Raw genomic sequence first — 189,067 nt, forward strand, 5'->3', positions numbered from 1 at the left:
ATAACCTTCTGATTCTGAATGGGAATAATGTAGTCGTCCGGCTGGTAACGAACCGTCAGCGCATAGCCCTGCTTCTCGAAAACATCCTCTCGGATAACCGGATAAAAATCATCCGACAGATTGAAGAGCAGCTGGTCGGCAATGGAGTCAATCATCAATCCCTTCAGATAATTCTTTTCGGCAAAGTAAGCGGTGCATCGGTCACTGATTCCAGCGCCCAGAGTGACCATCACGTATACAAAATGGCTGACCTCGCAAAGCCCCTTGTGCATTGGCACACGGCCATCGGCTTTTTTCAGGACATAAATTCCTCTGGCGTCCACTAGTTTTGGAATCTCCTCTGCCAGCTCGTTGTAGGCTGCCAAAAACTCATTGTAATTCGGCTGCGTTTCATAAATATGCATCCGTTTGAACACAATATCCCGCTCCATCCGAATCGGAATATGATAAACCTTTTCCATTTTCACACCTCCTGCTCTCTATTATAACTCATTTTTCAGCCGCGACCAATGCCTCCTCTGTGTTTTCTCTGGTAATGAAAATCACAGACAGGGTCATCAATATGGAGCCCACCCAGGTATTAACACCATAGGGCTCACTAAAAACCAGAATGCCCATCACCAGAGAAACCACGGCCTCAAAGGAAATGATCAGCGAGGTTTTTGTCGGGCCGATGGCTTTGATGGCAAAAGCCACGACTCCCAGTACAAAAACCGTGATAAATCCAAGAATCAGACCATAGAAAAGCTCAAGCGGTCCGATGGTTAAAAAATCCGGCGTGCCTGTAAGGCATCCCTGGCCAAAAAACAGCACACAGCTGATCCCTGCCAGATAAAAAACAATGGCCATATTGTCCATATTCTTCATGCTGCTTTTTCGTATCCCCACAAGGTAAACGCCATAGGCCAGCCCTGCCCCCACTGCCAGAACGCTGCCGATATTCACGATGGAAAAATCAAAATTCATTAGCCATAAAATGCCAAAGACCGCCAGAAGCAGCGAGGCTGTTTTTATTTTGGTGGGCTTTTCCTTAAAAAGCAGGGTCATTATCAGCATGACGAACATGGGATAGGTGAAGTACAGCATTGTGGCCAGACCCACCGGCAAAAAATTAAAGGAGGAGGCCAGCAGAAAGGTCGCGCCGCCGTATCCTGCTACGGTAAAGAAAAAAAGCGCGCACAGCTGTTTTCTGGTGATGTGAAAGCTTTTTTTACGAATCATCATCCAGCCGCCAGCCATAATGAACACCCACATATACCTGAAAAAAAGAACCTGAGCTGAGGTTAACCCAGCATTCATCATCAGCTTTGTAAAGATCGGAATCATCCCGGCGCTGAAAGCGGCACAAATGGCCGCTACTACCCCTTTTGACATTGATATGCCCTTTCACTCTTCTCAAAGTGCCTTCCCTGTTTATTTTTAAAAAATAGCTCTTCAGACTGTGACCAACAATCCAAAGAGCTATCGGTATTTATATTTTTAGAAGGGTTTATAACGAATCAAATCTATCTTAAGCGATAACCATCTGTTTAGCGGTTTCCACAGCCTGAGAGGCTTCGGCAGCATAGGTTGCACCGATTTTTTCGCTGAAAACAGGGGTTAACGGAGCGCCGCCCACCAGGTAGCAGGCGTCTACGCCGGCATCCTTGCAGCCGTTGATAACCTCTTCCATCACGGTCATGGTGGTTGTCAGCATGGCTGACATTGCCACGATATCCGCATTGTTTTCTTTTGCAGCATTGATAAAGTCGTCTGGTTTAGCATCGACACCAAGATCAACGATTTTGAAGCCAGCGCTTTCTAACATCATCACAACCAGGTTTTTACCAATGTCATGGAGGTCGCCCTTAACGGTTCCGATAACAATGGTTCCAAGTGTCGGAAGATCGGTATCCGCGATCAATGGTTTAACAATGGCCATACCAGCGTTCATGGCGCGGGCTGCCATTAATACTTCAGGGACAAACATTTCGCCGTTTTTAAATTTTTCGCCGACAACGTTCATGCCGCTTAATAATCCTTCGTTGATAATCGCAACTGGATCTGCTTTGTCAGCAACCATGGCGTTGACTGCTTCTACAACGCCGCTCTCGTTACCGGCTACAACCAGTTCCCCAAGATTTGCTAAAGTACTCATAATTTTCTCCTGTTTTTCTTAATCAATTTCCCAATGATTTAGATTTCTTTTAATAACTTTTCGAGTTCGGCTGCTTCTTCATCAGCGATAACATAGGCGTGTTTAGAGTCATCCGGGAAAGCGCCGCTTCTGACTTCTTCGCAGTAAGCTGTAAAGCCTTTTAACAGTTCGCCGCCAACATCGGCATATTTCTTAACGAATTTCGGTGTGAAGTCATCATAGTAGCCTACCATATCTGCGTAAATCAACAGCTGGCCATCTGTGTAGGATCCAGCGCCGATCCCCAGTACAGGAATGCTTAATTTTTCAGTAATGGCTTTTCCAACAACTGCCGGAACACCTTCAACCAAGATAAAGGCCGCGCCGGCTTCTTCAATCTTCATGGCCTGCTTAACCAGTTCGATGGCAGCGTCTGCGCTCTTGCCCTGGGCTTTATAGCCGCCCATCTGAGCTGCAAATTGAGGTGTCAGGCCAATGTGGCCCATGACTAAAATACCAACATCCGCGATGGCTTTGATTCTTTCACATACAGAGTCTGTGCCGCCTTCTAATTTGATGGCGTCCACCAGAGATTCCTTGGTGAAGCGGCCAGCATTGAAAACAGCTTCTTCATCCGAAATCTGGTAAGACATGTAAGGCATGTCCCCAACAATAAAGGTATTCGGTGCACCGCGTCTTACCGCAGAGCAGTGTGCGATCATATCATCCATGGTTACAGGGTAGGTGGTTTCATGTCCCAGGGTAACCATCCCCAGAGAGTCCCCTACCAAAATCATGTCGACGCCTGCACGTTCTTCATATTTAGCGGTCAGATAATCATAGCCTGTCAAATAAACGATTTTTTCGCCTTCAGCGGCCATTCTTCTAAAATCGATAATACTTTTTTTCACGATAGTCTCCTTTTATTTTTTGAGTCTCACATATTTCCCAAAGCTCTCAAAATTTTCCGGTATATAACATTTCTTTTTATTTATTTTTAAATACAAGAGGGGGCCGGACAGCCGGAGCTGTCCGGTATTTTAAGTAAGGTTTATTTATGATGTAAAGTTAATGAGGAAATTTATTTTTCGCCTGTTCTTAAGTAGGTATTTAATTCTTCAACCGACATGCCGTCAATCCCCAGGTATTCTAAGGTATAGCCGTTTTCGGTCAAGTCTCTGCCGTGGATCGCGTTAGCCAGGTTAATCATAGAGTCCACAACGGGTGTTTCTACGCCTAAAACATCACCCAACTGCTGGTATACATAGCAGCCAACTGGGATATCTTCAGTGATATAGCGGTTGTTCATGTCGAAGGGGCCGGTGCCGTACTGGATTGGATCCTGTTTGTCGAATGGAATTAAGTAATCCAGTCCCATGTATTCCTGGCCAAGAACATTTTCACGTGAGAAGAAGTGTTCTTTTTCATATGGCTGGATGCCGACGCCCAGTTTTTCAGCTAAAGTGCATTCTTCTTCATAAAAGGTGTACTGTACCTGAGAAATGGATGGGCAGTATGCGTGGGAGTAGATCGAGAATTTATATTTGTCTTCACCGAAGATGGTTCCGAAGTTTTCCATTGTGGATACACCGAGGATTGCGCCTGGGCAGTGAAGAACTGGGTTAACGTTAGAGAAACCAGTATCTAACACCGTATCACCTGCTACCGCGCCGTCGCCGTTGGTTACAGCGTCCATAGACGGTAAGTATTTGGAGCTTTCGATGAAAGCTTCTGTATCGGTTGCCGGCATTGCAGCACCACGCAGGGTGATCGCACGGTAGTATACTCTGATTTTGTGAGTGATAACACCACCAGGCATATCAACACGGCTTCCGTATGTAGAAGAAGACCAGCCGCCGATGATAACTTTTGCTGTACAGCCAGCTTCACGCATCATTTTGCGTAAGATTAAAGAACCATAGTTATCTGGGAAGATGTGGATAACCTGTCCGTCTTCCAGACATGGGATTAATTTTTCAAAGAAAGGTTTGTGGCCGAAGGTCGGTGTTGCAACAACGATGATACCTGCACCTTTAACAGCTTCAGCTACGTCTGTTGTTACCTTGTCCATTTTAGCAAAGCCTTCACGTTCGAAACCGTAGAGGTTACACTGTTCGCCGTAGAATTTGATCCCAACTTTGTCAACATTCATTAATGTTTTCTGTGCGAAGGGTTCCATGTCACAAATTCTCACTTTTGCGCCACCTAAAGCACAGTCCCCTGCGATTGCCTTACCAACACCGCCTGCGCCCAATACCGCAATTGGCTTGTCTTTTAAATAACTCATATCTGCCATTGTTTTCATTCTCCTTTTTTGTTCCTTTGGATTTTCTTTTACTTTTTAATTTGTGTGATGCCATTATATAACGCAATATGCGTGCCAAATTTAATTCCCATGAAATAATAATTACTTTTTTTGGTAAAAAGCCTATTCAAGCCATTTTCTGGAGTTTATTATCATCCAGAAGGATTTTTACCAAAAATTAAAACTGCAAATTTTTTTGCTCTTTTTGGGGGAATCAGGCCCGTTTTTAAAAAAAACCTTTTTTTTATGGCGATTTTAAGCCCTTTTCAAAAATGTGTAATCGGTTTTTGCACATGCATATTTTTTTGCACCACTTATCATCTTTTGGAAATTGACCAAAAAAAGCCGGCATTTTTTCGATATGAGGTGCCAAAATCGGTGCTGTTTTTATTGAAAATCCCAAAGCGCTTGTATGCTTCCATTCCGTTTTATTCGATAGAGTAAAATTTAGCCCTCTTTTGGGGACAAGTCTGCCCGATTCATCCAAAAAATACTCCAAAATATGGAATGATTTGTTATTGACAATTGAAATCATTCTCGTTAGAATTAAGGTAGAATAAATATTGGGGAACGGATTCTTTGTAGGCTTCAATCTCAAAGATCCGAGAGAAGGAGTATTATCATTATGAAAAAACTTAAAGTAACCGATCAGTCCCTCTGTATGAATTGTCTGGCCTGTGAATGGGCTTGTTCAACTGCTTTCTATAAAGACAGAGCCTATGGTCATGATTTATCCTGTATTAAAGTTGACGTAAAAGACAACGGCGACTTAAAAACCAAAGTCTGTGTACAGTGCGGCAAATGCGCTAAAAACTGCGAAGCCGGCGCAATCTCTCAGAATCCTAAGGGTGTCTACATGATCAACAAAAAGCTTTGTACAAACTGTGGTAAATGTGTTGAAGTTTGTCCTTTCGGCCTTATCGTTAAAGCTGAAGACAAGGACAGCCCGTCCAAATGTATTGCCTGCGGCATCTGCGCCAAAGCGTGCCCGATGGATATCCTTGAAATTGTCGAAAGCTAGAAGCTTCATTTAAAAAATTCAAATTCGATCCATTAAAAGCGCTGCCTTCTTTTAGGGAAGGCGGCGTTTTTAATATTGGCTCATACCAAAAAAGAAGACCGTGGGTGCGCGGTCTTCTTTACACTAGTCAATTGAGGGAGTCAATCATTTCTAGCATCGTTTAGGCAAACAAGTTTTTAGTCTGCATTCCACTCCTGCGGAATGTATTTTTCTAATATTTTTTCCTGGAAATCGGCTAATTCAGGGAGTTTATAATTACCGATTCGTTCTTCTACCATATCGGCGGCCAGAGCCTCAACGCTTTTTGCGCCGTCTTTCAGCCAGTTTTGTGTCGTTTCACGGTTCGCCAGCTTAGGAAGCATAAACTCTTCCCGGTAAATCTTTGGTGTCCTTTTGTTAATATAGCTTCCGCCCGGGCCGGCCTTGGCAATTTCTTCAATCATCATATGCCTGTCATCCACCACAAAGCCCTTAAACTGACGCTTGATACTTAAGGCTGCCTCTTCGTCCAGCACCAGCTTTTCAAAGCTGATGGTATTATAGGTATCCAGGATGCCGCAGGCATGAATGATAAAGTCAATGCCTGCACCATAGGTTGCAAAGAGGTTTAGTGCAGTTTCCTTGCCGGCCTGGTAATCGACAGCTTTGGCGTCTGTGAGGCCGCCGCCGGCCCGCACCGGCAGATGATAGTAATTGGCAATTTCTTTGGCATAGTAAACAAACAAAGGGGTTTCGGCGCCGCCGATTGCCATGGAGATCACCTTCAAATCACCGCTCACAGCAGGGAGGCCGTAAACAACCGGTGTTCCAGGATTTACCAGCTGCGCCAGCGTGATACCGGCCAGTATACCGGCATTGTTGGACACCAGTGTTCCGGCGATGCTCGGCGGCAGGGTAACACCCGGAAAGCCGCCCTCAGCTACGACAACAGGCTGTCCGGCTCTGGCATAGGTAATCAGCGCTTCACACATGGCGGTACTGATGCCCAGAGGTGACATGACATTGATGAGTCCAGCGACAACTGGTGTCTGGTCGTGTACATCGTAGAAATCCTGGGCCATCTGAATACTCATTTCAGCCGCCTCCTTACCATCAACCATGCCCATGACCGGCTTGGTGTGGTATTTTAGGGCTGTTGCCATCTGGTAATTTCGGCGAATATCTCTTGGGATCGCCACCGGCTCCATAACATTGGGGTTCCCGGCATCCAGCACGTTACTGCTTTCGTGCAGCTTTGTGACATCCACATAATCCTGCGGAACAATATCTTTAATCTCTCCATCTTTCAGACGGTAAATCGGGCCATAACATGGAACCGATATGCTGCCGCCATCACCAATGACGACACTTTTTTCACGGCCCTTCCATTCAAACTTTGAAGGAGCGGTCGACAGGGCTTTCGTGACCATATCCGCTTCAATAAACACAGTATTGCCGTCTACTCTGGCACCATGTGCTTTAAAAATATCAAGAGCTTCTTTTTCATGAAAGTTCACGCCAACATTTTTTAAAACATCCAATGTGGCTTCATGAATTTGGTCAAGCTCTTCCTTTTCTGCAAAATTAAATCTTAATCTCATTTTCTCATTTCACCTAGCTAATTAATTAAATTTTTATGCTTTGTCTTTTTTGGCAGCACGCTGAATTTTTTTCAACTCATTTGCTTTTTGTTTTTCTTCTAAAATATGTTGTCTGCTGTTTAAACGGCCAAGGTCAATGGTTCCTTCCAGTTCTTCCTGCTTAAGTGATTTAAACATCGAGATAATCATCAGAACCATTACCACCATAATGACAATAGAGGCCACAACCGAAGACAACTGCAAGCTCTGGATCTGGCCTTTACCAACCAAAATCATTGTAATGGCTAATGCCGCGATAGCGATGGCCCAAACAGCTCTCAATGGTTTTGAAGGCATTTTTGGATTTTGATCTTCCTTTGTTGATACCTGGGCGCAAACATATGAAAAAGAGTCGACGGTTGTTGCCAGGAACAGGAAGATTAAAATCAGGAACAGCACTGCCAGAATCTGACCGAGGGGCAGATGCGACAGCATGGTAAAGACAACGGACTGTGTTCCCATGTCATTCATGGAAGCAACCAATCCTAAATTCTGGAACATTTCCTGGAAAATAGCAGTTCCGCCAAAAGTTGCGAACCACAGCCAGGTAGCGATTGGGGCTGCGCCCAGATGAACCAGCACAATTTCCTTCAGGGTACGGCCACGTGAGATGTCCGCTACAAAGAGCCCGGTTGACGGCGCGGAAGCGATCCACCACGCCCAGTAGAAAATCGTCCATCCCTGGGCAAAGCCTGTCTTATCAATGCTGTCTGTCCATAAAGCCATTGGGAAGAAGTTTCCAAGCATGTCGCCCAGCGAGCTGCTCATAGTGTTTAAAATAAAGGCGGTCGGTCCGACAATAAAGACAACCACACAGACCAGGATACACAGCGGAATATTCAGATTGCTGAGAATCTTGATCCCCTTGTCAATTCCGCTGACAGCGCTTGTAGTAAACAGGGCGGCCCACGCAATGGCAATGATGATATAGGTTAGATTGTTTTCCGGTATACCGAAAAGCGAGAACAGGCCCGACGCCAGCTGAAGAATCCCAAGCCCTGTAGCTGTGGTGACACCACCGACAACACCAAACACCAGAAAACCATCAAGAATACGAAAGCCTTTAGTTTTTACCTTATCGCCAAAGATAGGCTCAAGCACTCGGCTGAAAAACGGCGGCATTCCCTTTCTGAAAATAAAGTAACCCATGGTCACCCCAACAACCATATAGATGGCCCATGGAATCCACCCCCAGTGGAAGAACGCCTGTGCCAGCGCCCTTACAGCAGATTCTGCCGTATAAGGCTCCATGCCCATCGGCGGCGTCTGTAAAAAGCTCAGCGGCTCTGCCGCTCCCCAGAATACCAGGCCAACACCGTAACCACAGGCAATGATCATGGCAAACCATGAGAAAAAGGAATGCTGGGGCTTTTCATCATCTTTCCCAAGTTTTACATTCCGATAAGGGCCAAAGGCCAGCCAAAGGCAGAAGCCGAGAAACAGAAGCCCAAGCATCAGGTAAACCCAGCCGAATCCATCGGTCAGAAAATTGAAAATAACAGTAATTGAATTCCCCATTCCGGTTGGATCAATCAATGCCCAGGCCATCAGAGCTGCCAGAATAGAAAGCGCCGGAAGGGCTACCCACCAGTCAATCTGCTTCAACCAACTCACTTTTTTCTTTTCGTTCATTTTTTCTCTCCTCTTACAAAATTTTCATCTGCGCTACTGCTTCATGTCCCCCCTTCAGCAGTATGCTTCAGCAAAATGAATCGCAATTTTATATAATGCAAGATCAATGCCAAAGTAAAAATGGCTTAAAACCGCCATTTTCAAGACTTTCCATAAATACACCGCATATTTTTTATGCACTCCTTTTGTTCTTAATATCTTAAAGGTCCCTTAATCTGTAAAGAATCCACAACTGCAAAATATTTTTGCTGGCAATATTATTTTGCAGTTTATTCATATTTGGTATAAATATTGCGTTAGTTATAGCAGTGAGATTGGAGTGATTTTATGAAAAAAAACAAAAAATTTTATCTGGATCTTGATACCATTAAGATTTTTGAAAAGGTAGAGGATATTTCGATCAATATTCTTGACAGTGGCGGACGCTTTGTGGGCTTTTCTAAAGGCAGTGAGATTCTGGACGCAATGAAGCGGGAAGACGTTATCGGCAAGCACGTATTGGAGGTTTATAAATTTTACGATGGCGAAGTATCGCCTGCATTAAGAGTACTGAAAAATGGCGAACCTTTAAAAGATTTTAATATCCGCTACATGAACGCCAACGGAAAGCACATTGACGCTGTCAGCTGCGTCTATCCGATTTTTGACAAAACAGGAAAAGAAATTGTTGGCTCCATGTGTATTTACAGAGACAAATCAGATTTTATCTATCTGTCTAAAAAACTGGAGCAATTAGAGGAAAAGCTTCGTAAACAGGAAAAAAAGAGTAACGGGACCCGCTATCAGATCTCAGATATTTCTGGTGTATCGGAAAGCATCCGTGACTGCACACAGCAGGCTGAGCTGGCCGCCAGCCTCTCTGCCCCAGTGCTGATTTATGGCGAAACAGGAACCGGGAAAGAGGTCTTTGCCCAGAGCATTCACAATGCCAGCAGCAGAAGCAGCGCGCCCTTTGTGGCCATCAACTGCTCTGCCATCCCGGAAGCTTTGCTTGAAAGTACACTCTTTGGCACAGTAAAAGGCGCCTACACAGGCGCCAGCGACACCAAAGGTCTTTTTGAAGCGGCGGAGAACGGAACTGTTTTTCTGGATGAGATTAATTCCATGGATCTGATGCTCCAGTCCAAAATTCTGCGTATCCTGGAAACCGGTACCTACAGGCGGGTGGGCAGCACAAAGGAGCTCACCACCAACGCCCAGATTATCAGCGCCATGAATGAGCACCCGCAAGCCGCCATTGAAAGGGGACGCGTCCGTTCCGACCTGTACTACCGGTTGGCCACCCTGACCATTGCCCTGCCGCCGCTCAGAGAACGTCGGGAGGATATCATCCCGCTGGCCCTTTCCTTTTTAAATTCTGAGTCAGCCGCCATGGGTAAAAAACTCTATGACTTTTCAAAAGACAGCCGGACTTTTCTTTTTAACTATGACTGGCCAGGCAATGTCCGCGAGCTCAAGCACGTCATCGTCCGTGCTATTTTACTTTCACCTTACAACAGTAATGTCATCACCTCAGATCTGCTGCCAATGGATCTGAAAAAAAGCACTGCTGGCCGCACTCTTTTGGATAATGAAGCCTGGAGTCCAGCCAGCTCTCATTCCCTTAAAAGCCTGACAGAGGCGTTTGAGCGAAAGGTGATCCTCCAGGCGCTAAGCACTCACAATTATAACATTACCAAAAGCGCCGAGTCCCTGGGTATGGTAAGACAGAGCCTCCAGTACAAAATGCGGACTCTTGGCATAAAAAACAGCCGCTATCATTTTGAAGATTAAAAAGAACACAAAAATAAAACAGCCTTTCGGCTGTTTTATTTTTGCTTTGGAAGTTTTCGATGTATGTAATTTCCGGCGTGGTCATGTCACCGGTTATTACCTGAAGGATTATTCTGAAGCAGGCTTTTTACCAAACCACTTCTTTTTATTTTTTGCAGCTTCTGCATCTGCCGCGGCTTCAGCCTCGGCAGCTTTAATCTGGCGATCAAGATCGGCCGCATAGGTAACTTCATCCTGTTTATATTTGCCGGAAAGGAAGTACCTCAGGAAACCAATGACCATTAAGGCCTCAACAAACAACATTGGATAACCCGCGATTGTTTTTACAATTTTGATCCCATTGATGCCGCCAGTAACGACGAACAGAATAGATACGGCACCGATTAAAACACCCCAGAAAACCTTGATCGGAAGCGGCGCTTCTTTAATATCAGAGGTTTGATTCCTCAACGACATTTGAGAAATGGTCGATGTCATGGAATCGGCCAATGTAATAAAGGAGAGTGCCACCAGAACAAGCATAATCACTCGAATAATCATTGTGCCTGGCACAAATTCAAAGAGCTGCATCATGAAAGCTTCTGCACCGCTGGCATTATAGAATTCCATTAAGTCATAGATGCCAGTTAACTGAATATTGATGGCGAATCCACCAAAAATACCAAACCAGATAACACCAAAGATAGATGGTAAGATAACATTGACAGTGATGAACTGGCGGATCGTACGGCCATAGGACATTTTTACCAGGAACAAACCTGTGATTGGCCCAAAGGACAGCCAGTCAACCATCCAGTATAAATCCCACCACTGCGGCCACATTGCTGAATCAGCAACAGCGGTTGTCACTGGTTCTGTATAAGATGTTAAAGCAATAATATTATTAATATAATATCCAAATGATTCTACAGTAAGATTGCATATATACTGTATCGGCCCACAGACGAACATAAAGATCATCAATGCGATAAAAATCCATGCATTTTTGTCAGACAGCCACTGGATTCCTTTGTCAAGTCCTGTAGCGCTTGAAATCGTATAAGAAACAATAATAACAACCGCAATCGCAGTCCAAACCATTGGTCCAGGTGTAATGCCAAATACGAAATCAAGGCCTGCTCCGATCTGTAAGAGACCATAGCCTAAAGAACCCGCAACACCGCCGACGATGGCGAATAATACCACACCATCTAAGATATCGTTAGCTCTGTCACTCAGATTGTTCCCATTTTTCCAGTAAACGAGACCAGAACTGGAAGCATAGCTTTTTCCCATATTCCAGTAAGCGTAGCCACAGCAGATTGCTGCTACCGCATAGATGGAATATGGCTGGAATGCCCAGTGCTGGAAGCATTTTGCCATGGACCAGATAATGGCCGCATAGCTTCCCGGTTCAACACCCGCGGATGCAGGCGGTGTAAAGGAAATGGTCAGAGGTTCAACAGCCCCCCAGAATACGATTCCAGTACCGATACCGGCACACAGCGAGATCGCCCACCAGTTCCATGTGCTGTATTTTGGCTTGGCATTCGGTCCCCCAAACTTCGTGCTGCCAATTGGATGCACATATAAGAAAACAAGGAATCCCAAGAACAACAGGATACCAAGGGCTACTAGCCAACCACCGCTGTGCATGAGTTCCAAGAAAAAAGCGGTCATTGTGTCCGCAAAGTTCGGATCCGTAGCACCCAGGATCAAAACAGCGCCCATTAAAACAATAGGAATACCTACAGTTATCAGTCGGACTTTCTTAAACATAATACTTCTCCCTCTTTTTTAGATTTTCGAATACGATAAGCCTTGCCGCAGGCCAGCCTATTACCCATACTATATTGATGGTAACCTTTTAAACTTCCATTGACAATCGAGTGTTTTGCACCCTATACTATGGGAACAGGCTGGTTTTGGGAAAAGCCTATCATTTAGCGAATGACTATGCAATTATATATTGCAAGGTTCGTGCCAATTCGTAAATCCTATTTTTTATCCTATTTAAGCTAAATTAAAGGGTATTTCGTGAAAACGGCTTCTTTCTGTGGTGCAAATTTTTATGCACTCCTTTTTTGCAATGCTTTTCAAACCCTTTATTTAACCAAGTTTCAAACGATATTGTCATCATTTTTTGCATGTAATCTTTTTTTGCGTTTTTGTAACCGTTTCTTTCTTCAAAAACTTTGAATTTTTTTAGGAATTTTTAATTTTTTTTATTTCTTCCTTTTAATAAGCAAGTTCTTTTGCAAAGGCATGCTTAAAAATCTTTTCTAAATTCCCGATGCATATAGACGAATTTGGCACAAAGCTTGCATTAAATAACAGCAACAAGTAAACAGGCAAACATCAACATTTAAATTCAGGGAGGAATAAAAAATGCAAAGAGATTTAGCCATCAATTACATGACCACACGGAAAAATCATACCTGCTATGGTATGGGTATTGGTATTATGGTACTGGACGACGCTTATCCAGGATTCCCGGGAGACGTCCGCAACGCAAGCGCCTGGGGTTTTCCAATCCAGTATGAAATTGCCAAGGGTGTTGACAACTACACACTCGTCTGGGAACAGGATAAGACGCCTTGCCGCGAACCCATTGTACAGGCTGCTAAAAACCTTGAAAGAATGGGCTGCCGCGCTGTCGCAGCTGAATGCGGATACTTCGCGTATTTCCAGCAGGACGTTGCTGCTGCAGTAGATATTCCGGTCTTTATGTCAAGCCTGCTCCAGGTACCTTTCATCCAACAGCTGATCGGACCGAAAAACGCGGTTGGCATCATCTGTGCCCAGAAACGTTTCTTAACCGATACTCACCTCGAAAAGGTTGGCATTGACCTGAACAGCAATTTCCACATCGCAGGGGCTCAGGACGAATATGGCTGCCCGCAGTTCGATACTCTCTGGGATCATGAAAAACGTCCTGAAATTCCAGAAAGCTACTATGATGAATCTGAAAAGGACATGATCCGCATCGCCAAGGAATTCATCGCAAAACACCCTGACATCAAGGCCATTATGTTAGAATGTACTGGTATGCAGCCCTTCGCGAGAGCCATCCAGCGTGAAGTGGACCTGCCGGTATTCTCCTGGGGAACGCTGCTTGACTATGCATGGTCCTGCGTTGCCCACCGCGATTACTACGGACATATTTAATTCAATATATGTCAGCAATTAATGGTTTGTGCGGGAGTTCTCTACGGGCTCCCCACAATCTGATTAATTGCTGTATTTAATGCCTTCTGTTAAACGGATTAAAACCATTAATTGCTATGAAAAGAGGAAAACATATGAAATCTTATGAAAAATATATTTCAAAAGAGGATGTTCAGAAAATACACGAGACTTCTTTAAAAGTACTGGCTGAAGTTGGCGTGATCTTTGAGCATCCGGAAATTATTGAACTGTTTAAAAGTCACGGCGCCCGCGTGGACGGCAACACCGTTTATATGGATGAAAAGCTGGTGATGGACGCCCTGTCCACCGCACCTGCATCCTTTACGGTCGAAAATTCCAAAGGCAATCATACCTTTGGCGGTGGCGCCCGCGTGCTTATGCCGGCTGTGGGCAGCATCTACCGTCTGGAATCCGGCAAAATCCATAAGATGACCAACGACGAAACTGTTGATCTTTTTAAAATTTCCGATACCAGTGATGTCATTGACTGTAACTACTTCAATGTTTTCCTGGAAGATAAACAGCTGTCCATGGAAGAACGGATCTACAGCCCCGTTGCCATGGTTTTAAAATATTCCCATAAAACAGGGCTTCACCTTATGCCAAATACCTTTCCAATCCAGGGCGATATCCGCGAACCTTTCAAAAAAGGACTTGAACTGATCAACCAGTTTGAAGGCCGCGCAGATGTTTACAATAATATCGTACATGTCAATTCTTTGTCCCCCCTTTGTTTTGACCACGATCCACTTGTAAAATTCCTGGTTGGGGCTGAAATGAACCAGCCGCTGTGGTTCTCACCATGTGCCATGCCGGTTCTCACAGGACCGCCGTCCGTTGCTGGTCTTCTGGCAATGTCCAACGCTGAAGTTGTTGCTGGTATGGTCATGGCACAGCTGGCCCGACCAGGCATTCCTGTCGTATATGGACAGACCTCTGCGTCTACCAATTTAAGGGAAATTCAGCTCTCCATCGGCGCGCCGGAAACCGCTCTGATTTCCTATGCGACTGCTGGCCTGGCTGATTTCTACAATGTACCTTTCCGTACTGGCGGCGGCCTGAGTGACGCCAAGGATTTCGACGCCCAGACTGGCTACGAATCCGACATGATGATCCGCTCTACCTTAGATGCTGGCCCTGACCTCGTACTGCATTCCTGCGGTATCCTGGGCAGCTTCAACATCACCAGCTTTGAAAAATTCTTAATGGACGAAGATGTCTACCGCATGAACAGACGCCTGCTGTCCGGCATTGAAGTCACTGAGGACACGCTCTGCTTCGATACCATCAAAAAGGTCGGTCCAAGAGGCAACTATCTCCAGGGCCGTACACCGAAGATGTTCCGCAAAGAATTTTTTGCACCCAAATACTTCAATAAAGAAGACCCGAACCAGTGGCAGCAGAATGGCAACAAGCCGGTTGTCGACACCCTTACACAGGCTGTTAATGAACGTCTTGAATCTTACTGCCCACCGGAAATTACCAAAGAACAGGAAGATATGCTCAACCCGTATATCCCTGAAAAATACAGAGACCACATCTAAACTTTCGTTTTACAGGAGGAGAATAAAATGGAAACCACAAAAAGAAATATTGATTTTGGCGTTTTAAATAAAGAAAAAATTGAGACCATTCATGAAAAGAGCTTAGAGCTTCTCGCAGATTTTGGCATGCGCGTCGCTGGTGACCGCACACTGGAAGCCTTAAAAGCATACGGCTGCGAAGTAGACGGCAACATGGTTAAATTCCCAAAAGCAGTTGTTGAAAAAGCACTGAATACCATTCCGAAAGAATTAACCTTATACAACCGTGACGGAAGCCCGAGCATGGTCATCAACAGCAAAAACAACGTTTATTTCGGCACGCACTCCGATCAGCTTGAATATCTGGACTACAAGACAAACAAGGCCCGCACTTTCATGAAGGCTGATACCAAAACCATGTGTACCCTTGCCAGCGCACTGGAAAACATCAGCTTTGTCTTATCCGTTGGTATGAGCGGCGACGTTGATCCCGCTGTTCAGTCTCAGGTAACCTTCATCGAGACTGTTAAAAACTTTGACAAAACCATCAACTTCTCAACCAATGATATCGAGTCCTTACAGGAAATCATTGACATCGCGGCTGTTGTAGCCGGCGGCCACAAGGAACTGGCTGAAAAACCATTCATTTTTAACTATTGCGAGCCCATCCCACCGATGACCCATCCCGTCGAAAGTACTGAAAAACTCTTTATCAGCGCGTCCAATAAGATTCCGGTTGTTTACATGCCTTACTGCATGATGGGCGGTACAGCCCCAATCACCATCGCCGGCGCCCTGACACAGAACAATGCTGAAATCCTCGCTGGTGTTGTCATCACGCAGGCTGTTAACGAGGGCGCTCCGCTGATTTACGGCTCTATGCCAACTGTCTTTGACATGAAAACAACGGTTGGCTCCTACGGCGCACCGGAATTTCACCTGTCTGTGGCTGCCGCCTCCGAACTGGCAGACTACTACCAGCTGCCATTCTTCGGTACAGCCGGCTGTTCTGACGCCAAAACCGTTGATCCGCAGTCTGTATCTGAAATCCAGATGGAACTCTTCTCTACCATCCTGAGTAAAGCCAATATTGTTCACGATATCGGTGTTCTGGATCACTGCAACAGCGTCGCCCCTGCCATGGTTGTTCTGGCCAATGAAATGATCAATCAGCTCAGCGCTTACTCTAAGGGGGTTGAAGTCAACGACGAAACACTGGCCATGGACGTTATCAAACAGGTCGGCCACGGCGGACATTACCTCAACGAAATGCACACCCTCTCGAACTTCAGAAGCGTATGGTATCCGGAATTCTATGACCGCAAGATGGTTAACCCGGATGAATCTGAAATCATGAGCCAGGTTACTGAAAAGATCGACAACATTCTGGCAACACACGAAGTACCCGCTCTGGAACCAGATGTCTTAAAACAAATCGAAGAAATCGAAAAGAAATACATCTAATCCCCTTATTAATAACATGTTTGAATTTTGGGCAGTCTCATTTTGGGCTGCCCTCTACCCATTTTTTGTAATATGTGCTATTCTTAATATAGAACAGTTAATCGTTGGAGGTACGAGCGTTTGAAAATCAAGAAAGACACGATTGAAGAAGCATTGGAACGAGAGAGTCTTCCCGTAAAGGCCATCGAACGCATTGAGGACGTCTGTATACACGTCGTTGACAATACAGGCAAAATCGTCTGCTATTCCAAGGGCTGCGAAAAGATCGAAAACATGAAGCATGAGGATGTTATCGGTAAAGATTCCCACACGCTCTATAATTATGTTGAAAACGAATCCATGCAGGATTATGTCTTAAAAACCGGAAAAAAAGTTCAGGATGTCCATGTCAAGTATGAATCCCCCTCTGGCAAGCTGGCCGATGTCATCAGCAGCACCTATCCAATCTTTTCAGCCGACGGCCAGAAAAACGTGGAGGCTGCCATCTGCATTTACCGGGATATCTCAGACTATATGCACATGGCAAAAACCATTGACAAGCTGCAAAACGACCTGAAAAACCAGCAGCTTAAGGACAATGGTACGCAGTTTACCTTTAAGGACGTGGTCGGCTCCAGTGTAGCGACACTGGAATGTGTGCGTCAGGGCAAAATTGCTGCCCAGACCAATGCCCCCATCCTTCTCGCTGGCCCCACCGGTACCGGGAAGGAAGTCTTTGCCCAGAGTATCCACAATGACAGCAGCCGCGCCCACAATCCATTTGTGGCCATCAACTGCTCTGCCATTCCTGAAAACCTTCTGGAAAGTACCCTTTTCGGCACTGTCAAGGGCTCCTTTACCGGCGCGGTGGACGCTAAGGGTCTTCTGGAAACCGCCCGGGGCGGCACGCTGTTTCTGGATGAAATCAACTCCATGAACATGACCCTTCAGTCCAAGCTGCTTCGCGTGCTCGAAACCAAACGCTACAGAAAGGTTGGCGGCAACAAAGAGCTGGACATGGATGTCCGGGTTCTCAGCGCCTTAAACCAGGACCCGTTGGAGGCCGTGGATGAGGGGCGCCTCCGCTCTGACCTCTACTACCGGCTTGCTGTCTTTTCCATTACGCTTCCCAGCCTCAGTGAACGTCGCTCAGACATTATGGAGCTGGTGCAGTCCTTCCTCTCCTCCGAAGCAGTGGCCATGGGCAAAAGCCTTTACCAGGTCTCTGACGAGGCCGCAGATATACTTCTCGGCCATGACTGGCCCGGAAACATCCGCGAGCTCAAGCACACAGTCACTCATGCCATCTACATGGCCCAGTATCAGGACACAGTGCTGACAACAGATTTGCTGCCGTCATACATTAAAAAAAACCATACAGAAAAGAAACTCCATGACAAGTTTCTGGCTGACCGAGAAAATGACTCTGACCTGAAGTCAACCCTCAACCGCATCGAAAAGCAGATTCTAAATGAAGTGCTGATAAACAACGACTTTAATATCAGCAAGAGCGCCAAGGAACTGGGCATTTCAAGGCAGAACCTTCAGTATAAGCTAAAAGTCTACCAGATCAAACAAAACGGCTGAAAATAGCCTTTAACCTAAAATAAGAGGTATACGCTGCTTTAACGTATACCTCTTATTATTATTTTGCAAAATCAATCACAGCCCGGTTTACGGCCTCAAAACCTGCATTAGTAGGCAGGTGGGCACTTTCCGGTATCTGGATAAATGTTACATTATCCTTTTGAGCTGCCAGCTGGCTGAAAAAATCGGCCGATCCATAGATATCGCCTTCAGACTGCAGGATCAGAATCTTTACCTTCAGGTTTTCCAGGGCTTCCTTTTCATCGACCTCATAGATCTGCTGCCGAAGCGTTGTGAAGCGGGAGCCCCCGAAGATGGACGCATAATAAGCGTGGTAGATGTCTGCCAGGCTGTAATCCGGGCTGTAAAATACGCGTGCAAAGTAGCCCATGAGCCGTGTGTTGGAAAACAGATCCCTCCAGTAAAATATTCTGCTGGTCTTGAGTGTCACCATCTCCTCAAGCTTTGAAAAACCCTCAAGGTCATTCCGTTCATAGCTCTCCTCAAGTACCTTTTTATCCCATTCGGACATATCTTCTGTCTTTAACGCCTGATAAGCCATCTCCTGCGCATCTCTCAGACTGGTAATGGGCCCCAGATTGATGATTCCTGCCAGGTCGTCTCCCATGGTCTCGGCGGCAGATGTGGCCAGAATAGTTCCGTTGGAGTAGCCGAATAGAAAAATCTTCCGGCCGGGGAACCGGGCTTTCATGTCTCTGACCAGATCACAGGTCATGGCAACCTGGCGCTCAAGGGTCACCGACTCTGTATTGTCCGCAAAATTTTTACCGCAACCCCAGCAGTCCCAGTACACAACCAGAAAATGCTCGGTAAGCTCAGGCGTGTCGCCCCGGTAACCGTTCCCGTATATAATCGGAGACTGAGGACCACCGTGCAGCATGATGAGTACAGGCAGATCCTCGCTTTTTCCTTCGATGAGCACACTCTGCTCCTCACCGTCCAGTTTCAGCGTCTCAAGCTGGCTGACCGCATTGTTCTTAACCGCCCGCTCATAAACCACCCGCATGGCCACCGCACGGCTTATTAAAAGCACTGCGATCAGCAGGACAAGCGCCAGCGCCATGCGCCTGGCGATCTTTAAAATTTCATGCTTTTTTTTCATCTTCTGCAAAACACCCTTCTCACAGGTCATATTCCTTTAAAAAGCCGCGTATCTGACGGATATAGCTGTCTGTTTCCTTAAACAGAGACCGGTGGTGCGCGCCCTTAAAAAGTACTAAGCTGGCGCCGGGAATCCATTCTGCCATCTGTCGGGTATGACCTGTGCGGATAAGATCCCTGGTTCCCGCCAGCAAAAGCACCGGGCTGTCGATCCGGCTCAGCTCCTCCCCAGACAGCCGGGGCGACCAGCACATGAGCCCGTACCGCTGCGGACGGTTTCCCACCGGGAGGCCCAGCTTTTCAAGGAAGTTCCAGAATCGGTACTGAAGCTTGATGAACAGATAAGGCAAAGCGCGCATTCCCTTTGGATCGGTATTTCCACTGACTGCAATGACCGCCTGTACCCGTTCCGGCGCCTGGACGGCCAGCTCCAGAGCAATGTTAGCGCCGTCGCTGAAGCCGAGGATAATGGCCTCAGCGACGCCCAAATGATCCATCACAGCCAGTACATCCTCCGCCATCAAACCTGTAGTCAGTTTTAAAGAGCCTGTGTCGGATCGGCCGTGGCCACGGCTGTCGACCAGAACAATCTGGTACCGGGGCAGAAAATAGTCAATAAGCCCGCTGAAATCCTCTTTATCGCCGCCGTTACCATGGAGCATGACAAGCGGTGCGCCATCCCCCACGGTCTCATAATGGATGCTGGCTCCCCGATTCCATACCTGTCCTCTGTTATCCTTCATTGGGCTTATCTTTTTTCATTTTTCCCTGAACAAAAGACCTCGCATAGTCGATAACTCCCTGGGGATTCTGGATTTTTATGATGGCATAAGCCATTTTAGGGGTCATAATTCTAGGCATGAAAGCAAAATAACCCGGCACCCAGAAAGGATTATATTTGACCTTTGCGCGGTAAAGCTCCTTAAACCCATAAACCTCGTTGAGGTTTTCATAGACAAATTCCAACAGCCTGGTCGTAGTGCTCTCTGGCTTTCCCTCCTCGGACAAGTTGGCCAGGGGCGCCATGCCCATGGTCGCCCAATGGACCCCCTCCTCCTTAAACTTCTGAAAAGCCTCAACCATAATGATCTCATTGACACCCCGGGGGGCGTCCTCAGTCCTTCTCGTGACATCTGCGTAGTAGCCGTCCATGCCCGCAAAGGGGACAAAAACAATGAAGCCAACCAGCTTGCCCTCCGCATTTTTGGCGTAAAAGTAGCGCTTGTCCATAGGGTTATCCAGACCCACACCGCCCAGGGTAAAGGACAGCTCACCGCTGTTTTTTCCCTTAAGCCAGTCATCCGAAACAGCGTTGATAGCCCCTTCAATGGCGTCATCCCTTTTTTCAAGGGGCCTGTACTCATGTACGGTCACACCCGCCTTGGTGGCTTTGTTCACATTGGCGCGTACCTTGGCGATCTTCCCACCCTGCATGGTAAATTCAGTCAGGTCAAACCGGGCCTCCTCACCGCATTTGATGGTGCCCAGGCCCAGTCTTTTATACTCCTCGATATAGTAATCCGTAATGCCCATAAAAACGAGGCTGAAGGCGCTGTTTTTACAGAAGTCTCTGAACTCCTCAAGTAGCACCGGGAAGTCGGTATCGGCACAGATGGGGTCGCCTCCCACCACTACCACATCGTCCACAACGCCGTAGGCCACGACGCCGTCCACATTTTTTCCAAAATATAGAGTCTTGTCATCCTCCAGCGTCAGATAGGAAAGCGGGTTCTGTCCATATTTCTGGACCAGCCAGCGGGCGTGCTCAAGTTCACTGCTGGTGGTTCTTCTTTTTTCCAGAAAGGGCTTGACCGCAAAGCCGAGCGCGGCAATGATACAGATCCAGCTGAACCAGAAAACAAAGGTATTAAATTCCGGATGCGTGGCCACACCGGCATCCTTTACGTTGCCAGCCACAAAAATTACCTGGAAAGTCTGGAGCAGGCACTGTCCAAAGCTCAGGCCGCCTGACGGGTCAAAGATATTGGTATCGTCAAAATAGATGGAGGACGCGCTTAAAAAGATAGCGTACAGCCCCATAAGAACAAAAATAATGCCGACCCCCAATGCCCTCTTGTCCGACGCCCGGTTAAAATCCCTGGTAAAAATCAGCAGCACCAGAAGCACCAGTGCTTCAAGGATAATGATGACCAGCCCCACCGTATGATGTGCCCGAAAAAGATGGCCTGCCATGTTAATACCCAGCAGAACAATGGTCATGATCCATGCTACTCTTTTCCTTTTGTACAGGTTGTAGGTGGTTACCAAAAGCACCACAGCCAGGACTCTCTGAACCAGTTTACGGCTGTTGATCACATTGCTGACAACCTGCTCAAGGGCAGGGTTTGGGATAAAGCTGAATACCAGCAGCACCAGTGACAGGGCAAAGGTAATGCCAACGGCGATATTGATGATCCGGTTACGGTTATTAAATGTCATGCTCATACCTGCATTTCTCCTTCCTGTATCGTCCCTCTCGCATTTAAAACCACACTGATCGTATAAAGCACCGGAAGAGCCGCCACCGCAAAGTCAGAGGCATCCAGGATATCCACCACAAATAAAAAGGAATAATACATGACTAACACCACAAGGATTCCAAAGCCAATCCTCTCACAGCGCCTGAGCTTCTCTTTTCCAAGGGCAGCACTGCGAAACCCCATAATACCAGCAACAATGCTGGCGACAGCCAGAACAAGGCTGAAAACCCCCATGGTTGCCAGCAGCTCTGAAATCTGGCGCGCGCCAAGCTCCACATCATTCACGGCCATCCGCATGATGGTAAACCCGCCGAGCTCAAGAAAAGCGGCCAGAACCATCACGGCACCAAACAGGATCACCAGCACTGAGCTGACTTTCTGAAAGGTGATTTTTCTCTTTTTTGTCATTTTCCAACTCCCGTTAAATAAAATTTCTGTTGCGCTTATATTATACCGTGCAAAACTCCACAAAAGATCCACACCCGCCATTGACAACAGATTAATACGCATTTTAAAATTAAGTCTATCTTATATTTATACCCATTTTTCTATAAAAAAGAGGTATACGCTGAAACGACGCACACCTCTTTCTATTGTGATTTTTATCCTATTATATTCTATTTTTTCTATATTTTGTAATTACTGACTACCAGCCTTCTCCATAAGGGATTCGGCCTTTTCAAAATCGACCTTCAGGCCCGCATGCCCCTGAAGATAGAGATCCCCTAACAGCTCCAGAGCATCCGGAACACCAAAATGCGCCGCTGCCTTCACCCAGTCCACCACCGTTTTCACATTATTGGTGGCAAAGCGGTCCTCGGGCGCTTGGCAGATTTCGTACTGGCAGTAGACACTGCCCAGCTCGATGCCCTTATTTAACCATTTTTTGGCGCGGAACATTCCTGTTTTACCACTGACATAACGGCCATAATAGCGGTAAAGCGCATAGGCGGCCTCGGTAAACCCGGCGTTCATGGCTTCATGGTAAAGCTCGCAGGACTCGGCGTTGAGGTTGACGCCGGTTTCTGAGCAGGTCATATACTCATGGGCCATACCCGCATAGAAGAACGCCGCGCCATTTCCGGATTCCGTCGCCTTTTTGAACCAGTACAGGCCCTCTTCTGCGCCGACCTTGGTCCCCCATCCCAGAAAATACATTTTCCCAAGCAGCACCTGAGCAGAGATATCGCCGCTTCCAGCCAGATCCGATACATTTTTAAACACCTTTGCGCCATGGCTGAAAAGCAGCTTTTCAAAGCCCTCACGGTCTTTGGGATCCGGCAGGGTATTATAGTGAATGGCTTCTGCATTTAGTTCATTCTGAAAGCTTGCTCTGAGCACATCGACATAGCGGTCCTTAAAGATAACGCAGAGTGTCTTGTAGTCATTTTCCAACGTTTCCAGAATTTTTTTATTGTCCCACTGGCATCCGATCATCTCATCCAGGTTATGACCGATGACCTGACCGTCAAGATAGTAGGCAGAATTGACTAACTGCCAGAAATAGCTGTAGCTTTTGCTTTCCGGATCATAGACCACACGGGCGTAATCCAGTAATCTCTTATATAATCCTATGACTGCTTCACTATAGATTTCGACCCATTCATCCATCGTATAAGTGATCAGTGCATCCTTTTTTTCTTCAGCCGCCATTTGCAAACTCCTTAAATTTTCCATACTATACGCATTATTTTATATTATATCAATTTTTCTGAAAAACGGATACTGTTTTCAGGAAACTTAATAAAAATTAATGAATTCATTTAAAGTAAAAAAAGAGCCTTTTAGAAGCTCTTTATTCTTCTTCGGAACGGTCCTTGAAAATTTCCGAATAAGAAATAAAATAATCCTTATAAACGGTCACCTTAATTCGCTGAGGACTGTCATAGATGGCCGGAATCCAAGGGTTTTTCACAAAATTATAGGAAAGGATCACCTGTTTAACCGGGTCAATCACCCAGTATTCCTTTACGCCGGCAGCCATATAAATGTTCATTTTTTCAAGATAAGCCACTTCCATGTTTTCCTCGGACGCAATTTCCACCACCCACGCTGGAAAGCTCTCATCCTTAATTTGCATGGCAATCTCTGGTCTTAAAATGGTGTTCGGCAACACTTCCGCATCGATAACGAGCGGGTCGTGGGGCATGGCCAGCTTATCCAACGGCCTGTGGGTCAGCACATATCTGCTGGAAGCGGCGTGCAGATAGCGTACGATATCCTTATGCGCTTCATCAAGCTCTGGTTTTTCATAGGCCACGCCGTTAATAATCTCAGAGTTTTCACCCTTCAGGGCATCCTCATTACCTTTTTCCAATCTTAATAGTCTTGTCATATTGATTCGCTCCTTAGTATTGATACCTTGCTGAATTATTATCATTTCGGTTTATTCATTATAGCACTTTCTACCAAACTATTATACCAAATTATGGCGGGTTTTAACATTAAATGCTGCCAATATCGGATTGTATTTAACAATCAGGGGGCAGGCAAATGTTATCGCGAAGAAACAAAGCGTTAAGGAGAGGCCTGTTAAGTTAAAAGTTGATAGTGGAGTTATGGTACAAACTGCCACTGGCAGATTTGATTTCTAAATCACTTTTACGTTAACAAAAGCGTTCATAAACTATCAACTGTCAACTATTTTTCAGTCTTCTTCCTTAATCCGGCTGATTTCGGATTCCAGTTCTTTTTTGAGGAGGATCAGCTGGATCAGGTCTTCCTGCTCAGAGAGATCCTCAAAATCGCGCTCGTAGGCTACTGCCTTGTCGGCCTGGTCAAGCTTGTATAAATTGTCGATATTGTCGAGAATGCTGTTAACCGTGCTGGACTTCATCTTGAACAGCTTCTGGGCCTGCTGGATCTCGTCGCGGATGGCGGACATTTCCTGGTCCAGACCAATGACAGAATCAGCGGTATTGTGAAGCCGGGCCTTAAGGGCTTCTGGCAGCTTTTCCTTGTATTTATAGCTGAGGGAGTGCTCGATGATAGACCAGAAATTCATGGCCAGTGTGCGGATCTGGATTTCCGCATATATTTCTCTGTAGCCAAGAGCACAGAAAACCGGGTAGCGGATGATCAGATGATAGCTCTGGTAGCCGCTCTCCTTGGGCGTTCCACAGCCCGATTGCAGGCTGGACTGGTCCTCCCCCTCCATATAGTTTTTAACATCCACAATGCGCAGATCTTTTCCATCGCGCTCATGGATAATATCGACCACCTCGTAGATATCCTCCACAAACTGGCAGATGATGCGGATACCGGCAATGTCTTTAATGTTTGTCTCGAGATCTTCGACGTCAAAGCCGTATTTATTGATTTTTTCAAGAATGCTTGAAACGGTTTTCACCCTGCCTCGAACCGACTCGATGGGGGAATTCTCTCCCAGTGTCATCGATTGGTTTTTCAGGCTGTTAAATTTCAGGACCAGCTCATCCACTGCCTGTCTGTATGGAATGAGAAACTCCTGCCAGTATTGTGTACTCAATACAATCACCTCTGGTTTCACAACTTCATAACAGACTGCCGGAAAACGAATTTCCTGACAGTCTGTTATCTAATCTATTTTACAATAACGGGCCCCATTTTGCACGTATTATTTCCTGTTTTTCATGAAAATTTTTTCCCTGCCACAGGCCCTCATAGCGCATGCGTTCCTCCAGGCTCTCTTTGATCTTCCACCAGCTGGTGTTCCAGTTGGTGATGACGCTGTCCGCCTCCGGTGCCCGGCCAATTATGCGCTGAACGACTATATCCGGCCGCAGATGCGTAAGGAACAAAAGACACCGCTCAATGTATTCTTCCTTGGGAAAAAGGCTGATTTCACCCTTTAAATACATCTCTGCGAGGACAGTGCCCTTCTCCACATACAGCGCGTGGCATTTGACAAAATCTGACCCAGCGGCAGAGACCACGCCAGCGGTTTCCACAACATCGTCCCTGTCGTCCCAGGGCAGGTCCAAAATCACATGGGTACAGAGCTGAAGCCCATGGTTTTTGACAGCTACAGCCGCCTCGATATAGTCGGACAGGCTGTGACCCCGGTTCAATATTTTAAGGGTTTTATAGTTGGCGGTCTGCAGGCCAAGCTCAATGGATACGTCCAGCTGCTTTTCCTGCTGGAAGCGGCTTAAGAAATCCAGCTGCTCGCTGCTCAGACAGTCGGGTCTTGTGGAGATGGCCACACCAGCAATACCCTCTCCATCACCCACTGCCTCACGCACCCAGCGCTCAAGCTGGAATGCGCTGCAGTAGGTATTGGTAAAGCTTTGAAAGTAGGGAATAAATAATTTGGCCTTATAGCGCTTTGCGATGTAGGCCCGGTTTTTTTCCACCTGCTCGGCCACGCTCAGGGTATCCGACAGGGTTTCATTGCCGCCGCCCTTGGCGCCGCAGTAAATACAGCCACCCTTTCCTGCAGTGCCATCGCGGTTTGGGCAGGAAACCGGCACGTTGACAGGTAGCTTATAAACCTTGCTGCCATAACGTTCTCTGAGCCATTGTGAATAAACCCTGTAAAGCGATTGCTCTTCCATGGTAGTTCCTCCAATTTTTGACAAAATAAAAAAGACGCCCGCAGTTTTACCAGCAAATCCTGGGAGCGCCTTCTCATTTCTTACAGATAATTTTTCACGCAATCTGGAACTGTGCTCTCTTCGCAGCTCAGGCTAAGCACAAATTTGATATCCTGTTTTTTCTGGATTTTGTCCAGTTTTTCAAGGATTCCGGAAATATCTTCCGGACCATCTGCATCAAGAATTCTCAGTAAATTATCGATATAAACAACATCGACGTCATAATTTCCGGCGATTACTCCACTGATAAAACCGTAAAGCTCATCTTCCCCTTTAATTTCAAAATCTTCGGAATTAATAAAACGAATTTTGGTATCAACAGTCACTCTGTATTTGTCTCTGTCGTTGATGAACAGGATATCGCCTTTTGCAGAACCAACCTCAGCATTGGCCATATCGATCATTTTTTTAGTCTTTCCGCTTCCCTTTGCTCCATATACAAATTCAATCATTTAAGACACCTACTTTCTATGTTGTTATTAACATTATACAGGTGAAAACGATAAAATACAATCCCTTTTCTCCATATTTTAATTATATTATTTTCACAAATAAGAGAAAATATTTTACCACATCTCCACTTTAATTTTCTCACATTAATCTTAATCTGAGCTTGCAAATGTTTATGATACCGAAAACTTTTTCTTCTGTCAACCTTTTGGCGCAAATTCTTTTTATGGCTAGCTTTTTTATCCATAAAAAAGAAAACCAGAAAACGAACGATCTTCCTTTTCTTTCAAAAATGGTAAGGTGCTACTTTTTTATTAAAAAACAGCGTTTCATCTCTAAAATCCCACCTTATAAAAGAAATTTATCATTAATTATGTTTTAAAGGTGCATAAAGTATGCTATAATCCATCTATAAGTATGAAAAGTGAGGTCAGAAATTTGGAATCCATTAAAGAGTACAGTGAGCTAGTGAGTCTTTTCGATAAACAACTGCAATTTGCCCAGAATATCCAAAAGAAAATCATTCCGCAACCCAGTGAGTTTGTATCGGATACGTATCACCTTTACGCGATGCTCAAGCCTTTCCGCAAAGTCGGCGGCGATTTTTACGATTTCCACAATCTGGATGAAGACAAGATCAGCCTGATTCTGGCCGACGCTACCGGACATGGCATCGACGCGGCCATGATCACCAGCATGGTCAAGCTGATTTATTCCTATGCCATGGAAAACGAGCTGGTGCGTGAGCACCCCAGTATGCTCATGCAGCGCATGGAGCGCGACATCGAAAAACAGCTGACATCCACCTATTTCAGTGCCTTTGCGCTGGTTCTGGATCCTGGTGCCAATGCACTCCGCTACGCAAACGCCGGCCATCCCTCGGCAATTCTGGTAGGCGATGACATCACACTGCTCAAACCAAGCCTGCCCCTTGTCGGGTTGCACCAGCTCATGTCCAGCATTAACTATCAGGACATCACGGTTCCGTTTAAAAACGGCGATAAGTTTATCATCTTTACTGACGGGCTCATCGATGCGCAGAATACCAGCAATGAGCTTTTTTCCATGGAGCGCCTGACCGAGATTGTAAAAAAGCATATGACCCATCCCATCAACACCATCTGCCAGGAAATCCTGAAAGAGTACAACCTGTTTACCGAGGGCACCGACGATATGGACGACGTTTGCCTGCTGGGTATCGAGTATGACGACTGAGTATTTCTGACGAAATTCTGAACAAATATTAACAATTTATGACGATTCGCTGTTTCTAATGGAACTCTAATAAAAGCCAGCTAGAATAGACTTAACCGAAACGTAAGACTATGAAGAAGGAGGCGGAATCAGATGAATCGCAGCAAAAAAGTTTTAATCCTGACCTGTTCCCACGGATCAGGCCACAAAATGGTGTCCGCAGCCCTTAAGGACGCCTTTGAACAGAAGGGCTGCACCGCTGTTGTTCGTGATCTGTTCAATGAGACCAACCGGCTCGTCAATACCATTATCGAAAAATCCTATCTCCTTTCCTATAATATCGGCAGCACCTTTTACAAAAAAATGTACTACGATATGGAAAGGGATGCTCACAGCAAATTCATATACAGACTCTGGACACTGACCGAAAAAACTCTGCTGGACATGGTGGAAGATATCCACCCCGACTGCATTGTCAACACTTATCCCTATACGGTTTCTTCCATACTGAAGCAGGCTCATTATCCGGACATCCCGGTTTACACAGTGGTCACAGACTTCTGCATACCGGCTGCCTGGCAGCATGAGGACACCGACAAATTTTACGTTGCCTGTCAGAATGTGGAGGATCATCTGATGGACTACGGTATTCCCGCAGAACGCATTTTAAAGACCGGTATTCCGATCCGGGAAGCCTTTTACGGCCACTACGACCGTCACCGGCTCCAGGAAAAATACCACCTGGACCCGGACAAGCGCACCCTGATCATCTGCGCCGGCACCTACGGCGTGGTCAAAAACCTCAAAGCAATCTGCGAGAAGGCCGACAGCCTGCATAACCTCCAGACCATTGTGGTCTGCGGAAAAAACAAATCCCTTTATAAGGAGCTGTCTGCAGCCTCCTTCAAAAACACACAGATTTTCGGCTTTGTCTCAGACATTCACGAGCTCTACTGCTGCGGTGATTTTATGATGACCAAGCCTGGCGGTATTACCCTGAGTGAAGCGGTAACGACCCGCATGCCGCTGATCCTGCACAACCCGGTACCGGGCCAGGAGGGCGAAAACGCCGAATGGTTTAAGAAATGCGGCGCGGCCATCATTACCCACACCACCACAGAGCTCCTCGTCGCCATTGAGGCCTTAAAGGACAATGAAGTCAAGCAGTACGCCATGAAGAGTGCCCTGCGTAAGATGTATTATGGCCACTCAGCCGAACGCATTGTCGATGATATTCTGGAACAGCTGCCATTTTCCGAGCCGGCATTGCCCTTTGAAGAAAACATGCTTTTCCTTTTAAAAGAAAATTAAAAACGGAAGGTCTGGATCCTCATTCCAGCCTTCCATTTTTTTATGAAAACTTTTTAAGCTCTTCAAAAAGCTTGTTGATATCAATGGGCTTGACCAGGTAGCCATTCATGCCAGCCTTTATAGCCAGACGGCGGTCCTCCTCAAAGGCGTTGGCCGTCATGGCAATGATGGGCACTGTTTTGGCGTCACTGCGGTCCAGCTCCCGGATCGCCCTTGTAGCGCTAAGTCCATCCATTACCGGCATCCGGATATCCATCAGCACCGCGTGGTAAAAATCCAGAGGCCGGTCTGCAAATTTGTCAACCGCCTCCTGACCGTTTTCTGCGGTGTCCACGCACACGCCCTGCATTTCCATCAGCGTTTTAGCGATTTCAAGATTCAACTCATTATCCTCCACCAGCAGCACTTGGAGTCCGTCCAGGCTGGAGACCGACTGCCGCTGCTCTCTGCGCTCATGGGGCTCAATGTTGAGGTGCAGGAGGGTGTCATAGATCACTGACTGGAACAGCGGCTTGGAGATAAAGTTATTGGCGCCTGCCTGTCGTGCTTCCTCCTCAATATCGCTCCAGTCATAGGCGGAAATGATGATAATGGTTGTGTCCGGCCCAACAATCTTCCGAATCTGGCGGGTGGTCTCGACGCCGTCCATATCCGGCATCAGCCAGTCGATCATAGCCACGTCGTAGGTACAGCCCGCCTCCATCATCTTTTGTACCTCATCGAGGGCCCGGGCGCCGGAATCGACCCAGACCGGCGAGATACCAATATTCGACATAATGGCAGCCGTCTGCTCGCCGATCATGGCGTCATCGTCTACTACCAGCACTCGGATATCCTTCAGGGCATCTTCAGTCATACGGCGCCGTTTTTCTTCCTCGGTGTCGTAGACTGGCTCCAGAGGCACACTCAGCTCAAAGGTGGTGCCGCAGTTCTTTTCGCTGGTCACCGCAATGGTGCCGCCCATGAGCTGGATAATGTTATAGACAATGGACAGCCCCAGCCCGGTGCCGATCTTGTTTCGGGCTGTTCCAGGGTTCTCCTGCTCAAAGGGCTGGTAAATCTTCTTCATAAATTCCTCAGACATTCCAATGCCTGTATCGCTCACGCTGAGCCCAAGGTACGCCAGCCCATTTTCACGCTTCAGCTCCCGAATATCCACAGTAATCCTGCCGCCGGGTGTTGTGAACTTCACAGCGTTGGAGAGCAGGTTCATCATGATCTGGTTCAGACGCAGCTCATCACCGATGTAAAAACGCTCCATGGGCTCATGATGGTGGACCACAAAGTCAATCCCACGCTCCCTGGTCTGGGGATAGATGATGGTATTGATCTCATTGATAAACTCGGAGAAATCAAACTTCCGCTTGGCTAAGACAATCTTTCCGCTCTCGATCTTTGACATGTCCAGTATGTCGTTGATCAGAGTCAGGAGATAGCGCGATGAAGAATCGATCTTTTCAAAGCAATCCCGAACACGGTTGGGCGCGCCAGCCTTAAGCTGGCCGATAGTGCTCATGCCAATGATGGCGTTCATGGGAGTGCGGATATCGTGGCTCATGCGGGATAAGAACTCTGACTTGGCCTTGTTGGCCGCCTCAGCGGAAGTCAGCGCGTCCCTCAGCAGCCTTTCCTGCCTGGCCTTTTCAGCCCGCTGCTCATCCAGCACCTTCATGAGGCCAATGACCAGCATGTCGTCACTGTAGGGATTATCAACCCGGATCACATAGAGTGAAATCCAGTGGTATTCGCCATCGTCCCCCAGCATCTGCATTTCCATATAGAGCTCACGCTCACCCTCCTCATACCGCCGCATCAGCGCTTCTCTGGAAAAGCGGTGGCCGAAGTCCTCCTGGTAAGAGGGGTACACCCTCCCCATAGTAATGTCCACCATATCGTCATAACGGCCCTTTTCGTCATATCTGACAATGTTCTTTTCCTGAATAAAACATTCATAGTTGTTCTGAGACAGATTGATGCTCATGATGAGCGGATAAGCCGTACAGATAGCTGCCCGCAGCGACCGGTTCTCAATGAGCTGCTCCTGCTCCCGTTCCATCTGGAGCATGCGTGTTTCGGTAATATCGTTGAAAACCGCTTGGATAACCTCCTCGCCGTTGCTGTTTTCAAGGCGTTCCATGGACACGCTCACAAAGCACTGCTCGCCATTTTTGCGTCGCCCCTCCCGTTCATAAAAAACACCGCCGCCGTTTTGAGAAATCTCATCAATGATTTGCCTGAATTTATTCCGCTCATCTTCGATCATAGAGATAAAGGGATCGCTTACGGTCTGCCAGTATTCTGCCTCACTGTAGCCGTAGATTTCCCAGGCCCGGCGGTTAGCATTGATGATTTTATGCTCGGGACTGGTGGTAAACTGGATGATACCGCAAGGCACAGTGTTGTAAAGCTGAGTCAGAAAATCAGCCTGGCGCTTATTCTCAATACTGGCCTGCTGGATCAGCATATCCTGTTTTTTTCGATGTGTGATGTCTGTCACCAGACAGTAAATTACCTTCTCACCGTCGCGGTCAATGACTCCCTTTCCAATATCCAGAACCCATATGACGCTGCCGTCTGACCGCCTGATTGGGTACTCAACCGAATAGGTCTCATTCTTATCCACACAGCTCTTAATATCATCATAGACCCGCGTATATGCATCTGCATCCACTGGCGCCATTGTCTCTCCGCCGATGGCTTCAACCATCTGCGCCTCGCTTTCGTAGCCATAGAGCTGGCATAGCCCGTCACTGACCCATTTGATACTGTAACCTTCGTCCAGATGGCAAATGGCCATTCCGCCCGGCAGCTGGGACATCATGAGCTCAATCTGCTGGTTCTTTTCCTGCAGCAGCTCCTGCAAATTGTCGTAGGCCTCCTTGGCGGCCCTGACCGGGAACAGCTCATCGTCCTCTATGGCCGAAAACGGGATTGAGTTGTGGATATGCATACACTTCAGCTCGCCGTCCATACGCTTGAACACAAAGGTACAGCGCTGCTGTTCCCGCATGCTGGTCCCTGAGCCCTCCACGGTCTCGATCCGGCTGACGCACTCGCAGATGTAACCGTCCTCTGAGATCTCCTCCACCACATATTCCTCTTCTGTCATAATGCAGGGGATCAAGTCACCCTGCCCCTCCCTGAAGCAGGCGGCCACCGCCTCAGCCCCCTCTGCCTTCTGCATCTCACCGCCGCCCAGCCATACGATATTGGGCGCAAAGGTGGATATTAAAAACTCAACATCACACTCACAGAAATAACGCCTGAGTATTTTATCGGCAAAGGCGATAATTTCTCTTTTTTCTTCTGTTGTCACAGGATTTCCTCTCCTTATAACAGACTGCCCATACCGGCAGACTGCCCTTTTTTCTCGATACCTTAATCAATTTTATCGATTAATCCAAAGGTCCAAAAAGCTCCTCAAAAATGCTGTCCACAGCCTCCCGGCTCCGGCGTTCGAGCTCCTGGTACTTTGCCAGAAGCGCCTCCCCCTCCGGGGTCAGACAGGCACTGCCGCCGTTCCTTCCGCCCTGCTGGCGTTTTGTCACCTTGTAGCCGAGCTCCTCCTCCATGGTGTTGATCATTTTCCAGCCCTTGCTGTAGGAGATGCCCATCTGCTCACAGGCCATCCGGACCGAATCTGTCCGCTTGATCTGCATGAGCAGCTCGGCCGGCCCCGGCCCAAAGAAAATCCGCTTTCTGGCCAACCGCAGCTTAAGGGCCGGGTGCAGCGCGGCATCATGCCCCTGCGCCTCCCGATCCACTGATTGTTCTTCCCGATTCATCCCATACCCTCCAATGGTAAAAAGATTTATTCTTTTATTATATCATGGTTTTGTGCCTTTTTGTCAAAAGCTTGGGATTTATCATAAAAAAGACACACTGAAAATTTCAGTGTGTCAGGCAATTTTTGTTTTTATTCCACATCCACTTCTTTCAAATCCGTCTCTGCCCGCATTTCACCAGCGCTCTGGTCCAGATTTTTCTGATCCTTGTTGAGAATCAGAACTGACGCGATAATGATTACGCCGCCGATAATCTGGTTAAGAGTTGGCATGGTACCGTAGAGCACCACACCTACGATGATCGTCACTATTGGCAGGAAATTCATGAACAGATTGGAAAAGGTCACGCCAATGTTTTTGATCGCGTAGATGTTCAGGAAGTAAGCAAAGGTTGAGTTGAATACGCCGAGGATCACTAAATCAAGAATCACCTCTGGCCGAACCAAATCGCCTAAGGCCACCGGATACAGAAACAGGAAGGGCAGCGTCGTCACCGCGCCCACCACAGCCTGGTAGTTCAGAACAACGGTTTTCTCATATTTGTCCGATACCTTATCAGCCAGAAAGCAGTAGATAACCCAGGAAATAATGCTCAGCAGGCAGATGGCATAGCCCATAAAATTGGTTTCTGCCAGGTCGCTGGGATTAATGCCCATGAGGATGTACACGCCCACCAGGGATACTACAACCGCCAGGATACTCAGCTTTGTCTTTTTACGCTTGAAGAAAACAAAGTCAATCATCAGTGAGAACACTGCCGCAAAGCCAAAGAGCAGCGAGGAGACCGTTGCGCCGATGTACTTAACGCTCATAACTGTAAAGACATGGAAGAAGGTACAGCCCACAAGGCCGGAGAGGATCACCATGAGGATATCCTTTTTCTCAATGCGCATGTCCATCTTTTTAAACAGGTTGTACAGTGTGAACAGCACCGTCATGATGGTAAACTGGAAGGCCACAATCACTGTGGGGTGCATGTACTTGACAATGACATCCCGCGCGATGTAGGATACGCCGTAGATGATGATGACCACGGCCATGGCAATAAAGCCAAGGTTGCGTTTACTTTTCATCATGCCACCTCATCGTTTGATGGCTTTCGCTTTTTCAAACGCGCTGTCTGCAATGGCGTCGATTTTGTCACATACGGCTGCGTCCAGCAGCGTGACGTCTTTCACCTGTTCCAGGAGCTCAACCGCCCGCTCGGCACATTTTTCAAGCATGTCTTTTCCGCCATCCTTCTGCCAGGATTTCCAGTTGCCGCGTTCAGTCAGGTCGCCGATCCACAGCTCTTTTCTGAAATTTTTGGCAGTGTGCTTGGCGTTCAAGTAGCTGCCGCCGTGTCCGGTTTTGCGGATATTGTCCAGAGCGATGCGCTTGTCGCTGAAATCCAGGCCGCGCACCAGGCGTCTGAGCTGAGACATGCATTCATTGGAGTAGGGCAGGTCTGCGTAGTCGACCACCAGATCGATATCCAGCTGCATGGACACCAGAAAATCAGTGGTGAGAGCGCCGACGGTTCCCACCATACCAGTTTCAAAGCCTGCCTGGGCGTCGAGGAGCTTGGCGTCACGCAGGTTGGTGGGCATTTTGGTCGGCAGGTCCAGATAGCGGCCCAGCTCGGCCATGATGCTCTTCATGATGGCAGTCTCTGGCGAGGACATGGACACGCTCATGGTCTGCATATCCATGCTGCGGACATAGCTGGAGTAGAGCACCGATACGCCCGGACGCACCAGCTGGGTCAGGGCGATGCCTGCCAGGGTTTCCGCGTGGGTGTGGATGATGGCGCTCTCGATGGTAATGGGCGAGGAAATCCCCAGGATACCGCCAGAGCTGATGACCGACGGCGCGTTCAGGCGGCTGGCCTCCATAAGAACATTCAGAGGATTTTCATCCAGCTTCATCGGCGGCGAGGTCAGCACCCAGAAAGAAATAAACGGGCGGTCCTCAAAGGCGATGTCGCCGCCCAGAGCCAGCTGCGCCATTTCCACAGCGTCGCGCACGCCCTCCTTGCCGACAGCCCCGCCGGTAATGTGCTTGGTGGTATTTTTAATGGTACCCGCCCAGGTATACCAGTCTGAGCTCTCCAATGGTACGTCCTGAGGTGTGATCAGGCCGCTGGCAATGCTCACATTGTCCATGATCTCGAGGAGCTTTGTCAGGTCGGTCAAATCCTGGTCAGTTGCCGGGCGCTTTTCCCTGGTGTGGGGGTCAATGACCGAGGTAGCCATGGTCATGGCTGCCAGTGAGGGCAGTGCTTCATTAACCTTGACGTCGTTCTTCGGGTCTCTGCCATAAAGGGTAAAAGCGTCCCGCTTGGGCACTGTTTTCAGGGCGTCCTCAATAATCTTTCTTGGGATTTTGACAATCTCACCCTCAACGGTGGCGCCTGCCTGCCTGAAATAATCTCTGGCTTCCTCGGCGCAAAGCTCGATGCCCATGTCCTCCAGAAGCTCCAGAGCCAGATTATGAACGTATTCCAGATCCTTATTGCTTAAATATCGTAATTCCGGTCGCATATTTTTACCCCCTATGCACTCAATAATTCTTTACAGAAAACCACCGCGGCTCCTGCGTCCTCGGCGTAGCCGTCCGCGCCGATTTCTTTTGCAAATTCATCACTGACCGGCGCGCCGCCCACGATCACTCTGGCCCCCGCTTTGCTTTCCTTCAGCACCTTCACAGTTTCACGCATGGCCGGCATAGTGGTGGTCAACAGGGCGGATATAGCAATGATGTCCGCATCCTTTCCAGCCTCCAGGAAATTCTCCGCCGCCTGGTCAATGCCAATATTCACCACCTCAAATCCAGAGCTCTCAAGCATCATGGCCACCAGATCCTTGCCGATGTCGTGCAGGTCGCCCTCCACCGTACCGATAACAATCTTGCCCAGCGTGGTCACATCACCGGCCTGGAGCTGTGGTTTCAGATGCTTTAAACCAAGCTGCATGGTCTCAGCGCACAGCAGTACCTCAGGCACATAGAGCTCTCCGCTTGCCATCAGCGGCCCTACCTGGTTCATGCCCTCGATGAGCGCGTCCGACACAATCTCCTTAGGCGATACGCCTGCTTCCACGGCCTCGTCAATCATTTCAACAATCTCTTCATCTTCCCCTTCAAGTACCAGTTCTCTGATTTTTTCAATATAGTTTTCCATGTTTTTCTCTCCCTTATTTTCCCTTATTTTTATACAAGCAGGCCCTTCCGATGGGCTTTTAAATACTTCCGGCATCCCTTATCCCGGTTCAGAAGCGCCTCACCAGCAGTGATCATGCTCATCATCCTGGCGTTCTTCGGGTCAAGCACCGCGCCGTCCAGGCCTTCAGCCATGCACATGGCCAGATAGGTCCGGTTGAGCAGTCCCCGCTCCGGTATGCCAAAGGAAATATTGCTGAGTCCGCACATAAAGTGCACCTCCGGATAACGCTCCCTGAGCGCCCGGATGGTCCGCAGCGCCACATTGCCCATATCTGCGCCGGTACTCACCGGCTGGATCAGCGGGTCAATGTAAATGTCCCCGATGGGCACACCGTCCTCTGCCAGCTGCTCGATGAGCCGGCAGCCAATGCCGATCCGTACCTCCGCATCAGGGCTGATACCGTTGGTGTCGTCGATGAGCAGCGCCACGATCCTGGCCTGGTATTCCTGCACCAGACCGATCATTTCCTGATACCGGCCCGCCTCCGCGGTGATGGAATTAATCATCGGCACCCCCTTGTGCAGTGCCAGCGCTGCCTTCAGCGCAGCCGGGTCCGGGCTGTCAATACAGCAGGGCCTGTCGACGGCCTGCTGAACCGTTTCGACCAGCCAGGGCAGCGCTGCCACCTCCTCATCAACCAGCGTGCCGCAGTTCACGTCAATGTAATCTGCCCCCAGCTCTGCCTGCGAAACCGCAAGCTCCTGAATGGCCTCCGCATTGCGCTCCCGCACAAATTCGGTGACCCCCTTCAGACTGGTGTTAATCTTTTCTCCAACAATGATCAACGAATGTTCCCCTCCCTTTTCGTAAATTATTTGATTTGTTGGTATTATAATATCACCATTTCAGAGCTTTGATTTTTGCATAATCCTGCTATCTATGGCTTGATCCTGCTATTATTTCGATTTACCTGCTTCTTAAGGGAAAATTTCAGGCAGATTTCAGCTTTTTCAGTATTTTTTCCAGTATCTCCTTGAGCTCAGAAGAGTCCGGCGTATAATAATCCGCTCCGATATCCGCGGCAAAGGCCTCAGTCACTGGCGCGCCGCCCACAAAAACAATTAGATTTTTTCGTAAATTTTCTTTTTCCAGACGCTGGATTACTGCCTTCATTTGGTTGATGGTGGTGGTGAGCAGCGCGGACATCATGAGGATCTGAGGCTTTTCCTTGAGCACTCCCTGCACAAATTTTTCCGCGGACACGTCAATGCCCAGGTCAATGATTTCCACGCCCAGGGTAGACACCACAATCTTGATGATGTTCTTTCCAATGTCGTGCAGGTCGCCCGAGACGGTGCCAATCATGACCCTGACCTGTTTATTTTTTACATCGGCCTCAAGATAAGGCTTAATGGTCTTGAGCCCGGCCTGCACTGCCCGCGTGGAGAGGATAACCTCAGGCACCAGCAGCTCGGCCTCCCGAAATTTTTCCGCCACCAGCTCAATGCCCTGAATCAGCCCGTCGTTCAGGATTTTTTCCGGCGGATAAAGCTGGGCCAACGCCTCTCTTGTCAGATCCACCACATCCCTGGTCTCGCCTTCCATTATGGCTTTGTTAATCGCTTTATAATAATCCATTGCTTACCCTCCTTTATTTTCATTTCTGTTTTTCTCTATTCAATAAAGCGGTTACGGTATTCCCTCGGGGTAACCCCCAGGTATTTTTTAAACACTTTTGAAAAATAGCCCGGCGACTTAAAGCCGCAGTGCGCAGCGATCTCCCTCAGGGTAAGCTCCCGCTTTTCCATGAGCCGAACTGAATTTTCCACGCGTACCCGTGTGATATAGTCGTTCACTGTATAGTTAAAGGTTTCCTTAAACAGATGGCTGAGGTAGGAATCGCTGAGGCCCACCTCTGCGGCGAGGTCCTCGATTCTCAGCGCCTCCCGGTAATGGGCGCCGATATACTCCCGCACGGCTTTCAGGACACTGCGGTGGGAGGTCTCGCCCAAAATAAAGATATCCTCCATAAACTCATCCACCATAGTGCTGACCCGGTCAAAGAGTACCTCCACCTCCCGGATACCAGCCGCCTCCATAAAGAGCTTCTCGTTCTGCATGACGGCGATATGGCTGTCCAGTCCTGCCTCCACAATGGCCCGGGACACCAGCGCCATAAACTCCAGCACCCTCACCTTGACCCGGTCCGGGCTGTAATTTGACAGCACGTAGATGTCGGTCAGAAAGCCAGGCAGTGCCCGGGACACTTTGTCCCGCTGGCCGGTGCGGATGGCTTGTAAAAGCATCTTCTCCTTTTTGAGATGGCGGTCGTAGTCAAAGGGGTCCTCCAGAAACTTGTTTTTCCGCTCGTCCATATGGTTCAGGATCACATTGCGCCAGGCCTCGGTTTTCAGCCGTTCATCGTACCCTCCGGCATTAGCCTTGGACAGGTAATTGAGGATGGCCTGCAGCATATCGGCTACGGACTGGCTTTTGTGAGGCGAGAGCACCTTGAGCTTTCTGGCTTTCTCACACAAAAGGCCAAAGTTTTCAATGTCCTGGTTCATCTCTTCCAGCTCCTCAATGAAAAACGCGTCAATCTCCCACAGCAGCACCTGACCGCAGATCAGGCAGCCCACGCTCTGCTCCTCCACGATGATGGGCACTGCCCACATGACTAAACCCGCGTGACACCTGAAAAAATAGGGCTCCTTCCACTTTGCAGCCTCTTGGCAGGCCTGCTGGTAGGAGGCTGTACACGCGCCGTCGTTGCAGGATCGGACATATCCGCAAAATTCACATTCCTGCAGGTTCTCAAGCTCCAGGAATACCTCGCCCTCGGGATCAATCCCTTTTAAATACAGGCCTGTGGCATTTGAAAAACATTCCAGCATATAGCGCGTATACTTTTCATCTAAAAATTCAAACCCTTTCATTTCATTCCCCTTTGCGCTGTAATCGTTACGCCCATTATACCAGAAATTTCATAAAAAAACCGGAGACGCAGTATTTTACATCCCCGGCCCCTTATTCTACCATCTCCAAATATATAGCCATTGTTATGGCAGGGCAGCACATTAAGCCCCCACCCTTTGGCCAGGGCCGCCAGATCGCCAATCCACCTGTAAAATTTTTACATTCTGTAAACCGCCTTCTATGACTTACTGCGCCAGTATAGAGGCATAAAAAACGACTTTCACAGTTTGGGATTGACAAAAGCCCTGGTCGCCGATACAATGGTCAAAGCGAATCATTATTTTTCTGCCGAATAGCAAAGGAGGCCCCATGAACAAACAAAAGCTGCTCTTTGCCCTGGCCATGCTTATTTTTGGGAGTATCGGCCTCTTTGTCCGTACCCTGCCCTTCACCTCAAGCCAGATCGCTCTGGCCCGGGGACTCATCGGGAGCGCCTTTCTTTTTGCGTCCAGTTTCATTCTTAAAAAGGGGCTTTCCTTTAAACGTATCCAAAGTAACCTTAAAGTTTTGCTCCCATTAGGCATCATGCTTGGCTTTAACTGGATCCTGCTTTTCCAGGCCTACCGGTACACCAGCATCGCCAACGCCACTGTCAGTTATTACTGCGCTCCGGTCATTGTCATGCTGCTGACGCCTGTGGTATTTAAAGAGTCCCTGACCCGTACAAATGTGCTCTGTATCTTCGCTGCCATGGCTGGTATGGTCTGCATATCCGGCGCGGGCGGCACACTGGATCGTCAGAACCTGATCGGCATTGCCTACGGCTTTGGCGGCGCTGTCTTTTACGCGGCCATTGTCCTGACCAACAAATTTTTAAAGGATATCTCGGATTTTGAAAGCGCCTTTACCCAGCTGTTTATCGCAGCTCTGGCGCTTCTGCCCTATGTTCTGCTCACGGACGGCATCCGTCTCACAGGGGCCTCAGCAGTTACTGTTATGCTGCTGATTCTTGTGGGCGTGGTGCATACTGGCTTCAGCTATCTTCTGTACTTTGCCTCCCTGCCCCGGCTGGATAGCCGTACTATCGCCACTTTCAGCTATATCGATCCCATCTCCGCTATTTTGCTTTCAAGCCTCTTCCTCGCCGAGCCTATGACCCTGATACAGGCTGCTGGGGCTGTGCTCATATTGGGCGCGACTCTGGTAAACGAGCTGATAGGCATGCGAAACGCCAGAGCCTGACTTTAAACCTTAAAAAGAAGTCCAAGAGACTTCTTTTTAATGCCATATCTCACAATGGTCAAACTGCTGGTCCGGGTACTCAATAACCCCAAGCCCCAGCTCTCTGGCTACCCAGGCCACCTCGTCACAGGGCACCCCGGGGCAGTACAGGTCGGCCGCGTGACCAGACAGATGCCAGGAGTTTTCAATGCCGCCCACCTCCGCGTTGCGCCTTTCACAGCGAACGCCTGAGGTAATGATGATGGGCCGGTTAAAATAACACCGCAGCGCCTCAATTTTCTCTAAAAGCTCCGGATCCATATCCGCAGGCCAGCCGTCACAGTAGCCCGCGCAGTCACAGGCGTACTCGTCCATAAGAAAGTGCGCCGATGCCCAGGGGCCGTTGGTGAGGATGGGGTCCTCGGGCAGCGGGTGGTCGATGACTGCCCCATCCTGAGGCGTTTCGGTCTCTGGTGCAATCTCCTGCTGAGTCTTCGGGAACATCTGCTCATTTACCGGCCCTGCCTGAAAGCTGCTTAAAAATATGCTGCTGGCCACAGTAACTACTATGGCCACTAATATAATAAAAATACGTTTATGCACTCTTTTCATTTAATCTCCTTTTCTGCTGCTGCGCGGCGGGTTTGCCATTCCATATAAAAAAGGGGGCTTTCGCCCCTTTTTTATTCTACGGCCACGTCGGTGGTAGTGGTATCCACACGCTTGGCGCCGGACAGCTGGGCCAGCGCAAAGCCGTCGGGCTCAAAGACACCGGTGGCTACAATGCCAGCGGCAGCGGTTTTTATCTCCGCATCGGTAATGCCCTCCCGGTAGTCGGGAATGGTCATTCGGTGCTCTTTGCCGCTCGCGGTGGTAAAAACTAAATTCAGGTCTTTTTTGATGGTTACTGCCATGGTTTATCTCCTTTTCCTGTTAAAACTTGAATCCTGGATGCCGTGGTGTTTTTTCTTATTTACTCGGTTTTTGTGATGTCGCTGGCGGTGATACGCTCACAGCCCTCGCCAATGGGCTCCTGCATGGAAATGATGTGCCCGTAGGCACTCTCAAGCTGTTCCTTGGTAGCGTCATGCTTGACATCGCCATAGGTTTTGCTGCCACGCTCAATTTTACCTTCTTTTTCGCCATAGTTTACCTTCACTTTGAGTTTTGTGTCTTTGAGTGTTTCTGTGACTGCCATGTGCATTTCTCCTTTTGGGTTAGTATTTTGTGTGGTGTTTTGCCCTACACTACATACATTCCTTTTTTGCAGAAAATATCAACGCTTTTCACAAAACTTTTTTTAATTTTTTGAGGGCTCGGTCATGGCGCTGGTTAACGGCCTGCAGGCTCACGCCTTCTTTTTCGGCAATTTCGGTCTGGGTTCTGCCCTCATAATAGTGCTTTTCCAGCACGCTGCGGTAGCTGGGCTTCAGGCGGCTCAGTCCTCTGGCGAGCCTTTTCTGGCCGTTGCTTTTTTCTTCTCGCTCGATATAATCGGCCTCGAGGTTGATTTCTTTGTCGGGTATGACTTCTGCGAGGGTCAGGCCTTCTCTTCCGGGGATTGGGTCGTCAAGGGTTTTATCGGGCTTTATGGAATGGTTAAACTGCCCGCTCTGCCACTTTTTGTAATACTGGCGCAGGTACACCTGGATGAAGGCGTTGAATCCCGCGCCCCGCCCGGGGTCAAACTTTTTCAGGCCTTCCATAAAGGCGACCACGCCGTCCTGGAAGGCGTCCTCAAACTGGCCGTCCTTAATGCCTGAGCGGCTGAGGGTGGCCAGGATCAGGGGCTTAAAGGTCATGACGAGCATCTGGCCCGCCACTCGGCCGCCTTCTTTTTCGGGGCTGTTTTCCGGGGATTTTTGCCCGATTTTACAGGTTTTGACCAAATCATCAATTACTTTGTAGCTGCTCAAATAAGCCTCCTATGCGTCCTCATAGACGTCTGTAATCTCAAGCACAAGGCCGGGAAACTGGTCTTCGACGGCGGCGCTGAGCTCGTTAAAGTCTTCCTCGGCTTCCTCGGCGCTGCGGGCGTAAAAGCCGGCTTTTATCCGGCACTCGGCCTCGACCATGTAGCTTCTTCTCCGTCTTACCACGCTGGGGCCGATCCCATATCGGTTCATGTTGTTTCTCCTTTCTGTTTTGCCTCTCGGGCGGCCCAGATGGCGTTAAAGGCAGCCACCTCGTCGCCCGGGTACTGGGCCCGGATGGCGGCTTTTTCTTCCTCGGGGATCTGGGGCAGCAGATTGAACTGGGGGATGAAGGGCGCGTCCTCCGGATTAGAATACAATAGAGAAGTGTGTTTATGATTTATATTTATGAACGGGGACACTTCGGTCACAGGGGGCGGGACAGCTTGTGTCCAGATTTGTGTCACACTGTCCCCTGTCTCTGTCTGGAGGGCGGTGATGCTCAGGCCTCTGTCAAAGGGCACCAGGCGGTAGGTACCTGCACGCTGGCCTTTGTCCTTTTGGTACGTCACCCGTTTGTGGTCTATGAGGTACCCTCTCTGTCGCAGCAGTACGCGCCGGTCTTTGATGCCTAAAAGGGGCATGAGTACGGTGTTGGGTACCTTGAAGTCCACGGGCCAGTGCCAGCGGCCGTCCTCTGCCCGGACGGCGGCTTTGTTGTTGGTGTACATGAGCAGGTGCCAGTAGGCCTGGAGCAGCGGGCTCATGGGGTTGGTCTCCAGCCATTTGTAAAAGGCCAGCAGCTCGGTCAGGTAGTTCACTGGCCCTTCCCCTCCAGAACAAACAGCCCGGTAAAATACGCCTGCCCCAGCGGTGTAACGCGGATGGACGGCCACCTGACCTTCTGGTCACGCGCTCTGTTCCAGCCCTCCACACAGGCGATGACCATCCATCCCCTGTCCAGGGCTTTGCGGGTTGGCAGGTTCTGCCCTTTCCGCTGGGCGCGGTCTGTATAGCCGTGGCTTCTCAGCCAGGCGTGCAGCCGGTTGCGGCCAATGTTAAGCCCCCGCACCCGCATGGACTCGGCCAGCTCGGCCACGGTCCAGTTTTCTTGTTTTTGTGCGCACAAACCACAGCACATGGCGCACGCTTTTGGGGCCGTTTCATCCTTTGGGGTTGTCTGTTTACGTTTCATGGTAAACCTCCTGTAAAATAGATTGGTTAGATTTCAGCCGCGCAATTTTTTCTTGCGCCTGCTGATGGTTCTATCCTACAAGACTTTTCACCCTTTAAACACGCAAACAAATTTTTAATGATCATAAATAAGATTATTTTTCTTTTATTCTCTTAAGAACCATTGGGCCGCCCGGGCGCGCCAGCGGTACAGGGTAGCGTTCTCGCCGTAAAAGTCCAGGCGTTCCCAGGGGCGGCGTACTTTTCCCTTCATCTTGCCGGGATGGGAAAGTTCATCGTTTTCAAACAAAAGGGTGAGCAGCTCCCAGACCATCATGAGGGCATGGCGTACCCAGCCGGCCACGCCCTCGGGAAAGACGCGCTGATGGGTAGCGCATTCCAGACAGACCCGGCTGCACACATAGACCACGACCACCTGGCCGGGCGCCACCTCCACGGGCTTTGCAAGGCCGTTGACAATGTGGGTATGGCCGTTCTGGCCCTCGGCGCGCATTTCCTTGGGCTTCAGGACGCCGCCGCAGCCCTTGCAGGTCTGGGTGAGGGCCTGGCCGTGGAACACGTACTGGGCCATGACTTCCCGGCCTTCCCGGTCTTCATAGCCGGTGTTTTCGACTTTTTCAAACTGGTCGGGATGGGCTTCAATCTGCTTTTTAAAGCTTTTGGGGGGCAGGATAGATTGCATCTTGGGGTTCATTTTTTCCTCTTTTTCTTAAACAAAAACACCGAAGGCCACATACACATATTGGTATGTGGCCTTCGGTGTTTTGATGGGTGACAGCCGTTGTCCCATTTGCTGCTGTTTTATGCTTTATTCTTTGATTTTTGTATACTCCAGACGGCTCCTGTCAGTACGGCCAGAAGCAGGACTGCACAGGCGGGCACAGCGGGACCACTGAGTAACCCAGTAGAAGGATTCAGGCTTACCGGGGTCTGGCTGCCATGTAGCTGTGTAGTGTTCTGGCTGCCGTGTGCTTCGATAATGCTCATATTACCCTGTCCGTCCAGCTCAAGGATGAGCTCTAAGTTTTTGATACGGGCATTGACGCACAGGGCGGTGGTACCGTCGGGCAGACTGATGACTTTTGTTTCTTCGACGCTATTGGTACGGTCGATCCGCAGGCACATAGCACCGACCTCTGCATTACTCTGGTCCAGTGCTTTAAAGACGCGGCTGCCTTGCTCTATGTTTTCCATGGAAAAGGCGCCGTTTTCATCGGTCTTGGCCCTTTTGACAGTTGAGTGCAGTTCCATGAAGCCGTGGCTGAAGGGTGTCTTGTCAGTGTAGCGGGTCTGGGCAGTCAGGCTGAAACGAAAGTCTGGATCGTAGGGCACATCGGTGGGTATGATATAGCCAGACGTATAGGTCAGGGTGACGGCAGTCTGGCCGCCGGACGTATCGGGTTGTTCCTCGGCCAATGCCGGGGCTGACCACAGCAGAAGGAGGCAAAGGGTGAGGATGGATATGCGGTTTTTCATGGGCGTACGCCTCCTTTTGGGATGGTGGTCGCTGTTCGCGGGGCACGACGTGGGCGTCGTTTCCAGCAAGATGTTATTACGGTGTTGCTTTTACTGGTGTGATGGTAACCGCGAAATTCCCTGTAAAGGCATGATCACCATCACTTATACTAGCAGTTTTAAATTTACTGACATCTAATATTGCCTGGGCGGTTCCTGTCTCGCCGTTTGCGAGGGTGAGAAGTGTGCCGCCTGCGGTCAGGTCGTTGCCGGTGTTATCTCTAATGGTGAACGCATCAGCCACTGTGATGTTGTGTGTTGCATCTTTCATGGCAAAAGATGGGCCTGTAGCGCTCTTCAAAGCGATTTTGAGTGATGTAACTTGATTATTTGAAATGCTTGCCGAGTAGTCTAATATTTTGGTAACATTTTGTGTTGCCGCGTTAATTTTACCGAAATCCACGCTCTTTGGAATATTGACGGACCATGTAGGGTCTTGCGCTTGAGTGTAAGTCACGGTTGCATCGGTTGTGCCGTCTACTGCGTTTGATTCCTCTGCACCGGTTCCGTTGACGGGTTTGCTTTCTGCGAATACGCTTCCTCCAAAACAAAGTGCTGTGATGAGCACGGTTCCTATAGCAGCTGCTATTTTTTTCTTCATTGCCATTTTGTCTTTCCTCTTTTCTTTGATTTTCTTGTGTTTATGATAAAAGGGGGGTCCCTCTCAGTAAGATGGTTATTTTTCTCCGCCGACCACGGGGTCGTTGGGGATGATCTTCCAGTTTAGCTGGCTTTTGTAGGTGCCCTCGGTAATGCGGCTGTCGGCGGGCACGATGAGTTGTCCGGTCTGGCCGCTGGTACGGCTTTGCTCTGTTAGTGTGCCAAAATACCCGGCTTTACTCAGGGCGCTGCCCGATGGGGTTTGTATCCAAAACTCTGGTTTATAGGCGTCGGCATTGGCGCCCTCTTTTTTCAGCAGATAATTGCCCCAGACATCCCGGTAGGCTTCATTGGGGCTGATTTCAAGGTCGATGGTTCGGCCCTCGTAAAGCCAGCCATCATTGTTATTCATACCAATGGTGATATCGGCGGCAGCGCCGTTGCCCAGTGAAACATTGCTCTGCCCGACGGATTTCGGGATTTTGACGCTGTAGGTCATGGACAGAAGGCTGGTGGCCAGCTGTTTGTTTTTATCGGCCCGAATATTTCTGGTAAAACTACCGGTGTCGGTAACGGCTGTAACCGTGGTATAGTCGGCCGTATCATACGGCAGATAGACGTACAACTCGCCATTGCTGCCGCCGTCTTTCTTAAAACGGTCTCCCGAGGCTGTGGCTTCCCAGTGGCGGGTATCGGCGCCGGACTGCTTGCACTGCATGACGGTCAGTGCCTGATCTTTATAAGCTTCCGGGGCAGCGCTGACTCTCAGGGTGACGGGGTAGACGGGCTCCCCAGCACTGTCTTTGGCGTCGCCGCTGACGGTGCCGATGATGGAGCCACCGTCGATGGTGATGATGGCTCCGCTGGTACCAATGGTATCGGCTTTGACATTGCCGCCTTTGACAGTGACGTTCCCACCAATATTGCCGCTCACCTCTACATGGCCGCTCTCGATGGTGGTATTGGCAGTGGTGATAGCACTGGCGGCATCGACCGTCATGCCTTTATGATCGGCCGCACCGATGGTCAGACTGCCGCCTCCGGCAATGCCGCCGGGCGCGTTGAGTGTGCTGGTACCGGCGCCGCCGGCCAGAATAAGGCTGCCGTCACTTTTCAGACTTGGGCCGCCGCTGCTGGTGTTTGTGAGTGTAATCCCAGTCCCATCGGCAATGCTGACCTGGGCGCTGGCGCCGGTTTTTACGGTGATGGGTGCTCCGGTAGTGCTAAAGCTGCCGCCTAAGATAATGCGGCCGCTACCTGTGTGCTCGCCGCTAACCACCGTGATGGTATGCTGCCACACATTTGATTCGCCTGTACCTGCCGGTATGTTATAAATACCTTGATAAGGAATAATCTGGGAAGTTGCCTGGTCTGGTTCACTGTCGGCTAAAATATAGCCCGTATCGTAGATATACAGGTTCTTATCGGTCAACGGGAAATCGGATGAGCCGGTTACCTGAAAGCTGATGGTGACGTTTTTGCTCATGCCTGGGCCGCTGAGGACTGCGCCCGCATCATTTTTAAAGCCTTCTTCCGTCACTTTTATGGTGTAGGTGTAGAGCCCATTGGAAATGGCGGACAGGTCTGTGGGGCAGATGATCCTTCCAGCTGAATCGATGGTGAAAGTCTCTGGACCGGAGACCTTGGTGTAGGTCAGGCTGCCATCTGGATTGATGGTATCGACAGCGGGCGACGGAATGAGTACACCCTCTGCTGTCATCTCGGTGGTGGAATAGCGGTCAGCCAGGTTGTAGGTGACGGTGTCAATGCTGTACAGTGTTAACACGCAGTTCGCTGCGCCTTTAAACTGCATGGCCGTATCGGTCCAGGGCCTTGTGGTGTTGGTCGGATAGATGACCAGCTGGTAATTGTCACCCTCGCAGCCTTTTTCCATGTTAAAGGCCGCAATGGCTTTGTAGGTACCATCCGCCTGCTGTGTCAGGGTGGCATGGCGCACTTGTGTGTAGTCGCTCAAATCTGTGCTTTCATCAAGCGTTCCCCCTTTAATCCAATAGGCATCGTACATACTGGCCGCGAAATCCTCGGACAGGGTAATGATGCTCTGGGTCATGGTGTTGCCCGGGGTGCCCTCATAGCCTGGACCTGCCTGTACGTAGTCGTCCTTTATTTCGGCATTGTAGCAGCGGATCTCACTGGCCGGGCCGCGGATGTCTTTTGTCTGCGCTGTTTGCCCATCGGGTGTAACACTGGTGACAATAAGCTGGTAGGTACCCTTGAGCGCATCGCTGTAGGCATTGCCCACGGTCAGCGTATCGGTGATGGTATGCGCAGCGGCATCTGTTGTGATGGCAGCTGTTTTTTCGGTTCCGGCTATCGGCGTTGTTGTCTCATCTACCTTATACCAGCCATATTTTATGCTGCCGGTAAACCCGTCTGCAATCTCAATTTTTACGGCCAGCCGGGTTTTATTTTCTATATCGGTATCCTGGCGGCTGAGCTCGATTTTATCAGGCATTGTGCTGGAATCGTCAAAGACCATGAGGTTGTCCACACTCAGGTACTGCCAGGCGGTCTCGAAGGTATAATCCTTAAAGGCTCCTGCGGAATTGGTCGGTGTCGCTCTCAGCTTATACCAGCCTGCATCGTCCGCTGTAAATTGGGCTTTGGTATCGGCGGTTTTCTTCCATGTTACCTCTCCGGCTGTCACATCATCCCAGGTTTCGGTGAGGCCGGCGACTTCGGCACCGGCTGCACTGCTGTCTGGCGGAGAACTCTGTTTATTGCTGGATTTAAACCACTTTAGCGTATAGCTGTCTTTATCTACACCGGTTCCGCCAAAAGTAACGCCTGCCCTTAGTCCAAAATCGGTTGTATCCTCAATGGCGCTGGTGGGACTTTTGTTGTTCAGCCCTACGTAGACCACATTCAGGTTCAGGGTAATGGGGGCCTCAACGCTTTTGACCGGTCCGCAAAAGGTACGGGTAGCCGCTCCCGGCGCATAAGCCAGCTCATTTTGGTTCAGATAGAGTTTGGCTGTAATGGCAGCTGCCCCGCCTGTGCCGCCAGAGGTTTTAAGGCCAACGCTGTTGTCCGTATTGACAATGGCCTGAACAGCTGAGGGCTTATCGGAGACAAAGGCCGAGGCAGTCGGAACCTGAATGCCGAAGCTCTCACCTAAAGCGCTTGCATTCTGTAACCCCTTCAGCTGTTCGGCATCGGCCAGTACCACCCGTGCAGTATCGTCTCCTTGCCTGATCTGTGTAACGATGTCTGTACCCGAAGAATCTTTTATGGCGGCCAAGTTAATGGCATTTGTTCCTGTACTATTGTCATCACCTGAAGCCTTGACAGCATTAATATAAAAACAATTACTGATTGTTCCGCCGATGGTTCCAGTCAAGCCGCCAAACGCATTGGTGCTGTTGCTTCCCATACCCGTGATGGTTCCAGAATTATAACAGCCGTCCATGCTGCCTTCCAGATTGCCAACCACACCAGCTGCCTTTTTAGAAAGATCAGCACTGCCACTTACTGTACAGTCCTCAACCGTGATCTTACCGGCATTATAGCAGTTTGCAACCGATTTTCCAGCTGCGATACTCCCGGCCAAGCCACCAATACTAAATATATTTTTTGCCTGACAGTTTACTGCTTCAACAGATCCTGTAAAACAGGAATATGTAACATCACTGCCTATTCCAGCGTAGAGTCCTCCAATATTTATACTATTTTTATTTGCATCTGGACTACTGCTTCGTGTAAAGCCTCTTACCTGAATCATCGCATCGGAGCTGCAGCCGGTCACCTGCGCCCCGCTATTATCAATCGCCGCATAAATGGAAGCGACATTAAGCGTATCGTAATTATGGCCTTTATTGGTATCATCCAATAAAATGCCTCCCCCGCTAACAGTACAGTTTTTAATAGACGCAGCGGAAAAAACAGATACAATCATAGCCACATGGCGAAGATCATTGGTTGTTCCATCATTTTTGATCCAGAGATTTTCGGTTGAACAGTTATTAATGTTTGAATTGCCTGTGTTAATCTGACCTGCAATGCCGCCTACGCGGGCCTGTCCGCTGCCAGAAATCATAATTTCTGTATTAGATACTTTGCAATTGCTAATCTGTACACTGCCATTTGAGTATCCAACCAAAGCAGCGGAGTATTGATTTAAACGATAGTGGCTTTGATCAATAATAACATTTTTAATCGTTCCATTCGCTTCACTAAAAAATCCCATATTAACACTTAAATTATCAAGCCACACGTTAGAGACTACGAAGCTACTCCCATCAAAAATACCATTAAAACAGCTGATTCCTGTCCAACAATGTGCACCAATATCCATATTGGAACTGAGCCGTATGGTTTTTCCTGAAAAGTTCCTACCGCCGCTCCCACTCACGGCTTTCCCGTTTTTATCTGTTACTGCACCCACTTTGCTAAGGACCATCAGTCCTGCCAGCTGTTCTTCATTATTCAGCGTATAAATTGCATCACTGGTATGCTCTGCAAACCAGGCAATGTCAATATATTTATAACGGCCATTGTTGTCTTTGGCATCCCAGGAATCCTTTGGTTTTTGACTCCAATCGGTGGCTGGGCTTCCATCCGGATTCGTATTAACAGAAGCGCTGCTTGCTTCCTCGGCCTGTACCAGAGGCGCCAGACTGCCAAGCCCCAGTGAGGAAAAGGCCACCAGCGCTGCCAGCAAAACAGGCAGGATATGCTTCATCATTTTATTGTGTTTCATGGCTTTCCTCCTCTGTTGTTTCATGGCAGATTACTGTATTATGAGCTGGCTCACGGTGGACGCGCTGTTCATGGGTCTGTGGGCCCCCTCCAGCTCGTAGGTATTGTACTGGATCAGGACATCGTAGGTGCCAGGGTCCAGCGTGGCTTCCAATTTGGGGTTCTCAATGGTACTGCCGGTGGGCATAAGCCCGGACTGGTACAGCCTGCGGTTGCTGTCTGCCAGCTTAAGGGTGACCTGAAAATAGCAAGGGTTGCCCTCTGGGTTTTGCAGGCTCCACTTTGTGCGGCCGTCTCTGTCGGCGGTGATGACCGTGTAGCCTGGGATGGTGATGTCCTCGTTCACAGGGGTCTCCTTTGTCTGGGTGACCACTGCGTTGGGGTCGATCTCGATTTTTGCCGGGAACCAGTCATACCAGTTGACTGCGCACCAGGCGCCAAAGGTGAGCAGCGCAATGCCAGCCGCGGCTATGGCCAGACGTTTGAAGGCCACGTTTTTTACAATGGCGGCAAAGACGTTGTCTTTTACGCGTACGTAACCAATGATTGCGGTGGCCGGGGTAATGGCAAATTGCCGGGTAACGGGCAGGTTATGGCCTTTCCCGTCTTCCAGGCTCAGGCGCTCCTTACCAGCTTCTTTTTCGCCTTTGACAGCGCCAATGGCGCCAACCACCTTGTAGGTGTGGCTGGGATATAAGGCGGCCATCTGTTTTTTGGTATAGTATTTGGTGGTAAAGCCGCTCTTTTCATGGGTATAGACAGCGCTGTAATTATCTTCGCTTATGATGTTCAGTTTCAAGTTTTTTCTCTTTTCTTTGGGTTTATGAGGTGGCAGCAGCCCGGTTGGCGCTGCGCTGCTGCCGGAAAAAGGTAAAAAAGATTTTTTATTCTACCGGCTGAACCGGGAATAAACGTTCCAGTGCTGCCACCAGCTCTGGATCATACCAGGTGCCAGCGTAGGCTTTAAGGCATTGCAGCTTTTCTTTTTGGGACAGCTGGGGCTTCTGAGTGTCCAGATAATCCCAAGCGTCAGCCACCGCTCCTGCTCTTGCGATAATGGGAATATCGTCCCCGGATAGGTGCTCGGGACCGCCAGTGCCATCCCACCGCTCGTGGTGGTAGCGGCACAGATCACAGGCGATGCTGTAAAAGATGCGCTCCCTGCCGTCAAGCGCTTTTTCATAGGCCTGGGAGAACAGTGCTGCGCCGCGGCTGCAGTGGCGCAGGGGATCGGTGTCCGTTGCTCTTTTGCCAATATCATGGTAATCGCAGGGGCCGTTCTGGTTTAAACGCCAGAGCTTTATCAGCTCTCCCCTGCCTACCTCGGTGAGCAGGGCGCGGATAAGCTGGCCGGTACGCCGGTTGTGGGACTGAACCTCTGAGCCACAGCTGGCTAACCAGGTATCTAAATCAATCTGCATGGCTTTCTCTCCTTCGACCGCGCTTTTTTGCGGCACGAAAATAAGGCCAGCTACCGTTTCTTTTGATGAATTTTCATGATGAAAAATTGCCATAGACATTAAGATTACGGCTCTGACCTGACGTTAAGTTGGAAACTTAACGCTGTTTTATTGTTTTTAATGATGTTTATTTGAAAAAACTTGTTCGGAATAGAGCAGGCTTTATTGAGTTTTATGTTATTTTTTTAACACTTGTAATTTATATTGAAATATGTTAACCTTATAATAGATTAGCTTCTACTTTTGACGTTAAGTTTCCAACTTAACGTCTTTTTCATATTTAAAAACTTTTGGCAATAAGGGCCATCTGCTGCCGCTTGTACCCGGTCACACAGTGGCTGTAGCAGTTCAATGTAAAGGCGATGCTGGAATGCCCCAGAAACCCGGATACGGCACGCATGTCGGCGCCCAGCTCCAGGGCGCGGGTGACAAAGCTGTGGCGCAGGCTGTGAAAGGTGATCCGGGGGTTCAGACCCATGTGTGCCTTTATTTGATCAAACCGCCGCTGGAGTGTCCGGGCGTCGTAGGCTCGGCCGCTGGGGGCTGCGATCAGAGGACGCTTTGGGTCGTTCTTTCCCTGGGTATCCAGATAGCGTATCAAGGCTGCTTTCAATTCTGTATGAATGGGGATATCCCGCCTTGAGGCTCTTGTCTTTGGGCTTTGGAGAACAACGCTGTGCTTTCCTGTTTTGGGGTTGCAGACGCGCTGGCGGTTACGGCGCACATGCAGCACATTGGTCTCAAAATCAATATCTTTAAGCCGCAGGCCCAGCACCTCGCCCAGCCGCAGACCTGTCGACATGGCCAGCAAAATCCCCATATCCTGGGGCGCCTGGCTTTTTTGCAGCGCTGCACTCAGGGCTTTATGCTCGCCGTACCCGGGAACTTTCTTCTCCTTTGGGTAAACCTTGATTTTTGGGGTCTGGACGCACACTTTTATTCCTTTTTTCTCGGCCTCTCTCAGGATACTGTGCAGATAGGCCAGAATATCGCGCACGGTTTTTCGGGCCAGGCTTTTCCTCAGCCATTTCTTAAACTTTCTTTGCTTTTTGGCGGTGATCTCGATCAGCGGCACACTGCCCATAAAGGGCAGGATATGTGCCTGCTCATAGCTCTTATAGGTCTTGAGGCTGCTCCCCTTGACTTTTGGCTTACGTTGCCTCAGCCATGCTTCCATGGTTATGCTTGATTGCATTTTGCACTCCTTTGTTTTAGCTTTCTTTTCTATCCTTTGTACCCAGCACATTGCGAGATTAAGGGGTAAAAATAAAAGCCACATACACGTATGTATGTGACCTTATGCTACTGTTCTTTTTTCCGGATAATATCCATGGGCTTCACTGGCTTATCCATTTTCATGCTGTAGATCATTTTGGGGTGCGGGGTCGATTGAATGGGGTTTCCCTTTTCGTCCTGCATTTCACCCACCTGCTGTGTGTAAAACCCTTCCTTGGAGCCTGCCACCATCACCTCTACAGTTTCTCCTGCGTTTATCTTATTACGCTGCTGGATAACGGCGATATGGGTTTTGGGGTCGTAGGACTGGACCACGCCTGCAAAATCGTACAGGCGGGTATAGCTGCTGGTACCATAATTCTGGTCATCGGCTGTGGTCTTGTGTTCAAAAAAGCCAGTGGTATAGTTCCGGTGGCTGACCTTGCGAAGCTCCTCGAAGTATTTGGGATCGACGCTTTTCTCCTCGGGGTGGTCGTAGTAATAATCAATGGCCTGGCGGTAAGCCTGGACAACGGTAGCCACGTAATAGATGCTTTTCATGCGGCCCTCGATTTTCAGACTGTCGATGCCTGCGTTTATGAGCTCTGGGATATGGTCGATAAGGCAGAGGTCCTTGGAATTAAAGATAAAGGAGCCGGTTTCGTCTTCCTCTATGCTAAAGTCCTCGTCTGGTCTTGTCTCCTCAATGAGGTGGTATTTCCAGCGGCAGGGGTGGGCGCAGTCGCCCTGGTTGGAGTTGCGGCCGGTCATGTAGTGACTCAGCAGGCAGCGCCCTGAGTAGGAAATGCACATGGCGCCATGCACAAAGGTTTCAATTTCCATATCGGCTGGTGTTTTTTCCACAATGGTCTGCATTTCCTCAAGGCCGAGCTCCCGGGCCAGCACAATGCGGCGTGCTCCCTGATGGTACCAGAACTCTGCGGTTTTCCAGTTGGTATTGTTGGCCTGGGTGCTGATGGAAACTTTAAGCTCTGGTTCGGTCTCACGCACAATGGCAAAAACGCCGGGGTCTGCCACCAGTACGGCATCTGCGCCCATGGCTTTCAGGGCATGAACATATTCTGGAAGCCCCTCCAGGTCGCGGTTGTGGGGGATCATGTTCAGGGTAACGTAGATGCGCTTGCCTCTTTCGTGGACATAACGGACAGCTTCCTCAAGCTCTTCCATTTCAAAGTTACCAGCCCCTGCCCTCAGGCCAAAGCGTTTTCCTGCACAATAAACTGCGTCGGCGCCGTAGTGCAGGGCATATCTCAATTTTTCAAAATTCCCCGCCGGGGCGAGCAATTCAGGTTTTTTTCTCAATTTATGTTCTCCTTCGTGATTTTCATCTCTATAGTATATAGCAAATTCCCATGAAATGCAAAAATAAAAAGCGGCCCGTAGGCCGCTTTAGTTAATCAATTTTTTTATAGCTCACTGCCAGTCCGTCTCCCAGAGGCAGCACGGTGGTCATGAGCCTGGGATCATGGCTGATAGCATCCAGGTATTTTCGCATGCGCTTGACAATGGTGATCTTTCTGCGGATCACCAGCGCATTGGTCGCGATCATTCCCTTGTAGAGCACGTTGTCGGAAACGATGAGGCCGCCGGGCTTTAAAAGCCGCATGCAGTCCTCAAGCAGATGGATGTAATGCCCTTTACCCCCGTCCAGAAAGATCATGTCAAAGGTTCCGGTGAGGCTGGCCGCTGTTTCCTGGGCGTCGCCCTGGATTAGGTGAATCCGGTCCTCATAGCCCATTTTGGCAATGTTTTCTCTGGCCTGGGCAATCATGCGCTCATCCCGTTCTACTGTGGTTACACGGCCGTTTTTCCCCATGGCATGGGCAAAAACCCCGGCAGAGTAACCGACGGCTGTTCCAATTTCCAGAATACTTTTAATCTGATGGGTTTCGATCAGTATTTCCAGGTAGTTGCGAACCTCTGGAAAAATAATGGGTACATGATTGGTTTCTGCAATGAGCCGCAGCCGCTCAAGGGCAGGTGTTTCGCCGGGGAGCAGGCTGCGGATATAATCTTCTATGTAATCTGGTACAATATCACTCACGGTTTGTTACGCTTTCTAGTCTCCCATGTACTTCTGAACATCGGCGTTATGTCCTTCCAGCGTTTCATTGAAATAGAGCTTGCCGGAATCCATATCGGCTACAAAGAACAGATACTTGGTCTGGGCCGGGTTGATGGCTGCGTCGATGGAGCTTTTCCCCGGTGAGCAGATCGGGCCAACAGGTAATCCTAAATTCTGATAGGTATTGTAGGGAGAATCGATTTTGGTCTGTTCCTCGGTCAGCACCGCGTGTTTTTTGCCCAGCGCGTAGTCCACGGTAATGTCGGACTGTAAAGGCATATTTTGGGCGATACGGTTATAAAAAACACTGGCGGCATTGGCTTTGTCCTCGGGCAGCTTAGTTTCAAGCTCAACGATGGACGCCATAATGACAATTTCATCCACTGTCTTGCCCTTCTCTATGGTCTGCTGCATAAAATCCTGATTATAAACCTCTGTAAAACGGTCCAGCATTTTTTTCACAACGTCGGACGCAGTGCTGCCAGGCTCGATCTCGTAGGTATCTGGGAACAGGTAGCCTTCAAGGGTCCGGTTCTTATCGTCCGGAATGCTGCTCAAAATCGGATACAGGGCTTTGTATTCGCCCAGCTTCTTGGTTTCACTGATAAAGGCCGCTGAGGTACAGATATTATGCTTTTCCAGTATCTGGGCCATTTCATTGATGTTTTTGCCCTCGGACAGGAGCACTGGAATCGCACCGCTGTAGACATCGCCGTTCAGCATTTTGTCCACAATGTCCGGGATGGACATTGCGTGGTTCATTTCATAATTGCCGGCCTGCATACCGCTTGTGCCACGGCTGTGGCGTCCTGCATAGCTCTGGAATATCATGGTATTCTTAATTAAGCCCTGATCGTAAAGGATCTCTCCAACGTCTTTGATGGTCGAGCCGTCTGGAATTTCGACGATCATGGTTTCTGTGCTTGTCCCTGTGGGCTCCAGCATAGCGTTATAGAAGCTTCTGCCTGCAAAGATGCCAATAACGACAATCAGCACAACGGCTGCGATGACAATAGGCAGCTTATATTTTAGTCCACCTTTTTTTCTTTTTACAGGTGCTCCCATTTCCTCTGCTTCTCTTCTCTGGCGTGGCTCGGCAGGCTGCTTCTGTACCGGTCTCTTCTTCTTAGCAGTGCCCGGGCTGCCAGCTCTTTGGCCAGACTGGCCTTTTTTCTGGCCGGCTGGTCTCTGCTTTGGGGCGGCTGCGCCCGCCTGGCGGGGTGCCTCTCTGCGTTCCTGTGCTTTCCTGCCTTCTACAGGGCGGCGTGCTGCGGTTCCCTCTGCTGTCTGCCGCTGCTGTGTTTTTTTCTTTGGTGCTGTCTGGGTGCCTGCATTCGCGGGACGCTTGGCTTTCGCACGTTTTTTACGCATCTCCACCTCGGTTGACTGAGCCGTCCGCTTTTGTGTCTGACGGCTCTGCGTTTTTGGCTCCGAAGCCTCTTTTTTCGCTTCGCCCTGGGTTAATCTAATCTTCATTTACTCACCTCAATTACGGGGATTTACTCAAAAAAAGGGTACCTTGTTTTTTTGGAAAGTACCCCCTGGATTTATTTAATTACTCTGCGTCTTCCTCGCCGCCAAACATGCCGCTCATGTCTAAATCAACGGCTTTGCTGATAATATCCATGATATCCTGGAAGACAATGCCAAAATACATTTGCGCCTGAAAGTATTCGGCAATAATCGGAATGCCCAGCACGGACGCTGTTAATGAGTTGTAGGCTTCTACCTCTTCCTCTGTCAGCTCCTGGCCCATCATTTGTTTTGTCTGAAGGCCCATTTGCTTTTTCGCGTAATCCTGAGCCATTGCGTAATGTTCTTCGTCAGCCTTTAGCTTAAGCTCTGCTGCTTTAAAGTTCTGGTATTCATTTGATTCTTTAAGAGCCTGGGCCAGATTGTTGGCTTCATCATATACGTTCATTCCCTAGGTTCCTTTCTTTTCGTTTAATCAACATTATAACACATCTTAGATCAAATTGTTACTAAATTTTTACAATTATAGCCATTATTTTAGAAAAAGCTCCAGATAATGGGAAAATTTTCCCATATTCTGAAGCTTAAGATTTCTAAATCCTATTTAATTTAAAAACTGTGAAGTTATACTTCCATTAAAATCGGCAGGATCATTGGCTTCCGGTTTGTCTGGCTGTACAGGTAACGGAAAAGAGACTCACGGATCTCGTTTTTAATGGAGCTCCAGTCCACTACGCCTTTTTCTTCACAGGCCAGAAGGGCTTTTTTAACTTCCTCTCGGGCTGTGTTGATGAGCTCTTCAGATTCGCGTACATAGACGAAGCCTCTGGAGATAATGTCTGGCCCTGAGATGGCCTTGCCCTTGTGCATGGTCACCACCACAATAAACAGGCCGTCCTCTGACAGGCGTTTACGGTCATTTAATACGATATTTCCAATGTCGCCGACACCCAGGCCGTCGACCAGTACTGGCTCTGCCTGTACCTTGCCGGTAATTTTACAGCTTCTGTGATCCAGTTCCAGGATCGTCCCATTTTCCGCAAGAAAGATGTTGCGCTTGTCGGTTCCCACGCTTTCCGCAAGAGCGGCGTGATGCACGAGCATCCGTGCCTCACCGTGAACGGGTAAGAAGAATTTTGGCTTAACCAGTGTCTGGACCAGCTTCAGCTCTTCCTGGCGTGCATGGCCCGAAACATGAATGTCTGCAAATTTTTTATAGACAACCTCTGAGCCAAGGTCCACCAGCTTATTGATCACTTCTGCAACCATCTTTTCATTCCCCGGTACCGGAGAGGCTGAGATAATAACCGTGTCTTCTTTTTTAATGTTCAGGAAACGGTGCTCGCCGTGGGCCATTCGGCCAAGGGCCGCCATGGGCTCACCCTGGCTGCCGGTGGTGATGACAACCAGCTCACTGTCTTTGTAGCTCTTCATATCCTTGATATCGATGAGGATATTTTTAGGGATTTTCAGATAGCCCAGATCGGAGGCGACCTCCACCATATTTTCCATGCTCCGGCCGTTGATGATAACCTTGCGCTTATAGCTGGCTGCCGCGTCAATGATCTGCTGCACCCGGTGCACGTTTGATGCAAAGGTGGTGATAATGATCCGGTTTTTACAGCCTCTGAACAGGTTGTAGAAGGTCGCGCCAACGGAGCTTTCTGAAGGCGTGAAGCCTGGCTCCTCTACGTTGGTGCTGTCGGCCATGAGCAGGTCGATACCCTGGCTCCCCAGCTTGGCGATACGCTGTAAATCCATGATTTCGCCATCAATGGGCTGATAATCAATCTTAAAGTCTCCGGTGTGTAAAACAGAAGCTGCCGGCGTTTTGATATAAAAGGCTACTGAATCGGCCACACTGTGGTTAACTCTTATAAACTCGACCTCAAAGCTGCCCTTCTGCACCCGATCGCCTGCCTTTACAACCTGGCGGTCTACACTGGTAACCAGGCGGTGTTCAACGAGCTTTTTGTCGATGAGCCCCATGGTAAATTTGGTAGCGTAGATTGGGACTGTAATGCCCAGCTTTTTAACCAGATAGACAATCCCTCCGATGTGGTCCTCATGTCCATGAGTGATAAAAAGTCCCTTCAACTTATCGGCATTTTCGACAATATAGCTGAAATCTGGCAGCACAATGTCGATACCGTACATTTCATCGTCCGGGAATTTCAAGCCACAGTCGACAATGATCATTTCGTCCTTGTATTCAAAGACCGTCATGTTTTTTCCGATTTCACCAAGTCCCCCAATGGGAATCACTTTAAGCTTATCTTTATGCTTTGGCGGGTGGTTCCTTCTTTTGGACCGGTGGTTCTGACGATTCTGATTTCTATTTTCGTTTTTATTCTGTTGTGTTTCGTTCAAAATAATCTCCTTTCGTTATTTTATATCCGTCCGGTCGTATCAAAACGGACCGGTATCTCTGAATCAATTTTAATTATGTTTCCTCTGATGACACACCTTAGAGCGCGAACGACCAGCCCCTCTTCAGCTCCCTTTTTAAGAAGTCCTGAAAACAGCGGGTCGGTGGCAATATTGGGCGTAAAAAACTCAGCGTCCTCTCTTTGTACAACGAAGAGCACACCGGCCTCATAACCTTCTGTATGCGCATGCATGAGTTCTTCCAGGTGTTTACAGCCCCGTTCGGTCGGGGCGTCTGGAAACATCGCCGCAGCACCAACCACCAGGTTAGCGCTTTTCACTTCGTACAGACAGGGGTGTCCATTCCGCTCAAAAGCCAGATCAAAGCGGCTTTTGCCGTAGGTCACTTCCCTTTTAAGCTGACAGATATCCGGGGCCTTTTCCATATACTCAAAGGCAAGTGCATTGGCCATGGTCGAGTGTATGCAAACCCATGTACTTTTATACCATACTGTCAGTAAAGTAAAATCCGTCTTTCTCTTTGGCGACGGATTAAAGGCCATTTGAACCCGGGCGCCGGGTACGAGAAGCTCCCGCATCCGGCCGGTATTTGCTACGTGCGCCGTAATTTCACGTGGGGCGCTGTCCGTATCGATCATAACCCGGGCAATAAATCGGTTGGGTCTGGAGATGAATTCCCCCTCAACGATGGGGAAGCTGCTCAGCTCCATTATTATTCCTGATGGTCTCCGCCGCAGCCGCAGCCACAACCGCATTCTTCGTCATCATCGTCGTCTTCTTCCATGAGCTGTTCGTAGGTCTGCTCGATCAACGCGAATTCTTCTTCGCTTTCGACTGGATACAGGGTTTCTTCGCCATTTTCATCCTCGCGGATAACAAATGGGAATACATCTTCACTTTCTTCGCTTTCTGCTAAGAGGACATAGGTTTTGTCTTCAATGTCAAAGCTGATAACCAGCTCAAATACGCGTTCCACACCGTCTTCGTCTAATAATGTAATTTTGTTGTCTTCCATGTTTAAATACCTCGTTTTCTTTAAATTTAGTTTATATTATTATGCTTAATTCAGCTTTAATATCCTTAGTTTGTGTTCTCACCGCTGTCCAGATAAACCTGCAGGATCATCTGGGCCGCCAGGGTATCAATGTATTCTTTTCGTTTTTCACGCCGTACCCCGCCTTCAATCAAAACCCGTTCGGAGGCTTTTGAAGTCAGTCTTTCGTCAATATAGACGACCTCCAGGTTTAGACGTTTTTTTAAGAACTGACAGAAGTTGCGTGTCTTGCGGGCCTGGGCGGTTTCATTTCCTTCCATGTCCTTGGGCAGTCCGGATACCAGGGTGGTCACGTTAAACTGCTCCACAACATCTGTGAAAAAGGCCAAATCGTCGTCCCGTGTTCCGCGTTTCCAGGTTCTGTAACCCTGGGCGGTTATGCCCAACGGGTCGCTGACTGCGATACCAATATATTTATCCCCGACGTCTAGGCCGAGTAAGCGTTCTGTTGCCATAAATTTTTCTCTTTCTAGTTTTATACCCAAAGTCATCCGTTTCAATACTAAATGACTTTTATGCAAAAAAGCGGGCAATAAGCCGCGCAATAACAGCAGGTCAGACACTTTGAATGGTCCACCTGTGCTTTTCCATTAATAATTGTGAGTGCGTTCTGGCTGCAATGGGCAGCGCATTCGCCGCAACCCTCGCACCAGTCACTGATATGCAGGCTTTTCTTCGCGCCTGCCACCCGTTTTTCCAACTCTGCTTCAATGGGCTCTCCGTTTATCCTGGCCACATTGTAGCGTACCTCGTCAACGGATTGCATGCCAAAGGCAATGGCGTCCAGGGTTTCCAGTCCGAGGATATAGTCGAAACAGGCTTCTTTGCTGGCCAGCAGATTGCCGCCACCCAAGGGCTTCATGCCAAAAACGCCTTTTCCAGCCTGTTTGGCCTTCAGAATTGCGGCTTCCATGTCCTCACGGCTTCCATCCTCGATGCCAATACCCGTTAGGTTAATGAGGGGAAAAACCACCTCGATCTCGTTAAAGTCCGCAGCGTCCCGCACGCCCTCAACCCTGTGGGTCGAAATGCCAAAGGCGCGGATCACGCCTTTCTCTTTCATTTTCAGAAGATACTCAATGGCTTCCCAGTGGCCTTCAAAGGTCAGGCGGCTCTCCTGCTCATGCAGCATATAAATATCGACGTAGTCCCGTCCAAGCTCACGCAAAGCTCTGTCCAGGCTTTTAGCCACGCCCTCGGCCGAATAATCATAGGATTTGGTACAGATGACCAGATCCTTTTTAATTTCCAAGGCCTGCTTGAGATAAGGGTAGCAATTATAGAGATCGGCCGTATCAAAAAAATTGATTCCGGCTTCCAGAGCCGCTTCAATAATCGGGCGGCTTTCTTCAAGTGTTTTGTTTTTCTGCAGCGGGCCAATGGTCAGGCTTCCAAAGCAGAGCCTTGAAACCTCGATCCCCGTCTGTCCCAGTTTACGGTATTCCATCATTCGTCGTTTCCTGTTTATTTCTATTGGAAAAAAGACCCCACGGCTCCCCTTTACAATAGAAATAAAAAGTCTTAGGCAAACTGTTAAAATTCGCCTAAGACCTGTGTTCATCTATAAGCTCGTTATTCTTGAATACTGCTCAAATAGCGTTTTACCAGCTCTTCAAGAAGTTCATCGCGTTCGATTTTCTGGATTAAGTTACGGGCATCATTATGGCTTGTGATATAAGTCGGATCGCCTGACATAACATAACCAACGATTTGATTAACGGGATTATATCCTTTTTCGATCAATGCCTTGTTGACTTCCTGCATGACTTCATCAATTGTTTTGGCTTTATCGTTGTTAACGTCAAACAAGATGGTCCCTCGATCAAATACTGTATTGCTATCCATTTTGCCATTCCTCCTCTTTACTGGTCTACGCCTATTTTAACGCAATAACCTTCAAAAGACAAGCTTTTTTTCTTGAAAACCCTTAGTCAAGCTGATTCTTGATAATTTCTTTAGCTTTTTCTAAGGCTTCACCCAGTTTTTCAGGCTTTTTGCCGCCGGCCTGCGCCATATCCGGGCGTCCGCCGCCGCCGCCGCCTGCAATCTGCGCTACTTCCTTAATAAGCTTGCCGGCGTGGAAACCCTTGTTCAGAATATCCTTGGTAGCTGTCGCAATAAAGTTTACCTTTTCCTTGCCCCTGGTACCAAGCAGCACAATGCCGGACCCCATACGGTCTTTGAGCATATCGCTGATATTGCGGAGTTCTTCCATATCCACCCCCTCAACCTCTGCGATGGTGGTCTGTACACCGTCGATGACGGTGACCTTCTGGTGGATATCCATAACCATGTTGCCTGCGAATTTATGCTTAAGCTCATTGATGACTTTTTCTTTATGCTTGCTCTGTTCTGCCAGCTCGGTGACTTTTTCCAGAAGATGGTCCGGGTTGGTCTTTAAGGCTTCTGCGGTTTCGAGCAGGGTATCGTCCATCTGTTCAACATGATGGACGGCGTTCATGCCTGTGGCGGCTTCGATACGACGGATGCCGGCTGCGACACCAGTTTCGCTCAAAATTTTAAACATGCCAACCTGGGCGGAGTTTGTGATATGGCAGCCACCGCAAAGCTCTATGCTGAAATCTCCAACCTTAACAACGCGGACAACCTCGCCGTATTTTTCACCGAAAAGGGCCATTGCGCCCATGGAGCGGGCATCGTCGATACTGGTTTCAAAAATGGCGACATCCATGGCTTCCAGAATCGCCTTATTGACAATTTCCTCTACCTGGCGTTTTTCTTCATGGGTCATTGGCTGGAAGTGGTTAAAGTCAAAACGCAGACGATCTGGCGATACAAAGGAACCTGCCTGTTCAACATGGTCGCCCAGTACCTGCTTTAATGCTTTCTGGAGCAGATGGGTAGAAGTGTGGTTTCTCTGGGTAGCAGCTCGCAGCTCGCGGTTGACTTTTGTCGTAACCTCTTCGCCCATTTTAAAGGTTCCGGAAACCACCTTACCATAGTGGATATGACGGCTCAGGCTGCCTTTTTTACAGTCTGTCACCTCGATCACCCGGTCACCGGAGACAATCTGGCCTTTATCGCCAACCTGTCCGCCACTCTCAGCGTAGAAGGAGGTTTTATCCAGCAGAACCAGGACGTCCTCGCCGGCGTGCACCTCACTCACCAGCTCTTCGCCGGAGATCAGGCCTATAATTTTCCCGTTTGCTTCCAGATTTTCATAACCCACGAATTCAACCAGCGCGTCTGGTCCCAATGGGTTAAAGGGATCGTCTGCCCAGACGGCAAGCTCGCTCTCTGCACGGGCCTTGCGGGCACGTTCGCGCTGTTCCTGCATGGCTTCTTCAAATTCACTGGCGATCAGTGTCAGGCCGCGTTCCTCTACGATTTCCTTGGTCAGGTCATAGGGGAAGCCGTAGGTATCGTATAATTTAAAGGCACCTTGCCCCGGGAATACCTTTTCTTCCTGCTCAATCAGGCTGTCCAGCTCTTTTTCGAGCAGGCTCAGTCCCTGATCAATGGTTTCTTTAAACCGTTCTTCTTCAATGCGGATCAGCTTTTGAATGTAATCCTGCTTTTCTGCCAGCTCCGGATAGGCGTCGGCAGAGACACGAACCACTTCCTTGGCCACGTCGTAAAGGAAAAGCTCCTGCATTCCAAGCAGCTTGCCGTGGCGGGCAGCACGTCTTAAAAGACGTCTCAGGACATAACCACGCCCTTCGTTGCCTGGCATAACGCCGTCGGCAATCATAAAGGTAACACTGCGGACATGATCGGTAATAACGCGGATGGAAACATCGTCCTGGGCGTTTTCGCCGTATTTTACACCGGCTTTTTTACAGATATAATTCAGGATATGGCCGATGGTATCAATCTCGAAGATATTGTCAACACCCTGCATAATGGTGGCCAGACGTTCGAGACCCATACCGGTGTCGATATTCGGGTTTGCCAGCGGATTGTAGTTGCCTTCCTCGTCCTTGTCAAACTGGGTAAATACCAGATTCCAGAACTCAACATAACGGTCACACTCACAGCCTGGAGCGCAGTCTGGGCTGCCGCAGCCGTATTCTTCCCCTCGGTCATAGTAAAGCTCGGAGCAGGGGCCGCATGGTCCCAGTCCATGTTCCCAGAAATTGTCTTCTTTTCCGAGACGCACAATCCGCTCTTCCGGCACGCCGATTTCGTCATGCCAGATATCATGGGCTTCTTCATCATCTAAATAGATGGAGACATAAATTTTTTCTGGATCCATTTCCATGACCTCGGTGCAGAATTCCCACGCCCATGGAATGGCTTCTTTTTTAAAGTAATCTCCAAAGGAAAAGTTGCCGAGCATTTCAAAGAAGGTACCATGACGGGCTGTCTTGCCGACATTTTCAATGTCTGGGGTACGGATACACTTCTGGCAGGTGGTTACCCGTTTTCTCGGCGGAATCTCATCGCCTGTAAAGTAAGGCTTCATCGGGGCCATCCCGGAGTTGATCAAAAGCAGACTCTTGTCATTGATCGGCACCAGTGGAAAGCTTTTTAATCTTAAATGTCCTTTGCTCTCAAAGAACGCTAAAAACTTTTCACGAATTTCGTTTAAACCTAAAGGTTGCATGTCTTTATTCTCCCTTTTATGAATTTGTTTTAGTTTATAATTGATGCTTTGAGTAAAAAAATAAAACTCCGCCCCTGTAAACAGGGACGAAGTTGTTTTCCGCGGTACCACCCAAATTAGCAAAGCAGCGCTTTGCTCACTCAAACAGATAACGGTCTGTCAGCCGTCGGTTCTTACACTCTTCTGATTTCAGAACCGCTGCTCAAATGGGGCGGCCTTATCACTTCCATGGAAACTCGCACCAGCCGTCCCCTCTCTGAATGGTCTGTCATAAGGTTGTCATTCTCATTGCATTCATATTTACCTAACATTCAAATTATATGTAATGTTTTCGCTTTTGTCAAGTCTTATTACGAATTGCTTTTAACATCCTTTTACCTGAGCATTTCGCCCTTGGAGGACGCAAACCCCGCGATTAAATACTTCATGACGACTTTGACGGTCCCCATGATCGGCACTGCCAGGATCATGCCCAGGCCGCCAAACATGGCGCCGAAGAAAAAAATGGAAAAAATAATGATGACCGGATGCAGGCCAACGTTGCCAGACATAAGTGCCGGCGCAAGCAGATTGCCGCATACCACCTGGACAATGGCCATCCAGATCAGGATATAAACCATCTGTATCGGGCTTGACAGCAGCGCCATAATGCAGATGACGACCATGCCCACTGCCGGGCCAAAATAAGGGATCATGGTCGTAACGCCTGCAATCACACCGATAACCGGCGCGTAGGGCAGCCCCATAAAGTAAGCGCCCACTCCGGTCAGAATCCCGGCGATAATGGACATGAGCCCCTGCCCGCGGATAAAGCCGCCGATAACCATGTCGATGTCATAAAACATTTTTTTTACCTGATTTCTGGCGTCAATGGGTACCAGGTACATAAGAGACTGGGTAAACAGCTCTTTGTCCAGTAAAAGGAAAATGGTGACCAGCGGCACGATAATAATGTTCATCAGCTGCCCGCTGTTGGCGATAATGGCGTTCGACAGTCCCTGCAGCATGCCGCCAAACATTCCGGCCACCTGGGACAGGCTCTGCTCAAGATTAAAATACTTCGACATGTCCGAATCATTGTATTTTTGGATAAATTCGGAAATCTGCCCGCTGTAATTCTGCAAATCCTGGAGCATTGATGGAATGTTTGTCACCATCTGCGCAATGTTGCTGATCAGGCTGGGTACAAAGCTCATAAAAACACCGAACAAAATCAAAAGGACGATGACACAGACAAAAAGGACAGAGAGTCCGCGTCCAAAGCCACGGCGTTCAAAAATTTTAACCAGAGGGTTTAGGAGATAGGCCAAAATAATGGCGATAAAAAATGGCATGAACATCCCCGAAAAGGTGGGCCACAAAAATATTGCGAAGAGGATACAGATCAGGACTACAATGGTATTGACAATCAAAATGCGTTTTTTATCCGGTGATATTTTCATGATGTTCCTCCCCCAAAACCTTTTCTAGGATACCGCCCTCACGGTGTGTCTGTTCCATCTCCAGCATATCCTTGTCATAATTCAAACTTTTATCGCGGTATTCCATGCGTTCGGCATCCACAAGGCTGTAGCCGTAGTCAAGATCGTCAAAAAAACTGCGGGACAAATCGTATTCCTGAACCTTAAAATCCTTTGAAACCGTTGCGTCCGCTACCTTGGCAAAACGCTTGCCATCCACATCCTTTACCGGTGTGTTCACAAGGGAGTAGCTCTCCTCCAGCCGCGCTTTCATTTCCTTTGCGGAGAGCTTGGTGATGGCCTTATCTCCGCCAAGTGTTACGTGGTCATAATCCACCTCGATGATATCCGAAGGAAAAATAATCTGGGCTTTGCTGAACAGGCCGCCCTCCGAGAGAACCAGGCAGTCAATTTTATGGTCACGGACTCTTATGTCGCGCACAAGCCCCCGTAGCCGTGTGTCGTTTTCAAAAAACACCTGGGTGTTTAATAAATTACTGGCTTTCATCTTTTCACCTTTCTACATAAACTTAATATTTCTGTTGATGGCTTTATTATAGCACATCCGCTTACACAGTGTCTTGAAAGAATACTCAAGAATTCTTCAAATCGGCAGGTCACTCTTCTTTCTTCAAAAGCTTTTGCGGGTCTACGTGTCTCTGGCTCAGACGGCGGTTGACCGTTTCGCCGGTCAGTGTATAGAGCACTGAAAAGAGCGGGATCATCACAATGATGCCCAGAATGCCGAAAGCACCTCCGCCAATGGTGACCGCGGCCAGAATCCAAAGCGGAGACAATCCAATGGAGCTGCCCACTACATGCGGATAGATCAGATTCCCCTCGACATGCTGTACGATGAAGCAGGCGACCACAAAAATCAATGCTTTGACCGGGCTCAGAGTCAAAATGAGAAACGCTCCCAGACAGCAGGCCACAATGGCCCCAAAGACAGGGATCAGCGAAAACAGGCCGATCAATACCGCAATGGTCAGAGCATAGGGCATCTGCAAAATTGACAGTATGATGGTATAAATAACGGTTAAAATCAAAGCCTCGATACACTGGCCTGAAACAAAATGACTGAAAGTCTCCTGGGTGAGGCTGGCAATTTCCAAAAGCCGGTCAACACGCTTTTCTGGCAGGTAGGCGTACAAAAGCTTTCTGGTTTGAAGCCCCAGCCTTTCTTTCTGGAACAAAAGGTAAACCGCCACCACAAGGCCGATCACCGTATGAAAAACGCCGCCTGCTACCGAGGCTGCAACGTTCAGCGTTGTGTTTAAAAATCCCGCAGCGCCGCCCCTGAAAAAGGAAAACAGGTTTTTGCTGAGCATATCCCAGTTCAGGCTTTCAAGTCCTCCGGTATCCAGCTTTTGTATAAAGACAGAAGCTTCCGAGTGCTCGCCGAGAATACGTGACGCCCAGCTCTGAAAGCTCTCAAGAACCGACGGAAAGCTTCTGGCAAAAAGTAAAACAGCGTTTACCAGCTCTGGAAGCACAAGAAAAACGACCAGGGCCATAATACCGATAAGAATTAAAAACGCCGCCAGAATACTCAGAGGCCTCCGCAGCCTTTGGACCCGCTTTCCCTTTAGCCACCTTTTTGTAAACAGCCGCCTTTCCATCAGGCTCATGGGGATATTTAGGACAAAGGCAATGCCGGCGCCAATTATAAAAGGTGAGACCAGGCTTATAATTCCTAGAAACATCCCCCACACCGCATCAATATTCTTAAGCCCTGCCCATAAAACCAGTGCCAGGACAATCATCCCGATTATGGCCTGCTTTGTTTTTCGATTCATCTCCACTATCTCGCCCTCTTTCTTTTACTGAATCTTGTGTCATTACGAGTTGCTTATTTTTTAATACCCTTTTTTAAAGTCCTGCCAACAAAAGGATTCCTCATAAATAAAAAAACGCCTTTCATGATTGAAAAGCGTTTCTGATCACAGGTTTATGCATTGTGCTTTGATTTGTAATCCTCAATGGCTGCCTGAATGGCTTCGGCTGCTAAAACAGAGCAGTGGATTTTTTCAGTCGGAAGTCCTCCGAGAGCTTCCACTACTTCTGAGTTTTTCAGAGCAGCGGCTTCTTCAAGGGTTTTACCCTTAATCATTTCTGTGGCCATACTGCTGGTCGCAATGGCAGCACCGCAGCCAAAGGTCTTGAAACTGGCATCCTCAACAATGCCGTCATCACTTATTTTTAAATACATTTTCATAATATCGCCGCAGGCGGGACTGCCTACCTGGCCGATTCCGTTAGCGTCTTCCATTTCGCCCACGTTTTTAGGGTTTTGGAAGTTTTCCATTACTTTATCTGTATATTCCATCATGATTTTATTCTCCTTTATTTTATCCGTTGTTTTTCACCATTCTCAGTGATGATGGTGGTGGTCGTGGTCATAAACAGCGTCGTCAATCGGGCTGTTGGCGTCGATGGGCGACATTTTTCTCAGCCGTTCGATAATATCGACAAGATTGTCAACGACGTATTCAATATCTTCCATAGTAGTATGCTTGCCAATGGTCAGTCTCAGAGAGCCGTGGGCAATCCCGGCAGGCAGGCCAATGGCCAGCAGTACATGCGACGGATCCAGTGATCCAGAGGTACAGGCCGATCCGCTGGAGCCCGCAACGCCAACAAGGTCAAGGCTTAAGAGAATGGATTCCCCTTCGATATAGTCAAAGCAGAAGTTTGCATTCCCTGGGAGGCGCTTTGTCGGATGACCGTTCAAACGCACCTGCGGGATTTTTTCCATTACACCCTTGATCAGCGCATCTCTGAGCTCCTGTAAATGGGCTGTGTTGGCTTCCAGATCATTTGCGGCCATTTCCGCAGCCTTTCCAAAACCAACAATGGATGCGGTATTTTCTGTGCCGGCGCGGCGTCTTCTTTCCTGTGCGCCGCCGTGGATCAGGTTATCAATGGGTACACCCTTGCGGATATATAAGGCACCAATTCCCTTGGGTCCATAGATTTTATGGCTGGAAAGGGACAGCAAATCCACATTCAGGTCTTTTACGTCAATGGGAACATTGCCGAAGGCCTGTACTGCATCTGTATGGAAGATGATGCCCTTGGCCTTGACGATTTCTCCTATTTCTTTAATGGGTTCAATGGTGCCGATCTCGTTGTTGGCAAACATGACTGAAACCAGAATGGTTTCATCCTTGATGGCATTCTTGAGATCGTCCAGTGAAATAAGCCCGTCCTTGTCAACCGGAAGGTAGGTGACCTCAAAACCTTCCTTCTCAAGATATTCACAGGTGTGGAGCACTGCGTGGTGCTCGATTTCTGTGGTTATAATGTGGTTTCCCTTTTTCCTGTTTTTTAAAGCCACACCCTTAACGGCCCAGTTGTCCGATTCGGAGCCACCGGCTGTAAAGTAAATTTCTTTCGGGTCTGCGTTAATGGCCTGGGCAAGCTGTAATCTGGCAGCTTCCACACCGCGCTTGGCTTCCCGGCCCTCCTGGTAAATAGAGGATGGGTTTCCGTATTTTTCTGTAAAATATGGCAGCATTTCTGCCAAAACTGCTTCGTCAACGGCTGTTGTTGCCGCGTTATCTAAATAGATTCTTTTCATAAAAAGCCTCTCTTTCAATTATCCATTAAGTCTTGTAAAGACCGGTTATCTATGATGTTATTAATGCTGTCTCTGATTTCCATCCAGAGTCCTCTGGTGACACATTCTCCCGACTTTCGGCAGACATAGCCCTCAGGGCCGCCGACGCAGTCGGCCAGCTCAATAGGCCCTTCCAGCGCGCGGATAATCTCACCAACACTGATGTCCCTGGGCTCTCTTGAAAGAATGTACCCACCCTTCGCGCCTCTTAAACTGACGATTAGTCCCGCCTTTTTAAGGGTTGAAAAAAGCTGCTCCATATAGGAGTCTGAAAAATTCTGTTTTTCTGCTATCTCTTTAATTGATACTGGCCCATTGCCATATCGGCACGCCAGCTCATACATGGCCAGTACACCGTACCGGCCCTTTGTGGAGAGTCTCACTTCAGCACCTCCTTCTCAATTCCTAGTATTCCACCTGGAATTTAATAGTATTATAGCACAGTTCCGCATTAATGCAAGATAAAATTTTGTTCTTTGGCATTTTTTCAGGAAAAATTATTATTTTTCTCCAAAATAAAAACATCTGGATATAAAACTGCTATCCAGATGTTTCAATTATTTATTCTGCTTCTCTCAATCGTTCGACCAGTGTTTCCTTTTCAAAGCTGCGGAGTGCAATTTTTGAGATAAGGTATGGTACCAGGAGCAGGATTACCGCGTAGGCCAGCACATAGAAAACCGGGAACTGGTAGATCATATAGTGAACACCGAGTTTTCCGAAGGCCCAGCAGATCAGATAGCCTGCTGCGGTGCCTATGGTCAATGTAATGAGCAGATTTCCCGCGGCCAGAAGCATCCCCTCGCCAAGTACCATCTGACGGATCTGCCTGCGGCTCATACCAATGGATTCCAGCATGGCCAGTTCCTGCTTTTTAGACAGGATATTGGTAATCAGCGTATTGACAAGATTGATCATACTAAAGGCGATGATAAACAACGCCAGACCCAGCGCAGTGGCTGAGAGGGTCGCAATGCTTCCTGCATCCTGTTCTCTCTGCTCCTGAAGCGTTGACAGCACAAGATTTGGATTGCTGTCTACCAAAGCCCGCAGCGGCTCTTCAACGGCAAGTTCCATAGAAGGCTCTGTCGAAACAATAAAATCTTTATCAAGATTAAAAGGCACAATGGACTGGATCACCTCCTGAGGCATCATAAACCATCCGCTGATGGGCTTTGGATAGTCTGTACTGACCATACCTGCTATTTTCACCTCTTTGGGTATCACGGTATCGCCATTGTAAAAATAGAGGGTTAACGTATCGCCAACCTCAAAACGCCAGCCATAAATTTCCTGCACCACAGAGTTAGCCTGAAGCAGAATGGTCTCTCCCTTCAACATTGCGTCATAATCCAGGCTCCCATCCTCCAGATATTTTTCAAGCTCCTGAGCCTGCGCTCTGGTAAATGGGGAAATGTTATCCTCAACATGGACGAGATCCTTTTTAGGATAATCAAATTCAACAGAGGTCGCCTGGTTACTGCGGATACCATCTACTCCGGGGATGAACAAAATCTGGCTTTCAAGCGCTTCGGTAAAGGGGGAATTCTTCTGTAGGCCTGCCATACCGTACTCTGAGAGCTCCAGAGCGTTTCCCGAAAAAGAAACGATATATTCCGAATCTGCAAAATCGCCCTGACGTGAATACATTTCTTTATCAAAGGAATTGACAAAGGTCGCCGCTGCCATAAATAAAACGCCGCCGATCCCCAGCGAGAGAACTGTCATAAGAACTTTTTTCCGGTTTCTGGCCGAGTTCATGGCCGCGAGATGCAGCGGGCTGATTCTCCTGTGTACCTTTTTGGTTTTCTTTTTCCTGCCGCCGGAGTAAACCGAATATTTCGAAGCCTCAATGGGCGAAATCGACGCTGCAATCGAGGCAGGCTTCCGAACGGAGATCAAAACAGTGATCAGGTCAATCACGAGCACCAGCAGCGCTACCAGCAGAGTATTTAAAAAGCTCCATCCGTCAGGCTTCAGAAAATAGGCAATAACGCTGCCGATAATAACCCCCACCGGAGCCGATACGGCAAAGAGATAGATACCTTCGCGGGTAACCAGCCGCCGCACCTGTTTTTTGGTCATACCAATGGTTCGCAGCTGTCCATACTGGCGTATCCGGCCAACCACCGATATATAGAAAACACCGTAGATAACCAGAACACTGGCAAGCAGCACAACGACTCCCACACACGCAGCCAGAGCGATTTCCTGAGTATCTGCTGTCAGAGTATCCAGAAAATGATCGTTTGGATTCATGTCCTCCCGCAGTATTCCCGCGTCACCGCCGACTGAATAAATCACCGCTTTACATTCTTCCTTGCCCATCTTCTCTGCCCCTGAAAGCCGTACATAGGCCTCATAGGGAATATCCCTCATCTGTGAGCCATTTTCAGCATAGGCCTTTGAAAAAACCATGGTGTACTGCTTGCTTCCCTTCGCACCCTCCACAAAACCGCTGACCTTAAAGCTTTCCGTTGTTCCGTCCAGAAAGGTTACGGTAAATTCTGTTCCAAGCTCTGTCGGTTTTCCGATCTGTTCCAGATACGCTCTTGAGACCAGCACTTCATTTTCCTGTACTGGCAGCTTTCCGTCCAGCAGATTCATTGTCTTAATTTCCATGGAGTTGCCATCCGCATAGACAGGTGCCAGCTTATAATTGTCAATCTCTACTGCCTGTCCCCTTTTGCCGAGGGTCAGATAGGAAACACGGGAATCCTGTGACAGACGATGCAGCTGGTCATCTGTCAGATTATAGTAAATCACATGCTGTGCTCTGGCCATGGCACGCTTATCTGCTTCTTTCATCTCAACGGTGAACAGGCTCATAACCATCAGGAGGCTTACCGATAAAATAATGGTGACAGCAATGAAGGCATTGCGCATCTTGCTCGTTTTAATACTGTCCCTGGCAAGCTTTCCGATAACTTTTCCGTTATTGTTTTTCTCGTAATGCATTGTCATTACCTGCCGTTTACGATCTTGCCGTCCTCAATACGGATAACCTCATCCGCCAGCTGGGCAATCTCTTCATTGTGCGTAATCATGACAATGGTCTGGTTAAAACGAGCACTGGTTGCCTTTAAAAGGCTCAGTACATCCTGGCTGGTCCGGCTGTCCAGATTTCCGGTAGGCTCGTCCGCCAGAATAATCGCCGGCTTTGTCGCCAGCGCTCTGGCGATGGCGACACGCTGCTGCTGTCCGCCTGACAGGTTCCCTGGCAGGCTTGTCAGCTTTTCCTTAAGTCCAAGCATTTTGACAATGCCACCCACAAACCGTTTATCTGCTGTATTACCATCCAGTTCAATGGGCAGTACAATATTTTCGTACACATTAAGGATGGGCACCAGATTGTAGTTCTGGAAAATGAAGCCAATCTGGCGTCTTCTGAAAATTGTCAGCTGCTCGTCGTTCATATCTGACAGCTCTTTGCCGCCTACCTTTACACTGCCGGAGGTCGGTTTGTCCAGCCCTCCCAACATATGCAGAAGTGTTGACTTTCCACTTCCGGAGGTTCCCACAATGGCTGTGAACTTTCCTTTTTCAACCGATAAGGACACACCATCCAGTGCCTTTACCATACTCTCGCCGCTGCCATAATGCTTTTTCAAATCCGTTGTTTTTAAGATCTCCATTTTCTGTCTCCTTTATTTGCTGACTTAATCTTATCACCTGAATGTTTCAAAACCCTCTCGATTTGAAAAAAGAATGTTACAGTTTTGCAACTATTGATATTTGTTTATATACTTATTTTTTTCTTACATTTATTTTAATTTTTTTTATTTATTTCTATTTATAAAGGGCAAAAAATAGGGCAACATAAATATACAATTTCAATGTATATTTTAGGTACAAAAGATGCCAACCTGCTGGCTGGCATCTTCTAATTGTTTATTAACAATAGGTTTAAATTTATCTTTGAAGAAAAGGCATGCTAGAAGTGCAATAAACAAAATACAATATCTCTTTTACAGACAAAGTTTCCGGTCTTTTTCATCTTTATTTATATAAGACCCTCAATTATTTTCATGCTTTTTATTTGCAATTTTCTTCACTCTATCAATATAGTCATTTAATAATAAATAACGTTTTTGTGCAAACTCAAAAAGTTCATTTTCTCTAAGTACGCAATGAATTGTATCTTTATCATCCCTCGTTGGAGTCCATAAACGAATATCATAGTCACCTCTTACCCCTTCTTTATAAAAACAAGAAGCTATACCTCCCCATGGCAATGGTATATCCGCGTAGCGTTTACTATAATTTTCATCACTTAGTGTGTTTATATTTATCGGATGCGCTGAAAAGAAGGCCCGCAATTCTTTAAAATACTTATAATCACTTAATCCTTTATAAATGTCGGGTAAATCTTTGAAGCATGACATCGTTCCATCATCTTTGTTATTTGTAGTATTATAAAGTACTCTATAAATTTGATCGGTAGCCTCTACTAAAATATCAATTAGACCAAATAGAACTAAAAGTTCCGATAAATTTCTTTCTTTCTTTTTATTATAAAGTCGGTTCAACTCTTTAACAACCTCTCTAATCCAAACAACTGCTGAGTAAATGCAATTTGCTTTGTACTCACCATTTTCTTTGGCTAAAACAGATTTAAGTCTATAACGTTGATGGTACTTATTAAAATTTTCATTAAATTTTTCAACCAAAACGGGATCAAGCAACTCATTTTTCTTTATTTTCATAATTTTATTATAACAAGGATTACCATAATATGCAAAATCCAAAAAAGACCAGCCCAAAAGCTGGTCGAAATTCTTAATAACCTTCACCGGTGTACTGCAAATGCACGTACCCGTTCCCAACATATCCCCACGTAAAACCGTTTCTTAATCCGATCTCTAACAGCTCCTCTAAACTGCAAGCTCCCATAGCGTTACAGTCAAATGCCCTACCTAACATATGTTGTGATTCTGAAGAACTCCCTGACAAATTTGCGTTATAATCTGGGCAGCGAACACCAGACGTTACCTGAATACCAGAACCTAAATCACATCGAGTGGCCTCTAAACAGTTTAAGGCCGTATGGTTTATCATTTCCGGAAAGTGCAGGCAGTTTGTGGAATGAATCGCCGGATCGTCGTTGTCGCTTACCGCGATCCCACACCCCAGCTCAGCACTATTAAAGTGCGGGGTGAGCTGTACGCCATTTGTAAGGACTTCCGCTATTTTGCGCTGGCAGTCCCAGCCCCATACACCGCCATCTACTGCTAATCCGTATTCTGCTTCAAAGCGCCGGATCAGTTGCCGGCAGTAGCTATCACTTCCGGGTTCGCCTAAATCTCCATCGTATCCGCAAGGCCCTAAAGCATCCTTCCCATATAACCACGCCAACGCCTGCTGAATACTAATATTGCTGTATAATTCGATTGCCATTTTATTTTTCCTCCTTGTTTTCATCTTCAATAATTTCTAATAAATCGTATAATTTCTTTGTTGCAAGCCCCTTTATGGCCGTTTTAAGGTTATCGGCGGCCACTGCTGTGGCGGTAAAGCTATTGTTTTTCCAATAGCACCAAAATACGGATATAAGCGTTAATGCACCAGTTACAAAATCGTTGATGGCTTCATTTTCGATTGGAATAAGCGGATAACCGGCCATTGTGCAGAACTGGTTAATTAAGGTTAAAACCAAAATAAACAGACGGGCCAATGGCTTAGCATATAGACTTAAATTTTCTGGGTTGATCTTCATTTTTTTCCTTCTCTCCTCTCTATGGATTCATTCGACTTTTTGTTTTATGGGCCTGCTCAGCGAGAAACTCGTTAATCTCGTCAATAGATTCGTCCACGTTTCCATTGTTCCTTTTCCCGGATACGGCTTCAAGGCAAGACCGCATAGAACGCATTAGAATATAGCGTTCCATGGCGCTTACATCAATGTCGTGCTGCTGCTTGCGCTGCCAGCTCTCCACGTCCCCGATCCGGTCATTTAACATGTTTATTTGCTTGTCCTGCTGCTTATCTGGATGGATGAGCTTGTTATATAGCCATTGGCGCGCTGGCTTGTAGAAAAACATAAAGCAAGCACATATCCCCATCACCCATCCTGCATACTGCGAAAGTGTTTCGATTGTCATTTTTCCTGTTGTCCTCCTAAAATTTGCATTATTAAAGGGCCTCCCGGCCCTGATCTATCCATTGGTAACACCTCTTTCTATGCAACGCTTAAACGCTGCTCCAGTTGCCAAATTTTGCTTTTAAGCTCACCTATTTCTTGCTGTAAATGTTCGATCTTGACATCGCGCAGGTCGTTTTCCAGAATGATTTCTTGTGTTGCCTTCCATCCGATTGATACCATGCTATATAAATCAACGGCTTTTCTGTCTTGTGTAACCACTTCATCGGGGGCATCTTCGGCAATCAGGCCATATTTTTTGATGTAATTTCCCTGCTGCAAATCTGCTTTAAGGTTATAGCTACAAATTTCAGAACGCCTTATAATTGAGCTTCCATCCTGAATCGGCACAATGTTGTCTTTTGTCGCCCGGGATGAACCTGTATTAAAGCCGCCTGCCCAAATTGGTATATAGATACTGTTGTTGGCTTCTTGTCTACAAACAATATATTGATTTGAATAAAGGGTCAAGGCAAAGCCGCCCTTTCCGTGAACGTCTGGCATCCATGGCCCAGGGCCGTTAAAATAAACAGTTGTACTAAAATTTGTGACTTCATTTATATTTATCGTTTTGTTTCTCAATTCCATGCTATGGATTATTTTTCCGTCACTCGTTCTTTTGTATCCTAGCCCTAGGCGGTCGGGTTCATCATAATAAATGGATAAGCCTGGCTGATCCTGCGTGGTTGATTTTACAACGGAGGATATACCCCCTACAAAATTACCGTTCAAGGTATGATCATAAAACTGTATTTTATTATCTACAACCTCAACGCCTTTATATCCTGTCGATTTATTATACTGTTGCAACGTTGCCCGTAATGATAATTGGCTGTTGGCTGCTTCCAGTTTCATTAAATCAACGCCGCCATAACGGACAATAAATTTTGAAGCATCGACGGTTAATCCCGTACTGGTTAGTGTCATGCTGGCGGTCTGAAAGCTTGCCTGCCCGCCGTTTATAGCGCTTGTGACTGCGTTTGTGATGGCTACCGGTGTTATCTTTTGCTCAGCTGTACTCACACGGCTTGTCAGGTTGGTTAGTCCGTTGGCTGTGGTGGTCGCTTTAGTTTCGACAGCGGTCACACGGCTTGTAATGCCGTTCACATTAATGAGCAGCGCAGATTGAAGCTGATTCGTTGTTGCGATCTGGTTTGCTCCTAGCTGCTTTAAGCTCACATTTCGGATATAGGTAACGCCTGTCTTTCCGTTATACCTTGGTAGGTAACGAATCCGCATATAACAGGCTTTTTTGTGGGTAGCCAGCGTATTCACCGGGCCACACCAGCCTTCCATTTTTTGCCAGGTGTTTGCTTTGGTTATGGCCAGACCGCCGATTAAATTGACGGCTCCCTCATTTGTTGCCACTTGTGCCTGTTTATCGTTGTAAAAACAGGCCTGTACATAGATTACACCATCGGTTGTACCTTCGCTGTAGACTTCACAACTCCAATAATAAGGCAGGTCAATATTGCATGGCATATAATCGGTATATAGAATAGGAGCGTTCACGGTCTTAATTAAATTAGAATCCGTCGAAGCGCCGCCTGCTGCGGTCGCGGACACAATTGTATGTGCTCCTGTCGCAAAGGGCAGGGCTGCGAAACTGCCTCGGTAGGTCTGGTCAAATAGTTCAATGCCGTTCAGTTTTGTCTGTTGGTTGATGCTCATCTGTGTGTTAAATTCGGTCTTAGTGGTATAGTTCTGGCTTACGTTTAAATTGATCTGGTTGGCTTTCTGGTCTATGGCACTGTTCATCTGCGTTGTTGTGCTATAATTTACAAATTTGTTGTCTACGGCTGTTATGCTCGCGTCCACGTCCTCGGGCGCGGGTGTCCAGTCTGTGGCTTTCTGCCCTTTTTCGATTTTTATGTTCCGGATGTAAAAATAAGCCCATGAAAATGCGCTCATATCGACAAAATTATAAACCGTTGGGCTATTATCGTGATTTGTAACATTGACAGTATGCTCTACTTTTTTCCACGTATTATCAGCTGTTGTGGTTATGCGGATCATCCCTAAATCACAAACATCTAAATAAAAACCTACTGCTGAATTTTGTGAACCGCGCACTTCAAATGAGATTGTCCAATAGCCATTCGATGTAATGACATTCCCAATTCGCCAGTTTCCTGTTTGTTCTTTTATCCCAACGGTATAAAAACCGTTTGGACACTCGGCATTATTCCGGTCGATTGTAACGGCTCCACCTGAAAGAGAAATGGGTGTTGTTTTTTTATAATAATTCCGCCCGCCCACGGACAGGTTGTTAAAATCTGTTTTGGTGGTGTAGGTCGATGAAACTGTACTTAAAATCTGGTTTGACTTTTGATCAATGGCGCTGTTCATGGCCGCGGTCGTTGCGTAATTGGCAAACTTCCCATCTATTGTATTTAGCTGTGCTTTGGTAGCATAGCTATTCGACACGGTGCTTAAGATATTGGTTTTGCTTTGTTCTATGGCGCTGTTCATGGCAGTTGTCGTGCTGTAAGAAGAAAATTTGTCATTTAAGGCTGTAATTTGTTCGTTTTCTCTTACAAGCGTCGGAAATGCCATGTATACACCTAAAGATAGGTCTGTCCAGCTTGACCACCCTCCCAAAACAAAATGATACATTGTTGCAATACTTGTGACGTTTACCGTTAAACTGTACTGTTTCCATTCGGTTGTTACCGCGCATGTTTTCCATGATTTTTCTGATGTATCATTATTATTACGATTGTTGATGGATATTTTTACATTTCCTGCCTTTGTACCTTTAAGCCATACCGTTAAAGTGTGGTAACCTATTGTTTGAATATATCCGGCGCCAACAAGCAAATAAGAATTTATATTGGTATTTCCATTCACTAAAACGGCCTTTTTCCCACCATAAGGATCTGTTTGGCCTATGGTTTTATTACAGGCACCCGCTTGCCATGCTGTTCCATATTTCACGGTATCTTTTAAAAGGTTATTTACGCCAAACTCCAATGAATTAAATTCGACTTTAGTGGTATAGGTATCTGATACGGTCGATTTAAAGCCGTTCAGGTTGCTTTCCAGCGTTGTTACCTTGGTATTCAAACTGGTAACGATGCTGCCGTCGGCCTTGCTGCTGACTGTGCTTTGTAAGCTGGATACTGTGGATTTCAAGCCGTTCAGTCCGCTTTCCAGTGTACCGACACGGTTTGTAACCGCAGTGACGGTCGTTCCGTCTGCTTTTTGCTGGACGGTCTGGTGTAGGCTGGTATAGCTGTTTTCTAATCCCTGTAAGTTCTGATTAAAGGTGGCCTGCTGGCTTTTTATGCTGGTAATATCACCCGTTGCCGCGTCGATGCTGCTTTGCTGGTTGCCAATGGTAGTTTGAATCCCTTCTACAGTCTGAACGGTTTTCTGGTACGCATCCTTAAGCTGGACGGTTTGTCCGTCCTTTATGATGGTCGTATTTTGGATCAGGGTATCAATACGGCCCTTTTGCACGTTGATGGCCGTGGTGTTTGTTTCACTGGCAGTCTTTGCAGCATTGGCGATCCCTGACACGTTGTTTACGGTGTTGGTCATGGTGCTAAAGGCGACTTTTAAGGTCTGCCCGGCGCTGTCCATCTGCACAATGCTGCTGTCGATCTTAGTGATACCGCCGTTAATGGTTGTTACAAGGCTTTGGATGTCGATTTTTGTTCCGGCGATATTCGCGTTATCGGCCACCATATCATCACGGATAATCCCGGTTTTAATCCCAGGGGCGTGCAGTCCTTGGATGGCATCAAACATTAAACTGCCGCTTTTATCCCAAACATACATGGAATATTCGCCGTTTGCGTCTTTTCCAATTTGTACCCGGATGGTGGTTCCTTCTTTAATCTGGATGGTATTGTCTTTTATGGAAAGGTTTCCGTTTTCGCTGCCGATTTCAACCAGCATTGTATTAATTTTACCAGCGGTGATTTTCCCAGCGGCCACGCTGCCGATCATCGCATTGGTGATAAATCCGTCCCGTATGGTCAGGCTGTCGGATGTGATCCCGCCGGCCTGTATATTGGCAGAAGTCAAATTTCCATTGACCAGTGTCTTGATATTTGCCACATCGGTGCTTAAGGTTCCGATCTTAGCCACTTCTATTTCTGCGGTCGTGATCCTGGCCTCTACAGCCTGTAAATCCTTTATATCGGCTTTTAAGATCAACGCCTGGTTGATGGTAGCGTTGTCGGCCAGCAGTTTTTCAATGTTGGCATTGGCGGCGTTGAGCTGCTCAATGGTTGCCAGTTTGATAATGGCCGTGTTAATCTCAGCCATACCTGTTTCTAATATGGCGATCCGACCAACGGCAGCGGTTAGCTCTTGTATCGTGGCTTTTTCGGCAAAGAGTTGTTCTATTTTCGCCGTATTGGCGATTAAAGTCGTAGCCTTAAGCGTGGTAACCTCTAAATCCCCGATTCTGGCCTTTATGGCGTTCAATTCCTGTGCATATATGTTTTGTACGTTCAGGGTGATGGCATCCAGATCAAGGGCTGAACTGGCGATTTTCCCATCATCTGACGTGATGTTGTTGACGGTGCTGTTTACATCGTTCTGCTCCTGCTGGATTTCTTCAAAGCTGGCGGTACGGTTGGCAAACTCGCAGGTGTTTTTTTCGGGTTCGTCTGGATATTCCACCATCTTTACAATCCGCTGCTTTTCCTTGGTGCCGGTGGTGCTGTCCACCAGCTCCACGGTGTCCCCCAGGCCAAAGTCTAAAATCCTGTAGGTTTTTGGACTGGCTTTAGCAAGGTCGAGAATATCCCCGGAGTAGGCCACTACAGGTTTGCTGAGTTCCTCCAGTTTTGCCTTGGTATCCTCCAAAAGGCTCTGGGCGTTGGTATAGCGTTCATCCTTCCAGTATTTTGTTAAAACTTTATTGCTATACTGGTGATTTTCTACATAATCTTTCCCGCCGTTGATCTCTTTAAAGGTCAGTCCGTCCTTCCCTTCTGCCTTTATCCGGGTACAAAAATCATAGCTGGTTGACTGGATAGCTAACTTTCGCAGATTTAAGGTATCGGTAAAGTACATCCCTTTATCCTGACCGCGTTTTTCTGATATGTGTATCTTTTTTTCGATGGTGTCGAACCATATTTCACAGCGGTACGTTTTCCGGGCCTGCTGTATAATATCCCATCCGCTGCACTCTGTTTTTCGGATGGTGCGCCGCTTCGTAACAGTGCAACTTCCAATTGCCCAGCCGGTACCGGCGATTGCCAGTTTTAAACAATCGTCTATGGTCTGTTCCACCGATTCAAAGCGTGGCCAGCATATCCCTTCTAAATCTTCCACGTTTAAGGTGGCCTTTACACTACACCAAAGGTCGCTACTGTCTGGCTGCACTTCTTTTATAATATATTCGTCTGTTTTTGTACGAACATAAGCTTCATTAACCAGCTGCGCAGCCTCTTTTAATGGATATAAAAAAGAAAGCGTCCCATCTCCTGTGGAGAGGACGCTTTCTACAGTGGCGGCTTTTGCGACGGCCAGCCCTGCTATTTTGTGATGGTTTTTGTCATAGAGCTGTAGAAACATAGTTTTCAGCTCCTTTCTTTGTCATTACTCTGGCTGCCCTGTCAACATGCAGTCCAAAGCTCTTAAATCTGCTGGTGTAAGGTCTGTGCAGTTTTCAATGTGTTCAAAGTCAAAAGTGTGTATCTCAATGTCAACCTTAATTTCCTTTAATTCTTCAATAGCTTTGTTGAATTTCTCACGGTTTTCTTTTTCAAAGCTTACGTTTCCGGCTTCGTCGGTAATGTCGTTTCCCTCGGCATCTTTTTTACAGTATTCTTTTACAATTTTGATACGCTCTTTATCATAATGCTTAAATTCTCGTTCTAAACGATCCATGTTTTTTCCAACGGCATAGGAAGCTTTTACAGGCAATGCCTTATTTGCTACTCCCTGTAAACCGGTTAACACATCAATCATTTTTTCATTTGTTATTGTTATTTTCATTATGCCTGTTCTCCTTTGTTTTCGTTCCCTAATAAAATGCTTGTTATTTTATTTAAAAATTCAGCAGTTTCCATCTTTACTGTTTCAGCGTGTGTCTCTGCAACAGCTTCATTCTGTATGTATGTACTAAAATTCACCATCCCACTATCACTTATTTCTGCGGTACGACCTACCACCTGTACTTTGGTACTTACACCTTCACTCTGCTGTACATCAATTTCGGTTAATCCTTCTAATTTTCGACTTTCTTTAATTTTTAACATTTTATTTCTCCTTCTCTTTAAATGAATCGCGGACAGTACCGCAATGTAATATCAACATTATCTCTGGACACAGAAATGTTATTTTCTCCGGGCTTAAGCCGTGGAAATATCCACATATCCGTATCGCCGTATTTATTAGTGCCATCGGCTAAAGTTACCAGCCCTTTTTCTCCGTCCACAATAACTTTCTGGCCGCCTTTAAGCGGCTTGATAAATTTTATGGGTTCATCGCTGCTGCTGCGCTCATCCCAGCCCACACCGGTTATGGTCAGGTCTGCGATGTCCGCAGATGGTGTTATTTCCAATATGCAAGGGGTAAGAACGTTTCCCCTTGCCGTTACCCTTTTTGTCAATGTCCTGTTTATAAGTATGGTCTGCTCAGTGTCAAATTCATAACCGATAAAGGTAATGGTCAGGCGCATGGCCTTTTTACTTACGGTTTCGGTTCTCTCGTTTTCGGTCATTTTTACCTTATACTGATGTTCCCGGTTGTCAAAGGACAAGGTGACAGGCTTAAGCAGCGCTGCAAGCAGGTTGCTTATATTCTGTTCCATTAAATCTTTTGTTTCTGCCTTAAAAAACAGTTCTACCAGCAAGGATTTAAAAGTATGCTTTGTTTTATCCCAGACCGGTGTCAAACTGCCGGTTATCCATTCATCGGCAGCCTCTAAACTAACATCGGTTATGTCCATTTTTAAAAATGCAGCATTAAAGTCTTTAATGCTTTTTCCATCTATCTGCAACTACCTTACCCTCCTTTTCGTCATGGCTAAATTGCTGCCGGTAACCTCAATAATATAGGCTTCCAGTGCTTTATTGCCTATTTGTATAGGAATCGTTATGTCCATTTTTTCGGCTGCTGTAGTATTTTGTGGTGTTTGGCGTGTTTCATGGTTCACATTGCGAAAAATCGCTTCAATGCGGTTATACATCTGGTTAAGAGGTACAACGGCCTCCGGGCTGTTGCCAACGCCGTTATTGGCATCTCCGACCCCGATAATAGAACGCTTGTTGAAAATACCCCCGCTGGAATACCAGTCAATGCCAATGTGCGGCACACTTGGGGGGTTTAAAGAAAAACGCCCAGATATATACGGATGCGGTAATGCTACGCGCGGGCTTGGCATATCGGTGTCAAAAATACTTTTAACGCGGCCAAACTGGCCGGATACGTTCCCGACCTGCCCACCTACACCGTCCGCTACACCTCGGCCGCCGTCTGCGCCCTTGTTGTTCATCTGGCTATAGAATCCTCCAAAGGCGTTTACGCCGGTCTGTGCCATATTAGTAGCTGTGCCGCCAAACATTCCCGTTTTGGAACCAAATCCAGAGTTTACATTTGTTCCAACGTTGTTACCGGCGTTCCAATACTCGCCTGCCTTGGCGTTTATATTATTGGCTCCACTCTGAGCAATTATGTCGGCTTGTCCGGCAAACATCCCCGCTTTAGAACCAAAACCGCCGGTCAATTCCTGGCCGCTGTTCTGTCCGGCTTGATTGTAATCTTGCCTTGTTTCCCCTGCTTTCAGCACACCGCCTAAAAGGCCGTTATAAACAGCGGTCTTGAATTCCTCGTTTGTGGATTCATAACCGTTTTTTATGTTGTTACCAGTATCCCGGCCTAAACCATGTGCTTTTTCAAAGGTTTCTGCTTGCCGCCCGGTAAAGCCTCCTAAGAAGCTGTCCACGGCCTTGCTGGATGAGCTACTGGCATACTCCGGCACCCGTTCAAAGGCCTGTACCGCCTCACCTGTAAGTTGTGAAACCATTTCGGCGTTTTCGCTACGCAGTTTATTAACACTGCCAGCTGCTTCCTCTACGGCTTTATTGTTTTCATCCTGCGCTTTGTTCAGTCCGTCAGTTTTCCAGATATATTCTTCTAATGCCCGGTTATATTCCTGCTGGTTGCTGTTATAATTCGGGTATTTTGCAATAATATCATCTAAAATTCTTTTCTTTTCGTCGGATATACGGTTGCCCTCTGCAACGGCCTCTTGATATTCCTTTTCTGCCTGTGTTTTCTGGGTAATATTGTCGTTTAGCGCTGCCCACTCGCTTTCCTTTTTAATACGTTCCTCATAGGCATTTATTGTGTTATAAATTTCTTCTTTATTGCGGTTCAACGCGCCTGTTTGGCTGTCAAAGGAAAGATTCAGGCCGGGGATTGCCTGATTTAACATATCTATTGTGCCCTGCATCGCCTGTTGACTGGCTGTTGACCCATCATAGTGGCTTTGGAGTTGGTAAAGCTGTTCCGTGAGTGACTTTGTGCTTTCAACTTCCTGCGTTGCGGCCTGTATGGACTGTTTTCGGGCTTCTATGCTTTCGGTGACTGTCTGGGCGGTTGCCTCGGTACTGGCCCGCAATTCTGTATTTTTGTCGATGATAGCTTGCGATCCGTCTTTCACAAAACGCTGGTGTTCTCCGTACTTATACAGAGCAGCCACGCCTGTTCCTAATGCAACGCCGGCTGTTATCACGGCTGCACCCATTCCCGCAACGGATAAGGCGGTTCCGGCTGCTCCGGTGCTTGCGCCGGCCAAAGAAGGAGACAAGGCTTTCATCCCTCCGGTTAGCTTAGCTATACCGCCCGCCGCTGTTTTTCCAACGGTTCCGGTCGTTTTACCTTTAGTAATAAATTCAGCTAATTTTGGTACTACTTTCCCAAAAGCACCGGTTAAAGTTGCAACGCCCTGCCCGACACGTCCCACGCCGGATAACAGCGGGCCGGTAACGGCAACGGCAGCCAGACTTTTTATGATAAACTCCTGCATTTCAGGTGTTAGTGATCCCCACCACTCGGCAAAGGTTTCTAAAGCGTCGGCGCCTTTTTCCAGAATCGGCACAAGGCTTTCCATGATCACTTCCCCGGCATCTGCGCCGGCGATTTTAATTTTATTCATGGCAACTTTTGCCCGGTCTCCGCCGTCCATAAGCGCCCCAAAGGTATTGTCAAGGGTTCCCCCAGAATCCTCAATGGTTTTTAAAAAATCTTCATATGAAAAACGGCCTTGCTGGATAGCGTCTACTAAATCCGGCCCGGCCTTTGTTCCAAAGATTTCCATTGCCTCCTGTGCGGTGATTGAACCGTCCTGAACGCCTTTTACAAGGTTGCTAAATTCTACCTTTGCGTCCTTTCCTTCTTTCATCCAATTGGAAATCGCCTTTTTCATACCGGAAAATGCAATCTCTGTATTCACGCCGGCTTTTTCCCATTGTGCAAAAATGGCAATGGATGAGGCGGTATCAAAACCTAATTGTCGCATTGGCGCGCCGTATTTTGCAAGGCTTTCAGTCAGTGTTTCTACAGAAATCCCACTGGCCTGACTGGCTTTTGCCAGCTGGTCTAAGAGGGTTTTATATTGGCCGGTTTCTATGCCGGCATCCCCCATTGCCCGGCTGACAAGCCGCACGCCTGTAACAGAATCCACCCCAGTAATCCGGGAGAACTTTAAAAAGTCCTCGCTCATGGTTTGCAGGTCGTCGCCCATTACACCAAATCGGGTGTTTACTTCACCTACTGCGCCGCCGATTGCGTCAAAGCTGTCTGGAATCGTCCCAGCCACCTTACGATATATCCGGTCGAGTTCCTCGCCTTGTTCGCCAACGGCTCCGGTCGCGTTAATTAAAATATCCGCGCCCTCGTCCACCTCGTTAAAGGCTGCTACCGCGGCAGCGCCACCGGCCACAATTGGGGCGGTTACATGCATGGTCATACTGTCGCCAACATTTTTTAACTTCCCTGATGCAGAATCCAGCTTTTTGGTAAACTCGTCGATCTTAAAAGAAGCCAGCTCACCATTTACCTTTTTCAGGGCAGACTCATTATTTGCTACCTCTACCCGCATTTTATTCAGGGATGTTGTGGCCTTGTTTATGGCGTTCTCAGTGCTTTCTATGGCATTTTCGTTGTTCTTTTGGGCATTTTTAAGCTTATCAAGGGTATCCTCCAGCTTTTTGGCCTCGGTACTGTTTTCCCCGTAGGTCGCCACTGCCTTTTTATAGGCAGCTGTGGTTGTATCAACTTTTTTTGTTAGGTCGGCCTGTGTGGCTTTTTGTTTCTCTAAACGCTGTTCAAGGGTTTTTATATGGTTTGTATGTGTTGTCAGCTGGGTGTTTTGCAGATTCAGGGCTTGTGTAAGAGCTTTCTTTTTTCCCTCTAAAGTAGCATCTGCTTTCCCTAGCGCTTTAGCCTCGGCTTCACTGGCTTTCATTTCAGAATTAATTACCTTTAATTCTGCTGCCATTTTCTTAGACGCTTGTGTAAACTCACTGGTGTTGGCTCCTACTTTAATAACTGCATAATTACCCGCCATTTTCTTTTGCCTCCTTCCTTAATTGCATGTCATAGGTGATAATATCCAACATTTCCAGATAGTCCGCGCTGATTGCGTCCATATAGCTGTTATTCAGATGATTTACAGAGTATAAAACCATTTGATCAATCATTTTAATGCAATGATCTTCTGGCTTTTCTTCTGTTTCTTCAATATAGCCCTGTTCCTCTAAATATGCGCCAATAACACTTTTTTTCTTTTCAACGGGTGCTATATCCAAAATTTCAAAAATACGTGTATATGCGTCATTTATGCGATTCAAATAAATGTTAATCCAATATTGCATTGCCATATAATCAACATACGGGGTATTTTCATCAATTTCTCCTAAAAAGAGCGCCGGTTCAGTATCGCCTTTAAAATATTTCCTTAGTTGTCCGGCTGTAATTCGTTTGGCAGTTCGCCGCTGCCATTGGTAAAATTTTCTTCCACCTCTAAAAAGAGAGCATTAAACTTATTGATCGTTTCGTTTTGGATACCATAGAAAAAATATGTAATTTCTTCCACGCTTACATTTTCTGTAATCTCCTCTGGCTTTAACCCAAAACATAAGGCCATTGCCGCCGACAATTCTTTAAGCTGTTCCTCTGTGTATGGTTCTTTAAACAGGTCTTTCCCTTCACAGGCGTTCCATGCTTTAACAACAGCCTGATGCTTTTCGATGGTAAACGCCCCTGAATCGTATTCTTTATCTTTAATAGTAATTTTCATCCGGTCACCTTACGCCTTTGCTATCACAATGGCTTTACCGGCCTTTTTACACAGTCCCTTGCTGTCTACCTCTGCAACAACAATATCATTTCCGGTGGTGGCGGTGATCTCGGCGGTGCCGTCCCATGCTGTCCACCCGCTTAAATCGCGGTTAATGCTTGGCATTGCAACAGTAATATCGGATTTATATTTATAGGTGTTTCCAGATGCTTTGTCCGGTGTAACTGTCAAGGCGGTCTTTCCCTTTGCTGTGCCAGCGGCTGACGCTACGGTCAAGCCCGTTGCCACAACACCTGCCGTTAAGGCCGGTTCCTGTACAGCACTAAACCAACTTTCAATGGCCTGCTTTGCGTCGGTATGTTCAGCCAAAAGCTGTTCTTCATCAACGATATTGGCGTAAAGGTGCTTTTTCTTTCCGTCAATTTCCTGTTCCAGCTTTCGGTTATAGGCTTTTCCCTTAAGGCTGTTTGTCTGGGTTTCGACTTTATCCGCTTTGGTATTATAGGTAACCTCATCCCCTTGGTTAAACTTCAAACAGTAATACTGAGAGAATTCATATAAGCCATTTGCAAGTTTTGACATCCAACTGAGCGCAAGCTCTTTCTGAATATCCTCGGCTGATTTCATCAGAAAGCCATTTTTAAAGAGCTGTCCTAAAAAAAGTTCCCTCTCCTGCGGGGCAAGCCGGTTGATCTCCATTTCAATATCACTGTCGATATATTCGGTAATTACTTCCTCTACACCGTCCTCTGAATAGGTGGTTTCCGTTGCGAAATTGTCGGTAATTTTCATGGAAATGGCCCCATTAATGTGCACTGGTGTATCTGCTTCGTATTCTGTTTTGGTATTTTTTAAAATTTCTGCGGCGTGAATGTTCATCAAGCCGCGGGTACGTGTCTTTTTAATTACTTCCTGCATTATAATTCCTCCAAATAATAAAATTTTAGTTCTTGATGGTAGTAGTCAATCTCCCTTAAATACTCGTATCCGGTGCCTGTCCAGACAAAGCCCGCATTGCGCATATGTTTTATGGCATCTACTTTCATTTTGTGGACTTCCCCGCAGTCTTTTCCAAAAACATCGACCGACACAATATGCTCGACGCTTTCTATTTCATCGTCACAAAAACATTTTGGCTTTTCCTCTATCTGCTGAAATACAATGTGCGTTAAATCTATGTCCTGTCGGTACCATGATTCAAATACCACTTGCTTGTCCGGATGCTGTAAATACATAAGGGCATCAAAGACTTTTTCAGATATATCTTCAAGTTTAAACACTCATGGCCTCCTGTAGTAACCGGGTGTATTCTTCCACACCCAATTTGTTTATCATTTCCTCTATGTCCGGGGTGGTTTTTGAGAAAATTCCCCGCTTTTTAATGCTCGGTGTATGCCTCCCATTGCTGGTTATGGTGCCGTCTGCGCCGGTTTCCTCAAATTTCGCATAGAAATTCGGGGAGTTATCCGACGGATACCAGCCAATATCAGCACCTAAAAGCCCTTTTTTCTTTGTTAATTTTCCTATTGGAATCTCGTCACGTGAATGTGCGAAAGGACTTGAGCGAGGTTTTTTATGTCTTTTCGGGCCTGAACCAGAAATATCACCGGAAACAGGCAGCTCCTTAGAAACGCGCTCAGCAGCTGTCTGTTGTCCTTTTTTTATAATCTTACGATTTGCTTTATCTAAGAGCTTTGAACCGCCGATTTCTTCTATTTGTTCCTGTAGCTTTTTAAAATCGCTGTAATCCAATGTGATCCGCATCACGTCACCGCCTTACAACGGATTTCCACCCATTTTTTGGTATTCTTGGCAAAATCCACGTCATAAATTTTGTATTCCTGATCTTTAAACAGCACCTTAAAGCCTTTAAAATTCCACATTTTTTCCATCATTTTGCAATACCGCACCTTAAATAAAAGCGTATTTTCCAGTTCGGCATTGATGGCATTATACCGCTCAGCCCCTTTCAGGCTGAGCGGTTCGGCCCACGGTTCACGAAAGAGCTTGTCCGGCTGCTTTACAGGCCGGCCTTTTTCCAGTTTGTCTGGCTGCTCCTGCATGATTTTTATTTTTACATATCCTCCCATGCTGCCGCCTCCAATATCTCAAAAATTGTGGTTACGATTGTGGACTTCTTAGTATCGGCTGGCACCTCTACCGCCCGATTTTCGTACATATCGTTAATGATTTTCTTTTGCACCAGTTCGGCCACGGGCGTATACTCCGGCTTGTCTTTAAAGGCCATTCCTACCGTTTTTGTGATATATAAATCTGAAACGGTAATCAACTCCTCTAAAAATTTGTCGTCGTCTGAAAAATCAATTTTCAGGTATTCTTTAATTTGTTCCTTGGTTACGCCCATGCGCTACCCCCTTAAGCCTTTGCGGTTACCGTGGTTTTTCCTGCCTTGACACAACGTTTATCTGCGTTGACCTCTGCAATACAAATCACATTGCCAGTAGTAGCGGTAATGTCGGCGGCACCGTCCCAATCCGTCCAGCTGGTCAGATCAGCGGCCACTAATGGCATGTCTACTTTATCGGCAGTCTTGTATTTATAGGCGTTTCCGGTTGCTTTTTCCGGTGATACAGTCACCTTTGTCTTTCCGGCTGCGCTTCCTGCTGCACTCACAACGGTCAGGCCGGACGCGTCAACGTCGGGCGCGCCGGCTTTCGGTGTAAACTCAATTTTCTTGCAGGCGCGGTTATCCAGTTTCTGTACGTCAAAGCGTTCCAGCACTCGAATGGCCGTCTGATTATAGGCAAATAACACTTCTTTTGAGGTCGCAACTTCATAACCTTTACGGTCAAAGAATTTAATCAGCGCCCACAAGTTGACAACATAGAACACCACTTTGCCAGCGGTCGCCGGCAGGTCAGCATCATCCAGTGTTACAAGGGGTTTTCCGTTGAAAATGTCTTGTCCGTTTACATTGGTAACAAGGTTTAAATCCCTTCCTAAAGCGTCTTTTTTACTTTTCAGGTAAACATAGCCGGATAAGTTTGTTAAAACGACAATACCAGCTCGCAGGCTTGGCAAAACTGCGTTCATGGCGTTTTCTACATCGGTATATTCTTCTGCGCCCTCTACCTCGGTCGCTTCGGCCTTGACAATATCTAAAATCGCGTCATTCTCCGTTAAAACGGACGCTTCGGCAAATTCTGGCTTTACAATATTCTGGATAATTCCGACCACTTCATCATCGGTCAAGCTGTTTTCAACCGTTAATAATTTTCCATAATCATCCACGCTGTAATTAATATTTTCTGTTCCAATGTTTCCTTCTGGAATCTTTTCACCGGATGTTAAATTGCTTAATTTGTTGTTTCCGATCTTTGCAAAGGGCATTTTTCCGTTATGCTTAGTCACGGAAATAACATGGCAATAGGGTTTCAGCGCCGGGAATCCTTTACGCAGTAATTGCAGGTCATTAATAAAATCCTCTGGCAGCACCGCGCCATTATCGGCCAATGTGACCAGCGCCCTTTCTTCCTCGGTTGTTGGACGGTTTAACAAGATTTTCGCAATTGCTCGGTATTCTGGTACATCATCCGTTTTACGGTTTTGGTTTGCTAAATAGCGGTGTTCCATGTCCGCAACTTCCCGCTCTCTCTTGTCCGCCTCCCTGATCAAATCATCAAGGGCCTGCATTTCATTGTTGAGCAAATCAATCTCGGCGTTAATGCTTCTTAATTCCTCGGCGGTTTCAACGCTTTTCGCGCGGGTTGCTAACTTTTCTTTTTGTTCTTTTTTTGCATTGTAAATTTTTAATAATTTATCTTTCATTGATACACCTCATAATTTTAATAATATTTCTGTTTTTAATTTTTCAACTTCCAGCTTTTTCCGATGTTCGGTATTACTGCCCTTTTTCTGGGCTTCTATGTATTCTTTCCGGCTTCTACAGTCAATTTCACTGGAATTATAGGCCGGAAATGTACAGGGGCTTACCTCAATCAAATCGGCTTTCATGATGGTTCTTTTGTCCATCATTTTTCCCATGTATTCCACCTTTTCCCAATGGTTTTCACGGCAGATAAAGCCAAAAGAGCTACCGGTTACGTCACGGCGCTTCACGCTCTCAAAAGCATCATTCCCCCAGGTATTGGCCGGCAAGTCTGTTTCATATTCCAGGCCTTCCTGATTGTCCAAAAACCGCAGTGTACCGGCCACGGTTGAGCCTAACGGCTTGCCTTGGTCATGGTTCCACAGGGCTTTCTTTTCGTTTTCCCTTCGTTCGCTGCCTTGCAGCGATTCATCAAACGCGCCGGCGGCAATTTCCTCTAACCATTCATCCCCCCAGCAATCCCGTATAAGGGTTGGCTGGTTATATCTTACGGCAAAGCCGCCAATGGTCATTTTACCGGGTTCGTTTTCGGTTCCATCTGCCCGGACTTCCAGACCGGAACAAAGGTATTCCCTTTTTTCTTCGTTAGGTATTCCCATTTTTCTTGTCGTCCTCCTTTCCAATATCATTAATTTTCAGTACGCCTGAATTGACAATCAATTCATCGGCGCCGGGCTTGGCTTTGTACTGTGTCATGCGGCGGGCCTCGTTCGGCGTATAGATACCGGCAGCCACATATTTTGTCAGAATATTGGCTTGCGCCTCGGCGGTCGTCCTTAACATGACGTTGGTGTTAAACCTGAATTTAAGCCCTTTTCGGCGCTGTTCCGGGCTTAGCAGCTTCCAGTTTAGTTCCTGTTCGTTTCCCTCAAATAAAATAAGCAGCGTATCGACTAAAAATGATAACTGCTGCTGTTCCAAACTGTTATTATTGGTGTCTTTCAGGTCGTTTAACTGGTACATCTTTATGCCAAAGCTTGAAGCGATCTGGCTTATGGTCATGCGCCGCACCTGTTCAAACTGGGCATCGGATAAAGAAATGTTTAATGGGCTTATGGTGTAGCCTGCTGGCACCGTAAAAATACGTCCGCTGCTTGAAAAAATGCGCTCAAATTTCTGCTGCATTTTCTTCAAGTTCTTTTCTTCCCGCATGTCTGACGTTAACTGTACCACGGCCTTATTGGTCAAACCGCTGCCGTAAAGCTCGTTTAAGTATTTCTGGCTTTTTAAACCGGTATTTACCACACTTTTAACCATATACCGGTTTGGCTTGGCGTTTAATCCGTCCTGCGTAAAGGACTTTAGGTGTAAAATATCCTCATACCGGCAGTATTCCATGTCATTGCTGCCCACACTGGAAAATTCAACCATGACCGGATTGACCATTTCGCTTTTACACAATCCGGCATCGTCAATGATTAACCTGTGTAACCGGATAGGCCAAAGGTTTAAGACCTCCTCTCTATGGTTTCGTTCGATCAACGCGCAGCCGTGGCCGGTATGGTGCCGGTTCACTTCGATGGCTTTCCAAAAATCAATGGCGGTCATATAGGGGTTTGGCCGCAGGGCGACCTTTTCATACAGCGGTTCGCTCTCTGCCCTCTCATCCCCTTCGGCGGTTTCCTGCGTCAGATAACACGGGATTTTTGCCACGGATTCAGCCAGTATTTTTATACAGGTAAAATAAGTGGCTTCCTTTAAGGCGCTTTCATCGGCATAACCCTGCGCGTCGATCCCAAAAGCTTTTAACATGGCAGCCTCAACGTTGCTATAGCTGCTTTCCTCGTTTTTATTTTCCTCGACGGTTACGGTTGTTTCCCGCTTTTCAAAGAGTTTACTAATCACATTTATTCACTCCCTCCTTTCTTGGCGCTGGCAATGCTTACCCCTTCAAGAAAAAAGAATACTGCGGCCAGGTATCCGGCCAGATAGATATTCAGCGCCGCCGTGGTCACCACGGCAATTAAAAACGCAACAATGAAGAAAAGTTCTGCATTGTTGCGCTTAAGCCATTGTCTAATTTTTTTTAACATTTAATCACTCTCTTTCAAGGTTTTCCAGTGCGTCAAATGGGTCGTAGTGCATCACGCCGTTGGCATCGACGCAAAGGCACAGCCCCATCAGCATGGCAATAATACCGTCGATAATAAAACGGCTCTTTTTCTTACTGTATTTTACGTTTTTGGCATCGTCAAAGACCGCAATACAATTCTTTGCCATGGTACGAAAACAGTCATTTTCTGCGATTATCAGGCGTTCATCTATCAGAAAGCACTCGAAATCGTTGATTATCGGTGTCATGGTCTGCATTCCCTGCCCCATTGGCACAATGTCCCATTTTTCTTCAAGGCGGTTCATAATTGTGGGCGATCCCCAGCGGTCAAAACCTGTTTCCTGAAAATCAGCTTCCAGTTCAATCTCATAGATATAATCCAGAAAGGTTTCAAAATTAATATATTTTCCCTCTAAGGCGATCAAATCGCCGTCTTTTATCCATTTGCTATAAGGGTTCTTGTCCTGTTCTTCCCGCTGGATAACCGTATCTTTTGGGGTGAATAGATGGGGATAGATGATAAACTTGTCGCTTAATTCATCATAGAATACCTGAACAAAGGCGGTTATATCGTGGCGGGAACTCAGGTCAAGACCGTTCCATGATTGCAGTCCTTTAAGGCTGTTATAATCAATCTCACGGGTGCAGGCATCCCATAAATCCATGTTAATGGCACCGGCTTCACCACTTAAGGCTACATGCTGGTTTAAGAACATGCGGCGAAACATATTTTCTTGGTAAGGCATCAGCTTGGCTTTATTTGCCATGACCTCAATGTCTTTTCGGCTTCTGAATACGTCGATTCCGGGGTTTGCCTTTTCCCACTGCCTTTGGTCTGTGATTTCGCAGCCCTTGTCTGCCTCGTAAATTCTGTAATAAAAGGTTGGATCATCCGCGCCGGTTTCCTGTATGGTTTTACATCGGCTGTAAATCTGTGTTTCCAGATTAAGGGGATCTTCCCCGCTGGACGCGGTTGTGATGGTGATCAACAAAGGATCATCCCACGCGCCTTGACCGGTGCCGATTTTCCCGTACATTTCATCGCTTTTTGCCTCGTGGATTTCATCCAGGCATCCCACATAAACGCTGTAGCTGTCGGCTCCGCTGGCATCGCTGGACAATACCACTAATTGGTTTCGGTTATCCTTGCGCTCGATCAAGCGCCGGCTGGGCACGATTTTACAATATTTTTTAAGCGTTTTGTTGGTTTCGATGAAATAGGACACCGTTTTATAAAGCTCGCCGGCCTGCTTTACATCATTGGCCGTTAAAACAAAAAGCGCGCCCCTGATTTTCGGTTGACAGAAAAAAAGATAGGTGATGATAATGGCAATAATAAAGGACTTTCCATTTTTTCGGGCAACGTTGATATGCACTTCTCTGTGTTTTCTCAGCCCTGTTTCACGCTCTTTCACGCATAAAATTTCGCAGACAATTTCAAATTGAAAGGGCATTACCTCAAAACGTGAGCTGGTGCCTTTATCGTTTCTCAGTTTCCCGATAAACTTAAATATCTTTTCTGCCTCGGCTTCATCGAAAAAATAGGCTTCATCCTCCCACTTATCTTTCAGGGCTTCAATACAATGCTGCACCCACTTTTTAAGCATCATGGGCGATCATGTCCTCTAATTCATCGTCGTAATTTTCATCAATTAGAACCATTTTTTGTTTGTTCATACGCGATCTTGAAGCTGGGGTAAGCCCTAATTCTTTAGCGGCTGCCAACATACGCTCCTGCGCTTTATTGGCAATGGCGACTTCTGGCCGCTGCTGTATATAGCCGTTTGGCGTTTCAAAAGTGAAGCCCTTAGAATCCAGTAAAGCCTCGCATTTCTGCCACTTTGCATAATTTACGCAATAGGTTTCAAGGGTCTTTAAATCCTTGTCCTCAATCTCTTTATTTTCTTCGATTATTAATTTCACGACGCGCCGCCACTCTTTTTTTGCAGTGTCATTAATCCATGTCGGCGCTGTTTTTTTCATTTTTACCCCCCCTTACCCTAAAATTTTGCTCGCACGTTCACAGAACATTGGAGAGAGCGACCGTGGAAAATGGACAAAAGTTTTTCATACCCCCACCCTGAATTCCTCATAAAAGCGCAATATCATCTCATATAAAAGCCTCTGCACCTGCTTTTTGCTTTTCTTATATTTTTCGTGTATTAATTGGTGGTTGCTTTCTGTTAGATAGATAATGTTGTTCACATCCAGCGCCTTTGACCAGTCCTCTTTAAGCTCTACAATGTGATGGGCTGTGTAACCTTCTGCGATTCTGCCGGTTGTATAGTATTCGTAAATGTCCATACCAAAGTAAAAGACAATGGCAGACTGTCGGCAGCATTCCCATTGCTCGGACTTGTAGAAGTGCTGTTCCTTCTGGTCGTTGCGCTGCTGCTTATACTTCCGGTTCCTTCTCCTGTTATCCTGTTGCTTTACCTTGGCATGTTTCTCACAATACTGTATATTCTCTGGCAGCAGCACCCGGCATCCCGTATAACTGCAATACTTCTTTACTGGCATCTTATTACCTGCATTAAAAAAGCGCCCTTGTTCCGGCGCTCCTCTAATCCTGACTGATCCTGTATTCTCTTACCTTTTATCACAGTACAAATAATAACACGGTATTTCCAAACTGTCTGTGTTGTAAAATTGTGCTGTCATAATGTGCTATGAAATTGTGCTATAAAAATGTGCTGTCAAAGTGTGCTATGAAAATGTGTTGTCAAAATGTGCTATTGTATACAATCTTATCCTATCCGGAAATATGCCTTACATAATCGTGGCTGTATCCCAGCGTGTCCGCTATCTCATTCAGGGTAAAACCTACAACGGTTTGTAAATAAAATATCTTATCCTCTGTGGAAAGCCAACTTTCTTTTGCACTCTCTGTCGCCTGCTCAATCTCCTGCTCTGCCTGTTGTATTTCTCCCTCGACAATAACTATCTGGTTCAGTACCTCGGCCAGTTCGGTTAAGATGCTTTCTGCTTCCCGGTGTCCTCCACTGCCTTTTATATTGTCACAGTCAAAGAAGCTGTGTATTGTACTGCCCATTGTTGGCGTGCCCTCCCATTTCAGATAGGCCGCCCGGCGTTTAAGGGTTCTATGTTTTCTGTTCAAGTCATTCAGCTTTTGCTTTAGTGTTCTCGGTTCTCTCTCTGTTTGCTCCACGGCGGCCACCTCCATTTAAATTACTATATAACCATAATCTTGGTATAAATTTACTATTAACTTTATACCTAGGATTACATAACCTTCCTTGCAATATTCTCTATCATCCAAAATATAATTAATCTTACAAACAACGCAGCGCCTTGTTTCCTTTCCTTTTCTGTCGATTTCATTTATTCCTAAAAAATCTCCTACTTTAAAGTTCCTATCACTTTTTCTTACTTCAAATTCTTTATTTTGATTTACTATTTGTTCATAATAATTGCTTTTGCATTTTACTTGATGAATCATATTTTCCTCTCAAATTAAATTATTGCATAAATGAAGCGCCGCATTTCTTACACACCGCCCAAACATGGCCGTTAAACGCGCTTTTCCCGGCCAGCATATCTTTTCCGCAAATTGGGCATTGTACTGTTTTACTCTCTCCGCTGCTAAGCTCTGCGTCTATCTGTGCCGCCACTTTCAAAATTTTCTTAGTATGATCCTGTATTTTTTGATCAATCATTTTCTTTATTTCTTAATGGTTTCACACTCGATACCACCATAGTATTTAACTTCTTAAAAGCCTTGTTCACGATATTCTCTTGTAAGATGCCGTTCAACAAACAATAGTTTAATCCAAATCTTACTTTTTCATAAATATCATGTTTTTCTAATGTATAGCCCTGTTTATTTAACTGTTTCTCAATATCCGGGCAAAGAACGCCATACGCTATTCCAATTTCTTTTTTATTTTCCATTTTCCTTTTTCTCCTGTCTTAGCTTACAATCCATACATTTAGAGATTATCCGGCCTTTTATGTTGGAATACCCCTTACACTTTCCGGCCTGCTGGTGCGGCCATTTCTTCCCATTTACCAAAGCCCGCTTAATAACAGTGCAGTTCTGTAATGTTCTTTCGGCCATTTCTTTACCCCTGTTTTTTAAATAAACACCGGTTTGCCTTAACCGGCTTTCCTTCATGGCATTGTAAAAGCCCGTACTCTCTGCATGTGCAGCGCCCAACTGTATCGCGTCCCAAACACTGGCAGTAACCGCAGAACCGGCCTAAATACCGGTTCTGTCCTGCTGCCTTTCCACTACTCCTGTTCTGTGTACTCTGCATCTTCGGCCTCGATCTGCTTCATATTTACCTGTCCTGGTATGCTTTTGTCCATGATGGACGGTTCTAAGGTTTCTATATCATATGTGGTGCTTTTGGCGGTTTCCGGTGACAGCTTTGTTTTTAGCGCATAACTTATAGAAATATCGCTTCGGCCATTTTCTGGCTTCACATCCACAATAATTTGTATCTGCCTTGCCCCCTCATCGGTCATCGGGTTTTTAATATTTTTAAGAACTTCCACTAACTGGCTCTGAAACATCTGATTTAAGGTCTTTTCGCCGTACCCATTATCTTTTCCAATATCGTTCAGTGACATGTTCATTTCTCTATATCCTCCATTTGCTGTTAATAAATTTTTTCTTACAAAATCTTCCCATTGCTGTATATTGTTTTTATGGATGATGCTTAATACATATTCTTTATTGACTTCTGCTGTCCGTCTGGCCTTTTCTGCCTCCAGCTTGCTATCAAACCGGCGCTTGATTTTTTTGCCTTTAATCCAGATGGCCGCCACCCATTTTTGGCGGCCTCGTTCATAGTAAACGCCCTCTACTTGGCTCTTTGGTGTATTACTGCTTTTTTCGGCTGTCAAGGTGTTGCCTCCTTCAATCGCTTTGCTCCAACATACTGCCCATAAGACAGGTTGTGCTCTCTGGCTGCTTTTTCCACTTGCTGCACTTCCTTGGTTGTTAATCTTGGCTCTGGCTGCTTAAACTGCTGGTAATTGCGCCCGTGGTAACCGGCCCGGCACTCAGCAGAACAAAACACTTGTCTTTGTGTTCCTTTAAATTTTTCTCCACAAAACAGACAGGTCTTTTCTGTTTTTTCTACATGCTGTTTTACACGATTTTTTTCTATTCTGCATTCGCTTGAACAGTATTTTATACCTTCTGTCCCTAAAAACTTTTTTCCGCAGAAAGCGCATGTTTTTTCAATTTTTTCTCCATATTGCTTTATTCTGTTTCTCTCCATTCGACAAGCCTTTGAACAATATTTTATGCCTCGGCTCGTTTTTGTTTCAAATTCCTTTCCACAGATTTGACACTTTCTAATCACTTTTGGCCTCCTACAATTCGTATGTACATTCATTGCATTTATATACTCTGTAATGCCCTTTTACCAGCCTTTTCTTTAACGGCTGCTTATATCTCCTGCACATGTAACTTTCCGGCTTAAATCCGGGTTCTGCGAAAATAGTAAAGCGCCTGTATGGGCAATCACTTGTACAATACTTATTTTTAAAATCTGGCTTCATACTACCCTCATTAATAAACTTCTATTTTCAACTGTCCTTCTAAAGGTTTTTCCAGTTTCTTTTTTTTGCCCCGGTTTTCCAATTTAACAACATTTCTGCCTTTATAGGGCGCATCCGGATATAGTCCGCAAGCCGGATATGTCGCTTTCCAGTCTGTCCCTTCTCCGTGAGAATCTCCGTATACCTCGCATTTTTGATATACATTGCTGTATTGTTTTAGGTAAAAATGCCCACAATCCTTGCAGAAACCAGTTTTTTTTCCAAACAAATTATGCATTAACTCAATTTTTCGGTGCATCATTTTACCCCTTTTATCCTAAAAATCGGATCACCTCGTTATACTGCACCCTGAATGGTTCCAGTTCCTCCGGTGTCATGTGTTTATGTCCAAAATTTCTTTGCATATCAGCCCATACAGGCCACGGAACGCAGTAAAACGCCTGTAGGTTTAAAGACACAAGTACAAAGGAGACAGCGCCCATTTCATGGAATTGCTGTAGTATTTCTTCCTGCTGGTCGGTCAACCTGCTTTTGGCGATTCTGCCGCTCTCGCTGTTCTTTGCTTCAAAGACAATTGCTTTCCCGTTTCTCAGGCAGCCCTTATAATCCGGCTGCGCCTTTTTTTCAAAACACGCTTGAAAGCGTCCGGCCCTGTCCACCTTTCCCAAAACGCGTACCGGTTCCGGTGTCTTGTGGATGATTGCTTTTCCATGTCTTGCATAATACTGGCAGGCAGCATCTATCAACTGTTCCAGCATTTTGCCAGCGCTCCTGTTTGCTTTTCCCTGCAATACCCTTCTGGTTTTCTCCTGCTCACGCTCTTTGTCTACCTTAACGGCTGCTGTTCCCCCGGTCTGATCCGGGTAATGCTCGGTGTAATATGCCTCGTTATAAATTGTTTTGCTCACTGCCATCCTCCTGATCTGTCTGTTTCCATCCTACTTCCCACTTGTTACCTTCTTTATCGGTTAATTCGTACTTATCGGCCCATATGAAATGTAAATCTTCATCCAAAAATTTTACGGGTTTTTCGGTTATTTTTTCCACTTTAACGGCCTCTGGGTATTCCCGCTTCATGATTGCCTTTACTTCCTCTACTGTTTTCATTCTTTTAGTTTCCTCCCGGATAAAAATAAATCTAAGTCCTCTGTACAGTTTTCACATAACACTAAAAATTCAATCCCGCCTTTTGGTTCTCCGTTCTTCCAGTTAATTATTTTTACGATTGCGCCGTTTTTGTTCACCGGCACACCGCAGCGCCTACAAATTTTTTCTTTTTTCATTTTTTCCTTTCTAATATGGAACACCGATCTAATATGGAACACCGATATAATCCAAAACAGCGCCACACCCTAGCTTATTGATGCAATAGTCGTACTGCTTTGGATGCGTGATTCGCATTCTCTGGAACCGGTTCGGTTCATTTTCCAGATGGACGCCAAACATGCAGAACATGCAGCCGGTATGATCACAGCCCGTTGTGTAGAGATTTTTTTGCAAAAATTGCATTGTTTCTTGCTGTTGTTCCCGTATTTCCCCATAAACGGAACAGTAGGGTATGCCCGTTATTTTCAAGTACCTTAAGATGTCTTGTTCAGTCCAGAAGCTTAGGGGCTTGCATTGCGGATCATCCGCTGAAAAAGCATTACATCCCGTTTTAAGCCAGTTTATCTTCCTGAACGAACTATCTTCCGCCATTGTTCCGATAATTGGCTTTTTACCAGTTTCCTTACCAAACCTTTTTAATGGAGCCTTTTTCATATAATCACAACATTCCTCAGACGCTCTATAATCGCTATCTATAAACTTCAACCACCTTTTGGCAAGTTTGAAGTTTTTGCTTCGAGTTCCATCTCTTTTAATCCCAGTGCGGTACAATCGTACCGTCACTTTATTTCTATCTGTCGGATTCTGGCACGTACGGAGCATACGTGCGATTTTCTTGCTTCCAATGGGATACCCTTTTTCCGTTAGCACCTCATGGAACGTCTTTTCTGGTCTGATCTTTGTCACATTGCTGTGGCTTAACGCAAATTTTCTTACTTCAGGATATTCCAGCCCTGTATCACAGAAAACCGCTTCGATGTCTGGATAGACGCGCCGAGCCAGATCTAAAAGCACCGTGCTGTCCTTTCCTCCACTAAAACTTATATAGACTCGACCGCCCCAGTGCTGGTACCATTTCATAATATGCGATTGTGAGACCCGGATTTTTCTTTCTAGCGGCCATGCCTGCATTATTTTCAAATCTTCGTTGGTCACTTTATTAACTCCAATTCCATTATGTCATCTGGTATTAATAACCAGTTTCCCCATACCTGTTTCAAATTCTGCGTTTCTAACAGCCAGCTATTACAATTCACTTTAAGCTCCTGCATGGCGTTCTGGTCAATCGAATCATTAAGTGATCTCCCATTTTTGTTTAATTGCTCCTCTACATATGCTTTCTTGCTGTTATGCGCTGGTATTTTTGTTTTTATCTCCATAAAGGTTCCTACGCTTAATAAAATCCAAACTATGCCAATAGCCGCAGAAAGAACACCAATTGTTGCACATCCTGTATTCCAAAATTTTCTTGTTAACAATATAAATCCTACTGCTATTAAAAAAACTGCTAAAATTAATCCGTACATTTTTGTTCTCCTTTTCTACTCTACTTTTCGCATACTATAGAACTGGTAAATATATCCGGTGTCGCCCTGCTCACACTGGTAAAAACTATCTTTTTCCAACATATAGCCTTTAAAGGGCTTTGGTGCCTTTGACCAGCTTTCCCTTTTTACGATCTTCTTTTTAACCACTGGCTTTTTTAAATTCCTGCTCGCATTCCAGCGCTGTTTAAACGGCGCGTCTGGCTCCCTGAAGCTTTTTTCCGTTTCTTTTATAAGGTATTCCGCAAGGTCTTTGTACTGGCCCGTACTGTCCAACTGTACATACTTTGGCCGTCCATATTGCCATAGCCTGTTAATCTCCTTTGCCGGCACTGTATTATTTATAATTAAATGGTGATGGATGGCCGTATTTTTATACTCGGTCACCGAAATATATTTAAGCTCTGCCCCATGCTTTTTATAAAGTGCTCTGAGCTTTCGCATAAATTTTTCTAGGGCCTTTCTAGCCTCCCCCGGCGGCAGGCGGTCTTGTTTTCTGTAGGTTAAAATCAGATGATGGTCACCTTCCCCAAAATTGGTGTTGATGATCTGCGTTAGCTTTCTTTCTGCCCGCCGTTTATTGCGCTCCTGCTGCTGTTCTGTTGTTGTCTGCTCTTTTGGCCTCCTTAATCTTTTCCGGCTGCTCTTTGCTGCCCCTTTCTTTTTTTCTACTTCTATCACTTTTCCACAATAGGTTATTTGCTGTTCATAACTCATTGATAGCTCCCTCCGTTATGTCGGTAAGTTAATCCCTTGATCAAGCTTAAAAGCCTGAATTTAAGCCGTTTCTCGCTTGCCTATTATGTGTAAAAATGCTATAATAGATACAAGCGATTTGCTTAAACGACCGTCGGCTTGCAGGCTACAAAACGGTCGTTTTTTATTTGTATTTTTCCTTTATTTTTTCTAATCGCTGCTGTCTCTGTTTCTGGATGGCGTGAGCGCATTTTGGACAGATATAATATTTTTGCCGGTTGAACACTGACACGTTCCAAAGCTTCCCGCATTTTTCACATTGCTTATATTCTGGTTCCACTTTCACGCTGCCGCCGCTTCCACTGCTTCCACATTCGATATTTTTTTAATGCGAGGTGCACACAATACCGTAAACAGATAAAAAAAATAAAGGCATAGCAGCATAGCAGACTACCCGTAAATGCAAAGAAAATAATTTTTCCTGCCATTGTTAAGCCATCCGCGATACGCCCGATCAAAATAATAAAGGCGATTGCCATATAACCAACATCAATATTTTCATATCCCATTTTTATGCTCCTTTTCCTTGCTGTATTCCTCTAATCGTGCGTTATAAAGGGCCGTGTACACAATTGCTCCCATAATCAGGCACAGAAGCCACCACGGGGAACATGTCCACATGCCGGTGTCCATATAGGTGTAAAAACTTAAGATTCCGGTTAAAATAAAAAACGAGATAAAACAAAATACGGCATCCTTAATCAGTTGTGCTTTCATTTGAATTGCTCCTGTAAAATTGGCCGGGTATGTCTGCCCCCGGCCTTGGCAAAATAGTGTATCCCTTGCGCTTGTGCCACTCCACAAGCCTTTCTTTGTTTGTTTAGTTTTTAAAGAGTTTTAATAATTCATATGGAAAGTATCTTTAGAAAAAAAGTATTCTATGGCGGCCTGTCGATTCGGCGCTTAAAGGCCATTCCCTTTAATTTTGCGCCGCTTTTCTGTGTTGCTTTTACAAACGCCGGCACCGGATCAGGCTTACATGTCCACTTTTTAAATTTATGGTACAGACTTAAGCAGTGTAAGAAAATACTACGTGCTGCACTCATGCTATTTTTTGTCCTTGTGCTTTTTTTCTATTTCCCTTAATTCTGCTTTGCTCATTTCAAAAAGCCTTGAAAATTCCTGTTCAATATTACTTTTCGGTTCATTAGCTTCTTTTTCCATTTCCTCCAGACTTTTGTCAAAAACTCCGATAGTAACACAAAGACCAGCCTGCGCTTTTTTCAGTTCGTCCTCTAACTCGTTTTTTTCATCAACAAGTGTAGAAGCCTTTAAATCAGCCTCATGTTTTTCATGAAACAGCTCTGCCAGCGCATCCTCTGCTATATGCTTTTGATCAACTTCATGCCTCAATTCATCATCTAAATAAAGCATACGGTTCATTAATTCAATTTCCACACTGTCAAAGTTTTCGCTTTTTACTATTTTATAAAGTATTTTCCTTTCGACTTCTGTTAACATTTCTTTTTCCTTTCTATCCTTTTGATTTAACGGCATTTAAGTAAATCGGCTTTCCTGCGTTTTCTCTAACCCATTCTTTTAAGCCATCCCTTGAAAAAAACATCCGGCTTCCCTTTTTTTCTTCTGTAATGACTGGAAAACCTTCTATTTCCCTGCCAAACTGGTAAAGCTTACTTGTGGTAAGCCCTGTAAATTCTGCGGCTTCGTCCACATCAAGGACTAAGCCATACTTTTTTTCTTGTTCCTTTGCTTGGTTAAGCTTTTTAAGCTCTGCCAAAATTGAAACCATAATATTTTTCATTTCAATATTTTCTAAATTTTCGGTTTGTTGGATTAGTGCTAATTCCATGCTTACACCTCCTATCCGTCTTTTTGTTTCGCTTATAATGTGCTATACTTTCCTTATCAGCGTTACCCCGCTGAAATTATTGAAAGGAGCTACATACCACATGGATTCTGATAAACTGGCCCATGTTTTATCATTGTTTTATTTAGATAAAACTTGGGATGTTTCTTCTTTAACTCCTTCTGAATTAACTGATAAATACTTTAATGTATTATCAGAAATAGAAAAGAATATAGAAGAACGTAATAACGCAATAGCTTCTGACCTGGCTGATTCAATGCTTTAAATTTAAACCTTTGTTAGAACTGGCAGTAATTCGTCTGCCAGTTCTAACGCTTTGTGCGCTTGTTCTACACACAGTCCTTTTTCACTACTTCTTTTTTGCAATACTACTATAATTTCTAAGGCCATTTCGATGTCATCATTGGTTGTTACTCTTTCAAACTCTCTTTTTAATTTAAGTTTCTTTTTAGCAATTTCGACTTTATTCTTTTCTGCCATCCTCTACCCTCCTGAATTTTGTTTTCCATTCCAACTATTCAAAGTCTACTTCTTTGAAGCAGATGACAATAACATCCTCGTCAGTATCGTTCATGTGCACAATGTGAAAATCAATCAATTTAATTTCAAAGCTGTTGTTAAGGTCTTTCATCAAAAATTCTTTCATATTCCTGAAAGTTTCTACCTCCCCGCACTTCATTTCCACCAATTTTATTTTCATCTCTGTCATTTCATTTTCAACAATTTGTTGCATCAGACTAATTTTTAAATCCCCAATTGTCATTCTGTAATGTTTCTGCCGTTCTTCCGTGTATCCATATTGTGTAAACTTCATTATTATTTCCTCCTAGCTGGCTTTTTGTTATGAAAGCTAAATTTCCTGATTACTTTTAAGACGATGATTTCAGAAAAGCTTCTAATTGCTGGTCAATGAAACCATTTATTTCTTGTTTCATTGACTGTGCTTTGCTTCTTAAAAGTTTCTCTTGATGCTCCATTTTATATTTTTCAATATTTTCATGTCTTATTTTTGTATCAAGGTCTATAAAGGCTCTTGTAATATCTTTTCTAATGTCATTAAGCGTAATCCGATTAAATTCTTCGTCTACTTTCATCCTCTACCTCCTAACTGGCTTTTTGTTTCGTCTATAATGTGCTATACTTTATAAAAAATCGAAAGTGTGATAAAAAATGAACTATTACCATAATGCCTTAATCTGCGAAAACGGACACATCTTAAGCCCAACGATTGACCTGAAAACTAATTTTGATTCTCCTTTTTGTACTGAGTGTGGCGCTAGAACTATTTCTAAATGTCCCCACTGTGAAGCTGAAATCCGCGGTGTCAGTTATGATAGCTTGGACTTTTATTATTCTCTACCATCCTATTGCCATAATTGTGGCAAACCTTATCCTTGGACAGAATCAGCGTTAAAAGTTGCTGCATTGCTAATACAAGAAGATGAAAATCTTGACAATGAACAAAAGCAGACTTTACAAGACTGTTTACCTGATCTAATCACTGAAACCCCTTCAACTAATCTCGCTGTGGTACGACTTAAAAAGGCTCTTAAAAAGGTTGGTAAATTTACCGGAGAAGGCTTGCTTCAATTTGTAAATGATTTTTGCTGTCAATTGGCTTTAAAGCTTCTGGGACTTTGACTTCTTTGTCAAAAGCAAATTGTAGCCCGGACACTTTTCAAAACCACAATCATAATTTTCTTTTTTCTTAACCCAACAAAATTGGCATGTTGGGTTAATTTTTTTTCCTGTTTTAGGATCAAAATTTTTATTCTTTTTTTCTTGGGTTTTTTCCATCCTCTACCTCCTAACTGGCTCTTGGTTCTTGATTATCAATTCCTAATAAGTAATCAATACTTTTGTCAAACATAAATGCCATTTTTTTAAGTGCTGTTGATGGAATCGGCGTTTTTCCATCAATCCAGTTATAATAAGTTTTTAGTGTAATATCTAGCTTTTCTGAAAGCTGCTCTTTTGTTAGTTCATTCCTTACACGCTCAGCTTCAATATTGTTATAGCGCAACTTCATCACCTCCGTTACTCGTTTTGTGAATTTCTAAAATCATTATATTCCCGTTTTGTAAATTTGTCAATACTCATTTTGTAATTTTTTTCACATTTTGTGTAATTAGATATTGACGTTTTGAAAAAACTGTAATAGAATATAGAAAAACGGAGGTGTATTATGATCTGCGATAAGCTAAAAGAGATAAGAGAAAAAACAGGCATGAACAAAAAAGAATTTGCTAATTATCTTGGTATTAAATATACAACATATAACAATTATGAAACCGGAGCGCGCGAACCTGCTTCTGATTTTCTAATTTTAGTGTCAAGAAAATTTGACATTTCTATAGATTACATTATGGGCCTAACCGATGAAAAAAATATTCTACACTCGTATGAGCTTTTGGCGGCTGAAATGGAGCATATAGAAAAGTATCGTTCTATAGATGATTTTGGCCGTGAAACAGTTGATCTTGTCTTGTTACGTGAAGTTTCACGTGTTGAGAATCAGAAAAACGAAAAACGCATAAAAATTCCTACCGGCACTTTGGTAGATTTCCACGAAATCAAAGATATTGACGATACAGAACCTTGTAAGCTTCGTCCAGTTAAAACTACAATGCAGTCTCTTTCTGCTGGCTGTGGATCTGTCGGTGACGATGATCAATATACAGAAATTAACTATCCCGATGAAAAAGTTCCAGAGGGTACAGACTTTGCATCTAAGATCACTGGCGATAGTATGGAACCAACATTTTTTGATGGTGATATTGTTTTCTATGAACTGACTCAAAATCTGCGGGAAGGTGACATTGGCGTATTTAGAAAGAATGATGAAAACTTTATAAAAGAATATAGTAAGGATGGCCTTGTCTCCCATAATCCGGCATACGATATTATTGTACCGGGTATGGACGACCATATAGAGACCATTGGTAAAGTATTAGGAAAACTGTAAAGGAGGTGAAACGATGTACTGTTTTGATGATTCTGAGACAGAAACATATTTCTGTGAAATGGCCCGCATGTATGATATTAAGCATGTGAATTTTCCAGATGATCGAGTGTTGACGATGGATGATGTTGACAATATTGTCCATGATGTGAAAGCGATGCAGGAGCTTGCAGCCGAAAGGAGGCGATAAGATGCAGGTACCACAAGAAAAACCCGGCACGGAATTATGCACATTTGCGCTGACCCCGGAACGGTTATGACGCGCGAAAATATTGACTTGATTGTAAAAGCTTGTGAAGATACAGAGGCTAAATATTTTTCAGAAGCAAAATAAAAACCGCCCTACCGTTTGAGACCGGTAAAGCGGCTTTGATGCCCACAGAAAAGGTCTGTGTAAACATCCTTAGACAAGATTATTATATCAGACCTTTTTTCTATTATCAACAAATGACATTTTCTTTATATTTGTTTCTACTGAAAACCGTTTCTTTACTTCCTCTAATAGTGTATAATATCAATATTAACTATTGGAGGTTAAAAAATGAAAAAGAAATTATTTTTATTGTTAACGGCCCTGATCTGTTTATCTTTTGTTTTTGCCGCCTGCGGCAGTGAAAAAAACACATCTAAATCAAGCGCTAATGATGATTTAGCAGAAAAAATGACCATTGTACAAAATGCACTTGATAAATATGTAAGCGGCGTCGATTATTCGTACAAAAAAGATGATTGGCAAATTTACGATAACAGTGATGGAACAACAAGTATCGTTACAAAAATCACAACTAAAGATAATCCTGAAAAACAGCTTGTAAATGTAATTACTACAATTAATGGTGATAGTTACACATATCATTTCATTGAAGTAGGAGGTAACATTTTTTATGATGATGGAACTATTGAATAAATTTATTTTGTATATTTAATAAAACAATACGTATAAAAAATACGCATTTTTTTACTTGACATACGTATAAAATAGGCGTATAATATAATTGTAAGGAGGATAAGACATGACAGTAAGGGAAATTGTTAAAATCCTAAAACAGGATGGCTGGAAAGAATTCGATTCTAACGGTTCTCATATCCAGTATAAACACCCAAATAAGCCCGGTAAGGTCACTGTTCCTAAACATGGTGGCGATATAAAAAAGGGCACGTTAAACAGTATCCTCAAACAGGCAGGGCTTAAATAGCCCTGCCGCTACAATCATTATAAAGGAGTGAAAGCAATGCGTAAATTAACCTATTTAGCAGTATTAGAACCGTCTGATGATGGTTACGGCGTTTTTTACCCTGATCTTCCTGGCTGTATTAGTTTTGGCAAAGATATTGCAGAAGCCCAACAAATGGCTAAAGAAGCTTTAGAATTGCATATTTATGGAATGGAAAAAGACGGCGACCCTGTTCCCGTCCCATCACAGAAGCTTGATCCAGAAGATACAGAAGATTGCATCGTAACCGCTATTACTATTTTACCGGATTTAGTTAAAACAGAAATGGATAATCGCAGAGTAAAAACAAACGTTACTATTCCCGCATGGCTTAAAGAGGCCGCAGAAGCCGAACATGTAAATTATTCAAAACTTCTTGAAGCTTCTTTAATGGATTATCTGAATGTGAAAAGACAAATTTCCAGATAGTAGATAATAAAAAAGCGCCCCTGACATTTGACGATGCCTGAGGCGCTGAGATAGGGCACATGGCCGGTATCTCCCAGCAATGATATTGTACCATGCCTGCCCGGTATTTTCCAGTAGTACCGGGCATTTTTACGCCCTAAATCTGAAAGAAGGGATATTATGGCTCGAACAAAATATAAAAAGAAGGTGAAAAATGGAAATACTTACTATTTCTACAGGCTTAACCACAAAAACTTAAAAAGGCCACGTGACTTGTACGGTAAGACTGTTCAAGAGCTTAAAGACAAAATTGAAGCTCTTACCTATCAATTAGATAGAAATGTTAAATCCAGCAAAGTATTGTTTGGTGACTATCTTAAGACATGGTTAGACAGTGTCCATTCTGTGAACAAAAAGGCCGGTACAATCGCCCATTATAACAGCATCTATGATAATTATATCAAAGGCAGTATTCTCTTTGATATTCGCCTTTCTGAGCTTTCTGCCTTAGACGTACAAGATTACCTTAATGCTTTGCTTGCACAAGGAAAAAGTTATGGTATTGCGAACTCTGTAAAAAAGATTATTTCACCATGCATCCGGTATGCTTACACACAACAAAGAATCTTAACTGACTTTTCTCGATCTGTAAAAATCCAAAAGCCTAACGATACTGAGGAACCCTCAAAAGTAAATCCCATGACAAAGGATGAACAGGAACGTTTTATTAAGGCTATCGCCGGAACATCCTATGAAGTCTTATTTTTAACAGCTCTATACACCGGCGCTCGCTTAGGTGAACTGCTCGCCCTTACATGGAATGATATTGATTTTACACATTGCGAGATAAAAATAAGCAAAACGCTTGAATACCAAAAGGATAAAACAACAAACAAATTCACTCACAAGGTTGTTGCTCCTAAAACTGTAACCAGTAACCGGACAATCCCTTATCCTGAGTTTCTTACTCCTTACCTTAAAAAAACTCACACAAAGTTACTTGAGGATAAATTAAGGCTTCAAAATCGTTTTGAGGATCATAATCTAGTATTTTCAAATCGTTTTGGAGGATATTTGCATGGCCCAGCAATACGCACGAATATGGAGGAAATTTTGGATAAAGCGAATCTTCCACATTTTCGGTTTCATGATCTTAGACACACTTACGCAACTCGCTTATTTGAAATGGGCGAACAGCCAAAAACCATACAAACCATTTTAGGACACAACAATATTTCTACCACACTTAATGTTTACACGCATGTACTTAAAGAGTTAACCATCAAAACTGCATATAAAATGAATAAATTAAATACTGAATTTCAAATAAAAAACGAATAAGGGGCAAAAAAGGGGGCAAAACAAAAAACAGATTTCTTTTTTATCTACTGAACACCGCTTATTTACTGGCTTTCAGCATTTTAGTGAATCAATTCTTTCAAAACCCTCTCGATTTAAAAAAAGAATGTTACAGTTTTGAGAGATTACTTATCAGCCAGTCTGATTTGGCAGAAATACTGAAAAAACAGAGCCTTCACCTTCCCGTGAGGCTACCTTGATATAGCCCTGCTCTTTCCCGATGATCTCGCGCGCCAGATAAAGCCCCACACCGATGCCTGGGGTGCTATGGACCTTGGGCTCTCTGTAAAAACGTTTAAAAATATCGTTGATATGCGTTTCGGAAACGCCGATTCCTGTATCTGCAATTTCTATTTTGGTGTACATTTCCCACTGCTCTGCTGTAACAGATACCCTGCCGCCTTCCGGTGTGTACTTAACCGCGTTTTCCAACAGATTAAAAAGCGCCTCGGCTGTCCATTTTGTGTCGTGACAAAGCTCCAGTGTCTCATCACACACAACGTTTACTGCGATCCTCTTTTTTTCTGCCGAGATGGTAATACCGCTGAGCGCCTGGGCAAGGGTTGGATAAAGGGCCTGACGCTCGGCTTTTAATACGATCTGCCCATTTTCCAGCCGTGATATTTTTGTCAGGACCTGAATCAGAAAATCGAGCTTTTCCACCTGGTTTTGAAGCCCGTCCAGAAAGAAAAGTCTTTTTTCCTCTGGCACCTGAGGGTTCGTCACGGTATCGGCATACATTTTAATATTGGCAATAGGGGTTTTAAGCTGGTGCGATATGTCTGAAACAATTCGCTGTACTGCCTGCTTCTGTTCGCCGCTCTCCTGGGTAGCCGCATTGGTAACATCATATAGCTGGTTCAGCTTCATCTGTACCTTTGAGGCAAGAGTTTCTTCCTCAAGACTGAAGTCCTGTACGCCTTCGTTCTGGATCAGGCTGTCCAGATTTGTGCAGATCTGGTCCGCAAAGTAAACAAAGCGCCGTCTGTAAATCAGCTGGAAAACATAGAGAATTCCCCAAAAAGCCACCGCGAAAATGATTGCGGCCACGCGGAGCAGGGTTCCCGTATCACGATCGGTCAGCGCAAAGACCAGCACCACAAAGGTCGCTGTCAAAATAAACATAGCTGCAATGCTGGTCCACTCCTGCAGTGCAGAAGGTATTCGTCCTTTACGCATCCTTCTCACCAGTCCATTCATAACCCATCCCATAAATTGTTTTAATATAGGCAAAGGTATCGTCTGAGATTTTTGAACGCAGCCGGCTGACGTTGATGGTAAGGGTATGCTCATCGACGAAGTTTCCCTCATTGTCCCACAAGCTTTCCAAAAGCATTTTTCGGGTCAGTACCTTTCCGGGATTTTTGCAGAAAAGCTGCAGGAGCTTAAACTCTGTCGGTGTCAGCACCAGAGGCTTTTCATTTTTAGTGGCTGTCCGCTTTTCAAAATCAATCTCCAGGTTTCCGCAGATAAACAGTTCTTTTCTGCTGACCTCCGTTCTTCTGAAAACCGCATTAATCCGTTTAATCACAATCTTTATATTAAAGGGCTTGGTAATATAATCATCTGCGCCAAGCTCGAAACCTTTTAAAATATCATCGTCCAGATCACAGGCTGTCAGAAAAATCAATGGTGTCCTGTCCTTGAGGCGTATTTTTTTCGCCAGACTAAAGCCATCGCCGTCCGGAAGGTTCACATCCAGAATGACCATTTCCCAGCTTTTTTCCTCAATCTTTTTTCCAGCTTCTTCAAAGCTTTGTACCAAAGTGGTTTTAAAGCCTTCAAGCTCCAGATTATAGCAAAGGCCTGCACCCAGCATCTCATCATCTTCCACTACAAGAATACTCTTCATTTTATGCTCCTCTCCAGCATATTGCCACAGCTCTAATATTTTATACTAACTTGTAAGGAAAGAGAAGTTTCTTTTTAAAGAATTATTTTCTTTTCACCTGCTTTCGGGTATGATCATAAGAGACTGCTGCCTTTTTTGTGCAGAAACTGCGAGGCAGCTTTTTTCATTTGGTGGTAAACTTTTATTGTAAGGAGAGTGTTAAATATGGAATGGATTCAAAGACTTAACCAGGCTGTCAATTACATTGAGGAAAACCTGAGCAGCACGATTGATTATAATACGGCTGCCAAGATCGCCTGCTGCTCAACTTTTCATTTTCAAAGGATGTTTTCATACATTGCGGATATACCGCTTTCCGAGTATATCCGCAGGCGCCGCATGACTGCCGCTGCATTTGAGCTTCAGACAACTGGTACAAAAGTCCTGGACATTGCACTGAAATACGGGTATCAGTCCCCTACTGCTTTTACCCGCGCTTTTCAGAGCGTTCATGGCGTACCGCCCTCTGCCGCCAGGTCGAAAGGCATTTCTTTGAAAGCTTATCCAAGGATAACCTTCTCTATTTCAATTAAAGGAGATACTGAGATGAATTACAAAATTATTGAAAAAGAAGCATTTAGAATTGTGGGTGTATGCAAATCGTTGGATGTAAACTTTGAGGAGAGCTATAAAAAGGTTCCTGCTTTCTGGCAGGAGGCTACTGAAAAAAACCTGATCCCCCAGCTTGCATCGCTCATAGATAAAGAGCCCTTTGGCGTTCTGGGAGTAAGCTCCAGCATGAATGAAAAAACATTCGATTATTACATTGCCGTCGCAACAGACAAACCTTTACCACAGGGCATGACTGAGTTCACTGTCCCTGCCGCCACATGGGCTGTTTTTGAGTGTATCGGCCCCATGCCTCAGGCTATCCAGAGCCTGCAGCGCCGTATTGTCACAGAATGGCTTCCAAACTCTGGCTATGAATACGCCAGCGCACCGGATATCGAGGTTTACGGCGAAGGCAACCAGCAGGCAGAGGATTACCGCTGCGAGGTCTGGCTGCCAGTTTCAAAAAAATAGCGGTATAAAAACAGACCATTCGGATTTTGAATGGTCTGTCCGTCTGTTTTCATGTGAGTTTCGTTGACATAACCTCAAAATTAGGATACAATTTTTAAAGCATTAAATTTAATATATTGAGGTTATCATTATGGCCATTAGACAAATAAGAAAATTTCCAGATGACATTTTACACAAAAAATGCCGTCCTGTTGAAACCATCGACAAACGAACTCTGGAATTAATAAAAGACATGACTGAAACCATGTACCAGCTGCCAAACTGCGGCGGTCTTGCCGCCAACCAGGTGGGGGTACTAAAGCGTGTAGTCGTCATTGATGTGGGTGAGGGGCTCTATCAGCTGGTTAACCCGAAAATTATTGAAGCTGAAGGCGAGCGCATTGTTGTAGAAGGCTGCATGAGCTCTCCCGATGTGTGGGGAAAGGTCAAACGTCCCGAACGTGTTGTGGTTGAGTACACTACGCCCGAAGGCGAAGTCCTTCAAAAAGAGGCTGATGGGCTTCTGGCAAAATGCTTCTGCCATGAGCTTGACCATTTGGACGGTATCTTTTTTACAGACAAAGTTATCGAGTATGTGGATCTCTAATAAAAAAAGAGTACCTCTTTTATAAGCGGTACTCTTTTTAAATAGCATCCCGATTCAATGACAACTCAGCCGTTGCCTTCAATCACTGCTACAATCTTTCCATATTCTTCACTTAAGGCTCCAAAAATAGTCTCAAGGTCTGCATAATCATTTTTTCGTACATTTTCCACCATTTCTGCTGCTTTTTCACTGAGCAGGTCAAACCCAAGGTTTGCAGCTGTTCCCTTTAATGTATGGGCTTCACGTTCAATACGTTCATAATCCTTTTCCTCTACTGCCTGTCTTAATGCAGCATAGGTTTCATCTTTTGGAAATTTGAGTACAAAACGCTCCAATAAAGCCGCATTGTTAGAAAAACGCTGTAAGACTGTTTCCAGATCAATGCCAATTGATCCCAGTCCCTCTAAAATATCCATCTTGTCTCTCCTGTTCTCATTTTTTATGATCTTACATACTTTTGACAGACCAAGCTAATACGAGTGTTATATTAAATTATAGTACAGCCTGCTGAAAAAGACAAGAAGTATAATTGCCTTAAAGACAACTGTTCAAACAACGCTCTGCCTTCTGTTAAGACTGGTATTCCATCAGCTTAGCTTCCAGCTCTTCCAACGGGCGCCCGCCCACCAGGCTTTCCTTTACTTCGCCGTCCTTGAAAATCTTAAGTGTAGGTACGCTCATCACACGGTATTCAGAAGCTAACTCACTGTCGGCGTCAATATCTACCTTGACAATTTTAACATCCTTTACCTTTTCAGCCAGTTCATCCAGAATCGGAGAGAGCGCTTTACACGGCCCACACCATGTCGCGAAAAAATCGACCAGCACAACGCCTTTTCCCTTCAATACTTCTTCATTAAATTCCTGTGCATTAATTACTCTTGCCATTATCGTTACTCCTTTATCTATATTTATAAATTTTATTTATACTGCAAACAAATCGTTAAGGGCTTCGCTCATCGTAGGATGTGTGAAGATCTGATCTCTTAACACTGTATAATCCAGACCTGCGTCCATTGCCAGCTTTACAATGTTAATCATTTCATAGGATTCCTCGCAGAAAAGCATTGTTCCCAAAATTTTATTAGTGTCAGCGTCAATAACAGCCTTTAACAGACCTACCGGCTTTCTCAGCACCTGGGCCTTTGGTATAGCCGCTGCCGGCAGCTTGGCAATCTTTACATGATAACCCTGAGCGGCAGCCTCTTCTTCATTAAGGCCGACACGTGAAAACGGCGGATCAATAAAGACGCTGTAAGGTACTGTCCGGTCACTGCTGGCACGTTTGCCGCTGCCTGTCAGCTGATCCTTGACAATTCTAAAATCATCTAATGAAACATAGGTAAACTGCAGTCCTCCTGCGACATCGCCCATCGCCCAAATATTGGGAACGCTTGTCCGAAGCTTTTCATCGACCTTGACGGCGCCTCTTGGCGTTTTTTCAACACCGGCGGCTTCAAGATTAAGACCCTCTGTATTTGGTTTTCTGCCCGTAGCGATCAAAACCGCATCGGCGCCAGCCGTCAGCGCTGTGCCATCCTTCTTATAATGAACAACCGCTTCGCTCCCGGCATTTTCGATTTCCTCAGTCTGGACATTCATTTCAAAATGCACGCCTTTATCCTCAAAGGCCTTTTGAATCGCTTCTGCAATATCACGGTCTTCCCGTGGGATTAATTTATCTTCAATTTGGTATACGGTAACCTCCGCGCCAAAATCAGTATACATTGACGCGTATTCCAGTCCGATATAGCCCCCGCCGATAATTGCCAGACGTTTTGGCAGTACATCAAGCTCCATCAAAGAATCGCTGGTATAAACATAAGGATTTCCTTCAATGCCCTTAATGGGCGGAATAACGGAAACAGATCCGGTATTGATAAAAATCTGGTCGCCTTCAACCTCAAGGGTTTCCTCTGCGGTTTCAATCTTTACACGGTTGGCGGATACAAAGCTGCCAAGGCCATTATAGACAGTTACGTTATCTAAATCATTCAGCTTATCAAAATTTTTCTTTCTCAGCATGCCTGTCAAACGGCGCTTTTCTTCCACCGCTTCCCAATACAGGCGGTTCTTTTCTTCATAGCTGCCGGGTTTTTGAATGACTGAGGCCTTTGCACTGTTCACCAGAGACTTTGTAGGGATACACCCGACATTAATACAGGTTCCGCCATACATTTTATCTGATTTTTCAATCATAGCCACCTTTTTTCCCATTCCTGCAAGGCTTCCCGCCAAGGTCTTGCCGCCTTTTCCAAAGCCGATAATGACTGCATCATAATGTTTCATTTTTTCTCTCCTGTTATTTTTTACGAACCAAAAATTTTAAGGTCTATGTCGCCAACCGTTGTTTTTTCGAGCTCTTTTTTTCCAGCTGCATCAAGGGACATAAAGATTTCATCCATTATATCTGCCATTCCGGAAGCAATCAGACAATCCATTTCCGAGTCCCCGGAGCGCCAAGAGGTTGATACTACCCTGCCGCCGATCGCTTCACAGATCAAACGCAGATTCACCGAAAAGGGGTCCAGGTCAAAATAATAACCGCCTTCGCTGCCGCTCTTTGTTTTAACCAACCCTGCCTTTTTAAGCTTTGCCATCACCTTACGGATTCTTGCAGGATTAGTACATACATTTTCGGCAAGTGCCTCACTGGATAAAATGTCACCCTGATGATGATTCAGAAAAACCAGTGCGTGAACCGCAATACTAAATTCACCAGTCAATTCAATCACTCCGTTTCGTAGGGCCAGGTGTTAATTCCGCCAAAATCATAAATATTAGTATAACCTAAGGCTACCAGCTTTCTCGAGGCCTGCTCACTGCGTTTGCCGCTTCGGCAGTACACCAGAATTTCCTGGTCTGAATCCGGAAGCGCCTCGGGCTTTTCACCGCCAATGGTGTCTAACGGGACTAGAACTGCGTCTTTTATATGCCCTTCATTGTATTCATTTTTCTGTCTCACATCGACAATCAAAATATTTTCATGCTCATCCATTCTCTTTTTCGCTTCATCCTGAGAAATCTTATGATATTCTGCTTTCACCATATTTTTATCTCCTTCTTGTTTAGATTGACTGCTGCCCTTAGTTGGCTTTGCTGTGCAGCCTGTATATGCTGTCGCTGCCAATACCAGCAGCATTAATATAATTATACCCTTTTTCCACATAAACCCTCCTTTTGTAATCACGTTTGTTACACTTCTTGATTGTAATTATAAAAGTTACATTTTGTTTTGTCAAGCTCTTTTTTTAAAAAATACGTTATTATCCATAAATACATATGCTATACTAATACTTAAAGGTAACACCCAACACGGACTGGTATATGGATTTCAAATTGATAACGGAGTACCTATGCAAACCAAAAAAGAGGAAATACGTCAGGAAATTCTTTTAGCAGCAGAAAACGAATTTTACAAACGGGGCTATCGAGATGCTTCAATGCGAACCATTGCAAGAAAAGCCAACACCACTCTGGGTAATATTTATAATTATTTTGAAAATAAAGAAGCCCTTCTCGACGCGGTGATCGGCGATATACCAGAAAAAATCAACGCCATGATCGAAAAGCACCGGGAATTTTCTGTGGGTGCCCTTACTAAGGATAATTATCTTGCGATTATCGGCGATATTCTTCCAGAGGTTTTCCCTTTAGATTTGCTGATGAGCAAGGGAATTGTTATTTTATTGGAGGGCTGTGAAGGAACAAAATATACCGTCCAGCGCGACTGCCTGCTCAGGCTTTTTTCCCAGCATCTCGCCGAGCATCTTGGGATTCCCTATGATAGTAATCTCAGCGCTGCAATGCTTACGGGAACCATTGCCGCTTTCCTTTCAATTGCCAAAAGCAATAAAAGCCTGGAAGAACGCAAGCAGGATCTTTACGATTATATCGTTACTCTTGCCTTTGGTCTTCCAGACCTTACAAATTCCTGATCGATTCCTATTCAACAGATTTCAAAGCGCTGACCATATCAATCCGCTTCAGCTTTCTGGATACAAGCCAGACCACAAAAAGCGAAATTGCGAAAATCCCGATACTGCTGAACAGATAGGACCACAGTTCTATTTTAGGCTGCATGTCCAGGGTATCGCCCATGAAAAGCAGCATGTACGCAACCAGCCCATAGCCACATGGAATTCCGGCGGCGATCCCCACAACAGAAAGCCAAACCGTCTGTCTGCGCAGCAGCTTTGTCAGCCGTTTATGATGAAACCCCAAAACCTTTAAGGTTGCCATCTCCCGCATTTTTTCCTGGAATGAAAGCGCCCCAAGATTATAAAGGACCACAAGCCCCAAAATAATCGCTGCGCCAATCATAACAAAAATAATGGCGTTCATCATTTCGAGCATGCTGTTGAGCGCTGCAATCAAATCCTCTCTGGATTGAACCGTCTCATAGGCTTCTCCTGAAAATTTTCCAGCCTCCTGATCGGTTACAAAAGATGTCGGCTCAAAGCTCTCACCGCTTTTTTCAAAAGCCTTGCGGCTCATGTACACGCCCTGCTCTAAAGGGGTCTGTATGATTTCCTCTATCCGCGCTGTATGCCAGCCCAAGCTGCCATAGCTGCGCCATTCGATCACATCACCAATGGAAAGTCCTTCGCTTTCTGCTGTCTTACGCGTAATAGCTGCGCCGTCTTCCGGCAGAGAAAGCATGTTTCCCTTCTCGTCCTGAAAAGTAAAATAAGCGCCTTCATCAAAAACAGATAAAGCGAGAGCCCCCTTGCCGCTTTCTTTTTCAATCTCCACTATGGCTTCATCTAAAAACTGATGATTTTTTTCTTTTTCAAGCTGCTTCAGCTGCTCGTCGGTACACTTCTCAGATAAGCTTACTTTGGTCTCATAGGTCTGAAGCGTTCCGTACATGGTATCCGCGAGGTTACTGACCGTATCGCGCATTCCCAGGCCGCACAAAATAAGCATCATACAGCCCACAATACCAAACACAGTGATCAGTGAGCGCAGCTTATTTCTCAGGACGTCCCGGATATTCCACTGGCTGTAAAATCCCAGACGTTTCCAAAAACGACTCTTCTCTATCGCTGTATGCCGGCTGGTCTTTGGGGCTTTTGGCCGAAGAGTCTCCGCTGCTGCTCCCTTTAGCTGTCTGCGACTTGCCCCATAGCAGCTGCAGCAGCAGATCAAAAAGCATAAAAAGGCCATAGCATAAACTGTTGGTGTCACCGCGCTGTTCCACCACGGCATTGTATACATTGATTTCTGGAATCCAAAAACCAGAGGCGGCAGAAAAATCGGACCCGTCAAAACACCAAGAATAGTGCCGGCGCCTCCCACCAAAAATCCAAACGACAGATAATGCAGCCTAATTTTTCTGTTTCGTATTCCCAACGCTTTCAAGGTTCCAATCTGGACTCTCTGGTCCGCTGTTATCCGGGTCATGGTCGTCAGAGTCGTGAGTATGGCAATTATCAGAAAAACCACTGGATAAACCGATCCCACGGCTCTCATCTGATTAATCTCATTTCGGAACATCGCAACACTCGGAATATCCTCCTGCATGACAAGCATTGTTGTCCTGCCTGGGAGGGCTTCTGTTATCCTGCTCTCCAGATCATTTTTAGAGAGGCCCTCTGTTTTTAACAGCGCCTGTGTGTAAGATACCGGACCAAGGCTCCAGGCGTCTTCCGGCATAAATGCATAGCCATACCTCTCATGATCCGGGATAATTTCATTGTTATTTTTGACTGCATATAAATATTCAGGCTGCATCACAAGGCCTTTTACCACTTTGGTGAGTACATTGTTTTGACAGGTCATATTAATCGTGTCGCCTGTCTTTATCTGGTGTGCCTCTGCAAACTCGCTGTCCAGCCAAACACCATCCATATGACTGTCAAAGGCTTCCCCCTCCACCAGATGGCACCCGGACAAGGCGTCGCTGTTAATAACATTGAGCTGTAAAGTCACCGCGCTGTCTGACTCATAGGTTGTATCCAGCTGCAGTCTTTTCGTTACGGTCTCAATGCCAGAACTGCTTTTTAACTGCTCGTAATCCTGGTCTGTAAAAAAACGGCTGTAAACAATAGCGTCTGCAAGGTGTGTTTCATCATAATAATCCTGACTTGACTGCTTCATCCCCTGTCCAATACTCGTCATTCCTGAAAAAATAAATACGCCTAAAAAAATCATTAAAAATATGGCTAAAAACTGAGCCGCATTATTTTTTAAATCGCGCAGCATTTTTCGTAACAGCATTACCATCTCACCTCGCTGACATCTTTTGGCGCAGTGTTGCGTGTAATGTCTGCGATACCACCATTTTTAATCCGGATCACCTTATCGGCCATCTCGGCAAGCGACGCATTGTGCGTTACAATGACAACAGTGTGCCCTTTTTCCCGGCTCATGTTTTGGAGCAGCGATAAAATCACCACCCCCGTTTCCGAATCCAGGGCTCCGGTAGGCTCATCACACAATAAAAGCTTAGGATCTTTGCACAGAGCACGCGCAATGGCTGTCCTCTGCTGTTCTCCTCCAGAAATCTGGGTGGGAAACAGGTGCCGGCGCTCCCACAGACCAACCGATTTTAAAACCGGCTCCGGCTTCAGCGCCTTTGATGTGGCTTCTTTGATCAATGCAATATTTTCATAAACCGTTAACGCTGGTATTAAATTATAAAACTGAAACACAAACCCAATCTCAGAGGCTCTATAATCCGTCAGCCGGCTGTCCTTAAACGCTGTAATGTCCTGCCCATCAACAAAGAGATGACCGCTGGTCGCAGTATCCATTCCCCCTAACAAATTCAGGATTGTGCTTTTCCCTGCACCGCTGGGCCCAAGGATAACAACCATTTCTCCTTTTTCAATCGAAAAGCTGGCTTGATTAACCGCCAGAATTTTTTGATCACCCATAAAGTATTCTTTTGTAATTTTTTCCAATTCAATAAAGCCCATCTTTTACCTCCAGTTTTTATCGTCAATCGTGCGCACGATAATTGATAGGATAATGGTGGTTTGATTATAGGCGAAAAAACAGTTGGTGTAAATGCTGACAGCGCATATAAAATCATTAGTTAACAAGTGTTCATTTTTGACGCCACAAAAAAGACAGCCTGAAAAGACTGTCTTTTTCATTGGCACTTGCTGATCGTTTCATAATAGTGCTGCGCTATAATATGTATAATGAAATCTCCATAGCTTTCGCACCGTTTTTCATCCATTCCCTGAACTGTTTCCAGTTCAATCCGGTTTTTAGGCTTCATATTAACCAGATTTTCAATGCTTCGCCTGTCCAAAACCTCCGCTGCGGCAATCCGCTCTCTCTGACTTTGCTCTTTCGCGAAAGCTGTCAGCTTATTTTTAAGGCATTGGTCTTCCCTTGAAAACTTCGTAAGGTCCGGGACCTTAATCTCGTGGATTTCTGTTTCGGGTAGATAAAAGGATTGCGCTGTTTTCCTCCGGGCAGATACCGGGGCTAGGCTTTCTCCGCTGGTATAGAGCTTCAGCCGATTATAAAGATACTGAATCCGATCTGGTGTTAAAACAACAGACTGCTCTGCTATCTGGCTGCGCAGCCTCTCAAAGAGCATCTTCCTGTTCAGCACCGTGTCTGTTGTTTCCAGACCCAAATCGCTTATCCCGCAGCGGTTGCTGAAAACAACATAGTCATGAACCCATGCTTCCTTAATTTCCGGGTAGCGTGTGAGCAGAGCCCGCACAGTATATTTGTTTTCTTTAAGAGGATTTTCAAACGCCTTTCTATTGCCATCTTCCTTCAAAATATACCACTGCCTGTCCCCTTCGCCGCCCGTAACATAACCAGACTCATTTATAGAATTAAATAAATATAATCCCGTTGGGCAGATCAGCAAAACGTCAAGCTCCGCCTGATTTCCATCCTCCGCAAGGATTGACATGCGTGACAGAACCTCATTATTCTCACCTGGAAGCATTAAAAGTATTTGGTTCAGAAGCTGAGGGGCTGCTATTTTAGGGTTGATTTCGACAGCATAGCTGACCTCTGATTTACGCGGCTTAAACGTACTTTTCATGCGCCGGCTTATAAACTTTATCATCACAAACGCAAAAACAACCAGCACCAGCAGGTAAAAAAATCCCAACAATATCTTTAGCATCATTTATCCCCCCTCTTTTTTTATTATACTATACTTTCACATATAAAAAACAGGCTGCAACAGGATTTTTTTGCAGCCTGTTTCATCAGGTTCTTGAGTTTATCAATCTAGGTACTATCATTTTAAACTCTTAACCTGTTTTTTATGTTTTCGCTTTACCTTGCCGTTCATATTGGTAAATTCCTGGAGCCGCCTTTCAAAGAGTGCCAGCTCTTTTCCAGAAAACTTATTAAAGCTGAAACGGAGCTTCCATTTCAGTTTCCTTTTTAAATCTGTATCCTTTAAAACCTGAACCCTGCGATTTTTGATCTTTACTCTTTTTATTTCACTGCTGCCACAGAACACAATACGTGAATAAACAACCCGTGGATTAATTTCTGGAAGTAAACGCAATAATGCCCGGATATGCCCTTCATTTTGCCATACAGGATTATAGAAAGGAACCTTTTTCCCATTGCGCAAAACCTTGAGCCACTCATTATACCGTTCGTCCCCATAGATATTGCCGCGGTAATTTTTAATTTCAAAGACAAATATTCCCTTTCGACTAAGCAGAAGAAGATCAATCTCTGTGGTTCCCCTGGCTGTAGGCAGATAGAGATTTCGTAGAATCACACTGCTTCTGGGCGCTGCTTGATTGAGCATCTGGTAAATTTCTGTTTCGCCCATTTCGCCCGCTTTATATTTCTTTCTATTTTTAATATATTGATTAAAGCTTATCACCGCAGCAAAAAGCAGTACCAGAAAAATTAGCCACAGCATCTTTTCTCCATCTTTTAAAGCTTTATTATTTTAAAAGTATCCAGTATATAGGCGATCATAATGGCAATAGTAAAGACCGGCGCAATGTATTTGAGCATAAAAATATAAAGCTTCTCTCTTTTAAACTCGCCTGAAGATTTAAGCTCACTCAGAACAAAATCTGGTTTAATAATCCATCCAACCAAAACACATGTCAGGCAAGAGCCTAAAGGCATCAGAATATAATTGGATGCAAAGTCCATAAAGTCAAGGATCTGCAGACCAAATATCTGAACACTGTCCCACAGGCCAAAACCAAGACTTGGAGCCATACCCACAACAAAACAAAGCAGCGCCACCATAAAAACAGCATTCTTTCTCGGCAGCTTAAACTGGTCACATACAGCGCTGATAATTGCCTCCATTAAGGAAATAACTGAGGTGAGCGCAGCAAAAAGCACTAAAGCAAAGAAAATCGCACCGATGGCGCCGCCCATTGGCATGGAAGCAAATACTTTAGGTAAAGTGATAAACATAAGGCCAGGACCTGCGTTCAGCGCACTTGGATCTCCACCCGAAAATGCAAAGACAGCTGGAACGATCATCATTGCTGCCAGTATTGCAATACCCGTGTCAAAAATCTCAATTTGACCGACACACTTCTCAATGTTTTCATCCTTTTTCATATATGATCCATAGGTAACCATAATTGCCATCCCCAGAGACATTGAGTAAAACATCTGTCCCATGGCGGCTACAACACCCATAATTGAAAATCTCGAAAAATCAGGGATTAAAAGGTATTTAAAGCCATCGAGAGCTCCTGGCAGTGTAAATGAATAACCGGCCAGAAAAATCGTCAGAAGAACCAGAACAGGCATCAGTATCTTGCTGGCTCTCTCAATTCCTCCCTTAACACCACCAAACAGGATAACGGCTCCGATTAAAATAAAAAGCCCCATCCAGATAATAGGCTCTGCACTTGTACTGATATAATTTGAAAAGAAAGTATCGGTTGCGGCCTCTGTCATCCCGCCAGTCGCAAAAACAGCCAGATACTTAATAACCCATCCGCCAATCACGCTGTAATACGGCGTAATAATCGCAGCAACCACAACTGCAAAAACACCAATAAAGGCCGACTTAGAGTTTAATTTTTTATAGGCGCCAATGGGGCTCAGACGGGTTTTTCGCCCAATCGCAATCTCTGTTGTCATCAAAGTATAACCAAAGGTCAATGCTAAAATAATATAAACTAAAATAAATGCTCCGCCGCCATACTTTGCAGCGTAATATGGAAAGCGCCATATATTGCCAAGCCCAACTGCTGAACCCGCAGCAGCCAGTACAAAACCGAGCTTTCCTGAAAACTGACTTCTCTTTCGATTCTCCACTAAATCAAAAACGCTCCTCACTTTTAAATTTACGTGCCTCAATTTTCAAAGGCTGTTTTATTGCCTTTGAACGCACCAATTTTTTATTATATACGAAAACCACTTTAATGTACAGCAAAAAAGCACACAGGGACATCGCTCTGTGTGCTTTCATCCACAATCAACCTTTATTTAAAATCTCCATTCGCAATAATCCGCAAATAGGCTTTAAGCTGCTCCTGCTGTGTGCTGTCTAAATCCTTTAGTGCCTCAATATTGACCTCTTCAATAATTTTCAAAACAGGTTCTTCCAGAAGATTCCCCTTTTCTGTCGCAATCACCTGGACTTCTCTGCGATCCTCTACATTGACAATACGGTCAATCAGTCCTTTTTTCTGCATCCTGTCCAGAACCCCTGAAATCGTAGAGGTTTCAAGACATAAGGTGTCCGCGATCTGCTTGGGTGTATTATGCTCCCTGCCCCATAAGCAGTTCAGCACGCCATACTGTGAAGGCGTAATGTCATAAGGCGCCAGCCTTTGGCTTAAGTACTGAAAAACATTATGCTGGGCTGTCGTCAATAAAAAATTTATACAATCTTGTAATTCCATAAAAATCCTCTATTCTAATTCTTTTGTTACAGAAATATTTACATTCTAAACAATTATATTTTATCCTCTGTTTTTTGTCAATTGAATTCGCACAAAAACTCCTGACCGTTAAAACCATCAGGAGTTTTGGGGTTCTATGTAAAAATCGGCAATAAAGGATTCTTACATCAAGCGTATAGCAGTTTATAAGAGAGGTGTCATAAGAATTATTATCTGAACAATTGTCCGCTGATAACCAATTTCTGGATTTCATTGGTTCCTTCATAAATCTGAGTAATCTTAGCGTCCCGCATCATACGTTCGACATGATAGTCTTTCATATACCCATTACCACCAAGCATCTGTACAGCTTCTGTTGTAACATGCATCGCAGCATCGGTACAAAGAAGTTTTGCTTTTGCAGCTGATAAAGTATAAGGTCTTCCCTCAGATTTATCCAACGCTGCTTTGTAGAGCATTAATCGCGCCTGCTCAATCTGACATTCCAGTTCGACCATTTTAAATGCAAGGTACTGGTTCTTATACAATGGTTTTCCAAACTGCTCACGCTGCATTAAATACTTTCGGGCAATCTCGAATGCGCCTTCGGCAAGCCCCAGCCCCTGTGCTGCAACGCCAATACGGCCGCCGTCAAGGGTTTTCATAGCTACCTTAAAGCCCTGTCCTTCTTCACCCATCAGATTTTCTGCCGGGATTTTACAGTTATCAAAGATAAGCTCAGATACCTGGGCTGCACGAATCCCCATTTTATCTTCAATTTTTCCGATCGAAAATCCTGGAGTCCCTTTTTTGACTAAAAAACAAGATAAACCTTTTGCTTTCTTTTCTGGCTGAGTTAAAGCGTAAACTGCAAAATAATCTGCTAAAGGCCCGTTTGTATTAAAACACTTAGCACCATTTAAAATATAGTGGTCTCCTTCTCTGGTAGCTGTAGTAATACATCCGCCTGCGTCTGAGCCAGCGTTAGGTTCTGTCAGACCAAAAGCGCCAAAGCTCTGACCAGATAATACCGGTGGTAAAAATTCTCGTTTCTGTTCTTCCGAAGCAGCGTTTGACACACTTCCACCGTAGAGGGAGGTTGATACTGAGTAAGAAATAGCAACAGATCCGTCAACCTTGGCAATTTCTTCAACGGCAATGGCATAATCAAGGTAATCTCCACCCTGTCCGCCGTATTCTTTTGGATAAGGAAGGCCAATCAGCCCCATTTCACCCATTTTTTTATAAGCGTCAACCGGAAAAGTACTTGTCTCGTCTCTTTCCCGGACACCTGGCAATAATTCTTTTTCCGCAAATTCACGTACAGCCTTCTGCAATGCCAACCTTTTATCATCTAACTGAAAATCCATTTAAAAAACTCCTTTTTATATCTTTTAATATTTAAAAACTTTTTAATTACCTTTTATTCCCATTAACTCGTCCCGGAAAATCCGCCAGTCCATGAGCGCCGGCTCTCCGTCCATTTTAGGTGCAAAGTCCATTTGATCAAGGACATCTTTTTGCAAATCAATCCCCGGGGCGATTTCAATGAGATATACACCGTCTTTTCTCAGTTCGAAAACAGCGCGTTCAGTAATATACATGACCGGTTGACCGGTTTTGTTAGCGTAATCTCCACTAAAGGTAATCTGTTCTGCCTCTGTTATAAATTTTTTAGATTTGCCTTCCTGGATAATTTTAATTTTTCCGTCTTTAATCTCAGTCTTTAGCCCTCCAGCGGTAAACGTACCACAGAAGTAAACCTTCTTTGCGTTTTGTGTAATATTGATAAAGCCACCACACCCTGCAATTCTTGGTCCAAATTTGGAAACGTTAATATTTCCTTTTTCATCTGCCTGAGCCAGTCCAAGAAATGCCAGGTCGACTCCACCACCATCATAAAAATCAAACTGATAAGCCTGATCCAGAATGCACTCTGGATTGAGCGCTGCGCCAAACTGTGATCCCCCTTGTGGAACACCGCCAATCGGACCAGCCTCAACAGTCAACGTCATATAATCGCCAATTCCTTCTTCATTTGCGACACGAGAAATATACTCAGGTATACCAATTCCAAGATTGACGACACTGTCCTCCATAAGCTCAAGGGCGGCCCGCCTTCCAATAATCTTTTTGGTACACATACAGTCTGCTTTTGTATCACCAAGCGGTGACTGTGTTGCACCGGTCAATGAAGCATCAAAAGGATGTCCAAAACACTGCTGATGGTCTCCTTCTTCTGCGACAACGACTGCGTCAACATAAATCCGGGGAATTTTCACCAATCTGGGATCAAGGGTACCGCCCTTTACAATTTTTTCGACCTGTACCACGACTTTTCCACCGCTGTTTTTAGCTGCCTGAGCGATGGAGGTTGCCTCAAGAGAAGCGACCTCGTTTTCGACCGTAACATTGCCGTATTCGTCAGCATAGCTTCCCCTTAAAAAAGCAACGTGGACTGGAAAAGCTTTGTAAAGCAATTTTTCCTGCCCATTGATGTCAATCAACTCGACAATGTCATCTTTGGTGATCTCATTTAGTTTCCCTCCCTGATTTCTGGGGTCAACAAAGGTGTTTAAACCAACATGTGTAATTGTTCCGACACGGTTCCCCGCAATATCTCTGAAAAGCTGAGAAATGGTTCCCTGTGGCAGATTGTAGCCTTCAATTTTATTATCAATTACCATGGTTCCAAGCTGAGGAACCATATTCCAATGACCGCCGATAACACGCTTTACCATGCCCTCATGGGCAAAGTGGTCAGCCCCGCTGCCATCCCGGTTTCCCTGAGCTGCTGCGTAAATCAATGTAAGGTTTTTAGGTTCCCCCGTTTCCAGAAAGCGTTTTTCCAATGCTTTTGTCAGCGTTTCAGGACAGCAGCTCCCAACAAAGCCTCCAGTAACAATAATTTGATTATTTTGAACCAGATCTGCTGCTTGCTTGGGTGTTAAAACAGGTATATGTTTCATCTCATCACCCTAAAAGTCCTTTAAAGCTGCTTTTCTTTTTTCCAGAAACGCACTCATACCCTCTTTTTTGTCATTTGTAGAAAACGCCAGACCAAAAAGATCTGATTCAAATCTGCAACCTGAAGCCAAGTCAACATCCATACCGGTATTGATAGCAGATTTTGCCAGTGCTACGGCATAGCTCGCTTTACTGATGATTTTTTCTGCCATTTTCAAGCAGGTGCTCATTAATTCATCTTTTGGAACAACTTTATTGGCTAAACCAATCCGGTATGCCTCCTGTGCATCAATTTGATCGGTTGTAAAAATCAGTTCTTTCGCTCTTCCTTTTCCTACAAGTCTCGGTAAACGTTGAGTGCCTCCAAAGCCAGGAAGGATTCCAAGATTTACCTCAGGCTGGGCAAACTTCGCATTATCAGCTGCAATACGAATATCGCAGGCCATAGACAACTCACAACCGCCCCCTAAAGCGTAGCCGTTAACCGCTGCGATGGTCACCTGCGGAATATTTTCAAGCTTAGCAAACGTTTCATGGGCCAGCAGGCACATCTGCCGACCTTCCACCGGAGTGCCATTCACCATTTCTGCAATATCTGCACCTGCAACAAAAGCTTTCTCGCCAGACCCGATTACGATTACAACTTTAATGTCTTTACGTTCCTCGATTTCACTTACAAGCTGCTTTAATTCTGAAAGGGTTTCGCTATTCAGAGCATTGAGCGCTTTTGGACGATTAATTGTAATCACACCAACTTCATTTTCCACATTAAATAATAAATTGTTCATTGTAGAACCCCCTAAAAATAATCTATTTTATGTAAAAATCTTGGATGTACATATTTTGTATAAAAATAGATAGCATGCAAATTATACAAGCTATAAAAACCGCCTTTCGGCGTTTCCTTATAAAAATACTTTGTATGCAAATTACTCGTTGGCTATAATATACACCCTATAACATTTTCTGTCAAGATATTTTCAAATTTTTTTAAAATTCTTAAAAAAATACCACCATCAATACATTGGGAGACCATTGATGGTGGAGAGAGGGGACTTATAAGAGAATAAATCCTATACATTTTATATTTTACACCGTATTCGAAAAAAAAGATATATGTAAAAAGTGCAAATTTCATTTTTTTATAAACTTGTTCTTATTTTATGCATAAAATACCCTTTTAAAATTATCTTTTTTTCTTCACACATTACCATTTTCCTGAAAATATACTCATAGCTCTCAAGCATCGCTAAAATAAAAAACATACTCCTTTGTACATTTTAATTACTATTTTTATTTTATAATAATTTTCACGAAAAGATATACTTTAACGACCAGAAAAAAATCACTCACGATACAGCAAAATAAGTGTTTCAAATGCTTTTTCAGGTGCTGTTTAAAACATTAAACCTGATATAAATCAAATTTTATCTGAGGAAAATTTAAAGCAGAGTCCATTATCGAAATAGGCCTGCTTTTATTATATGGCAAAATTTATTAACAGAGGCGTAAGGTAGCTCTCGATCAGCGCCGCAATAATCAGCAGCGGAACAATGATCAGCAAATATGTTCTCAGCACATTAATAAGCTCTTCCTTTAACCGGATACCTGAATCAGATTTACAGACAATGAGACACAGTGTTTTACAAATGTAGAACCCCAAAGAAATTCCCAAAAATAACGCAGTCAGCTCAAAAATACCATGGGGCAAAATTCCAAACACAATCATCTTTCCAACTGAGGCAGCTCCCGTCATTTTTACCATTGCAAAGACAACGGACAATGAAGCCGCGTTAATAAGAACAACCCATACCGGTAGGAATAAGAAAGGCATAAAGCCCAGCAGTATTGATATGGTTGTGGCCTGGAGATTATTAAAAAACAGACTTCCAGATGCTATGCTGCCATCCGCATTCAATATATCTTTACTTAAAATGGCTTCTGTAAACGCCTTGAACAGCGCTTCAACTGCTTCTTGATGCCCCAGCAGCACAAAATAAAGCAGGACGCTGAATCCTACAAACACAAGTGCTAAAGTAATAAAAATCCAAAGGATTTTTGATTTTAAAAATTTCCCTATCTGAAGATACTGCTCTTTAACAAAATTCATCAGTTTTCTCCTTGTGACTATATTAACTCCATTATACTTGCATTTTCTTCAAAGCGCAATGATTTTAAAACAATAAAAGCACCCCAAACGAGGTGCTTCACTTAAGCTTCTACAATTCTCAAGTTATAAATTCCATGATAGACATCATCTGCCTTATCTAAATGTAAAAAGCCTGCTGTTTTTTCTCCCAGCACATTTTTAAAGCTACATTTAATATCAACGTTCTTCGCTGAAGTCAGTGGAATGTACAGGTCAATTCCAACAGTATTATGCGGCGGTATGAGCAACGCATGATCCATACTCTTTGTTCCCTTTATCTCTTCGTTTAAAGCTTCCAGACCAATGCTGATAACCGGCAAATCACTTTCATTTTTAAGATGGCACGGAATCTTTACCCAATCTGTTTTTTTATTAATTGGAATTACCAGCTGTTTATGATGCTCCAAGTCTCCTGGCATTGGAAGACTCTCAACCTTTTTTCCATTTTTGGGGTACAACGTAATAAAAGACAGCTTCGCAACATCGATCGGTTCTTTTCCCTTCTTTTTTACAGCACCAGATCCTCTGTTGACATAAAATGCACTGAACGATAAAGTCAATGTTCCGGCATAAATTAATAGCCCAGTAAAGATCATAACCCATTGGTTGATATGATATGCATTAAACCAGGCGTTTCGCATGTCACCGCAGAGAATAAACACGAACGCCAAAATAAATGGAAAAACTGCCATAAGGATCAGCATACGAAACAAAAATTGGTTTTCATCCTCCTTTTTAAATTTAAAAAAGAAATATCCTCCAGCTAAAATAAACGGAAGCATTAAAACCAAAAGATTCCGTATACCAAAACCGACCAACAGAATCAATACGCAAATAACAGCATACAGTCTGCTGAACCATTCTTCTTCATAAAGATTTTTCATTCTATATACAAACGCTCCTTCAGAACTTTTTCTCTATTTTAGCACACTTGATTTAATCTGTCTGAAAAAACAAAAGGAATTTAATATTTAAGCGTTTTCCGTTTTATTCTATGAGTTCTTTTATCAGTGCTATCAGCGCGTTCTCACACTCTTCAATGGCAAAATTTTCTGTTTTCAAATATTCAAAATAAGTGGCCGACCTGGCGCAGGTGATAAGAACAGCTTTTTCCAGCAGTTCTCTGAAGACCGTCATTTCATTGGGGACAGCATTAAAATTCTCCCGCTTCATAAAATAGTCAAGGTCAATATCCAAAATTAAAGGCAAGGACTCACGGCCATTGAAGATTGATAAATCAAATTCTGCTGCACAAAACATTTCATCGTTTAGTGTCCCAAACTTTTCTTCAGGCACCAGGTAATGCTTTCCTGTAGCGTAACAATGCTTTTCCATGCAATTAATCATATGATAATCAATAAGATACCCCAATTCCATGGCCGTATTAATATGCTCATCATTTCGCATTAAGGGCATCTTATCAGCTAAAGTCTCTAACTCCAAAGGATTAACTGCTTCCAAAATTTTTTTCTGAAATATAGAAAACAACTTCTCTTCCCTTTCGGGATCAATGGCCATTGCCTTTTGGTAAGCGTGCAGCCAAAAAGGCGGATTGGTGTCAGGATGGTAATCAATACTGACTAATACTCCTGGCATTCCCCGTTTTAGAGCTTCTCTGGCCCATACCAGCAATGCATATTGATGGTTATCTACGATATACATCTTTTTTTCACGGAAAGGAATAATCCTCAAATTTTCTTTTTTTAAAAACTCATCAACCATAATTTTCTTCCATATATTGGTTTAAAAGTATCAGGACATCTTCTTTTGTACATACCTTGAAAATTTCATTTCTCAAATTAGTCGCGTTCTTCAGGCCCTTTGTGTAAGCAGCCAAATGCTTTCGCATCTCCTTGATGGCTACCTCTGGCCGCTTCATCATACCTACCAGTTCAACATGCTTAATGGCAGTTTGAATCCGTTCTTCCGGAGATGGTACCGGCAGTGTTTCACCTGTAGAGAGCCGATGATTAATCTCACGAAAAATAAAGGGATTACCGACTGAGGCCCGGCCAATCATCACAGCATCACATCCAGTGGTTTCAAAGGCCTGGACAGCCTTTTCACCACTGTCTATATCGCCATTCAAAATTATTGGGATTCTGCTGTTCTTTTTGACTTCCTCAATAATTTTCCAGTCAGCTTTTCCTGAATAAAAAGCATCTCGCGTTCTACCATGAATGGTATGGGCATCGGCTCCTGCTTCCTCAAGAATTTCAGCCACTTCTCTTACATTTACACTCTGGGCGTCCCAGCCGATACGCGTTTTGATAATAACAGGTTTTTCACTTACTTTTTTTATTGCCCGGATAACCGCTCCCAAACGTTCTGGGTTTCGCATTAACGCTGATCCTTCGCCATTTTTAACAATTTTAGGCGCCGGACACCCTGCGTTAAAATCTAGAAACGCAAACGCAGTGGCATTAATATATTTTTCTACAACTTCACTTAATATTTCAGGCTCTGAGCCAAAAAGCTGGATTCCTGCAGGCGCTTCCTCGTCACAGGTGAGCATTAATTCAGCGGTCTTTTTATCTTTGTAATAAAGCCCCTTGCCGCTGATCATTTCGCTGAAAACAGCACCTGCTCCATATCTCTTAGCAATCAAACGAAATGGCAGGTTAGTATAACCTGCCATCGGTGCTAGAAATATACGGTTTTTTATCTCTATATTTCCTATTTTAAACATCTATCTTCCTCTGGATGTCTTTATGTTTTTATCATGAATGATCTTAAGGCCTTTTAGTGAAAGCTGGGGATCAAAAATATCGATGGCTCTTGTCTCTTCGTGGAACATTCTTCCATAGCCCCCTGTTGCAACCACCTTAACCCCTTTTATACCTATTTCTTCGATCATTCTTGAGACAATATACTCGACCTGGCCAATATAACCATAAACCAAACCAGCCTGCATACTGGTAACGGTGTCTTTTCCCAATATCGAAACGGGCTTTTCAATCGCGATATTGGGAAGCTGGGCGGCGTTCCTGAAAAGTGCCTCCGCTGAAATCTGTATCCCAGGTGAAGTGACCTTAGCCACAAACGCACCGTTTTTATCCACATAATCATACGTGGTCGCTGTACCAAAATCCAAGACAATGACTGGTCCGCCATAAAGATTATATGCCGCTACAGCATCGATAATCCGGTCCGCACCTACTTCTGCCGGATCACTGGTCTGGATCGGCATCCCTGTTTTTATTCCTGGCCCCACTACCAAAGGCTCAACATTAAATAATTTTTTTACTCCATTATTCAAAGAATACATAATATTCGGGACTACAGAAGCTGCTATCACACTTTCGACTTCATGGTAATCCAGATGATCATTTTCAAAAAATCCCTGAAACATCACTGCATATTCATCAGAGGTCCTGGGCGTTTTTGAAACAAATCGCCAGGAGCAGAGGATTTCGTCGTCTTTAAAGACCCCGATTTCTGTATTTGTGTTTCCTACATCAATGACTAAAATCATGCGCTATTCTACCTCTGTCTACTTAGGATTTTTTTTCTGGAGAACCTTCCCCATAAACTTCATCTTCTGAACAACAAAGCGCTGGTGTGTTCCTTCACCAATTTTTTGAACGGTATCCCAGGCTTCTACTGTAAAGTCCAAACGTCTGCTTTCAATATTGGAAAGCACTACCTTTATGCGCACCTTCATTCCTACCGGTGTGGCGGCAATGTGGTTTAAATTAATGTTGACCCCAACGGTTGTCTGCTCATCGGGCAGGCACAGCTCAGCCATCTCATAGGCCGCATTCTCGGCCCATGCCACTAAAATCGGAGTTGCCAGGACCTCAAGTCCTCCACTTCCCATTGCCTGAGCTGTCTCAGTACGGGTTACCATATAATCTTTTTTAAGCTCCATACCAACTTTAAGTTCTTGCATCTTAATTGTTCCCTTCTTTTATTGGTCGTCTATTAGCGAAAAAAGCCGTTATTGCTAACGGCTTTTTTGTTTATTTACTTTTTAAACTTCCGGAACCGGATCACCTATATTACCTTCGTCCAAAGGTTTGCCATCATCTAAAGGCAACCGGCTGTACATCGCTCTGAATTCTTCACCGGTAATGGTGTTAACTTCCAGAAGATGCTCTGAAATCTCAACCAGCTTATCCTTTTTCTCGGTTAAAATCAAACAGGCTCTCTCAAAGGCTGTCTCGACAATATTTCTAATTTCCTTATCAATAACCGCTGCAACCTCTTCACTGTAATTGCGTGAACGTCCAAGATCTCTTCCTAAGAACACCTCGCCGCCATCGTCATGACCAAAGGTCATTGGGCCAAGATGTTCACTCATACCCCATTCTGTAACCATCTTTCTGGCAATGCTGGTGGCACGTTCAATATCGTTGGAGGCACCTGTGCAGATATCATCAAGGGCAACTTTTTCAGCCGCACGACCGCCAAGCAGACCTGCAATTTTGTCCATCAATTTCCCTTTACTCATATGCTGGCTGTCATCACTCGGGAGCGAAATCGTGTACCCTGCAGCCATGCCGCGCGGAATGATGGAAATTTCATGAACTTCCTCTCCATTATGAAGATATTCCATAACGATAGCGTGTCCAGCTTCATGATAAGCTGTGATTTTCTGGTCTGACTCAACAACCACCTTGCTCTTCTTTTCAGGGCCTGCAATAACACGCTTAATAGCCTCTTCAAGCTCTACCATCGTAATAACCTTAGCCTTTTTACGGGCAGTCAGCAAAGCTGCTTCATTCATTAAGTTTTCAAGATCGGCGCCAGTAAACCCTGGTGTTCCCTTGGCAATTACACCTAAATCGACAGAAGAATCCAATGGTTTATCCTTCTGATGAACCTTGAGAATTTCTTCACGGCCTTTAACATCCGGTACACCGACCAATACCTGGCGGTCAAAACGTCCTGGACGCAGTAAAGCCGGGTCAAGGATATCCGGACGGTTTGTAGCGGCAATAACAATAATTCCTTCATTAATGCCAAAACCATCCATTTCAACCAGTAACTGGTTAAGTGTCTGTTCACGCTCGTCGTGCCCACCACCGAGGCCTGCGCCTCTATGACGGCCAACTGCGTCAATTTCATCGATAAAGATGATACAGGGTGCACTCTTCTTTGCTGTTTCAAACAGATCTCTTACTCGTGAAGCACCAACCCCTACAAACATCTCAACAAAATCTGAACCAGAAATGATATAGAACGGAACCCCCGCCTCACCTGCAACGGCACGCGCGAGTAAAGTCTTCCCTGTTCCCGGAGGGCCCACCAGAAGAACTCCCTTAGGAATACGTGCTCCAAGCTTGTTATAGCGCTCAGGAGACTTTAAGAAATCAACGATTTCCTCCAGCTCTTCTTTTTCTTCATCTGCTCCCGCTACATTCGCAAAGGTAACCTTCTTATCTGCGTCGGTATGCATTCTCGCCTTGCTTTTACCGAAGGACATAACCTTTCCTCCGCCTCCGCCAGACTGGTTTGCAAACATCATAAAGAAAACAACCATCAGGATAATAATAACCGCTGAAGGAATCAAAGAGATCCACCAGGAATCCTGTGGTTTTGCAACCGTAACATTCATGTTCGGATTCTTTTCAATGTTCTGATCCGGGTTTCCTGTAATGTAGTCGCTTATTTGTTCATCAATAAGATATTGTGGCACAATGGCTTCAAAGCTGTCGCCATTCGCAAGCTTCCCTTTTACGGAAGACTGATTAATCTCTATTTCAGAAACCTGTTTTTGGTCCAAATTACTCAACAGTTCACTATATGTTAAAGTTTTAACATCAGACTGCATTGGATTTAAAAAAGTAACTGCGACGATAATAATCAACAAAATCACTAAATAAAACCCTATCATTTTTAGATATTTATTCAAATTCTATCACTCCTTTCATATAAAATAAGTCATTGAATAGTTTCTAATTTCAAATATTATTTTTCTGTTTCTTTCAAAACAGCGATGTACGGCAAATTTCGATATTTTTGATCAAAGTCCATTCCATATCCGACAACAAATTCATCCGGAATGGTAAAGCCTGAGTAATCAGGTTTTATATCCGCCGCCCGGCGGTCCGGTTTGTCAAGCAGGGTACAAACTCTGACATCGGCAGCACCTTGTTCCATAAAGAAATCCAAGATACGCTTTATGGTAAAGCCGCTGTCTACAATATCCTCTACCAGAAGCACGCTTTGGCCCTTTATCTTTTCCGATAAAAGATCATTAACCTTCACTTCTCCTGAAGTGCTGGTACGCGTTCCATAGCTGGACGCCTTGATAAAATCAATTTTGACAGGAATACTCAAGGACCTTATCAAATCAGCAAAAAATAAGATACTTCCCTTTAAGATACAGATTACCAGAAGCTCTTTGTCTGTATAATCGGATGAAATCTTTTTTCCAAGCTCGATGACTCTTTTTTCTATTGTATGCTTTTCTATCAAGATTTTTTCAAAATCAAACGCCAAACTTCTCTCCTATTATTTGGTATTGAACTTTAAGAATGCTTTTGGTTTCAGAGCTTACCTGATACTCCCGGTTGATCGCATATCCCAAAATCCAGATCACTTCTGACCCCACCGCTAACAGTGGAATTGCATTGCGCTTTTCACGCTCAACCTTTCGATCAATGAAATAATCTTTTATCTTTTTTTTACCTGCTATGCCGACAGGATTAAAATAATCACCTGGACGACGATTTCTCAAATATAGCTTTCCTCTTATTTTACCATAATCAAAATATTTTTCACTATGATTTTTTAATTCTTTTGATTTTTTTATGGAATCATCGGAAATCACCGTCAATTTGATCCACAAACCTTCTTTTGAAAAATAATACGCTTTATCTGGCAGCAATTCATAGCAGCCAATTTCTGGTACAACAGCCTTTTTTTCTTCTATCCAAAAAAGCTCATATCGCCTGACAGCCTGCATACCATGCGGTAAATGAAGCTCCCAGACAGTCTTTTCAGATAAAAGCTGCTCTTTAACACATAGGATATGATTGTACTCTATTTCTTTTAAACTACCCTTAAACTGGAAAACCATCTGACGAAGAAGTTCTTTCTGAAGAAGCGGAACCTGTAACCGCCACATTTCTAAATTAAGATATACCCGATTACTTTTTTTTGTAATCATATATGTACTCAACTCAGCAATAGAATTTTGCAAAAACTGTTCATACTCATGTGCAAGCATGGCAAATTCTGATAAATGCTCTTCAACCCTTGGATTGATCTCCCTGAGCATCGGAATAATTTCCAATCTTAACTTATTTCGAGTAACATCCGTTTCAAAATTACTATTATCGGTCCGATAGTGCAGACCATTTTTTTGGCAATAAGAAATAACCGTCTTTTTATCCACACACAGTAATGGGCGGATTATGTTGCTTTCTCCCTTTGTTTCAGAAAGCATTCCTGCCACTCCTTTTACACCGGTGCCTCGAATCAGACGCATTAAAACTGTTTCTGCCTGATCATCAAGATGATGCCCTAAAGCCAGTTTATTATACGCTTCCGAGCTTTGAAGTTCTTTAAAAAAAGCATATCTTGCTTCTCTTCCAGCCTCTTCAAGCGAAATTTTATTCTTTTTTGCCAACTGAATAACATCTACAGATTTATCATAAAGTAAAACAGACTGCTTAATGCAGAATTCTTTTACAAAAGCATGATCTTCTTCTGCCGCCTTCCCCCTGATCTCATGGTTCAAATGTGCGGCTGCAATTTCAACATTCAAAACCCCTTGATACTTTTTCAAAAAATACAACAAGGCCAGCGAATCAGCTCCACCGGATACTCCGATTAGAATGCGATCGCCGGCCATTATCAGTCCGTTATCAGAAATGTATTGTAAAAGCTTTTCTTCCATGACAATTTAACGCTCATCTCAAAGTTCAATTAATTCTGAATAAAAAAATGGTGGTCGCTATAGGGCTCGAACCTATGACCCCCTGCTTGTAAGGCAGGTGCTCTCCCAGCTGAGCTAAGCGACCACATACAAAATTAAGATATTAACTTTTCAAAACAAAATGGTGACCCCTGGGGGATTCGAACCCCCGTAACCGCCGTGAAAGGGCGGTGTCTTAACCGCTTGACCAAGGGGCCGGAACTAATTCTAACATCTTGTTATTAAATTAATGGTAGCGGCGAACGGAGTCGAACCGCTGACACTACGGGTATGAACCGTATGCTCTAGCCAACTGAGCTACGCCGCCATAATTTAAAAATTTGGTTGCGGGGGCAGGATTTGAACCTACGACCTCCGGGTTATGAGCCCGACGAGCTACCAAGCTGCTCCACCCCGCGACAATATAATAGACGCATTCGCGTCTTACAAATGATGGTGCCGGAGATCGGAATCGAACCGATACGATCGAAAAGGATCGCAGGATTTTAAGTCCTGTGCGTCTGCCAGTTCCGCCACTCCGGCACTCAGTGTGGCTGCCTCATTTCTGAGGACAAGTGTTATTATACAGTCTGCGAAACTTAATGTCAACACTTTTTTAATTTTTTTTTCGTTTATTTTTCATTCGCAAAAAAACGGCTGTATGCTGCGCCTTCCAGATTATCATAGTCACAGACAACAAACGAATCTTTTCCGGTAACCGTCAAAATATTATCGAGGATGCTGGTACCCGCGATGATGATATCTGCCCGCTTTGCTTCCAGTCCAACGATCTGGCGGCGTTCATCAATTGTTTTTGACGAAAGGTTCTGGATAATTGTTTCAAGCTCTGCCTTGGTGACAATGCTCTGATGCACCTGTTCGCTGTCATAAATTTTCAATTTCTGTTTGATTGTGGATACTGTTGTCGCTGTTCCTCCAATACCAATGAGTTTATAAGGCTTATAGCCTTCATAATCAGCAAGCGCTTTCTCAAGCGCTTCAGCAGCATTTTGATTTAATTGATTCAGTTCTTCCGCTTCGGGGGGATCATTCTCAATAAAAGCTTCTGTGGAACGGACGCTACCAATATTCAGACTTTTCATTTTCATGAGATCTCGGCCTTTACCGTATATCAGCTCTGTGCTTCCGCCGCCAATATCAAAAATAAGCAGACCCTCGTCAAAACATTGTGATACGCCCATAAAGCCATATTCTGCCTCTTTTTCACCTGAAATAATCTCTACCTTCATTCCAAGTTTTTGTAGGGCCATATCAATAAATTCCGAAGAATTTTCAGCATCCCGGAGCGCACTTGTACCAAAAATAAACATTTCCTTAACTTCATAATCTTCAGCGATGCTCTTGTACTCTTCCAAAGCCTCGATATTTCGCTTGATCGCATCTGGGTGAAGGCGTTTTGTCTTATTAACACCCTGACCCATCCGGGTATATCGGACTGACTTATTGACACGAAAGAGCTGCCCCTTTTTATCTTTTCTAAATATCAGCATCCTCGTTGAATTTGTTCCGATATCAATCACTGCTCGATTGATTTTAGGTTGTTTAGGTACACTTGATTCACTCATTCGTTTTCCTCACTTTGCTGCTCATCGCTATTGGAATTATCCTGACTGCTTTCGTCAGTTGTTGGTGTCGGCTGTTCTGCTGGCTGCCCGCTATTATTCTGTCCGTTATTATCTTTGCCCTCTACAGGCACTACAATCTTTTCATCTGGATAATAAAGTCCCAAATATTTTCGTGCAATGAGTTCTATGTAATTTTTTGTTCCAATTTGCTTAATATCTTCATCCAGCTGTTTGCTTTTCTTTTCCGCCTCATCCAGCTTGGATTGAATATCTGCCTTTTGAGCGTTAAGCTGATGAATTTTCATGGCATTGGTTCCAAACAGGGTCCCGACAAAGATCAAAAGCACCAGTGTCACAATAATTGTTCCCATTTTAGGCTTAAAGCGCCTGCGCAGGCCATTTTTTTTCTTTTCTGCCACTGTTTTTTCACCACCTGTTTTTTTATTTATTGTAACACAATCCATTTCATTCAGCTATTATAACCTATAAAACACAGTCAATTCTTAATCTAAAGCTCCCTGTACATTTCTGTTGCTTTATCCTTAGGCGCATGTTCTAACAGCTCCAAAACCTCAATTTTCTGTTCTCCATCACCGTATGCTATTGTGAGAATGTCCCCCACCTTCAGACGGCTTCCAGGCTTGGCTTCTTTTCCATTGATCATGATCCGCCCTCCATCACATGCAGCTTTTCCCACGGTACGTCGTTTAATTAAACGGGCATTTTTTAAAAATTTATCAACTCGCATTGGTTTTCCTTTCTGAAAATCAAAAGAGCCGGAGCAATATTGCTCCGGCTCTCCCTTTGATTATTTGTTTAATTCGTCCTTAAATGCTTTTCCCGCTTTAAATGCTGGAGCTTTTGAAGCAGCAATTTCAATTGGTTCTTTGGTTCTTGGATTTAAACCGGTTCTAGCAGCTCTTTCACGAACATCAAAAGTACCGAAACCTACCAGAGCAACTTTGTCGCCGTCCTTTAAGGCGTCAACAACGGTATCCATAAAAGCACCTAAAGCTTTTTCTGAGTCCTTTTTAGATAATCCCGATTTTTCTGCCATAGCGGCAATTAATTCTGATTTGTTCATTCTTATCCCTCCGTAAAGTGTGATCTTTATGTTTTAATTTTTATGATTATTATTATAATCACGTTTCGCTAAAAAATACAAGCATTTTCTGTATTTTTAGCTAAAAACCTTAGTTTTTTAAGGATTTCACCAGTTGCCACAGTTGTTCAAGGCCATCAAGATCGTAATCAAGCATACTTTTTTGTTCATTTAGGGTAATTTTTTCCATTTCTTTGAAACGCATAATAAACTTTTGAGTCGCTTTGCGCAATGCAATTTCCGGCTGGATTTTCGCCAGACGAACAACATTGACAACCGCAAACAGCAGATCCCCCAGTTCCTCTTCCAATTTATCTGGACATTTTTTTAAAATTTCCACTCTTACTTCTTGTTCTTCCTCAGCAACTTTTTTCAATGCGTCCAAAGGACCTTCCCAATCAAACCCTACCTTAGCTGCCTTGGACTGAACCTTACAGGCCTCCATCAAAGCAGTAAACGCTTTTGGAATACGTTCCATTTCATCTGAAATGGTTTGTGTCTGCTTTTCTGTTTTTTTAATCTCATCCCAATTAGACAGGACCTTTTCAGTTGAAATCTCCTCAGTCGCCATAAAAACGTGGGGATGGCGGCGCACCATTTTTTGGTTGATTCCCTCCAGAACATCATTGAATGTAAAAAGTCCTTCTTCTCTGCCAAGCTGTGCGTGAAATACAATCTGAAAAAGCAGATCTCCCAATTCCTCAATAAGATTCTCTGTATCCTCTGTTTCAATGGCATCCATTACTTCGTAGGTTTCTTCCAGTAAATATGCTTTGAGGCTCTCATGTGTTTGTTTTCTGTCCCATGGGCAGCCTTCTGGACTTCTGAGAATTCCCATAATTTCAAGTAACTTTTGGTAGCTTCTTAAATCATTTTTATCTGGCGGGATATAGAGCGTCGTCAGATGGTTGATTTCCTCAACCCAGTCCATCTGGCACAAAGGAACCTCTTTAATGAGCTCCTGTCCTGGAATACCTGCATTTATAAGTAAAACAACGGGATAATCGTCTGGATAATAATCGAGCAGAGAAAGCTTAACCTCTGAGGCCATATGGCGGTTAAAAACCTGAGTAACCAAATTGCCCATGGTCTTATCTGGAATTTGTTCATTCATTTCAAAGGCATCAATGATCTTCAGCCCATTAACCGGATCTTCTTTCAATGCCGTCATAGAAATATCAACAAAACTTACTCCCGAATAAATCTGATAGCTTATGTCCTTTTCCTGACACTTACGCATCAAATTAATCACACTTTGTTCTCCAAACAATGGATTTCCAGGAACCGCATAGATTAGCGGCTGACCTGCCTCTGCTTTTTTAACGAGCTGTTCCGCGATGCTTTCATAAACATCCTCAAAGCACTCACAGTCTTCATACAATACATCAAAGCTGCAATATTCTATTCCACGTTTCTCCAGCTCTTTGACCACTGGATGGACCGCCGTTCTGAAATAATTTTTATTTTCATTTTGAAGCAACTCCAGTGTTTCTACAGTCAGCTGGCCAAAGGAACCTGGTCCCAGACCGACAATACTAATTTGCGACATAATTTCTCCTCTATCCTAGCGATATAAAATTCCTCTGATTTTCCTGTAAACCGGTTCGATAATTTTCTGTGCTGGCAGAATAGCCATCTCTTCTTCCGTAATTCCACCAATCAAAATCATCAGGAAAAAATACACAGCAACAGCGACCACCATCGCCGTCACCACTGCGATAAAATTCCCAGCGAACATACTGACCACTGCATAAACGCCCCAGGTGGCAAGTCCCATCACAATCGCTGAAACCAGAGGTTTGAAAAGCGTTTGCTTTGCATCCATCTGAAATCCTGTAAAGCGTTTGACGCAGATATAATTGGATATCGTTAAGTATACAAATGTAATCATACTGCTGATCACAATCCCATAGATGTTAAAGGCCGGCACTGCCAGACATATCCATCCTGTTACAAAACGGATAACAATGGCTATGGCAAGATTAATCAACGGCACTCTAAAACGGTCAATGGCCTGAAGGATACTCTGAAAGGTATTGGAGAGCATCATAAAAATGGTCGCGTAAGCGTAATATTTTAAAATTTCCGGCCCGTAGGGTGAACCTTGAAAAAGAATGTCAAAAATTCCCTGTGAAAGTACTGAAAGACCAATACAACAAGGCAAAGCCACCATGATCACTAACCGGATAGCCACATCGATTTTATGTCCCATTACTCTTTTATCCCGAAGTGCAAAAGACTCTGAAATCGCTGGTATCATCGCAACCGCGAGGGTTCCGCTGATAACGAGTGGAATATTGATCAGCGTATCGGCATTGGCAAAATCACCGATCATAGTTGTTGCTGTATGAGCATCAACTCCTGCCAGCGCCAATCTCGGAATATAGATCAACGAGTCAATCATCGAAAACAGTGAGACAATGGCAGAAGTCAGAGTGACCGGAATTGCAATGATAACAAGACGCTTAAATATCTGTTTGCTTGTCAAAGGTACCGGACGGCTTGTTTGTTTTAAAGTCTTTTTATTAGCTGCAGTAAAAGCCCAGTATAAAAACCAGAGAAATAACATCGCAAACAGGCCGCCAGCGGTCGCTCCAAAAACAGCTCCGCCAACGCCCATTCCAACGCCCATTCCACTGGAAACAAAGTACCAGCACAAAAAAACACCTAATCCCACACGAATGATCTGCTCAATAATCTGAGAGATTGCCGTGGGATTCATAATTTGAAAGCCCTGAAAAAAGCCTCTGAAGGATGAGCATACCGCTATAACAAGCGGTGCCATCGCAATGGCCATAATGGCTGGAAAGCTTTCTCCAGGCCAGTTTGCAACGGTAATCAGCCAATCTGCGCCCAGAAAAAGAAAAGCAGTGGATAGCCCACCCATAATCAGCAGTGTCCAGAACGATACCTTAAACACATTATGAGCCGCCAGATAATCCTTGACCGCGATATTTTCAGAGATCATCTTCGAAATTGCCACTGGCAGTCCCACCGTTGAAACCATCAGCAACAAATTATAAACATTTGTGACATTGCTGTATATGCCATTACCATAGCTCCCGACAAGGTTGTATACCGGCACCTTGTAGAACAACCCAAGAAGGCGTGAAAGAATCCCGGCCACTGCCAGAATTGTCGCTCCTTTTAGATAACTGCTCGCTTTTTTACTCACTTGAAAACCTCTTTCAACGAAATAAGTATCATTATAACTTTTTTGCAGTGGATACGCAAATTTAAAAGGCCTGCCTCTCAGCAAGCCTTTAACTTATTATAACTATTGGACTTTCTTTTCATAAACCTGAATATTCAATTCAGATTTCAGCTGATCCATGTAGCTTTCGAGCGTTGTTTTAATATCATAGATATCAATTTTCTCTTTTTTCAATAAATCTTCTTTTAACTTGTTATAGTCCTCTGTACCCTTTTCTTCTTTTACAGCCTTGGTTATTTCATCCTTTTTGTCCTCAAAGCTGGCTTCTCCGGCATCATTTTTATCATAAACATAGATAATGTGGTAACCATACTCTGTTTTTACAGGTTTGCTGACACTGTTTTTTTCCATTCCAAAAGCTGCGTCTGAGAATTCGCTAACCATCTTTTCTTTATTGAAAGCACCCAAATCCGTTGCTTCTTTTACTTTTTCATTGGATTTGTATTCATTCATAATTTTTTCAAAATCTTCTTTTGTCTTTACGTCTTTTGCTTTATCATAAATTTCATTTGCCAGAGCTTCATCCTCCGTCAGAATATGCTCTGCTGAAACGGTGCTTTCATCATAAGAATCCTTATGGTCTTTATAATATTTCCGCAAATCCGTGTCACTGACTTTGACATCTTCCGTCACTTTTGCCTGAATGGCTTGGCCCGCAGCGGTCCCCCTGGCATCTTCTTTTTGATATTCGTCGTATTTTTCTTTTGTAAGGAAGTAGTTTTCAAGGTATTGATTCAGCTCGTCATCTGTCTGAAACATCATTTTCTGGATGGACTGTTTTGTCTGAAGTGCATTGTCAATCTCTTCCTGCTTTATTTCAATATTATACTCTTCACAGTACTTAATCAGCGCTTTATTTTGAGCAATTGAGTTGAAAATCGATTTATTTGTTTCTTTTACACTCTCATCGTCTGTCTGAAGTCCTTGTCCGCCTGAATAGTAGGATGTCATTTCCTCGTTAATATAATAATAATTGTAAATTCCACGTTTAATTTCTTCATCATTGATTTTTCCAACAACCTGATCCAGCTCCTCCTCCGGATGCTCTTTCAGATAATCCATATGCTTAGAGTAACACTCGCTGGCATAGCTGTTGTCAACCATGAAGGTTTTCATAAATTGTGTGAAAGAATCATTATTGGTGTTATATTTAGACAGAGTGCTGTCATATTTATTTCCGGCCGATGTTTTTAGGCTGTCCAGCGCAGTTTGAGCCTGGCTTTCAGCCGCCGCCTCATCAATTGTAATGTTATCCTTTTTTGCCTGAGCAGTCATCGCTCCAACCTGAACCAGACTGTCCAGCAAATCTTTCTTAAATTCAGTCAGTTTGGATCCTGTGGGCATAGTACTTCCGTTTGCCGTGTAATACAGGTCATAATACGCCATATAATTGTTAAAAGACTCTTTTGTCATAGACTGTCCATCAATCTCTGCTATAACCTGCTGTTTATCCTTTTCTGGATTGACAGAAACCAACGAACAACCGGTTGTCAGTGTTGTAATCCCCAGCGTAACCGCTAAAGCCAATACAACTCCCCTGATCTTATTTTTATGCATTTTGCTCTCCTTAAAAATTGTGATTTTTATATTTTAACATATTTTATCTTAATGACATCTTAATTATTTCAAATCCTCAAAAAATGAAATAATTTCTTTTAAAATATCTTTATCCTTGACTGATGACAAGTTAAAACTCCAGCACGCTTCATTGGCTTTTCCCGCTTTAAATTTTACTTTATATTTACGTATTAATTCCGGCATTTTTTCAGCATCCGGGACAAAAACTTCCTTTTTTTCACTAAAGGTGAGATAAATAAACTGCCCCTTTTGTTTAATCTCTTTGATCCCGATGGATGAAGCCATGTTTTTAATCATAGCAATAGACATCAGATTATAAACACCATTTGGTATATCCCCAAAACGGTCGAGGAGCTCTTCTTCAAAATCATCATAATCCTCAATCGTTTTAATAAATGTAAGTTTTTTATAGATGTCATATTTCAGCTCTTCGCTGCTGATATAGCGTTCGGGAATATAGCCGTCTATGTCCAGATTGATACGAATTGGCTCTTCAGTTTCTACTTCTACACCGTCCATACGTTTACTGATAGCTTCTTCCAAAATACGACAATACAGCTCATAACCAATTTTAAATAAGTGCCCCGACTGCTCTGCTCCCAGAATATTGCCGGCTCCGCGTATTTCAAGATCTCGCATGGCTACCTTAAATCCCGATCCAAAGGCTGTAAAATCCTTAATGGCTTTTAAACGCTTTTGTGCAACTTCGGTCAAAATTTCTTTTTTGTGGGTAACATAAGCATAAGCCTGAGCATCCGATCTTCCGACACGCCCTCTCAGCTGGTAAAGCTGTGAAAGGCCGAAATGATCCCCCTCGTCTATGATCATGGTATTGGCGTTTTTAACATCCAATCCAGACTCAACAATGGTCGTTGTCACCAAAATATCAAAATCATGATTCAAAAAATCAACCATAATATCCTCCAGCTCACTGCCACTCATCCGTCCATGGGCCACAACAATTCTCGCGTCTGGCACAAGACTCTGTACATCAATAGCAACCTCATGGATATCGTGAACACGGTTATGAACATAATAAACCTGTCCTCCACGGCCAAGCTCGCGGTTGATGGCGTCCTGGATAATCAGCGGGTTATAAGCCATAACGTAAGTTTGAACCGGCCTCCTTCCTTCTGGAGGCTCTTCAATGACACTCATATCACGCACACCCGTCATCGACATATGCAGTGTACGCGGGATCGGGGTTGCGCTTAAGGTTAAAACATCGACATTCTGCTTTAACTGTTTTATTTTTTCTTTAGACCGTACCCCAAAGCGCTGCTCCTCATCAATAATAAGCAGCCCAAGGTCTTTAAATTGAACATCCTGGGATAACAGGCGGTGTGTGCCGATAATCATGTCCAGCTTGCCAAGCGCTAAATCCCCCAAAATTTTCTTTTGCTGTCCAGAGGTTCTGAAACGGCTGATCACCTCTACACTGATAGGATATTTTCGAAACCTCTCTAAAACTGTATTGTAGTGCTGCTGTGCCAAAATCGTTGTCGGAACCAGCATTGCCACCTGTTTTCCTTCCATGACAGCTTTGAAAGCGGCGCGCAAGGCTACCTCAGTCTTTCCATATCCAACATCACCACATAAAAGGCGGTCCATTGGTATTTCCGATTCCATATCCGCCTTGATCTCTTCAACACAGCGCAGCTGATCTTCTGTTTCAACATAAGGGAAATCATCCTCAAACTCTTTTTGCCAGGAAGTATCTGGACTAAAGGCATATCCCTTCATCGAACGTCTTTTGGCATACAAAGCGATGAGCTCATCGGCCATATCCTCGACTGCTTTTTGGGCTTTATTTTTAGCCTTCTGCCAATCGGGATTTCCCATCTGGTTAACCTTTGGCTTTTTATCGCCGCCCGTACCTATATAAACCTGGACGGAATCCATCTGCTCTACTGGAATATAAAGCCTGGCATCTCCGGCATACTCGATTACCATCAGGTCTTTGGTTACATTGTCAATTGTCAGCTGCTCAATTCCCCGGTATATCCCAATACCATGCACATCATGGACAACATAATCCCCTACGTGTAACTCGGCAAAGGAATCAATCTTTCTTCCTTTGTGTTTTTTCTTTCTCTGCGAGGTGCGCTTTTCTTTAAATATCTCAGACTCATTAATGTAGACAACTTTTTCATCTTCCATTTCAAAGCCTTCGGAAATTTCGCCAACTGAAAGCTGCACACCTGGCCCTTCATTCTCAACAAAATTAAAGACCTCCTGGTCTACCAGGTATTGCTTGACCGTTTCACGGGTCTTATCAGTTTTACAACAGATATGGATCCGGTATCCTAAGGTAAGCCGCCGGTTTAAAAAATCTAAAAATAATGGAAACTGGCCCGCAAAGCTTTCAAGATCTCGGGAATTCATATCCAGATTCATTCCTTTTTTTGCTCTGCTGTTAAAAAGATATTCTTTAATTGCCGGACAGCCTTCCAGGCTTTTTTCAATATGGTGGAATGTAAAAAACTTGTTTTTTTCCTCAGGCAGAATGTATCCTTGTGTTATAAGCGACTCATAATCCAGCCATGTTTTTTTGATAAAAATATCATAGGTTTCCTTGATCCGCGTATATTCATCCCAAATAACAATATTTTTCCCCACATAATCCATAAAGGAGTCGTTTTCCTTAATAAAGGTAAACAGGGTTTCGTCATATTGAGCGCCTTCCTGCTCCAGCTTTTCAACAAGCTCCATATAAAGCTCATTTCCATCATATTTTTTATGGATCATTTTAAAAATTCTCTGCCGTTCTTCCTCAGACAAAACGATTTCTTTTGCAGGGGCTATCCGAACATTTTCTATCTGATCATATGAAAGCTGGCTGTCAACATCAAAAAGACGCATTGAGTCCACTTCATCATCAAAAAACTCAATACGGACAGCATCTTCGGAGGTTACGTTATAGATATCTAAAATTCCGCCACGCAGTGCAAACTGCCCCTTCGACTCTACCTGATAAACTCTCTCATACCCCAAATTCACAAGCCTTACGACCAATGCTTCCAGATCAAAGGTATCACCGTTATTAATTGAGAAAAACAGCGCTTCCATCGCTTCTTTGGGTACCATTTTTTTCAAAATACTGTCGATTGATGCTACAATGATATGTTTTTTTTCTGAAAACAGTTTTTCGATCACGGTCATACGCTGATGGGCAATATCCTGACTATGAGCATCCGAAAAATAATCATGAACCGGCTCCAATGGATAATACAGCACCCCGGTATCTCTGAACTTTCTCAAAATTTCAGCCTTTTTTTGAGCATCTCTGTCGGAATGGGTGATAAACAAAACATTCGTATCAAAATGTTCATAGGTCAAAAGTGTTAAAAAACCTTTTAGCCCCGTCTTGACATTTGAGAGATTAACCCCTATGGATTCTTCAATGGCTTCAAATATTTTTTCGATTTTAGGCGTTCCTTTTAAGTCATTAAACAGTCGATCCATTTCCTCTCCTTATACAGCACTAGCCCGGATCAAATGACCCGGGCTCTGCACTTATTTATTTTACTGATTCTGAACCTCAGAATCTGTTTTTTCAGCTTTTTCTTTCCGGTTTAAACGGTTCATGGCAAAATCGATATCCTCATTTATATAGAACTCAACCGCTTCTGCCGTTTTTTTTACTGCTTCACGCATTACTTCTGTTTCATCCGGTGTAAATTTACTGAGAACATAGTTTGCCAAATCCCACTGAGGCGGCTTTTTCCCAATTCCTATCCGAATTCTTGGAAAATTTTGATCTTGGAGCTGATAGATAATTGAACGCATACCATTATGTGTTCCTGCACTTCCCTTTTTCCGTATTCTTATTTTACCCGGATCAAGGTCAATATCATCATAAATGACCAGTGTGTTTTCCAGCGGTACATCATAGTAGGATACCAGTTCCTCCACACAGAGACCACTGTTGTTCATGTAAGTCATTGGTTTAACCAGCATTACCTTTTCGCCATTCTCAAAATAAACGCCTGTCAATCCTTCGTGCTCGTCCTTTGTAATCTGAACATTTTTCTGGCCTGCAATATAATCTACCGCCTCGAAGCCAATATTATGACGTGTTAAGGCATACTCTCTGCCTGGATTGCCGAGCCCTATAATCAAATACATGAAAGTTTATACATATCTTTCTGAGAATAATTTGCTCAGAGAACGGCCAAAATGAACGTAATCAATGGCACGGCCAAATAAAGTTCCGGTAGAAAGGATTTTGATTTTATCAATCCGTTTTTCTTCTGGAACCACAAGCGTATCCAAAGTAATCAGCTCTTCAATGGCTGAATTCTGGATTCTGTCAATGGCTGGGCCAGAGAAAACACCGTGGGTACAGGCCGCCCGTACTGATTTTGCTCCCAGCTTCATCAAAGCATCAGCACCTGTGGTAATGGTTCCAGCAGTGTCGATCATATCGTCAATCAGGATACAGTTTTTTCCTTCAACATTACCAATAACGTTCATGACTTCAGTAACATTTGGTCTTGGTCGCTGCTTATCTATAATTGCAAAGGGACATTCCAGCGTTCTTGCCAATTTTCTGGAACGCTTAACACTTCCTGCATCTGGGGATACAACCACCATGTCATCCAGACGAAGATTTTTAAAATATTCAGCGATTAAGCCACCGCCTGATAAATGATCCAAAGGAATATCAAAGAATCCCTGAATCTGATTTGAATGAAGATCCATGGTGATGACACGGTCTGCACCGGCTGTTGTAATCAAATTTGCGACCAGCTTAGCTGTGATCGGATCTCTGGATTTTGCCTTACGATCCTGTCTTGCATAACCGTAATAAGGAATAACCGCGTTGATACGGCCTGCTGAAGCTCTGCGCATCGCATCAATGATAATCAACAGCTCCATCAAGTTATCATTACAAGGATTCCCTGTTGACTGGATAACGTAAACATCTGCTCCGCGAACAGATTCAAATACATTAAGGCCAATTTCTCCGTCACTGAAATGAAGAATATCTGCATTACATAGCTGTACTTCTAAATAGTCTGCGATATCCTCAGCTAATTTTCTGTTGGAATTACCTGCAATGATCTTAATTCCGCCGAATTTTCCATCCATCTTTTTTTGCACCTCATATTTTATTTAAATTTAATTATTTACTTATTTTTTTAATTTTTTTCATCTGAAGGGCATATCCTTCTTTATTTACCTGACGAGCACGTGCAACCGCTAAAGTATCTTTCGGCACATCATTGGTAATGGTTGAGCCTGCTGCTACATAAGAGCCTTCTTTTACGGTTACTGGTGAAACCAGATTGCTGTTGCAGCCGATAAAACAATTATCTTCAACGACCGTGCGATATTTATTAGTACCATCATAGTTTACAAAAACAGTGCCGCAGCCCAAATTAACATTTTTTCCAACCTCAGCATCACCAATGTAGGTTAAATGCGATGCCTTTGCACCATCCTTCATAACAGAATTCTTAACCTCGACAAAATCGCCAACCTTGACATTTTTTCCAATATGGCTGTTGGGACGTAAGTAAGCATAAGGACCCACATGTGTATTCTCATCGACAAAGCTGTCTAATATGGTAGAAATCTGGATGTCTACGCCATCTGCAATGGTGGAATTTACAATACGGCTGTTGTGGCCGATAATACAATTTTCACCAATGACAACCCTGCCTTCTGTGATAACGCCAGGATAAACAACGGTGTCTTTTCCAACCTTTGTCTCTACACTCAGATAAGTGTTTTCAGGATCAATAATGATCGCACCCGCTTCCATCAAAGAACTATTAATTCGGCGGCGCATAATTTTTCCAATTTCAGCCAGCTGGACCTTTGAATTTACAGCCGCTATATCATCCACATCCGGAGTAGGATAGGAACCTACCTTTTTACCCATTCCCCTTAAAATTTCAATGGTGTCGGTGAGATAATATTCACCTTGAACATTATCAGAATTAATTGCCTGCAACGCAGCCTTTAATGCCTGTGCATCAAAACAGTACATTCCAGAATTAATTTCCTTTATACTGCGTTCTTCGTCGGTCGCATCCTTGTGCTCTACGATTTTAATCAGCTCGTCACCTTTTTTGACAATTCTTCCATAACCCGTTGGATCGTCGAAGACAGCGGTCAACACCGTTGCTGAAAAACCGCCATCTTCATGCGCTTTTACAAGCTCTTCCAGCGTCTCTTTACGGACCAGAGGTGCGTCTCCAACTAAAACAAGCACATTGCCATTAAAATTTTCAAAGAACGGCAGCGCCTGAAGAACAGCATGCCCTGTGCCAAGCTGTTCCTTTTGCTCAATCGCTGTAAGATTTTCGGGGAGAGCAGCTTTGACAGTATCTGCTTTATAACCAACAATTACGGCAATATCATCTGCGCCAGCAGCTTCGCTGGCGGAAATGACATAATCCAGCATTGCTTTTCCGCCGACTTCATGAAGGACCTTTGGTTTTTCAGAAACCATCCTTGTCCCATGACCGGCAGCCAAAATCACTGTTTTGGTTGATTTCATTTTTTAATTCTCCAATATTCCAGTTAAAAACCTGAATTTTATATTAACATTCATATAAAGGGACTCTTTACCATGAAAAATAATACCCTTTATCGTGATAAATGTCTACAGCTAATTTACTTTTGTAAACGTCAAAAGAGGGAACCATGTTCCCTCCTCTCAATTTAATGCTTTTCTATTTGTACTAAAATGATTATAGAACCCCTTATTCTTCTGAATCATCTTCAAAATCTACTTCAAGATCAATTTCTTCGGGCTCAGTCTCTTCAGCTTTTTCCAAAACTGCTTTTTCATAGGCTTCCAAAACGATTCCTTGCATTTCCTTGCGGGTACTGGAGGTGATCGGGTGACAGATGTCTTTAAAATCTCCGTCCGGTGTTTTTCTACTAGGCATTGCAATGAAATAACCATTCTGTCCTTCGATTACCTTAATATCATGCACGACAAATTCATCGTCAAATGTAACCGACACAATTCCTCTCATTTTCCCTGTTGGATAAATTTTTCTTACTCTTACGTCTGTAATTACCATAATGTAAGCCTCCCCTTCGATTGTAGTAAATAAAATCACATCTTACTATACCTTTACATTATAGTATCATATTTCGGACAAAATTAAAACAAAAACTTACCCGATTATTTTGTATTCTATCACCATTTTATGGACACTATTTCACGGTCAACTCTACAAGCATTTTTTCTTTGTCATTTAACGAGGTGTGCATGCGCAGCAGTGGTAAATAATTATCTACGAGTTTTTCATTTGGTTCTTCTGTCACAAATATAACACAAGGCCCGATAATGACAGCGCCAACTTCCTCCATTAAATTCATCATTCCCTTTGCAGTTCCCCCGCCTTTCATAAAGTCGTCAATAATTAAGACTTTTTTTCCTTCGAGGTTTATTCTCCGGCTCAGATACATCGTATTAATTTTATTCGTCGAGCCAGAGACATAGTTCATACTCGTCGTAGTGCCCTCTGTCACTTTATTCGACCTTCTGATAACCGTCATGGGAACATTTAAAAACCGGGCGCTCTCAAGAGCTACCGGAATTCCCTTCGTTTCTGTCGTCACAACATACTCTACGCCCTGCTCCAGGTATTTTCCCGCAATAATTTTTCCAAGACGCTGTGCGTAATAAGGGCTGGAAAGGATATCGCTGTAATAGATAAATCCTCCCTGAATTTTACGCTCTGGCTCCATAAGCCTTTCGGCTATCTCTAAGAGGATTGCTCTTTCCTCTTCATCTGAAACGACAGGAAGATATTTAACGCCGCCCGCTGCGCCAGATACTGTTTCAATTTTCCCCATTTTCATCACTTCCACCGCACTTTTCACAATCGCTACGTCTTCACAGACACTTGTTTTAGACGCTTCAAAAAGCTGGCTGAAATAATTATAGGTCAAAACCCTATTGGGGTTGTCTGTCAATATTTTTGTAATTGCACAAACACGTTCATTCTTTTTCATTTATTCACCTATAAAACCCGAACATTTTTTAGTCTATTTATAATTTTATTCATATTCAAAAAAAGTGCAAGTCTTTTTCGCCTTTCCTTAATAAAATTCCTTAATGGTAGGACTTTATCTTAATAAATAGCTATGATATAATTCTTGTAGTCCATGAGAACTATAAGGAGCAAACAAATTGAAAGAAATATTAAAAAAGAAATTCAATCGTCCAATTGAAAAGATATTTTTTATCGGTATCGGAGGCAGCAGCATGAGCGGACTGGCGGGGATGGCCCTGGACCAGGGCTTTAAAGTGGAAGGCTCCGATATGATTGAGTCCTCTTATACCGGAAAACTGAAAGACCGCGATGTCAAAATTCATATCGGACATGATTACAACAATATCCCGGAAGATACGGATATGGTCGTCTATTCAGCAGCAATTCACGAAGATAACCCCGACATGGTTCGCGCTAAAGATCTTGACTTGCCAATAGTCGAACGTTCGGATTATCTCGGACTACTGTCCCTGGCTTTTGATAAAACCATTGGCGTTGCCGGTACACATGGAAAAACAACGACCTCTTCCATGATCGCCGCCTTACTGCACTATGCTGACTTTGATCCGAGTGTCAGTATCGGAGGAAAACTGCCCGAAATTGGTGGTAATGCCTGTCTGGGGGACAGTGACTACTTTGTTATTGAGTCCTGCGAATATGTCGATTCCTTTTTAAAAACATCCCATTATATTGGTATTATTACGAATATTGAAGAGGATCATCTTGATTATTTTACAGAAGGTCTTCCACAAATTAAGGAATCCTTTCACAAATTTGGCGCAATTCTGCCGCCAGATGGTCTTATGATCGCTTATGGTGATTCTCAAGATGTATTGGATACCGTAGAAAGCCTCCGCTGTCCAGTCACCACCTATGGTTTTGAGAAAAAAAATGACTGGACTGCCCATAATATCCAATACGATGTTATGGGAAACCCCTCCTTTGACGCATATCATCACAATGAATTTTATGGCCATTTTAACATGAAGATTCCTGGTGAGCACAATGTATTAAATGCCCTATCCTGCATTGCATGCAGTGAATTTTTAGGTATTGACGAGGCTACTGTCCAAAAAACGCTTGATAATTTTCACGGCGCTAAGAGACGCTTTGAGTTTCGCGGAGAAGTAAACGGCATTAATGTTTATGAAGATTATGCTCACCATCCAACTGAGTTGAAGGTTGTTATTGACGCTTGTCTTAATCATGCGCATAATAATTTGTGGGTTATTTTCCAGCCCCATACCTATTCAAGAACCTTCTATCTTTTTGATGAATTTGTAGATGCTTTTGCGAAAGCAGATTTTATCATTCTCAATGATATTTATTCTGACCGTGAGGGAAATGATTGGGACATCTATTCTGAAGATCTGGCGAAACGAATTAAGGAAAAATATCATATTCCCACCATTGTTATGTCAGAATTTAACACCATTGTAAAATATCTGTCAGACAATCTGGAATCTGATGATTTAGTCCTTGTCGCTGGCTCTCAAACCATCAATAAGGTTGCCTATATGCTGGTTGATGCATTAAAAGAAAAATATGAATAGATAATTCGAGAAAATGATACAAAAAATTGACAACTCATCCTTTGTAATTTTGTTTCATCTAGGATACAATGATACGGTTAATAAAGGAGGTGTTGAACATGCTTGAAACTTCGCTCATCGCCAGTTTAGTGGCATTTGTGGCAGGGCTCGGTATCCTTACCGTCCTATTTATCTGCCTTATACCAATCGCTCTGTACCTTTTCTCGAGCTTTGGGCTCTATACCATGGCTTTGAAAAAAAATATCGAGTATCCGTGGTTAGCGTGGATTCCGATTATTAAGCTCTTTATATTAGGCGAAATCATCGGTGAAAAAGTGACAATCAGCTCGCTTAAAATCCCTTATGCACAAGTGATTTTACCCGTTGCGTCTATCTGCAGCGGCGCTTTAATTGCAATCCCTTTTTTCGGCTGGATTATTGGAATTGCAATTGCTGTGTACAATTATGCAGCATACTACCGATTATATAAATTATATTATTCAGATTCTGCAGTACTGTTTCTTGTACTCAGTATCATTTTCCCTTTTATGCTTTCGATTTTTCCTTTTGTCATTCGTAACAGGGACCCCTATGAGTATAGCTTTTCTTAAAAAAATGTGAATATCTCAGTGGAAATCCTCTGGGTATTCACATTATTTTTTGCATTCATCTTCAAAATACATTACAATAAACTAAACACCTATTTAAAGGAGGTTCACCAATGGATTACTATTATGATTACTACGATTTCGGTGATTCTTTTTACAATTATGATGCTCTCGGTGCTTTTATTGGCATTATCATTGTAATCTGTCTTTGTATTATAATATTTGCATGTATTTTTGCCATTATCGCCTATATTTTTAAAGGGATAAGCCTCTATACACTTGCCAAAAAAAGAAATCTGCGCTATCCATGGATTTCCTGGATTCCCATGGCTAACCGGTATCTGCTGGGCGCACTCATTAACGATCAAGTGTCTATCGGTTCACTTCATATCCCCTATGCTGCCATTATACTGCCCCTTTTATCCGGTGTATCCACACTTTTAAGCAATACCGTAACATTGATTCCTTTTGTCGGGTGGATCTTTCTGTTTGTCGCTGGTATTCTGATCGCTATCTATGAATATTCAGCTTATTACTGGCTTTACCGAATTTATAACCCTAAAAACGCAACGCTTTATCTGGTACTGAGCATTATTTTTCCGGTCACCATTCCGTTTTTCTGGTTCTCCTTGAGAGATAGAGCTCCAGATTATACTGATATTCCAATAACAAGACCCTGTGGTCAAAATCCCCGGGCTGTTTTGTCCTTTTGCTTCGGGATTCTTTCTATGCTTTCCAGCTTTGCCGGCAGTGGTTTGTGGGTTGGTGTTTGTGCGGTTATTTTTGGCATCCTGTCTTATCAGGAATTAAAAAGGGAAAACGCCCCTGCTTTGTTCGCCATTCTTGGGATTATTTTTGGCGCGCTTGGTATCATCATGATCTTTCTACTTCCAGTAATCGGCCTGGCTGTTTTTCAAGGCCATAGCTTGATTAACCGGATTACTAACAGCCTGTATACCAACAGCACCCGTTACCCTTTTTTATAGCAGAACAGGAGTATCAGCATGAAAAAATATGGTTTAGTCCTTAGCGGCGGCGGAACAAAAGGTGCTTTTGAAATTGGCGTTTGGCAGGCTCTCCGCGAAATGAAAATTCACACGCCCTGTGTGATTGGAACCTCTGTGGGGGCATTAAACGCTGCAGTTATCGCCCAAAACGACTTTGACAAGGCGCTTGACTTCTGGTCAAATCTGACCATTAATCAAGTTCTCAACCTTAACACACACATGACCAATAAATATGTTGAGCAATGGTCCAAAACGAGTTTTGACTTTTTTAGATTATCTTTTTTAAATGATTTGTTTCATGGCGGATTTGACATTACCCCTTTACGTGAAAATCTTCAAAATCTTATATCTGAAGACACGATTCGCAAATCCTCAATACGTCTTGGACTTGTAACTGTCCGTTTGAATACACTTTCACCCATCAAATTGATGATTGAAGACATTCCTGAAGGGCAGTTGCTTGATTATTTGCTCGCCAGTGCTGCCTTCCCGGTTTTCCAGAAGCAGGAAATTGATGGCACCACCTATCTTGACGGCGGTTTTTATGATAATGTTCCCATAAATTTTATGGCCGAAAATGGCTATAATGATATTATTTCTGTTGAATTTCCAGCTCTTGGCGTTAAACAGAAAATAAGAAATAAAGATATCAACCTCAAGGTCATCAATAATTCTGAATATCTTGGTATGACGCTTGAATTTGATCAAAAAACAATCCTTAACAACATTACAATGGGTCATCTCGACTGTTTAAAGACTTTTAAAGCGGCAAAAGGAAAATTTTATTACTTTGATATGAGCCGCCAGCGAAAGCTCTATGACCGGCTTGACCGCTTTATTGGAACACCTCTACAAGACGAAATTTCCCGTGAAAAGGTAGCCCATCTGCTTAGTATCCCTGCCGATTCAGATAAACCGTCAATTTTAGCGGCCATTAACGCCATCATTCGAAGCACAAATTATCCTGAGGATGAACCGCTTCTGATGACATTGTTAGAAATTGCTGGTAAATCACTGGGGGTAAAAAGATTGGAATATTACACAATGGATCAGTATCTGCCAGCCTTACTCAATGCTCTTAATGCGTTGACCAAAGCCAACCTGTCCTTGATCAAAAAAGAAAGCACCATCAAAGATGCTTTTAAAGACTGCCCCATCGACTATAAACCAACAACCATTCTTGATTTTATCACCTTCTATGTTTTGTTTGTAGGCGCAAGACAGGATATGCCACTTTTTCGCTTAAATGCTCTTATAAAAAAATTCACTCCAGAGTTTGTGCTCTCAATTCTGCTGTTAATTTATATCCATCAAATGATAAAAACGCCAACCTAAAAAACCTCTGCGCAAGCCAGCGCAGAGGTTTTTTAATTGATCAAAAATCTCATCTGATAATCTTTATCAGACGATACGATTCGCTCCTTAATAATATCATCCGCCTCCACATCCCCAATGATTAAGGGGCTTTCGGGATGATGGTGTTTTTGATGATATAACAGCTTTCTTTTACTGTGGTTAGCATAACAATAAAGGCAACCATTACCGCAGGTATCATACATTCCTATATCAATGCTCTCCATACATCGGCATTCCGGCCTCTGTCCCGGATCCTTCCCCAGAGTTATGGGATATCCCTGTATCCGCTCAAAAATGGTCTTATCGATGCAGCAAGCCATTTTGACCCCTTCAGGTTTTTGTCTGTCTGTACATATTTCCAAATCAATATGATATTTTTGAGCAATGTCTGCAAATTTATGGATCAAATCGATTTTCTCCGTATCTGTTTTGTCTGTTAGCCCGAGACCACGCATGTTTTGTCTCGTATCCTCATAATAATCCAAAAAGCTTACAATACAACGTCTCGTATAACCACTCAGCCTCTTTGCCAGTTTTTCAAAATAGTAAAGATGATATGCCGCGGTGTATTTGTTTGTAAAAACAATTGGGTTATAACGCCAGATTACTCTGTCATTTCCTAATCGATTTGACATTTTTTTAAATCCCGGAATTAAAATGTCGTTTTTCGAAGGAATGTGTGGCTCAATATCTTTTCCATAAGGATTTACCGTCCAATGAAAATAAAAAGGAAATGTCCCTAATCGGTTTAGTTTGGGAAGCATCGGAACAGCATTTTTAGTCCAGAAAACAATTCCGTCAATGACTTCAGGCATCAGACTGATTTTTGAAATCAATTTGGAATTAAAAGGATTTCGAACATAAACATACTCTTCTTCAAGTCTTTTAAGGAACCACTCTGAGAAAAAAGCAGGAATATCTGTCCTACGGCTGGCACTGATAATCATAACATCCTCCTCCACACTTGGTTAATTCTTAATTTCGCTTAAATGGGTTAATCTTGTTATAAACAGGATATAAAGTATAACAAGACGCTTATGCTCTCCGAATCAATTTTGATTATCTTACCGCACAAAACCCATAATTAGCTTAAAACAGACGATTTAAACTTGAAAGGAGAATGGAGAAAATGCAATACCGAAAATTATCGCCTAGTGCCCAAGACTATGCTAAAAAATTATACCTTGAATATAGAGATCGTATTAAAGAAAATGTACCTGATGATAAAGCGGCCATTATTAATATCGCCACTGATTCACACACACTTAACTACATTGATGAATTACAGGACTTCTTCCATTTTAAAGTAAATAAAGGCAATGTCATCATCAATCAATTTTTTGTCGATCAGATGACCCGCTTTTGTAAATGGTAATATCAAAAAATAAAAAAACCGTCTGTGACGGTTCTAAAAAACAAAATGGTGGAGACAAGGGGACTTGAACCCCTGACCTTCTGACTGCCAGTCAGACGCGCTCCCAACTGCGCCATGCCCCCATAAGCTGACTATGCTATAATACAATACTTGATTATTTTTGTCAATGACTTTTTTAGAAAAAACGATTATTTCCTCTTAACAATTTTAAAAAAATGGTTTAAAATAGAACCATACTAAATTATACAGGAGAAATCAAATGGCTAAAATAGAAATTTTTGAACCTGAATTAACTTGTGTTGATGGTGTCTGCCAAATGGGAGAAAACGCTGATCTGGCACGGATTAATGATATGGTCGCTTCTTTTGCGGATGATGGCTGGGATATTGTAAGACATAACCTCACAATGGACCCCAGTGCATTTGTGGAAAACCGTACAATCGGAACCTTATTGGTAGAAAAGGGAAACAGCGTTCTGCCGGTTACTTTGGTGAACGGCAAAATTGTTAAAATGCGGGAGTATCCCTCTGCCCTTGAGTTTGTAAAATGGTTCTCCGGCGAAACCAACTGATCTAACAAGATGGATTTTAAAAATCTTTATCAACAAATAAGGGAATTTATCCCCAACACTGAACAGGAATTTGCTGACAAAAAAATCTTTATAAGCTTAATGGAAAAATATCCGGACACGATTCTGACAAGAAAAAATCCTGTGGCACATCTAACAGGCTCAGGTTTTATTCTTAATCCGGGCCGCGACAAGTGCTTGATGGTCTTTCATAATCTTTACAGGTCGTGGTCCTGGAGCGGCGGCCACGCTGATGGGTGTGCTGATCTTTTATCTGTAGCGATTAGAGAAGCAGAGGAAGAAACTGGCATCACAAATTTAAAACCTATTTCAGAAAAAATAATCAGCCTGGATGTTTTACCTGTTTTTGGCCACTTCAAAAATCGAAGCTACGTCAGCACACATCTTCATTTGTCGATTGCTTTTTCACTCACTGCTGATGATCGTCTTCCATTAACCAACAAGCCTGATGAAAACAGTGCTGTCGCATGGCTTCCTCTTGAAAGCATCGAAAAATACAGCAGTGAAGAGCACATGCTCCCCATTTACCAAAAAATAATAAAAAGGACGAAGACTCTCTAGGCTCGTCCTTTTATTTTATTCCAGAACCCTCAACCGTGCTCTTGTCAGTTCCTTTGGGTCTCCATCCTCTACCTCTACAAAAAGCTCACGCATCATGTAAAGAAGCGGACTGGATTCATTCAAAACAAGCAGTTCATTTCCGTCAACATAGAAATGAAGGGTCCGGTTGCTCTCCCGGTAAGTGATAAAGGCGGTATCCGTAATTGTCATACCATATTCGACCACCTCTCCGGCCGGTGTTTCCATATTAACATCACGACAAAGATTTAAAGTTCCTACAATATCTAAAAACAAGGTTTTAATTTCCGACTCAGTCATTAAATAACTCCTCCAAGGTTTTCTCGTTTTTATTATACCATACTATACTCTTTTAAAAATAAAAATCTCCCGAATACTTCGGGAGATTTTGTATAAAATCCGTCTGATTGTTCCTCTTAGTAATTTTCAGATAAAATCTGGAAATCCGCTCCACTTGTCTTGCATACCGGACACATTTTTAAAGCTTTTGTGCCTTCATAAACGTAACCGCACTTCATACACTGCCAGAGCACTTTATCTGATTTTTCAAAAACAGTTCCTTCTTCAACATTGCTTAATAATTTTAAATAACGCTGTTCGTGACGGTTTTCAATATTAGCAATCGCTTCGAATAAAAAGGCAATTTTATCAAAGCCTTCTTCCTTTGCTTCTTTAGCAAAAGTAGCATACATATCGGTCCATTCATAGTTTTCGCCTGCTGCTGCGTCTTTTAAGTTTGTAGCTGTATCTGGGATTTCATCGCCGTGTACAATTTTAAACCACAATTTTGCATGTTCTTTTTCATTTGTAGCTGTTTCTTCAAATAATTCGGCAATCTGGCTGTAGCCTTCTTCTCTGGCTTTTTCTGCATAATAAGTATATTTATTGCGGGCCTGTGATTCACCTGCAAAGGCAGTTAATAAATTCGCTTCAGTTTTTGATCCTTTTAATTCCATGTTCAAAATACCTCTCTTGAATCTTATAAATTTTATTTAATCCTAACGTTCCTTAATTCGGAACGATTATAATATAACAATTATCAAACAAATTGTCAAGGATAATTTTGAAAAAAGTTAATCAATAATTGGAATAAAAGCATTGTCCTGTGACGCCTCGTAGCAAAGCTCAATCAACGTTTCCGTCGTACGGCCTCTTGATAATTCGGGCAAATGGTTCAAATCAAAATACCGGGCATCTTCAGTCTCGATATTCTTCTGGAATGCACCATCAATGACATCACACAGCATAACGGTTTTGTAAATGGCAAAAGGATTGGGCAGATCAACATTTTTTGCCCAGTCAAATACGCCGACCAATTTTTTAGCGACCACATGCAGGCCAGCCTCCTCACGGGCTTCCTTCTCAATATTTTCTTTAACAGACAACCCTATATCTGCCCAGCCGCCTGGCATTGACCAGCAGCCGTCAATACTTTCCTTTACCAGAAGAATTGTATCTTGTTTAAAAATCGCACCCCGCACATCAACCTTTGGCGTCTGGTATCCTGTTTCAAAGCAAAACAGGTCTCTTATTTTTTCCTCACCTGCATCGGTATAATTATTTAAAATATCAACAGACATCTCTCGAATCTGTTCAAAACGTTCTCTGTCGTATTTATTTGTAGAGTAAGTCAAACCAGCCTGCGCAATTGACTGAAGCTGCTTTGCCCACGCCAACCATTTCTTTTCCATAGTTATTCCTTTCTTGATATTATTCTAATTTCAAACAAAATTTTATAGGCATTTTCCGTTTAAAGTTTAAAAATTGTGGTATAATTAATTATATCATTAAGCGGATAAGTGGGTTACACGGACTGCTCAAAATTATATTTGGACTATAGGAGGTCTTTATTATGTGCAAAAAACCAAAATTTTATATCTGTAGACATTGCGGCAACATCTTTGGTGTTGTTGAAGACAGCGGCGTAACACCGGTTTGCTGTGGTGATCCGATGGAAGTTTTAACTCCTAATACCGTCGATGCAGCTCAGGAAAAACACGTTCCAGTAATTAAAATTGATGGAAATACCGTCACTGTTGAAGTCGGCAGTGTTCCACATCCAATGCTCGAAGAACATCATATCGCCTGGATTTATCTTGAAACCAAAGAAGGCGGCCAGCGTAAATGTCTGGAAATCGGCGGCGAGCCAAAAGCTGTTTTCGCTTTAACACCTGGTGATGAAGTGATCGCTGCATATGAATATTGTAACCTACATGGATTATGGATGGCAACTGTTTAATCCATATTCAGGCAAAAAGCAAAACCCCGGAGAACTTCTCCGGGGTTATTTTTTTTCAAAAGCTTTTTGCATTTCTAAACGGCATTTTTCCAAAAGACGCTGGATTTCATGGCTTCTTTTATTGTTAACATCTGGATAAACCGGTTTTAAAATTTCTAAATGCAGGAACGGCTTTTTCCGAAACAGGCTTCTTACCCCATTTACAGATCTGTAAGTCAATATCATAGGTACCAGTGGAACCTCTGCGTCATACGCAAACGTAAATGCACCCTTTTGAAAAGGCCGTAAAGTAGGGCAATACACTTCCAGACTCCCTTCCGGAAAAAGATGGACGGCATCCCCCTGCCTCAAAGTTGCCTCTATTTCTTCCATAAAGCCCCTGAATTCGGAAAGCTTTTCTGGAATCGGTATTCCACCCAGGTCATCAACCAAATGCCCCACAAAGGGCATTTTCAGATTTTCATCCAAGGTTGGAAAATACATCCGATGCTGCCTGCAAACACCGGCTACCATCGTGCAGTCCAGCGTATGAACATGGTTGCAGATTGTTACCATCCCGCCGCTGACATCAGCCAAATTATCCTCTCCTGAGACCGTGAGACCAAACATCAGGCGATTATATAAAGGCAGCAGGGTCAACGCTATTTTTCTTAAAGCAAAACGATTCTCAAAGTGGCGTTTATCTTCATTGCGTTCAATAATAACATTTTCGCCCAAATTTTCAGCCTCATATTGCGCCATACTCATCAATAGCCTCCCTGAACAATTCTTCCATCCTATAAACGCAGTCCTCTATATTATATTGCTTACCGTACGCTGCGTATTCTTTTTCTAAACCCCTTTTTTCTTTAGGATGTTCAATAAAATAATCAATTTTATCAGCCAGATCGTAAGGGTCACCTGCATTAAAGAGACATCGGTCATTTAAAGCAAATTGAGGGGTTGCTGATTTAGGACTGTTGGAGATAACCGGAACCAGTCCGCTGCAAAATGCTTCAATACAGGAGATCGCCTCACTTTCGGCATCTGCTGTATGGACATAAAGATCGCTCATTGCAATGATATCACGCAGCTTTTTCTTGTCAAAAAAATCAATAAGAACCTTGTTTGGCAGTTTTTTTCCAACTTTTTCGTAAAACTTTTTCTTTGGTCCTTGTCCTGCTAATATCAAGCATATCTGGTCCCTGTATTTAGATAACCCTGCTGCTTCTATGAGCAGATCCTGCCTTTTTTCATTGGCCAGTCGCCCAACCATTAAAATCACAAACTTACCCCTGAGCAACGGAATCTTATCAATCTTACGGTAATAGAAATCCGGGTCGACACCATTTGAGATGACATGCAGCTTTGCCGTATAACCATTTTTACGCAGTTCTTCTGCGATAAAGTTACTGGGACAGTGAATATGTGAAAATTGGTTATAAAAAATATTTTTGAAGCCCTGATACAAGGCTGTATTAATTTTTTCCACCTTATTAATTTTCAGCGTATAGGTAATATTTTCCGGTTGTACATGAAAGGCCGCTGTTGCGGGGACAGACAGCTCCTTTGCGATTTTAGCGCCCTGGATCGAAAGTGGAAAAGGCATTAAAAAATGGACAATATCCGCCCATGTAATGGCCTTTTTCAAAACTTCCCTGCTGGGCTTAGCCAATGTCATACCCTGATTCTGAATAATCTGTTTGACAACAGGGGGAAAATGATATGAACGCACCGCGTATTTGTCAGGACTTTCCTTTCCTGTACTGACAATTCTCACTTCATGCCCATGATTTTTCAGTGATTCTGAAAAACGGACTGCTGACATCGTGGTGCCATTGTTGGTATGATCAAATTGGTCCATAACTAATAAAATTTTCATTGATTTCCTCCTCGTATACTTAAATTATACCCAAAGCCGAATATTTTTGTACAGTGACAATTCCTTTATTTTGTACAAAAATAAAAAAGGATGCACTTTAGCATCCCTCAACGTATCATTTTACCAGCGGTCTAAAACTTTCTTTTTATAATGCCGGTACACGATAACTTCAAAAACAAGACAGGCAATCTCAGAAACGATAAAACCATACCAAACCGTATCCAAACCTCCGATTAAGGAGAATAGATAGGAAAAGGGCAGTAAGAAAATCATCTGTCTCAAAAAAGAGGAAATCATACTGAGATAGGATTTTCCCATCGCCTGAAAAGAAGTACTTAGCATAATGGATATCCCCGCGAGCGGAAATGCAAGGCTTATTGCTCTGAAACAATTAATCCCAATCGCCGTCATTTCTTCCGATGCATTGAAAAGCATAAAAATCTGGGCTGGGAAAAGCTGGAACAAAAGAACCCCAACAAACATAATGACCAAGCTCGTCAGAATAGAGACTTTTAATGTCTCTTTGAACCGCTTTGCATTCTGAGCTCCGTAATTATATCCAAAAATTGGCATCGCTCCTTGTCCAAGGCCAAAAATCGGCATAAAAATGAAGGATTGCACTTTAAAATAAACACCAAAAACCGCTACAGCGGTCATACCATATCCAGCTAAAATCAGGTTGTAGCCCGTCACCATGAAAGAACCAATTCCCTGCATGATCGCAGACGGAAGCCCTACCACAGCAATATCCTTCATGATAGCCCCGCGGTATTTAAAAGAACGAAAATGAAGCTTTAGAAGGTTTTTTTTCCGCTTCAGGACCACAATCAAAATATAGACCATTGCAATGATCTGGCCTGTAACCGTTGCGATGGCGGCTCCTGTAACACCCAGAGCCGGAAATCCCAAAAGCCCGAAAATCATAATCGGATCCAGAATAATATTCGTGATTGCCCCGATCAGCTGACCGATCATTGGCTGAATCATATCGCCGGAGCCCTGCAGTGTGCTGAAACCAGCCTGCGTAATAATGCTTCCAAAGCTGAAAATTGTAACGATCAGCAGATAATCTGTACATCCCTTAATAATTTCCGGATTATCCGTAAACATTTTTACAAAAATATTCGAAAAAACAGCGCCTAAAACGGCTGCGGCTAAAGATAAAATCACTGCGACCAGAAAGCCATGTTCCGCTACCATTTCTGCCTCGCGGTGTTTTTTTTCACCAAGGCGTCTGGAAATACCGGAATTAATCCCTACACCCATACCTACAAAGCAGGATACAATCAGCATCTGCACCGGAAACGCCAGAGAAACAGCAGTGAGAGCATTTTCCCCTGTCTGCGCGACAAAGACGCTGTCTACGATGTTGTACATCGCCTGTACAAACATTGAGATAATTGCCGGCAGAGCCATACTAAAAAGTAATTGGGGGATATGCATCGTCCCCATCTTGTTTTCATGCTGTAACTGTTGTTCTTCCACCAAAACACTTCCCCCTCACTTTTAACGAATTTTACTTTTTCTTTTTGGAAATTTCAACTTTTACTTTATGATCTTTAATCATTTTACCATTCAGTTTTTTCTCTACTTTTTTGGCGACATCCACATCCACATCCACAAAGGTAAATTTATTATACATATCAATATTTCCAACTGTCGAAGACGCAATATTGCACTCGCCGCAAATGGCGCCGAGAATATCTCTTTTCTGCACCTTGTCTTTCTCACCAACACTGATAAAAAGACGTTTTGTCTTTTCCGGGCCAAAGGATTTTCCTTTACCGCCCTTTACTTCTCTGCGGCGCTTTCCATCCCTTTCACGTCTGCCTTCCCGGCGCCCGCGTTTTTTAAACTCAGTATTTAAATCTTCCGCATCTGACAAAGGAAGCTGCGCTTGTAAAAGAACCGCGGCGATAAATTCTGCTTCGTAGCCCTTTTCTTCAAGTTCTTGAATGATCGCAATGTAACGTTCCAGTTCTCCCTTTTCGGCTTTTAGCTTAAAACGTTCCTTGAAATGGGCGATCTTAATATCATTGATCACCTCACTGGTCGGAATTAAATCGCGTTCGATGCTTTTCTTGGTATAATCGGTTATTTTTCGCAGCTTAAACTGATCCCTTGAACGGGCAAGTGTAAGTGAAAGACCGCTCTTCCCCGCACGTCCGGTACGGCCAATACGGTGTACATAGTATTCTTCGTTGTCTGGTACATCGTAGTTAAAAACAATATCCACATCGTCAACATCAATCCCTCTGGCCGCTACATCGGTGGCTACTAAAATTTTCAGCCGCCCCTGGCTAAAGCGTTTTAAGACATTGAGTCTGGATACCTGGCGCATATCGCCATGAATTTTGTCTACGGAATACCCCAGTTCCTGCAGATTTTCAGTAATTTCGTCAACATAGTGTTTGGTGTTGCAGAAAATAAGTGAGCGTTGAGGTTTATAGACATCCAATAAACGGGTTAAGGCTTCAAACTTATTCTGGTCAGAAATATTAAAATACTTCTGCTCAATACTTGGCGCTACCATTGTTTTAGGCGAAATTTCAATCATTGTCGGATTTTTCTGGTAGGTTTCCGCTATCTTTAAAATGGGTTTTGGCATTGTAGCCGAGAATAAAACGGTCTGAACATCATGGTCTACCGCATCTAAAATGAGCTCAATATCCTCTCTGAAGCCCATATTCAGCATTTCATCCGCCTCGTCCAGCACTGCCATTGTAAGTGCGTTGAATTTTAAAGTTTTCCGACGCATATGGTCCATGACACGTCCTGGTGTGCCCACTACAATCTGTGCTCCGGATTTCAGATCACGAATCTGGTTTTCAATTGAAGCGCCGCCAAACACTGCAACAACTTTAATGCTGTGGCTGTATTTTAAAACCTTTCTGAATTCTTCAGAAACCTGCAGCGCCAGCTCACGTGTCGGCAGCAGCACCAGCACCTGCGGTTTTCTGAGTTCTGGATCAATCTTCTCTATGGCAGGAATCGCAAAGGCCATTGTCTTTCCTGTTCCTGTCTGGGATTTACCAATAAGGTCGCCGCCTTCCATCAAACGGGGAATTGCGCGTTCCTGAATTTCTGTCATATCAACAAATCCCATATCATCAATTGCCCTGAGCAATTGCTCGTTAATCTCTAGTTCTCTAAATTTCATATAACTTCCTTTCTAAATACATAACATCTAATTATAAACTAAAAAACAAAAGAAAGCAAATTTTATGTCAAACTTGGGTATATTTTTTATAAGAATACTCTAATTGATTAAGGAAGTGATAATGGTGATTGAAACAAAACGCATCTATGAACCCAAAAACATTATGGATGGGTACCGCGTTTTAGTAGACAGCTACTGGCCCAGAGGATTTACTCACTCCAGCGCCAATGTCGATATATGGAAAAAGGAACTTGCTCCCAGCAAAGAATTGATCCGGCGTTTTCATTCTGGAAAAGATTCATACGAAAGCTTTAAATCGCAATATTTGGAAGAACTTAAAAATAATCAGGCTGTCAAAACTTTTCTATCCGATTTGAAGAAGCGTCTGAAGGAAGAAAATGTTACTTTAATCTATTCCGCAAACAATAAGGAACAAAACCAGGCCGTTATTCTGGCCGATTATTTGAACACAATACTTTTTCAAAAAAACAAAGCGCCACGGGCAGCGTGACGCTTTGTTTTTCTATAATGCAAATCTTTCAATGGCCTCTGCCACACCATCTTCATCATTTGTAGAAACGATATGGTCCGCAATTGTTTTGACACAGTCATAAGCGTTTCCCATGGCAATTTTTGTTCCTGCAATTTCGATCATTTCCAAATCGTTGTCACTATCTCCTATTACCATGACCTCTGTAAGGCTTATTCCCAGATATTCGCAAAGCTTTGTGAGTCCTAACCCTTTATCAACCCCTTCTGGAATACATTCAAGGCAATAGTTCATTGGGCGCAAGGGTACTAAATCCACAATTTCACCCGCCCTTTTCTGGACTTCATCCAATTTATCAAAGTCGGTGGATGAAATGACAAATTTACTGACCTCCAAGTGGTTTTTATCTAAATAGTCCTCGATATCCTCAACCACAATTTGCTGTCCCTTAAATTGACGTACATATTCATCGGCCCATCCTGCTGTTGGCATTTCAGGAAATGTTTTTTTTGTACAGACACATCCATGAATGGTATGCGCCTGGACAAAAATGCCATCGTACTGATCCACCAGCTCAATTATCTGTCTGATAATCTCTTTTGAAAGAGCATCCTCAAAGATCACAATATCTTTTTTATAGTCTCGAACCACGCCGCCATTACCGGAGAGCATATAATCGGTCCCTCCAATGGCTTCGGCGGCAAACCAGCCTTCTTTATCAATCCGGCCTGTTGCCACTACAGGAATGATCCCTTTTTCTTTAGCTTTTTTAAAAGCTGCTTTGTTTTTCTCAGAGATTGTATTCTGAGTGTTTAAAAGCGTGCCATCCAAGTCGGTAACGATCATTTTTATTGCCATGAAAATGCTCCTTCGTTTATTTATGTAACAGCATTGACGCTGTTTTTAACCCATATAATGGTTCTGTTTCGAGCACTGCTTTTTTTATGGCCATCGCCATCACGCGTGCCGCCAGTGTTCCAACCACATTAATATCTGCAGCCACCTCGCCCACAGACATGACATAGATACTGTCGCCGTCCGCTGTGGTATGGACAGGCCTTATGGCCTGTCCGTAACCGTTATGGGTCATTGCTGCTATTTTTTTTGCTTCAACCTTATTAAATTTCCCATTGGTAATCACAGCACCTATGGTTGTGTTTCCAGTAAACAGATTCTCTTTGCAGGAAATATCCTCATACATGGCGGCTTCGGTATCCTCAAATTCAGAAAGGTCTGCTGAGAGCATCCCTGCCAGCTTATCACCGCTTTCAATATCAAAAATATCCCCGAGGGCGTTGACCGAGACAATAGCACCTACCTTTAAATCGCCAAGCTTAACGGCATAGGTCCCAATGCCTGATTTCATCATCGTCTGGACTCCTCGATATTTGCCAACGGTCGCACCTGTTCCGGCTCCAATATTACCATTCTGTATGCTTTTTCTGTTTTCTGAATCTAGGCATGCCTGATAGGCCATCGCTTTATCTGGGTACGCATTCGGTTTGCCGACAACCAAATCAAAAATACACGACTGGCAGACAAGCGGTACCTTTGCCACACCCGTATCAAAGCCAATGTTGCGCTCACTCAGATACTGCATGACGCCACCGGCGGCGTCCAGACCAAAGGCAGAGCCGCCGCTTAACAAAACAGCATGGATTCCCTGGGCAGCAGCTACCGGGTTCAAAAGCTCACTCTCTCTGGAGGCTGGTCCTCCGCCTCTTACATCAAGCCCTGTAGGTGCACCCTGTTCATTGATAATCACGGTGCACCCTGTCCCGCCTTCTATATCCTGCGCATGGCCGATTCGGATATTTTCAATATCATTAAGGTTTATTTCCTGCATTGTTACCTCATTTCTGATGCTATACAGCAACCCTCGTTTTCAAATACTTCATTAATGGCTTACACACGGCAATCGTAATAACAATGCCAACGCCAAGCTCAAGTAAACCATTCACGCCCACAATGGTTAAAAAAACTTCCTTTAACGGAATTGCGCTGAAGAAAAACCATAAGCACCCCATAACCATGATTGTATGGCATAAGGTTGCTATACCCGCGCTGATGCCTATGCTTAAAGCATCATTGCTCAGCCGGCTTTTTAAAGCTTCATACAGCAATCCTGCAATCACCCCCAACAAAACTCTCGGCAAAATACACATAATCAGAGATTGAATCGGGGCTCCGCTTGCAAAAGGTGAAAACATCAGATCTACCGGTGAAACACCCATAAATGTAGCCTTAAGCATACTTAGAATACCAAAGGCCAAACCTAAAATACCACCGCAAACCGGCCCCATAGCAATAGCGCCGATAATCACCGGAATGTGCAAAATTGTAATTGCAACCGGAGGAATCTGAATAAAACCAAGTGGGGTAAAGGTAAGTACCACCAGTATGGCGATCAGCAATGTAAGCTGTGTCATCTGTGCAGTCTTTTTGTTTACCTGTGACATAATAAAAACTCCTAACTGCCGCTCTTTTTAAAGATGCAGCGTCTAATTTATTCACAGACCGTCATATTCTCGCCTGTGTAGCTTTATTTTATCACATTAAAAATAACGAACCAAGTTTTTTCAAAAATACGCACTTAAAATGATTGACATTTTCTTTTTTAATCCTTAACGCCAATCCTCCGCCTTTAAGCCTTTTTTAAATTTATCACTATCTTAAAAGGTTTGTAATCGATTTTCATCATGTAAATAAAGCATTATATTAAATGAACCTTTCCATTTCCTTAAAATTTTATGAATATTTTAAATTTTGTCTTGCTACGTTTTTGAGATGATGATAGAATATTAACAGTTTAAGAAGACTGTCCAGAAATGCCACACAGTGACTTTTCAACGCAACACAGTGCGGCATGTTTAAATTCAAATTTTGAAAGAAACGAGTGAGGATAAAATGGTCGATACAATTTATGTTTTACTTTTCCTTTTAGGTGTCCCTTTCTTTGCTTATGGTATTTATTATTTAATCGTAGGGATATCCGGATACCGTAAACACACAAAGTTCAACCAGCATGCCCCTGAAAATCGCATGTGCGCGGTTATTGCCGCAAGAAACGAATCCCTTGTTATTGGGAATCTGATCGATACGTTAAAAGAACAGAATTATCCAGAGGATTTATTTGATATCTACGTTATTCCAAATAACTGTACAGATAATACTGAAGAGGTAGCCCGGAAACACGGCGCAAAAATATTCCACTGTACCTCTGAAGTGCGCTCAAAGGGCGCTGCTTTAGAACAGTTTTTTGATGCTACCTTTGCAGATAATGACGTTTTTGATGCTTTCTGCGTTTTTGACGCTGATAATCTGGTTGATCCAAATTTCTTCTCTGCAATGAACAATGCTTTATGTGACGGAGAAAAAATTGCTCAGGGCTACCGCGACAGCAAAAACCCAACAGACTCCTGGATCTCAGGCTGTCAATCCATTTTTTACTGGACATTAAACCGCTTTATGAACCTTGCAAAACAGGGGATCGGCTGGTCCGCCGCTTTAAACGGAACCGGCTTTATGGTTTCCCGCGAAGTCTTAAAAGATGGCGGTTTCAGAACCTTCAGTATGACTGAGGATATTGAGTTTACCACTCAATCCATTATGAAGGGGTATCGCGTCGCATGGGTTCCTGAAGCCCTTACCTTCGACGAACACCCCATTACCTTTGAAACCTCCTGGAAGCAGCGCAAGCGTTGGTCTACCGGTACGATCCAGTGTTTTTCACAGTACTCAGCTCCCTTATGGGAAAACTTCAAAAAAACGCGTAACTGGATGTGCGTGGATATGATCTTATATCTTCTTGCTCCGTTCATGCAAGTTTTAACCAGCATCTATACAATTTGTTCATTCGTTGTACTGACACTTTTACTCATTAACACACAGGTTTGGTCTGATGCCCTCACCTTTGCCATTCTCTTTGGTGTCGGCGGTGTTATTATCAGCTTCCTCTTTACCGCAATGGTCGTTAAGCTTGAACACCACAAAATAAAAGAAGTCGCCGGCAAAGCATTTTTCTCTTTCTGGTTCTTCCTGTTTTCATGGATACCGATTAATGTCCTCTGCTTTGTCAAGCCGATTGAAACCTGGGAACCGATCGAACATACTCAGAGCTTGAAGCTCTCACAATTACAGCTTAATAAATAAACTATCAACGCCCCGATGTAATACAACGGGGCGTTTTTCAGATGACAGCACAAAAAAAGGAACCGTCTTTTGCAGTTAAAAGACGGTTCCTTTTTACAGGACCATATTCAAGAAATTAATGGTTCTTTCGTTCTGTGGATTTCCAAACACTTCACTTGGTGGTCCCTGTTCCACAATATAACCTTCATCAATGAAGATAACACGGTCTGCAACCTCTCTGGCAAAGCCCATTTCATGGGTAACCACAACCATGGTCATCCCTTCGTGTGCCAGCTGTTTCATTACATTGAGAACTTCTCCAACCATTTCCGGGTCAAGAGCACTTGTTGGTTCATCGAACAGCATAACATCCGGGTTCATTGCCAGCGCCCTGGCAATGGCCACACGCTGCTGCTGTCCACCGGAGAGCTGCCCTGGATAGGCGTCCGCCTTAGCGACCATATCAACCCTTTTTAAAAGCCCTTGTGCTACTTCCTCTGCTTTAGCCTTATCCATAATTTTTAAAGCGACCGGTGCAAAGGTAATATTTTTTAAAACAGACATATTGGGGAAAAGGTTAAACTGCTGGAATACCATTCCGATATTCCGGCGGTAGAGGTTAATATTTGCATGGTTTCCGGTTATCTCGTTGCCGTCCACCACGATCGTACCACTGGTTGCCTCTTCAAGCGCATTGATGCAGCGCAGCATTGTGCTTTTACCAGAGCCTGACGGGCCGATAATACAGATGACCTCACCTTCCTCTACCTCCAGATTAATGTCCTTTAAAACCTCTAAATCACCAAAGCTCTTTTTGAGATTACTAATTTTTACTTTTGCCATAGCTCATCTTCCTTTCAATATGACTCGAAACCTTTGACAGAATCATAATCGGGATAAAATACATGACACCAATGATAATCCACATTTTTAAGGATTCAAAATTATTGGCAATGATTAAACGTCCAGTCTGGGTTAATTCTGCTAAACCAATAACAGAAACCAAAGAGCTGTCCTTTAATGTGATAATACACTGATTTACAATCGCCGGGATCATTGTTTTGATCGCCTGAGGTAAAACGACTCTGCGCATTGCCATAGTGTAGGGAAGGCCAAGGCTTCTGGCTGCCTCCATCTGCCCTTTGTCAATGGACTGAATCCCGCCTCTGACAATTTCCGCGGTATAGGCGCCGGCATTCAGGCTCAATGCGATAACACCAGCTATAAAGGCATCTAAACGCATATTCAGTGCGCTTGGTATCCCAAAATAAATAAAAAATACCTGTACAATTAATGGTGTACCACGGATAATATCAATGTATACACGTGAAATTCCCCGTAAAAAAGTAGTCCTTGAAACAGATAACAAACCAAAGAGAAGCCCTAGCACCGCTGCGATCAGCAGCGATACCAGGGTCAGTTCGATCGTCATCCAAAGACCTTGTAATAAACGAGGATAGGTTTGAGCAAATAGTTCAAAAATACTCATTCAAAAACCTCCTGGAATTATTTTAGGCCATTAAATTATTAATTTGTTTTGATGTAAGTATCTAAAATTTCCTGATATTTACCATTGTCTTTCATGTTCTTTAAGCCAGTATTGAACATTTCAAGCAATTCTGCATTCTTGCCCTTCTGTACAGCAAACCCGTAAGAGTTACCAGCCTGTAAATCACCAACTAGTTTTAATGGCTGGCCTTTTGCGATTGCATAGCCTAGTACCGGGTAATCTTCGAAACAGGCTACAGAGTTACCTGATTTAACATCTTCATACATATTTGCAGATTCCGGGAAAGAGGTAATGGTGAAGCCATACTGGTCTTTAATGGATTCGGCATACTTAGAGCCTTCAGTACCATTCTTAACCGCGACATTTTTTCCTTTTAAATCATCGTAAGATTTAATGGTGTCATTGTCAGATTTTACAGCCATACCAACGCCTGAATCAAAATAAGGATCAGAGAAATCATATTTTTTCTGACGTTCTTCGGTAATACTCATACCAGCGATAACGCCATCGGCCTGTCCTGATTCAAGAGCGGTAACAGCCGCATCAAAGCCAAGTGGCTGCAGCTCATATTCAAAGCCCTGATCTTCAGCAATCGCCTTTAATAAATCCATATCGATACCTACACGGTTACCGGATTCATCTTCAAATTCAAATGGCGCAAAGGTTGTATCGGTTGCAATGATATATTTTTTTGCCCCGTCACTTCCGCTTGAGCTTCCGCCACTTGAACAAGCAGCCAAAGAAAAAGTCATTACTGCGGCTAATGCCAAAATACCAAACATTTTGAGTTTCTTCATTTCTTTTCCTCCTGGATTATAGATACTTATTGTTAAAAGTATATCATTTTTTCAGAAAATACGCAACGAAAAAAAATCTCCGACTCAGGGTAAATAATAATTATACTGCTTAAACTCTAAAAAAACAAGCTTAAGTTCGGTATAAAATTCTTTAAAGTTTTTACCCAAATTGACGTCAAACATAACAAAAGGCTATTGGAAAAATCCAATAGCCTTTTGTTTGATTTTATAAATCAGGATGCTCTTTTAAGTACTGCTTAATGGCTTCAAGGTCTCCCTGGTCAATGATAATTTCAGAATCATCACTCTCAAGCAGTACCTCATCCGGTAAAATCTGTACCTCGACATCCTCAAATTCAACCGGTTTACGGCTCATATACATGAGCTCCTTCTGATCCAGGATTTCCTTACGGCGGGTAAGATCCGCTTCGATGGTATCCAGATCATCAATCCGTTTATTGATCTGTTTAGACAGGCGGATCAAGTCATCCAGAACCTCATCAACGATAAACTGCTTGTCAATAATTGTTTTAAGCTTATCGCGGATAACATCACCTGTTTTCAAAATATCGGTATCCGTTGTAATTGGCGTTAAATTGTCCAGCTCCTGCTTAAAGTCGCTAACTGTTTTCTGAAGCTTTTCAGTTCCTTTAGTCGAAGAATTAATCTCTGTAAGCAGCGCGCCTAAACGTTCCTCGATGGCGGCAAAATCTTCTTTCTGCTCTGGTGATATCGCGCTGTCAAGTTGATCAGCAGAAGCTGTCCCGGCGCCGAAAAGATCGGCCACTGAAACGGCCTCATTATCATCTGCCTCTTCCTCCGAAATGTCCTCAGCAGCTTTTTCATCAACGGTTGGCTCTTCCTCAATTTCTTCTGCCACTTCCGTCTCAACTTCTTCATCAATGACTTCTTCAGGCAGCTCTTCCTCTGCAACTATCTCTTCAACATCATCATTGTCGATTTCCTCAGGCTCAAGGCTCGTCAGGTCATCGTCATTGATTAAAAGAGATTTAAAGGCTTCCTCGTCAAGATAGGTATCCTCATCGTCCTCTTCTTCGTCAGCTTCCTCAATGGATTCCTCGACTTCTTCAAAGTATTCTTCTTCAATTTCGTCTTCATCATATTCTTCAAAGAGCTCTTCATCCTCAAAATCTTCAAACTCTTCATCCTCGAACTCTCCATCGTCCTCAAATAAAGATTCTTCCTCTTCGTAGGGCTCTTCAATCCCCGCGTTTACGGCCGCAGTGTCAATCTCATCTGTGTTACCGTCTTTTGTAACCAGAGACTCAAAAATGTCGTCATATTCTTCTTCGTCCTGGTCTTCATCACGGTTGCTGAGCCATTCTTTTCGTTCCTTTTTTTCGCTGTGTCCTGAAACACCAAATACTTTTCCCCAGATTAAGTGACTGATCAGAATAACCACAATGTCTGCTACTGCAGTGATCAGCAATAATTTTGATGATATACTGAAGGCCATAAAGTAATTGATCCCAAAAACGATAATGTCGGCCACAACGATAAACACAATCGCGATAACCAATTTTTTCGACAGACCTGTAATATCGCCAATCCCCATCATCAAAATTTTAATTCCCGCAAAGAAACAGGAAACAATCATGACATTTGTATCCACATCGTGGCTTACAAACTGAAAGAGTAACAAAACACCGTATGTTGATAAAATAACTGCAATACAATCAAAAAGCAGTAGTAATCCTAATTTTTCACTTTTTTCTGCCATATCTTCACTCCTCAATATTTTCTTCGGTAACCGCTTCCGTATTTTTGTCCTTCTGCTCATTCAAACCAAAGGATGGAAGTACCGAACCTAAAGAATCTGCAAGCTTGTCTGTTCCCTTATACATCGATTCAATTTCCAATAGCTTGAGGTATTCTCGATTGAGGGTCTCTTCTTTTTTGTTCAAAGCTTCGTTTCTCTGTTTCAGCTCATCAAAAGCATCCTCAAGAACATCCAGCATTTCCTTGACCATCTGTTCCCGTTTTTCAATGACCTTGATCTGCTTCTTCAAGCCTTCGGGCATATCATTGTCGTCGATATGACTTTCCGGCTCATCATCGCCGCACGGACACTCTTGCTCTTCGGACGATTCCTTAAACACCGGCACGAACGTGTCCCTCGTTTCTCCATCAACACCCTCCTGCAGTTTCGCAATCTTCTCATCCTTGTCCTTTGACACATTGAGTAATTTTTTTAATTCCTCATCTTTTTCCATCAGCTGCTTTTCTAAAAGCTCAATACGCGACTCTACACGGTCAAAAGATTGTCCTCTATCCTGGGTATTCTTATCCATACAAGTCCACTCCCTATTTTCTTTCTATTACCATTTTCGGCACTGCTTTTTAAGGTTTAATATTTATTCATAGTCTATTATAACAAAATTCTTAGTAAAAGTATAATGTCTTTGTCAAAAAATATCATTGAAATTTTATTATTTTTCTCCATTATGGTATAATAACACAGTCATAAAGAAAAAAACATATTTAATTAGCAATTGAGAGGTCCCCATGGAAAAACGAAACAAAAGCGTTATTGGAAACCGAAGAAGTGGCGAACGGCCCTCTTCCCCTTCAAAAAAGGCGCCTTCGCGCCCTTCAGGACGTTCTGGAAACAGCCGGCCATCTCAGAGCCAGGGTTCCAGAAGCAATTCTTCCCGTCCATCCCGCCCACCACAGAGAATCGATGAACGAAGACGCAGTTCTAATGATACTTTACCCAAAAAACGCAGGAAAAAAAGAGGATTTTTTAAGAAAGCATTAATTTTACTTCTTGTGCTGTTGATCGGAGCAGGAGCATATGCCGCTACTATCATCAAATTTGGCAATTTAAACAAAGATCTGACCGGAAAGGTCTCCCAATATAATATCAGTTCAAACGCCGCCAATATGGCCCTAAACCACCGTATTGTCAATGTGGCGATCTTCGGTGTCGACGGGCGCGACGATGTGGACGGCAGCCGGTCCGACTCCATGATGATTGCCTCGGCCGATTTCGAACACAATAAACTGAAAATAACCTCATTAATGCGGGATACCTATGTATACATCAATAAAGATTACGGCTATGACAAGCTCAACGCTGCCTATTCCTTTGGCGGCCCCGAGCTGGCGCTTAAAACCATCAACCAGAATTTTGATACTGCCATCACCGATTATGTGACCATTGATTTTACTGCCATGGTTGCCATGGTAAACGCCGTTGGCGGCGTCACTATTGATATTGAAAATGAAGATGAGCTTTATTGGGTTAATCAGTATTTGATGGATGTCAATGATAAAGTAAAAACAAACTCTCCTTTCCTTGAAAGTACAGGATCACAGGTTGTAGACGGAAGCCAGGCACTGGCCTACTGTCGTGTCCGCTATGTTGGAAACGGAGACTTCGACCGTACACTTCGCCAGAGAAAGGTTTTCGAACAGGTCATGGCCAAGGCAATGGACTTAAATCCATTGGAACAATACAGTTTACTGACAAAAGTTATGCCCTATGTTGAAACCTCATTAAGCAAAACAGAGATTCTCAAATACGCCGGCAATGTCATGTTCATGAAGGATCACGCCATCCATCAGGAACAAATTCCAGCTGAAGGTTATGTTGATACTGGCATGCTTGGCGATGTATCTTATGTATTTCCTGTAACCCTGGTAGATAATATTAAGGAATGGTACCAGTTTGTTTATGAAACGGACTATACGCCATCTGGGACGGCGCAGGATATTAGTGATGAGATTGAGTATGTGTGGTAGAAAATTAATTTAAGAAAGTGAGTAGTGTGAATGAAAGTTTTAGTTTCCGGAGGCGCTGGCTACATTGGTAGCCACGCTGTTGTACAGCTGTTGGATAAACAATATGATGTAGTCGTTGTTGATAACCTGTCAACTGGACATCAATGGGCTGTTGATAAAAGAGCCTCATTTTATCAATGTGATATAAGAAATAAAAAAGATTTAGATAAAATTTTCAAAAAAGAAAAAATTGATGTTGTCATGCAATTTGCAGCAGATATTGTTGTAGCTGACAGTGAAGAAAATCCTCTTAAATATTATGACAATAATGTTTATGGTACTATCTCGTTACTTCAAACAATGTTAGAAAACAATGTGAAAAATATCATTTTCTCCTCCACAGCTGCTGTTTATGGGAATACTGAAAAAGTTCCTGTTGAAGAAAAGGATCCCCTGGACCCCATCAGCCCTTATGGTGCAACAAAAGCCTTTGTAGAACGAATTTTAGACGATTGTCGAAAAGCTCATGGCTTAAATTATTGTGTTTTTCGCTATTTCAATGTAGCCGGCGCACATGAAAAATATCCAATTGGGCAGAATGTAAAGAAAAACACTGCTTTAATCCCTATCATTTTAGAAGTTGCTTCCGGTGAGCGAGATTTTGTCGGTATTTTCGGCAATGATTATGATACAAAAGATGGGACAGGAATCCGTGACTTTATTCATGTCGTAGACCTCGTGGATGCACACATTTTAGGAATTAACAAATTATTGAAAAATGAAAGCGCAATCTATAATCTGGGTAATGGCCAGGGATTTTCGGTGTTGGAAATGATTGAAGCAGCAAGAAAAGTTACAGGCCATCCAATCCCAACAAAAATATCCCCACGCCGTGATGGGGATATTGCATGCTCAATAGCGTCCAGCGAAAAAGCAAAGACAGAGCTTGGATGGATGCCCGTTTATACGGATGTTGAGAAGATTATTGAGACGGCTTGGTATTATAAAAATCAATAAAGAAGGGGAGTTATTTCTTTTCTCCCTCTCTTTTTTACAGAGAAAAATCTCATTTTTAGACATAGATAAATGACTTTATGTCTAAAACATTCATCTTTTCTATTTCTAATAAAACATTCCAACAAAACAAAATCATATTTTCTGGGATTTACCTCAGAAAACCCAGAAAATATCTCGACAATTGAGCCTTTTCATGTAACAAAACGTCTCTTTGAACCATGATCTTTGAACACAATCTATAATTTTTTTATTCAGGCTTTGACTGTAATCAGAACTCTATAAAATTGTAATTCCAAAGCAATATTCAGTCCATACTTACTTTACCTTTAAAAATTATTAATACTTTCTTCCTAAATAAAGAGCGTTTTTAACTATAGTAGTGTACCATTGTAGTTATAATCATAAAAGATACGAAAAAAACCATACCAGTAACATAGTATAATTCAAGATTTTTTCCATTTTTTGCTATTGTTAAATTAAAATTAGTAGCCATCGGTAATAAAACTAATAATGGCAAATAATATCTACTTTGTACACCTGCTACACTCAAAGATCCTACTCCGGTCCATGTTAAATACATAATTATTTCTGTTGCAATAAAAATAAGAACACAGATTCCAACAATACCAATTCTTACTTTTTTATTAAATATTACAGTATTAGGATACAACAAAAGTATTGATCCATAGAATAAACTATATAAATAAGCAAGCAATGGGGCGCCATATGATAACCAGCCAAATGTAAAGAAACCATTAAAAATTTGTTGTCCATTGGCAAATAACTCCCTTAAAAGCATGTGCAAGACTTGAATAAAGTTGTTCATTATAAATACAACTTGTCCTGTAATATTAACATTGTTTTGAACAAGATAACTATTTTGTTCATTTACAATTTTAGGTAAATTAAGTGTATAGATATACCAAAGAACAGCAATAGCTCCCATACCTAATATAGCAATAAAAATATATTTGTAATCTTTAGAGTATCTAAAGTTCTTTTTTGGCAATAATATTATTAAACAAGCTAACGCCATATATGTTATTTTTGAGATGCCGGCTACAAAACAGAGTAATAAAAAACAACAAATTTGCCATCGACTTATTGACTTTTCTCCTGCTTCATATAGCTTGATAAAGTATGCAACCGTTAAAATCGAAAAATAATTTATCGTACAATCTATACTTAACGATGATGCTTGATACAATGCCATCGGCATACAACACACCGCCATAATAGGTATTTTAAATCCTCTTACAATTTTCACAGCATATCTGGCAATAACTGCTGCTAATAAAACATTCATTATTCTTCCTAACAGCACCATCCAAATCTCAGATAAATGTAAAATCTTTGCCACTAAAATTCCAATTGCCTGCGGAATATATCCCAGAAAAAAATTACTATCAGCAACATGAGTTACTTGTGCCTGATCATAATTAATATTCTCTTTTTTCGCACTTGAAAGCGATTTTCCATGTTCATTTTCAATATCGATAACTGATCGTATTGTCATATACCCCTGTTCATTAATGATCTTAGGAAAGAAATCACCTCTTGATGTAAGTTCCGCCCTTCTAAAATGTATAGGCTCATCGGGGCTGTCTAATATCGGAGTTACAATGCTATTTATTAAACCAAAAACTAAAACAATAATACACACAAGATTATGAAGATGCTTTCTGTCAGAATAAAATAATATACATAATGTTCCACCACAAAAAATCGAAAAAAGCACAAGAATATGTTTGTACGAATATAAATTCGTCACTTCCCCTATTTCAGTTATTCCAACAGTTCCTAAAAATATAGACAATAAAAAAAGTAAAATGATCCACTTCCTAGATCCTAGTCTTTCCCTCCCTTTATTAGCATACTCTTTAATCTCTTGCTTATTCATAACTTTTACGCTCCTCCAACCTCTTTCTTTTCAATAAATAGTTTCAAATCAATAAATGGTTTCAAAAATATATATCACCACTTTATATCAATTTTCATTTTGTCAATTATCAACCTATAAAACCAAAGAAAAGCCCTATATAGATGTATTTTATAAAACTTTTTGACAATAGCTACCTTTAAATTGTTGTTATGGTGCGCTAGAACATAGCTAATTTTAAGATATTCAGAATTTTTCCAATCCGGAAAATATGCATTTAGAAAAGCGGCATTATTTTTCAACTCTTCTTTTAAATTACTATTTTTATCATATGAAATTCGAAACATCAATGAAATCCCAAAATGCAAAAAAGCCATTGCATCAATGACTGGTATTAATGTTTTCCCACTCTTTGACCTTAAGTAAATGTTTTTCACCTCGACCATCGCTTTTTCAGTCGATTCAATTTGCTCTTTTCTTATTTGACCCATAATAGAGTCCTGTCTAATCATATAATAATACATTGGATCTTTAATAAACGTAATACGGTTAGCATTTAGGTATATCAAAAGTAAAAACATCATATCATCCAATATTTTAGGTGGTATTTCTAAATTTTCCATATTTTTCAATAATTCAGATTTATATATTTTATTCCACAGAGATGTATTGACAGAAAGAATATCCTCAGGGTTCCTTTTCATATCAATAATTTTACCTGCAAATTGCGTCATTTCAGTTGAAAAAATATGTTCTGTTTCTACATCGACACGATAGAACCCACAAACAGAAATATCAGCTTGAGAAGACTTGGCAGCATTATATAGTTTTTCAGCATAATCTAATGTAACGTAATCGTCTGAATCTGTAAAGCCTATGTATTCACCTTTTGCTGCTTTTATTCCATCAAATCTGCCCTTCCATACCCCCTCATTTTTTTTATCAATAATTACTATATTTTTATTGGAAAATTTCTCTTTATATTCTTTTAAAATCTCCAAGCAATTATCTGGCGAACCATCATTGATACATATTATCTCAATCTCTTCTAATGTCTGATTTACCAGGCTATCCATACTTCTTCTTAAATACTTTTCAACCTTATATACTGGTACAATAATACTAACTTTAATCTTATTCATAATATAGCTTTCCTTATTTTTTATTATTTTCTATCTGATCACATAACATGAGGGCCTGATCAATGACGCTATCCATATTATAATATTTATATTCCGCCAAACGTCCTACTAAATATAAATTAGATATCTTATCAATATGATCCTTATATAGATTATATTTTTCATTATTTTCTTGATTTGTAATTGGATAGTATGGATCTCTCTTTTGCGCCATTCTTTCGTCAAATTTAAGTGGATATTCCTTCAAAATAGTTGTTTTATTTTGTAAATTTTGTTTTGTAAGATATTTAAATTCTGTTATGCGTGTAAACTCTTCTTCATTTGGATAGTTTACTACGGAATTAGTTTGATAAAAATCAGTATCATAATCTTCAAATACTAAATTCAATGAACGATAAGGCAATGCACCATATTTAAAGTTCAACAATTCATCAACAGCACCCGTAAAAACACAAGTTCCAGAATAAACCTTGTCGTTAATCAAAATGTTATTATTTACTATGTCTAATTTTACTATATCTAATGCATTCTTATTTAAAACTATTTTTATATTAGAATGGTCCAGCATACGTTCAAATAAATCGGTAAATCCATTTAAAGGCATAAATTGAATTGAATCATCAAAATACCGGTCATCATATCCTAAAACAACTGGAACACGATTTATAACAGAGGTATCCACACACTCAACTGGAACGCCCCATTGTTTAGCAGTGTAATGAACAAACACTTTCTCAAATACATACTCTCCAAATTTTTTGATGATTAGTGATTGATGATTCTTTAAATCTAAAATGGAAACTTTTTTCTTTTTAGGAAAATTTTCCAAAAGAGCATTTTTAATTTCTACAGCGTCATTTTCACTAAAAAGCATTTCTAATGAAGTGAAGTTAAACGGAATTGGAACTAATTTTTCATCAATCTTTCCCAACACTTTATGCTCATACTTGTAAAATTCACTGAACTCTTTCAAATAGTCAAATACTTGTTGATTATTTGTATGGAAGATATGAGGGCCATACAGATGCACCCTTATTCCATTCTTCTTATACATTTCATACATATTTCCACCAATATGGCTTCTTTTATCAATAATCACTACATTTTTACCACGATTTGCCAATTGTCTCGCAACAACACTACCTGCAAAACCTGCGCCGATCACAACGGCGTCATACTTTTCAAAATTTAACTCTTTCATTCTATTCTCCTAATTTTTTCCCTTTTTCTCTAATTCTCTTATTCTTTTTTCCAACAAAGCAGTGTCTTGTATAAGTTCTTTATTTTTTTCTTTTAAAACGCTAATCTGTTGGCTGTTTCTAAAAAGAAATACTACTAAAAACACCGATGTTATTAAAAACAAAAATGAAGGAGGATAAGCGATCCCGACTATATCAGCAAGCCAAATTACGATATTTGGCCATATACTCAGTATTAATATAAAAAAGGCACCAATTATCCAAAGAATACTCTCATCCTGTGATAACATATTCTTCTTAACATTATGATAAATATACATGATTAAAATAATAGCAATTATAATAAAAAATACACGTGTTATCATTTTTTCACCTTCTTTTTACCAGTCAAGTTATTGAAAAAAACCATAATAATATAATAAAACATTTTAAACATATATTTAATCGGTTTTATTATCCCACCATGCATACTTTCTCCAAACTCTCTGTTCTTCATTTGAACAGACATTTCCTCAATGCTATATCCTTGATATATCAGTTCGATCAATAAATTAGCATCTGGAAATTCTGGATAAGCATAAATTTTAGACAACGGTGCAAAAACTTTTCTTTTTAGAACTTGCAATCCTGAAGTAGGATCATATATCTTTTTCCCTGTTAACATTTTAATGATAATTTGAAAAAGTTTTGTCCCCACCTTTCTAAAAAACGAATGCTGGTAGTTCGTTGTTGATAAAAAACGAGAACCAATAACAATATCTGCCTCAGTCTCTAATGCATGTTCATACATTTTTTTTGCTTCTGAAGCCAGATGTTGTCCATCACCGTCAAATTGAATAAGATAATCATAATCTTCTTGCGCAGCATATTTAAGCCCTGTCTGCACCGCATAGGAATATCCTAAATTTATCGGTAAATCTAAATATGAAACTCCTTCAATACTTTTTATTACATTTAGCGTATCATCTTTAGAACAGTCATTTATAAACAGAATATCTGCTTCACTAAAATTTTCTTTTATATCATTTGCGACTGTTTTTAAGTTTAACTCTTCGTTATAAGATGGAACGATCATTAATACTTTGTTCACTACTCTTCTCCTAATGTACTTTTAGATTCATGAAAACTACGCCGATTAGTATAAAAGCCAAGCCGATCCACTGAAAAAGTGATATGCTCTCTTTTAAAATAAAAATGGATGCCGCAATAATTAAAATATACGATAATCCAGTTGTAATAGGTTGAATATAGCTTAAATTAAACTTCTGCACAATTACTATCCACATCACAAAACTTACCACATACAAACACAATCCAATTAGAGTTGCGTATGATAATGATAAATTAAAAAATCCAGGATTCAGAGCAAAATTATTATGTTCTGCTCCCACTTTAACCAACGTTAAACCACCAACACTGCAACACAAATAAATAAATACAGCGAAATAAATCATCTACTTTTTTATACTCTCCTTCAAATTTTAATAAGCATTCTTAACCAGTGCCCCAAACGTCATAAAAAACACCTTCACATCCAGCAACAACGACCACTTCTCAATATACTCAATATCGCAGTTAATCCGCTCCACAATTGAAGTATCCCCGCGCCATCCGTTTACCTGTGCCCAGCCGGTAATTCCCGGTCTTACATGATGCTTAATCATATACTTGGGCACTTCATCTTTAAACTGCTGCACATAGAACGGCCGCTCTGGTCTTGGGCCGATAATACTCATATCTCCCTTTAACACATTAAAAAACTGTGGAATCTCATCCAGACTTGTTTTCCGAATAAAGGAGCCAAATTTCGTCTTTCTCGGGTCATCCTCGGTGGTCCAGAGCTGATCGCCCTTTTCTGGAATATCATTTCGCATTGAGCGGAATTTATAGATATAAAATTCCTTTCTGTTCATGCCCACACGGATCTGCTTATAAATAACAGGTCCTGGAGAGGTTACCTTAACCAGAATCGCTAAAATCAGATAGAGCCATGAAAAGACGATTAAAAATGTGCCCGACAAAAGAATATCCAGCGCCCTTTTGACAAACTTATTAAAGGGCTCATCCAGCGGTATATACCGCGTGTTAATCAACGGGATACCGTCAAGCTCATCAAAGGCTGGCCTGGATCCCTGGACCAGATTAAAGTAATCTGGGATAACCTGTGTTTTTATACCCTGATACTCGCATTTGTCGATCACATCATTGATGCGCTTAAAGCTGGTATTTGGCAGCGCAATAATGACTTCATCCACACGAAATTCTTCCAGTATATCATTCATTTCTTTTGTGGTTCCCAAAATCGGCAGGCCATTTTTATCACTCTTCGGATAATAATCGTCAACGTAACCGCAAATTTTGTAGCCAAGCTGCCGGTCTCCTAATACTTTATCCGCAAAAGCCTGTCCCAGGGCGCCGGCCCCCACTATGATAATATATTTAATGTTATAACCGCGCTCACGCATCATTCGAAGCACTTTTCGAATGGTGCCCCGCTCCAGAGACATGATTACAATGGAGAACAGAAAGAAAAGTCCGAGCATATACCTTGAAAAGTGGATGCTCTTCTCTGTATATAAAACCGCCATTACGATTAAAATTCCAATGACATTAGACAATATAATCTCCTGGCACTCTTTAAAAAAGCGCTGCTTCCGATACGGTTTGTACAAACCAAAGATAAGAAACAAAATCAGGTAAACAGGTATGATAAAAATCAACAGACCAACATAAGCCTCGAAATGCATTGTGCGCACGCCATCCGTAAAAAACGGGGAAACAAACCGAATATACCAGGCCAAAAGAAGCGCGCCGCTGACGACAACGGCATCAAAAACAACCAGCAGAAAATTAAAAAAATGTTGATTACTTTTTATCACAGCTATTATCTCCTCTTAGATTATCGGTTTTTTGCCAACGCAATTTTTTTCATTATTTTTGTTCCAAGAAATACAGTACCTGTTGTAACTTTACTGTATTTCCCCTGATAATGTTTATTATAAAAAATAATCATTGAATCATAGAATGCTTCGATCACTTTAGGATTGCGTTTCCCAATCCCGCTGGCCTTTTTATAATGAAAAATGCGTACTTCTGGATAATAAATGATCTGATATCCAGCCTGCTTAATGCGGTAGCACCAGTCAATATCCTCACCGTACATAAAATAATCCTCATCCAGCAGCCCGACACGGTCGATCACACTCCTGGGAACAAGCATAAACGCCCCCATTACGCAATCCACTGAACATATTTTATCCGGATTAACAAAGGTTAAATTGTATTCACCAAACCGCTGGCTTTTGGGGAAGCGTTTATCCAGCTTAAATGAATGGTATAGACCGTTAGCCGGCGTCGGAAAGCTTCTCTTGCACGCTGCGTCCAGCTGCCCATTTTCCAGAAGCACTTTGCAGCCTAACGCTCCCACCTGAGGTCTCGTTTTTATAAAATACAGCGACTTCTTAAGGGTATTCGGTTCAACGATTGTATCTGAATTTAACAGCAGAATATAATCTCCCTTTGCTTTGTGAATACCAATATTATTCGCCTTTGAGAAGCCCAGGTTTTCTTTATTTTTAATGATGCTCACCTGTGGAAACTTCCTTTCAACGGCTTCAATACTGCCGTCACAAGAAGCATTATCCACGACGATCACCTCAAAGTCGACCTCCTGCAAATGGCTCTCATACACTGAAGACAGACAATTAGTGGTCAATTCTTCTGTTTTATAATTAACAATAATAATTGATAAATCCATAAATGCTCCATTCGTACATACTTCTTGTCAATTTTAACAGTATATCATAAATGTAACAAATTTGCATCTTCCATTTGCCTTACTTCGATATTTTTTCAAATAAATATCGGAATACATTACAGAATAACATCCCCTCTATCTTGATATAGTTAAGAATACGGCGCATTTTGAAGGGTGTTTTCTGAACTTTATTTAAACTTAAAAACGCTTCTCTAATACCAGACCAATAAATTCTTCCATATCCCGACACCGAAAACATTGCACCCTTGATTAAAAAACCCAATGCTAAAAAAATAAAATTGATCACCATCTGTAAAAATGGCATATTTTTATAAGCCGTATAAATGTTATTCCTGGCCGAAATTTTAACCTTAAATTCTGAATACTTATTGCCATTCGCTGTTGTCGCGCTGCCGATATGATAGCAGATGGCAGATGGCTCATAACGATTCTTATAGCCGTAAATGCGTCCTCGATAAGAGACATCCACATCTTCAAGGTAGGCAAAATAATGCTCATCAAACAAGCCGATCTCATCAAAAATACTTTTTCTGTAAATGCCTGCGCCGGCGCAGGTACTGAAAATACTGGTTGGCTTCAATAATCGGGAAACGTTCTTCCCATCACCGCGTTTATAAGCCCAGCCTAAGATATTATAAAAATCTCCGGTATCATCGATTTTATCGCGTTCATAATAGCGAATCATCCGTGAAGAAACGGAAAATATCCGTTTATCCTTGTCAATAGCCTGATAGAGCTTTTCAACAAAATCATCTGCCACCACCACATCATTGTTTAGCAGCAGCACATATCTGCCCCTGGCAGCGCGAATGCCATTGTTCACAGAAACCGCAAATCCAGAATTTTTTTCATTAAGGATCAGTCGAATCTCTGGATGATTCTTTAAGATAATCAGACTATCGTCGGTCGAGCAGTCATCGACAATAATGATCTCAAAATCTTTGAAAGACTGCTCTTTCAAACTGTTGAGACAATTTTCTAAAAACGCTTCCCCGTTAAAATTAGGGATAACAACTGATATTTCTTTACTCATATACATTCTCCATGGTATTATCATATCCTAGATAAATGAAGGATGCAATAAAATTCTAAACGGATATTTTTAATGCAATAAGCTTTATTTTTCCCTGTGGATAAAAAGATATCCACAGGCGTAACCGTCATATATGTCGGCAATTTAGGCAAAAAAGCGAAAATGGACGCGAAATCACCGACACCTGTGTCGACATAAATAACTATAACATTATAATTTTTATATATTATTATATATTAATAAAGGGGGCCGCTGCCTGCTTTCTTCTGTTTCAAAAAACAGTTCCCCTTGTTTTTAAAATCTGTGATGATGATTTTTAATATTTTACTTATCATTGACATTTGTATGTTAACCAGCAACCATACATTATCAAATTTCAAGCATGAGCATGCGTTTAAGCGCTTTTTTTCTCATGTTCATGATTCTGTTCCTTTTTGCTTCTTTCTCTTCTTAATTCAGGCATTTTTTAAGAATTTTTATTTTCCAGTATTTTGTGGATAAATGGTGTCAAAAATTGTAAAGCGGACAGATCTGTCCGCGATAATGCCAAAATCGCCAAAATAGCGGCAGAATCGCGGTCATATATGTCCGCCATTAATAATATTATAAATAATATATTATTATATATATACTTATTCCTGAGTGCAGGGTTATCCACAGATTGAAATCTTTGATATCTAAAAACGAATCTGCAAAATCTAATCGACATTAGTAATTATTTCTCCAAAATAATTGTTAACCTCTTTTGTTTCATTATAAATCTTTATGTTATACTCTTAATTAATACTCTTTTTAAAAAATAGATAGGTTTAGTACTTGATCCGATGATTTTACTAAAAAATAAAACCTGTAAGATTTTGACGTCTTACAGGTTTTTGTTTAATTTATGGAATTCTGTTCATAATGTCAATAATTCCCTGACCATAGTTTGCTCCGGTTGCCCATCCATATCCATTAGGATTTTCTTTTTGTCCTAACCATTCAACATATGGGGCGCAGCCTCGCTTAACCAAGTTAAATCTTTCATCAACACAAGCATTATTTAAAGGTTCTGTTGATGCATAAGCCTTCAAATGTTGTATCTGCGCACGAATTCCCATGCGGATACCATTTTCATTGTCTCCATATTTCTGAGCAAAACTCATGCCCGCAGCGCCATCATCTGTAGCCCCAAGGCCAGCAAAATTGAATTGACTAATGCTTACTTGACCACCAAATTTTAACCAACCGGTTTCTTTCATGGCTTGAGCAAAAGCTACGTCTGCACGAATGCCTTCGGCGTTTGCTTCTTCGATGTAAAGTTGTGCGAAACGGTTAAGGTCTACGTTTCTTCCATTTTCTGTGTAATATGATGGGAAGGTATTACCTGTAGAATTATAGAGATTAACTAGCTGCTGGGAGGATACAGGGCTTAACCCTATAATAGAAGTTGTGTTCATTCCATTATTTTCGTTGTCTATCTTTTCGACGTTCTGAGTCGCACCACCCAGGTATACCTGTTTTCCATTACTGTCGGTTCCATAGACATCGGCGTAATATTTCCCCACGTCGTAGCCATGGTCTTTGAGATTAATGGT

200 protein-coding genes, 6 tRNA genes and 1 other annotated feature (1 of these 207 only partly in view) are annotated in these 189,067 nt (G+C 43.7%); of the genes, 32 read left to right on the forward strand and 174 right to left on the reverse strand.

Annotated elements, in window-relative coordinates; all coding sequences use genetic code 11:
• From BUC22_RS01145 to BUC22_RS21365, 6 genes are all read right to left on the reverse strand, one after another.
• Positions 1–461: the 5' portion of a 5-methyltetrahydrofolate--homocysteine methyltransferase gene (locus BUC22_RS01145; protein WP_013381943.1), read on the reverse strand. The gene continues 178 nt to the left of window position 1, outside the view; 461 of the gene's 639 nt are visible here — the first part of the coding sequence; the start codon lies at positions 459–461; its stop codon lies beyond the left edge, outside the window.
• A 28-nt stretch (positions 462–489) separates the two neighbouring features.
• Complete coding sequence (locus BUC22_RS01150; protein WP_013381944.1) at positions 490–1,374, reverse strand: DMT family transporter; 885 nt, start codon at positions 1,372–1,374, stop codon at positions 490–492.
• A 136-nt stretch (positions 1,375–1,510) separates the two neighbouring features.
• A complete protein-coding gene (locus BUC22_RS01155; RefSeq protein WP_073381914.1) occupies positions 1,511–2,137 on the reverse strand; it encodes a cobalamin B12-binding domain-containing protein in 627 nt (208 codons plus the stop codon).
• Between the two features lie 38 nt (positions 2,138–2,175).
• Positions 2,176–3,027, reverse strand: coding sequence for a 3-methyl-2-oxobutanoate hydroxymethyltransferase (panB, locus tag BUC22_RS01160; RefSeq protein WP_013381946.1), 852 nt, complete (start codon positions 3,025–3,027; stop codon positions 2,176–2,178).
• 170 nt (positions 3,028–3,197) lie between these two features.
• Positions 3,198–4,412, reverse strand: a complete 1,215-nt coding sequence (locus BUC22_RS01165; protein ID WP_013381947.1) for an NAD/NADP octopine/nopaline dehydrogenase family protein — start codon at positions 4,410–4,412, stop codon at positions 3,198–3,200.
• Positions 4,413–4,665: 253 nt separating this feature from the next.
• Positions 4,666–4,908 carry a hypothetical protein gene (locus BUC22_RS21365; protein WP_143163919.1) on the reverse strand — a complete coding sequence of 81 codons (243 nt, stop codon included), beginning with the start codon at positions 4,906–4,908 and terminating at the stop codon, positions 4,666–4,668.
• Positions 4,909–5,046: 138 nt separating this feature from the next.
• Between BUC22_RS21365 and BUC22_RS01170 the strand changes: the two genes are divergently transcribed.
• On the forward strand, positions 5,047–5,442 hold the full coding sequence (locus tag BUC22_RS01170) for a 4Fe-4S binding protein (protein WP_013381949.1): 396 nt from the start codon (positions 5,047–5,049) through the stop codon (positions 5,440–5,442).
• Between the two features lie 176 nt (positions 5,443–5,618).
• Here BUC22_RS01170 and BUC22_RS01175 read toward each other — a convergent pair whose 3' ends face one another.
• The gene (locus BUC22_RS01175; RefSeq protein ID WP_013381950.1) at positions 5,619–7,022 is read right to left on the reverse strand and encodes a trimethylamine methyltransferase family protein; all 1,404 of its coding nucleotides are present in this window, start codon (positions 7,020–7,022) and stop codon (positions 5,619–5,621) included.
• A gap of 33 nt (positions 7,023–7,055) precedes the next feature.
• Positions 7,056–8,693 (reverse strand): BCCT family transporter, encoded by a 1,638-nt coding sequence (locus tag BUC22_RS01180; protein ID WP_013381951.1) that lies wholly within the window; start codon positions 8,691–8,693, stop codon positions 7,056–7,058.
• A 327-nt stretch (positions 8,694–9,020) separates the two neighbouring features.
• On the opposite strand from BUC22_RS01180, the gene BUC22_RS01185 reads away from it, so the two are divergent.
• Positions 9,021–10,466, forward strand: a complete 1,446-nt coding sequence (locus BUC22_RS01185; protein ID WP_073381917.1) for a sigma-54 interaction domain-containing protein — start codon at positions 9,021–9,023, stop codon at positions 10,464–10,466.
• 108 nt (positions 10,467–10,574) lie between these two features.
• Here BUC22_RS01185 and BUC22_RS01190 read toward each other — a convergent pair whose 3' ends face one another.
• Positions 10,575–12,224 (reverse strand): BCCT family transporter, encoded by a 1,650-nt coding sequence (locus BUC22_RS01190; protein WP_013381954.1) that lies wholly within the window; start codon positions 12,222–12,224, stop codon positions 10,575–10,577.
• Between the two features lie 609 nt (positions 12,225–12,833).
• Here BUC22_RS01190 and BUC22_RS01195 point away from each other — a divergent pair.
• The 4 genes from BUC22_RS01195 to BUC22_RS01210 all read left to right on the forward strand — a co-directional run bounded on the left by BUC22_RS01195 (position 12,834) and on the right by BUC22_RS01210 (position 18,187).
• Positions 12,834–13,613, forward strand: a complete 780-nt coding sequence (locus BUC22_RS01195; protein WP_013381955.1) for an aspartate/glutamate racemase family protein — start codon at positions 12,834–12,836, stop codon at positions 13,611–13,613.
• A gap of 134 nt (positions 13,614–13,747) precedes the next feature.
• Positions 13,748–15,178 (forward strand): trimethylamine methyltransferase family protein, encoded by a 1,431-nt coding sequence (locus tag BUC22_RS01200; protein ID WP_041689928.1) that lies wholly within the window; start codon positions 13,748–13,750, stop codon positions 15,176–15,178.
• A 27-nt stretch (positions 15,179–15,205) separates the two neighbouring features.
• On the forward strand, positions 15,206–16,621 hold the full coding sequence (locus BUC22_RS01205) for a trimethylamine methyltransferase family protein (RefSeq protein WP_013381957.1): 1,416 nt from the start codon (positions 15,206–15,208) through the stop codon (positions 16,619–16,621).
• A gap of 120 nt (positions 16,622–16,741) precedes the next feature.
• The gene (locus BUC22_RS01210) at positions 16,742–18,187 is read left to right on the forward strand and encodes a sigma-54 interaction domain-containing protein (RefSeq protein WP_013381958.1); all 1,446 of its coding nucleotides are present in this window, start codon (positions 16,742–16,744) and stop codon (positions 18,185–18,187) included.
• Positions 18,188–18,245: 58 nt separating this feature from the next.
• Here the strand turns inward: BUC22_RS01210 and BUC22_RS01215 are convergent, their stop codons facing one another.
• The 9 genes from BUC22_RS01215 to BUC22_RS01255 form a co-directional block, all read right to left on the reverse strand.
• Positions 18,246–19,310 (reverse strand): alpha/beta fold hydrolase, encoded by a 1,065-nt coding sequence (locus tag BUC22_RS01215; RefSeq protein WP_227162865.1) that lies wholly within the window; start codon positions 19,308–19,310, stop codon positions 18,246–18,248.
• A 19-nt stretch (positions 19,311–19,329) separates the two neighbouring features.
• The gene (locus BUC22_RS01220) at positions 19,330–20,052 is read right to left on the reverse strand and encodes an alpha/beta fold hydrolase (protein WP_073381919.1); all 723 of its coding nucleotides are present in this window, start codon (positions 20,050–20,052) and stop codon (positions 19,330–19,332) included.
• Positions 20,042–21,754 (reverse strand): bifunctional lysylphosphatidylglycerol flippase/synthetase MprF, encoded by a 1,713-nt coding sequence (locus BUC22_RS01225; protein ID WP_083591063.1) that lies wholly within the window; start codon positions 21,752–21,754, stop codon positions 20,042–20,044. Before BUC22_RS01225 ends, BUC22_RS01220 begins: the two co-directional genes overlap by 11 nt.
• The gene (locus tag BUC22_RS01230; protein ID WP_073381922.1) at positions 21,751–22,197 is read right to left on the reverse strand and encodes a hypothetical protein; all 447 of its coding nucleotides are present in this window, start codon (positions 22,195–22,197) and stop codon (positions 21,751–21,753) included. The genes BUC22_RS01225 and BUC22_RS01230 overlap by 4 nt, the downstream gene beginning before the upstream one ends.
• A 231-nt stretch (positions 22,198–22,428) precedes the next feature.
• Positions 22,429–23,442: a tetratricopeptide repeat protein gene (locus BUC22_RS01235; RefSeq protein ID WP_013381963.1), complete on the reverse strand. Its 1,014-nt coding sequence runs from the start codon at positions 23,440–23,442 to the stop codon at positions 22,429–22,431.
• Positions 23,443–23,584: 142 nt separating this feature from the next.
• Positions 23,585–24,124, reverse strand: coding sequence for a Uma2 family endonuclease (locus tag BUC22_RS01240; RefSeq protein ID WP_013381964.1), 540 nt, complete (start codon positions 24,122–24,124; stop codon positions 23,585–23,587).
• Positions 24,125–24,436: 312 nt separating this feature from the next.
• A complete protein-coding gene (locus tag BUC22_RS01245) occupies positions 24,437–25,276 on the reverse strand; it encodes a GTP pyrophosphokinase (RefSeq protein ID WP_013381965.1) in 840 nt (279 codons plus the stop codon).
• A 79-nt stretch (positions 25,277–25,355) separates the two neighbouring features.
• A complete protein-coding gene (gene mnmL / locus BUC22_RS01250; protein WP_073381925.1) occupies positions 25,356–26,324 on the reverse strand; it encodes a tRNA modification radical SAM protein MnmL/YtqA in 969 nt (322 codons plus the stop codon).
• An 80-nt stretch (positions 26,325–26,404) separates the two neighbouring features.
• Positions 26,405–26,815 carry a hypothetical protein gene (locus tag BUC22_RS01255; protein WP_013381967.1) on the reverse strand — a complete coding sequence of 137 codons (411 nt, stop codon included), beginning with the start codon at positions 26,813–26,815 and terminating at the stop codon, positions 26,405–26,407.
• Between the two features lie 436 nt (positions 26,816–27,251).
• On the opposite strand from BUC22_RS01255, the gene BUC22_RS01265 reads away from it, so the two are divergent.
• Complete coding sequence (locus BUC22_RS01265; RefSeq protein WP_227930054.1) at positions 27,252–28,028, forward strand: PP2C family protein-serine/threonine phosphatase; 777 nt, start codon at positions 27,252–27,254, stop codon at positions 28,026–28,028.
• Between the two features lie 132 nt (positions 28,029–28,160).
• A complete protein-coding gene (locus BUC22_RS01270; RefSeq protein ID WP_073381930.1) occupies positions 28,161–29,318 on the forward strand; it encodes an MGDG synthase family glycosyltransferase in 1,158 nt (385 codons plus the stop codon).
• 40 nt (positions 29,319–29,358) lie between these two features.
• On the opposite strand, the gene BUC22_RS01275 is transcribed toward BUC22_RS01270, so the two are convergent.
• From BUC22_RS01275 to BUC22_RS01310, 8 genes are all read right to left on the reverse strand, one after another.
• Positions 29,359–32,634, reverse strand: coding sequence for a PAS domain-containing hybrid sensor histidine kinase/response regulator (locus tag BUC22_RS01275; RefSeq protein WP_083591067.1), 3,276 nt, complete (start codon positions 32,632–32,634; stop codon positions 29,359–29,361).
• 79 nt (positions 32,635–32,713) lie between these two features.
• A complete protein-coding gene (locus tag BUC22_RS01280) occupies positions 32,714–33,103 on the reverse strand; it encodes a winged helix-turn-helix domain-containing protein (RefSeq protein ID WP_073381933.1) in 390 nt (129 codons plus the stop codon).
• 131 nt (positions 33,104–33,234) lie between these two features.
• Complete coding sequence (locus BUC22_RS01285; RefSeq protein ID WP_227930052.1) at positions 33,235–34,179, reverse strand: DMT family transporter; 945 nt, start codon at positions 34,177–34,179, stop codon at positions 33,235–33,237.
• Positions 34,180–34,185: 6 nt separating this feature from the next.
• A complete protein-coding gene (locus tag BUC22_RS01290) occupies positions 34,186–35,625 on the reverse strand; it encodes a trimethylamine methyltransferase family protein (RefSeq protein ID WP_073381936.1) in 1,440 nt (479 codons plus the stop codon).
• An 11-nt stretch (positions 35,626–35,636) separates the two neighbouring features.
• A complete protein-coding gene (locus BUC22_RS01295; RefSeq protein ID WP_073381938.1) occupies positions 35,637–36,263 on the reverse strand; it encodes a cobalamin B12-binding domain-containing protein in 627 nt (208 codons plus the stop codon).
• A 29-nt stretch (positions 36,264–36,292) separates the two neighbouring features.
• A complete protein-coding gene (locus BUC22_RS01300) occupies positions 36,293–37,090 on the reverse strand; it encodes a dihydropteroate synthase (protein ID WP_073381940.1) in 798 nt (265 codons plus the stop codon).
• A gap of 145 nt (positions 37,091–37,235) precedes the next feature.
• Positions 37,236–37,883 carry a corrinoid protein gene (locus tag BUC22_RS01305; RefSeq protein ID WP_013381977.1) on the reverse strand — a complete coding sequence of 216 codons (648 nt, stop codon included), beginning with the start codon at positions 37,881–37,883 and terminating at the stop codon, positions 37,236–37,238.
• A gap of 35 nt (positions 37,884–37,918) precedes the next feature.
• Positions 37,919–39,181: a PocR ligand-binding domain-containing protein gene (locus BUC22_RS01310; RefSeq protein ID WP_073381942.1), complete on the reverse strand. Its 1,263-nt coding sequence runs from the start codon at positions 39,179–39,181 to the stop codon at positions 37,919–37,921.
• Positions 39,182–39,530: 349 nt separating this feature from the next.
• Between BUC22_RS01310 and BUC22_RS01315 the strand changes: the two genes are divergently transcribed.
• Positions 39,531–40,403 carry a DMT family transporter gene (locus tag BUC22_RS01315; RefSeq protein WP_013381980.1) on the forward strand — a complete coding sequence of 291 codons (873 nt, stop codon included), beginning with the start codon at positions 39,531–39,533 and terminating at the stop codon, positions 40,401–40,403.
• Positions 40,404–40,439: 36 nt separating this feature from the next.
• Here BUC22_RS01315 and BUC22_RS01320 read toward each other — a convergent pair whose 3' ends face one another.
• From BUC22_RS01320 to BUC22_RS01685, 73 genes are all read right to left on the reverse strand, one after another.
• Positions 40,440–40,994 (reverse strand): YcbK family protein, encoded by a 555-nt coding sequence (locus tag BUC22_RS01320; protein WP_073381945.1) that lies wholly within the window; start codon positions 40,992–40,994, stop codon positions 40,440–40,442.
• 71 nt (positions 40,995–41,065) lie between these two features.
• A complete protein-coding gene (locus BUC22_RS01325) occupies positions 41,066–41,296 on the reverse strand; it encodes a DUF2922 domain-containing protein (protein ID WP_013381982.1) in 231 nt (76 codons plus the stop codon).
• A 59-nt stretch (positions 41,297–41,355) separates the two neighbouring features.
• Positions 41,356–41,580, reverse strand: coding sequence for a DUF1659 domain-containing protein (locus BUC22_RS01330; RefSeq protein WP_013381983.1), 225 nt, complete (start codon positions 41,578–41,580; stop codon positions 41,356–41,358).
• Between the two features lie 88 nt (positions 41,581–41,668).
• Entirely contained in the window at positions 41,669–42,298 is a 630-nt protein-coding gene (locus BUC22_RS01335; RefSeq protein WP_073381947.1) for a sigma-70 family RNA polymerase sigma factor, read from the reverse strand.
• Positions 42,299–42,307: 9 nt separating this feature from the next.
• The gene (locus BUC22_RS01340; protein WP_073381950.1) at positions 42,308–42,508 is read right to left on the reverse strand and encodes a hypothetical protein; all 201 of its coding nucleotides are present in this window, start codon (positions 42,506–42,508) and stop codon (positions 42,308–42,310) included.
• Entirely contained in the window at positions 42,505–43,116 is a 612-nt protein-coding gene (locus tag BUC22_RS01345; RefSeq protein WP_073381951.1) for a restriction endonuclease subunit S, read from the reverse strand. Before BUC22_RS01345 ends, BUC22_RS01340 begins: the two co-directional genes overlap by 4 nt.
• A complete protein-coding gene (locus BUC22_RS01350; protein WP_073381953.1) occupies positions 43,113–43,490 on the reverse strand; it encodes a phage antirepressor KilAC domain-containing protein in 378 nt (125 codons plus the stop codon). The genes BUC22_RS01345 and BUC22_RS01350 overlap by 4 nt, the downstream gene beginning before the upstream one ends.
• Before the next feature lie 144 nt (positions 43,491–43,634).
• Complete coding sequence (locus BUC22_RS01355) at positions 43,635–44,183, reverse strand: hypothetical protein (protein WP_073381955.1); 549 nt, start codon at positions 44,181–44,183, stop codon at positions 43,635–43,637.
• A gap of 107 nt (positions 44,184–44,290) precedes the next feature.
• Positions 44,291–44,965 carry a hypothetical protein gene (locus BUC22_RS01360; protein ID WP_073381958.1) on the reverse strand — a complete coding sequence of 225 codons (675 nt, stop codon included), beginning with the start codon at positions 44,963–44,965 and terminating at the stop codon, positions 44,291–44,293.
• 76 nt (positions 44,966–45,041) lie between these two features.
• Positions 45,042–45,611: a hypothetical protein gene (locus tag BUC22_RS01365; RefSeq protein ID WP_073381960.1), complete on the reverse strand. Its 570-nt coding sequence runs from the start codon at positions 45,609–45,611 to the stop codon at positions 45,042–45,044.
• A gap of 69 nt (positions 45,612–45,680) precedes the next feature.
• A complete protein-coding gene (locus BUC22_RS01370; protein ID WP_073381963.1) occupies positions 45,681–50,324 on the reverse strand; it encodes a hypothetical protein in 4,644 nt (1,547 codons plus the stop codon).
• Between the two features lie 30 nt (positions 50,325–50,354).
• The gene (locus BUC22_RS01375; protein ID WP_013381992.1) at positions 50,355–51,122 is read right to left on the reverse strand and encodes a hypothetical protein; all 768 of its coding nucleotides are present in this window, start codon (positions 51,120–51,122) and stop codon (positions 50,355–50,357) included.
• Between the two features lie 85 nt (positions 51,123–51,207).
• Positions 51,208–51,744 (reverse strand): HD-GYP domain-containing protein, encoded by a 537-nt coding sequence (locus BUC22_RS01380; RefSeq protein ID WP_041689932.1) that lies wholly within the window; start codon positions 51,742–51,744, stop codon positions 51,208–51,210.
• Between the two features lie 319 nt (positions 51,745–52,063).
• Entirely contained in the window at positions 52,064–52,978 is a 915-nt protein-coding gene (locus BUC22_RS01385) for a tyrosine-type recombinase/integrase (RefSeq protein ID WP_013381994.1), read from the reverse strand.
• A 107-nt stretch (positions 52,979–53,085) separates the two neighbouring features.
• Positions 53,086–54,321: a peptidase U32 family protein gene (locus tag BUC22_RS01390; protein WP_013381995.1), complete on the reverse strand. Its 1,236-nt coding sequence runs from the start codon at positions 54,319–54,321 to the stop codon at positions 53,086–53,088.
• Positions 54,322–54,412: 91 nt separating this feature from the next.
• The gene (locus tag BUC22_RS01395) at positions 54,413–55,063 is read right to left on the reverse strand and encodes an O-methyltransferase (RefSeq protein ID WP_073381965.1); all 651 of its coding nucleotides are present in this window, start codon (positions 55,061–55,063) and stop codon (positions 54,413–54,415) included.
• 15 nt (positions 55,064–55,078) lie between these two features.
• Complete coding sequence (gene mltG, locus BUC22_RS01400) at positions 55,079–56,560, reverse strand: endolytic transglycosylase MltG (RefSeq protein ID WP_073381968.1); 1,482 nt, start codon at positions 56,558–56,560, stop codon at positions 55,079–55,081.
• Positions 56,561–56,639: 79 nt separating this feature from the next.
• Positions 56,640–57,005: a YlbF/YmcA family competence regulator gene (locus BUC22_RS01405; RefSeq protein ID WP_013381998.1), complete on the reverse strand. Its 366-nt coding sequence runs from the start codon at positions 57,003–57,005 to the stop codon at positions 56,640–56,642.
• Positions 57,006–57,181: 176 nt separating this feature from the next.
• Entirely contained in the window at positions 57,182–58,927 is a 1,746-nt protein-coding gene (locus tag BUC22_RS01410) for a ribonuclease J (protein ID WP_013381999.1), read from the reverse strand.
• 20 nt (positions 58,928–58,947) lie between these two features.
• Entirely contained in the window at positions 58,948–59,655 is a 708-nt protein-coding gene (gene sfsA / locus BUC22_RS01415) for a DNA/RNA nuclease SfsA (RefSeq protein WP_013382000.1), read from the reverse strand.
• A 2-nt stretch (positions 59,656–59,657) separates the two neighbouring features.
• Positions 59,658–59,960: a DUF1292 domain-containing protein gene (locus BUC22_RS01420; protein WP_013382001.1), complete on the reverse strand. Its 303-nt coding sequence runs from the start codon at positions 59,958–59,960 to the stop codon at positions 59,658–59,660.
• A gap of 65 nt (positions 59,961–60,025) precedes the next feature.
• Entirely contained in the window at positions 60,026–60,454 is a 429-nt protein-coding gene (gene ruvX / locus BUC22_RS01425; protein WP_041689933.1) for a Holliday junction resolvase RuvX, read from the reverse strand.
• 47 nt (positions 60,455–60,501) lie between these two features.
• On the reverse strand, positions 60,502–61,446 hold the full coding sequence (locus tag BUC22_RS01430) for an aldo/keto reductase (RefSeq protein WP_041690417.1): 945 nt from the start codon (positions 61,444–61,446) through the stop codon (positions 60,502–60,504).
• Positions 61,447–61,571: 125 nt separating this feature from the next.
• Complete coding sequence (locus BUC22_RS01435) at positions 61,572–61,844, reverse strand: IreB family regulatory phosphoprotein (RefSeq protein WP_013382004.1); 273 nt, start codon at positions 61,842–61,844, stop codon at positions 61,572–61,574.
• 82 nt (positions 61,845–61,926) lie between these two features.
• On the reverse strand, positions 61,927–64,566 hold the full coding sequence (alaS, locus tag BUC22_RS01440; RefSeq protein ID WP_013382005.1) for an alanine--tRNA ligase: 2,640 nt from the start codon (positions 64,564–64,566) through the stop codon (positions 61,927–61,929).
• 79 nt (positions 64,567–64,645) lie between these two features.
• Positions 64,646–64,864: a binding site (T-box leader), on the reverse strand.
• Positions 64,865–64,940: 76 nt separating this feature from the next.
• Positions 64,941–66,008 carry an AI-2E family transporter gene (locus tag BUC22_RS01445; RefSeq protein ID WP_013382006.1) on the reverse strand — a complete coding sequence of 356 codons (1,068 nt, stop codon included), beginning with the start codon at positions 66,006–66,008 and terminating at the stop codon, positions 64,941–64,943.
• Positions 65,989–66,534: a hypothetical protein gene (locus BUC22_RS01450; RefSeq protein WP_013382007.1), complete on the reverse strand. Its 546-nt coding sequence runs from the start codon at positions 66,532–66,534 to the stop codon at positions 65,989–65,991. Before BUC22_RS01450 ends, BUC22_RS01445 begins: the two co-directional genes overlap by 20 nt.
• A 109-nt stretch (positions 66,535–66,643) precedes the next feature.
• Complete coding sequence (locus BUC22_RS01455; protein ID WP_242946551.1) at positions 66,644–67,825, reverse strand: AI-2E family transporter; 1,182 nt, start codon at positions 67,823–67,825, stop codon at positions 66,644–66,646.
• A gap of 152 nt (positions 67,826–67,977) precedes the next feature.
• Positions 67,978–68,355 (reverse strand): Fe-S cluster assembly scaffold protein NifU, encoded by a 378-nt coding sequence (gene nifU / locus BUC22_RS01460; RefSeq protein ID WP_041690419.1) that lies wholly within the window; start codon positions 68,353–68,355, stop codon positions 67,978–67,980.
• 45 nt (positions 68,356–68,400) lie between these two features.
• On the reverse strand, positions 68,401–69,609 hold the full coding sequence (gene nifS / locus BUC22_RS01465; protein WP_073381972.1) for a cysteine desulfurase NifS: 1,209 nt from the start codon (positions 69,607–69,609) through the stop codon (positions 68,401–68,403).
• Between the two features lie 14 nt (positions 69,610–69,623).
• Positions 69,624–70,031: an RrF2 family transcriptional regulator gene (locus BUC22_RS01470; RefSeq protein WP_013382011.1), complete on the reverse strand. Its 408-nt coding sequence runs from the start codon at positions 70,029–70,031 to the stop codon at positions 69,624–69,626.
• 178 nt (positions 70,032–70,209) lie between these two features.
• Positions 70,210–72,606 (reverse strand): ABC transporter permease, encoded by a 2,397-nt coding sequence (locus BUC22_RS01475; RefSeq protein ID WP_159435592.1) that lies wholly within the window; start codon positions 72,604–72,606, stop codon positions 70,210–70,212.
• Positions 72,607–72,611: 5 nt separating this feature from the next.
• Positions 72,612–73,283 (reverse strand): ABC transporter ATP-binding protein, encoded by a 672-nt coding sequence (locus BUC22_RS01480; RefSeq protein ID WP_073381976.1) that lies wholly within the window; start codon positions 73,281–73,283, stop codon positions 72,612–72,614.
• A 381-nt stretch (positions 73,284–73,664) separates the two neighbouring features.
• Complete coding sequence (locus BUC22_RS01485) at positions 73,665–74,396, reverse strand: hypothetical protein (RefSeq protein WP_143163920.1); 732 nt, start codon at positions 74,394–74,396, stop codon at positions 73,665–73,667.
• Positions 74,397–74,427: 31 nt separating this feature from the next.
• Positions 74,428–75,045, reverse strand: coding sequence for a D-Ala-D-Ala carboxypeptidase family metallohydrolase (locus BUC22_RS01490; protein ID WP_073381980.1), 618 nt, complete (start codon positions 75,043–75,045; stop codon positions 74,428–74,430).
• A gap of 1 nt (position 75,046) precedes the next feature.
• Positions 75,047–75,364 (reverse strand): phage holin, encoded by a 318-nt coding sequence (locus BUC22_RS01495; RefSeq protein WP_073381983.1) that lies wholly within the window; start codon positions 75,362–75,364, stop codon positions 75,047–75,049.
• 19 nt (positions 75,365–75,383) lie between these two features.
• Entirely contained in the window at positions 75,384–75,749 is a 366-nt protein-coding gene (locus BUC22_RS01500; protein ID WP_073381984.1) for a hypothetical protein, read from the reverse strand.
• Positions 75,750–75,826: 77 nt separating this feature from the next.
• Positions 75,827–81,322 (reverse strand): phage tail spike protein, encoded by a 5,496-nt coding sequence (locus BUC22_RS01505; RefSeq protein WP_073381987.1) that lies wholly within the window; start codon positions 81,320–81,322, stop codon positions 75,827–75,829.
• Positions 81,323–81,346: 24 nt separating this feature from the next.
• Positions 81,347–81,745: a hypothetical protein gene (locus BUC22_RS01510; protein WP_073381988.1), complete on the reverse strand. Its 399-nt coding sequence runs from the start codon at positions 81,743–81,745 to the stop codon at positions 81,347–81,349.
• Complete coding sequence (locus BUC22_RS01515) at positions 81,745–82,008, reverse strand: hypothetical protein (protein WP_073381991.1); 264 nt, start codon at positions 82,006–82,008, stop codon at positions 81,745–81,747. Before BUC22_RS01515 ends, BUC22_RS01510 begins: the two co-directional genes overlap by 1 nt.
• Before the next feature lie 17 nt (positions 82,009–82,025).
• On the reverse strand, positions 82,026–82,751 hold the full coding sequence (locus BUC22_RS01520; protein ID WP_073381992.1) for a phage distal tail protein: 726 nt from the start codon (positions 82,749–82,751) through the stop codon (positions 82,026–82,028).
• Complete coding sequence (locus BUC22_RS01525; protein ID WP_073381995.1) at positions 82,752–86,324, reverse strand: phage tail tape measure protein; 3,573 nt, start codon at positions 86,322–86,324, stop codon at positions 82,752–82,754.
• On the reverse strand, positions 86,314–86,637 hold the full coding sequence (locus tag BUC22_RS01530) for a hypothetical protein (RefSeq protein ID WP_073381997.1): 324 nt from the start codon (positions 86,635–86,637) through the stop codon (positions 86,314–86,316). Before BUC22_RS01530 ends, BUC22_RS01525 begins: the two co-directional genes overlap by 11 nt.
• A 77-nt stretch (positions 86,638–86,714) precedes the next feature.
• Positions 86,715–87,056, reverse strand: a complete 342-nt coding sequence (locus tag BUC22_RS01535; RefSeq protein WP_073381999.1) for a hypothetical protein — start codon at positions 87,054–87,056, stop codon at positions 86,715–86,717.
• A gap of 9 nt (positions 87,057–87,065) precedes the next feature.
• The gene (locus tag BUC22_RS22240) at positions 87,066–87,974 is read right to left on the reverse strand and encodes a major tail protein (RefSeq protein ID WP_073382001.1); all 909 of its coding nucleotides are present in this window, start codon (positions 87,972–87,974) and stop codon (positions 87,066–87,068) included.
• Entirely contained in the window at positions 87,974–88,336 is a 363-nt protein-coding gene (locus BUC22_RS01545; protein WP_073382002.1) for a hypothetical protein, read from the reverse strand. The genes BUC22_RS22240 and BUC22_RS01545 overlap by 1 nt, the downstream gene beginning before the upstream one ends.
• A complete protein-coding gene (locus tag BUC22_RS01550; RefSeq protein WP_143163921.1) occupies positions 88,329–88,808 on the reverse strand; it encodes a hypothetical protein in 480 nt (159 codons plus the stop codon). The genes BUC22_RS01545 and BUC22_RS01550 overlap by 8 nt, the downstream gene beginning before the upstream one ends.
• An 11-nt stretch (positions 88,809–88,819) precedes the next feature.
• Entirely contained in the window at positions 88,820–89,146 is a 327-nt protein-coding gene (locus BUC22_RS01555) for a phage head closure protein (RefSeq protein WP_073382006.1), read from the reverse strand.
• The gene (locus BUC22_RS01560; protein WP_013381399.1) at positions 89,131–89,421 is read right to left on the reverse strand and encodes a head-tail connector protein; all 291 of its coding nucleotides are present in this window, start codon (positions 89,419–89,421) and stop codon (positions 89,131–89,133) included. The genes BUC22_RS01555 and BUC22_RS01560 overlap by 16 nt, the downstream gene beginning before the upstream one ends.
• Before the next feature lie 11 nt (positions 89,422–89,432).
• Positions 89,433–90,845 carry a phage major capsid protein gene (locus BUC22_RS01565; RefSeq protein WP_073382009.1) on the reverse strand — a complete coding sequence of 471 codons (1,413 nt, stop codon included), beginning with the start codon at positions 90,843–90,845 and terminating at the stop codon, positions 89,433–89,435.
• A 9-nt stretch (positions 90,846–90,854) separates the two neighbouring features.
• On the reverse strand, positions 90,855–91,505 hold the full coding sequence (locus BUC22_RS01570; RefSeq protein WP_073382010.1) for an HK97 family phage prohead protease: 651 nt from the start codon (positions 91,503–91,505) through the stop codon (positions 90,855–90,857).
• The gene (locus BUC22_RS01575; RefSeq protein WP_073382013.1) at positions 91,492–92,751 is read right to left on the reverse strand and encodes a phage portal protein; all 1,260 of its coding nucleotides are present in this window, start codon (positions 92,749–92,751) and stop codon (positions 91,492–91,494) included. The genes BUC22_RS01570 and BUC22_RS01575 overlap by 14 nt, the downstream gene beginning before the upstream one ends.
• 2 nt (positions 92,752–92,753) lie before the next feature.
• Positions 92,754–92,939: a hypothetical protein gene (locus tag BUC22_RS01580; RefSeq protein ID WP_073382016.1), complete on the reverse strand. Its 186-nt coding sequence runs from the start codon at positions 92,937–92,939 to the stop codon at positions 92,754–92,756.
• 4 nt (positions 92,940–92,943) lie between these two features.
• Positions 92,944–94,569, reverse strand: coding sequence for a terminase large subunit (locus BUC22_RS01585; protein ID WP_073382018.1), 1,626 nt, complete (start codon positions 94,567–94,569; stop codon positions 92,944–92,946).
• Positions 94,559–94,942 carry a phage terminase small subunit P27 family gene (locus BUC22_RS01590; RefSeq protein ID WP_073382021.1) on the reverse strand — a complete coding sequence of 128 codons (384 nt, stop codon included), beginning with the start codon at positions 94,940–94,942 and terminating at the stop codon, positions 94,559–94,561. The genes BUC22_RS01585 and BUC22_RS01590 overlap by 11 nt, the downstream gene beginning before the upstream one ends.
• An 84-nt stretch (positions 94,943–95,026) precedes the next feature.
• The gene (locus tag BUC22_RS01595) at positions 95,027–95,479 is read right to left on the reverse strand and encodes a hypothetical protein (RefSeq protein ID WP_073382023.1); all 453 of its coding nucleotides are present in this window, start codon (positions 95,477–95,479) and stop codon (positions 95,027–95,029) included.
• 232 nt (positions 95,480–95,711) lie between these two features.
• A complete protein-coding gene (locus BUC22_RS01600) occupies positions 95,712–96,128 on the reverse strand; it encodes a hypothetical protein (protein WP_073382026.1) in 417 nt (138 codons plus the stop codon).
• 15 nt (positions 96,129–96,143) lie between these two features.
• Positions 96,144–96,419 (reverse strand): DUF3850 domain-containing protein, encoded by a 276-nt coding sequence (locus BUC22_RS01605; RefSeq protein ID WP_073382028.1) that lies wholly within the window; start codon positions 96,417–96,419, stop codon positions 96,144–96,146.
• Positions 96,420–96,438: 19 nt separating this feature from the next.
• Positions 96,439–96,636, reverse strand: a complete 198-nt coding sequence (locus tag BUC22_RS01610; protein WP_073382031.1) for a hypothetical protein — start codon at positions 96,634–96,636, stop codon at positions 96,439–96,441.
• A complete protein-coding gene (locus BUC22_RS01615; RefSeq protein WP_013381410.1) occupies positions 96,629–96,871 on the reverse strand; it encodes a hypothetical protein in 243 nt (80 codons plus the stop codon). The genes BUC22_RS01610 and BUC22_RS01615 overlap by 8 nt, the downstream gene beginning before the upstream one ends.
• Positions 96,872–97,210: 339 nt before the next feature.
• Positions 97,211–97,828 (reverse strand): AP2 domain-containing protein, encoded by a 618-nt coding sequence (locus tag BUC22_RS01625; RefSeq protein WP_073382037.1) that lies wholly within the window; start codon positions 97,826–97,828, stop codon positions 97,211–97,213.
• Positions 97,825–98,292, reverse strand: a complete 468-nt coding sequence (locus BUC22_RS01630; protein ID WP_143163922.1) for a hypothetical protein — start codon at positions 98,290–98,292, stop codon at positions 97,825–97,827. Before BUC22_RS01630 ends, BUC22_RS01625 begins: the two co-directional genes overlap by 4 nt.
• Positions 98,293–98,501: 209 nt before the next feature.
• On the reverse strand, positions 98,502–98,792 hold the full coding sequence (locus BUC22_RS01635; RefSeq protein WP_143163923.1) for a hypothetical protein: 291 nt from the start codon (positions 98,790–98,792) through the stop codon (positions 98,502–98,504).
• Between the two features lie 10 nt (positions 98,793–98,802).
• Positions 98,803–99,399 carry a Holliday junction resolvase RecU gene (locus tag BUC22_RS01640; RefSeq protein WP_159435594.1) on the reverse strand — a complete coding sequence of 199 codons (597 nt, stop codon included), beginning with the start codon at positions 99,397–99,399 and terminating at the stop codon, positions 98,803–98,805.
• Complete coding sequence (locus BUC22_RS01645; RefSeq protein WP_073382049.1) at positions 99,380–99,598, reverse strand: hypothetical protein; 219 nt, start codon at positions 99,596–99,598, stop codon at positions 99,380–99,382. Before BUC22_RS01645 ends, BUC22_RS01640 begins: the two co-directional genes overlap by 20 nt.
• Positions 99,595–99,774 carry a hypothetical protein gene (locus BUC22_RS01650; protein ID WP_073382051.1) on the reverse strand — a complete coding sequence of 60 codons (180 nt, stop codon included), beginning with the start codon at positions 99,772–99,774 and terminating at the stop codon, positions 99,595–99,597. Before BUC22_RS01650 ends, BUC22_RS01645 begins: the two co-directional genes overlap by 4 nt.
• Positions 99,775–99,802: 28 nt before the next feature.
• On the reverse strand, positions 99,803–100,753 hold the full coding sequence (locus tag BUC22_RS01655) for a phosphoadenosine phosphosulfate reductase family protein (RefSeq protein ID WP_242946552.1): 951 nt from the start codon (positions 100,751–100,753) through the stop codon (positions 99,803–99,805).
• Positions 100,750–101,124, reverse strand: a complete 375-nt coding sequence (locus BUC22_RS01660; protein WP_073382053.1) for a hypothetical protein — start codon at positions 101,122–101,124, stop codon at positions 100,750–100,752. Before BUC22_RS01660 ends, BUC22_RS01655 begins: the two co-directional genes overlap by 4 nt.
• Before the next feature lie 15 nt (positions 101,125–101,139).
• The gene (locus tag BUC22_RS01665; protein WP_073382056.1) at positions 101,140–101,859 is read right to left on the reverse strand and encodes a rolling circle replication-associated protein; all 720 of its coding nucleotides are present in this window, start codon (positions 101,857–101,859) and stop codon (positions 101,140–101,142) included.
• A 302-nt stretch (positions 101,860–102,161) separates the two neighbouring features.
• On the reverse strand, positions 102,162–102,407 hold the full coding sequence (locus tag BUC22_RS01670; RefSeq protein ID WP_013381422.1) for a hypothetical protein: 246 nt from the start codon (positions 102,405–102,407) through the stop codon (positions 102,162–102,164).
• Positions 102,397–102,615: a hypothetical protein gene (locus tag BUC22_RS01675; protein ID WP_073382058.1), complete on the reverse strand. Its 219-nt coding sequence runs from the start codon at positions 102,613–102,615 to the stop codon at positions 102,397–102,399. The genes BUC22_RS01670 and BUC22_RS01675 overlap by 11 nt, the downstream gene beginning before the upstream one ends.
• Positions 102,616–102,945: 330 nt before the next feature.
• Positions 102,946–103,359: a hypothetical protein gene (locus BUC22_RS01680; RefSeq protein WP_073382061.1), complete on the reverse strand. Its 414-nt coding sequence runs from the start codon at positions 103,357–103,359 to the stop codon at positions 102,946–102,948.
• 13 nt (positions 103,360–103,372) lie between these two features.
• Entirely contained in the window at positions 103,373–103,708 is a 336-nt protein-coding gene (locus tag BUC22_RS01685; RefSeq protein WP_073382063.1) for a MerR family transcriptional regulator, read from the reverse strand.
• A 100-nt stretch (positions 103,709–103,808) separates the two neighbouring features.
• Here BUC22_RS01685 and BUC22_RS01690 point away from each other — a divergent pair, with 100 nt between their 5' ends.
• On the forward strand, positions 103,809–103,991 hold the full coding sequence (locus tag BUC22_RS01690) for a hypothetical protein (RefSeq protein ID WP_073382065.1): 183 nt from the start codon (positions 103,809–103,811) through the stop codon (positions 103,989–103,991).
• A gap of 2 nt (positions 103,992–103,993) precedes the next feature.
• On the opposite strand, the gene BUC22_RS01695 is transcribed toward BUC22_RS01690, so the two are convergent.
• From BUC22_RS01695 to BUC22_RS01705, 3 genes are read right to left on the reverse strand one after another with little or no spacing between them, the layout of a single operon-like run.
• Entirely contained in the window at positions 103,994–104,206 is a 213-nt protein-coding gene (locus BUC22_RS01695) for a hypothetical protein (protein ID WP_073382067.1), read from the reverse strand.
• Positions 104,207–104,240: 34 nt separating this feature from the next.
• Positions 104,241–104,540 (reverse strand): hypothetical protein, encoded by a 300-nt coding sequence (locus BUC22_RS01700; protein WP_073382070.1) that lies wholly within the window; start codon positions 104,538–104,540, stop codon positions 104,241–104,243.
• Between the two features lie 55 nt (positions 104,541–104,595).
• On the reverse strand, positions 104,596–104,820 hold the full coding sequence (locus BUC22_RS01705) for a hypothetical protein (protein ID WP_073382072.1): 225 nt from the start codon (positions 104,818–104,820) through the stop codon (positions 104,596–104,598).
• Positions 104,821–104,896: 76 nt separating this feature from the next.
• On the opposite strand from BUC22_RS01705, the gene BUC22_RS01710 reads away from it, so the two are divergent.
• On the forward strand, positions 104,897–105,367 hold the full coding sequence (locus BUC22_RS01710) for a DUF2321 domain-containing protein (RefSeq protein ID WP_073382075.1): 471 nt from the start codon (positions 104,897–104,899) through the stop codon (positions 105,365–105,367).
• On the opposite strand, the gene BUC22_RS21640 is transcribed toward BUC22_RS01710, so the two are convergent.
• Both BUC22_RS21640 and BUC22_RS01715 read right to left on the reverse strand, forming a co-directional pair.
• Positions 105,347–105,523 carry a hypothetical protein gene (locus tag BUC22_RS21640; protein WP_159435596.1) on the reverse strand — a complete coding sequence of 59 codons (177 nt, stop codon included), beginning with the start codon at positions 105,521–105,523 and terminating at the stop codon, positions 105,347–105,349. The two genes, BUC22_RS01710 and BUC22_RS21640, sit on opposite strands and share 21 nt — an antisense overlap.
• A gap of 10 nt (positions 105,524–105,533) precedes the next feature.
• Positions 105,534–105,749 (reverse strand): helix-turn-helix transcriptional regulator, encoded by a 216-nt coding sequence (locus BUC22_RS01715; protein WP_159435597.1) that lies wholly within the window; start codon positions 105,747–105,749, stop codon positions 105,534–105,536.
• A gap of 162 nt (positions 105,750–105,911) precedes the next feature.
• Between BUC22_RS01715 and BUC22_RS01720 the strand changes: the two genes are divergently transcribed.
• The 6 genes from BUC22_RS01720 to BUC22_RS01740 all read left to right on the forward strand — a co-directional run bounded on the left by BUC22_RS01720 (position 105,912) and on the right by BUC22_RS01740 (position 109,651).
• On the forward strand, positions 105,912–106,691 hold the full coding sequence (locus BUC22_RS01720; RefSeq protein WP_073382080.1) for a helix-turn-helix domain-containing protein: 780 nt from the start codon (positions 105,912–105,914) through the stop codon (positions 106,689–106,691).
• A gap of 13 nt (positions 106,692–106,704) precedes the next feature.
• A complete protein-coding gene (locus BUC22_RS21645) occupies positions 106,705–106,878 on the forward strand; it encodes a hypothetical protein (RefSeq protein ID WP_159435598.1) in 174 nt (57 codons plus the stop codon).
• Between the two features lie 351 nt (positions 106,879–107,229).
• The gene (locus BUC22_RS01725) at positions 107,230–107,595 is read left to right on the forward strand and encodes a hypothetical protein (RefSeq protein ID WP_073382082.1); all 366 of its coding nucleotides are present in this window, start codon (positions 107,230–107,232) and stop codon (positions 107,593–107,595) included.
• Positions 107,596–107,701: 106 nt separating this feature from the next.
• Positions 107,702–107,884, forward strand: coding sequence for a type II toxin-antitoxin system HicA family toxin (locus BUC22_RS01730; RefSeq protein ID WP_073382084.1), 183 nt, complete (start codon positions 107,702–107,704; stop codon positions 107,882–107,884).
• A 36-nt stretch (positions 107,885–107,920) separates the two neighbouring features.
• Positions 107,921–108,331 carry a type II toxin-antitoxin system HicB family antitoxin gene (locus tag BUC22_RS01735; protein ID WP_073382086.1) on the forward strand — a complete coding sequence of 137 codons (411 nt, stop codon included), beginning with the start codon at positions 107,921–107,923 and terminating at the stop codon, positions 108,329–108,331.
• A 159-nt stretch (positions 108,332–108,490) separates the two neighbouring features.
• Complete coding sequence (locus BUC22_RS01740; protein ID WP_073382088.1) at positions 108,491–109,651, forward strand: tyrosine-type recombinase/integrase; 1,161 nt, start codon at positions 108,491–108,493, stop codon at positions 109,649–109,651.
• A gap of 150 nt (positions 109,652–109,801) precedes the next feature.
• On the opposite strand, the gene BUC22_RS01745 is transcribed toward BUC22_RS01740, so the two are convergent.
• Together BUC22_RS01745 and BUC22_RS01750 are read right to left on the reverse strand one after the other, a co-directional pair.
• Positions 109,802–110,848, reverse strand: a complete 1,047-nt coding sequence (locus BUC22_RS01745) for a sensor histidine kinase (protein ID WP_073382090.1) — start codon at positions 110,846–110,848, stop codon at positions 109,802–109,804.
• On the reverse strand, positions 110,841–111,521 hold the full coding sequence (locus BUC22_RS01750; RefSeq protein ID WP_013382016.1) for a response regulator transcription factor: 681 nt from the start codon (positions 111,519–111,521) through the stop codon (positions 110,841–110,843). The genes BUC22_RS01745 and BUC22_RS01750 overlap by 8 nt, the downstream gene beginning before the upstream one ends.
• A 204-nt stretch (positions 111,522–111,725) precedes the next feature.
• Here BUC22_RS01750 and BUC22_RS01755 point away from each other — a divergent pair, with 204 nt between their 5' ends.
• Positions 111,726–112,583 (forward strand): AraC family transcriptional regulator, encoded by an 858-nt coding sequence (locus BUC22_RS01755; protein ID WP_073382093.1) that lies wholly within the window; start codon positions 111,726–111,728, stop codon positions 112,581–112,583.
• 130 nt (positions 112,584–112,713) lie between these two features.
• Entirely contained in the window at positions 112,714–113,169 is a 456-nt protein-coding gene (gene def, locus BUC22_RS01760; RefSeq protein WP_013382018.1) for a peptide deformylase, read from the forward strand.
• Between the two features lie 65 nt (positions 113,170–113,234).
• On the opposite strand, the gene BUC22_RS01765 is transcribed toward def, so the two are convergent.
• The 5 genes from BUC22_RS01765 to BUC22_RS01785 form a co-directional block, all read right to left on the reverse strand.
• Positions 113,235–113,585 (reverse strand): Hpt domain-containing protein, encoded by a 351-nt coding sequence (locus BUC22_RS01765; protein ID WP_013382019.1) that lies wholly within the window; start codon positions 113,583–113,585, stop codon positions 113,235–113,237.
• A gap of 154 nt (positions 113,586–113,739) precedes the next feature.
• Complete coding sequence (gene trxA, locus BUC22_RS01770) at positions 113,740–114,057, reverse strand: thioredoxin (protein WP_013382020.1); 318 nt, start codon at positions 114,055–114,057, stop codon at positions 113,740–113,742.
• A gap of 36 nt (positions 114,058–114,093) precedes the next feature.
• A complete protein-coding gene (locus tag BUC22_RS01775) occupies positions 114,094–115,458 on the reverse strand; it encodes an FAD-dependent oxidoreductase (protein ID WP_073382096.1) in 1,365 nt (454 codons plus the stop codon).
• Between the two features lie 20 nt (positions 115,459–115,478).
• Positions 115,479–115,895 (reverse strand): RrF2 family transcriptional regulator, encoded by a 417-nt coding sequence (locus BUC22_RS01780; protein ID WP_013382022.1) that lies wholly within the window; start codon positions 115,893–115,895, stop codon positions 115,479–115,481.
• A gap of 5 nt (positions 115,896–115,900) precedes the next feature.
• Positions 115,901–116,218: a rhodanese-like domain-containing protein gene (locus BUC22_RS01785; protein WP_238054361.1), complete on the reverse strand. Its 318-nt coding sequence runs from the start codon at positions 116,216–116,218 to the stop codon at positions 115,901–115,903.
• 307 nt (positions 116,219–116,525) lie between these two features.
• On the opposite strand from BUC22_RS01785, the gene BUC22_RS01790 reads away from it, so the two are divergent.
• A complete protein-coding gene (locus tag BUC22_RS01790; RefSeq protein WP_013382024.1) occupies positions 116,526–117,107 on the forward strand; it encodes a TetR/AcrR family transcriptional regulator in 582 nt (193 codons plus the stop codon).
• A 7-nt stretch (positions 117,108–117,114) separates the two neighbouring features.
• On the opposite strand, the gene BUC22_RS01795 is transcribed toward BUC22_RS01790, so the two are convergent.
• The 36 genes from BUC22_RS01795 to purR all read right to left on the reverse strand — a co-directional run bounded on the left by BUC22_RS01795 (position 117,115) and on the right by purR (position 152,423).
• Positions 117,115–119,391: an ABC transporter permease gene (locus BUC22_RS01795; protein ID WP_013382025.1), complete on the reverse strand. Its 2,277-nt coding sequence runs from the start codon at positions 119,389–119,391 to the stop codon at positions 117,115–117,117.
• Positions 119,391–120,092 carry an ABC transporter ATP-binding protein gene (locus BUC22_RS01800; RefSeq protein WP_013382026.1) on the reverse strand — a complete coding sequence of 234 codons (702 nt, stop codon included), beginning with the start codon at positions 120,090–120,092 and terminating at the stop codon, positions 119,391–119,393. Before BUC22_RS01800 ends, BUC22_RS01795 begins: the two co-directional genes overlap by 1 nt.
• A 176-nt stretch (positions 120,093–120,268) precedes the next feature.
• Complete coding sequence (locus tag BUC22_RS01805) at positions 120,269–121,276, reverse strand: NERD domain-containing protein (protein ID WP_013382028.1); 1,008 nt, start codon at positions 121,274–121,276, stop codon at positions 120,269–120,271.
• Positions 121,277–121,390: 114 nt separating this feature from the next.
• Positions 121,391–122,035, reverse strand: coding sequence for a nuclease-related domain-containing protein (locus tag BUC22_RS01810; RefSeq protein ID WP_013382029.1), 645 nt, complete (start codon positions 122,033–122,035; stop codon positions 121,391–121,393).
• 14 nt (positions 122,036–122,049) lie between these two features.
• Positions 122,050–123,408 carry a sodium-dependent transporter gene (locus BUC22_RS01815; protein WP_013382030.1) on the reverse strand — a complete coding sequence of 453 codons (1,359 nt, stop codon included), beginning with the start codon at positions 123,406–123,408 and terminating at the stop codon, positions 122,050–122,052.
• Positions 123,409–123,575: 167 nt separating this feature from the next.
• Entirely contained in the window at positions 123,576–123,998 is a 423-nt protein-coding gene (locus BUC22_RS01820) for a MarR family winged helix-turn-helix transcriptional regulator (RefSeq protein ID WP_013382032.1), read from the reverse strand.
• A 209-nt stretch (positions 123,999–124,207) separates the two neighbouring features.
• Positions 124,208–125,347, reverse strand: a complete 1,140-nt coding sequence (locus BUC22_RS01825) for an acyl-CoA dehydrogenase family protein (RefSeq protein ID WP_013382034.1) — start codon at positions 125,345–125,347, stop codon at positions 124,208–124,210.
• Between the two features lie 42 nt (positions 125,348–125,389).
• Positions 125,390–126,946: an acyl CoA:acetate/3-ketoacid CoA transferase gene (locus BUC22_RS01830; protein WP_073382101.1), complete on the reverse strand. Its 1,557-nt coding sequence runs from the start codon at positions 126,944–126,946 to the stop codon at positions 125,390–125,392.
• A gap of 9 nt (positions 126,947–126,955) precedes the next feature.
• The gene (locus tag BUC22_RS01835) at positions 126,956–127,732 is read right to left on the reverse strand and encodes an enoyl-CoA hydratase-related protein (protein ID WP_013382036.1); all 777 of its coding nucleotides are present in this window, start codon (positions 127,730–127,732) and stop codon (positions 126,956–126,958) included.
• 692 nt (positions 127,733–128,424) lie between these two features.
• A complete protein-coding gene (locus BUC22_RS01840) occupies positions 128,425–129,054 on the reverse strand; it encodes a stage II sporulation protein M (RefSeq protein WP_073382104.1) in 630 nt (209 codons plus the stop codon).
• A 101-nt stretch (positions 129,055–129,155) separates the two neighbouring features.
• Positions 129,156–129,977, reverse strand: coding sequence for a hypothetical protein (locus BUC22_RS01845; RefSeq protein ID WP_013382039.1), 822 nt, complete (start codon positions 129,975–129,977; stop codon positions 129,156–129,158).
• 103 nt (positions 129,978–130,080) lie between these two features.
• Positions 130,081–130,815 (reverse strand): peptide arginase family protein, encoded by a 735-nt coding sequence (locus tag BUC22_RS01850; RefSeq protein WP_073382107.1) that lies wholly within the window; start codon positions 130,813–130,815, stop codon positions 130,081–130,083.
• Positions 130,808–131,782 (reverse strand): tRNA dihydrouridine synthase DusB, encoded by a 975-nt coding sequence (gene dusB, locus BUC22_RS01855; protein WP_073382108.1) that lies wholly within the window; start codon positions 131,780–131,782, stop codon positions 130,808–130,810. The genes BUC22_RS01850 and dusB overlap by 8 nt, the downstream gene beginning before the upstream one ends.
• Positions 131,783–132,568, reverse strand: a complete 786-nt coding sequence (locus tag BUC22_RS01860) for a type III pantothenate kinase (protein WP_013382042.1) — start codon at positions 132,566–132,568, stop codon at positions 131,783–131,785.
• Between the two features lie 18 nt (positions 132,569–132,586).
• On the reverse strand, positions 132,587–132,985 hold the full coding sequence (locus tag BUC22_RS01865; RefSeq protein ID WP_013382043.1) for a thioesterase family protein: 399 nt from the start codon (positions 132,983–132,985) through the stop codon (positions 132,587–132,589).
• An 81-nt stretch (positions 132,986–133,066) separates the two neighbouring features.
• Entirely contained in the window at positions 133,067–134,950 is a 1,884-nt protein-coding gene (ftsH, locus tag BUC22_RS01870; RefSeq protein ID WP_013382044.1) for an ATP-dependent zinc metalloprotease FtsH, read from the reverse strand.
• Between the two features lie 56 nt (positions 134,951–135,006).
• Positions 135,007–135,540, reverse strand: coding sequence for a hypoxanthine phosphoribosyltransferase (hpt, locus tag BUC22_RS01875; RefSeq protein ID WP_013382045.1), 534 nt, complete (start codon positions 135,538–135,540; stop codon positions 135,007–135,009).
• Complete coding sequence (gene tilS / locus BUC22_RS01880; protein ID WP_073382111.1) at positions 135,530–136,942, reverse strand: tRNA lysidine(34) synthetase TilS; 1,413 nt, start codon at positions 136,940–136,942, stop codon at positions 135,530–135,532. Before tilS ends, hpt begins: the two co-directional genes overlap by 11 nt.
• A gap of 48 nt (positions 136,943–136,990) precedes the next feature.
• Positions 136,991–137,066, reverse strand: a tRNA-Val gene (locus BUC22_RS01885).
• Between the two features lie 37 nt (positions 137,067–137,103).
• Positions 137,104–137,178: transfer RNA gene (locus tag BUC22_RS01890), tRNA-Glu, on the reverse strand.
• 33 nt (positions 137,179–137,211) lie between these two features.
• Positions 137,212–137,288 (reverse strand) — tRNA-Met (locus BUC22_RS01895).
• Positions 137,289–137,302: 14 nt separating this feature from the next.
• Positions 137,303–137,379 (reverse strand) — tRNA-Met (locus BUC22_RS01900).
• Between the two features lie 35 nt (positions 137,380–137,414).
• A tRNA-Leu gene (locus BUC22_RS01905) sits at positions 137,415–137,503 on the reverse strand.
• Positions 137,504–137,592: 89 nt separating this feature from the next.
• Positions 137,593–138,546 carry a Ppx/GppA phosphatase family protein gene (locus BUC22_RS01910; RefSeq protein ID WP_013382047.1) on the reverse strand — a complete coding sequence of 318 codons (954 nt, stop codon included), beginning with the start codon at positions 138,544–138,546 and terminating at the stop codon, positions 137,593–137,595.
• Positions 138,543–138,965 (reverse strand): FtsB family cell division protein, encoded by a 423-nt coding sequence (locus BUC22_RS01915; RefSeq protein WP_159435599.1) that lies wholly within the window; start codon positions 138,963–138,965, stop codon positions 138,543–138,545. The genes BUC22_RS01910 and BUC22_RS01915 overlap by 4 nt, the downstream gene beginning before the upstream one ends.
• Before the next feature lie 89 nt (positions 138,966–139,054).
• Positions 139,055–139,294 carry an RNA-binding S4 domain-containing protein gene (locus BUC22_RS01920; protein WP_013382049.1) on the reverse strand — a complete coding sequence of 80 codons (240 nt, stop codon included), beginning with the start codon at positions 139,292–139,294 and terminating at the stop codon, positions 139,055–139,057.
• Positions 139,295–139,354: 60 nt separating this feature from the next.
• Positions 139,355–139,630, reverse strand: coding sequence for an HU family DNA-binding protein (locus BUC22_RS01925; RefSeq protein WP_013382050.1), 276 nt, complete (start codon positions 139,628–139,630; stop codon positions 139,355–139,357).
• A 109-nt stretch (positions 139,631–139,739) separates the two neighbouring features.
• Positions 139,740–141,197: a bifunctional methyltransferase/pyrophosphohydrolase YabN gene (gene yabN / locus BUC22_RS01930; RefSeq protein WP_073382116.1), complete on the reverse strand. Its 1,458-nt coding sequence runs from the start codon at positions 141,195–141,197 to the stop codon at positions 139,740–139,742.
• A 15-nt stretch (positions 141,198–141,212) separates the two neighbouring features.
• Entirely contained in the window at positions 141,213–142,823 is a 1,611-nt protein-coding gene (locus tag BUC22_RS01935) for a putative polysaccharide biosynthesis protein (RefSeq protein WP_073382119.1), read from the reverse strand.
• 102 nt (positions 142,824–142,925) lie between these two features.
• Entirely contained in the window at positions 142,926–144,419 is a 1,494-nt protein-coding gene (locus tag BUC22_RS01940; RefSeq protein ID WP_073382121.1) for a peptidyl-prolyl cis-trans isomerase, read from the reverse strand.
• Positions 144,420–144,482: 63 nt separating this feature from the next.
• Positions 144,483–147,905, reverse strand: a complete 3,423-nt coding sequence (gene mfd, locus BUC22_RS01945) for a transcription-repair coupling factor (protein WP_073382124.1) — start codon at positions 147,903–147,905, stop codon at positions 144,483–144,485.
• 60 nt (positions 147,906–147,965) lie between these two features.
• Positions 147,966–148,568 (reverse strand): aminoacyl-tRNA hydrolase, encoded by a 603-nt coding sequence (gene pth / locus BUC22_RS01950; protein ID WP_073382126.1) that lies wholly within the window; start codon positions 148,566–148,568, stop codon positions 147,966–147,968.
• A 6-nt stretch (positions 148,569–148,574) separates the two neighbouring features.
• Positions 148,575–149,534 (reverse strand): ribose-phosphate diphosphokinase, encoded by a 960-nt coding sequence (locus BUC22_RS01955; RefSeq protein WP_013382056.1) that lies wholly within the window; start codon positions 149,532–149,534, stop codon positions 148,575–148,577.
• A 34-nt stretch (positions 149,535–149,568) separates the two neighbouring features.
• Entirely contained in the window at positions 149,569–150,951 is a 1,383-nt protein-coding gene (gene glmU, locus BUC22_RS01960) for a bifunctional UDP-N-acetylglucosamine diphosphorylase/glucosamine-1-phosphate N-acetyltransferase GlmU (RefSeq protein ID WP_013382057.1), read from the reverse strand.
• A 205-nt stretch (positions 150,952–151,156) separates the two neighbouring features.
• Positions 151,157–151,483 (reverse strand): septation regulator SpoVG, encoded by a 327-nt coding sequence (spoVG, locus tag BUC22_RS01965; RefSeq protein ID WP_013382058.1) that lies wholly within the window; start codon positions 151,481–151,483, stop codon positions 151,157–151,159.
• A gap of 136 nt (positions 151,484–151,619) precedes the next feature.
• Positions 151,620–152,423, reverse strand: a complete 804-nt coding sequence (gene purR / locus BUC22_RS01970; RefSeq protein ID WP_013382059.1) for a pur operon repressor — start codon at positions 152,421–152,423, stop codon at positions 151,620–151,622.
• A 178-nt stretch (positions 152,424–152,601) separates the two neighbouring features.
• Between purR and murC the strand changes: the two genes are divergently transcribed.
• The 4 genes from murC to BUC22_RS01990 all read left to right on the forward strand — a co-directional run bounded on the left by murC (position 152,602) and on the right by BUC22_RS01990 (position 156,946).
• Positions 152,602–154,017 carry a UDP-N-acetylmuramate--L-alanine ligase gene (gene murC / locus BUC22_RS01975; protein WP_073382129.1) on the forward strand — a complete coding sequence of 472 codons (1,416 nt, stop codon included), beginning with the start codon at positions 152,602–152,604 and terminating at the stop codon, positions 154,015–154,017.
• A 98-nt stretch (positions 154,018–154,115) separates the two neighbouring features.
• Positions 154,116–154,607 carry a hypothetical protein gene (locus tag BUC22_RS01980; protein ID WP_073382131.1) on the forward strand — a complete coding sequence of 164 codons (492 nt, stop codon included), beginning with the start codon at positions 154,116–154,118 and terminating at the stop codon, positions 154,605–154,607.
• A gap of 110 nt (positions 154,608–154,717) precedes the next feature.
• Positions 154,718–155,590, forward strand: coding sequence for a DUF4190 domain-containing protein (locus BUC22_RS01985; protein WP_073382134.1), 873 nt, complete (start codon positions 154,718–154,720; stop codon positions 155,588–155,590).
• Positions 155,591–155,608: 18 nt separating this feature from the next.
• Positions 155,609–156,946 (forward strand): patatin-like phospholipase family protein, encoded by a 1,338-nt coding sequence (locus tag BUC22_RS01990; RefSeq protein WP_154556977.1) that lies wholly within the window; start codon positions 155,609–155,611, stop codon positions 156,944–156,946.
• Between the two features lie 32 nt (positions 156,947–156,978).
• Here the strand turns inward: BUC22_RS01990 and BUC22_RS01995 are convergent, their stop codons facing one another.
• Positions 156,979–157,914: a DUF1848 domain-containing protein gene (locus tag BUC22_RS01995; RefSeq protein WP_013382064.1), complete on the reverse strand. Its 936-nt coding sequence runs from the start codon at positions 157,912–157,914 to the stop codon at positions 156,979–156,981.
• A 182-nt stretch (positions 157,915–158,096) separates the two neighbouring features.
• On the opposite strand from BUC22_RS01995, the gene BUC22_RS02000 reads away from it, so the two are divergent.
• Positions 158,097–158,342, forward strand: coding sequence for a hypothetical protein (locus BUC22_RS02000; protein WP_073382136.1), 246 nt, complete (start codon positions 158,097–158,099; stop codon positions 158,340–158,342).
• Positions 158,343–158,388: 46 nt separating this feature from the next.
• Here BUC22_RS02000 and BUC22_RS02005 read toward each other — a convergent pair.
• Positions 158,389–158,464, reverse strand: a tRNA-Ala gene (locus tag BUC22_RS02005).
• A gap of 137 nt (positions 158,465–158,601) precedes the next feature.
• Here BUC22_RS02005 and BUC22_RS02010 point away from each other — a divergent pair.
• Together BUC22_RS02010 and BUC22_RS02015 are read left to right on the forward strand one after the other, a co-directional pair.
• On the forward strand, positions 158,602–158,913 hold the full coding sequence (locus BUC22_RS02010; RefSeq protein ID WP_013382066.1) for an arsenic metallochaperone ArsD family protein: 312 nt from the start codon (positions 158,602–158,604) through the stop codon (positions 158,911–158,913).
• 9 nt (positions 158,914–158,922) lie between these two features.
• Positions 158,923–159,492, forward strand: coding sequence for an NUDIX hydrolase (locus tag BUC22_RS02015; protein ID WP_073382139.1), 570 nt, complete (start codon positions 158,923–158,925; stop codon positions 159,490–159,492).
• Between the two features lie 15 nt (positions 159,493–159,507).
• On the opposite strand, the gene BUC22_RS02020 is transcribed toward BUC22_RS02015, so the two are convergent.
• The 3 genes from BUC22_RS02020 to BUC22_RS02030 all read right to left on the reverse strand — a co-directional run bounded on the left by BUC22_RS02020 (position 159,508) and on the right by BUC22_RS02030 (position 161,201).
• A complete protein-coding gene (locus tag BUC22_RS02020; RefSeq protein ID WP_013382068.1) occupies positions 159,508–159,810 on the reverse strand; it encodes a hypothetical protein in 303 nt (100 codons plus the stop codon).
• A gap of 116 nt (positions 159,811–159,926) precedes the next feature.
• A complete protein-coding gene (gene rbr, locus BUC22_RS02025) occupies positions 159,927–160,466 on the reverse strand; it encodes a rubrerythrin (protein WP_073382178.1) in 540 nt (179 codons plus the stop codon).
• Positions 160,467–160,583: 117 nt separating this feature from the next.
• Entirely contained in the window at positions 160,584–161,201 is a 618-nt protein-coding gene (locus BUC22_RS02030) for an NUDIX hydrolase (protein WP_073382141.1), read from the reverse strand.
• A 161-nt stretch (positions 161,202–161,362) separates the two neighbouring features.
• Between BUC22_RS02030 and BUC22_RS02035 the strand changes: the two genes are divergently transcribed.
• Positions 161,363–161,749, forward strand: coding sequence for a desulfoferrodoxin family protein (locus tag BUC22_RS02035; protein ID WP_058693561.1), 387 nt, complete (start codon positions 161,363–161,365; stop codon positions 161,747–161,749).
• Between the two features lie 45 nt (positions 161,750–161,794).
• On the opposite strand, the gene BUC22_RS02040 is transcribed toward BUC22_RS02035, so the two are convergent.
• The 4 genes from BUC22_RS02040 to BUC22_RS02055 form a co-directional block, all read right to left on the reverse strand.
• Positions 161,795–162,496, reverse strand: coding sequence for a lysophospholipid acyltransferase family protein (locus BUC22_RS02040; RefSeq protein WP_073382144.1), 702 nt, complete (start codon positions 162,494–162,496; stop codon positions 161,795–161,797).
• Positions 162,477–163,610 carry a glycosyltransferase gene (locus BUC22_RS02045; RefSeq protein WP_073382146.1) on the reverse strand — a complete coding sequence of 378 codons (1,134 nt, stop codon included), beginning with the start codon at positions 163,608–163,610 and terminating at the stop codon, positions 162,477–162,479. Before BUC22_RS02045 ends, BUC22_RS02040 begins: the two co-directional genes overlap by 20 nt.
• 120 nt (positions 163,611–163,730) lie before the next feature.
• The gene (locus tag BUC22_RS02050) at positions 163,731–165,095 is read right to left on the reverse strand and encodes an MATE family efflux transporter (RefSeq protein WP_227209311.1); all 1,365 of its coding nucleotides are present in this window, start codon (positions 165,093–165,095) and stop codon (positions 163,731–163,733) included.
• Positions 165,096–165,126: 31 nt separating this feature from the next.
• On the reverse strand, positions 165,127–166,770 hold the full coding sequence (locus tag BUC22_RS02055; RefSeq protein ID WP_013382075.1) for a DEAD/DEAH box helicase: 1,644 nt from the start codon (positions 166,768–166,770) through the stop codon (positions 165,127–165,129).
• A 121-nt stretch (positions 166,771–166,891) separates the two neighbouring features.
• On the opposite strand from BUC22_RS02055, the gene BUC22_RS02060 reads away from it, so the two are divergent.
• The gene (locus BUC22_RS02060) at positions 166,892–167,281 is read left to right on the forward strand and encodes a DUF488 domain-containing protein (RefSeq protein ID WP_013382076.1); all 390 of its coding nucleotides are present in this window, start codon (positions 166,892–166,894) and stop codon (positions 167,279–167,281) included.
• Between the two features lie 12 nt (positions 167,282–167,293).
• Here BUC22_RS02060 and BUC22_RS02065 read toward each other — a convergent pair whose 3' ends face one another.
• The 3 genes from BUC22_RS02065 to BUC22_RS02075 are packed head-to-tail and all read right to left on the reverse strand — an operon-like array spanning position 167,294 to position 169,719.
• Positions 167,294–168,118, reverse strand: coding sequence for a Cof-type HAD-IIB family hydrolase (locus tag BUC22_RS02065; protein ID WP_073382148.1), 825 nt, complete (start codon positions 168,116–168,118; stop codon positions 167,294–167,296).
• A gap of 16 nt (positions 168,119–168,134) precedes the next feature.
• Entirely contained in the window at positions 168,135–169,106 is a 972-nt protein-coding gene (locus tag BUC22_RS02070; protein WP_013382078.1) for a P1 family peptidase, read from the reverse strand.
• A gap of 19 nt (positions 169,107–169,125) precedes the next feature.
• Positions 169,126–169,719 carry an ECF transporter S component gene (locus BUC22_RS02075; RefSeq protein ID WP_013382079.1) on the reverse strand — a complete coding sequence of 198 codons (594 nt, stop codon included), beginning with the start codon at positions 169,717–169,719 and terminating at the stop codon, positions 169,126–169,128.
• Positions 169,720–170,167: 448 nt separating this feature from the next.
• Here BUC22_RS02075 and BUC22_RS02080 point away from each other — a divergent pair, with 448 nt between their 5' ends.
• Complete coding sequence (locus BUC22_RS02080; RefSeq protein WP_013382080.1) at positions 170,168–171,412, forward strand: glycosyltransferase family 2 protein; 1,245 nt, start codon at positions 170,168–170,170, stop codon at positions 171,410–171,412.
• Positions 171,413–171,505: 93 nt separating this feature from the next.
• Here BUC22_RS02080 and BUC22_RS02085 read toward each other — a convergent pair whose 3' ends face one another.
• The 5 genes from BUC22_RS02085 to BUC22_RS02105 all read right to left on the reverse strand — a co-directional run bounded on the left by BUC22_RS02085 (position 171,506) and on the right by BUC22_RS02105 (position 176,010).
• Entirely contained in the window at positions 171,506–172,234 is a 729-nt protein-coding gene (locus tag BUC22_RS02085; RefSeq protein ID WP_013382081.1) for an amino acid ABC transporter ATP-binding protein, read from the reverse strand.
• The gene (locus BUC22_RS02090; RefSeq protein WP_038353054.1) at positions 172,215–172,880 is read right to left on the reverse strand and encodes an amino acid ABC transporter permease; all 666 of its coding nucleotides are present in this window, start codon (positions 172,878–172,880) and stop codon (positions 172,215–172,217) included. The genes BUC22_RS02085 and BUC22_RS02090 overlap by 20 nt, the downstream gene beginning before the upstream one ends.
• 38 nt (positions 172,881–172,918) lie before the next feature.
• On the reverse strand, positions 172,919–173,698 hold the full coding sequence (locus tag BUC22_RS02095; RefSeq protein WP_038353055.1) for a transporter substrate-binding domain-containing protein: 780 nt from the start codon (positions 173,696–173,698) through the stop codon (positions 172,919–172,921).
• 226 nt (positions 173,699–173,924) lie between these two features.
• Complete coding sequence (locus BUC22_RS02100) at positions 173,925–175,439, reverse strand: hypothetical protein (protein WP_073382149.1); 1,515 nt, start codon at positions 175,437–175,439, stop codon at positions 173,925–173,927.
• Positions 175,440–175,443: 4 nt separating this feature from the next.
• Positions 175,444–176,010: a hypothetical protein gene (locus BUC22_RS02105; RefSeq protein ID WP_073382151.1), complete on the reverse strand. Its 567-nt coding sequence runs from the start codon at positions 176,008–176,010 to the stop codon at positions 175,444–175,446.
• Positions 176,011–176,224: 214 nt separating this feature from the next.
• On the opposite strand from BUC22_RS02105, the gene BUC22_RS02110 reads away from it, so the two are divergent.
• Both BUC22_RS02110 and galE read left to right on the forward strand, forming a co-directional pair.
• The gene (locus BUC22_RS02110) at positions 176,225–177,463 is read left to right on the forward strand and encodes an LCP family glycopolymer transferase (protein WP_073382152.1); all 1,239 of its coding nucleotides are present in this window, start codon (positions 176,225–176,227) and stop codon (positions 177,461–177,463) included.
• Between the two features lie 30 nt (positions 177,464–177,493).
• Positions 177,494–178,459, forward strand: coding sequence for a UDP-glucose 4-epimerase GalE (gene galE / locus BUC22_RS02115; protein WP_073382154.1), 966 nt, complete (start codon positions 177,494–177,496; stop codon positions 178,457–178,459).
• A 367-nt stretch (positions 178,460–178,826) separates the two neighbouring features.
• Here galE and BUC22_RS02120 read toward each other — a convergent pair whose 3' ends face one another.
• The 10 genes from BUC22_RS02120 to BUC22_RS02170 form a co-directional block, all read right to left on the reverse strand.
• Complete coding sequence (locus BUC22_RS02120) at positions 178,827–180,359, reverse strand: DUF2142 domain-containing protein (RefSeq protein WP_073382155.1); 1,533 nt, start codon at positions 180,357–180,359, stop codon at positions 178,827–178,829.
• Positions 180,360–180,433: 74 nt separating this feature from the next.
• Positions 180,434–181,480: a glycosyltransferase family 2 protein gene (locus BUC22_RS02125; RefSeq protein ID WP_073382157.1), complete on the reverse strand. Its 1,047-nt coding sequence runs from the start codon at positions 181,478–181,480 to the stop codon at positions 180,434–180,436.
• A 13-nt stretch (positions 181,481–181,493) separates the two neighbouring features.
• Complete coding sequence (glf, locus tag BUC22_RS02130) at positions 181,494–182,681, reverse strand: UDP-galactopyranose mutase (RefSeq protein WP_073382159.1); 1,188 nt, start codon at positions 182,679–182,681, stop codon at positions 181,494–181,496.
• 9 nt (positions 182,682–182,690) lie between these two features.
• Positions 182,691–183,044 carry a DUF2304 domain-containing protein gene (locus BUC22_RS02135; RefSeq protein ID WP_073382162.1) on the reverse strand — a complete coding sequence of 118 codons (354 nt, stop codon included), beginning with the start codon at positions 183,042–183,044 and terminating at the stop codon, positions 182,691–182,693.
• The gene (locus tag BUC22_RS02140) at positions 183,041–183,769 is read right to left on the reverse strand and encodes a glycosyltransferase family 2 protein (protein ID WP_083591076.1); all 729 of its coding nucleotides are present in this window, start codon (positions 183,767–183,769) and stop codon (positions 183,041–183,043) included. The genes BUC22_RS02135 and BUC22_RS02140 overlap by 4 nt, the downstream gene beginning before the upstream one ends.
• A 10-nt stretch (positions 183,770–183,779) precedes the next feature.
• Complete coding sequence (locus tag BUC22_RS22660) at positions 183,780–184,133, reverse strand: EamA family transporter (protein ID WP_073382164.1); 354 nt, start codon at positions 184,131–184,133, stop codon at positions 183,780–183,782.
• Positions 184,134–184,160: 27 nt separating this feature from the next.
• Positions 184,161–185,558 (reverse strand): undecaprenyl-phosphate glucose phosphotransferase, encoded by a 1,398-nt coding sequence (locus BUC22_RS02150; protein WP_038353063.1) that lies wholly within the window; start codon positions 185,556–185,558, stop codon positions 184,161–184,163.
• Positions 185,559–185,578: 20 nt separating this feature from the next.
• The gene (locus tag BUC22_RS02155) at positions 185,579–186,436 is read right to left on the reverse strand and encodes a glycosyltransferase family 2 protein (RefSeq protein ID WP_013382088.1); all 858 of its coding nucleotides are present in this window, start codon (positions 186,434–186,436) and stop codon (positions 185,579–185,581) included.
• Between the two features lie 79 nt (positions 186,437–186,515).
• Positions 186,516–187,490, reverse strand: a complete 975-nt coding sequence (locus BUC22_RS02160) for a glycosyltransferase family 2 protein (protein WP_073382167.1) — start codon at positions 187,488–187,490, stop codon at positions 186,516–186,518.
• Between the two features lie 884 nt (positions 187,491–188,374).
• Positions 188,375–189,067 (reverse strand): glucosaminidase domain-containing protein (locus tag BUC22_RS02170; protein ID WP_200805525.1); only part of this gene is annotated, 693 nt, incomplete at its 5' end.

This window comes from Eubacterium callanderi (assembly GCF_900142645.1).
Lineage (GTDB): Bacteria > Bacillota > Clostridia > Eubacteriales > Eubacteriaceae > Eubacterium > Eubacterium callanderi.

What these genes read in the sequence shown, in the direction of transcription:
- BUC22_RS01150 (WP_013381944.1), bottom strand. Translation starts at nt 1,374, where the DNA reads ATGTCAAAAGGGGTAGTAGCGGCCATTTGTGCCGCTTTCAGCGCCGGG.
- BUC22_RS01155 (WP_073381914.1), bottom strand. Translation starts at nt 2,137, where the DNA reads ATGAGTACTTTAGCAAATCTTGGGGAACTGGTTGTAGCCGGTAACGAG.
- BUC22_RS01165 (WP_013381947.1), bottom strand. Translation starts at nt 4,412, where the DNA reads ATGGCAGATATGAGTTATTTAAAAGACAAGCCAATTGCGGTATTGGGC.
- BUC22_RS01170 (WP_013381949.1), top strand. Translation starts at nt 5,047, where the DNA reads ATGAAAAAACTTAAAGTAACCGATCAGTCCCTCTGTATGAATTGTCTG.
- BUC22_RS01175 (WP_013381950.1), bottom strand. Translation starts at nt 7,022, where the DNA reads ATGAGATTAAGATTTAATTTTGCAGAAAAGGAAGAGCTTGACCAAATT.
- BUC22_RS01180 (WP_013381951.1), bottom strand. Translation starts at nt 8,693, where the DNA reads ATGAACGAAAAGAAAAAAGTGAGTTGGTTGAAGCAGATTGACTGGTGG.
- BUC22_RS01185 (WP_073381917.1), top strand. Translation starts at nt 9,021, where the DNA reads ATGAAAAAAAACAAAAAATTTTATCTGGATCTTGATACCATTAAGATT.
- BUC22_RS01190 (WP_013381954.1), bottom strand. Translation starts at nt 12,224, where the DNA reads ATGTTTAAGAAAGTCCGACTGATAACTGTAGGTATTCCTATTGTTTTA.
- BUC22_RS01195 (WP_013381955.1), top strand. Translation starts at nt 12,834, where the DNA reads ATGCAAAGAGATTTAGCCATCAATTACATGACCACACGGAAAAATCAT.
- BUC22_RS01200 (WP_041689928.1), top strand. Translation starts at nt 13,748, where the DNA reads ATGAAATCTTATGAAAAATATATTTCAAAAGAGGATGTTCAGAAAATA.
- BUC22_RS01205 (WP_013381957.1), top strand. Translation starts at nt 15,206, where the DNA reads ATGGAAACCACAAAAAGAAATATTGATTTTGGCGTTTTAAATAAAGAA.
- BUC22_RS01215 (WP_227162865.1), bottom strand. Translation starts at nt 19,310, where the DNA reads ATGAAAAAAAAGCATGAAATTTTAAAGATCGCCAGGCGCATGGCGCTG.
- BUC22_RS01220 (WP_073381919.1), bottom strand. Translation starts at nt 20,052, where the DNA reads ATGAAGGATAACAGAGGACAGGTATGGAATCGGGGAGCCAGCATCCAT.
- BUC22_RS01225 (WP_083591063.1), bottom strand. Translation starts at nt 21,754, where the DNA reads ATGAGCATGACATTTAATAACCGTAACCGGATCATCAATATCGCCGTT.
- BUC22_RS01230 (WP_073381922.1), bottom strand. Translation starts at nt 22,197, where the DNA reads ATGACAAAAAAGAGAAAAATCACCTTTCAGAAAGTCAGCTCAGTGCTG.
- BUC22_RS01235 (WP_013381963.1), bottom strand. Translation starts at nt 23,442, where the DNA reads ATGGCGGCTGAAGAAAAAAAGGATGCACTGATCACTTATACGATGGAT.
- BUC22_RS01240 (WP_013381964.1), bottom strand. Translation starts at nt 24,124, where the DNA reads ATGACAAGACTATTAAGATTGGAAAAAGGTAATGAGGATGCCCTGAAG.
- mnmL (WP_073381925.1), bottom strand. Translation starts at nt 26,324, where the DNA reads ATGGAAGAGCAATCGCTTTACAGGGTTTATTCACAATGGCTCAGAGAA.
- BUC22_RS01255 (WP_013381967.1), bottom strand. Translation starts at nt 26,815, where the DNA reads ATGATTGAATTTGTATATGGAGCAAAGGGAAGCGGAAAGACTAAAAAA.
- BUC22_RS01270 (WP_073381930.1), top strand. Translation starts at nt 28,161, where the DNA reads ATGAATCGCAGCAAAAAAGTTTTAATCCTGACCTGTTCCCACGGATCA.
- BUC22_RS01280 (WP_073381933.1), bottom strand. Translation starts at nt 33,103, where the DNA reads ATGAATCGGGAAGAACAATCAGTGGATCGGGAGGCGCAGGGGCATGAT.
- BUC22_RS01285 (WP_227930052.1), bottom strand. Translation starts at nt 34,179, where the DNA reads ATGATGAAAAGTAAACGCAACCTTGGCTTTATTGCCATGGCCGTGGTC.
- BUC22_RS01290 (WP_073381936.1), bottom strand. Translation starts at nt 35,625, where the DNA reads ATGCGACCGGAATTACGATATTTAAGCAATAAGGATCTGGAATACGTT.
- BUC22_RS01295 (WP_073381938.1), bottom strand. Translation starts at nt 36,263, where the DNA reads ATGGAAAACTATATTGAAAAAATCAGAGAACTGGTACTTGAAGGGGAA.
- BUC22_RS01305 (WP_013381977.1), bottom strand. Translation starts at nt 37,883, where the DNA reads ATGGATTATTATAAAGCGATTAACAAAGCCATAATGGAAGGCGAGACC.
- BUC22_RS01310 (WP_073381942.1), bottom strand. Translation starts at nt 39,181, where the DNA reads ATGAAAGGGTTTGAATTTTTAGATGAAAAGTATACGCGCTATATGCTG.
- BUC22_RS01315 (WP_013381980.1), top strand. Translation starts at nt 39,531, where the DNA reads ATGAACAAACAAAAGCTGCTCTTTGCCCTGGCCATGCTTATTTTTGGG.
- BUC22_RS01320 (WP_073381945.1), bottom strand. Translation starts at nt 40,994, where the DNA reads ATGAAAAGAGTGCATAAACGTATTTTTATTATATTAGTGGCCATAGTA.
- BUC22_RS01325 (WP_013381982.1), bottom strand. Translation starts at nt 41,296, where the DNA reads ATGGCAGTAACCATCAAAAAAGACCTGAATTTAGTTTTTACCACCGCG.
- BUC22_RS01330 (WP_013381983.1), bottom strand. Translation starts at nt 41,580, where the DNA reads ATGGCAGTCACAGAAACACTCAAAGACACAAAACTCAAAGTGAAGGTA.
- BUC22_RS01340 (WP_073381950.1), bottom strand. Translation starts at nt 42,508, where the DNA reads ATGAACCGATATGGGATCGGCCCCAGCGTGGTAAGACGGAGAAGAAGC.
- BUC22_RS01350 (WP_073381953.1), bottom strand. Translation starts at nt 43,490, where the DNA reads ATGAAACGTAAACAGACAACCCCAAAGGATGAAACGGCCCCAAAAGCG.
- BUC22_RS01355 (WP_073381955.1), bottom strand. Translation starts at nt 44,183, where the DNA reads ATGAACCCCAAGATGCAATCTATCCTGCCCCCCAAAAGCTTTAAAAAG.
- BUC22_RS01360 (WP_073381958.1), bottom strand. Translation starts at nt 44,965, where the DNA reads ATGAAAAACCGCATATCCATCCTCACCCTTTGCCTCCTTCTGCTGTGG.
- BUC22_RS01365 (WP_073381960.1), bottom strand. Translation starts at nt 45,611, where the DNA reads ATGGCAATGAAGAAAAAAATAGCAGCTGCTATAGGAACCGTGCTCATC.
- BUC22_RS01370 (WP_073381963.1), bottom strand. Translation starts at nt 50,324, where the DNA reads ATGAAACACAATAAAATGATGAAGCATATCCTGCCTGTTTTGCTGGCA.
- BUC22_RS01380 (WP_041689932.1), bottom strand. Translation starts at nt 51,744, where the DNA reads ATGCAGATTGATTTAGATACCTGGTTAGCCAGCTGTGGCTCAGAGGTT.
- BUC22_RS01385 (WP_013381994.1), bottom strand. Translation starts at nt 52,978, where the DNA reads ATGCAATCAAGCATAACCATGGAAGCATGGCTGAGGCAACGTAAGCCA.
- mltG (WP_073381968.1), bottom strand. Translation starts at nt 56,560, where the DNA reads ATGAAGATTAGATTAACCCAGGGCGAAGCGAAAAAAGAGGCTTCGGAG.
- BUC22_RS01405 (WP_013381998.1), bottom strand. Translation starts at nt 57,005, where the DNA reads ATGAACGTATATGATGAAGCCAACAATCTGGCCCAGGCTCTTAAAGAA.
- sfsA (WP_013382000.1), bottom strand. Translation starts at nt 59,655, where the DNA reads ATGGAGCTGAGCAGCTTCCCCATCGTTGAGGGGGAATTCATCTCCAGA.
- BUC22_RS01420 (WP_013382001.1), bottom strand. Translation starts at nt 59,960, where the DNA reads ATGGAAGACAACAAAATTACATTATTAGACGAAGACGGTGTGGAACGC.
- ruvX (WP_041689933.1), bottom strand. Translation starts at nt 60,454, where the DNA reads ATGGCAACAGAACGCTTACTCGGCCTAGACGTCGGGGATAAATATATT.
- BUC22_RS01430 (WP_041690417.1), bottom strand. Translation starts at nt 61,446, where the DNA reads ATGGAATACCGTAAACTGGGACAGACGGGGATCGAGGTTTCAAGGCTC.
- BUC22_RS01435 (WP_013382004.1), bottom strand. Translation starts at nt 61,844, where the DNA reads ATGGATAGCAATACAGTATTTGATCGAGGGACCATCTTGTTTGACGTT.
- alaS (WP_013382005.1), bottom strand. Translation starts at nt 64,566, where the DNA reads ATGCAACCTTTAGGTTTAAACGAAATTCGTGAAAAGTTTTTAGCGTTC.
- BUC22_RS01445 (WP_013382006.1), bottom strand. Translation starts at nt 66,008, where the DNA reads ATGAAAATATCACCGGATAAAAAACGCATTTTGATTGTCAATACCATT.
- BUC22_RS01450 (WP_013382007.1), bottom strand. Translation starts at nt 66,534, where the DNA reads ATGAAAGCCAGTAATTTATTAAACACCCAGGTGTTTTTTGAAAACGAC.
- BUC22_RS01455 (WP_242946551.1), bottom strand. Translation starts at nt 67,825, where the DNA reads ATGAATCGAAAAACAAAGCAGGCCATAATCGGGATGATTGTCCTGGCA.
- nifU (WP_041690419.1), bottom strand. Translation starts at nt 68,355, where the DNA reads ATGGAATATACAGATAAAGTAATGGAAAACTTCCAAAACCCTAAAAAC.
- nifS (WP_073381972.1), bottom strand. Translation starts at nt 69,609, where the DNA reads ATGAAAAGAATCTATTTAGATAACGCGGCAACAACAGCCGTTGACGAA.
- BUC22_RS01475 (WP_159435592.1), bottom strand. Translation starts at nt 72,606, where the DNA reads ATGCATTACGAGAAAAACAATAACGGAAAAGTTATCGGAAAGCTTGCC.
- BUC22_RS01480 (WP_073381976.1), bottom strand. Translation starts at nt 73,283, where the DNA reads ATGGAGATCTTAAAAACAACGGATTTGAAAAAGCATTATGGCAGCGGC.
- BUC22_RS01490 (WP_073381980.1), bottom strand. Translation starts at nt 75,045, where the DNA reads ATGGCAATCGAATTATACAGCAATATTAGTATTCAGCAGGCGTTGGCG.
- BUC22_RS01495 (WP_073381983.1), bottom strand. Translation starts at nt 75,364, where the DNA reads ATGAAGATCAACCCAGAAAATTTAAGTCTATATGCTAAGCCATTGGCC.
- BUC22_RS01500 (WP_073381984.1), bottom strand. Translation starts at nt 75,749, where the DNA reads ATGACAATCGAAACACTTTCGCAGTATGCAGGATGGGTGATGGGGATA.
- BUC22_RS01505 (WP_073381987.1), bottom strand. Translation starts at nt 81,322, where the DNA reads ATGTTTCTACAGCTCTATGACAAAAACCATCACAAAATAGCAGGGCTG.
- BUC22_RS01510 (WP_073381988.1), bottom strand. Translation starts at nt 81,745, where the DNA reads ATGAAAATAACAATAACAAATGAAAAAATGATTGATGTGTTAACCGGT.
- BUC22_RS01515 (WP_073381991.1), bottom strand. Translation starts at nt 82,008, where the DNA reads ATGTTAAAAATTAAAGAAAGTCGAAAATTAGAAGGATTAACCGAAATT.
- BUC22_RS01525 (WP_073381995.1), bottom strand. Translation starts at nt 86,324, where the DNA reads ATGGCGGGTAATTATGCAGTTATTAAAGTAGGAGCCAACACCAGTGAG.
- BUC22_RS01530 (WP_073381997.1), bottom strand. Translation starts at nt 86,637, where the DNA reads ATGGCAATGCAATATTGGATTAACATTTATTTGAATCGCATAAATGAC.
- BUC22_RS01535 (WP_073381999.1), bottom strand. Translation starts at nt 87,056, where the DNA reads ATGAAAATTACTATTAAAGATAAAGAATACGATTCAGGGGCGTTTACC.
- BUC22_RS22240 (WP_073382001.1), bottom strand. Translation starts at nt 87,974, where the DNA reads ATGCAGGAAGTAATTAAAAAGACACGTACCCGCGGCTTGATGAACATT.
- BUC22_RS01555 (WP_073382006.1), bottom strand. Translation starts at nt 89,146, where the DNA reads ATGGGAGGATATGTAAAAATAAAAATCATGCAGGAGCAGCCAGACAAA.
- BUC22_RS01560 (WP_013381399.1), bottom strand. Translation starts at nt 89,421, where the DNA reads ATGGGCGTAACCAAGGAACAAATTAAAGAATACCTGAAAATTGATTTT.
- BUC22_RS01565 (WP_073382009.1), bottom strand. Translation starts at nt 90,845, where the DNA reads ATGAAAGATAAATTATTAAAAATTTACAATGCAAAAAAAGAACAAAAA.
- BUC22_RS01570 (WP_073382010.1), bottom strand. Translation starts at nt 91,505, where the DNA reads ATGGGAATACCTAACGAAGAAAAAAGGGAATACCTTTGTTCCGGTCTG.
- BUC22_RS01580 (WP_073382016.1), bottom strand. Translation starts at nt 92,939, where the DNA reads ATGTTAAAAAAAATTAGACAATGGCTTAAGCGCAACAATGCAGAACTT.
- BUC22_RS01585 (WP_073382018.1), bottom strand. Translation starts at nt 94,569, where the DNA reads ATGATGCTTAAAAAGTGGGTGCAGCATTGTATTGAAGCCCTGAAAGAT.
- BUC22_RS01590 (WP_073382021.1), bottom strand. Translation starts at nt 94,942, where the DNA reads ATGAAAAAAACAGCGCCGACATGGATTAATGACACTGCAAAAAAAGAG.
- BUC22_RS01595 (WP_073382023.1), bottom strand. Translation starts at nt 95,479, where the DNA reads ATGCCAGTAAAGAAGTATTGCAGTTATACGGGATGCCGGGTGCTGCTG.
- BUC22_RS01605 (WP_073382028.1), bottom strand. Translation starts at nt 96,419, where the DNA reads ATGATTCATCAAGTAAAATGCAAAAGCAATTATTATGAACAAATAGTA.
- BUC22_RS01610 (WP_073382031.1), bottom strand. Translation starts at nt 96,636, where the DNA reads ATGATTGATCAAAAAATACAGGATCATACTAAGAAAATTTTGAAAGTG.
- BUC22_RS01615 (WP_013381410.1), bottom strand. Translation starts at nt 96,871, where the DNA reads ATGGAAAATAAAAAAGAAATTGGAATAGCGTATGGCGTTCTTTGCCCG.
- BUC22_RS01635 (WP_143163923.1), bottom strand. Translation starts at nt 98,792, where the DNA reads ATGATGCACCGAAAAATTGAGTTAATGCATAATTTGTTTGGAAAAAAA.
- BUC22_RS01645 (WP_073382049.1), bottom strand. Translation starts at nt 99,598, where the DNA reads ATGAAAACAGTAGAGGAAGTAAAGGCAATCATGAAGCGGGAATACCCA.
- BUC22_RS01650 (WP_073382051.1), bottom strand. Translation starts at nt 99,774, where the DNA reads ATGAAAAAAGAAAAAATTTGTAGGCGCTGCGGTGTGCCGGTGAACAAA.
- BUC22_RS01660 (WP_073382053.1), bottom strand. Translation starts at nt 101,124, where the DNA reads ATGTACGGATTAATTTTAGCAGTTTTTTTAATAGCAGTAGGATTTATA.
- BUC22_RS01665 (WP_073382056.1), bottom strand. Translation starts at nt 101,859, where the DNA reads ATGAGTTATGAACAGCAAATAACCTATTGTGGAAAAGTGATAGAAGTA.
- BUC22_RS01670 (WP_013381422.1), bottom strand. Translation starts at nt 102,407, where the DNA reads ATGGGATATGAAAATATTGATGTTGGTTATATGGCAATCGCCTTTATT.
- BUC22_RS01675 (WP_073382058.1), bottom strand. Translation starts at nt 102,615, where the DNA reads ATGAAAGCACAACTGATTAAGGATGCCGTATTTTGTTTTATCTCGTTT.
- BUC22_RS01680 (WP_073382061.1), bottom strand. Translation starts at nt 103,359, where the DNA reads ATGTTAACAGAAGTCGAAAGGAAAATACTTTATAAAATAGTAAAAAGC.
- BUC22_RS01685 (WP_073382063.1), bottom strand. Translation starts at nt 103,708, where the DNA reads ATGGAATTAGCACTAATCCAACAAACCGAAAATTTAGAAAATATTGAA.
- BUC22_RS01690 (WP_073382065.1), top strand. Translation starts at nt 103,809, where the DNA reads ATGGATTCTGATAAACTGGCCCATGTTTTATCATTGTTTTATTTAGAT.
- BUC22_RS01695 (WP_073382067.1), bottom strand. Translation starts at nt 104,206, where the DNA reads ATGGCAGAAAAGAATAAAGTCGAAATTGCTAAAAAGAAACTTAAATTA.
- BUC22_RS01700 (WP_073382070.1), bottom strand. Translation starts at nt 104,540, where the DNA reads ATGAAGTTTACACAATATGGATACACGGAAGAACGGCAGAAACATTAC.
- BUC22_RS01705 (WP_073382072.1), bottom strand. Translation starts at nt 104,820, where the DNA reads ATGAAAGTAGACGAAGAATTTAATCGGATTACGCTTAATGACATTAGA.
- BUC22_RS01710 (WP_073382075.1), top strand. Translation starts at nt 104,897, where the DNA reads ATGAACTATTACCATAATGCCTTAATCTGCGAAAACGGACACATCTTA.
- BUC22_RS21640 (WP_159435596.1), bottom strand. Translation starts at nt 105,523, where the DNA reads ATGGAAAAAACCCAAGAAAAAAAGAATAAAAATTTTGATCCTAAAACA.
- BUC22_RS01720 (WP_073382080.1), top strand. Translation starts at nt 105,912, where the DNA reads ATGATCTGCGATAAGCTAAAAGAGATAAGAGAAAAAACAGGCATGAAC.
- BUC22_RS21645 (WP_159435598.1), top strand. Translation starts at nt 106,705, where the DNA reads ATGTACTGTTTTGATGATTCTGAGACAGAAACATATTTCTGTGAAATG.
- BUC22_RS01725 (WP_073382082.1), top strand. Translation starts at nt 107,230, where the DNA reads ATGAAAAAGAAATTATTTTTATTGTTAACGGCCCTGATCTGTTTATCT.
- BUC22_RS01730 (WP_073382084.1), top strand. Translation starts at nt 107,702, where the DNA reads ATGACAGTAAGGGAAATTGTTAAAATCCTAAAACAGGATGGCTGGAAA.
- BUC22_RS01735 (WP_073382086.1), top strand. Translation starts at nt 107,921, where the DNA reads ATGCGTAAATTAACCTATTTAGCAGTATTAGAACCGTCTGATGATGGT.
- BUC22_RS01740 (WP_073382088.1), top strand. Translation starts at nt 108,491, where the DNA reads ATGGCTCGAACAAAATATAAAAAGAAGGTGAAAAATGGAAATACTTAC.
- BUC22_RS01745 (WP_073382090.1), bottom strand. Translation starts at nt 110,848, where the DNA reads ATGCGTAAAGGACGAATACCTTCTGCACTGCAGGAGTGGACCAGCATT.
- BUC22_RS01750 (WP_013382016.1), bottom strand. Translation starts at nt 111,521, where the DNA reads ATGAAGAGTATTCTTGTAGTGGAAGATGATGAGATGCTGGGTGCAGGC.
- BUC22_RS01755 (WP_073382093.1), top strand. Translation starts at nt 111,726, where the DNA reads ATGGAATGGATTCAAAGACTTAACCAGGCTGTCAATTACATTGAGGAA.
- def (WP_013382018.1), top strand. Translation starts at nt 112,714, where the DNA reads ATGGCCATTAGACAAATAAGAAAATTTCCAGATGACATTTTACACAAA.
- BUC22_RS01765 (WP_013382019.1), bottom strand. Translation starts at nt 113,585, where the DNA reads ATGGATATTTTAGAGGGACTGGGATCAATTGGCATTGATCTGGAAACA.
- trxA (WP_013382020.1), bottom strand. Translation starts at nt 114,057, where the DNA reads ATGGCAAGAGTAATTAATGCACAGGAATTTAATGAAGAAGTATTGAAG.
- BUC22_RS01775 (WP_073382096.1), bottom strand. Translation starts at nt 115,458, where the DNA reads ATGAAACATTATGATGCAGTCATTATCGGCTTTGGAAAAGGCGGCAAG.
- BUC22_RS01785 (WP_238054361.1), bottom strand. Translation starts at nt 116,218, where the DNA reads ATGGTGAAAGCAGAATATCATAAGATTTCTCAGGATGAAGCGAAAAAG.
- BUC22_RS01790 (WP_013382024.1), top strand. Translation starts at nt 116,526, where the DNA reads ATGCAAACCAAAAAAGAGGAAATACGTCAGGAAATTCTTTTAGCAGCA.
- BUC22_RS01795 (WP_013382025.1), bottom strand. Translation starts at nt 119,391, where the DNA reads ATGCTGTTACGAAAAATGCTGCGCGATTTAAAAAATAATGCGGCTCAG.
- BUC22_RS01800 (WP_013382026.1), bottom strand. Translation starts at nt 120,092, where the DNA reads ATGGGCTTTATTGAATTGGAAAAAATTACAAAAGAATACTTTATGGGT.
- BUC22_RS01805 (WP_013382028.1), bottom strand. Translation starts at nt 121,276, where the DNA reads ATGATGCTAAAGATATTGTTGGGATTTTTTTACCTGCTGGTGCTGGTT.
- BUC22_RS01810 (WP_013382029.1), bottom strand. Translation starts at nt 122,035, where the DNA reads ATGCTGTGGCTAATTTTTCTGGTACTGCTTTTTGCTGCGGTGATAAGC.
- BUC22_RS01820 (WP_013382032.1), bottom strand. Translation starts at nt 123,998, where the DNA reads ATGGAATTACAAGATTGTATAAATTTTTTATTGACGACAGCCCAGCAT.
- BUC22_RS01825 (WP_013382034.1), bottom strand. Translation starts at nt 125,347, where the DNA reads ATGGATTTTCAGTTAGATGATAAAAGGTTGGCATTGCAGAAGGCTGTA.
- BUC22_RS01830 (WP_073382101.1), bottom strand. Translation starts at nt 126,946, where the DNA reads ATGAAACATATACCTGTTTTAACACCCAAGCAAGCAGCAGATCTGGTT.
- BUC22_RS01835 (WP_013382036.1), bottom strand. Translation starts at nt 127,732, where the DNA reads ATGAACAATTTATTATTTAATGTGGAAAATGAAGTTGGTGTGATTACA.
- BUC22_RS01840 (WP_073382104.1), bottom strand. Translation starts at nt 129,054, where the DNA reads ATGAATTTTGTTAAAGAGCAGTATCTTCAGATAGGGAAATTTTTAAAA.
- BUC22_RS01845 (WP_013382039.1), bottom strand. Translation starts at nt 129,977, where the DNA reads ATGAAAAATCTTTATGAAGAAGAATGGTTCAGCAGACTGTATGCTGTT.
- BUC22_RS01850 (WP_073382107.1), bottom strand. Translation starts at nt 130,815, where the DNA reads ATGGTTGATGAGTTTTTAAAAAAAGAAAATTTGAGGATTATTCCTTTC.
- dusB (WP_073382108.1), bottom strand. Translation starts at nt 131,782, where the DNA reads ATGTTTAAAATAGGAAATATAGAGATAAAAAACCGTATATTTCTAGCA.
- BUC22_RS01860 (WP_013382042.1), bottom strand. Translation starts at nt 132,568, where the DNA reads ATGATTTTAGTCATTGATGTAGGAAACACAAATACAGAAATCGGGGTC.
- BUC22_RS01865 (WP_013382043.1), bottom strand. Translation starts at nt 132,985, where the DNA reads ATGCAAGAACTTAAAGTTGGTATGGAGCTTAAAAAAGATTATATGGTA.
- tilS (WP_073382111.1), bottom strand. Translation starts at nt 136,942, where the DNA reads ATGGAAGAAAAGCTTTTACAATACATTTCTGATAACGGACTGATAATG.
- BUC22_RS01910 (WP_013382047.1), bottom strand. Translation starts at nt 138,546, where the DNA reads ATGAGTGAATCAAGTGTACCTAAACAACCTAAAATCAATCGAGCAGTG.
- BUC22_RS01920 (WP_013382049.1), bottom strand. Translation starts at nt 139,294, where the DNA reads ATGCGAGTTGATAAATTTTTAAAAAATGCCCGTTTAATTAAACGACGT.
- BUC22_RS01925 (WP_013382050.1), bottom strand. Translation starts at nt 139,630, where the DNA reads ATGAACAAATCAGAATTAATTGCCGCTATGGCAGAAAAATCGGGATTA.
- yabN (WP_073382116.1), bottom strand. Translation starts at nt 141,197, where the DNA reads ATGTCGCAAATTAGTATTGTCGGTCTGGGACCAGGTTCCTTTGGCCAG.
- BUC22_RS01940 (WP_073382121.1), bottom strand. Translation starts at nt 144,419, where the DNA reads ATGCATAAAAATAAGATCAGGGGAGTTGTATTGGCTTTAGCGGTTACG.
- mfd (WP_073382124.1), bottom strand. Translation starts at nt 147,905, where the DNA reads ATGGATCGACTGTTTAATGACTTAAAAGGAACGCCTAAAATCGAAAAA.
- pth (WP_073382126.1), bottom strand. Translation starts at nt 148,568, where the DNA reads ATGTATTTGATTATAGGGCTCGGCAATCCAGGCAGAGAGTATGCCTTA.
- BUC22_RS01955 (WP_013382056.1), bottom strand. Translation starts at nt 149,534, where the DNA reads ATGGATGGAAAATTCGGCGGAATTAAGATCATTGCAGGTAATTCCAAC.
- glmU (WP_013382057.1), bottom strand. Translation starts at nt 150,951, where the DNA reads ATGAAATCAACCAAAACAGTGATTTTGGCTGCCGGTCATGGGACAAGG.
- spoVG (WP_013382058.1), bottom strand. Translation starts at nt 151,483, where the DNA reads ATGGTAATTACAGACGTAAGAGTAAGAAAAATTTATCCAACAGGGAAA.
- purR (WP_013382059.1), bottom strand. Translation starts at nt 152,423, where the DNA reads ATGAAAAAGAATGAACGTGTTTGTGCAATTACAAAAATATTGACAGAC.
- BUC22_RS01980 (WP_073382131.1), top strand. Translation starts at nt 154,116, where the DNA reads ATGCTTGAAACTTCGCTCATCGCCAGTTTAGTGGCATTTGTGGCAGGG.
- BUC22_RS01985 (WP_073382134.1), top strand. Translation starts at nt 154,718, where the DNA reads ATGGATTACTATTATGATTACTACGATTTCGGTGATTCTTTTTACAAT.
- BUC22_RS01990 (WP_154556977.1), top strand. Translation starts at nt 155,609, where the DNA reads ATGAAAAAATATGGTTTAGTCCTTAGCGGCGGCGGAACAAAAGGTGCT.
- BUC22_RS01995 (WP_013382064.1), bottom strand. Translation starts at nt 157,914, where the DNA reads ATGATTATCAGTGCCAGCCGTAGGACAGATATTCCTGCTTTTTTCTCA.
- BUC22_RS02000 (WP_073382136.1), top strand. Translation starts at nt 158,097, where the DNA reads ATGCAATACCGAAAATTATCGCCTAGTGCCCAAGACTATGCTAAAAAA.
- BUC22_RS02010 (WP_013382066.1), top strand. Translation starts at nt 158,602, where the DNA reads ATGGCTAAAATAGAAATTTTTGAACCTGAATTAACTTGTGTTGATGGT.
- BUC22_RS02015 (WP_073382139.1), top strand. Translation starts at nt 158,923, where the DNA reads ATGGATTTTAAAAATCTTTATCAACAAATAAGGGAATTTATCCCCAAC.
- BUC22_RS02020 (WP_013382068.1), bottom strand. Translation starts at nt 159,810, where the DNA reads ATGACTGAGTCGGAAATTAAAACCTTGTTTTTAGATATTGTAGGAACT.
- rbr (WP_073382178.1), bottom strand. Translation starts at nt 160,466, where the DNA reads ATGGAATTAAAAGGATCAAAAACTGAAGCGAATTTATTAACTGCCTTT.
- BUC22_RS02030 (WP_073382141.1), bottom strand. Translation starts at nt 161,201, where the DNA reads ATGGAAAAGAAATGGTTGGCGTGGGCAAAGCAGCTTCAGTCAATTGCG.
- BUC22_RS02035 (WP_058693561.1), top strand. Translation starts at nt 161,363, where the DNA reads ATGTGCAAAAAACCAAAATTTTATATCTGTAGACATTGCGGCAACATC.
- BUC22_RS02040 (WP_073382144.1), bottom strand. Translation starts at nt 162,496, where the DNA reads ATGAGTATGGCGCAATATGAGGCTGAAAATTTGGGCGAAAATGTTATT.
- BUC22_RS02045 (WP_073382146.1), bottom strand. Translation starts at nt 163,610, where the DNA reads ATGAAAATTTTATTAGTTATGGACCAATTTGATCATACCAACAATGGC.
- BUC22_RS02055 (WP_013382075.1), bottom strand. Translation starts at nt 166,770, where the DNA reads ATGAAATTTAGAGAACTAGAGATTAACGAGCAATTGCTCAGGGCAATT.
- BUC22_RS02060 (WP_013382076.1), top strand. Translation starts at nt 166,892, where the DNA reads ATGGTGATTGAAACAAAACGCATCTATGAACCCAAAAACATTATGGAT.
- BUC22_RS02065 (WP_073382148.1), bottom strand. Translation starts at nt 168,118, where the DNA reads ATGGCAATAAAAATGATCGTTACCGACTTGGATGGCACGCTTTTAAAC.
- BUC22_RS02070 (WP_013382078.1), bottom strand. Translation starts at nt 169,106, where the DNA reads ATGCAGGAAATAAACCTTAATGATATTGAAAATATCCGAATCGGCCAT.
- BUC22_RS02075 (WP_013382079.1), bottom strand. Translation starts at nt 169,719, where the DNA reads ATGTCACAGGTAAACAAAAAGACTGCACAGATGACACAGCTTACATTG.
- BUC22_RS02080 (WP_013382080.1), top strand. Translation starts at nt 170,168, where the DNA reads ATGGTCGATACAATTTATGTTTTACTTTTCCTTTTAGGTGTCCCTTTC.
- BUC22_RS02085 (WP_013382081.1), bottom strand. Translation starts at nt 172,234, where the DNA reads ATGGCAAAAGTAAAAATTAGTAATCTCAAAAAGAGCTTTGGTGATTTA.
- BUC22_RS02090 (WP_038353054.1), bottom strand. Translation starts at nt 172,880, where the DNA reads ATGAGTATTTTTGAACTATTTGCTCAAACCTATCCTCGTTTATTACAA.
- BUC22_RS02095 (WP_038353055.1), bottom strand. Translation starts at nt 173,698, where the DNA reads ATGAAGAAACTCAAAATGTTTGGTATTTTGGCATTAGCCGCAGTAATG.
- BUC22_RS02100 (WP_073382149.1), bottom strand. Translation starts at nt 175,439, where the DNA reads ATGGCAGAAAAAAGTGAAAAATTAGGATTACTACTGCTTTTTGATTGT.
- BUC22_RS02105 (WP_073382151.1), bottom strand. Translation starts at nt 176,010, where the DNA reads ATGGATAAGAATACCCAGGATAGAGGACAATCTTTTGACCGTGTAGAG.
- BUC22_RS02110 (WP_073382152.1), top strand. Translation starts at nt 176,225, where the DNA reads ATGGAAAAACGAAACAAAAGCGTTATTGGAAACCGAAGAAGTGGCGAA.
- galE (WP_073382154.1), top strand. Translation starts at nt 177,494, where the DNA reads ATGAAAGTTTTAGTTTCCGGAGGCGCTGGCTACATTGGTAGCCACGCT.
- BUC22_RS02120 (WP_073382155.1), bottom strand. Translation starts at nt 180,359, where the DNA reads ATGAATAAGCAAGAGATTAAAGAGTATGCTAATAAAGGGAGGGAAAGA.
- BUC22_RS02125 (WP_073382157.1), bottom strand. Translation starts at nt 181,480, where the DNA reads ATGAATAAGATTAAAGTTAGTATTATTGTACCAGTATATAAGGTTGAA.
- glf (WP_073382159.1), bottom strand. Translation starts at nt 182,681, where the DNA reads ATGAAAGAGTTAAATTTTGAAAAGTATGACGCCGTTGTGATCGGCGCA.
- BUC22_RS02135 (WP_073382162.1), bottom strand. Translation starts at nt 183,044, where the DNA reads ATGATAACACGTGTATTTTTTATTATAATTGCTATTATTTTAATCATG.
- BUC22_RS22660 (WP_073382164.1), bottom strand. Translation starts at nt 184,133, where the DNA reads ATGATTTATTTCGCTGTATTTATTTATTTGTGTTGCAGTGTTGGTGGT.
- BUC22_RS02155 (WP_013382088.1), bottom strand. Translation starts at nt 186,436, where the DNA reads ATGGATTTATCAATTATTATTGTTAATTATAAAACAGAAGAATTGACC.
- BUC22_RS02160 (WP_073382167.1), bottom strand. Translation starts at nt 187,490, where the DNA reads ATGAGTAAAGAAATATCAGTTGTTATCCCTAATTTTAACGGGGAAGCG.